Consider the following 227280-nt stretch of genomic DNA (forward strand, 5'->3'; position numbering starts at 1 on the left):
GAAGACGTCGGCGATGACATGCGCGCGCGGGTCGGGCAGGGCCTCGATCGGCTGGGGACCGGCGCCGTTGAGTTTCACGAACGGCGGCGGATTGGCCTCGGCCGGATTCGGGAACAGGCGTTCGGCCACGTCCAGCAGTTCCTTCACGCCCACGCCCGTGCGCGCGGAGGCGAAGCACACCGGCACCAAGTGGCCTTCACGCAGGCACTGCTCGAAGGCGTCATGCAGTTCTTCGCCCGACAGGCCGCCTTCGCCCAGGTCCAAGTAGTGCTCCATCACCGTTTCGTTGATCTCCACCACCTGGTCGATGATCTTCTGGTGCCAGTCGGCGACATCGCCCAGGTCGGACGTGCCGGTCGATTGCCAGAAACAATCGATGACCGCCTTGCCGCCGTCGGCAGGCAGGTTGAGCGGCAGCACTTCGGCGCCGAACTCCTCGCGCAGCGCAGCGAGCACGCCGGCGCAGTCCGCACCCTCGTGGTCGATCTTGTTGATGACGATGGCGCGGCAGAGGTTGCGCTGGGACGCACGATCCATCAGCCGTCGGGTGCCGTGGGCGACGCCGCTGTCGGCATCGACGACGATCAATGCGGTTTCCACCGCGGAGAACGCCGACAGGGCCGGGCCGCGGAATTCCGGATAGCCGGGCGTGTCGATCAGGTTGACGTGCATGCCGCCGTGGTCGGTGCTGGCGATGGCGGTATCGATGGAGTGGCCGCGCGTTCGCTCCATCGGGTCGTGGTCGGAGACCGTGGTGCCGCGTTCGATGGTGCCTGCCACCTGGAGGGCGCCGCCGGCATGCAGCAGGGCTTCGAAGAGCGTTGTTTTGCCGGCGCCGGGGTGGCCTGCCAGGGCCACGTTGCGGATCTGTTGTGTGCTGTACGACATGAGGCCGTTCCTCCCGTAGGTTGGGTCGAAGGGCCGTCATGGCTGTCCGGGCTGAGCGCGTCCCGTGAGCGTGCGCTCGGCGGGCGGTCATGGCGGGCGGCCAGCATCCGCGCGTGCGGGGGAGGGGTCAAGTCGCACTGCGGTACATGGCGTGAACATCCGTCGGTGTACCCTTCGCTTCCCCTGACCCGAGGAGCACGACCATGGCTTTGAAGCGTTACGCGGATGCGGTGTGGGCTGGCGATCTGCAGTCCGGCAAGGGCAGCCTGAGCACGCCGCAGAGCGGCCTGTTCGAAGGCCAGAACTATTCGTTCAAGACCCGCTTCGGCGACGAGAAAGGCACCAATCCGGAAGAACTGCTGGCGGTCGCCCATGCCGGCTGCTTCACCATGGCGTTGTCGGCGGTGCTCGGCAAGGCGGGCTTCACGCCCGACAAGCTGCAGACGCGCGCCGAGGCGACGATGGAACCGGGCATGGATCCGGGCCCGACGATCACCGCGATCAAGCTGACCGTCTCGGCGAGCGTGCCGGGGATCAGCGCGGCGCAGTTCGAGGAGATCGCCCAGCAGGCCAAGGCGGGTTGCGTGATCTCGCGCGCGCTGTCGGTGCCGGTATCGCTGGAGGCGACCCTGCTTTGACGGACACGCGGGCCGCCTTGTTCGTGCATGGCGCGGGCGGTGGCGGCTGGGAGTGGAATGTGTGGCGTGGCGTGTTCGAGGCGGCGGGCTTCCAGGTGGTGGCCCCCGACCTCATGCCCGTGCGCGGCGACGTGGCAGCCACGCGTCTGGAGGATTACCAGGCGCAGGTGCGCGCGGCGTTGGCGGCCTTGCCGCGGCCGCGCGTGCTGGTCGGTGCGAGCCTGGGCGGCTTGCTGGCACTGGGTGCCGCTGAGGGCGCGGATGCGGTGGTGCTGGTGAATCCGTTGCCGCCGGCGCCGTGGCACGTGGATATACCGGCACGCGACTGGCCCGATGGGGTGCCGTGGCGGCGCGACGCGCGATTGTCCGGCACGCGCAGGGCACTGCCCGAGGCGGACGACGCAACGACGCTGTACGCGTTCCGCCACTGGCGCGACGAGTCCGGCGCCGTGCTGCGCGAAGCCCATGGTGGTGTCGCGGCGGAACGTCCCGCATGCCCGGTGCTGTGCGTGGTGTCCGCGCATGACGATGAGGTGCCGCCTGCGATCACGCGGGCGATGGCCGAGGCGTGGGGCGCGGAGGTGCTGCAAACGGTTTCAGATTCACATGTCGGGCCGTTGCTGGGGCGCGAAGCGGCCGGCATCGCCGCGCAAGCTGTCGAATGGCTAAACCGGGCCGCGAAAACCGACTGAGTTCAGCCATGTTTCACCCGCATCGGCCGAGCATGCCAGCACGCCAATCCGGCGTGGGGGAGTACCCGACATGAAGCGTCTATCCGCCACCGTGCTGGCCATCGGCCTGCTCGCTTCCGGCGTGGCATCCGCGCAGTCCACGCGCTCCTACGGCACGACGGACCGTTACGGCGACGAACCCTATTACGACTACGCGCGCGTAGTGCGCGTGGACCCGGTCATCGACAACGGGTATGGCCGCAATGACGGCTACGCCAACACGACGACGGGCCAGCGTTGCTATTACCGCGAGGCCGACGATGTCTACGCACGCGATACCTATCGCGATGGCTACCGCAACGACGGTTACAACGATGATCGTTACAGCGACGACGGCTACTACGGCGATCGGCGCTATCCCGACCGCAGCAACGAATCGGGGCGCACCGTCGCCACCGTGATCGGCGGCATCGCCGGCGCGGTGCTGGGCAGCAAGGTCGGCGACGGCAGCGGCCGCTATGTCGGTACCGCGGTCGGCTCGATGGTGGGCGGCATGGCGGGGCGCTCGATCTACGACAACGCGCAGCGTGATCGTCGCGTGCAGCGTGGACAGGTGCGCGTCTGCGACCCGGTGCCTGCCGGCAACAGCCGTTACGGCGACGACTATTACGGCGACGGTCGCGTCAGCGGGTACGACGTGACCTACGAATACGGCAACCGTACCTACCACACCCGCACCGACCATCATCCCGGCGACCGCATCCGCATCCGCGTGGATGTCCGTCCCGAATAAGCCTTCGTACCGGTTCTTTTGCGGACGCAGCGTCGCAGGACAGGGGTATGCCGCAACCGAGGGGCCGCAAGGCCCCTCTTTTTATTGCCGTGCGCGGCGCCATTGCGCATAGTCGCGCCCTGGACCGATACGGGAGAGCGGCATGCGGCGTCTGGCGTGGTTGACGGGGTTCGGCGTGGGGTGCGTGGTCATCGCGGGCCTGGCCCAGGCGCAGGTCCACGTGCTGACGGCGGGGCGCGTGCACACCTCCGATCCCGCGCACCCGGTCGCGCAGGCGATCGCCTGGGATGCGCAGGGCCGCATCCTCGCGGTTGGCGGTGCGGATGAACTGCGCGTGCGCTACCCCGAGGCGCGTCGCGTGGACGCCGCCGGCAAGACCGTCATTCCCGGGCTGATCGACGCGCACGGCCACGTGATGGGCCTGGGCTACGCGCTGATGCGCGCGGACCTGGTGAATGCGCGCGACAAGGCCGACGTGATCGCGCGATTGCGCGAGTACGAGAAGCAACTGCCCGCCAACGCATGGCTGCTGGGCAGCGGCTGGGACCAGAACGACTGGCCCGAGAAGGCTTTCCCGACCGCCGCCGACCTGGATGCCGCGTTTCCCGACCGCCCGGTGTGGCTCGAGCGCGTCGATGGCCATGCCGGCTGGGCGAACAGCGCGGCGTTGCGCGTGGCAGCGGCACGCGCGTCGCGCCCGTTGACCGGCGACTGGCAACCCGACGGCGGGCGTATCGAACGCGTGGACGGGCGGCCGAGTGGCGTGTTCGTCGATGCGGCCATGTCGCTCGTCAATGCGGTGGTGCCGGCGCCCGATGCGGCTTATCGCCGACAGGCGCTGGAGAAGGCCACGCAGGCCGCCGTGCGCCATGGCCTGACGGGAGTGCACGACATGGGCGTGTCGCGCGAGGACCTGGCGCTGATGAAGCAGTTCGCCGATGAAGGCCGCCTGCCGCTGCGCATCGATACCTACGCAGACGGCAATGGCGACGCACTGGCGGATCTGTGCGCGCACGGCCCGTATCGCCACGCGGGCGGCCGCCTGCAGATGCGGGGCGTGAAGCTGTACGCCGACGGCGCCCTCGGCAGCCGCGGCGCCGCGCTGCTGGAGGACTACAGCGACGACCCGGGCAACCGCGGCCTGCTGGTGACCGAGCCGGCGGCGCTGGAAGCGGCGATGAGCAAGGCGCGCGGCTGCCATGTGCAGGTGGCCACGCATGCGATCGGCGACCGCGGCAACCGGCTGGTGCTGGATGCGTACACCCGCGTGCTGGGCGATGCCGCGAAGACCGACCATCGCTGGCGGATCGAACACGCGCAGGTGGTGGCGCCGGAGGAATTCCCGCGGTTCGCCGCGCTGGGCGTGATCGCGTCGATGCAGCCCACGCATGCGACCTCGGACATGCCTTGGGCGCAGGACCGCCTGGGCCCGACACGCATCAAGGGCGCCTATGCGTGGCAGCGCCTGCAGGCGAGCGGGGCGAAACTCGCGCTGGGATCGGATTTTCCGGTGGAATCGGTCGATCCGCGGCGCGGACTGCACGCCGCGGTGACGCGCCAGGACGGGCACGATGCTCCCGAAGGCGGGTGGATGCCCGACCAGCGCCTGAGTGCGGCCGAGGCATTGCGCGGCTTCACCGCCGACGCGGCATGGGCGGCGCATGACGAGGCGGAGGTGGGCAAGCTCGCTCCCGGCCTGCGTGCGGACTTCGTCGTCCTCGACGAGGATCCGCTGGCGGTGCCGGGCGAACAGCTCGATGCGTTGCACGTCCGCTCGACCTGGGTGGACGGCAAGCCGGTGTACGAGGCGAAGTAGATCCGCTCCGCTCTCCGCCTGACTGCGTTACCAGTCGATCTGGCCGGTCACGATGGTGCGCACATGGCCGCCGGACCAGACATCGCCGTTGGCGTCCACGCGCAATTGCAGGCGCGCGTCGTAGCCGACTTCGCGGCCCTGGCTGACGGCGTAGCGTCCGTCGCGGCCGGGCAACGCGTCGCGCGACGCGAGCCAGGCGGCCAGCGTCGCGTTGGCCGCACCTGACGCCGCGTCCTCGAAGGCGGCGGGCGCGCCGACGAAGGCGCGCACGGCCAGGTCGTAGTCGCGGCCCGGTGTCCGCGCATAGGCGCAGACACCCATGCTTTCGGTAGCGCGCGCCAACGCACTGATCGCGTCCCAGTCCGGCGAGGCGCTGCGGAGCGTGGCTTCGTCGCGAACCTCGGCGAGCCACCAACGGCGGCCGCCGTCGACGAGAGCGGGAGGCAGCGCGCCCGGCGTCAGGCCGTCGAGGGCGGCGCCCAGCAGGCGGTCGCCCGAGGGATCGCCTTCCTTCACCACCGTCGCGCGTGGCGTGCGCACGGCGATCGTGCGGTCCGCACCGTCGCCATCGACACGCAACGGCAACACGCCCACGACGCCTTCCTGCATCAGCAGGCCATCGACCGGCGCGGCCAGGCCCGCCTCCAGCACCACGTGCGCGGTGCCGACGCTGGGATGGCCGGCGAAGGGCACTTCGCGGCGTGGACTGAACATGCGCACGGCGTAACTCGCGCCCGGTTGGGTAGGCGCGAACACGAACGTCGTTTCGGGCAGGCGCGTCCAGCGGGCGATGGCCTGCATGGCGGCATCGTCGAGGCCGGCGGCATCGAGAACGACGGCCAGCGGATTGCCCGCGCCGGGGCGGTCGGCGAACACGTCCAACTGGACGTAGCGGCGGAGGGTCATGGGGGCGTTGTCGCGTGGGGGCCGCGCAGCTTACCAAGTCACCTGGCCGTCGATGACCGATTGCACCTGGCCGCCGATCCAGACCTCGCCTTCGTCATCCACCTGCAAGTGGACGCGGCCATCGCGACCGAGTTCGCGGCCCTGGCTGGCCAGATAGCGGCCCGCAGTGCCGGGCAACGCGCCCGCGGCACTCAGCGCGGCCGCGATGCAGGCGTTGACGCTGCCGGTGACCGGATCTTCCGGGATGTTGTCGGCGGGGCAGAACGCGCGTACCGCCAGATCATGGTCGTCGTGCGCGCCGGCGCGGCCGAAGACGGCCAGCCCGACCGCGCCCGCGGCCTGTGTCAGCGCGGCAATCGCCGGCAGGTCCGGCTGCAGGGCGCGCACGGCGGCCGCGTCGCGCAGTTCCACCAGCCACCAGGCCGGGCCGTTGTTCCAGAGCGCGGCGGGCAGGCCCGCCGCAGGCAAGTGAGCGAGCACGGCATCGCGCTCGGGCAGGGCGGCAGCGACCTCCACGGGGTGCGCCCGCGGCGCACGCAGGCGGATCGCCCGTTGCGCGCCGTCGCCCTCCACCCGCACGGGAAGCAGGCCCGCCGCGCATTCCTGCACCAGCCTCGCGGAGGCGGGCACCAGGCCGGCGTGCAGCGCGACCCATGCCGCGCCCACGCTGGGATGGCCGGCGAACGGCAGCTCCTGGCGCGGGGTGAAGATGCGGATGCGGTAGCTGGCGTCGGGTGTGGTCGGGGGCAGGAAGAAGATCGTCTCCGACAGGTTGGTCCAGGCGGCGAACGCCTGCATGCGCGCCGTGCCCCATCCACCGGCGTCCAGTACGACGCCCAGCGGATTGCCCGCGCCGGGGCGGTCGGCGAAGACGTCGACCTGCAAGTAGCGATGGGAGGTTCGTTGCATGCGGTACGGTCCGGTCGCGCGCGGGGGCTTCGGCTAGAATCGACGGTTCACGCCCGAAGGGTTCGGGCATCCCTCCCCATTCTATCCATGCCCTCTGCCACCCCCGCGTCTGATCGTTGGATCGTCCTCAAGTTCGGCGGCACCTCGGTGTCGCGTCGCCATCGCTGGAACACGATCGGCAAACTGGCGAAACAGCGGGCGGACGAACAGGGCGCGCGCGTGCTGGTCGTGGTGTCGGCGTTGTCCGGCGTCACCAACGAGCTGACCGCCATCGCCGACGGCGCGGCCGACAGCGCAGAACGCGTGGCGAAACTGGAACAGCGCCATCGCGAATTCCTCACGGAACTGGAGTTGGACGCCGATGCCGTGCTCGGCGACCGCCTGGCGGCGCTGCGCAACCTGCTGACCGATCCGCGCGCCGTGAGCCGCGCGCTCGACTGGCAGGCCGAGGTGCTGGGGCAGGGCGAACTGCTGTCGTCCACGCTCGGCGTGGCGTACCTGCGCGCGCAGGGGCTGGATTTCGGCTGGGTCGATGCGCGGCACTGGCTGCAGGCGAACTTCCTGCCGAACCAGAGCCCGTGGGCGCAGCGGCTGTCGGTGTCGTGCAACACCGCGCCGGACCAGGACTGGCGCCAGGCGTTCGCGGGCCAACCGACGACGATGCTGCTGACGCAGGGTTTCATCTCGCGGCATGCGGATGGCGGTACGGCCATCCTCGGCCGCGGCGGCTCGGATACGTCCGCCGCGTATTTCGGTGCGCTGCTCGGTGCGCAGCGCGTGGAAATCTGGACCGACGTGCCCGGCATGTTCAGCGCAAATCCGCGCGAAGTGCCCGATGCGCGCCTGCTGACGCGACTGGATTACTACGAAGCGCAGGAAATCGCGACCACCGGCGCGAAGGTGCTGCATCCGCGTTCGATCAAGCCGTGCCGCGATGCCGGCGTGGCAATGGCCATCCTCGATACCGAGCGGCCGGAGTTGCCGGGCACCACCATCGACGGCAACGCCCTGACCGTGCCGGGCGTGAAGGCGATCAGTCGCCGCAACGGCATCGTGCTGGTGTCGATGGAAGGCATCGGCATGTGGCAGCAGGTCGGCTTCCTGGCCGACGTGTTCGCGCGCTTCAAGAAGCATGGCCTTTCGGTGGACCTGATCGGTTCGTCGGAGACCAACGTGACCGTCTCGCTGGACCCCAGCGAGAACCTGGTGAACACCGACGTGCTGGCCGCGCTGTCGGCCGACCTGGCGGAGATCTGCCGGGTGAAGGTGATCGCACCGTGCACGGCCATCACCCTGGTCGGACGCGGCATGCGGTCGCTGCTGCACAAGCTGTCCGATGTGTGGGCGATGTTCGGTCGCGAGCGTGTGCACCTGATCTCGCAGTCGTCCAACGACCTCAACCTGACCTTCGTGATCGACGAGGCTGATGCCGACGGCATGCTGCCGCTGCTGCACGAGGCGCTGATCGACAGCGGCGCCATGCCCGTCGAGGAGGCCAGCGTGTTCGGCCCCAGCTGGCGCGAGATCAACGGCGCGGTCCGCCATCGTGGCGTGCGCTGGTGGAGTGCGCCCGCCGCGCGCGAACGGCTGCTGTCGCTGGCGCAGGCCGGCACGCCGCGCTACGTCTACAACCTGGACATCGTCCGCGCCCGTGCCCGTGCGCTGGCTGCGATCACGGCCGTCGATCATCGTTTCTTCGCGATCAAGGCCAATTCGCACCCGGCCATCCTGCGGGCGCTGGTGGAAGAAGGGTTCGGCCTGGAGTGCGTGTCGCGCGGCGAGCTGGAGCGCGTGTTCGATATCGTGCCGGCGCTGCCGATGGAGCGCGTGCTGTTCACGCCGAGCTTCGCGCCGCGCGAGGAGTACGCATTCGCGCTGGAACGCGGCATCAACGTCACCCTCGACAATGTCGAGACGCTGCATCAGTGGCCCGAGATCTTCCGCGGTCGCCGCCTGTGGCTGCGCGTGGACCTGGGGCGCGGCGACGGCCATCACGACAAGGTGAAGACCGGCGGCAAGACGTCCAAGTTCGGCTTGCCGCTGGCCAAGCTGGAGGCCTTCCTCGCAGCGGCCCGCGCGATCGACGTGCGCGTCGTCGGCCTGCATGCGCACCTGGGCAGCGGCGTGGAAAGCGCACAGCACTGGAACCAGATCGCCGATGAGCTCGGCGGGCTGGCCGACCAGATCGGCACCATCGAGACGATCGACATCGGCGGTGGCCTGCCGATTCCCTATGCCGAGGGCGACGAGCCGTTCGACCTCGCTGCCTGGGGCGAGGGCCTGGCCGCGATCAAGGCCGCTTATCCGGCGTACCAGCTGGTGATCGAACCCGGTCGCTTCTTGGTGGCCGAGTCGGGCGCGCTGCTGGCGAACGTGACCCAGGTGGTCGAGAAGCTGGGCATCCGCCGCGTGGGCAGCGACGCGGGCATGCATACGCTGATCCGCCCGGCGCTGTACGACGCGTGGCACGACGTGGCCAACCTGTCGCGACTGGACGATGCAGCGCAGGAGCCGTTCGATGTGGTCGGGCCGATCTGCGAGTCCAGCGACATCTTCGGCAAGCGCCGCAAGCTCGCGTCCGCGACCGCGGAAGGCGACGTGCTGCTGTTCTCCGATGCCGGCGCGTACGGGTTCGTGATGGCGAGCCACTACAACCTGCGGGGTTTGCCTGCGGAAGACGTCATCGAGGTCGGCGATGCCGATCCGGGTTAAGGCCGCCGCACGCGCTTTCTGTTCAACCGGCCATCGACGGCCGATCGCTCTTTCCTTGGATCACGCATGACGACGTTCGATAAATCCAGCATCCGCACCTTCCGTTTCGTCCGCTGTTCCTTCGATGCGGAGACCGGTGTCGCGCGGTTGGTGTACGCCTTCGATGACGGTCCGGAGCTGACCGAGACCGTGACCGTTCCGGGCGCGCCGTTCGCGCTGGACGCCACGCGTGCGCAGGCGGTCGAACAGGCCGTGCGCCTGCTGCACCTGATCACCGGCGTGAGCTATTACAAGGCGGCCGTTCCGAACGAGATCCGCATCGACGGCTACGCGATCGACGCGGCCACCGCCGTGCTGATGGAGCAGGTGTACGTGCACGGCCTGGGCGAGTTCGCCTACCGGAACGGCTTGAGCCTGCATGGTCGCGTGCGCTTCCCGGTCGGCGCCCAGGCGCCGTCGGCCGTGCCGTCGGCGGGGCTGCGCGAGCACGCGCTGGTCGCCATCGGCGGCGGCAAGGACTCGCTGGTCAGCATCGAGGCCCTGCGTGGCGCGGGTATCGAGCAGACCGTCACCTGGATCGGCGGTTCGCAGCTGATCGCGGCCTGCGCGGCGCGCACGGGCCTGTCGACGCTCAACATCGGCCGCGCGCTGGCGCCGGAACTGTTCGAATACAACCGCCAGGGCGCGTGGAACGGACACATCCCGGTCACCGCGATCAACTCGGCGATCATGGTGCTGGCGGCGCTGCTGCACGGCGTGGACCAGGTGGTGTTCTCGAACGAGCGCTCGGCCAGCTACGGCAGCATGATCCCGGGCACCGGCGAGGTGAACCACCAGTGGTCGAAGGGCTGGGCGTTCGAGAGCGCGTTCGGCGCGCACGTGCAGTCGCACGTGGCCGCCGACCTGCAGTACTACTCGCTGCTGCGTCCGTTGTCGGAGCTCGCGGTGGCGCGGCAGTTCGCCCGCACCGACCATTACGACGCGCATTTCTCAAGCTGCAACCGCAATTTCCATCTGCTCGGCGAGCGCCCCACCAACCGTTGGTGCGGGGTGTGTCCGAAGTGCCACTTCGTGTTCCTCGCGCTGGCGCCGTTCATGCCCAAGCCGCGCCTGGTCGGCATCTTCGGCCGCAACCTGCTGGATGACGCCAACCAGACCGGCGGCTTCGACGCGTTGCTGGAGTACCAGGACCACAAGCCGTTCGAGTGCGTCGGCGAAGGCCAGGAGTCGCGCGCCGCGATGGCGACGCTGGGCGACCGGCCGGAGTGGCGCGAGGACGTGATCGTCGCGCGCTTCAACCGCGAGATCCGCCCGCAACTCGATGCATCGGAACTGGTCGTGGCACCGTTGCTCGAGATCGGCGGCGATCACCGCATCCCCGCCGCGCTGTGGGAGCGCCTGCGTGCGAATTTCGCAGCTTGAGGGACGGCGTGTTGCGCTATGGGGTTGGGGGCGCGAAGGTCGCGCCGCCCATCACGTGGTGCGCGCGCGGCTTCCCTCGCTGCCGCTGACGCTGTTCTGCAACGCGCAGGAAGCCGCAGAGGCCGCGGCGCTGGGCGATCCGCTGCTCTCGATGGAAACCGAGGCGACCGCCGAACGCCTGTCGGCGTTCGAGATCGTCATCAAGTCGCCCGGGATCAGCCCGAACACGCCCGCCGCGGTGGCTGCGGCGGGCGCCGGTACGCGTTTCATCGGCGGCACCGGCCTGTGGTTCGGCGAACACGCGGGCACCGACGGCGTGGTCGCGCATACGTTCTGCGTCACCGGTACCAAGGGCAAGAGCACCACTACCTCGCTGCTGGCGCATCTGCTGCGTGCGGCAGGCAGACGCACGGTGCTGGCCGGGAATATCGGCCTGCCGATGCTCGAAGTGCTGGATCCGCAGCCGGTGCCGGACGAGTGGGCCATCGAGCTGTCCAGCTACCAGACCGGCGATGTCGCCGACAGCGGCGCACGCCCGGACGTGGCGATCGTACTGAACCTGTTTCCCGAGCACCTGGACTGGCACGGCAGCGAAGCGCGCTACATCGAAGACAAGCTGAAGCTCGTCACCGGCGCGCACCCGCGCATCGCCGTGCTCAATGCCGCCGATCCGCGCCTGGCTGCGCTGGAGCTGCCGCGCAGTGACGTGCGCTGGTTCAATCATGCCGAGGGCTGGCACCTGCGCGAGGACGACCTGTATCGCGGCGACGTGTTCGTCATGGACACCCGCCCGCTGCCGCTGCCGGGGCGCCACAACCGCAGCAACCTGTGCGCCGTGCTGACCGCGCTGGAAGCGCGGGGCATCGATGCGCTGCCGCTGGCGGCGCATGCGCAGTCGTTCCGTCCGTTGCCCAACCGCCTGCAGGCGATGGGTACGCGCGACGGCATCACCTGGGTCAACGATTCGATCAGCACCACGCCGCATGCCACGCTCGCTGCGCTGGAGTGCTTCGCCGGCCGGCGCATCGCGCTGTTGGTGGGCGGGCACGACCGTGGGGTGGACTGGTCCGATTTCGCTTCGCACATGCGCCAAGACGCGCCGGCCACCATCATCACGATGGGCGCCAACGGCCCGCGTATCCACGCCTTGCTGGCGCCCGTGGCAAGCGAGGCGGGGTTCAGGCTGATCGGCGTGGAGACGTTGCCGCAGGCGATCGCCGCCGCACGCGAGGCGCTGGGCGATGAGGGCGTGGTGTTGCTGTCGCCTGGTGCGCCCAGCTTCGGTCAGTACCGCGACTACGTGGCGCGCGGCAGGCACTTCGCGGAACTCGCCGGATTCGACCCGGATGCGATCACGTCGATTCCCGGCCTGGGTGCCGGCTAAGGCAGCACGCCTCGTCAGATCGCGTGAACACGGCGGGCGTAAACTCGCGGGCTATCCCCAAGGAGGTCGCGCGATGCGCCGCATGTTGCTCTTGCCCTGCCTGCTGTCCCTGCTGTGGTCGCCCGCACTGCTGGCGGCGCCCGTCGCCAAGCCGGTGGAATGGAAGATCGGCGGTGATACGTTCGCCGGTGTGCTCGTCTACGACGATGCCGTGAAGAAGCCGCGCCCCGGCCTGGTGATGGTGCCCAACTGGAAAGGCGTGAACGCGTCCGCGATCGAGAAAGCGCACCTGGTCGCCGGCGACGACTACGTGGTGCTGGTGGCCGATGTCTACGGCAAGGGTATCCGCCCGAAGACCGATGCAGAGGCCGGACCGGTGGCCACCGCGATGCGCGCGGACCGGCCGAAACTGCGCGCCCGCGTGCAGAAGGCGGTCGAGGTGCTGAAGCAGCAACCCGGAACGCTGGTCGACGCGACCCGCATCGGCGCATTCGGCTATTGCTTCGGTGGCAGCACGGTGCTGGAACTCGTCCGTGCGGGCGATGCGTTGTCCGGCGTGGTCAGCCTGCACGGTGGGCTCGCCACCGACCTGCCGGCGGCCGGCCCGGTGAAGTCACCGGTGCTGGTGCTCAACGGCGGCGACGACACCTATGTGTCCGCGGCGGAGATCACCGCATTCCAGGACGAGATGCGCAAGGCCGGCGCCGACTGGCAATTCGTCAGCTTCGGCGGTGCGGTGCACTGTTTCGCCGAATCCGATGCGCAGAATCCGCCGGGTTGCGTGTATCACGCGCCGTCGGCAAAGCGCGCCTACCGGATGATGGCGGACTTCTTCCAGGACGTATTCGCCCGCTGAGCGGGCGCGGGCGCGCTCAGTGCCCGCGTTCGACCGCGTAGCGCGCCAGGCCGCGGAGTGCGGCCAGCGCATCGGAGGCTGGCAGGTCGTCGAGGGCCTGTTCGGCCAGCGTCGCGTAGTGGTGCGCGCGCTCGCGGCTGTACTCCAGCCCGCCGGTCGCACGGATCGCCGCCAGCACCTCGGGCATCGCATCTGCTTCGCCGGCCTGCACGATGGCGCGCAGGCGGTCCGCGGTGGCGGCATCCGAGTGGCGGATGGCATGGATCAGCGGCAGGGTCGCCTTGCCCTCGGCCAGGTCATCGCCCAGGTTCTTGCCCAGCGCCTCGGCATCGGCGGTGTAGTCAAGCACGTCGTCGGCAATCTGGAAGGCATAGCCCAAGGCCATGCCGTAGTCGTAGAGGCGACGTTGCGTGGCGGCGTCGGCGCCAGACGCCAGTGCGCCAAGCTGCGTGCCCGCCGCGAACAGGACGGCCGTCTTGCGCTCGATCACGCGCAGGTAGGCCGCTTCGTCGGTGTCGGGGTTGTGGACGTGCAGGAGCTGCAGCACTTCGCCTTCGGCGATCCGGTTGGTCGTGTCGGCCAGCAGGCGCATCACGTCCATGCGGTCCAGTTCCACCATCAGCTGGAAACTGCGCGAGTACAGGAAATCGCCGACCAGCACGCTCGGCGCGTTGCCCCACAGGGCATTCGCCGTGCTGCGGCCACGACGCAGGTCCGATTCGTCCACCACGTCGTCGTGCAGCAGGGTGGAGGTGTGGATGAACTCGACGATGGCCGCCAACTGGTGGTGATCCGGCGTGCTCGGCCCGCAGGCCAACCCGGCCAGGACCACCAACATGGGCCGCAGGCGCTTGCCGCCCGCCGAAATGATGTGGTCGGCGATCTGGTTGATCAGGACGACATCGGACGCCAGGCGGGCCCGGATCAGGGCGTCGACCGCTCCCATGTCGGCGCGGGCGAGCGACTGGATGTCGGCCAGGCCGAGCGCGGGGCGGGGGGATTCGACGACGGCCATGGGGACAGGATTCGGGAAGTGGCTGAATTATAGGCGTTACATGGCGGGGATTTCCTACGCAGGACTGCGGCGGCGGCCGACGGTGGGGGCCCGCCGGGTATACTCCACTGGTCTTTGCCCGCGCTCGGCGGGCATCCCTGAACGGATATCGATATGGCCCGCGGCATCAATAAAGTCATCCTGGTCGGCAACCTCGGCAACGATCCCGAAACCCGCTACACCCAGGGCGGCATGGCGATCACCCGCATCAGCCTGGCGACCACCAGCGTGCGCAAGGACAAGGACGGCAACCAGCAGGAGCGCACCGAATGGCACCGCGTGGTGTTCTTCGGCAAGCTCGGCGAGATCGCCGGCGAATACCTGCGCAAGGGCAGCTCGGTGTACGTCGAGGGTTCGCTCCGCTACGACAAGTACACCGGCCAGGACGGTCAGGAGAAGTACTCCACCGACATCATCGCCGACGAGATGCAGATGCTGGGCGGCCGCGAGGGCGGTGGTGGCGGTGGTGCCGGCGGCGGTGATCGCCCGGCCCGCGCACCGCGCCAGGACTACGGCAACCAGGGCGGTGGCCAGTCGCAGCGTCGCCAGGCGCCGGCACCGCAGCAGGCGCCGCCGATGGACGATTTCGCAGACGACGATATTCCGTTCTGATGCGGGCCGTTGCACTGAGATCTGCAATCAAATTGGTTCGACAGGAGCAGTAGCGTGCCGACATGGCTGGTCACCGGTGGAGCCGGCTTCATCGGGGGTAATTTCGTCCTTCGCGCCATCGCGCGCGGCGTCAAAGTCGTCAATCTGGATGCACTGACCTACGCGGGCAACCGGGACACGTTGACATCGATCCACGGCAACCCACTGCATGTCTTTGTCGAAGGCGACATCGGCGATCGTGCGCTCGTAGCGGCGCTGCTGGCCGAACATGCTCCGGATGCGGTGGTGAACTTCGCGGCCGAAAGCCATGTCGACCGTTCGATCGATGGGCCGTCCGCGTTCATCCAGACCAATGTCGTAGGTACGCTCGGGTTGCTGGAATCCGTACGCGATTACTGGAAAGGCCTCGAAGGCGCTTCGCGCGACCAGTTCCGCTTCCTGCACGTGTCTACCGATGAGGTCTATGGCTCGCTAGGCGACACTGGCAAGTTCACAGAGACGACGCCCTACGCACCGAACTCGCCCTACTCCGCGTCAAAGGCAGCGTCCGATCATCTTGTGCGCGCCTTCCATCACACGTATGGCTTGCCCGTGCTGACGACCAATTGTTCCAACAATTACGGTCCGTACCATTTTCCCGAGAAGCTCATCCCGCTGATCATCGCGCGAGCGCTTGCAGGCGAGCCGCTGCCTGTGTACGGCGACGGCAAGAATGTGCGTGACTGGTTGTTCGTGGGCGACCACTGCCAGGCGATCCGCACCGTCCTGGAGAAAGGGCGGATTGGCGAGACGTACAACGTCGGTGGCAATGCCGAGAAGCAGAACCTGGAAGTCGTGCACACGATCTGCGCGCTGCTGGACACGCGGGTGCCGCGTGCAGATGGTCAGCCGCGCAGTAACCAGATCGCGTTCGTGGCGGATCGCCCCGGTCACGACCGTCGGTATGCCATCGATGCCTCCAAGCTGCGCGATGAATTGGGCTGGGAGCCGGAGTACACGTTCGAGCAGGGTATCGCGGAAACAGTGGACTGGTATCTCGCCAACCAGGACTGGGTGAAGCGCGTGCTGGACGGCAGTTACCGTCTTGAACGTATCGGCACGACTGCGTGAGGGGATCGCGATGACACAACGGAAGGGCATCATCCTCGCAGGCGGTTCGGGTACGCGGCTCTATCCGCTGACGCAGGCGATCAGCAAACAACTACTGCCGGTCTACGACAAGCCGATGATCTACTACCCGCTCAGTGTGCTGATGCTGGCGGGAATCCGTGAAGTGCTGGTGATCAACACGCCGCACGAACAAGCCTTGTTCAAGGCGTTGCTGGGTGATGGATCACAGTGGGGGATGGATATCCAGTACGCCGTACAGCCGAGTCCAGATGGCTTGGCGCAGGCCTACCTGATCGGCAAGGAGTTCGTCGGCGGGAAGCCGAGCTGCCTCGTGCTGGGCGACAACATTTTCTACGGACACGGCTTCACCGACATGCTTCGACGCGCGGATGCACGTGACGATGGTGCGACGGTGTTCGGTTATTGGGTCAATGATCCCGAACGCTATGGCGTGGCCGAATTCGACAACGACGGGCGCGTCGTAGGTATCGAGGAGAAGCCGGCCAAACCGCGTTCCAATTACGCGGTCACCGGCCTCTACTTCTACGACGGTCTGGCTAGCGAGTATGCGGCCGAGCTCAAGCCCTCGCCGCGAGGAGAACTTGAGATCACCGACTTGAATCGCCGCTATCTTGACGCAGGCACGCTGCATTTGGAGGCGCTCAGTCGGGGTCACGCATGGTTGGATACCGGGACACACCAATCGTTGCTTGAGGCCTCGAACTTCATCGGGACCATCGAGGCGCGTCAGGGCTTGCGAGTTTGTTGCCCCGAGGAGATCGCGTTCGGCAACGGATGGATCGATGGGGCCCAGGTGGAAAAGCTCGCGGCGCCTTTGGCGAAGAGCGGTTATGGCCAGTATCTGCTGTCGCTGACCGCGCGTCGGATACTGCGATGAAGATCATTCCGACAGCCTTGCCTGACTGTGTCGTTATTGAGCCGGCTGTCTTTGGGGATGAGCGGGGCTTCTTTCTTGAGACATGGAACGCCGATCGCTTCGTGGAGCGAGGTCTGAGCGCAGCCTTTGTTCAAAGCAATGTGTCGCGCTCTTCGCAGGGTGTTCTGCGTGGCTTGCACTACCAATGGCCGGGGCCCCAGGGAAAGCTGGTGAGTGTGCTGGATGGCGCAGTTTACGACGTAGCGGTCGATATCCGACGCGGCTCTCCTACTTTCGGGCAGTGGACCTCCGCACTGCTGAGCGCTGACAATAAGCGTCAGATGTGGATCCCCGAGGGCTTCGCACACGGATTCGCGGTAGTGTCAGAGACTGCGCTCCTGAGTTACTTGTGTACCGCCGTCTACGACAGGGCCGCCGATGCGGCCGTGCGTTGGGACGACCCTGCGATTGGCATCGATTGGCCGATCAGCGAGCCGCAACTTTCGGCGAAGGACGCAGCCGCGCCCTTGTTGGCCGATGTCGCGCCGGAGCGACTCCCCGTCTACGCGCCATGACGATCCTGCTGCTCGGCGCCAATGGCCAGGTAGGCCACGAATTGCGGCGGAGCCTGGCATCGTTGGGCGATCTCGTCGCTACCACACGGTCTGGCGAATTGGCCGATGGCACGCGGTGCGAGATCGCCGATTTTGATCGGCCTGGCAGCCTCGCTGATCTTGTCGAGCGCGTGGCGCCGAGCGCGATCGTCAATGCCGCCGCCTATACGGCGGTGGACAAGGCGGAGGACGACGCCGATGCGGCCTTTCGCGCCAATGCCGAAGCGCCGGATGTGCTCGCACGCGCATGTGCCGCGAGGGGCATCCCGTTCGTGCATTATTCGACCGACTACGTCTTCGATGGCCGGGGCACGCAGCCGTACCGCGAGGATGACCCCACCGCGCCCTTGGGCGTTTATGGCGCCAGCAAGCTTGCCGGCGAGGACGCGATCCGGTCGGCCGGCGGTCGCCATCTGATCCTGCGCACCGCGTGGGTGTATGGCAACCACGGCCATAACTTCATGAAGACGATGCTGCGGCTTGGCGCCGATCGGGACGAGGTGCGCGTTGTCGCCGACCAGGTGGGTACGCCCACGCCGGCGGCATTGATCGCGGACGTGACGGCCGAACTGCTGCGCAAGCAGGACGCGCCATCGGGGACATTCCACCTGACGCCTCGTGGCGAAACGAGTTGGCACGGTTTCGCGGAAGCCATCTTCGAAGAAGCCGCGGCACGCGGGCTAATCGCGCGCGCCCCCAAGGCGCTCCCCATCGCGACGTCGGACTACCCCACACGTGCCCGTCGCCCGGGCTACTCCCGCCTGGACATCGGCAAGCTGGAAGGCGTGCTTGGACATTCGCTTCCCGAGTGGCGTGCCGGCTTGCGGCAGGTGCTTGGCGCCTGATCGATCCGGGCGCCCAACGGCGGGCGTTGCTGCAGGCGAACATTGAACGCAGGCACGCGCTGTGGAACGATGGCGATACCGCAACGCTTGGGGAAGCGAGATGGGGAACTGGACTCGCCCGGTCGCAACGACCGTGCTGATGGGGATAGGCATCGCATTCGCATCAGCGGACTTGGCCGCTCAGCCAGCCGCGTCGGTAGATGTCGGCGCATTCATTCGCAAGGATGCGTTCACCGACATCAAGTTGTCGCCGGATGGCAAGTACCTTGCCGCGACAGTGCAGCAAGAGGACAGGACCGCGCTGGTGGTACTGGATCGGCAGGAGATCCGTATCACCGGCTCGATGTCCCTGGGGCGGCACAACCACGTTGCGGATTTCTGGTGGGTAAACCCCGAGCGCGTCTTGTTCTCCGTAGCGCAGAAATTCGGTGCATTGGACTTGCCGCAAGCGACGGGCGAGTTGTTTGCCTTGAGTGCGGACGGTTCCAACAAGCAGAACCTGTTGGGGTACCGAGTGGAGGGCGCTGGACCGGGTACGCGTATCCAGCAGAAGAAGGTAGAGGCTGCAGCCGGGTATCTGGTGGATACGTTGCCGGAAGACGATCGCAACGTCATCGTGATGGTGCGGCCATTCGGAGACCTGACCTACACCCGCGCCGAAAGGATGGATGTCTACACGGGGCGTCGCGTCTTGTTGGCCCGCTCGCCTGTACCGGAAGGCGAGTTCGTCAGCGATGGCACGGGCACGGTGCGATTCGCTTACGGCATCACGTCGGAGAACGTCAATCGCCTGTACTACCGCGGGGGCGAGGGACAGGAATGGGATCTGATCAACGATGAACGCATGTCGCAGCGCATCGAGGTACCCATCGGTTTCAGCGGCGACCAGAAGACCGCCTATCTAAGGGTCGAGCAGGCGCAAGGATCGGATGCCGTCGTGGCGCTCGATGTCGCCAGTGGCGAGCGGACCGAGAGGCTGCGCAATCCGAACGTGGATCCTGCCGCCATCCTGCTGTCGCGACGGCAAGGGCGTCCCGATGGGCGCGGTGTACTTTGACGGAAAACCGACATTCGCCCTGCTGGACAAGGAGCATGCCGACGGAAAGCTCCTCCGCAGTCTGCAAGAGGCATTTCCGGGCGATCTGGTCGAGATCACCTCGATGACGCGCGACGGCGGTCTGGCGTTGGTCGAAGTCTCATCGGACGTCAATCCGGGCGACTTCTACGTGTTCGACGTGCCGGCGAAGAAAATGAACTACCTGCTCAGCCGTCGCGAGTGGGTGGATCCGGAGCAACTTGCGCCCATGGCGCCGATCCAGCTCAAGGCACGGGATGGACTGGTACTGCATGGCTACCTGACCGTGCCCAAGGGCAGCTCAGGCAAGGGCCTCCCCTTGATCATCCATCCGCATGGCGGTCCTTACGGCGTCAGGGACGCGTGGGGTTTCAACAGCGAAGTCCAGTTGCTGGCATCCGCCGGGTATGCGGTGCTGCAGGTCAACTATCGAGGCTCCGGAGGGTACGGTCGCAATTTCCAGCAGGTGGGCGCGCGCCAATGGGGCGGCACCATGCAGGACGACCTGACGGACGCGACCCGATGGGCGATCAAGGAAGGCATCGCCGATCCGGGCAGGATCTGCATCTACGGTGCAAGTTACGGCGCGTATGCGGCACTGACGGGTGTCGCGAAGGAGGCCGGTCTCTACCGCTGCGCCGCCGGCAACGTCGGTGTCTATGACCTGCCGATGATGCAGCAACAGGATGCCAGCGACAGCCGCACGCTGGGACGGTGGTCGCATGACTGGGTGGGTGAGCGATCGTCGTTGGCGGCCGTGTCGCCGGTCAACATGGCGAACGCGATCAAGGTGCCCGTATTCCTGGCCGCAGGTGGCGAAGACGAAGTGGCGCCCGTCGAACACACCGAGATCATGGAGCGCAAGCTGAAGGCGGCAGGCGTGCCGGTGGAAGCGGTCTACTACCGCACCGAAGGTCACGGCTACTACAAGGAAGAAAACCAGCGCGACTACTACACGAAGCTGCTGGCGTTCTTCAGCCGCCATCTCGGTGGCGCAACGGCAAAGTAGGACATCCTGTACGGGCGGCCATCTGCCGCCCGTACGATCGCAAGGCCGCTCAGTCCGTCGTGCGCATCGCCCGCCGCAACCACGGCGAGGCCAGCAAAGCGATCACGGCGCATCCCAGTCCGATCCACATCATCAGCCAGAACAGGTCGGCGAAGCCGGTGGCCGCGTGCGCGATATCGAGTGCGCCATCGTTCGGAATATCCATCGCTGCAAGTTTGCCGAACTGCGCGGCAAGCGTTTCCGAGAATGCAGTGGCCAACAGCCACATGCCCATCATCGAGCTCACCACGCGCGGCACCGAAAGTTCGGTGACGGCGGCCAGGCTCACCGGGGCCAGGCACATCTCGCCGATCTCGAGCAACAGGTAGGCCAGCACCAGCCACCACACGCTCGCGACCACGCCAGTGTTGCCCACCTGTTGCGCCGCGAGCGCCAGCGGGATGAAGGACAGACCGCCGAACAACAGGCCCAGCGCGCCTTTCACCGGCTTGGACGGATCGAGGCCGCGTCGTCCCAGCGTGGCCCACAGCCACGCGAACACGGGCGCCAGCACCACCAGGAACATCGCGCCCAGGTAGGTCAGCGAGCCGGCGGTCTGCGGCAGCACCAATGAATCACGCAGCACCAGCACCACCATCAGCGCAGCCGTGCCGAGGAACAGTGCGCGCGGCGGCCCGGGGCGCGTGCTCCGCTCCGACCAGCGCGACGCGATCACGAACGACAGCGGCATCGCCACCAGCGCCCAGGTGGACCACGGCGCGCTGCCGAGGAAGAGCGCGATGTTCGCGGCGAGGCTGTCCGACCAGACCACCACCGATGCCGGCTGTACCAATGACGGGAACAGGTCTTTCGTCAGCATCCTGTCGGTGAACATCACCCACGAGCCGTACGTTTGCTCGTACAGGGTGAAGAACACCAGGCACATGAAGATCAGCGCCATCAGCGCCAGCATCTGGCGACGCTGCACCGGCGTGCATTGCGTGGTGATGAACCAGAGGAACCACGCCAGCACCGTGGCCAGCACCAGCAGCATCAACGCGAGTGCGAGCGAGAATTCGCCGCCCAGCGCGAACGCACCGTTGGCCGCCGCCCACATCAGCCAGGCCACGGGCAACACACCCAGTGCCGCGCCGGCGTAGATCAGCCATTCCCGGGGGATACCCAACATCGGTGCACGGAGCACCGTGGGCGAGGGTGGTTCGGCGTGGCCGTGCAGGTAGCGCTGGCCCCAGAGGAACATCGCCAGGCCCAGTAGCATGCCGATGCCGGCCGCGCCGAAACCGTACTTCCAGCCCAGCGTCTCGCCGAGATAACCGCACACCAGCGAGGCGAGCAGGGCACCGAGGTTGATGCCGGCGTAAAAAAGGCTGAAGCCGCCATCACGGCGCGGGTCGCCGGCCGGATACAGCCGGCCGACGATGCCGGTGATGTTGGGCTTCAGGAAGCCCACGCCCATGACGATCAGCGCGAGCGACAGGTACATCGTGCGCAGCGCGCCTTCATCGCGCGTGACCACGCCAGCGTCCATGGTCGCCGCCGCGCCTTCGAGCGCCATGCCGGCATGGCCGGCCACCAGCAGCAATCCGCCGAAGACCACCGCCTTGCGCATGCCCAGCCAGCGGTCGGCCAGTACGCCGCCGATCACCGGCACGCAGTAGACCAGTCCTCCGTAGGCCCCGATCAGGTCGTAGCCCGCGCCGTCGGCGAACAGGTGGTACTTGGTCAGGTACAGCAGCAGCAGCGCTTTCATCCCGTAGAAGGAGAAACGCTCCCACATCTCGGTGAAGAAGCAGACGTAGACCCCCTTGGGGTGGCCCAGGAAGTCGTCGCGGCCGGCGGCCGCGGGGGCGAGGGGGGGCAAGGGCCGCTCCGGCGGGGATTCCGCGGCGAGTATAGCGATGGCGCGCGTTCCGGCTGGACTTGCCGGGCAGCGGACGCTAGCGTGTCGGCTTTCCGCAATTCGGGAACATGCAATGAGCTCGGGGACCCCGCAACTTACCTTCCGCGCCGTCGTGCTGGCCATCGTGCTGGCCGTCGTGCTGTCGGCCGCCAACGCCTACCTGGGCCTGTTCGCCGGCCTGACCGTGGCCACCGCCATCCCGGCGGCCGTCGTTTCGATGGGCGTGCTGCGCCTGCTGGGCGGCGGCACGATCCTGGAGAACAACATCGTGCAGACCGGCGCCTCCGCCGGTTCGTCGATCGCGGCCGGCGTGATCTTCACGATCCCCGCGCTGATCATCCTCGGCTACTGGCAGGACTTCCAGTATTCCTGGGTGCTGGCGATCGCCGGCCTCGGTGGCCTGCTGGGCGTGCTGTTTTCGGTGCCGCTGCGTCGCTCGATGATCGTCGAGGAGCCGCTGCCGTTCCCCGAAGGCAAGGCCGCGGCCGAAGTGCTGAAGGCCGGTGAGAATCCGGGCCCGGGCCTGAAGATCCTGGCGTTCTCCGCCGCCATTGGTGCCGTGTTGAAGGTTGCCGCGCACAGCGGCATGCGCCTGATCCCGGACACCGCCGCGGGCGCGGGCTTCTTCGGCAAGTACCTCGGCTACATGGGCACCAACCTGTCGCCGGCGCTGCTGGGCGTGGGCTACATCGTGGGCCTGAACATCGGCATCGTGGTGCTGTCGGGCAGCGTCCTGTCCTGGCATATCGCCATCCCGCTGTACCACATGTTCTTCATGGGTACCGATCCTGCGCTGGCGCAGAGCGTTGCAGGCGCAGGTGCCGAAGACGTGGCCGGGGCCATCTGGTCAGCGAAGATCCGCTACCTGGGCGTGGGCGCGATGCTGATCGGCGGCGTGTGGACGCTGTTCTCGTTGCGCAAGTCGCTGCTGTCGGGCGTGAAGAGCGGCATCGCCGCCGCGCGTGCGGGTTCCGGTGGCGCCGACGTCGCCGAAACCGAGCGCGACCTGCCGATGAAGTGGATGCTGGTGGCGCTGGTGGTCTTCGTGCTGCCGCTGCTGCTGCTGTACCAAGCCATCGTCGGCGTGTGGCACGTCAGCATCCCGATGGCGATCATCATGATCGTGGCCGGCTTCCTGTTCGTATCCGTATCGGCCTACCTGGCCGGCCTGGTGGGTTCGTCGAACAACCCGGTGTCGGGCATCACCATCGCCACCATCCTGTTCGCCTCGGTCGTGCTGCTGTTGCTGCTCGGCGAGAGCGGCCGCATGGCGGTCGGTTCCGGTGGGGCGCCGTTGGGCGCCGTGGCCGCGATCATGATCGGTGCCGTGGTGTGCTGCGCGGCGGCCGTGGGTGGCGACAACCTGCAGGACCTCAAGGCGGGTTACCTGGTCGGTGCGACCCCGTGGAAGCAGCAGCTGATGCTGGGCATTGGCGCGTTCTCCTGCGCGCTGATCATGGCGCCGGTGCTGAACATCCTATCCGAGGCCTACGGCATCGGTGCACCGACGGCCGAACATCCGAATCCGCTGTCCGCCCCGCAGGCCACGCTGATGGCGTCGGTCGCCAAGGGCCTGTTCGGTGGCGAACTGCCGTGGGGCATCATCGGCATCGGCGCGATCATCGGCGCGATCATCATCGCCGTCGACGAGACGCTGAAAGCCAAGGGCAGCAGCTTCCGCGTGCCGGTCCTCGCTGCCGCGATCGGCATCTACCTGCCGCTGGAACTGATGGTGCCGATCTTCCTCGGCGGCCTGCTCGCCTACCTGGTCGAGAAGCGCCACGGCATGGTCGGTACGAAGGACGAAGAAGCGCGCGACCGCATCCATCGTCCTGGCACCTTGTTCGCCGCGGGCCTGATCACCGGTGAAGCGCTGATGGGCATTGCGGTCGGCATCGCCATCTACGTATCCAAGGATCGCGACGTGCTGGTGCTGCCGGAAGCCTTCCAGCAGGGCGAGATCGTCGGCCTGGTGATCCTGGCGATCGTGGGCTGGCTGCTCTACCGCACCGGCGCCAAGTCGAAGGCGCTGGGCGACGCCGAACCCGGCCCCCGTTAAGCCAATACACGGCGCAAGGGCGTGACTTCACGCCTTTGCGCCGCGGCGCGCTTAGCGCCTACCATCGGGGTTTCCCTGTTGCCGGAGCCCCGGATGAAGCTCAAATCCGCCCTGTTGCCCTTCTGCTTGCTGGCGGCACTGCCGTCGCTGGCCGCTGCGCGCGGCCTCGACGTGCGCGACCTGCAGAAGCTGGACCGCGTGTCCTCGCCCGTGTTGTCGCCGGACGGCAGCACCGTGCTGTTCGCCAAGCGCGTGGTCGATGCCGACGTGACCAAGGGCAGCAGCAGCCTGTGGGTCCGCAACCTGCTGACGCGCGACATGGGCCCGCCCAAGCGCCTGACGCCCGAGGGCTGGAACGTCAATTCGCCCGCGTTCTCGCCCGATGGCAAGACGGTCTACTTCCTCAGCGGCAAGTCGGGCATCCAGCAGCTCTACGCGTTGCCGCTGGCCGGCGGCACCCCGCGCCAGCTGACGGCGTTCGCGCTGGACGTCGCCAGCTACAAGCTGTCGCCGGACGGCACGCGCGTGCTGTTCAGCGCCGACACCTTCGCCGACTGCAAAGCGGACTTCGCCTGCACGCAGAAGAAGCTCGACGCCACGGCGGCGAAGAAAAGCACCGGCGTGGTCTACGACGGCCTGTTCGTCCGCCATTGGGATACCTGGGCCGATGGCCGCCGCAGCCGCCTGTTCGTGGCGGCGCTGCCGGGTGCCAAGGCCAAGGCCGTGAGCGCGGCCACGTCATTGACCGACCGATTGGATGGCGACGCGCCGTCCAAGCCGTTCGGTGGCGCCGATGAGTACACCTGGTCGCCGGACGGCGCCTCGGTGGTGGCGTCGGTGCGCGTCGCCGGCAAGGGCGAGGCGTGGTCGACCAACTTCGACCTGTACAAGATCGCCGCGGACGGCAGCAGCGCGCCGGTCAACCTGACCGCCGCCAACCCTGCGTGGGACACCGGTCCGGTGTTCAGCGCCGACGGCAAGACGTTGTTCTATCGCGCGATGAAGCGCCCGGGTTTCGAAGCCGACCGCTTTGGCCTGATGGCTATGGACCTGGACAATGGGAAGCTGCGTGAGATCGCACCGAACTGGGATCGCAGCGCCGACAGCATCGTCCTCTCAGATGACGGTGAAAGGATTTACACCACCGCGCAGGATGTGGGCGAGCATCCGCTCTTCTCGGTGGAGATCCAGAGCGGCCAGGCCCGCAAGATCGTCGGCGACGGCAGCGTTTCGGCGTTCGACATGGTCGGCAAGACGCTGGTGTTGTCGCGCAACACCTTGAAGTCCGGCGACGTGATCTACGCCACCAGCGATGATGTCGGCGCCACCCTGCGCGCCATCACGCCCAGCGCCGACGAGGTGCTGAAGGACGTCTCGTTCGGCGACTTCGAACAGTTCAACTTCAAGGGCTGGAACAACGAGACCGTGCACGGTTACGTGGTCAAGCCGCACGATTACGTGGAAGGGAAGAAGTACCCGGTGGCGTTCCTGATCCACGGCGGCCCGCAGGGCAGCTTCGGCAACGGTTGGAGCTATCGCTGGAACCCGCAGACCTACGCAGGCCAGGGCTACGCGGTGGTGATGATCGATTTCCACGGCTCGACCGGTTACGGCCAGGCCTTCACCGACGCGATCAGCCGGCACTGGGGCGACCGCCCGCTGGAAGACCTGCAGAAGGGGTGGGCGGCGGCGCAGAAGCAGTACGCCTTCCTCGACGGCAAGAACGCGTGCGCGCTGGGCGCCAGCTATGGCGGCTACATGATCAACTGGATCGCCGGCAACTGGAACGAGCCGTGGAAGTGCCTGGTCAATCACGACGGCGTGTTCGACATCCGCTCGATGGCCTACGTCACCGAGGAGCTGTGGTTCACCGAGTGGGAGAACGGCGGCACCCCGTACGACGTGCCGAAGAACATCGAGAAGTTCAATCCGGTCAACCATATCGCCAAGTGGCGCGTGCCGATGCTGGTGGTGCAGGGCGAGAAGGACTACCGCGTGCCGGTGGACCAGGGCCTGTCCACGTTCAGCGCGCTACAGCGCAAGGGCATCGAATCCAAGCTGCTGTACTTCCCGGACGAGAACCACTGGGTGCTCAAGCCGCAGAACAGCATCCTGTGGCACGACACCGTCAATGCGTGGCTGAAGCAGCACATCGGCCGCTGACGCTTTCCCGAAAGGGCCGGTTATGCCGGCCCTTTTTCTTTGACTGAAGGAGAACCCCGCCGATGGCGATCGAAGCCACCGAACCTTCCACTGCGCTCATCCAGAACGACATCGTCCTGTTCGGCCTGATCGCCGCCACGCTGGGCGTGGTGTTCTGGACGTCCTCGCGCGAGACGGGCTTCTTCAAGAAGTTCTACACCTACGTGCCGGCACTGCTGCTGTGCTACTTCATCCCTGGCATTTTCAACAGCGTCGGCCTGATCGACGGTGCCGCCAGCAAGCTCTACAACCCGGTGGCGAGCCGCGTGCTGCTGCCGGCAGCATTGGTGTTGCTGACGCTGACCATCGATCTGAAGGGCGTGCTGAAACTTGGGCCCAAGCTGTTGGTGATGTATTTCGCGGCATCGGCCAGCGTGATGATCGGTGCGTTCGTCGCGTTTGGCGTGATGGATGCTCTGCATCCGGAAACCGTGGCCGGCGATACCTGGGGCGGCATGGCCGCGCTGGCGGGCAGCTGGATCGGCGGCGGCGCGAACATGGTGGCGATGAAGGAGGTCTTCCAGGTCGACGAGACCACGTTTGGCCAGTTCGTCGTCATCGACGTCGCGGTCGGCTATGTCTGGATGGCCGTGCTGATCTTCCTGGCGAACCGTGCGAAGGCCATCGATGCGCATACGGGCGCGGATACGCGTGCGATCGAGGAACTCAAGGAACGCTTGGCGTCCTATCAGAAGCAGCACGAGCGGGTCACCACGTTGACGGACCTGATGGTGATCCTGGCGATCGCCTTCGGTACGGTCGGTCTCGCGCACGCGGTTGCCGGACCGGCGTCGGCCTGGTTTGGCGGCTTTGCCTGGGCGAAGCAGGTGAGCTTGCACGAGCCGTTCGTCTGGGTCGTCGTGCTATCGACGCTGATCGGCTTGGGCCTGAGCCTGACCCGTGCGCGCGAGTTGGACGGTGCGGGCGCGTCGAAGATCGGTGCGCTGTTCCTGTACATCCTCATCGCGTGCATCGGCATGCAGATGGATATCGGCTCGCTGGCCGACAAGCCGTGGCTGCTGGCATTGGGCGTGATCTGGATCCTGGTGCACATCGTGCTGCTGGCGCTGCTGGGCAAGCTGCTGCGCGTGCCGTTCTTCTACTTCGCGATGGGCTCGCAGAGCAATATCGGCGGGCCGGCATCGGCCCCGGTGGTGGCGTCGGTGTTCCATCCCTCGCTCGCGCCGGTCGGTGCGTTGCTGGGCGCGCTGGGCTATGCGACAGGTACGGTGGCGGCGTACGCGGTCGGCGTCGGCCTGCGCGCGATGGCGGGGCAGGGTTGAGAACATGATCCTTGTGGGAGCGACGTGAGTCGCGATCCTGATGCGTCAGTTCGCGACTCACCTCGCTCCCACAGAAGAGCAAACAAAAAGGGCGAAGCCACTGGCTTCGCCCTTTCCTATTTGCCTGACAGAATCGATCAGCAACAGCGGAATCCGCTCCTGCCGCCGAACCTTGCTTCCTGCCGTTCGCGGAAGAACGTCTTGTAGTCCATTGGCTCGCGGTCCGGGTGCTTCTCCAGCACATGCCGGACGTAGTTGTCGTAGTCCGGAATGCCGCAGCACAGGCGCGCGGTCTGCACCAGCCTCCGCCACACACGCTTGTGCGTGGCGAAGTGCGAGAGCGGAACGAGTTCCGTGCCCATGGCTTACAGCCAGGCCTTCTGCTGTTCGTCGGTCAGCGCGATGTACGGCGACTCGCGATCGGTACGTACGCTGCTGGCGCGTGCCTTCAGGATCGCCTTGACCGCATACAGCAGCACGCTGAACACCACGAACAGGAACAGGACGGTCAGGCCGGTGTTCACGTAGCTGTTGATCACCACCTGGTGCATCTGGCTCATGCTCTTGGCCGCGCCGAGCAGCTGGCCGTCGGCGATGGATGCCTGGTACTTCTTCGCCTGCGCGACGAAGCCGACCGCGGGGTTGCTGTCGAAGATCTTGATCAGGCCCGCGTAGGTCGTGCAGATCAGCAGCCAGATCGCCGGGACGACGGTGACCCAGGCGTAGCGGTCGCGCTTCATCTTGAACAGCACCACCGTGCACAGCATCAGCGCGATACCGGCGAGCATCTGGTTGGCGATGCCGAACAGCGGCCACAGCGTGTTGATGCCGCCCAGCGGATCGACCACGCCCTGGTACAGGAAGTAACCCCACAGCGCGACGCAGCCGGCGGTGCCGATGACGTTCGCGCCCCAGGAATCCGTCTTGCGCAGCGGCGGGATGAAGTTGCCCAGCAGGTCCTGCAGCATGAAGCGGCCGGCACGCGTGCCCGCATCCACCGCGGTCAGGATGAAGAGCGCTTCGAACAGGATGGCGAAGTGGTACCAGAACGCCATCATCGCGTCGCCACCCGGCAGTGCGTCGTGCAGGATCACGGCGATACCCACGGCCAGCGTCGGTGCACCGCCGGCGCGCGAAATGATCGTGCTTTCGCCGATGTTGTGCGCCGTCTGCGTGAGCATTTCCGGCGTCACCACGAAGCCCCAGCTGCTGACCTTCGCAGCCACCTCGACCGCGCTGGTGCCGATGGCGGCGGCGGGGCTGTTCATGGCGAAGTAGACGCCCGGCTCGATGATCGAGGCCGCGACCAGCGCCATGATGGCGACGAACGATTCCATCAGCATGCCGCCGTAGCCGATGTAGCGGGTATGGGTTTCATTGGCCAGCAGCTTGGGCGAGGTGCCCGAGCTGATCAGCGCATGGAAGCCCGAGACCGCACCGCAGGCGATGGTGATGAAGAGGAACGGGAACAGGCCGCCCTTCCACACCGGACCGTCGCCGGTGCTGGCGAACTGGGTCAGCGCCGGCATCTTCAGCGAGGTCACTTCCGGGCTGGCGATGACGATGCCGATGGCCAGCGCGACGATCACGCCGATCTTGAGGAAGGTCGATAGGTAATCGCGCGGCGCCAGCAGCAGCCACACGGGCAGCACGGCGGCGACGAAACCGTAGCCGATCAGCATCCAGGTGATCTGGGTGCCGGTGAAGGTGAACGCCGGGCCCCACGTGGGATGTGCGCCGACCTTGCCGCCGAACCAGATGGCCAGCAGCAACAGGATGATGCCGACCACCGAGATCTCGCCGATCTTGCCGGGGCGGATGTAGCGCATGTAGATGCCCATGAAGATCGCGATGGGCATCGTGGCGATCACCGTGAACATGCCCCACGGACTTTCGGCCAGCGCCTTCACCACGATCATCGCCAGCACCGCCAGGATGATGATCATGATCAGGAACGCGCCGAACAGCGCGATGGTGCCGGCCACCTGGCCCATTTCCTCGCGGACCAGATCACCCAGCGAGCGACCGTTGCGGCGGCTGGAGATGAACAGGACCATGAAGTCCTGCACCGCGCCCGCGAGCACCACGCCGGCGATCAGCCAGAGCATGCCGGGAAGGTAGCCCATCTGCGCCGCAAGCACCGGGCCCACCAGCGGGCCGGCGCCGGCGATGGCGGCGAAGTGGTGGCCGAACAACACGTGCTTGTTGGTGGGCACGTAGTCCAGGCCATCGTTGTTGATGTGCGCGGGGGTCGCGCGGGTGGGATCCAGCCCCATCACGTTCTTCGCGATGTACAGGCTGTAGTAGCGGTACGCCACCAGGTAGATGGACACCGCCGCCACGACGATCCACAGCGCGCTGATCTGCTCGCCCTGGCGCAAGGCCACGACACCCAGACACCCAGCGCCGAGGAGCGCGAGCGCCGCCCAGCCGATCTTGGAAAAACCATTCATTCGGGAACCCTCCGACAAGTCCGGACAAGGGTCCCCCCATGCGGGAGGCCGGTCAATCCGTAACGGCCGATTCAGCCTTCTACTTTGGTCGCAATCCGACGGCGTAGGGCGCTCAGAGCCAGCGCGAACGCTTGAACAGCCGGTACAGGCCGAAGCAGGCCAGCGCGACGCCGGCGATCAGGACGGGGTAGGCGAAGCGTCCGCCAAGCTCGGGCATGTGTTCGAAGTTCATGCCGTACCAACTGGTGATCAGCGTGGGCGCGGCAAGCAGCGCGGCCCAGGCACCCAGGCGTTTGACGATCTCGCCCTGGGCCAGCGTCACCAGCGAGAGGTTCACGCTGAGCGCCGTCGTCAGCATTTCGCGCAGCGTGTCGGTGTATTCGTTGACGCGCAGCACGTGGTCCTGCACGTCGCGGAAGTACAGCCGCACCTCTTCGGGGATCAGCGTGCTCTGTGAGCGGGTCAGCTGCGCCAGCACGTCCTGCAGCGGCGCCACCGCCAGACGCATCTGGGTCAGCTCGCGCTTCAGTTCGTACAGCTTCACCACCGTCACCCGGCGATAGGTGTCGGCGAAGATGTCCTTCTCCAGCGTGTCCAGCGTCTGCTTGAACTGGTCGATGATCGGCCGGTAGTTGTCGACGATGTAGTCGAGTACCGCGTACAGCCCATACGACGGACCGAGCGCGAGCAGTTCGGGTTCGCGCTGCACGCGCTCGCGCACCGGCGCATACGACAGCGACGCGCCGTGGCGCACGGTCACCAGGTAGCGCGGGCCGAGGAAGGCGTGGGTCTCGCCGAACTTGATGCGGTCGTCCACCACCTGCGCGGTATGCACGGCCACGAACAGCGAGTTGCCGTAGGCCTCCAGCTTCGGGCGCTGGTGCGCGTTCTGCGCGTCCTCGACGGCAAGGTCGTGCAGGCAGAACTCCTCCTGCAGTTTCTCCAGGATGGCGTCCGCCGGTTCGTACAGGCCCACCCAGATGAAGCTGCCGTCGTCGACGGCCAGCACGTCGCTGATCTCATCCAGGCTGATGTCGCGCCGCTTGCCACCGTGGTCGTAGACCACGCAATTGATGACGCACTGGGGCAGGACGGGTTTCGTGGCGGGGGTGGCGACATCATTCATGGCGTGAATCGTGCGCCACGGGACGGCATCCGACAAGCCCGCATGCATCCTGTAGGAGCGACGTGAGTCGCGACCGCGGCAATGACACGTCTCGGGACGGGTAGAAGGCATGGACCCTGCGGTACGAGGTGATGCCTCGTCCGCAGGATCCGTATTTCGTAAGGATATGGGGAGCTTCGTTTCTGCGGTCGCGACTTACGTCGCTCCTACAGTGGCTTCCGCGCTCACTGGGCGACGAAGCGGATCGCCTGGCCGCCACCCGGTGCCAGCTTCAGCGTCAGCGTGTCGCCGCGCGTCACGCTGCGCTCCTCGATCACGATGTCCTGCGGCGCGGTCTTCCAGTTCGCCTTGTCGCCATCGCGATAGATCTGCGCGGTGTAATGACGGCCTTCGTCGAGGAACGACAACGGCACGCTGAGCGTGCGGCCGTCTTCGTCGGTGAGCGCACCGAGGTACCAGTTGGGGCCGCCGCGCTCCTTGCGGGCGATGGTCACGTAGTCGCCCACTTCACCGTTGAGCACGCGCGTATCGTCCCAGTCCACCGGCACGTCCTTGATGAACTGGAACGGCGCCGGGTTCTTCTCGTAGTTCTCGAGGAGGTCCGCGGCCATCTGCAGCGGGCTGTAGATGACGACATACAGCGAGAGCTGCTTGGCCCAGGTGGTGGCGATGCCGTCGGTGGAGCGCGTCTTCATGCCGAAGATGCCAGGCGTGTAGTCCATCGGCCCGGCCAGCAGGCGGGTGAACACGAGGTTGGCCTCGTGCTCCGGCGGATTGCCGGGCTGGCCCCAGGCGCTGAACTCCATGCCGCGCGCGCCTTCGCGGGTGATCCAGTTCGGATACGTGCGGCGCAGGCCGCTGTCCTTGATCGGCTCGTGCGGATTGACGGCGATATGGCGCTTCGCGGCCTCGGTCACCACCTTCATGTGGTGGCGGGCCATGTCCTGGCCTTCGTGCCACGCGTAGTGGCGCTTGCCGTCGGTGCCGGTGACCTTGGCCTGGCTGGCATCGGCCACATAGCCGGTCTTCACCGCAGGCACGCCGACGCGCTGGTACAGGTCGAACGCGGCATCGAGTTGCGACTCGTAGTGCGCGGCGTTGCCCGAAGTCTCGTGGTGGCCGATCAGCACCACGTTCTTCGAACGGGCGTAGCGGCTGAGCGCTTCGAGATCGAAGTCGGGATACGACTTCGTGAAGCTGAAATCCTCGCCGTTGCCGAACCAGTCGCCGTCCCAACCCACGTTCCAGCCTTCGACGAGCACGCCGCCGAAACCGTTCTTCGCGGCGAAATCGATGTGCTTGCGGACATTCTCGTTGGTGGCGCCGTGCTTGGGGCCCGAGGCCCAGCTCTTCAGCTCCAGGTGCATCTCCCACCACACGCCGACGTACTTCATCGGCTTCACCCACGACACGTCGCCGAGCGCGTTGGGCTCGTTGAGGTTCAGGGTGAGGCCGGACATCGCCAGGCCGGCGGCATCGTCGCTCAGCAGCAAAGTGCGCCACGGCGTGTCGAAGGGCGCCGCACGCACGACCTTGCCCTCGCCGATGCCGGGAGTCAGGTCCGCCTTCAGTTTGCGGCCGTCGACGCGGGTCAGGTTCATGCCGCTGTAATCGACCAGCGCGGCTTCGTGGATCGACACGTGGGTGCCGTCCTCGAACTTGAAGGTGATCGGCGTCTGCGCGTCGCCGACCTGCTGCACGGGCGTGCGGTGGTACAGGTATTCCTCGCGGTTCCATTCCCCGGCGGGAATCCACCACGCGGTCGCGTCACGAGCCAGCGAGAACTCGGTCAGCTCCTCGCTGATCTTCACCTGCTCCAGGCCGGGCTGCTTCGGGAAGCGGTAGCGGAAGCCGACGCCGTCGTCGAACACGCGGAACACCACGTCGAAGCTGCGGAAGGGTTTGGCCTTCTCCTTCAGTGTGACCGTCAGTTCGTTGTAGTGGTTGCGGATGAAGCGGCGCTCGCCCCAGGGCTGCTCCCACGTTTCATCGAACGCGCGGGTGCGCGGCTGCACGATCTCGATGTTGCGTTCGAACTTCGGCGCGTCCAGCAGCAGGAAGCCGAGCCGCGACGAAGCGATGACCGGCTGGCCCTTGCGTGAGACGGCATACGCGGGCCTGCCGTCGTTGTCGGTGGACAGCTCCACCACGATGGAGCCATCGGGCGAGGCGACACGCGGTCCCGGTGCGGCATGCGCGGCAGCGCTGGACAGCAGGACGAAGAGCGGAACAAGGAAACGGGACATGCGACCCTCGCGATAAGCAGAGGGCCGCATCGTGCGTGGCGGGGCTCAGTGCGACAAGCGTCGGGGCATGAATACGTATGCAAGCGCCAGGTGCACCGGCAGCAGCAATGCGATCCACGACTGGTTGTATTGCAGCCGCAGCGGCAGCCAGTGCAGGAACCATGCGACCAAGGCGCCCACCGCGATGGCGACCGTGAGCCAGCCGAACCACGCGGGCGGGATGCGGCGGCGCAGCACGGCAATTGCGCCGGGTACCAGCAACACGCACAGCGGATTCAACAGCAGCAGGTTGCGGTTGGCCCACGCGGCCCAGTGCTCGGTGAAGCCCCACAGATACACCAGCAGCGCGCCCGCCACGAAGCACACCAGCCACAATGGCAGCGCGAGCGCCGCGATGACGCGGGCATGGCGGCGGCCTACGAAGGCGATCAACAGCGCGACCGCGACACCGGCCGCGAGCCACGGCCACCAACGGCGCGGCGTTTCGGTGGGTTCGGCCGCGATGCGGTGCTGCAGCAACTGCATTTCGGACTGAACGAGCGGGCGTCCCGCGGCATTCTTCGCCTCGCGCAGACTGTCGGCCAGGCGCATCGGCACATAGGCTTCTTCCCAGCGCGACATCGGCTTGTCCGCCGACGGCCCCAGGCCTACATCGAAGCCGAGCCACATCCACGTCGCCGGCGACGCCAGGCGCACCGCTTCGCTACGGAAGGTGTTGCCGCGCGAACGGCCGGCGAGCTGCGATTTCAGCCGGCCGCCGAGCGCGGCATCCAGCGCGTCGCGCACCTGCGTGGAGCAGTTGGAGGTGAAGTAGTCGTAGCGGTAGCGCGCGTTCTCCGGGCGTGCGCGCTCGGCCAGCGCGTTGGCCAGTGCCTGTGCCTGCTCGGGCGTAACGTCCAGCCACTGCAACGACACGCCGCGCCCGCTGTCGCGGTACTGCGCGAGGTCCTGCTCGAAGGGCAGCGCGACCAGGTAGTACATCATGTGGCCGCGGGCGAAGTTGCCGACGAAGTCGGCTTCCGACGGATCGAAGAAACCGAAGTTGTACGAGATCGCATCGCCATTGGCGGGGTCGACCACGACGATGGCGTTGTGGCCGAAGCGCTCGAAGAAGACCTCGCCCGGCTGCATGGTCGCCACGCCGATCCGTGGCGCCGCAAAGGCGCTCATCGCCAGCAGCCACATCGCGCCCAGCAGCGCCAGGCGCGTGGCCAGGCTACGCATCGGCCAGCACTCCGACGTGGAAGGCATGCACGCGTCGCGCATCCGCGCGTGCCACGCGGAACATGAAGCGGCCCAGCGTCAGCTCCTCGCCGGTTTCCGGCAGGTGGCCGATCGCGGCCGTCACCAGCCCGCCGACGGTGTCGTATTCGTCGTCGGGGAAGTCGGCGCCGAAGCGCTCGTTGAAATCGGAAATGGGCGTGAGCGCGTCCACCACGAACTGGCCATCGGCCTGCGCCGCTATCAACGCGGCCCCGTCCTCGGCTTCATCGTGTTCGTCGTCGATCTCGCCGACGATCTGCTCCAGTACGTCCTCGATGGTCACCAGGCCGGCGACGCCGCCGTACTCGTCCACCACGATCGCCATGTGGTTGCGCGACAGGCGGAATTCCTTCAGCAGCAGGTTGAGCTTCTTCGACTCCGGGATCAGCACCGCGGGCCGCAGCAGTTCGCGCACGCTGCCCGGGCCGTTGTCGGCCACCACGCCACGCAGCAGGTCCTTCGCCAGCAGGATGCCGAGGATCTCGTCCTTGTTCTCGCCATGCACCGGGAAGCGGGAGTGGCCGGATTCGACCACCTGCTTCATCAGGTCGAGGAAGCGCGCTTCGACCGGCAGCGAGACCATCTGGGAGCGCGACACCATGACGTCGCCCACGGTGAGGTCGGCCACGTCGATGGCGCCTTCCATCATCTTCAGGGTGTCGCCGCCGATCAGGCCGTCGGACTGCGCGTCGCGCAGGAGGGCCACCAGGTCTTCGCGTGTGCTGGGTTCGCCGGAGAACGCCGAACTGAGGCGGTCCAGCCAAGTGCGCCGTTTCTCCGAGGGTTTGTCGGAGCCTTCCGGCGCGTGGGTACTGTCGTCTTCTGACATCTCGTGGGGGTGTGCGCCCGGTCGGGCGTGGGGGCCAGTCTAACCCGGTTGGGGCACGCCTGCAGGCGGCCTCAGGTGCCGGCGGGTTCCGCCGGCGTGGCCGGCGCGGTGTCCTCGGGCGCTTCCTCTTCGGGCACGTCCAAGCTGTAGCTGCAACCCACCAGCGTCTTCCCCGGGTGCGAGGCGACGTTGCTGACGTTGAGGACGACGGACTCGATCAGCACCTTGCCGTTCTTCGCGTCGCGTGTTTCCTCGCTGCGCAGTTCCTTGCCGAACATGGCCTTGGCCGGGGTGTCGATAGCGGTTTCGAGCGCGAGTTCCTTCGCCAGCGGGCGCGGATCGGGCAGGTCCAGGATCGCCATCACGCTGCCGCCAGTGAAGGCGATGTGGTCGGTGTCGTTCCCGAACACGCGGATCGGCGAGGCCAGCCGGTATTCGGTCATGAACATGTTCGCCTGCGGCAGCGGCCGCCAGCCGAGGGCGACGGCCTTCAGCGGGTCTTCCAACGCCGGGGCGAGCGCGGTGAGGTCGGCGATGTCGCCACGGCATTCGATCAGCGAAGCGAGGTCGCTCGTGGTGGCCTGCGCGCGCACGGCGAACGGCAGGGCCAGCGCCACGCAGGACGCGAGCAGCAGGGTGCGCAGCATGGTCAGTCTTCCGCGTAAGGGTCGTCGATGCCGAGGTCGGCGAGGATCTCGCGCTCGAGTTGCTCCATGCACTCGGCTTCCTTGTCGTCCTCGTGGTCCCAGCCGAGCAGGTGCAGGGTGCCGTGAACGGTCATGTGGGCGTAATGCGCGGCCAGCGGCTTCTTCTGCTCGCGGGCTTCGCGCGCCACGACCGGGGCGCAGATCACCAGATCGCCGAGCAGCGGCATCTTCACGCCCTTGGGCAGCTTCACGCCTTCGGCCATCTCGGCCGGGAAGCTCAGCACGTTGGTGGCGTAGTCGCGGCCACGGTAATGGCGGTTGAGCGCGCGGCCTTCCTTGCTGTCGACGATGCGGATGGCCAGGTCGGCCTCGCGGATGCGGCCCGCCAGCGCGGCAGCCACCCACTTGCGGAAGCTCACCGCCGAGGGAATGCCGGCGCGGGGCAACGCGTAGTTCACGGAGACTTCGAGGCGGACGGGGCCTTGGGTCATGGCGATCGCTGTCGACGGAGGGGATCAGGCAGGGCCGGTTTCCGCGTCCTTGCCGTCGCGTGCATCGTAAGCCCGCACGATCTTCGCGACCAGCGGGTGGCGCACCACGTCGCGGCTGGTGAAGAAGGTGAACGAGATGCCGTCGACGTTGCGCAATACCTCCAGCGCGTCCTTCAGGCCGGACTTCTGGTGCTTCGGCAGGTCCACCTGGGTCAGGTCGCCGGTGACGACGGCGGTGCTGCCGTAACCGATGCGCGTGAGGAACATCTTCATCTGCTCGATGGTGGTGTTCTGCGCCTCGTCGAGGATGACGAACGCATCGTTGAGCGTGCGCCCGCGCATGTAGGCCAGCGGCGCGATCTCGATGACGTTCTTCTCGAGCAACTTGACCACCTTCTCCACGCCCAGCATCTCGTACAGCGCGTCGTACAGCGGGCGCAGGTACGGGTCGACCTTCTGCGACAGGTCGCCGGGCAGGAAGCCCAGCTTCTCGCCGGCCTCCACCGCCGGGCGCACCAGGATCAAGCGCTGCACGCGCGATTCGTTCAGTGCTTCCACCGCGCTGGCGACGGCCAGGAACGTCTTGCCGGTGCCGGCCGGGCCGATGCCGAAGTTGATGTCGTGGGTGGCGATGGCATGCAGGTACTTGGCCTGGTTGGCGCCACGGCCGCGCACGGTGCCGCGCTTGACCTTGATCGCCACGTCCTGCGGCTCATAGCCGTCCTCCGCCACGCGCTCCACGTTGGCGGCGTTCAACCGCAGGTGGATCGCCTCGCTGTCGAAGGTTTCGCCGGCGGCTTCCTCGTACAGGGAGTGCAGCAGTTTCTCCGTCGCGACGACGGCCTTCTCCGGGCCGGTGACCCGGAAGATCGCGCCGCGGTTGGCGATTTCCACGCCCAACCGCAGTTCGATCTGGCGCAGGTGCGCGTCGAAGGGGCCGGCGAGGTTGGCCAGGCGTTCGGTGTTCTCGGGTTCCAGGGTGAATTCGCGCTTGCTGGGGTCGGTCATGGGGCAGGGCAGTGTTCGGTTCGTTGGCTAGTGGCGCGTCTGGTCGTCGGCGTCGTCGACGGGCCACTGGTTGAAGACATAAACCTCGTCCTCGACGAGGGCCTGGTCGAAGTGCTCCGCGTTGGGCGCTTCGTCGCGGCCGACCTGGGCGGGTTCGTCTTCGACAGCGAGGACGACCCAGCCCTGTTCGCGGATGAACTCGGATGCGCGTCGCATCGGGTCGTCGGCGAATCCGGGCTTCTGGTAGCAGGTGACGTACGCGCCGCCGGCTTCGGCGAAGTCCGGGCTGTCGGCACGCGGCCGGGCTTCCAGCGTGAACACCCACAGGCGGGGGCTATCCGAGGAAATGGCGGCGATCCTGGCAAACGCAAGGCGGGCGCGCAGCGTAGCGCGGGCGCCCCGGACCGGCCAGCCGTGTGCCGTTCGTCGGAACCGGCTTGAAATTTAATTAATCATAAAATTAAATAATCGCCATGACGACGAAGAAGACCCCCAACCGATCCCGCGCCCAGGCGGACACGCCTGCGCCGCCCCCCCCCAAACGCACCCGCGGGCGCCGCCCGACCGCCGAGACCGCCGACCTGCGCGCCACCCTGCTGGACGCCGCGCTGGCCTGCTTCGTCCGTCGCGGGATCGCGGTCACCTCGCTGCGCGACATCGCCACGGAGGCGGACGTGACGCCGGCACTGGTGCACTACTACTTCGGCGACAAGGCCCAGTTGCAGGAGGCCGTGGTGGCCGAGCGACTGCTGCCGGTGGTGGCGCAGATGCGCGCACCGGTGATGAAGGCCGGTGACGACGATGTCGGCGGCCTGATCGCAGGGTTCGTGCACGGTATCGGTGGCGTGGTCGCGCAACATCCCTGGCTGCCGACGCTGTGGGTGCGCGAGATCCTCTGCGAAGGCGGCGCGCTGCGCGAAATGATGATCAGCCAGGTCGGCCCGCTGCTGCCCAAGATGATGGCTGGCCGTTTCGCCGCCGCCCAGCAGGCCGGCCAACTCAATCCGGACCTCGACCCCCGCCTGCTGATGGTGTCGCTGATCGGGCTGACCATGTTCCCGATGGCGAGCGCGCCGATCTGGCGGCAGTTGTTCGGCGCCGACGACATCGACTTCAACGACCTGCGCCGGCACACGCTGGTGCTGCTGGACCGTGGACTGGAGCTGGACCATGCGAAGTGAACTGCAACGCGGCGCGATGGCGGCCGCGATCCTGATGATGGCGGGTTGCACCGCCGACGCGCCCACGGCCCTGGGCACGCTGGAATGGGACCGGGTGACGCTGCCGTCGCCGGTCGCCGAGAAAATCGTGCGCATCGACGTGCGCGAAGGCCAACAGGTGGCCGCAGGCGCGCCGTTGCTGCAGCTCGAACTGGCGCGCACCCAGTCGCAACTGGCCGCCGCACAGGCGCAAGCCACGCAGAGTCGCGAAGTCCTGGCGGAACTGCGCGCCGGCCCGCGCGTCGAGGCCATCGCCCAGGCGCGCGCCAGCCTGGCCGCTGCGCAGGCACAAGTCCGGGATGCGGATGCCTATTACGCGCGCCTGCAACCGCTGGGACGCCAGCGCCTGGTGGCGGCCTCCGAGGTGGATCGTGCGCGCGCGGCATCGCAGAGCGCACAGGCGCAGGTGCGGGTGGCGCAGGCTGCGTTGCTGGAGCTGGAGCACGGCACGCGCGTCGAACAGGTCGCCCAAGGCGAGGCCGCCGTCGCTTCGGCGGATGCACAGGCGCGGGTGCAGGCGGTGACACTGGAAAAGCTCAACATCGTCGCGCCACGTGCGGGCCGCATCGACAGCCTGCCGTACAAGCTGGGCGACCAGGCCCCGGTCGGCGCGCCCCTCGCGGTCATGCTGGTCGGCGATGCGCCGTATGCGCGCGTCTACCTGCCGCAGGCGATGCGCAACCGCCTGAAAGTCGGCGACACGGTGCGCGTGCGCCTGGAGGGCGAGGGCGCGATCCACGAAGGCCGCGTGCGGATGATCCGCAGCGAGCCCAGCTTCACGCCGTACTTCGCGCTGACCGGTCAGGACGCCGCGCGCCTGAGTTACCTCGCTGAAATCAGCCTGGGCAAGGAGGCCGCCAGCCTTCCGGTAGGCGCGCCGCTGCAGGTGGTGTCCGATGGCGACGAATGACGAGGGACTGGCGATCCGCGTCCGTGGGCTGACCAAGCGCTTCGGTGCGTTGGTTGCGGTGAACGACGTCGATCTCGATGTGCCGCGTCGGAACGTCTATGGCTTTCTTGGGCCGAATGGTTCCGGCAAATCCACCACCATCCGGATGCTGTGCGGTTTGCTGACGCCCACGGCGGGCGATATCGAAGTGCTGGGCCTGCGCATCCCGGAACAAGCCGAGCAGCTGCGTACGCGCATCGGCTACATGACGCAGAAATTCTCGCTGTTCGAAGACCTCACTGTCCGCGAGAACCTCGAGTTCCTCGCCGCGGTGCAGGACATCCCGCGCGCGCAGGCGCGGCGTCGCATCGATGAACTGGTCGAGCAGTACCACTTCCAGGACCGCCAGAAGCAACTGGCCGGCACGATGAGCGGCGGGCAGAAACAGCGCCTCGCGCTCGCGGGTGCGGTGATCCATTCGCCGGAGCTCCTGTTCCTGGACGAACCGACCAGCGCGGTCGATCCCGAATCGCGCCGCGATTTCTGGGAAAAGCTCTTCGAGCTCGCCGACGCCGGCACCACGCTGCTGGTGTCCACGCACTACATGGACGAGGCCGAGCGCTGCCATCGCATCGCCATCCTCGATCGTGGGGTGCTGGTGGCGGACGGCACGCCCGATGCGCTGACGGGAGAGCTCGCCGGACGCACGCTGGTCGTGGAAGCGCCGGAGCCGCGCCAGGCGCAGAAAGTGCTGGTCGGCCTGCCCGGCGTGATCAGCGTGGCGCAGATCGGCAACGTGCTGCGCGTGCTGCTGACCGAGAATGGACAGGCCGCGGACCGCATCGCACAGGGCCTGCGCACGGCCGGCATCGGCGCGGAGGTGTCGGCGGCGCCGGCCAATCTGGAAGACGTGTTCGTCTCCGCCACGCGCGGCCAGCCGGCGCGCGAGGAGGCCGCATGAAATTCCGCCGCCTGATGGCCGTGATGGTGAAGGAACTGCGGCAGATGCGGCGCGACCGCATCACCCTGGCGATGATCGTGGGCATCCCGGTGATGCAGTTGCTGTTGTTCGGCTACGCGATCAATACCAACTTGCGCGACCTGTCCGCCGGCATCGCCGACCAGTCGCGCACCGCCGCGTCCCGCGCGCTGGTGATGGACATCGTCGCCACCGGCGTGGTCACCCCGACGAAGGAAGCCGCGACGCCCCAGGAACTCGTGCAGGCGATGCGCCGGGGCGAAATCAGCATCGGCGTGGTGATCCCGCCGGACTACGAGCGTCGCCGTGCGGAAGGTCGCGAAGCCGTGCAGATCTTCGTCGACGGCAGCGACAACGCCGTGCAGAGCGCGGCCGCGCAACTGGCGCAGATGCCGCTGGATGGCAGCAGCAGCCCGCTCGCGACGCGCACGATCAGCGTGGTCGGCTTCTACAACCCGCAGCGGCGCTCGGCGGTGAACATCGTGCCGGGACTGATCGGCGTGATCCTGACGATGACGATGGTGCTGTTCACCGGCGTGGCCATCGTGCGCGAACGCGAGCGCGGCAACATGGAACTGCTGATCGCCACGCCCGTCAGCAGCGCGGAACTGATGATCGGCAAGGTATTGCCCTACGTGGCCATCGGTTTCGTCCAGACCACGGTGGTGCTGGCGCTGGGCATGTGGCTGTTCCAGGTTCCGCTGGGCGGTAGCCTGCTGCACGTGTACATCGCCGCCTGCCTGCTGATCGTGGCCAACCTGACCCTCGGCCTGCTGATCTCCACAGGCGCGAAATCGCAGTTCCAGGCGATGCAGATGACGTTCTTCATCTTCCTGCCGTCGATCCTGCTATCCGGCTTCATGTTTCCGTTCGCCGGCATGCCCAAGGTCGTGCAGTGGATCGCCGAGGCATTGCCGCTGACCCACTTCTTGCGCCTGATCCGCGGGGTGATGCTGCGCGGCGCCAGCCTGTGGGAGCTGTGGGCGGATGTCCTCGCGCTGCTCGCCTTCACCGCGGTGATGATGACGGCGGCGATCCTGCGGTTCCGGAAGCGGTTGGACTGATAGGCTGGCGATCTTCCGGCAAGAGGGGCGAGCGATGGACGACGCAGCGATCGGCGCGGTGGTGGATGCCATGTACGTGATGATCTCGGGCCCGGCGGGCCCGCGCGATTGGTCGACGCAGGACGATGTCTTCCATCCCGACTGCCGCCAGATCCGCACGGGCGTCGACGCGCAGGGCGCGCCGTGGCGGCTGTCTTTCTCGTTGGCGGAATACCGTGCCAACGCCGACGCGCTGCTGGCGGAGATGGATTTCTTCGAGGTGGAGACCGGGCGGGAGATCCGCGTGTTCGGCAACATCGCCCACGTCTGGAGCGCCTACGAGGCCCGACATGCGCCCGGCGATGCGGTGGCGGAACGCCGCGGCATCAACAGCATCCAGCTCTACAAGGGCGAGGACGGCTGGAAGATCATCCACATGATCTGGGACAACGAGCGCGACGGCGTGCCCCTGCCCGCCGTCGGCTGAGGTGCGACGTCAGTCGGTGCCGGCGATGCGGCCGCGCAGCGAATTGGTCAGCGCTTCCGTGATCACCACGTCGACGAACTGGCCGACCAGGCGTGGGTGGCCGGGGAAGTTCACCGAGCGCATGTTCTCGGTCTTGCCGGTCAACTCGTTCGGGTTCTTCTTCGACGGGCCTTCCACCAGCACCGACTGCACCGTGCCCACCATGCGTTGCGAGATGCCCGCGGCGTAGACGTTGATGTGCTGCTGCAGGCGCTCCAGGCGCGCATGCTTCACGGCGTCCGGCGTGTCGTCTTCCAGGTCCGCGGCGGGTGTGCCCGGGCGCCGCGAGTAGATGAAGCTGAAGCTCTGGTCGAAGCCGACATCCTCGAGCAGCTTCATCGTCTTCTCGAAATCGGCATCGGTTTCGCCGGGGAAGCCGACGATGAAATCCGAGCTGATCGAGATATCAGGCCGCACCGCACGCAGCTTGCGGATCTTCTGCTTGAACTCGAGCGCGGTGTAGCCGCGCTTCATCGCCGACAGCACGCGGTCGCTGCCCGCCTGCACCGGCAGGTGCAGGAAGTTGGCCAGCTGAGGCACGTCGCGGTATGCGTCCACCAGCGAGTCGCTGAACTCGAGCGGGTGCGAGGTGGTGAAGCGGATGCGGCCGACACCGTCGATCTCGGCGATGGTGCGGATCAGCAGGCCCAGGTCGGCGACTTCACCGTCGCCGTAGGGGCCGCGATATGCGTTGACGTTCTGGCCGAGCAGGTTGATCTCGCGCACGCCCTGCGCGGCGAGCTGCGCCACTTCCACCAGCACGTCCTCGAACGGACGACTGACTTCCGTGCCGCGCGTGTAGGGCACCACGCAGAACGAGCAGTACTTCGAGCAGCCCTCCATGATCGACACGAACGCGGAGGGGCCTTCGGCGCGCGGCTCGGGCAGGCGGTCGAACTTCTCGATCTCGGGGAAGCTGATGTCCACCTGCGGCTTGTTCTGCTCGCGGCGGGCGCGGATCAACTCCGGCAGGCGGTGCAGGGTCTGCGGGCCGAATACCAGGTCCACGTAGGGCGCGCGCTTGACGATCGCCTCGCCTTCCTGGGAAGCCACGCAGCCGCCGACACCGATGATGACGTCGCGGCCGCCGGCCTTCAGCGCCTTCCAGCGGCCGAGTTGGCTGAAGACCTTCTCCTGCGCCTTTTCGCGGATGGAGCAGGTGTTGACCAGCACCACGTCCGCTTCCTCGGGGTTGTCGGTCAGCTCGAGGCCGTCGGAGGCGGCGAGCACGTCGGCCATCTTGGCCGAGTCGTACTCGTTCATCTGGCACCCGTGGGTCTTGATGTACAGCTTACCGCGCACCTGGTCGGGCACGCGGGCGCGGCCAACGGGCAGGGGGACGAGGGCGGGGTCGGTCACGGCAGGGCCGGCCGTGGTCGGCAGGTCGGGGGCTTGCGTCCCGGTCATGGCGCTTAATCCAGTCGGGTGGGGCGGGCAGGGCCGCGTAGTTTACGCGCTGGGGGCGGCCGGAACCCGTACCGGATGGCGTTGATAGCGGGTAACAGGCCATCCCTGGCCGCCGTGCCGCCGGCTGTTGGAACTCCGACCGGCCGCACAGATTGGAGGAAACCTTTGTTGGACAAGGACTTGGCAACTGCTGGCGAATTGGGGACACTGCGCGCCATGAGGGGGACTCTGACGCTTCTGGCCACGCTGGCCGCGTTGACCGCACTGCCGGCCAGCGCGGGCACGCTGTACAAGTGCACCGGCGCTGACGGTGTGCCGAACTACGTCAGCAAGCGCGTCAGTGGCGCCAGCTGCGAAGTGATCAGCCGCTATACCCCGGATCGCAGCCGCCCGGCACAGGTCACGACCGTGTCGCGTCCGGCGACGCCGCCGCCTGCCGCGCCGGCACTGGGCGCCGCGGTCACCCCGGCGCTTTCCGATTCCGCCAGCGCTGTCGTCCCGGCCGCCGCGCCGCCTGCGACCGCGCCGGCCACCGGCCCGCGCCGCGTGGTCAGTGGGCAGGTCTACTCCTACATCAAGGACGGCGTGCGCCACTACACCAGCGCGCGTCCGCGCGGCGGCACCCAGGTCGCCAGCCTGCGCACGATCAAGTACAGCTACATCGAAACCTGTTTCGCCTGCGGCAACCCGAGCGTGGACTTCGGCCGCCTGCGTCTGAATACCGGCGCCTACCAGGCCGAAATCGCCGCCGCGGCACGCGAGTTCGGCGTGGAAGAGGCCGTGATCCGCGCGATCATGCACGCCGAGTCGTCCTACAACCCGCTGGCCCTGTCCCATGCCGGCGCACAGGGTCTGATGCAGCTGATGCCCGCCACCGCGCGCCGGTTCGGCGTGAGCGACAGCTACAACGCCGGCCAGAACATCCGTGGCGGCACCCAGTACCTGGCGTGGCTGCTGAAGCGCTTCAACGGCAACCTGACCCTGGCCGCCGCGGGCTACAACGCCGGCGAGGGCGCCGTGGATCGCCATGGCGGCGTTCCGCCGTACAAGGAAACGCAGCGCTATGTGGAGCGCGTGGCCGTGCTGGCCGACCGCTATCGCCAGGCCGTTGCCGCACGCTGAGTCGTCCCGGGCGCGCCGATGCGCGCGCAACCCCTTGATTTCAAGGCAGCCGTTGTCGGCCGATTAAGCCTTCCGTTACACTTTGCCGTCTTTTGCGGCCCGCACCGATGTTTGGGGTGCGGCCTTGGCAGCCTTTTTAGCTACCTGATTGTTTTGCGGAGTGCCGGATGGCCATCGATGGGGTCAATGGGCCTGTGAATACGGGCCGACGCCGGTTCCTGACTGCGACCACCGCTGTGGTGGGTGCAGTGGGTGCCGGTATTGCAGCTGTACCTTTTATCAAGTCGTGGAATCCGAGCGCCCGGGCCAAGTTGGCCGGCGCCCCGGTGACCGCCGACATCAGCGGACTCCAGGAAGGCCAGCGCCTGATCCTGGAATGGCGTGGCCAGCCGATCTGGATCGTCAAGCGCTCCAAGGCGATCCTGGACGCGCTGCCGACGCTGGACGCCAACCTGCGCGACCCGCAGTCGTCCAACAAGGACCAGCAGCCGGCCTATATCATGGGCGAAACGCGTTCGCTGAAGCCCGAGATCTCCGTGCTGGTCGGCCTGTGCACCCACCTGGGCTGCTCGCCGGAAATGGCCGCCGAGATCAAGCCCGAGCCGTACGACCCGAACTGGAAGGGCGGCTACTTCTGCCCCTGCCACAAGTCGCGCTTCGACATGGCCGGCCGCGTGTTCCAGGGCGTCCCGGCGCCCACCAACCTCGTGGTGCCGCCGCACTACTACGAGAACGACACGACGATCATCGTCGGCGTCGACCCGAAGGGGGGCGCTTAAGCCATGGCGAACATCATCACCCGTACCGCTGATGGCCTGATGGACTGGTTCAACGCGCGCGCGCCGGGCTTCATGCCCGTGTACCGCAAGCACATGAGCGAGTACTACGCGCCCAAGAACTTCAACATCTGGTACATCTTCGGCGTGCTGTCGATCGTGGTGCTGGTCAACCAGATCCTGACCGGCATCTTCCTGACGATGCACTTCAAGCCGAGCGCGGCGGAAGCCTTCGCCTCGGTCGAATACATCATGCGCGACGTGGAGTGGGGCTGGCTGATCCGCTACATGCACAGCACCGGCGCCTCGCTGTTCTTCATCGTCGTCTACATCCACATGTTCCGCGGCCTGATGTACGGCTCGTACCAAAAGCCGCGCGAACTGGTGTGGATCCTCGGCATGCTGATCTACCTGGTGCTGATGGCCGAAGCCTTCCTGGGCTACGTGCTGCCGTGGGGCCAGATGTCGTTCTGGGGCGCCAAGGTGATCATCTCGCTGTTCGGTGCCATCCCCGTGATCGGCAACGGCCTGACCGAGTGGATCATGGGCGACTACCTGCCCGGCGACGCCACGCTGAACCGCTTCTTCGCGCTGCACGTGATCGCGCTGCCGCTGGTGCTGCTGTTGCTGGTCGTGCTGCACATCTTCGCGCTGCACGAAGTGGGCTCGAACAACCCGGATGGCGTCGAGATCAAGAAGGGGCCGAAGGGCAACCGCTGGTCGCCGACCGCGCCTGCCGACGGCGTTCCGTTCCACCCGTACTACACGGTCAAGGACGGCTTCTACGTGGGTGGCTTCCTGATCCTGGCGGCGTTCATCGTGTTCTTCGCCCCGGCGATGGGTGGCTGGTTCCTCGAGCACGACAACTTCACCGAGGCCAACAGGCTGGTGACGCCCGCGCACATCAAGCCGGTGTGGTACTACACGCCTTACTACGCCATGTTGCGCGTGGTGCCGCACAAGCTGAGCGGCGTGCTGGTGATGTTCGGTGCGATCGCGATCCTGTTCCTGGTGCCGTGGCTGGACCGCGCGAAGGTCAAGTCGTACCGCTACCGCGGCGTGCTGTCGAAGGTGCTGCTGGGCGTGTTCGCGATCTGCTTCGTGTGGCTGGGCAAGATCGGTGCGGGCCCGGGTACGGATCCGGTGGAAACCATCATCGGCCGCTTCCTGACCGGCTTCTACTTCCTGTTCTTCCTGACCATGCCGATCTGGACCAAGATCGACAAGACCAAGCCAGTGCCCGAGCGGGTGACGACGCATGACTAAGACTTTCGCCTCTCGCCTAGCTGTATTCGCCAGCGGGTTGCTGATCTCGTTCTCCGCGTTCGCCGCGGAAGGCGGCGCCACGCTGCAGGCCGGCAACGACCTGGGCGACCGCGCCTCGCTGCAGCGCGGTGCGCAGCTGTACATGAACTACTGCGCGGGCTGCCATTCGTTGAAGTACATGCGCTATTCGCGCATGGCCGAAGACCTGGGCCTGACCGAAGACGAGGTGATGAACAACCTCAACTTCACCGGCGCCAAGTTCGGCGAGCAGATCCAGGTATCGATGCCGCACGATCCGGCGACGAAGTGGTTCGGCAAGATGCCGCCGGACCTGAGCGTCATCTCCCGCGTGCGCGGCAGCGACTGGATCTACACCTACCTGAAGTCGTTCTACCTCGACGAATCGCGTCCGCTGGGCTGGAACAACAAGTTGTTCCCGAACGCCTCCATGCCGAACCCCCTGTGGGAACTGCAGGGCTTGCAGCACGCGGAGTTCGGCCCCGCCGATCCGGCGACGGGCGAGCGCCATGTCGAAGGCCTCAAGGTGGCGCAGGCCGGTCGCCAGAGCGCGCAGGAGTTCGACCAGACCGCGCGCGACATCACCAACTTCCTGGAGTATGTCGGCGAGCCGGCGGCCCTGAAGCGCCAGAGTATCGGCGTGTGGGTGATCCTGTTCCTGGCAGCGCTGACGTTCCTGGCCTACCTCCTCAAGGAGGAGTACTGGAAGGACGTCCACTAAGGGCGTCGCATCCGCCGCCACGGCGCGGGCGTACGCCCGCGCCGTAGACGGATTCGGCCGGGCGTGGGGTTGCTTGGCTTTTTCCGGCGGGGATTGCACACTCAGGGACCGGGGCGACCTTCGGCAAGGGGCCGGTGGCGTCGGTGCGATCGGCGGATTCCGGTCGTCGGAGAGCCGTGAATGGCTGCGAGTCCACGTATGCGCAATACACTGACGTTGTTTTCCTCCACCGATGATGTGCTCTGCCATCGCGTGCGGTTGGTGCTCGCCGCCAAGGGCGTGAGTTACGACCTGGTGCCGGTGGATCCGCAGAACCCGCCCGAAGACCTCATCGACCTCAATCCCTACCATTCCGTGCCCACTTTGGTGGAGCGCGACTTGGTGCTGTATGCCGCCTCGGTGGTCAGCGAATACCTGGACGAACGCTATCCGCATCCTCCGCTGATGCCGGTGGACCCGCTCTCCCGCGCGCGACTGCGCCTTGCCATGCTGCGAATCGAGCACGACTGGGTGCCGCAAGTGCAGGCGATCCAGTTGGGCAACAAGCAGCAGGCCGAAGCCGGTCGCAAGCGCTTGAAGGAATTGCTGACCGCGTCGGTGCCGCTGTTCAAGGCGAGCAAGTTCTTCCTCAATCCCGAAATGAGCCTCGCCGATTGCGCGATGGCCCCGATCATCTGGCGCCTGCCTTCGCTGGACGTGCCGCTGCCGAAGGACGGCAAGGCGATCGAGGATTACGGCAACCGCATCTTCCGCAACCCCGGCTTCATCCGCAGTCTGACGGACGCAGAGAAGAAGCTTCGCGAGATCCCGGCCTAGCCGGCATCCCGCCCAGCCGATTCGCGCGTACGCGTCGCTTGCGATCGGCTCCAGAGACTTCCATGACCGACGATTCCTCCCGCATGACCAGCCACCGCCCGTACCTGCTGCGGGCGCTCAACGAGTGGATCGCGGACAACGGCATGACGCCGCACCTGCTCGTGGATGCCACCCAGGCAGGTGTGCAGGTGCCGATGAGCGCGGTGAAGGAAGGCAAGGTCGTGCTCAACATCGCCGAGCGCGCGGTCGTGCGGCTGGTGATCGACAACGAGGCGGTGAGCTTCACCGCGCGTTTCGGGGGCGTCAGTCATCCGGTGTACGTTCCGATCAGCGCCGTGCTCGCGATCTATTCGCGTGAGACGGGGCAGGGCATGGCGTTGCCTGATGATGTGGCTCCCGGCCCGGAACCTGATGGCGACGATGAGCCGCCATCGCACGATACGCCGCCCGATGACGAGACCCCGCCGACACCAGGCAAGCGTCCACCGTTCTTGCGCGTGGTGAAGTAGCGCGCTGCGGGCGCAGCGCGGTCAGTGCAGGTCGAGCGGGGTGACCGACGGAACGACCGGCCCCACGAACGACACCAACTCGCCCTTGCGCAGCACCATGCGGCCGACATGACGGTCGATGCCATCGTGCGAGTACTCGAAGCGGAAGCTGCGCTCGAATCCCAGCCATCCATCCTCGCCCCGGCACACCCGCAATCCTGCGGCGTGCACGCTCTGGTCAAGCCAGATCACGCCCGCCGCCTTGCAGGCGTTGCGGCCGAGCACGCCCGCCCGCTCGGCGGCCGCACGCGCGGCATTCCAGTAGGCGAAGGCCGCGGCGGCCGCCACCATCCACAACAATGCGCTGAGCGGCGACATGCTCAAGGTGCGGGACCGAGCTTCATCGACAGGTCGATGGCGCGCACGTGCTTGGTAAGCCCGCCGATGGAGACGAAATCCACCCCGTCGGCGGCGATGCCGGCGAGCGTCGACATGTCCACGCCGCCGGAAACTTCCAGCGGAATGCGGCCGTCGTAAGGCGCTGCCTTCGCGCGCCGCACGGCTTCGCGGCGGGTATCGGCATCGAAGTCGTCGATCAGGATGCGTTCGCAGCCCTCCGACAGCGCTTCATCCAACTGGTCGAGCGTTTCCACCTCGACGATCAGCGGCAATGACGGCTGTGCGGACCGCGCGGCGCGGATCGCCGCGGTGAGCGAACCAGCGGCACGCACGTGGTTCTCCTTCAGCATCACGGTGTCGTACAGGCCGATGCGATGGTTGCGCCCACCGCCGCAGCGGACTGCGTACTTCTGCGCCAGGCGCAGGCCAGGCAGGGTCTTGCGCGTGTCGAGGATCGTGCAGCCGGTGCCGCGCACCGCATCGACATAAGCCGACGTGGTGGTCGCGGTACCGGACAGTGTCTGCAGGAAATTCAGCGCGGCGCGCTCGGCCGTGACCAGGGCGCGCGTGCGGCCGGATAGCGTCGCCAGTACGGTTCGGGCCGCTACGTGGTCGCCTTCCTGCACGCGCCACTCGATTTTCACGTCCGGATCGAGGGCACGATGGCAGGCATCAAACCACGGGCGCCCGGCGATGACGGCCGCTTCCTTGCAAAGCAGGTAGGCGATGTCTGAGGTGTCGGGCAAGAGCGCCGCGGTGACATCGCCGGGACCGACGTCCTCGGCCAACGCGCGCGCGACATCGTCGCGGATCACGTTCTCCGGCGGGGGCGTCGGGCGCTCGCTCATCGGGTGAGGAAATCGTCCGCCTGAGCGGTGGCGATCGCTTCTTCGGCGAGCAGGACGGGAATGCCGTCTTCGACCCGGTACGCGATCTTGCGATCGTGCGTGACCAGTGCCTCCCTCAGCGTCTCGGTGACCACGGTGTCGTCGGCCCGCTTGACCTGGCCGCTGCCGATCGCGCGGTTCAACGCGTCAAGGCCGCGCGAATCGAGCACGGCCAACGGTTGGCGGGTGGTGGGGCAGCACAGCAGGTCCAGCAGTTTGCGGTCCATGAGGGGTCGGGACTCGATCGGTGGTTCAGTCAGGAGGGTAGAATACGTCTTTGCGACCGAGGACGGCCATGACCGCCAGCGTTTCCAGCCCCGTGGTGGGCATCGTGATGGGCTCCCGCTCCGACTGGGACACCATGCAGCACGCCGCGCAGAAGCTGGATGCGCTGGGCGTGCCCTACGAAGTGAAGGTGGTTTCGGCGCACCGCACGCCCGACGTGCTTTTCTCGTATGCCGATGAAGCCGCCTCGCGTGGCCTGCGCGCCATCATCGCCGGTGCCGGCGGCGCAGCGCACCTGCCGGGCATGCTGGCCGCAAAGACGGCGGTGCCGGTGCTCGGTGTGCCGGTGCAGTCGAAGGCGCTCAACGGCATGGATTCGCTGCTGTCCATCGTGCAGATGCCGGCGGGCATCCCGGTGGCGACGTTCGCGATCGGCAATGCTGGCGCGGCCAATGCGGGCCTGTTCGCCGCGGCGCTGCTCGCACCGGAATACCCTGCCATCGGCGCGGCGCTGACCGCATTCCGTGCGCGCCAGACCGATGACGTGATGGCGCACGACGACCCGCGCCAACCGCTATGACGACGGTCGGCATCCTTGGCGGCGGACAACTGGCACGCATGCTCGCGCTGTCGGGCGCGCCGCTGGGCCTGCGCTTCCTCGTGATGGACACCGCGCCGGACGCCTGCGCGGGCCAATTCGCGCCGCTGCTCGTCGGCGACTACCGTGATGAAGCGGCGCTGGCCGAATTCGCGTCGAGAGTCGACGTGGCCACCTTCGATTTCGAGAACGTGCCGGCTGAAAGCGCGGAATGGCTCGCGCAGCGTGTTCCGGTCTTCCCCAATCCCCGCGCGCTCGCCGTCGCACAGGACCGGCTGGTCGAGAAGACCCTGTTCCGCGAGCTGGGCATCCCGGTGGGCGCGTTCGCCGATGTCGCGTCGTACGAACAACTGCGCGATGAAGTGGAGCGCCTCGGCGGCGCCTGCATCCTCAAGACGCGTCGGCTGGGCTACGACGGCAAGGGCCAGTTCCGCCTGCGCTCCGTCGGCGATGTCGATGCCGCTTGGGAAGCATTGGGTACGCAGGCGGAAACGGTGGGCCTGATCGTGGAGGCCTTCATTCCGTTCGAGCGCGAGCTGTCGGTGGTGGCGGTGCGTGGCCGCGATGGCGAATTCCGCACGTGGCCCTTGACCGAAAACTGGCATGTCGATGGCGTGCTGTCGGCCAGCTTGGCGCCTGCGCGGATCGATGAGGCACTGGCACACGCTGCCCGCGAACATGCGCGTAAGCTGGCCGAAGCGCTGGACTACGTGGGCGTGTTCGCACTGGAGCTCTTCCATCGCGATGGCCAATGGCTGGCCAACGAGATGGCGCCGCGCGTCCACAATTCGGGGCACTGGACGATCGAAGGTGCGGAAACCTCCCAGTTCCAGAACCACCTGCGTGCCGTGCTAGGCCTGCCGCTCGGCGACACGCGCGTGCTGGGGCACGCCTGCATGTTGAACTGGATCGGCGAGATGCCGGCCGCCGCGCCGGTGCTGCAGGAAGCGGGCGGCCACTGGCACGATTACGGCAAGGAATCGCGTGGCGGACGCAAGGTGGGACATGCCACCGTGCGCGCCGACGATGCGGAAGCGCTCGCCCATGCGTTGGCGCGCATCGGCGTGGGCCTGGCGCGCCAGGCGCAGGTCGCCCCCGTCATCGCGCGCCTTACCGCCTGACATCGGCCGCTATCGCCGGAAAGAAGAACGGCCGGGTCATCCGGCCGTTCTTCATTGCGCGCCGTCGTGCCTCAGCGGCAGCGGCCAAAGCGGTCCGGCGATGCACCCGGTCCACCCTTCGGGCCGGGCGGATTCTCCCAGTTCGTGCCGCGACCGCCACGCGGGCCCGGCGGATTGTTGTCCAGGTCGAACCAGCAACGCTTGGCCTGGTTCCACAGGCCATAGCGCGGGTGCCAGTAACCGTATTGGGGATTGAAGTAGTACCCGTTCTTCACGACGACGAACTCGTAGCGCTTGCCGCCGTGCCGATACCAGCGGCGGTCGGGCGATGTGCCGGGACCGCCCTTCCAGCCTGGCGGATTCTCCCAGTTGGTGCCGCGGCCGCCGACGGGGCCGGGTGGGTTGTTGTCGCGGTCCCGTGGCGCGGCGTCGGCGTTCGCCGACATCGCCAGCAGGACGGTAAGCAGGGATCCAGCCAATCCGTAACGCAATGCCATGGTGTTCTCCTCGGGGTGGGACCACACCCCGGGGAACGCCTGCAACCCTGCGCGTGTTGACGCCATTGCGACCGGGATTCATCCGGCAGCCAGCATCGAGGACAAGAAAAACGGCCGGGTTTCCCCGGCCGTTCGAACGTGCGGTGCCGATGCGCGATCAGCGCAGGTTGCCGGCCACGAAGTCCCAGTTGACCAGGGCCCAGAATGACTCGACGTACTTCGGACGCGCGTTGCGATAGTCGATGTAGTAAGCGTGTTCCCACACGTCGATCGTCAGCAGCGGCTTGTCTTCGCCGGTCAGCGGAGTAGCGGCGTTGGACGTGCTGGCCAACGCCAACGAACCGTCCGGACGCTGCACTAGCCAGCCCCAGCCGGAACCGAAGGTGCCGATGGCGGTCTTGGTGAATTCTTCCTTGAACTTGGCGAAGTCGCCGAAGGTCTTGTTGATCAGCTCGGCCAGCTTTCCGGTCGGCTCACCGCCGCCATTGGGCTTGAGACAGTTCCAGTAGAAGGTGTGGTTCCAGACCTGCGCGGCGTTGTTGAACATGCCGCCCTGCGACTTGCGCACGATCTCTTCCAGCGACGCGTCGGCCAGCTCGGTGCCTTCGATCAGCTTGTTGAGGTTGTCCACGTAGGTCTTGTGGTGCTTGCCGTAGTGGAAGTCGATGGTCTCGCCGGAGATGTGCGGCTCCAGGGCGGTGCGGTCGTAGGGCAGGGGGGGCAGTTCGATGGCCATGGCTCGGTTCCTTACGCTAGGCGGGTCAAAGGGCATGCCGGGCATCGTCGGGGCGATGCGAAGGCTTACAATGGGCAATCCGCCGGCGAGGCCTGCGGAGCGGACCGAAAGTGTACCCGACGGTGGTTGCCAAACCGTCAAGGAAGGAGAAATCAGCATGCCGGTGATGGAACGCATCCAGGCCGAAGTGGATGGCCACCCGATCGTCCTTTTCATGAAGGGCACGCCGCAGTTCCCGATGTGCGGCTTCTCCAGTCGCGCGATGCAGGCGTTGCGCGAAGCGGGCGCCGAACATCTCTACACGATCAACGTGCTGGAAGAGCCCGAGATCCGCGCCAACCTGCCGCGCTTCTCGAATTGGCCCACGTTCCCGCAACTTTTCATCAACGGCGAGCTGATCGGCGGCTGCGACATCACGCTCGAACTGCACGAGTCCGGCGAGCTCCAGCGCATCGTCGCGGAGGCGTTGTCGCCGTGAGCCTGATCGGATTGCCTACCCGCGCGCCGCGCGCGCTGGACCAGCGCGTCGTCCTGGTCAGTGGTGCACACGGCGGGCTGGGTAGCGCGGCGGCTGTCGCGTGTGCGCAGGCGGGCGCGACCGTGGTACTGCTGGGCCGCAAGGTGCCGAAATTGAATCGTGTCTACGATGCGGTCGCGCAGGCCGGCGCGGAGCCGTTGCTGTATCCACTGGACCTGGAAGGCGCCACGCCCGACGACTATGCGGAACTGGCCGATCGGTTGCGCGCCGAACTGGGTCGCCTGGATGGTGTGCTCCATTGCGCCGTCGAGTTCAAGGGGCTGACGCCGCTCGAGCACACCGACCCCGCAGCGTTCGCGCGCGTCATGCACGTCAACCTGACGGCGCCCTGGTGGCTGTCCCAGGCCTGCCTTCCGCTGTTGCGGCAATCGCAGGACGCAGCGTTGGTGTTCGCCTTGGACGATCTGGAACGTGTCGGCCAGCCCTACTGGGGCGCCTACGGCATCGCCGAGCATGGAGTCGCCGCGATGGTGGGCATGCTGCACGCGGAACTGGCTTCGTCGTCCATTCGCGTGTCCGCACTGCAGCCGGGCCCGATGCGTACCGGCCTGAGGTCGCGCGCCTACGCGGACGACACCGATCTGCAGGCGCGCGAGGCGGCCGACTACGCCGGCGCCTGTGTCACGCTGCTGTCATCTGATGGCGCCGCCCACCGCGGGCAGGTCTGGAAAGTGCGCGCATGACCATCCTGTCGGCGGCGATGCTGCTGTTCCTGATCCTGGACCCGCTGGGCAACATCCCGGTGTTCCTCAGCGTGTTGAAGCCGCTGCCCACGCGGCGGCAGCGCATCGTGGTGGTTCGGGAACTGCTGATCGCGCTGGCGGTGTTGATGCTGTTCCTGTGGTGCGGCAAGTACGCGCTGGAATTGATGCATCTACGCCAGGAATCCGTGGCTATCGCCGGCGGCATCGTGCTGTTCCTGATCGGCGTGCGGATGATCTTCCCGCGCCCCGAAGGCCTGATGGGCGAAACCCCGGGCGGCGAACCCTTCATCGTCCCGCTCGCCATCCCCCTGGTCGCTGGCCCGTCGGGCATGGCGGCCGTGATGCTGATGGGCAGTTCCGAGCCCGACCGGCTGGGCGACTGGAGCCTCGCCCTGCTGATCGCCTGGGCCGCGACCGCCGCGATCCTGATCTCCGCCACGGTGCTCTACAAGTGGCTGGGCCGCAGCGTACTGACCGCGATCGAGCGGCTAATGGGCATGCTTCTTGTCGCCATCTCCGTCCAGATGGTGCTGGATGGGGTGGGGACGTACCTCAAGCTGATGCCGCCCAACATCTGACCCCGAAGGCCGCACACCGCGTCGCAACGCGCCTCTTGGGCTGTCATGTTGCACCGCGGAAGATTGTCATGCCGCGGTCACAAAATGGTCCTATCGTGTTAACCTGTTATTAACCTCCGCGGACGCCGCGTGGGCCATGGGAACCCCTAGCACGCCCTCTTGAACCGACCTCACCGGCCGGTTCCGCACGTCTTGTCAGCCGCTTCGCCACATCACTCCCGTACCTGAGGTTTATCCGATGAACCAATCCCGTCGTCTTCGCATGTCCAAGCTCAGCCTTGGCCTCGTTGCCGCACTTGCCGCCGCGCCTGCCTTTGCGCAGAGCACCTCGGCGGGTGTGGGCGGCCTGGTCACCGACAATGGCGGCCAGCCCGTCGTCGGCGCCGAGGTGACCATCACCCACGTCGAATCCGGTACCGTCAGCCGCGCCACCACGGACGCGAGCGGCCGTTACACCGCGCGCGGCCTGCGCGTCGGTGGTCCCTACCAGGTGACCATCACCAAGTCGGGCTCGGGCACCAAGACCGAAGACAACGTGTTCCTGACGCTGAACCAGGTGAACACCGTCAACGCCGCCCTGACCGGCGACCTGACCACCCTGGAAACCGTGACTGCCGTGGGCTTTGCCGGTGGCTCGGAAGTGTTCAGCGCCACCAAGATGGGTTCGGGCACCAGCGTCGACCGCGTCACCATCGAGAATCTGCCGTCCGTGAACGGCAACATCCAGGACTACATGCGCCTGGATCCGCGCGTGACCTTCAGCGACCGCGCGTCGGGCAGCATCACCGCCGGCGGCCAGAACCCGCGCTTCAACAAGATCACCATCGACGGCGTGTCGGCCAGCGACACCTTCGGCCTGGAAGGCAACAACATGCCGACGCAGCGCCAGCCGGTCTCGATGGAGGCCATCGAGGCCATCGACATCAATCTGTCGAACTACGACGTGACCATGTCCGGCGCCGCCGGCGCCAATGTCAACGCCGTGACCAAGTCCGGTACGAACGAATTCCACGGTTCGGTGTACGGCACCTACCGTGATGGCGATTGGTTCGGCGACTATCCGGCACGTGTGGCCGGCGCCACCATCGACGTCACCGACCGTCCGTTCGACGAGTACGACGACGAGAAGACCTGGGGTATCACCCTGGGCGGCCCGATCATCAAGGACAAGCTGTTCTTCTTCGCCAACTACGAGAAGTTCAAGCAGGCCAACATCGGTCCGGCCGGCAAGACCCTGGGCACCAACCCGCTGTCCTCGGGCGGCGCGGACTTCGACGCCGCCGATGTGGCCGAAGTGCAGCGCATCGCGCGCGACGTGTGGGGTTTCGATGCGGGCGACCTGAGCGGCGGCGGCGACACCGAGCTTGAAGAGTACGCGCTGAAGCTGGACTGGAACATCAGCGATGCGCACCGCGCCAGCCTGCGCTACAGCAAGCTGGAGCAGAACCGCGTCCGTCCGGAAGCGTCCACCGCCAGCGTGCTGGCCCTGAGCTCGAACTGGTTCAACCACGTCAAGACCGTGGAAAGCTATGTCGGCCAGCTGTTCAGCGACTGGTCCGAGACGTTCTCGACCGAGTTCAAGGTGTCGTACCGCGACTACTCCGCCGTCCGCGTCAGCCCGACCAACGCGCCGACGATCCAGGTGTATTTCGATGACGGCATCACGACCAACGGCAACAACAACCCGATCGGCACCAACAGCAACAGCTTCGCCGGCCTCGACGCGATCCGCCTGGGTACCGAGCGCAGCTCGCCCGGCAATGCGCTGCTGACCGAGACCTGGAATTACTTCGGTGCGGCCACCTGGACCCTGGGCGACCACGACCTGAAGTTCGGCGCCGAGTACAGCGAAAACGAGATCTACAACTTCTTCCTGCAGGACTCGTGGGGCAACTACAGCTTCTACGTGCCGCTGGTGAATGGCGTCTCGGATTTCAGCAACCTGATCAATGGCCGCTACTTCGACTACGACCTGCAGACCAATCCGACCAACCCGGATGCGATCGCCGCGCGCTACAAGAACAAGTCGCTCGGCTTCTTCGTGCAGGACACCTGGTACGTCACGCCTAACCTGACGCTGACCCTGGGCGTGCGCGCCGACAAGCCGGAAGCCAGCCCGAACCCGCCGTTCAACGAGTGCTTCGCCGCCGCTCCCGGCACCGCGAACGCCGCGTGCACCGGCGGTACCTACACCGGCGGTTTCGGCATCGCCAACAACAACACCTATAACGGCGACTACATCATCCAGCCGCGCTTCGGCTTCAACTACACGTTCGACTGGGAGCGTCCGGCCCAGCTGCGCGGTGGCGTTGGCCTGTTCCAGGGCGACGCGCCGCAGGTGTGGGTGGGCAATGCCTACAGCAGCACGGGCATGAACTACATTTCCTACCAGAACTACACCAACCCGACGCTGGTGCCGTTCAGCCCCGATGGCCTGAACCAGAACGTGCCCGCGGGCGGTGCCGGCGTACGCAACGTGAACGCGATCAGCGACGACTTCGAGCTGCCGTCGGTGTGGAAGGCCAACCTGGCCATCGATGTCGAGACTCCGTGGAACGGCGTCGTCGCGTCGGCCGAGTTGCTGCTGACGGACGTCAAGAACGGCCTGTTCTACCGCACGCTCAACGTGGGTCCGGGCTACATCGGTCCCGATGGCCGCGTGCTGTACTGGAACCCGAACAGCGCTCGTCCGTTCGGCAACACCACCGCCGGCACCGGTACGCTGGCACCCAATGGCGCGCGCACCGGCCGTAACGCGTACTTCGGTGACGTGTTCCTGCTCGAGAACACCAACAAGGGCAAGGGCCAGCAGCTGACGGTCTCGCTGACCAAGCCTTTCTCCAGCGACAGCGACTGGTCCTGGAGCATTGGCTACACCCGCACCAACGCCGAGGAAGTGTCCGCGCTGACCAGCTCCACCGCCGGCTCGGGTTACGGTTCGCAGTACGGCTTCAGCATCAACGAGCCGACCAGCTCCACGGCGCGCTACGAGATCAAGGACCGCTTCAGCGGTTCGCTGAACTGGTCGCACAAGTTCTTCGGCGACTACGCGACCCAGGTCGGCCTGTTCTACGAAGGCCGCAGCGGCCGTCCGTACAGCTACATCTTCACGGGCGACGCCAACGGCGACAACCGTACCTTCAACGACCTGTTCTACGTGCCGGCGGGCCCGGGCGACGTGCTGTTCGGCAGCCTGAGCGCGACCGGTCAGTTCACGGCCGATCCGGTGATGGAAGCCCGCTTCTGGGAATGGCTGTCGACCCAGGAAGGCCTGAGTCGTTACAAGGGTACCTATGCGCCGGAGAACGGCTTCACCACCGGTTGGGTGAACACGTTCGACATCCGCATCAGCCAGGAGCTCCCCGGCTTCTTCAAGGGTCACAAGTCGAAGGTTTGGCTGGACATCCAGAACGTCGGCAACCTGATCAACAAGGACTGGGGCCACGTCATCGACTACGGCTTCAACGCCAACAACGCGGTGGCGAGCTTGCAGGGCATCTACAACGGCCAGTACGTCTACGGCTACCGTGGCAACCTCAACGGCGTACCGGAGTTCGGTCAGACGACGGCCCTGGGCCTGCCGACCAACGCGGACAGCCAGACCAACGGCATCTCGCAGTGGTCGCTCCAGGTGGGCCTGAAGTACGAGTTCTGATCCACGGACTCGCATCACGCGTGAAATCGGACGGCCGGGGAAACCCGGCCGTTCTTTTTTGGGCGGGCTCCTCTTGCCCGCGGGACTGCGTTAAAGTCCCGCCCCTGACGACAGAAAACAGGAAAAACCATGAGCGAAACGGCATCGAGGGCGTTGCCGGTACAGGACGCGCGGATCTACCCGCGCGGCGGACTGGACGTGCTTTCCCGCGCCGAAGTGGCGCGCCTGCGTGACGCCTCGAGCGGTGGCATGCATGAACTCCTGCGCCGCTGCGCGCTGGCCGTGCTGACCAGTGGCAGCGCTTCGGACGATCCGCGCGCCGCGCGCGATCTTTACCCCGATTTCGACATCCAGGTCCTGCAGCAGGATCGCGGCGTGCGCATCGACCTGATCAATGCACCCGCGATGGCCTTCGTCGATGGCGAGATCATCCGCGGCGTAGCCGAACTGCTGTTCGCCGTGGTGCGCGACCTGGCCTATACCGCGATCGAACTGGGGCCGGAATACGCGGCCGACCTCGAGTCATCGGCCGGAATCACCAATGCGGTGTTCGGCCTGCTGCGCAATGCGCGCATCCTCAAACCCACCGACCCGAACCTGGTCGTCTGCTGGGGCGGCCATTCGATCTCGCGCGACGAGTACCTCTACACCAAGCAGGTCGGCTACGAGCTCGGCTTGCGAGGCCTGGATATCTGCACCGGCTGCGGGCCGGGCGCGATGAAAGGGCCGATGAAGGGCGCGACCATCGCGCACGCCAAGCAGCGTCGCGCGAAGACCCGCTACATCGGCGTGACCGAGCCGGGCATCATCGCTGCAGAATCGCCGAATCCGATCGTCAACCACCTGGTCATCATGCCGGACATCGAGAAGCGCCTGGAGGCCTTCGTCCGCATCGGCCACGGCATCCTGGTGTTCCCGGGCGGCGTCGGCACCGCGGAAGAAATCCTGTACCTGCTCGGCATCCTGCTGCACCCTGAAAATACGCATCTGCCGTTCCCGCTGATCCTCACCGGCCCGACCATCGCCGCGCCTTACTTCGAGCAGATCGACCGTTTCATCCGGCTGACGCTGGGCGATGAGGCTGCGGAGCGCTACGAGATCATCATCGGTGACCCGGTGGCGGTCGCGAAGAAGATGGTGGCCGGCATCCGGCGCGTACGCGAGTACCGCATCGAGCACAAGGATTCGTTCTTCTTCAACTGGGCCGTCCAGATTCCCGAGGACTACCAGCAGCCCTTCGTTCCGTCGCATGAAGCGATGGCGGCATTGCAGCTGCGTCCCGGCCGAGCCGTCCACGACCTGGCGGCGGACCTGCGCCGTGCGTTCTCCGGCATCGTGGCGGGCAACGTGAAAGAAGACGGCATGCGGCGGATCGAAGAGTTCGGCCCCTTCGAGATCCATGGCGACCCGGCCATGATGCAGGCGCTCGATGCATTGCTGCGCGCCTTTGTCGAACAGCGGCGCATGAAGATCGCGGGCGAGTACAAGCCCTGTTACCGCGTGGTGACCTGAGTCAGTGCATCGGCAGGCGGAGGACAGCGGTGTAACGGCCGTCCTTCGCCTGGGTTTCCACGCTGCCGCGCCCCTGGGTCATGGCCTGGATTCGCGCCCTGACGGAACTGAGTCCCACCTGGTGTCCGGCCGTGGGGCGTACAGGCGAGGCGGGCAGCCCGTTGGCTACCGTGACCTGCACGAATCCCCCCGCTTCGGCGACCTCGACGCTGACATTGCCCCCATTGGCCGCCGGCTCCACGCCGTGCCGGATCGCGTTCTCGACCAGGGGTTGGATCGAAAGGGCGGGTACCACCAATGTCGGCAAGACGTCCGGGAGCTGCCATTCCACCCGCAGTCGAGCGCCAAATCGCAGGCCTTCGATCTCCAGATAGCGACGCACCAGCGACAGTTCGTCCGCCAGGCTGATTTCGCGCGGCCCAGCGAGCGCCGCGCGGAACAGGTCCGACAAATCCAGCAGCAACCGTTCGGCTTCTTCCGGACGCTGGTGCACCAGCGCCGCCCCAGTGTTGAGCGTGTTGAACAGGAAGTGGGGGCGGATGCGGGCTTGCAAGGCTTCAAGCTCGGAGTGCGCAACGCGAACGGCCAACTGGCGCGCGCGCCAGTGGTTCTGGAAGGCCGCCAACCCCAGCGCTCCCACGGTCAGCGCCAAGGCGGTGAGCCGCACCAGCCATCGGAGCCGCTCGGCCTGGTCCATGGGCCAGAGATCGGCCAAGAGCCAGGCGCTCAATCCAAAGACCAGCCAGGTGGACAGGACGAGCAGGATCAGTGCGGCATAGGCCACGGTCGCCGGGCGCCAGGAGGAAAGAGGGCGCCGCAAGGCGTAGAGCACGCCAAGTGTGGTCAGCAGGATCCATTGGATAGCCAGCGAACCCACTCCGAAGTGGATCCACCGATTCCCGTCGCCGGCTGGCGCCAAGGCCAGGATGGCCGCCAGACCCTCACCGGCAAGCAGGACCCACACCACCACCGAGCTTTGCCACAAGGCGTCCAGAGGGGGAGCGGGGCGGGAGGGGGACATGCAGATACCGGGCGGGGCGATGGCGCCCATGATGCATCGACGAGTCCCGGGATGCAGCCGCCTGCCGCTGGCGCCCCCGACCAGCCCGTCCATCGGTAAACCTCTGGCTGGTCGGGACGACGTGCCCTAGGGTAGCGGCACGTTAAAGGGGAAGCTGCGCATGCATCTGTGCACGTACACCGTCGGACCGGGCAGGGGGCGTACCAGCCTGCCGTCCAGGCGCATGGTTTCGGGGTTCACGCTGGTGGAGCTCATCATCACGCTCGCGGTGCTGGCAGTGCTCATTGCCATGGCGGTGCCCAGCTTCACCGCGCTGATCAACTCCAATCGGCTCGCCGCTCAATCCAATGAGCTGGTGGCGGGTTTGCAGGAGGCCCGAATCGAATCGCTGCGTAGCAACAGGCGCGTCACCTTCTGCCGCAGCGTCAACGGCACGTCTTGTAACGCCACCGCGGGCGCCACCTGGACGCGGTGGATCAGTTTCGTGGATACCAACGGTAACGCTGCGGTTGATGCGGGAGAGATCTTGCTGCGTTCGAGCAGCATCAAGGCACCGCTGGAGGTCCGCAGTACCGCCCAGGCGTTGACGTTCCGTGCGGACGGCATGGTGCGCGACAACGCCACCGGGGCACTGGTCGACAACACGTTCAACGTGTGCATCCCCACCCGGCAACCGGCGGACAACAAGCGGTTGGTCACGCTGGCGGCGGGTAGCCGGGTCGCCGTCACCAAGCCCGCGGGCAATGCAGCCTGTCCTTGAGGTCAAGAATGAAATCACACAACTTCAATAGCGCCTCTTCGTTGGGCCCACGTTCCCAAAGAGGCGCCGGTTTGATCGAGGTATTGATCGCCGTCCTCATCATGGGCATCGGCTTGCTGGGGGTGGCTGCGATGCAGGCGACCGCGCTGCGCAACAACCAAAGCGCGCTGGAGCGCACGCAGGCCACGATCCAGACCTACTCGATTCTGGATGCGATGCGCGCGAACCGCCAGCGTGCGATTGCCGGCGACTACAACATGGCGCGCACCTGCATCGTGCCGGCGACGGGGGGCACCTTGGCGCAGAAGGACATCCATAACTGGTTCGCGGACATGCAGAACACGCACTCCATGGGTAGCGGCGCCTGCGCGAGCATTGCCCAGAACGGCAACCAGTTCGTCGTCACGGTCGACTGGGACGATTCCCGTGCCAGCAGCAATTCGGAAGCAGCGCCCGCCGAACTCCAGGATGGTGTGGCTGCACGCAACAGGGTGGTTACGGCGGTGCGTATATGAAAAACCTGAATCACTTCAAAGGCGGTGCGCGCGCCGTTCGTGGTGTCAGCCTGATCGAGCTGATGATTGCGTTGTTGCTCGGTCTGCTCGTCGTTGGTGCCGCGATCGGCATCTTCGTCTCCAACAAGCAGGTGTTCCGTTCGGCTGACAACCTGAGCTTCGTGCAAGAGAACGGGCGGGTGGCTTTCGAGTTGCTGGCACGCGAACTGCGCCAGACGGCAAGCTCACCCTGTTCTGCCAAGGTGCCGATCGTCAACGTGCTAAGAAATACCGCCGCATGGGGTACCGACTGGGGCGATGGCATTCGCGGTTACGACGGGCAAGCGGCCCAAGCGCTTCCGACGGTGACCACCGGGGTGGCTGCCAGAAATCGTATCGCGGGTACGGACGCGATCGAGCTGCGCTCGGGATCCTCCGGCGACGTCACGGTGACGGACCACAAGCCAAATTCCGCTCAGTTCAAGGTCAATACCACCAGTCACGGCCTCGTGGACGGCGACATCGTGATGGTTTGCGACTTTATCCAGGCCGCGATCTTTCAGGTCACCAACGCTAGCTCCTCGAACGTTACGATCGTCCACAACGCCGGTGTGGGTGTTGCCTCGCCTGGCAACTGCACGAAGTCGCTGAAGTATCCCCTCCAGCTCCCGTGCGACGTCAATCCTGCCGCCTACTACACCTACGGGCCGAACTCGGTCATTGCCAAGTTGAAAGCGTCGGCGTGGTACGTCGGTGTCAGCACCAGCGATCCGACGCGTCGTTCGCTTTATCAGGTGCTGCTGACCCGAAGCGGTGCCACGCCCGCCTCGACTGTTCAAGAAGTCGCAGAGGGCGTGCAGGACATGCAGCTGCAGTACCTGTCCAACGGTGGGACGGATTACCAAGACGCCAACGCGGTCACGAACTGGAGCCAGGTCACCGCGGTGCGTGTGGTTCTGACCATGCAGAGCAACGAACAAATCGAGGGTGCGCCTGTCGTGCGCACGATCGCGCATACCGTCACGATCAGGAATCGCAACTCATGACGCGCCCAGGCTATGAAACACCATCGCGGCAGCAAGGTGCGTCGCTGGTCATCGTCCTGATTCTGTTGTTGGTCATGACGCTGCTCGGCCTGGCCGTACTGCGGACCACGCTGTTGGACGAGCGCATGAGCGCCAACCTGTACGACCGTAGCTTGTCGTTCCAGTCTGCCGAGACGGCGTTGCGCGACGCCGAGGCTGCCGTACAGGCCGCGGAACTGGCGGGCGCGATCACCGGGTTCAACTGCTCGACGGCCGGCGTCACCTGTCCCTCGATCCCCACCAATGCGCTTACCGGAACCACCGGGTGCTCCGCAGGCCGGAATTGCTGGACCAACGCCACCACCAACATCCAGACGCTGGCCTCGGGTGCCGGTGCGCCCCAGTACTACATCGAATACATGGGCCAGTACACCAACGAGGACGATCTCTCGCTGGGCAGTAGCGCCAACAGCGCCCAGTACGGGGGTACGGGTGGCGTTCCGTTGCAGCATTTCTATCGAATCACGGGTCGTAGCCATGACCCGTCCGCCAATGACCGGGCCGTCGTGGTCCTGCAGTCCAACATCGTGGTCAAGTGAGGTGTGCGATGACGCTTGAATCTTTCCAGTCGGAGTCGCCCCGTCGTCAGGAGCCGCGTATGCGCTCCGCACTGCGGAAGGCGAGGGAACGCACCATTGCGGTGTTGATCGGCGTGTTCGCCGTTGCGAGCGCCTTTCCGGCCGCTTCGTTGAACATCTCCCAGAAACCACTGTCGATCGGCCGTGATGTGCCAGGCAATCTGGCGCTGGTGCCATCGGTCGAGTTCCCCACGCTGATCAGCGTGGCCAACTTCGGCGATTACGTGGCGACAAGCACCTATGTCGGCTACTTCGATTCCGAGAAGTGTTACCGATACGTCTACAGCGCGACGGAGAGTGAGCGCCACTTCGCGCCGGACTCCGCGTCCGTCGCTCACACGTGCGTAGGCGCCCTGTGGAGCGGCAACTACATGAACTGGGCGGCTACCCAGACGATCGACCCGTTCCGCTCCGCCCTGACCGGTGGTTATCGTGTACGCGACACGACCACGGCGACATGGCTGGAGAAAGCCAAGGCGGACCGCAGTGGTAATGATAGCGCGACGGCCAATTTCCCGCGCCGCACCTATCCCGGCAGTGCCAATCCGATCGCAGTGAATGCTGCGACGGCGGCTAGTTGGAATACCATCCGCACACGCATCGACGGTCTCGGCAACAAGATGCGCTTCACCAGCGGCAACAACTCCACGGCCCTCGCCAACAACAACCCGGGTGCGGGCCAGCCCGTCGCCTACGACCCGGCCTCCCACTCGCTCAACGACACCAACATCACCGTCAATGGTGTCCAGGTCAGCCAGGCCAACGTGGTGTTCGAGGTCAGCGTGCGCGTTGCCGTGTGCGTCGCAGGCATGCCGGAGGCCAACTGCAATACCAGTTACAGCGGCGTCGCAAAGCCGGAGGGCTTGATCCAGCAATACGCCAACAGCATTCGTTACAGCATCTTCGGTTATCTCAACAACGGTGGTGCCACCGAGCCGGAAGGCGGTGTCATGCGCGCGCGGCAGAAGTTTGTCGGACCCGCGAGCAACTTCCCGGAATCGGGTGCACAGGGCAATCCCAATCGCGAGTGGGACCCGGTGACCGGCATCCTCTATCAAAATCCGGATGCCACTGACGCGACCAATACCAACGCCAACATCGTCGACAGCGGTGTCATCAACTATCTGAACAAGTTCGGACAGATGGAGACGGGACGCAACGCGAAGTCCTACGACAATGTCAGCGAGCTTTACTACACCGCACTGCGCTACTTCAAACGGCAGGGCAACGTCCCCTCTTATGCGGTGGTCAATGGCGACCGGCAACTAGCAGATGGCTTCCCGGTGATCACGGATTGGGATGATCCGGTGCGGTATTCCTGTCAGACGAACGTGATCCTCGGCGTGGGTGACACCAATACGTGGCGCGACAAAAACCTGCCTGGCGCCACCGATGCCACAGGCGAACCTGCGAAGCCTGCTGAAGTCACAGCCGACACGTCCGTGGATGTGGTGGCGATGATGAAGAACATATGGCGCATGGAGGGGTTCAACGACGCGGACGCGACCACGCGCTCCAGAGCAAGTTACTTCAACGGTTCATCCCGGTATAACTCGGCGTACATAGCTGCGCTCGCTTACGATGCGCATACGCGTGACATCCGGCCTGCCACCAGTCCGTACCCTGTCGCCGGTAAACAAACAATCTCCACCTATTGGGTCGACGTGGTGGAGAACCGCGACTATAAGACAGCGCAATCCAACCAATATTCCTTGGCGACCAAGTACGGTGGCTTCACCGTGCCTGCAGGCTACAATCCCGACACCAATGTTACGCCGCTGGCGGACTCCCAGTGGTGGGCGACCAATCAGTACGTCAATGGCAATACCGCTTTCAAGCGTCCGGCCAATTTCTACGTAGCGGCTGAAGCTGCGAGGATGGTGGAGAGTCTGAAACAGGTCTTTGCAAAGATCGTGCAGGACATGCGGGGTTCAGGCGGGTCGTTCGCTTCCAATACCACCAAGCTGGAAACGGGCGCCATGACGTACCAGGCGCAGTTCTACAGCGGCGCATGGCGCGGTGAGTTGGTGGGTTACAACGTGAACCAGAACACCGGCGCACTGACGCAGGCTTGGTCGGCGGGCTCGCAATTCCCCGCCAACTACGTCAACCGGCAGATCTACATCAACAATGCGGGCGCGTTGCAGAGATTTACGCTGCTTTCCCAGGCCACCGCGCTGGGTACGCAGTCGGTGGTCAATTACATCCGCGGCGACCGCGCTAACGAGATGCCTGCCGGCACGCTGCGCACGCGCCAGAGCGTGCTCGGCGATATCGTCAACTCCCAGCCGGTTTACGTGGGCGCGCCCAATTCCAGACTCTTCTATGGCGCAGAATTCACGGGCGCCGACGACTACATGGCCTTCGTGCTCGCCAATGCGACCCGCACGCCGACCGTCTACGTCGGCGCCAATGACGGCATGCTGCATGGCTTCAACGCGACGACCGGTGCGGAAACCTTCGCCTTCATCCCATCGCAAGTGATTCCGCGGCTGGCGGCGCTGGCGGATCCGAACTATGTGCACCAGTATTACGTGGATGGCGACATCACGGTGGCCGACGCTTACTGGGGCGGTCAGTGGCGTACCATCCTGGTCGGTACGATGGGGCGTGGTGGACGCGGTGTCTATGCGCTGGACGTGACCAACCCATCCAGCGTCCAGCTGCTTTGGGAAAAGACCGCGACCGACATTCCGGCAATGGGCAATTCACTGGGCAAGCCGATCATCGGGCAGGTAGCGGACGGGGATTGGCGCGTTTTCATCGGCAACGGCCCCAATGGCAGCGGCGGCACCGCGCAGCTGATTTCGATCCGACTCAACAATGGCGTGGTGACGACGGCAAGCACCGGCGTGGCTGGCGATAATGGTCTGTCCGGCCCGAACGTATGGAACACAGGCGCAACCGACTTCGTCGACCGGGTCTATGCCGGCGACCTGCGCGGTAACCTGTGGCGGTTCGGCAACCTGGCCGGCACACCGACCGTGACCTCGATGTTCCAGGCGACGGATGGCGCCATCGCCCAGCCGATCACCGCGGCGCCGACCGTGTCGCGCAATCCGAACAACAACGATACCTGGGTGTACTTTGGCACTGGCAAGTACGTCAACGAAGAAGACCTTTCCGATGTCCAGGTCCAGAGCTGGTATGGCCTGATTGATCGAGGTGCGGCTATCAGCGGTCGCAACGTGCTGCAGCGCGTAGCCATCACGGGTGAATCCACCTTGGCGAATGGACTTGGTGCCCGCGTGATCGACGCCGTAACTACTCCTAGTGTCAATGGGTGGTACATGGACCTGGTCTCGCCCGTGCGGGGTGCCGAAGGTGAGCGCATGGTGGTGCCGAACATTTTCCAGGGCTTGGCACTAATCGGCACGACGCGCATCCCGGACAACACCAGCGTGTGCGACCCGAGCGGTCGCGGCTGGATCATGGCGATCAATCCGTTCACTGGCGGACGGTTGAACTCCACGTTCTTCGATCTGAATAGCGACGGAAGCTTCAACAACAGCGACTTGTCCAATGGTGCGGTGGTTTCCGGCTTGGGTCTGCCCAGTGGTCCGAACAACCCGATCTTCGTGGGCAACGTCATGCTCACCAACATGGACAATGCGGAGAGCAACGTCATCAAGACCAATTCGTCCGTCCTGGCGCCTGCACGTGTATCGTGGCGGGAAGTGGTGGGCGACTGATGCAACAGGGGGATACAAGCATGAAGCGGCTTTTCACGGGCGGCGGCCATCCCGCGGCAGGATTCACGTTGATAGAACTGCTCGTCGTCATCGCGATCGTGGGCATCCTCGCGACGATCGCCGTATCGAGCTACCAGGACCAGGTGGTGAAATCCCGACGAGCGGCGGCGGCTTCCTGTCTCCAGCAAGGAGCGCAGTTCATGGAGCGCTACTACACGACCAACTTGTCCTACGTCAATGCGCCGCGCCCTGACTGTGATGCGGAGGTGCGGGCGCACTATGCGCAACCCAGCTTTGTCGGCACGCCTGCTGCGAAAACCTATTCGCTGCAGATTGTTCCCTCGGGCGCGCAGGCTTCCCGGGACACGCTCTGCGGCACGCTCTCGATCAATCAGCAAGGTGTCAGAGGTGAAGGAGGGACCGCCACCTCCGCGGATCAATGCTGGTGAACCCGCCCAACAAAAAACCCGCGCCTTTCAGCGCGGGTTTTTTGCATTTATCTGGCGCCCGAAGTTGGACTCGAACCAACGACCCCCTGATTAACAGTCAAGTGCTCTAACCGGCTGAGCTATTCGGGCGGGGCGCGTATTGTAGCGGCGGGTTCCGTGCCGGGGCAAGTCATTCGAGCGGGATAGGGCGGGTGCTTCACTGGATCAGCAGGGGGGCGCCCGCAAAACCTTGAATTCAAAGGCTGTCCGGAGCTTCGCCGCAAGGCTCGGATCCCTTGGGGCGTGCGGTGCGCACGCGGCCAGCGTTGTTGACGACCACCAGGCCGCTGACTTCACCGTCGTAGCAGACGCGCAAGGTCAGATTGCTCCCGGAGCTGTAGCCGGTCGGGAGGTACCTCAGTTCGCGCCTCCCCGCTGTGGAGTAGATGCGAAGCCTCGGGCTTCGGGGTGCCGGATCGTTCCGGTAGAGGTCAATCGTTTCATCGGGCTGGCGATTGCCGTCCGGATCCCGAAAAGTCAGCCAGTGGTCGCTCCAGTCGCTGTCCTGTCGGCAAGTGCCGTCTCCCCCGCTAGGACAGATGACGACGGGAACGTTGTGCGTGATCGCGGCGATGCGCGCGGAAGCGAAGTGGGAGGTCAATAGGTGCAGGGTGGTGTCCACCCGGTTGCGCTTAGAGAGAGCCCGGAAGGACGGGACGGCGAGCGCAGCCAGGATCGCGACGACCGACATGGCGACAATCATCTCGATGAGCGTTACGCCACGCGAGTGGCGATGGGGTAGGGGCGGAGCGGGCTGGTCCACCGACGCTGGCATCCTTGCCATGTCGTATCTCCTTGATTCATTCGGCAAGTCCAGCCTCGGTTCGCCACGAGCAATGCGCCATCAGGTCAGCCCTTGTCCGCGTGTAGGAAATCGCCCGCGAAGCGCTCACGATAGCGCCGCTATACTCATTGGTCGGCTCCCCGGCGACCTGAAATGACCGACCGTTTCCAGCTTGTTTCGCCCTATTCCCCGGCAGGTGACCAGCCTCAGGCCATCGATAAGCTGTCGGACAACTTCGAGGCCGGTGTGGCCAAGCAGACGCTGCTGGGCGTGACCGGCTCAGGCAAGACCTACACGATCGCCAATGTGGTACAGCGGATCCAGAAGCCGACCCTGGTCATGGCGCCCAACAAGACGCTGGCGGCGCAGTTGTACGGCGAGTTCAAGGCCTTCTTCCCGCACAACGCGGTCGAATATTTCGTCAGCTACTACGACTACTACCAGCCGGAAGCCTACGTGCCGGCCAGCGACACCTTCATCGAGAAGGACAGCTCGATCAACGAACACATCGAGCAGATGCGGCTGGCGGCGACGAAGACGCTGCTGTCGCGCCCCGACGCGCTGGTGGTGGCCACGGTATCCGCAATCTATGGCTTGGGTGCGCCGGAAGACTATCTGTCCCTGCGCTTGATACTGTCGCTGGGCGAGCGCATCGATCAGCGCGACCTGATCCGGCACCTGACCCAGTTGCAGTACACCCGCAACGAGTACGAGCTGCAACGCGGTACCTTCCGGGTGCGGGGCGAGATCATCGATGTCCATCCTGCCGAAAGCGATGCGGAGGCCGTGCGCATCGAACTGTTCGACGGCGAGGTCGAGGGGCTTAGCTTGTTCGATCCACTCACTGGCGAGTCGTTGCGCAAGCTGCAGCGTTATACCGTCTATCCCAAGACGCACTACGCCACGACGCGTGAGCGCGTGCTGGCCGCCATCGACACGATCAAGGTCGAGCTGAAGGATCGGCTTGAGCAGCTCTATGCACAGAACAAGCTGGTGGAGGCGCAGCGTCTGGCGCAGCGCACCCAGTTCGACGTGGAAATGATGGCGGAAGTGGGCTTCTGTTCCGGCATCGAGAACTACTCCCGCCACCTGACCGGCAAGGCCCCCGGAGAACCACCGCCGACGCTGTTTGACTACCTGCCCGCCGACGCGTTGCTGGTCATCGACGAATCGCACGTGACCATCCCGCAGATCGGCGCCATGTACAAGGGAGACCGGTCGCGCAAGGAGACGCTGGTGGAGTTCGGCTTCCGTTTGCCGTCGGCGCTGGACAACCGGCCGCTGCGCTTCGAAGAGTGGGAAGCCCGCTCGCCGCGCAGCATCTACGTGTCGGCGACGCCGGGGCCGTACGAACTGCGTGAATCCAGCGACGAGATCGTCGAACTGGTCGTGCGCCCGACGGGCCTGATCGACCCTGAGGTGGAGATCCGCCCGGTCGGTACGCAGGTCGACGACCTGTTGTCGCAGATCAACGAGCGTGTGGGATGGGGCGATCGCGTGCTGGTCACCACGCTGACCAAGCGGATGGCCGAAAACCTCACCGAGTACCTGGGAGACCACGGCATCAAGGTGCGCTATCTGCATTCGGACGTGGACACGGTCGAGCGCGTGGAGATCATCCGCGACTTGCGCCTGGGCAAGTTCGACGTGTTGGTCGGCATCAACCTGCTGCGCGAGGGCCTGGACATGCCCGAGGTCTCGCTGGTGGCGATCCTGGACGCGGACAAGGAGGGCTTCCTGCGGTCGACCGGCTCGCTGATCCAGACCATCGGCCGCGCCGCGCGCAACCTCCGCGGCAAGGCGATCCTCTACGCGGACCGGATCACCCGCTCGATGCAGGCAGCGATGGACGAGACCAGCCGTCGCCGCGAGAAGCAGGTGGAGTACAACGAAGCGCATGGCATCACGCCCCAGTCCGTGGCCAGGCCCATCGTGGACATCCTGGAAGGCGCGCGCAGCGAGGCCGCCAGTGAAGGCAAGGGTGGCCGGGGTAAGGCGCGGCGCGTGGCCGAGGAGCCTGCCGAGTACGGCGTGATGGATCCGGCGAAGGCAGTGGCCAGGATCAAGCTGCTGGAGCAGCAGATGTACCAGCACGCCCGCGACCTGGAGTTCGAGGACGCTGCGCGCCTGCGTGACCAGATCCAGCGGCTCAAGGAGGCCAGCCTCGGCGGTTGAAACGCCGGGCACGGCCCCTGGTTGTCGGCGACCCCGCTTCCGGGCTAGAATTCGCGCCCCTGCAAAGGGCAAGACCGGGCGGTTAGCTCAGCGGTAGAGCACTACCTTGACATGGTAGGGGTCACAGGTTCGAACCCTGTACCGCCCACCACGCTTCCAAAGCGTGGATTCCGGCAAGCCGGGCCTTCCCTTCGCGCCATCCGCATTCACGAGGTGGCCCGCGGAAACGCCGGCCGAGCGTGCGACATGAGCACTACCACCGCCTGAACCTGGTACTGCCCGAGGCACTGCATCCCGTAGGCGCCCTCGCGGCGCTTTTTTCATGTCCGCTTCCCTGCCTGGCTGCCCCGAGCGCTGGCGCCCCTCCCAATCGAGTCCGTACCCGATGATCACGATCACGCTCCCCGACGGCAGCCGCCGCGAGTTCGAGAATCCCGTCTCCGTCATGCAGGTGGCCCAGTCCATCGGCGCCGGCCTGGCCAAGGCCACCGTCGCCGGTGCCGTCGATGGCGTGCTGGTCGATGCCAGCGACGTCATCGACCATGATGCCGCGCTGCGGATCATCACGCCGAAGGACGAAGAGGGCGTGGAGATCATCCGCCACTCCTGCGCGCACCTGGTCGGCCACGCGGTCAAGCAGCTGTACCCGGACGTGAAGATGGTCATCGGCCCGGTCATCGCCGAAGGCTTCTACTACGACATCTACAGCGAGCGCCCGTTCACGCCGGAAGACCTGGCGGCGGTCGAGCAGCGCATGCAGGAGCTGATCGCGCAGGACTACGACGTCATCAAGAAGATGACGCCCCGCGCGGAGGTGGTGGACGTGTTCAAGGCGCGTGGCGAGGAGTACAAGCTGCGCCTGATCGAGGACATGGGGCCTGAAGTGACGGCCATGGGTCTGTACTACCACCAGGAATACGTGGACATGTGCCGCGGCCCGCACGTGCCCAACACGCGCTTCCTGAAGGCATTCAAGCTGACCCGCATCTCCGGCGCCTACTGGCGCGGCGACGCGAAAAACGAGCAGCTGCAGCGCATCTACGGCACGGCCTGGGCCGACAAGAAGCAGTTGGAGGCCTACATCCAGCGGGTCGAGGAAGCCGAGAAGCGCGACCATCGCAAGATCGGCAAGCAGCAGGAGCTGTTCCATTTGCAGGAAGAGGCGCCGGGCCTGGTGTTCTGGCACCCGAAGGGCTGGGCCATCTGGCAGGTGGTCGAGCAGTACATGCGCAAGGTCTACCGCGACAGCGGGTACCAGGAAGTGCGTTGCCCGCAGATCCTCGACGTCGCCTTGTGGAAGAAGTCCGGCCACTGGGACAACTACAAGGAAAACATGTTCTTCAGCGAGTCGGAGAACCGCACCTACGCGGTCAAGCCGATGAACTGTCCCGGCCATGTGCAGGTGTTCAACCAGGGTCTGCACAGTTACCGGGACCTGCCGATCCGCTACGGCGAGTTCGGCGCTTGCCATCGCAACGAGCCGTCGGGCGCGCTGCACGGCATCCTGCGCGTGCGTGGCTTCACCCAGGACGACGGCCACATCTTCTGTACGGAAGACCAGATCGAGGCCGAGGTCACGGCGTTCCACCAGCAGGCGCTGAAGGTGTACTCGGACTTCGGTTTCGAAGACATCCAGATCAAGATCGCCCTGCGCCCCGATTCCCGCCTGGGCGACGACGCCACCTGGGACAAGGCCGAGGCCGCCCTGCGCGCCGCCCTGCGCAGCTGCGGGGTCGAGTGGCAGGAGCTGCCGGGTGAGGGCGCCTTCTACGGTCCGAAGATCGAGTACCACCTGAAGGATGCGATCGGCCGGACTTGGCAGCTGGGCACGATGCAGGTCGACTTCATGATGCCGGGCCGCCTCGGCGCCGAGTACGTGGACGAGAACAGCCAGCGCCAGCAGCCGGTCATGCTGCACCGGGCCATCGTGGGCTCGATGGAGCGGTTCATCGGCATCCTGATCGAGCACCATGCTGGTGCATTCCCGTCCTGGCTGGCCCCCCAGCAGGCCGTGGTGATGAACATCACCGACGCCCAGGCCGACTACGTGGCCGAAGTCCGGAAAACCCTTGCAAATCAAGGCTTCCGGGTGGCAGCGGATTTGCGGAACGAGAAGATCGGCTATAAGATTCGCGAGCACACGCTGCAGCGGGTGCCATACCTGCTGGTGGTCGGAGACCGCGAGAAGGAAAATGGCGCCATCGCCGTGCGTACGCGTTCGGGAGAAGATCTCGGCAGCATGTCCGTTGCCGCCTTCGCCGAACGTTTGCGGAACGAGCACGCCGCGCAATAATTGGTTCCGGTCCTTCGAGGGCCGGCGCACTCATCCCTGGAGACTGCAACATCAGCATCCCTGACAACAAGCAAAACCGTAAAAACCACGAGATCCGCGTGCCGCGGGTGCGCGTGATCGGTTCCGATGGCGAGATGATCGGCGTGCTTACGCGCGACGAAGCCCTGGCCAAGGCGGAGGAAGAAGGCCTGGATCTGGTCGAGATCCAGCCCAATGCCGAACCGCCCGTCTGCAAGATCATGGACTTCGGCAAGTTCAAGTTCGAAATGCAGAAGAAGGCCAACGAGGCCAAGAAGAAGCAGAAGCAGGTCGAGATCAAGGAACTGAAGTTCCGTCCCGTCACCGACGAGGGCGATTACCAGATCAAGATGCGCAATATCCGCCGCTTCCTGGAAGAGGGCGACAAGGTCAAGGTCAACATCCGCTTCCGTGGCCGCGAAATGAGCCACCAGGAGCTGGGTCGCGAGATGGCCGCCCGCATCGAAGCGGAGCTGGGCGACGAGATCGTCATCGAGTCCCGTCCGCGCCTCGAAGGCCGCCAGATGGTCATGATGATCGCGCCGAAGAAGAAGTGATCCCGGCCGCCTCCGGGCGCAGGGTCACCGGGAGGGCGCCGCAAGGCGCCCTTTCTGTTGCCGGCCGCCACCAGTCCCCGGGCTAAGTGGCCGGATTTGCAAGAGAAAACCGCAGCGGGCATAATACGCGGCCCGGTACGCCGGGAGGCTGCTCGCAGCCGATGGACCCGTCGTTGATTCCGTCCTGGAATCAACGACTTACAAGCCGATATGGGCATGGATGGAAAGCGTGGTCGTCAGACTGCCGCCCGGATCAGTGACATAAACCCGTCAAGGACATAGCAATGCCCAAGATCAAGACCCACCGGGCGGCGGCGAAGCGTTTTCGCAAGACCGCATCCGGCAAGTTCAAGGCTGGCCACGCCAACCGTAGCCACATCCTCACCAAGAAAGCGACCAAGCGTAAGCGCGGCCTGCGTGCGACGAATATCATTCGCGCCGAGGACAGCGGCCGTTTGAACCGCATGCTTCCCTACCTCTGAGGATTTGAGACATGGCACGAGTTAAGCGTGGCGTGACGGCGCGTCGCCGTCACAAGAAAGTCCTCCACCTGGCCAAGGGCTACTACAACGCCCGTCGCAAGGTGTTCCGCGTCGCCAAGCAGGCGGTCATCAAGGCGGGTCAGTACGCCTACATCGGCCGCAAGCAGAAGAAGCGCAACTTCCGTTCGCTGTGGATCACCCGCATCAACGCGGCTGCCCGTCTGAACGGTCTCAGCTACAGCCGTTTCATGAACGGCCTGCTGAAGGCTGGCATCACCCTGGACCGCAAGGTGCTGGCGGACATCGCCGTGCACGACGCGACCGGTTTTGCGGCCCTGGCTGAAAAGGCGAAGGGCGCACTCGCGGCGTAAGCCGCGTCTCCACCGTAAAGCACTCCGGCAGTCCATCGTCGGGAACACGTGGGGAAGGGCGCGAGTCCTTCCCCATTGTTTTTTGCGGCGCCGGTACGGGCCGCGGCAACCAGGATCGTCCATGAGCGAAATCGAGGCCCTGTCCACGCAAGCCCTGTCCGACATCGCGGCGGCGCAGTCGCCGGATGCGGTGGAGCAGCTGCGTGTCGCCCTCCTCGGCAAGAGTGGCAGTGTCACCACGCAGCTGAAGCAGTTGGGCGCGTTGCCCGCCGACCAGCGCAAGGCGGCCGGCGAAGCGATCAATCGCGCGCGCGATGCCATCGGTGACGCGCTTTCGGCCCGCAAGGCGATCCTGGAAGACGCTGCACTCGACGCTCGCCTGGCGGGCGAAACCATCGACATCACCTTGCCAGGCCGTAACGGCACGCGCGGCGGCTTGCATCCCATCAGTCGCACGTTGGAGCGCATCGCCGACATCTTCGGCCGCCTGGGCTACGAATTGGCCGACGGTCCGGAGATCGAGGACGACTGGCACAACTTCGAGGCGCTGAATTTCCCGCCGCACCATCCGGCGCGTGCCATGCACGACACGTTCTACTTCGGCGATGGCCGCCTGCTGCGCACGCATACCTCCGGAGTGCAGGTGCGCTACATGGACGCGCACCAGCCGCCGCTGCGCATGATCGCGGCGGGCAAGGTGTACCGCAGCGACAGCGACCAGACCCATTCGCCGATGTTCCACCAGGTCGAAGGCCTGCTGGTCGACGAGCACTCCACGTTCGCCGACCTCAAGGGCACGCTGGCCGAGTTCGTGCGCGCGTTCTTCGAGCGCGATTTCGAGATGCGCTTCCGCCCCAGCTACTTCCCGTTCGTCGAACCGGGTGCGGAAGTCGACATCGCCTGGCAGCAGCCGGACGGCAGCACGCGCTGGCTGGAAGTGCTGGGCTGCGGCATGGTGCACCCGAATGTGCTGCGCAACTGCGGCATCGATCCGGAGCGCTACACCGGCTTTGCGTTCGGCCTGGGCGTCGAGCGCTTCGCGATGCTGCGCTACGGCGTCAACGACCTGCGCGCGTTCTTCGAGAACGACGTGCGGTTCCTGCGGCAGTTCGCTTAACGCTCCGCCGGCACGACGACACCTGACTCTTGAAGACGGCGGGCCCGGGCCCGCCCTACGGATCACGAACGATGAAGTTTTCTGAAAACTGGTTGCGCAGCCATGTTCCTGCCCAGGCCACCCGCGACGAACTTTCCGCGACGCTGACCGCGATCGGCCTGGAGGTCGAAGACGTCACCGCGTTGGGCGATGGCCTGTCGAACGTGGTGGTGGCGCGCATCGTCGAATGCGCGAAGCATCCCGAAGCCGATCGCCTGCAGGTCTGCCAGGTGGATGCGGGGCAGGGCGGCCTGTTGCAGATCGTCTGCGGCGCGCCGAACGCGCGTCCGGGTCTGATCGCGCCGCTGGCGATGGTCGGCGCCAACGTCGGCGGCATCGCCATCAAGGCGGCCAAGCTGCGGGGCGTGGAATCGAACGGCATGCTGTGCTCGGCCAAGGAGCTCGGCATCGACGCCGATGCCTCCGGTCTGCTGGAACTGCCCGCGGACGCGCCCGTCGGCATGCCGGTCGCCGACTACCTCGGCCTGCCCGATGCCAGCATCGAGATCAAGCTCACGCCGAATCGCGCCGACTGCTTCAGTGTGCGCGGTATCGCGTACGACGTGGCGGCCTCGCTGGGCAGCGAAGTGAAGCCGCTGGACGCCGCACCGGTGCCGGCGCAGAGCCCGGTAACGATGGAAGTTGCGCTGGAGGCCGGTGCGAAGGTGCCGCGCTTCGCTGGCCGCGTGATCGAAGGCGTCAACGCACGGGTGGCCACGCCGGTGTGGATGGCCGAGCGCCTGCGCCGCAGTGGCGTACGCCCGATCAGCTTCCTGGTGGACGTCACCCAGTACGTGATGCTCGAACTGGGCCAGCCGATGCATGCCTTCGACCGCGACGCGCTCGAGGGCCCGGTCGTCGTGCGTCCCGCGCGCGCCGGCGAGGAGGCCAAGCTGCTGGACGGCCGTACCGTGTCGCTGGATGACGACTTCCTGGTGGTGTCGGACAGCCGCGGAGGCCGTGCCGCGCGCGCCGTCGCCCTGGGCGGCATCATGGGTGGTCTCGATACGCGTGTGACCGACGCGACGACGAATGTCTTCCTCGAAGCCGCGCACTGGATCCCGTCGGCCATCATCGGCCGCAGCCGCAAGCTGGGCTTGCATACCGATGCTGGCCACCGTTTCGAACGCGGCGTCGACCCCGAGCTGCCGCGCGTGGCCGTGGAGTACGCGACCCGCCTGATCCTCGATATCGCCGGCGGTACGCCGGGCCCGACGACGGTGGTCGAGCATGCCGAGCATCTGCCCGCGCCGACGGCGATCCGCCTGCGTCGCGCGCGTATCAGCCGTGTGCTGGGCGTGGAAATCGCGGACGCCGAGGTCGAGCGCATCCTGCATGCGCTGGGCCTGCAGGCAGCGGCGGTCGCCGAGGGCTGGAGCGTCGTGGCGCCGACGCGCCGTTTCGACATCGCGATCGAAGAAGACCTCATCGAAGAACTCGCCCGCATCCATGGCTACGACCGCGTGCCCACCACGTTGCCCGGTGGCGCGACGCGCATCGCCTCGCCGAGCGAGACGCGCGTGGAGGCCGGTGTCGTGCGCCGCCAGTTGGCGGCGCGTGACTGCATGGAAACCGTCAACTTCGCGTTCGTTGACGCGCAGTGGCTCACGCAATGGCAGTTGTCGGAAGGTGCGGTACCGCTGGCCAATCCGTTGAGCGCGGAACTGGCCGTGATGCGGACGGCGCTGTTGCCGGGTGTCGTGGCCGCGCTGCAGCGCAATGCCGCCCGGCAGGCGGGTCGCGTGCGCCTGTTCGAGATCGGCAACGTTTTCGAGGCGGTGGCCGGTGCGGCGCCGCGCGAGACCACCCGCCTGGCTGCCGCGGTGATCGGTGATGCAGTGGGCGAACAATGGGGCGTGCCGACCTGCAAGGTCGATTTCCATGACCTGAAGGGCGATCTCGAGAGCGTCGCGGCGCTGTCCGGCGCCACCTTGGAATTCCGCCCGTCCCGCGCCTCGCATGGCCACCCCGGCCGCTCGGCCGACATCTACCGCGACGGCGAGAAGATCGGCTGGATCGGCCAGCTGCATCCACGCCTGCAGCGCGCCCTGGACCTGGATGCGGATGTGTTCGCGTTCGAAGTGGATCTGGCGCCGCTCAGCGCCCGCGCGTTGTCGCGTGCCGGGGAGCTGTCGCGGTACCCGTCCGTCCGCCGGGACCTCGCGTTCGTCGTCGCCGACGACGTGCCCTGGACGGCCATCGCAGCCACGGTGCGGACGGCCTCAGGCCCACTGTTGCGGGACATCCTGCTGTTCGACCGGTACGTCGGGCAGGGGGTCGAATCGGGACAAAAGAGTCTCGCTATGGGCTTGATTTTGCAGGACAACTCACGCACTCTGACCGACCGCGACGTGGAGCAGGTAGTGGCCACGGTGGTGGCCGCGATCGGCGAGGCGCACGGCGCCCGGATCCGCGGATGAACGGTGTGAAGGCAGTGGCAAGGCCGGCGACGGCCGCAACGGGGAAGCAGTAATCCATGGCGTTGACGAAGGCAGAGATGGCCGAACGTCTCTTTGACGAGGTCGGTCTGAACAAGCGCGAGGCGAAGGAATTCGTCGACGCCTACTTCGACGTCCTGCGCGAAGCCCTGGAACAGGGGCGCCAGGTGAAGCTGTCCGGTTTCGGCAACTTCGACCTGCGCCGCAAGAACCAGCGCCCCGGCCGCAACCCGAAGACCGGCGAGGAAATCCCGATCTCGGCCCGGACCGTCGTGACGTTCCGGCCGGGCCAGAAACTCAAGGAGCGGGTGGAAACGTATGCTGGATCCGGGCAGTAACCGCGAGCTTCCGCCGATCCCGGCCAAGCGCTACTTCACCATCGGTGAGGTCAGCGAACTCTGCGACGTGAAGCCGCACGTGCTGCGTTACTGGGAGACCGAGTTTCCCAGCCTGGAACCGGCCAAGCGCCGCGGCAACCGCCGTTACTACCAGCGCCACGACGTGCTGATGGTGCGCCAGATCCGCAGCCTGCTGTACGAACAGGGCTACACCATCGGCGGCGCCCGCCTGCGCCTGGAAGGCGAGGGCGCGAAGCAGGAAGCCGCGCTGAGCCACCAGATCGTGCGCCAGGTGCGCATGGAGCTGGAAGAAATCCTGCAGTTGTTGCGCCGCTGAGCGCGCCGCACGCGCCTAGGAATGGGCGCGGCAATGCCGGTATAATCAGCGCCCGCCTCACGGCGGACCCATCCGGGGTATAGCGCAGCCTGGTAGCGCACTTGTCTGGGGGACAAGTGGTCGTCGGTTCAAATCCGGCTACCCCGACCAATTCGCGGCATCTGTCGCACGAAAGCCCGCCTCGCGGGCTTTTTTGTTTCTTTCACGAGACAAACGCACGGGCGCTGGTTAGGATCGCCGCATGCCGACACGCGCCGACGAACTGATCCAGACGCTGCAGCTGATGCCGCACCCCGAGGGCGGCTACTTCCGGCGCATCTACGAGTCGGCCAAGCGCACCGAAGTGAATGGCATCGAGCGGCCGACGCTCACCGCCATCAAGTTCCTGTTGCCGGCCGGGGTGACCAGTCGCTGGCACCGCGTCGATGCGACCGAGGTCTGGGACTGGAGCGAAGGCGGGGCGATGGAGCTGTCGCTGTTCGACCCCGAGCAACGCACGCTCACCCGGGTCCAGTTGGACACCTCCGCGCGCGGCGGCCAAGCCAACCAGGTAGTGCCGGCCGGGATCTGGCAGAGCGCGCGTTCGCTGGGCGACTACACGCTGGTCGACTGCTCGGTGTCGCCAGGCTTTTCCTGGAAGGGTTTCGAGCTGATGCAGGCGGGCAGCGAAGTCGCCCGCCATCTGCTCGACGCGGGCGGCAAGGTCGCCTGAACGAATACCCCCGGCGCATCGCGCCGGCATGCTCGGCACACTCGCTGCACGGGCACACTCTCGGCATCTTCCGCATGGAGTCGCCTGGATGCGCGTGCCGCTTTACGGAATGCTGTGCCTGTCGTTGCTGATCGCCGATACGACCTGCGCGCAGGAGGTTGAGTCACCTCCGGATGCGACCGTCGTGATGGATAAGGACGGCGTCATCGAAATGGATACCGTGGTGGTCGCCGGCGTGCAGCCCGGTCCTGGCTTGTGGAAAGTGCGCCATGGCGATCACCTCATGTACGTGCTGGGCACGCAGTCGCCGTTGCCCAAGAACATCACCTGGCGCTCCGATGAGGTCGACCAGGTGCTGGAACTCGCGGACGAGGTGCTGGCTTCGCCGGGCGTCACTGTCGGTGCCGATATCGGCTTTTTCCGGGGATTGACCTTGCTGCCGTCCGCGATGAAGGCCTCCAAGAACCCTGACGGACAGAAGCTGCAGGACGTCCTGCCGCCGGAGTTGTACGCCCGATGGAGCGCGCTCAAGCAGCGGCACATGGGACGTGACGGGGGCATCGAGAAGAAGCGTCCGCTGATCGCGGCGTTCCAGCTTTACTCCGAAGCCCTGTCGGATGCCGGCCTGCGCGAGGGCGGCGTGATCGATCCCGTCATCACTGCGGTGCTGAAGCAGCGAAAGATGAAGCGCACGCCCACGCTGTTGGAGGTCAAGTTGGAGGATCCGCGTGGGGCGCTGGCGGACTTCCGCAAGGAAACACTCAAGCCCGAAGATCTCGCCTGCTTCAGCAAGACGCTCGATGTCATCGAGGGCGATCTGCCACAGGTCGCTGCGCGTGCCAATGCCTGGGCGGTGGGGGACTGGCCGGCGCTGCGTTCCGGGGCGCGGCAGGATTGGCAGCAGGCGTGCGCAACCGCCTGGTTCAACACCGAGACGGCGCGCAAGCGCGGCATTTCCGACATCGAAGCGCGCATGCAGGCGCGTTGGATGGAGATCGCGGAAGGCGCGTTGCAGAAAAACCGGATCACCTTTGCCACGGTGCCGGTCTGGCAGCTGGTCAAGCCGGGAGGTTATCTCGCCGCTCTGCAGGCCAAGGGTTACGAGGTCGAAGCGCCGGAGTGATCCGGCGCGTTGCCGCAGGCGTCAGCCCGCCGCCGTCATCGCGGGTTGGCCGGCGCCCAGCTGGGGCCAGCGCCTGAGCACGCTGGCGCGGATGCCGGCGGCATCGATGCCGGCCTCGGCGAGCAGATCCTCGCGACTGGCGTGGTGCTGGAACTCGTCAGGCAGGCCCAGGTGCAGGACGGGCAGCACGATGCCTTCGGCATTGAGCAGCTCGGCCACGCCGGAGCCCGCGCCGCCCATCACCACATTGTCCTCGATGGTAACGAAGCCCTGGTGGCTCTTCGCCAACTCGAGGATCAGGTCGCGGTCCAGCGGTTTCACGAAGCGCATGTTCACCACGGTGAGGCCCAACTCGCGGCCCGCCTGCTCGGCAGCCGCGACGGTCGAGCCGAACGCAAGCAGCGCCACGCGCGTGCCACGCGCACGCAGCTCGGCCTTGCCGATCGGCAACGTATCCAGGTTCGATTGCAGCGCCACGCCAGGGCCCGTACCGCGCGGGTAGCGCACGGCGGCGGGGCCGTTGAAGTGGTAACCGGTACTGAGCATCTGCCGGCACTCGTTCTCGTCCGCCGGCGCCATGACCACCATGTGCGGCACGCAGCGCAAGTAGCTGAGGTCCAGGTTGCCGGCATGCGTGGCGCCGTCGGGGCCGACCACGCCGCCGCGGTCGATGGCGAACAGCACGTCCAACTGCTGGATGGCGACGTCGTGCACCAGTTGGTCGTAGCCGCGCTGCAGGAAGGTCGAATAGATCGCGACTACCGGCTTGCTGCCCTCGCAGGCCATGCCTGCGGCCAGGGTCACGGCATGCTGTTCGGCGATGGCGACGTCGAAGTAGCGCTCCGGATACTCCTTGCTGAAGCGCACCAGGCCCGAGCCTTCGCGCATGGCGGGGGTGATGCCCAGCAGCTTGGGTTCCGCAGCGGCCATGTCGCACAGCCAGTCGCTGAAGATGTCCGTGTACGTGGGCTTCTTCGCGCCGCCTTTGCTGACCAGGCCCTTCTCGGGATCGAACGGGCCCACGGCGTGATAGCCGATCTGGTCGCCTTCGGCCAACTCGTAGCCCTTGCCCTTGGTGGTCAGGATGTGGAGCAGCTGCGGGCCCTTGAGGGTCTTGAGCGTCTTCAACGCGCCGACCAGCGCTTCGACATCGTGTCCGTCGATGGGTCCGGTGTAGTGGAAGCCCATCTGCTCGAACAGCGTCGAGGGCACGAACATGCCCTTCCAGTGTTCTTCCCAGCGGCGCATGAAACGGGCCGGCGGCTTCTTCTTGTCGCCGAGCAGCTTCTTGCCGCCCTCTCGCAACGCGTTGAGCGTGCGGCTGCTGCTCAGCCGGCCCAGCATCTTGGTCAGACCGCCGACGTTCTCGGAGATCGACATCTGGTTGTCGTTGAGGATCACCAGCAGGTTGGGTTCGGGCTCCATGCCGCCGGCATGGTTCAGCGCTTCGAAGGCCATGCCGGCCGTCATCGCGCCGTCGCCGATCACCGCGACCACCTTGCGGTCGTCGCCCTGCTGCGCCAGCGCGATGGCCATGCCCAGCGCGGCCGAGATCGACGTGGACGAATGGCCTACGCCGAACGTGTCGTACTCGCTTTCCTCGCGCTTCGGGAATGGCGCCACGCCGTCCTTCTGCTTGACGGTATGGATGGTCTCCCGGCGGCCGGTGAGGATCTTGTGCGGATAGCACTGGTGGCCGACGTCCCACACCAGGCGATCGTTCGGCGTCTCGAACAGATAGTGCAGCGCGACCGTCAGCTCGATCACCCCCAGTCCGGCGCCGAAGTGGCCGCCGCTGCGGCCGACCGATTCGATCAGGTAGCCGCGCAGTTCCTCGGCGATGGCAGGCAGTTCGGATTCGTCGAACTGGCGCAGGTCGGCGGGGATCTGGATCCGGGAAAGGCGGGGGTAGCGGGCGGCGTCGATCATCGGGCTGGTATTGGTCTGGCCCGCTATTTTCCCCCTCTTGTGTGAAGCGGGGCAAGCAAAGGGGTGAAGCCGGCCGGAAGCCGGGTGCGGGGTTCAGGAAACTGCGGGTGCGCGCTAGCTGCCGCGCCGGTCGAAGGACCGCAAAATCAGGCCGAAAGCTTCGACTTCTTCGGCAATTGGGCCTTCAGGAACGCCATCTGGTCGGCCAGGATGTTGCGGTTGGACAGGATCAGGTGCTCGATCCAGCTCGGCCGGTACGGCACGGCCAGCAGCGGCATGTGGGCCTGCTGCGGCGTGCGGTTGCTCTTGCGCGAGTTGCAGTGGAAGCACGCTGTCACGACGTTCTCCCACACGTCCTTGCCGCCCTTGGAAATAGGGAGCACATGGTCGCGCGTGAGGTGCGGGCGCGAGAATTCGTGGCCGCAATACAGGCACAGGTGCGCATCGCGGGCGAAGAGGGCGGTGTTGGTCAGCGTGGGCGTCGGCGACAGCGCATGCGCCCGCGCGTGGCCGCGGGAGGCCACGATGGGATGCAGTTCGATCAGGCTCTGTTCGCCGGTCAGTCGGCTCAAGCCGCCGTGCACGTGCAGGCAGGGTTCGCCGAGCGTCCAGGCGACCGCGCCGCGGGCATACAGGCAGGTGGCGTCCTGCCAGTTGATCCAGTCGAGCACGCGGCCGTGCGCGTCGAGCGACAGCAGGCGGAGGGCAGCGGGGTGGGGACGCGGAGACGACGGGGGCGGGGCCGGTGGTTGCGGGAAACCGGCCTGGACCAGGTGAAGCTGAGCTCTGTCTGCTTCCATGGAGAAGCAGGTTATACCCAAATGTTGACGAAATGTGTATCTCGCGCAGGTATTTCATCGGGGGAGCGCGCCTTGCGCTCCCCCGGCATCGCGCATCAGTCGCCGAAGCGCGCGTCGTCCATTGCCATCAGCGTGTCCGCACCCGACTCGATCGCGGCGGCGTGCGCCAGCGTGCGCGGCAGGATGCGGGCGAAGTAGAAGCGCGCGGTTTCGCGCTTGGCCTGTTTGAAGGCCTCGCCATGCGTGGAGGCATCCGCTGCGGCCACGCTGCGCGCCCACCAATACGCCAGCACGACGTAGCCGGAATAGAACAGGTAGTCGGTACTCGCGGCGCCGATCTCCTCCGGATTCGTGGCCGCGCGCTCCAGCACCTTCTTCGTCAGGCCGGCCCACTCGGCGGCCTTCTGCTGCAGCGGATCGATGAACTCGCGCAGCGTTGCGTCGTCTTTGTGCTGCTGGGCGAACGCATGCACCTCGGCGAGGAACAGCTTCAGGCCTGCCGCCTGGGTGGCCGCCGTCTTGCGGCTCATCAGGTCCAGTGCCTGGATGCCGGTCGTGCCTTCGTACAGGGTCGTGATGCGTGCGTCGCGCGCCAGTTGCTCCATGCCGTGCTCATGGATGTAGCCGTGGCCGCCGAAGCACTGCAGTGCGTGGTAGGTGTTCTCGATGCCCCATTCGGTCTGGCAGGCCTTCGAGATCGGCGTGAGGAAGCTGACCAGCGTGTCGGCCCGTTCGCGCTCGGCCGGGTCCTCGGCATGGTTGGCCACATCGATCAGGGTGCCGGCATGCAGCGCGAGCAAGCGGCTGCCCTCGATCAGCGACTTGATCGTCAGCAACATGCGGCGCACGTCGGGATGCACGATGATCGGGTCGGCTGGCTTGTCGGGAAACTTCGGGCCGCTCAGCGATCGCGTCTGCAGGCGGTCGCGCGCGTAGCGCAGCGCGTTCTGGTAGGCGCGTTCACTCAAGCCGATGCCCTGCAGGCCGACGCCCAGCCGCGCGGTATTCATCATGGTGAACATTGCCTGCAGTCCCTTGTGGGGCTGACCGACGAGATAGCCCTGCGCCCCGTCGAAGTTCATCACGCAGGTCACCGATGCCTTGATGCCCATCTTGTGTTCGATCGACCCGCAAGACAGCGCATTGCGCTCGCCCAAGGTGCCGTCTTTCGCCACCTTGAACTTCGGCGTGACGAACAGCGAGATGCCCTTCGGTCCGGGCGGTGCATCGGGCAGCTTCGCCAGCACCAGGTGCACGATGTTGTCGGTCAGGTCGTGCTCGCCCGCGGTGATGAAGATCTTGGTGCCGGTGATCGCATAGCTGCCGTCGGCGTTGGGTTTGGCCTTGGTCTTCAACAGGCCCAGGTCGGTGCCGCAATGCGGTTCGGTGAGGCACATCGTGCCGGTCCAGCGGCCTTCGACGAGTGGCTTCAGAAAGACCTCCTGCTGCCAGGCTTCGCCGTGGTGTTTCAGCGCTTCCACCGCACCGTGCGACAGCAACGGGAAGTTGCCCCAGGCCAGGTTGCTGGCGTTGACCAGTTCGTTGAGCGGCACGCCCATGGTGTGCGGCAGGCCCTGGCCGCCGAAGTCGGGCGAGGCCGTCAGGCCGGTCCAGCCACCCTCGATGAACTGCGCGTACGCCGCCTTGAAGCCCGGCGGCGTCGTCACGTCGCCGGTGGACGTGTCCAGCGTGCTGCCGATCTCGTCGCCCACGCTGTTCAGCGGTGCCAGCACGGTCTCGGAAAAGCGCGCCGCTTCGTCGAGCACTGCATCGAGGATGTCGCGCGTGGCGTCGGGGTAGCCGAGGCGCTGGAAGAGCGGCTCGACGCCCAGCACGTCGTACAGGGCGAAACGGATGTCGGTGAGGGGGGCTTTGTAGGACGCGCTCATGCAGGATCTCGAGATGCGGGAAGGGGCGGTGTGCGGCTCAGCGCAGCACGCCGTCCAGGCCGGGAACAGGATTGAGGGTATTGCGGGCATCGACGTCGAAGGTGCGGACCTTCTTGTCTTCAGGTGCTGCGCTGGCGGTGCCCTTCAACGTGTAGGACAGGGCACGACGCCCGGCGAGTGCGTCGGCGACGACGATGCGCGCCGCGCTCGGTGGGTTGAAGGGCACACTCACCACGTCGGCGGACTCGGGGCCGACCGACAGGGCGGGGGTGGCCTGCAACGTGCCGGCCGCCTGATCGCCCACCTGCACATCGACCTTCACGCTGTCGAAGCGCATCGGAATGCTGCTGTAATTCTGCAGGCGCAGCTCCACGATCCATTGGCCATCCGCCTTCACGGTGAGTTGCTGGACGCTGATGGCGGGGTCGGACACACGCCGCACCATGCCGCTGCCGCAGCCGGCCAACAGGATCGACACCAGCACCAGGCCCAGCAGGGGAATACGACGCATCATGCCGCGGCTCCATCGTGGAAAGCGGCAGGATACTACGGCGTATGGCGACTCGGACGACGGTGCGGTGCAGGTGATCCGCCTCGATCAGTCTTGTTGCACTGCGTCAGGCGTCCATACGAAGGTTGCCAGGCTGCGCGGAGGCAGGGTGTAGGAGAAGCGCGCGCCGCCCTGGTCGACAGAGAAACGACGCGCCTGCTTGGCGGCGTTGGTGACGAGCAATACCAACGAGCCGTCGTCCGCGTTGCGGAAGGCCACGTTGTCCAGCTCGCCGCCGGACTCGGTGGACGCGATGCGGTGCGCGCCCGGGCGCACGAACCGGCTGGCATGCGCTAGGGCGTAGTACTCATCGGTGCGTGTGATGGCGCCGGTGCGCGAGTCGATGGTCACTACGCCGCGGCAGGTATGGCAGCCCCCGGCGTAAGGGCCGTTGCTCTCGTCCAGGGCCAGGTTCCAGAACAGTGCGCCGCGCGCCCAGTTCCGCGCGCTGCGGATGATGATGTTCTTCGCCTGCAGCGGCAGCCCACCGCTACGCACCGGTTCCCAGTCGCCACCCGAACACTCGGTCATGTAGGCGTCCTTGTCGGGGAACGCCTCGTGGACCGGCGATTGCGCCGCCACGTCGCCGCCATAGCAGTGCCATGCCACCGCGTCGACGTACTTGCCGGCGGCGGGGTCGGACAACACGCCCAGCGGTTCCTCCGGCTTGTCCCAATTGTGGTCCCAGTCGAACAGCAACGGTCCATTGCCGCGCCGCGCGATCATCGGCCCAAGATGGTCGCCGATGAGTCGCGCACGCGCAGGCGCATTGAGGCGCATCCCCGGATAATCCTTCGGCTCGTAGTCGGGCTCGTTCTGCACGGTCAGTGCGAAGATCGGTACGCCTTCCGCGGCATAGGCATCCACGTACTTCAGCAAGTAGCGCGAGAACGCGTCGTAGTACTCGGGAAGCAGGCGGCCCTGGATCAGGCTATTGCTGTCCTTCATCCAGCCGGGCGCACTCCATGGCGAGGCCATGATCTTGAGCTGCGGGTTGATGGCCAGCATCGCGCGCGCGACCGGGATCACGTCGCCACGATTCTGATCGATGCTGAAGTGCTTGAGCTCGGGGTCCGGCTTGCCGTCCGGCGTGTCGTCGAGGCTGTAATGATGGCGCGAAAAATCGGAAGCGCCGATGGTCAGGCGCGAGAAACTCAGGCCTAGACCACTCCCGTCGCGACCGAACAGTTCCTTGAACAACGCATCGCGCTGGCCGGCATCGAGCTTGTGCTGGATCAGCCACGCGGACGAATCCGTGAGCGACGCGCCAAAGCCGACCATCTCCTGGAAACGTTGTGCATCGTCGACGGTGATCGACAGTTTCGCGGCCTTGTCATCCCCGAAGCGAGCGGCGGTTGAAGGTTTCAATGCCGTCGCATGGTCGGCCGTGGTGATCCATACGGATACGTCTTGCGCATGCACAGGCGAAACCAACGTGGCGGCAAACGAGGCGATGCAGGCTGCCAGCAGCGGTCGCTGCAGGAAAAAAAGTCGCGTCATGGTGGAGTCCTCCCGTAATGCGGATTCGGTGTGGCGAATCCCCTCCGGAATCCGCGCTGGCGGGTGCTGCATTGCAGCGAAACAGTTCATGTGAGTCGGAGTGCGTCGAGCAAATTCAATCCTGTGCGCGCGCTGCGTCGCGGGATGTTAGGAATTTGTTGACACTGCATTTGAGCTTGTATATGACAGCGCTGTCAACAACGGTCGGAGAGGGACCCTATGCAGTACTCGAACCACATCGCGGGCGTCGCCCTGCGCGCACCGCGCCGCGCCCTGCGCAAGCAGCATCTGGCCATGGCGTGCTGCCTGGCGCTCTCGCTTCCGATGACGGCGCTGGCGCAGCAGGCCGCGCAGGCATCGTCCTCCGACCAGACCGTCGAAACGCTGGATACGGTGAAGGTCACCGGCATTCGTGCCGCCATCGCGACTGCGGTAGAAACCAAGAGCGAATCCACGTCGATCGTCGAGGCCATCTCCGCCGAAGACATCGGCAAGTTGCCCGACATCAGCATCGCGGATTCGATCTCCCGCTTGCCGGGCCTGACCATGCAGCGCCTTGATGGCCGCGGACAGGTCATCCACATCCGCGGCATGTCCGAGCAGTTCGCAGGCACGCTGCTCAACGGTCGCGAGCAGGTCACCACCGGCGACAACCGCGGCGTCGAACTCGACCAATACCCCGCCGAGCTGATCAATGGCGTCACCGTATACAAGACGCCGGACGCCTCGCTGATCGGGCAGGGCATTTCGGGCACTGTCGACCTGCAGTCGATCCGTCCGCTGTCGTTCGGCGAACAGCGCATCGTGTTCACCGGCCAGGGCGAACTGAACTCGTTCGACGAACTGACCGAGGGCGGAAACAACAAGGGCTATCGCGTGTCGGCGTCGTACGTGGACCAGTTCGCCGACGATACCGTGGGCTTTGCCATCGGCGTGGCGCGGATGGACGCGCCGTTCCAGGAGAAGCACTACAAGTCGTGGTGGTGGGCCAACACCGACATGTGGGGCGCACCGCAGCCCGGCAAGCCGGCGGACGCGATCGCCCTTCAGGGTGCCGAGGCCTGGGTGAAGTCGCGCGACACCACGCGCGACGGCGTCATGGCGGTCCTGGAATTCAAGCCGAACGACCGCTGGCACAGCGTGCTGGACGTGTATGCGTCGCGCTTCGACCAGGAAGAGTGGATGCGCGGTGCGATGTGGAGCAACGACCCCTGGTTCAACGGCGGCGCGGTCAGTTACAGCAACGTCAGCACGACGGACTACCACGGCACCCCGGTGGTCACCGGCGGCACGCTGAACGGCATCCAGCCGGCGATCCGCAACGACAACAACACCCGCGAGTCGCGCCTGTTCTCGGCGGGCTGGAACAACGAGTTCAAGATCAACGACACGTGGACGCTGACCAGCGACCTCAGCTACTCGCGCGCCAAGGTCGAGGACTCGAAACTCGAAACCTATGCGGGCCGTCTGGGTGGCGTCTCGGCCGATTTCCGCGTGCGCCTGTCGCCCGGCTACGGCTACTACGCACTGCCCGACATGTCGGATCCCTCCGCGGTGTACCTGCGCGACCCGCAGAGCTGGGGCCACGACGGCCGCCTTGAGGACAGCCACCAGAAGGATGAAATGAAGGCGTTCCGCGTGGCCGTCAACCACGTGATCGAGTCCTCCGACTTCCTGCGCAGCTGGGATGCCGGCTTCCACGTCTGCAAGCGCACCAAGGAGAAGAGCGCGGAGGTTTACTTCGCCGACCTGCCGGGTCGCACGCCGACGCTGATCGACCCCTCGCTGCTTTCCTCGCCCACGGATCTTGGCTTCGCCGGCATGGGCCATGTCATCACTTACGATCCGCGCGCACTGCTGTCACGCTACTACGACGTGTACATCAGCGAGTCCAACGACGACCTGCAGAAGGACGCGATCACCGATGAGGATGTGAAGACGTTCTACTTCAAGGCCAACTTGGACATGGACCTCACCGATACGGTCCGCCTGCGCGGCAATGCCGGTGTGCAGTACATCCGTACCGAGCAGACCTCCGAAGGTGTCGTCATCCAGCAGAACGAGGACGGCCAGGCGCTGGTGGCCGGCACGGCGGGCGCGTCGTACGGCGACATCCTGCCCAGCCTGAACCTGGTGGCCGACTTCGGCAACGGATGGAACGTTCGCTTCGGCGCGGCCCGCGAGATGATGCGCGCGCGCATCAACGACATGGGTGCGCGCGCCAGTGTCTACGTGCAGACCTCGCAGGGCGGTCCGTCCGAGTGGCGCGGCAGCGGCGGCAATCCGGCGCTCGAGCCGTACCGCGCCAATGCCTATGATCTCTCGATCGAGAAGTACTTCGGCGAAGCGAGCTATGTCGCGCTGGCGGCGTTCTACAAGGACATGGACTCGTACATCTATACGCGCGAGATCCCCTGGGATTTCTCCGGCTACGACTACGAAGGCGATGAGCCGCCCGCGTCCAACATCGGCGTGTTCTCGACGCCGGCCAACGGCACCGGCGGCTACATGCGCGGCTATGAGTTCTCCACCGCGCTCGGTGGCGAGCTGATCCATGATGCGCTCGACGGTTTCGGCCTGCTGCTCAATGCGTCGTATACGGAGTCGTCGATCGACCCCGATGGCCCGGGCATCGGTTCGGGTACCGACACGTTCCCGGGTCTGTCCAAGATCGTCGCCAACGCCACGGTGTACTACGAGAAGCACGGCTTCTCCGCACGCGTCAGCCAGCGCTTCCGCGATCCCTACCGTGGTGAGTACGGCTCGATCTTCAACCAGCGCACGTACCGCTACACCTTGAACGAACGCACCATCGACCTCCAGCTGGGCTACGACTTCCCGGAGTCCAGTCGCCTGTCGGGTCTTTCGATCCTGTTCCAGGTGAACAACGTCAACAACGAACCCTTCCGCACCGAAGTCAGCTCCGGCACGCACCCGGACCTGTTCTTCCCCGAGGAATACACCGAGTACGGCCGGCAGTACCTGCTCGGCTTCCGCTACAAGCTGTGACCGCGCGCAACGATTGAACGCCGCAACACCTGACGGGATGCGGGGCATGCCCCCGCGTCCCGTCGGATTTTTTGACGTGGCGCGGATCCTGTCGGGGATCGCATGCGCGCCGACAAACAGAGGGAGATGCGAGTGAAGCCGATCCGAATGACCCTGCTGGGGGCCAGCCTGTTGGCCTGCCTGTCCTGCACCGGCAAGAAGGACGCCGAAAGCGAGCCGGTGGCTGCCGCCGCCGATGCGACGGCCGAATTGAAGGACTGGCCGGCGCTGGAAAGCCGTTTCAAGCAAGATCCGGCCATCGAAGCGCGCGTGGCGGAGATCCTCGCCAGCATGACGCTGGAGCAGAAGGTCGGGCAGATGGTGCAGCCGGAAATCAAGGCGATCAGCCCGGCCGACGTGCGCAAGTACTACATCGGCTCGGTACTCAACGGGGGCGGTTCCTGGCCGGCGATGAACAAGCACGCCACGGTCGAGGACTGGGTGAAGCTCGCGGACGCCTACTACGACGCGTCCATGTCGACCGATGCGAAGATCCCCGTGCCGGTGATCTGGGGCACCGACGCCGTCCACGGCCACAGCAACGTGTACGGTGCGACCATCTTCCCGCACAACATCGGCCTGGGTGCCGCGCACGACGTCGAATTGATCGAGCGCATCGCCGAAGCCACGGGCCAGTCGACGCGCGCCACGGGCGTGACCTGGACATTCGCCCCGACGGTCGCCGTCGCGCAGAACGCGCGCTGGGGCCGGACGTATGAAAGCTACTCCTCGCAGCCCGCGCTGATCCGGGAGTACGCCGCTGCCTACGTCAAGGGCATGCAGGGCATGCTGGACAAGGACGGCAACGTCGTCGCCACCGCCAAGCACTTCATCGGTGACGGCGCGACCGACGGCGGCAAGGACCAGGGCAACGCGACGGTCACCCAGTCGCAGATGATCAACATCCACGGCCAAGGCTATTACGGCGCCATCGAATCCGGCGTGCAGACCGTGATGGCGTCGTTCAACAGCTGGAACGACGTTTCCGCCGGCAAGGACTACGGCAAGATGCACGGCACGCGCGATCTGCTGACGGTCGCGCTGAAGGACAAGATGGGCTTCGATGGCTTCGTCGTGTCCGACTGGAACGGCATCGGTCAGGTGACCGGCTGCAGCGACGACAGCTGTCCGCAGGCCATCAATGCCGGCATCGACATGGTGATGGTTCCGGACAAGTGGAAGACCTTCATCGCCAACACCATCGCCCAGGTGAAGTCCGGCGAGATCCCGCTGGCGCGCATCGACGACGCCGTCACCCGCATCCTTCGCGTCAAACTGCGCGCCCGCCTGTGGGAGCACAAGCCGTCTGCCAGCCAGTTCGCCGGCAAACCGGAATCGCTGGTGCATCGCGATCTCGCACGTCGTGCCGCACGTGAATCGCTGGTGCTGCTGAAGAACGACGGCGCCACGCTGCCGCTGAAGAAGGGGCAGCGCGTGCTGCTGGTCGGCAAGAGCGCCGACAGCATCTCCAACCAGACCGGCGGCTGGTCGCTGACCTGGCAAGGTACCGACAACACGAATGCGGATTTCCCGAACGCCGACAGCATCGCAGCCGGCCTGCGCGAGCAACTGGGCGACGCCAACGTCGTCCTGCGCGACAGCGCCGAGGGCGTTGACCCGGCCAGCTACGACGTCATCGTCGCGGCGATCGGCGAAACGCCGTACGCCGAGACCAACGGCGACATCGTGCCGTCCGACTCGATGGCCCACAGCCGGCGCCACCCTGAAGACCTGGCGGTGCTGAAAGCCGCTGCGGCGACGGGCAAGCCGGTGGTCACGGTGTTCCTGTCCGGGCGCGCGTTGTACGCCAACGACCTGATCAACCTGTCGAACAGTTTCGTCGCAGCCTGGCTGCCGGGCACGGAAGGCAAGGGTGTTACCGACGTGCTGGTAGCGGGAGCGGATAGCAAGGCCGCACACGACTTCCGCGGCAAGCTGACGTTCCCGTGGCCCGCCGTTGCCTGTCCGAAGGCGGACAGCACGCCGCAGTTCGCGCTGGACAGCGGCCTGCGCTACGGCGACACGAAGACGGTCGGCAAGCTGCCGGAAGATGCGACGGCCAGCTGTGGCGATGCCACGGCGCTCGGCATCTTCAAGCAGTCCGACATCGCGCCCTTCAGCCTGCAGATGGCGGCAGGCAATGAAGAGAAGGCAGTGGGCTCGGACATGAACACCACCCAGCGCTGGCCACAAGCCAAGCCGGCCTTGCAGGTGGCGACCGTGCAGGTCAACACGCAGCAGGACGCGAAGGAAGTGACCTGGCTGGCGCCCGCGCGCTTCTTCGCCCGCAATCCGTCGAAGAACAACCTGGCGGCGATGGCGACTGCGCGTGGCGTGGTGCAGTTCGATGTCGTGGTGAAGCAGGCGCCGACCAAGCCGGTACAGTTCACCGTGGGCTGCGGCGCGAACTGCGGCGCCAGCCTCGATCTGACCGCGACGTTCTCGGGCGATGCTGTCGGCAAGAAGCAGACGGTCAAGGTTCCGCTGGCCTGCTTCGGCAAGCTCGGGGCCGACCTGACCGGCGTGGATACGCCCTTCAGCGTCACCGCCGATGCGCCGTTCGCAGCCGCCTTCACCAACATCCAGGTGGTGGCCGGTGCGGCCGACGGGGCGGACGTGGTGAAGTGCGCCCAGTAAACGAGTCGTGCCCCATGGTGATATCGCCACGGGGCACGACTGACGCAGTGCAAGTTGCAATCGCGCGGCGGCCCCGTAGGCTGGCCGTTCCGTCCGGATTCCCTACCAGCAGGCATACCAATCCATGACCACACAAACCACCCGATGGTCGCAGTTCGGCGTGCTGATCACCGTGTTCTTCTTCTGGGGTTTCGTTGCGGCCAGCAACGACATCCTGATCCCGGTGTTCAAGAAGGCGTTCAACCTGACGCAGGCGCAGAGCCAGTACGTGGCCTTCGCGTTCTACGTGGCTTACACCGTGGGTTCGCTGATCTATGTGGCGATCTCCAAGATCATAGGCTTGGACCTGCTCAACAAGATCGGCTACAAGAATGGCATCTGCCTGGGCCTGGTGGTCTCCGCGCTCGGCACGCTGCTGTTCTATCCGGCGGCGAATACGGGTTCGTTCAACCTGATGCTGTCGGGCCTCTTCATCGTCGGCCTGGGCTTTTCGCTGCAGCAGATCGCCGCCAATCCGCTGGCCATCGTCATGGGTGACCCCAAGACGGGCGCACAACGCCTGACCATGGCCGGTGGCATCAACAATTTCGGCACTACCATCGGCCCACTGCTGGTCAGCCTGGCGATCTTCGGCTCGGTGGCGACCGGCAACACCGAGGCCAGCATCGAAAGCGTCAAGACGCCTTACCTCGTACTGGGCGTGGCCTTCATCCTGGTGGCGATCTTCCTGAAGTTCTCCTCGGTGCCCAACCACATCGACCTGGAGAAGCTCTCCGAAACCGAAGCGCAGGACAGCAGCAAGCTGATCCACAAGAAGTCCGCGCTGGCTTATCCGCAGCTCGTGCTGGGCATGATCGCGATCTTCGTCTACGTCGGCGTCGAGGTCTCCACCATCAGCAACCTGCCGGCCTACCTTGAATCGCCGGATGGACTGGGCCTGAATACCTCGCAGATCGCGCCCTTCGTTTCGCTGTACTGGGCCAGCCTGATGATTGGCCGCTGGGGCGGTGCCGCGGGTGCGTTCAGTGTCGGCGCCGGCGCCAAGCGCTGGTTGACCCTGTTGCTGCCGTACCTCGCGTTCGGTGTGTTCCTCGCCGTCAACGCCATCATGAAGCACGACGTCTCGCAGTTCCTGGGTTATGCGGCGGTGATCGTCCTGATGATCGCTGCGACGCTGGCCAGCAAGGGCAACCCGGCCCGCATGCTGCTGTACTTCGCCGCGTGCGGTATCGCGGCGCTGTTGATCGGCATGTTCACCACCGGCTGGACCAGCGTGGTCGCCTTCATCAGCGTGGGCCTGTTCTGCAGCACCATGTGGCCCTGCATCTTCGCGCTGGCCATCACCGGCCTGGGCGACAAGACCAACCAGGGCAGCAGCCTGCTGATCATGATGATCATGGGCGGTGGCTTCGTCAGCCTCGCCCAGGGTGCGTTGGCGGACAAGGTCGGCATCCATTACAGCTTCATCGTTGGCGTGTTGTGCTTCGCCTACCTGGCTTACTACGCCATCGCAGCGACCCGCACACTGCGCAACCAGGGTATCGACCTGGACAAGCTCGCCGCCGGCAACGGCCACTGAGTGCGGTGCGCGCCGGAGAGAGGCTGGCGCGCATCCCCCAAGCCACCGGGCAACTCTCCAGCCCGGTGGCTTTTCTTTTTCTGAGGCCGGGATCTTGCACGCCCGGCGCAAAAGAGGAACATCCGCTCCGGGCGTCGATTCCTGGGGTCGGACATGGCGACGGAAGGTGGGGGCGGGCGGTGGCGCCGGTGGGCGATCCGACTGGCCGTGGCACTTGGCTTGCTTGGCTTGGGGACGTGGGTCGCGTTCCAGCTCAGTCCCTGGCCCTCGGTACTGGCGATCCGCTGGGTCTTCGATCGCGGTGCCGCCGAAGCCAGCGACGCCTTGCGAAAGCACCTGCCTACGGGCGTTACCGAGCAGCGTGGTCTGCGTTACGACGCAGCCGATCCCGACGCTTGGCTGGACGTGTACTTTCCACCGAAGGTGCAAGGCAGCGCACAGCGCCTGACGACCGTCGTGTGGGTGCACGGTGGCGGCTTCGTGTCAGGACGACGCGAGGACGTCGCCAATTACCTGCACATCCTCGCCGCGCGGGGTTTCGTCGTGGTGAACGTGGACTACAGCATCGCGCCTGGCGCGACCTGGCCAACTCCCACGCGCCAGCTCAATGCCGCACTGGGCTATCTGCAGCAACACGCAGGCGCGTTGAACATTGATGCTTCGCGCATCGTGCTGGCCGGCGACTCTGCGGGTGCGCAGATCGCTGCCGAAACCGCCAATGCCATCACCTCGCCCGCACATGCAGGGCGCGTCGGGGTGTCGCCCACGTTGCAGCCACGGCAGTTGGCAGGCGTGCTGTTGTTCTGCGGTCCCTACGACACCGAACTGGTGCAGTGGGACAGCCCCTTCGCCGGCTTCATGCGCACCGTCTTGTGGGCCTACACCGGGCGCAAGGATTTCCGCGAAGATCCTCGGCTGGACACCTTCTCCGTCGTACGGCACGTCACGCCCGCATTTCCGCCGGCCTTCATCAGCGCGGGCAATGCCGATCCTCTTGAACCTCACTCGCGCGCGCTGGCCGACGCGCTGCGCGCACAGGGCGTGCACGTGGATGCCTTGTTCTTCGCGAAGGACTACACCCCCGTCCTGGCCCACGAGTACCAGTTCAATCTCGATACCGACGCGGGGCGGAAAGCGATGGATCGAAGCGTGGCGTTCCTGGAGGGCCTGGAGCGCAGCGCGGTCGAGCACCCCTGAGATCGGCTCAGACTGCGACGGCCAGCTGTGCGGCATCCGGGGTGTCCGGAGCGCTGCACGACTGGGCGCGCTGACGATCCACCAGCCGGCAAAGCAGTCTTGCGCGTTGGCGCGTCCACTGCGTCGCCCAGCCGATAGCGCGCTCTTCGCAGCGCACCACCATTTCGAACGGTGCGATATCGCCGCCTTGTACGAGCATGCGCAGCACCAACCCCGTATTGAGCGCCCTTATCTCGGCGATCGGAACGTCATCAAGTCGTAGGTCGTAGCCGACCGGGCTGAGGTGCCAGGCGAAGCGCTCGGGGAGGGTCTGCTGCGCGTTCTTGATCACGATGTCCAAGGGACGGCTCCGGCGGAAGGCTGCAAGGACCTTGCGGCAGGAAGCGTGCAGGTAGCGTCAAGCGGGAGGGTGGGGCGAGCGACGGGTCTTGCCTCGTTCAGTCGGAGGTGAACGAGGTGGGCGGGGCGTGACGGATGGGACATGGCAGGTCCGCGGGAGCGACGCGAGACTCGCGCTTCCCTGACGGAGCCCCGCCCATGCCGCTGCGCCTGACCTGCCTGCTTCTGTCGCTCGCCACCCTGCCTGCATTCGCGCAGGAGGCTCCTACCCGCGAACACTTCGCCCGCGCTGGCCAAGAGGCCGCGTACCACGATTGGCACTACACGCCGGTGGTGAAGGTCGGCGACATGGTCATCGTGTCCGGCATCCCGGCCGCGGGTCCGGGCACCTACGAAGAGAAGGTGCGACGGATGTTCGTGGCGCTGGGCAAGGAACTCGAACAAGCCGGCGCGAGTTATGCCGACGTGGTCGAGCTGACGACCTTCCATACCGGCCCCACCGATCCGCAGAGCTTCCAGGCCGAGTTCGCCCGCTTCGCGCCGATCCACCACGCGTTCTTCCCCACGCATTACCCCGCATGGAGCGCAGTGGGCACCAGCGCATTGCTGTCGCCGGGCGCGGTGGTGGAGATGCGTGCCGTGGCGATGATCGGATCGGGACGCGCGCCGAAGGCGGATATTCCGAAGCCGCGTCCGCGTCCTGCGACGTCTTGAGCGTCCGGTGCGCTGCCACGCATGCACGAAGGTGAGCCACGCGGCATGAACGACCTTCATCTGGACCTTATGCGTGAACTGCTGGACGCGGCCGGTCAACGCGGCATGCCGCTGTGGATCGGCGGTGGCTGGGCGATCGACGCGCGACTTGGACGCATCACGCGCGAGCACGAGGATATCGACCTGACCTTTCCCGATGAGCGAAAGGACGAGTTCATAGAGCTGATCGAGTCGCTTGGCGGCTGCCTCAGCGAATCGACGGAGTACGGATTCCTCGCGGAGTTGCAGGGCGTGCTCCTCGACTGCGAGCCCGCGTGCTGGAATGGCCAAGCCTATGAGATCGAGGACGCGCCGCCGAACGCGTGCCCGATGCAGCCTGAAGGGAAGCTGGCAGGGCTGAGCATGCGGTGCAACAGTTGGGATGCCATTCTCTGGGACTACTTCTTCTATGCCGATGAAACGCCGCCGTCGCGGTGGCCGGTAAAGCACACGCAGTCCTACGCACTGGCTGTCGACGCTTTCGGTGAAGAAAACACCGCGCGATTGCGGGTGGTGTTCGATGCGCGGCATACACCACTGTCGGCCTGACAGAGTGTCCAGTCGCGGGTAGGAGGGCAGGGCGGAAGCGGACGACGACGGGCCAAGGATGGCGTTCCCGCCAGGAAGACCCTAGAAGCGCACGCCCGCCGGCAGATAGCGCCATTGACCTACAGGCACCTTCGCCAGTGCGACCCTGCCGATCCGCAGGCGGCGGATCGACACCACGTCCAGCCCACCTTCGCGGCACCGGTGGGCCAATTCGCCGGGTTGCACGTTCTTGATCGCAAAGCGCAGGCGAACTTCGTTCTGCCAGCTGACCTTGCACGGCGCCAGCCCGGTGCCCTGGTACGCGCTCACGTGTCCGATGCGGCTGAGCGTGTACGGACCGGCTTCGCCGCGGACTTCCACCACGAACTCCTGCTCGATCTGCGCATAGTCCTCGGTCAGGCGGCGCCACACGCGACCATCCTGGCTGAGCACCATCAATCCGCTGGCCTCGGTGTCCAGCGGCACCAGCGCGGTGAGACGGTGGAGGTGGCGTTTCAGCGGGCGGACGCCGCTATCGTCGGCCGTCATGTGCGTGGCCGGCACTGCGAGCGCAGCGGCATCCTGCCAGGCGATGCCTTCGGGCTTGTGCAGCAACAGCGTGGCGGGTTCGGCGGCACCGAGTTCGGCGGCCGGATCGATCTCCACGCGCTCGGTGGTGACCGGGTGTTGCGGCGCCTCTACCGTTTCGCCGTCCACCGTGACCCAGCCGCCTTCGATGTACTGCTCGGCCTCGGCGCGCGAGCAACCGGTCAGTTCTGCAACGCGCTTGGCAAGGCGGATAGGCTCGGACATGGCACCGGGTATCTCGGAAGGGGAGGACATCGCGCCGTGGCGGATGGGGCCGCAGGGAGGCACGCAAGGCGCGGCCGGCGACGGATACGAAAAAGGCCTGCATCGCTGCAGGCCTTCCGTGATCGATATGGTGGCCCGGGGCGGATTCGAACCACCGACACGCGGATTTTCAATCCGCTGCTCTACCAACTGAGCTACCAGGCCAAGATCTGTCGCAGGACGGCCGAGCCGGTGCGAAGGCCGCAAATGATACGGATCGGCGTGGGGGATGGCAAGCCGCACCCGGGGCTGAACGCGTCTCCGGCGGCTCCGCGCTGCTTGTCCACCGCCGGCGCATGATCGGCGTTATCGACAGTCCCCTCTGGAACGACAGGAGTCCGACCATGAAACACCTGATCCCCCTGACCCTGTTGGCCGCCACCCTGCTGGCGGGCTGCGCCACCGGCAATCTCAGCACGGCCGAGAGGTTGGCCCTCTACCGCGCCCATGCCGGCGAACCGGTCAAGGATTTCCGCTATCTCGGTCACCTCAACGGTTGGACCCCGGTGGGCGATTCCGCGCTGGCTGTTTGGACCAAGCCCAACGAAGCCTACCTGCTGGAGTTCGCCGGCCGCTGCCAGGACCTGGAATACGCGGCGGCGATCAGCATCACCCAGTTCGCCAACCGGGTGAATGCGCGCTTCGACGACGTCCTGCCGGTGGGCCCGGGCACGTCCAGCATCAAGATCCCCTGCCGCATCGACACCATCCGCCCGCTGGACGTGAAGGCCCTGCGGGCCAGCGAGAAGGAGCTGCGCGAGGCGTCCGCGGTGGAGCGCGAGGCGAAGAACTGACGGCGTGCCGGGACGGGCTACGGGGTCGGGACGTAGCCCGCCGGCTTGTCGGCGCCGCCGTTGAACAGGAACTTCTCGAGTTCCGCCTCGAGGAACGCGCGGTGCTTCGGATCGCGCGGCGACAGCCGGTTTTCGTTGATCAGCATGGTCTGGTGCGCCAGCCATGCGGCCCACGCGGGTTTGCCGACGTTGGCGAAGATGCGTTTGCCCAGTTCGCCCGGATAGGGCACGAAATCGAGGCCTTCCGTTTCTCGGTGTTCGTACTGGCAGAAGACGGTGCGGGCCATCGGTCAATTTCCTAGCAGTTTGCGGATCGGCGCCGGCAGGCCCAGCGTGGCGAGTTCGCCGCGCGCCACCCAACGCAGGTCGTCATTGTCGCGCACCGCGTCGCGCAGGGCGACCTTGCGCAAGCGCAGCGGCTGCAGGTGCAGCCGGTAGTGGCTGAACGTGTGCACGACCACCGGCAGGTCTTCTGCCGCGTCGAACTTGCCTTTGATCTCCAGCGCGAACCAGTCGCGCATGCCGGCCTCGGTGTCGGCCTGCGGCAGCGTCCACAGCGACGCCCAGATGCCGGTTTCCGGGCGTCGCTGCAGCAGGATGTCGCCGGCGGTGTTCTCCAGCCACAGCGCGACGGCCTCGCGCTCAGGCAAGGTCTTCGACGGCTTGGAGGTGGGCAACGCACCGGTGAGCCCATCGCGACGCGCCACGCAGTCCTCCTGCGCGGGGCACACCACGCAGGCCGGCTTGGCACGCGTGCACAGCGTGGCGCCGAAATCCATCTGGGCCTGCGTGTAGTCGGCCAGACGTCCATCGGGCACATGGCTCAGATGTCCCTCGGCCAGTGCCCACAGCTGCTTTTCCACCGCGGGCAGCCCGGGCCAGCCCGCGATGCCGTGGAACCGCGTCAGCACGCGCTTGACGTTGCCATCGAGGATGGGGAAGCGGTCGTTCCAGGCTTGCGACAGGATCGCGCCTGCCGTGCTGCGACCGATGCCGGGCAGCGCGTGCAGGGCGTCGAAATCGCGCGGCAGATCGCCGCCGTGCTCGGCGACGCAGGCTTTCGCCGCGGCGTGGAGGTTGCGGGCGCGGGCGTAGTAGCCCAGGCCGGCCCAGTGCGCCATCACGTCATCGGTGGAGGCCGCCGCCAGGTCGGATAGCGTGGGGAAGCGCTCGATGAAGCGCAGGAAGTACGGGATGACCGTGGCCACCTGCGTCTGCTGCAGCATGATTTCCGACAGCCAGACCCGGTACGGCGTACGCGGGTGCTGCCAGGGCAGGTCGTGCCGGCCGTGTTGGTCGAACCACGCCAGCAGGCGCAGCGCGAACGCGTCGCCCCCGGCTTCAGCCACCCAGCGCCTCGGGCAGCAGCGCATCCACGAAGGATTCCGCGTCGAACACGCGCAGGTCCTCCACGCGCTCGCCGATGCCGGCGTAGCGGATCGGAATGCCGAACTCGCGCGCCAGCGCGAACACCACGCCGCCCTTCGCCGTGCCATCGAGCTTGGTGACGACCAGGCCGGTGACACCGACCGCGGCGTGGAACTGGCGCAGCTGCGAAAGCGCGTTCTGCCCGGTGGTCCCGTCGATGACCATCAGCACTTCGTGCGGTGCGCTGTCGTCGATCTTGCCCAGCACGCGGCGGATCTTGCCCAGCTCATTCATCAGGCCGGTCTGCGTGTGCAGGCGGCCGGCGGTGTCGGCGATCAGCACGTCGAAGCCGCGCGACTTGGCCGACTGCAACGCGTCGAACGCCACCGACGCGGCATCCGCGTCCTGGCCTTGCGCGATGACGGGCACGCCGTTGCGTTCGCCCCAGGTCTGCAACTGCGCGACGGCCGCGGCGCGGAACGTATCGCCAGCGGCCAGCATCAGGCTATGGCCATCCTGCTTGAAACGGCGCGCGAGCTTGCCGATGGTCGTGGTCTTGCCGACGCCATTGACGCCGACGGTCAGCACGACGAACGGCTTGCGGCTGGCATCGATCACCAGCGGCTTGGCGACCGGCGCGATCAGCGCGATCAGGTCCGCACGCAGCGCCTTCAGCAGTGCTTGTGCGTCGGTGAACTCGCGCTCCTTCATCCGCTTGCGCAGGTCCTCGATGATCGCGGTCGTGGCGGGCACGCCCACGTCGGCGGTCAGCAGCGCGGTCTCGATTTCATCCAGCAGGTCGTCGTCCAGGCGCGGATTGCGCGTGAACAAGCCGGCCAGGCCGAGCGCGGCGCTGGTGCGGCGCAAGCGGTCGCGCCAGCCCGACTTGCCGGCCGCGGCGGCGGGCAGGGCATCGGGTTCGGCGATATCGAGGGCGGTTGTGGTCGGCTCCGGCAGTGCGACGGTCGGTTCGGCCGCTGCAGGGAGCTCCGCCGGCGATTCGCCCGGCGCGCGCGGGAGCGCGGCGGCGAGGTCCTCGGTGCTAGGGCGGGGCGGGGCGGCGTCCGGGCCGTCCTGGGGCTTCTTGCGGCGGAAAAAACCGATCATTTCAGGGGGTATCTCGAAGAGGGCGACATGCTACCACCCGTCCGTCGGCAGGCCGTGGACGCGAGGCTAAAGTGGGGCCAGGCGCGGCCGATATCGAGGCTGGATACCCTGCGGAGCCTTCGCATGACCCCCATCGCCGGCATCGCCACCTCGGGACTGCGCGCCGCCTCGCTCGGCATGCAGGCGGCGGCGCACAACATCGCCAATCTCGCCACGCCGGATGCCGCGCGGCAAGGCGTGGCCCTGTCGGCCGGTCCGGGCAACGGGGTGTCCGCGACGGTGGTCGGCGCCGAGGCCGATCCGTCGGCACCGGTCGAGGACATCGGCGCGATGCTGTCGTACCGGACCATGTTCGGCGCCAACCTGTTCGTGCTGAAAGTCGCCGACCAGACGCTGGGCAGCCTGCTCGACGTCAAAGCCTAGGCGCGAACACCCGCCAGCTGCTCAGGCCGACAGTTCCAGCAGCAGTGCATTGAGCCGCTTCACGTAGCCGGCCGGGTCCTTGAGGCTCTCGCCCGCGGCGAGTGCTGCCTGGTCGAACAGCACACGGGTCAGGCTGGCGAAACGGTTCGCGTCGGTCTCGGCATCCAGCCGGGCGATCAGCGGATGTTCCGGATTGAACTCGAACACCGGCTTGCTCTCGGGCGCTTGCTGGCCGCTGGCTTCCAGCAACTGGCGCATCTGCACGCCGAGGTCGCCCTGGCCCATGGCGAGGATCGCGGGAGAATCGGTCAGGCGATGCGAGACGCGCACGTCGGCCACGTCCAGGCCGAGCACGGTCTTCAGGCGGCCGGTCAACGCCTCCTTGGATTTAGCGGTCTCTTCCTGCGCCTTCTTCTCGTCCTCGCTGTCGAGCGCGCCCAGGTCCAGGTCGCCGCGGGCCACGTCGACGAACGACTTGCCATCGAATTCGGTCAGGTAGCCCATCATCCACTCATCCATGCGGTCGGTGAGCAGCAGCACTTCGATGCCCTTCTTGCGGAAGATCTCCAGGTGCGGACTGTCCTTGATCTGCGCGTACGACTCGCCGGTGAGGTAATACAGCTTGTCCTGGCCTTCCTGCAGGCGACCCACGTAATCGGCGAGCGATACCGAGGGGTCGGCCGAGGCCGCGTGGGTCGACGCAAACCGCAGCAGGCCCGCCACCTTCTCGCGATTGCCGTAGTCCTCGGCGGGGCCTTCCTTCAGCACCTGGCCGAAGTTCGTCCAGAACGCCTTGTAGTCTTCAGGCTTGTCCTTCGCCAGTTTCTCCAGCATGTCGAGCGCGCGCTTGGTCAACGCGGAGCGCATCGAATCGACCACCGGGCCCGACTGCAGGATCTCGCGCGACACATTGAGCGAGAGGTCCGAAGAATCCACCACGCCGCGCAGGAAGCGCAGGTACAGCGGCAGGAACTGCTCGGCCTGGTCCATGATGAAGACGCGCTGCACGTAGAGCTTCAGGCCCTTGGCGCCATCGCGATGATAGAGGTCGAATGGTGCGCGGGCCGGCACGTACAGCAGCGAGGTGTACTCCAGCTTGCCTTCGACCTTGTTGTGGCTCCACGCGACCGGATCGGTGAAGTCGTGGGCGATATGTTTGTAGAACTCGGTGTATTCCTCGTCCTTGATCTCGGACTTGGCCCGCGTCCACAGCGCGCTGGCCTTGTTGACGGCTTCCCACTCGACCTCGGCAGACGCCTCTTCGCCGGGTTGTTCCTTCGGCATCTCGATCGGCAGGCCGACGTGATCCGAATACTTCTTGACGATGCCGCGCAGTGTCCAGCCGTCTGCGAAACCTTCCTCGCCGTCCTTCAGGTGCAGCACGATGCGCGTGCCGCGCTCGGGCTTGTCGATGGTGGCGACTTCGAAATCGCCTTCGCCTGCACTGGCCCAGTGCACGCCTTCGCCGGCCGGCAGCCCGGCACGGCGGCTGAACACGTCCACGCGGTCGGCCACGATGAAAGCGCTGTAGAAGCCGACGCCGAACTGGCCGATCAGGTTGGCGTCCTTCTTCTGGTCGCCGGACATCGTGCGCAGGAACTCGCCGGTGCCGGACTTGGCGATGGTGCCGAGGTGGGCGATGGCCTCGTCGCGGCTCATGCCGATGCCATTGTCGTCGATGGTCACCGTGCGCGCGGCGGCATCGAAGCCGATGCGGATGCGCAGCGTCGGGTCTTCCTCGAGCAGACCGGGCTCCTTCAGCGCTTCGAACCGCAGCTTGTCGGCGGCATCGGCGGCGTTGGAGACCAACTCGCGGAGGAAGATTTCCTTGTTCGAGTAAAGCGAGTGGATCATCAGCTGGAGCAGCTGCTTTACTTCGGCCTGGAAACCCAGCGTTTCCTTGCGCGTTTCAACGGTCATTGCGGTCGTGCTCCAGGGAATCGGACGTGGGCCGCCGGTGCGGCCGATGGGACAGGTGTATGGGTTCGACCGGGGTTTTCAACCGTCGAGGCCCGATGGAAGCAGCCGCGCCGCTATCATGCGGGGCCCTCCGCACGTTGCCGCTGATGCCCCGGAAGCTCCCATCGCCACGCCAGACGCCTTCCGCTCCCGCCGCGCGCGGTGTTGGCCAGGTGCGGATCATCGGCGGACGCTGGCGCGGGACGAAGCTGTCGGTGCCGGATCGGCCTGGCCTGAGGCCCAGCAGCGACCGCGTGCGCGAGACGTTGTTCAATTGGCTGATGCCGGTGCTGCCGGGCGCGCGCGTGCTGGACCTGTTCGCAGGGACCGGCGCGCTGGGGTTCGAGGCCCTGTCGCGGGGGGCCGCGCATGCCACCCTGGTGGAGCGTGATCCAGGGTTGGCGGCCGCGCTGCGCGAGGCGTCCGATCGCCTGGGTGCCGAGGCCACAGTGATCGCACAGGATGCGCTGGCGTGGCTTGGCGGACAGGAGGCCCGCTTCGACGTGGTCTTCCTCGATCCGCCGTTCGCCGACGGGCTGTGGGAGCAGGCGCTGGCGGCGCTCTTGCCGCGACTGGCGTCGGACGCATGGGTTCATATGGAATCGCCGGCCGGGACGATCCCGGCGGTTCCGCCGGGTTGGGTCTTGCACCGCGAAGGCCAGACCCGCGACGTCCGTTACGCGCTCTACCGCACCCCCGGGGCGCAGGCCGCTGGTACACTGCGGCCCGACGATTCGCCGGCGACGACTGCATGACTGTGGCACGCACCCGGACGGCCGTTTATCCCGGCACGTTCGACCCGATCACCAATGGCCATATCGACCTGATCGATCGGGCTGCGCCGCTGTTCGAGCGCGTGATCATCGGCGTTGCCGAAAGTCCCGGCAAAGGCCCGGCGCTGCCGTTGGCGCAGCGCGTCGCGTTGGCGCGCGACGCCGTGGCGCGGCATCCGCACGTGGAAGTGCGGGGTTTCGATGGCCTGCTCGCGCATTTCGTGAAGGACGTGGGTGGCGGCGTGCTGCTGCGCGGCCTACGCGCCGTGTCCGACTTCGAGTACGAGTTCCAGCTGGCCAGCATGAATCGCCACCTGATTCCCGAGGTGGAAACGCTGTTCCTGACGCCGGCCGAGCAGTACGGCTTCATTTCCTCGTCGCTGGTGCGCGAGATCGCGCGCCTGGGCGGGGACGTGTCCGGCTTCGTGCCGCCGGCGGTGGTCGCCGCACTCAAGGCACAATGGCACACCGAGAAGGGCGCCTGAGCGCCCGCATTCCGACAACAGATCCAACAGGAGGGGGAAGACCCATGAAGAACATCGCAACCCGCATGCTGCTCACCGCCTGCCTCGTGCTGCCGTTCGCGGCGTGCAAGAAGCAGGACGAAGCCCCGGCTGAGCCGGCCGACGTCGCACTGGTCGCCCCGACCACGACCGAAGACGGTCCGTGGAAGGAATACCTGAGCAAGGTCGTCGACGCCAACATGGGCACGATCACCAACACGCCGTACGTGTACTACCTGCCGGCCGACACCGATCCGGAGTTCGAGGCCAAGTACGGCCGCCAGCTGGAGCAGGCCAAGGGCGCCGTGGCGCGTGGCGTGACCAGCGGCAACCTGGTTGCGTTCGGTTCGCCGTCCAGCCTCAAGATCGCCGATCTGGCCGTGGCCGCATTCGAAGGCGTGCAGGCCGATACGTTCAAGGGCGTGCGCATCCTATTCATCGGCAAGGCCGAAGACAGCGAGCGCGTGAAGGCCGCAGTGGCCCCGAGCGGTGCCGAGTACGTGTTCGTCGAAGCCAAGTAATTTCCCAAGTCCCTCCTCCGGCCTGGCCGGAGGAGGGCACAGGGTGTCATGTCCCTCAAGATCAACGAGCTCTGCGTCAACTGTGATGTCTGCGAGCCGGCCTGTCCCAACCAGGCCATCTCGATGGGCGACACGATCTACGTGATCGACCCGGCGCGTTGCACCGAATGCGTCGGCCATCATGACGAACCGCAATGTGTCGTCGTGTGCCCCGTCGAGTGCATCGATCCCGATCCGGCGTATCCTGAGACCCACGAAGCCTTGCTGGCGAAGATGCTGCGGCTGCAAGCCGGCTGAGCAACGCCCACGCGCCGTCGCTTCGTGCCGGTTTTCGCAACAGGAGCGATCGTGATCCACCGCCGTCTTTTCCCCCTGCTGTTCGTCGTCGCCTTCGTGCCCGCCGCATGGGCGGCCGATGCCTCCCGCACGTCTTCGCCGCATCCTCCCGGCACCGCCATCGCCAGCGCGCATGCGCTCGCCACGCAGGCTGGCCAGGAGGTCATCGCCCAGGGCGGCAATGCGTTCGATGCCGCCATCGCGGTGTCGTCGACGCTCTCCGTGGTGGAGCCGATCAGTTCCGGCCTGGGTGGCGGTGGTTTCTTCCTGCTTCACGATGGCAAGACCGGCAAGGACGTCTTCATCGATGCGCGCGAAACCGCGCCGGCCGCGTCCACACCCGACAAGTACCTGTTGCCGAATGGCGACTTCAACCGTGATCGCGCCGAGAACGGCCCGTGGGCGGCCGGCATCCCCGGCTTGCCAGCCGCCTTCGTGCATCTGGCGGAGCAATACGGACGACTGCCGCTGAAGGCGTCGCTGGCGCCGGCGATCCGCACCGCGCGCGAAGGTTTCCCCGTCTACGCACGCATGGCACGCGGTTACCAGGCGCGCCGCGAGGTCATGGAGCGTTACAAGGGCACGCGTGCCGTCTATCTGGTGGACGGGAAGCCGATCAAGGAGGGCGACGTCTTCAGGCAGCCCGACCTGGCGCGCACGCTGGAACGCCTGGCCGCGCAGGGCTTCGACGGGTTCTATCGTGGCGAAACCGCCAAGCTGCTGCTGGCCGGCGTGAAGGCCGAGGGCGGGCAATGGACCGCGAAGGAGCTGGCCGGGTACACCGTGCGCGAGCGCGCCCCGCTGACCTTCACGTACAACGACTGGCAGGTGACCACCGCGCCGCCGCCGTCATCCGGTGGCGTGGCGCTGACGCAGATGCTGCAGATCCTCGATGCCTACGACCTGTCCAAGCTGGACGAAGCGCAGCGCACGCACCTGGTGGTGGAATCGATGCGCCGCGCGTTCCGCGACCGCACTTTCTACCTGGGTGATCCCGACTTCGTCGAGATCCCGATGAAGACGCTCACCAGCCCGTACTACGCGGCCGGACTGCGCGCCACGATCAATCCGCAGAAGGCGACGCCCAGCGACCAGCTGTCCGGCCTGCAGACGCCGCTCGAGGACGAAGAGACCACGCACTTCTCCATCATCGATGCCGAAGGCAACCGCGTCGCCGGCACCCAGACCGTCAACCTGCTGTACGGCTCCGGCCTGGTGCCGCCGGGCACCGGCGTGCTGTTGAACAACGAGATGGACGATTTCGCGCTGAAGCCGGGTACGCCGAACGCCTTCGGCGTGATGGGCTACGCCGCGAACGCGCCGAAACCGGGCAAGCGCATGCTCAGCTCGATGACGCCGACGTTCCTCGAGTCGCCGGACAAGGTCGCGGTGCTCGGCACGCCGGGCGGCAGCCGCATCATCACCATGGTGCTGCTGGGCATCCTCGGCTACGACGCCGGGCTGGAGCCGCAGGCCGTCGCAGCGCTGCCACGCTTCCACCACCAGTGGATGCCGGACCTGATCGAGATGGAGACCGATGCGCTGAGCCCGGCCACGCAGCAGACGCTGGAAGCCATGGGCCATCGTTTCAAAGTGCCCGGCAACAGCGCCCAGGGCGGTCGCGGCTCCAGTCATGTGTGGGGCAACCTGCAGACGGTGGAATGGGACAAGACCACCAACACCCTGATGGGTGGCAGCGACCCGCGCAATCCGGTCGGCGCGGCCAAGGTCGTCGAGTCGGCCCCGTCGCGCTGAGAGGCGTAGAATCGGGGCCATGAAACTCTGGTCGCTGCTGGGCAATTCCCAGAAACTCGATGGCGGCGCGATGTTCGGCAACGCGCCGCGCGCCATGTGGGAAAAGTGGTCGCCGCCCGATGCGGAGAACCGCATCGAGCTGGCCTGCCGCGCGCTGCTGGTGCAGCCGCTCAACGGCAAGACCGTGTTGTTCGAGACCGGCATCGGCGCTTTCTTCGAGCCGAAGATGCGCGCGCGCTTCGGCGTGCAGGAAGAGCGCCACGTGCTGCTCGATTCGCTGCGCGACGCCGGCTTCTCGCACGAAGACATCGACGTCGTGGTGCTCAGCCACCTGCATTTCGACCACGCGGGCGGTCTGCTGGCGCCGTGGCAGGAAGGGCATGCGCCGGAACTGCTGTTCCCCAACGCGACCTTCATCGTCGGCGCCGATCACTGGCAGCGCGCGCTGAAGCCGCATCCACGCGATCGCGCGAGCTTCATCGCGGAGTTGCAGCCATTGCTGGAAGCCAGTGGGCGCTTGGAACTTGTGTCCGGCGAGCACTCCGTTGCGCTGGGCGACGCGGTCCGTTTCAGCTTCAGCGATGGCCATACGCCGGGGCTGATGCTGGCGGAGGTAGTTGGTGCAGTGGGCGTGGACGGCCAGCCGCAGGGTGGCGTGGTGTTCTGCGCCGACCTGATCCCGGGCCGGTCGTGGGTGCATGTGCCGATCACCATGGGCTACGACCGCAATGCCGAATTGCTGATCGATGAGAAGCGCGCCTTCCTGGAAGACAAGCTGGCGCGCAACGTCCATCTGTTCTTCACCCACGACCCGGGTTGCGCACTGGCGCAGGTGACCCGCGACGAGAAGGGCAAATTCGGCGTTGCCCACGAGGTCGCCGAACTGCACGCGCGCCCGCTGGCAGCATGAAGTGACTTCCGGCACCCGCTGCGGGTGACCACCGGCTCCTGTCGCGGCACGGCTCCGCCGGCACACTGGCCCGGTCTTCCATACGGGGTCCGGCATGAACAAGCGCTTCTCCTTCCGCCGCATCGTTGCCCTGGCGTTCGCGTCGCTGGCGATGGCGCAGGCCGCCATCGCCGCGCCTACCGCCACGGTGCCCCTGCAGGTGTCGCCGGAACGCGCCACGACGCTGGCCGTATGGGAACCGGCGCAGGTGCGCGGCGTGGTGCTGTTCTCCACGGGCCATGGCTCGTGGCCGGAGCGTTACGACGGCCTGCTGCAGGCGTGGCGCGAGGCGGGCTTCGCCGTGGTGGCGCCGTTGCACGTCGACTCGATGAAGTATCCGGGGCGCGAAAAGTTCTCGCCGCAGCAGGGCTTCATGGAACGCCTGTCCGACATGAAGGCGACGAGCGCCTACGCGGCGGCGCGTTGGCCAGGCGTGCCGGTCGCGGCGGCCGGGCACAGCTACGGCACGCTGATCTCACTGGCGCTCGGCGGCGCGATGGCCGACATGGCGCCGCTGCGCGATCCATCGGTGACGGCCGTGGTCGGCTATTCCTCGCCGGGCAGGATTCCCGGCCTGGTCACGCCCGCTACCTATACGACCGTCGCGGTGCCGGTGCTCCTCGTCACCGGCGACAAGGATCTCGTGCCCGGCTTCGTCAGCGATGCGAAGGACCATCTGTATCCGGTGGAAACCGCGCCGGCCGGCGACAAGTTCGCCCTGGTGCTGGCCGGGGGCGAGCACAACCTGGTCGGAGGCGAATCCGAAGCGGCCTATCTCCGTGCCCGCGATGTCGGTACCGCGTTTCTGCGCGCCGAAGTGCTGAAGGACGATGCCGCCGCGAAGGTACTGGCGGCAGAGGACTCGGAGAACGAACGTTGGCTCCGCCGTTGAGTGCGGATCCTCAGCCGATCCGTGTGCCGAAGATGCGGTCGCCCGCGTCGCCCAGGCCCGGCAGGATGTAGCCCTTGTCGTTGAGGCGTTCGTCGATGGCGGCGGTGTAGACCTCGACATCGGGGTGCGCCGCTTCCAGCGCCTTCAGGCCTTCGGGCGCGGCGACCAAGAAGATGCCCTTGATCCGCTTCGCCCCGGCGCGCTTGAGCATGTCGATCGTGGCGATCAGCGTCCCGCCGGTTGCCAGCATCGGGTCGAGGATCAGCGCATCGCGCTCCTCCAGCCGCCCGGTCAACTTCTCGAAGTAGGGCACCGGCTGCAGCGTTTCCTCGTCACGCTGCAAGCCGACCACGCTGACGCGCGCGGTGGGGATCAGCGCCAGTACGCCGGGCAGCATGCCCAGGCCGGCGCGCAGGATCGGCACCAGGGTGATCTTGGCGCCAGCGATCTTCTTCACCGCCACCGGCCCAGCCCAGCCCGGCATGGTCTCGGTCGTCAGTTCCAGGTCGGCGGTGGCCTCGTAAGCCAGCAGTGTGCCCAGCTCGGTCACCAGTTCGCGGAAATCCTTGGTGTTGAGGCCGGCGTTCCGCAACAGGCCGATCTTGTGCTGGACGAGCGGGTGGCGGACTTCGACGGTCTTCATGGCGAGGGCAGGGCAGCAGGCGATGCGGGAAGTCTGCATCAAACCCCGCTGTCCCACAAAGCAGAAAGCCGGCGCGAGCCGGCTTTCTGCCTGGAGCGTGGAGACGTCGGGGATCAGAACGCCCAGCGCATGACCAACTGGTAGCTCGGGCCGGCCTCTTCGGTTTCCAGCTCGTACTCGTCGTAGTCGCGGTCGACCTGGTCCTGCAGCGTATTGAACTTGTCGAAGAACTCGTCCTTGCTCGCATCCAGCAGGTTGTTGGCGCTCAGGCGCACCGACACGCTCTTGCCGAAGCGCTTCTCCACGAACACATCCAGCTCGCCGCCGTAGCGGATCAGCACTTCTTCGCCCAGCAGGCGGGTGTACGCGTCGCCCTGCTTGCGGTAGGTCGCGCCGAAGCTGGCGCCCAGCGTCGGCAGGTCCTGGATGAAGCCGATGTTGTAGACGGACTTGGCCTGGTCGTTGAAGCGGCGCTCGCCGAGGAAGTCGTCCACCTTGGACTTCACCCACGAGTAGTTGGCGAAGACGCCGGTGTTCTCCAAACCGATGGCGGACAGCGGTGTGGATACGTCGAACTCGAAGCCATAGACCTTGCCGTCGCCGACGTTGGAGGACGTGTACAGCCAGCTCGAAGCCGGTTCCTGGGCCATCGCATCGGCCAGGTCGACGGCGTCGCCATCCTCGATCATCTCTTCCCAGGTGTCCTGCATCTCTTCGCTGGGCTCGCCGGTGTTGACGATCTCGATGAGGTCCTTGACGTCGCGATAGAAGAAATTCAGGCCGACCACGCCCTTGCGACCGAGGCGGTGCTCGAAGCCAAGGTCCAGGCCGTTGGCGGTTTCCGGGTCCAGTTCCGGGTTGCCGATGTAGTCGTTGTCGCCGAACTCGCCGTCCAGCAGGACCGGCAGCAGTTCGTTGAAGTTCGGACGCTTGATGGTCTTGGCCAGCGACAGGCTGATGCGGTCCGCATCGCCCAGGTTCCAGCGCAGGTTCACCGACGGCAGCAGCTCGTTGTAATCCTTGCTGACGCGGCCTTCGCTTTCCTCGTCTTCGAGGTACTCGACCTTGGACTTCGTGGTCTCGTAGCGCAGGCCCGCTTCCCACGAGAACGCTTCGCCCTTGCCGCTGAGCATGATGTACGGGTCCAGGCGCTTTTCCTCGATCACCGAAGCGACGCTGCCGTCGAGATCGTAGTCCGCCAGGGAGGCGGGCGTCTGACCATCTTCATCCGCTTCCCACTCATAGCTGACGACCAGGCCTTCACGCTTCTTGGTGCGGTAGTCCACGCCGAACTCCAGCTCGGCGCCGCCCACCGGGCGCGCATGGGTGAGCCTGAAGCCGGTTTCGGCGTCCTTCGCGTTCACGGATTCGGCTTCGTAGACGGTTTCGTCCCACTCGGCGTCCGCCGGGATGCTCCAGGTGTCGTCCCAGTTCTCCGCACCGCTGACGTAGACCTGCTCGCCTTCGGTGGTGGCTTGCGAATTCTCGAAGCGCGCATGGTCGACGCTCACGGCCGTCGTGCCGCCGGCCATGTCGAACTTGTATTCGGCACCGATGCCGTAGTTCTTCTGGTCGTACGGATCCAGGCCCGGTACGCGGATGTTGATCGTCTCGTCGTCGTCCAGTTCCTCTTCGAACGACACCTCGGTGACGTCGCGATCGGTCTTGACGTAGAAACCGTCGATACTGAATCGCCCGGTTTCGCCGACATCCGCGGTGTAGGAAAGGTTGGCGGAGTAATCGCGACCATCCTTGACCTCGGTCTGGTCTTCCCAGCTGACCTTTTCTTCGCGGGTGTTGTCGGTGAATCGGTCGGAGCGCTTGGATTTGGCGCGGTAGCGGTCCTGCACGTTGATGCCGGCCAGCAGACGGCCGCCCAACGCTTCGAACGAGGTCACCGCGCCGAAGGTCGGGTTGATCTCGCCGTCGTCCCAGCGGTTCACGCCGACCCGGATGTAGCTTCCGGTGAACTCGTACGCGTCGCGCAGCACGATGTTGATCGCACCGGCCATCGCATCGCCGCTGCGATTGGCGCTGGCGCTGCGCTTGATCTCGATGTGGTCCACCATCTCCGCGGGGATGCGATCGACGTAGAACGAGCGGTCGTCACCGGCGCCCGGCACCTTCTTGCCGTTGATCAGTACCTGGGTGTAGCCGCCGCCCAGGCCGCGCAACTGCACGCCGTCGTATTCCATGATGTCGGAACCGACGAAGCCCACGCCCGGTACGCGCTTGAGCATGTCGCCCACGGTGTTCGGCTCGAAGCGCTGGAAGTACTCCAGGTCGTAGACCAGGGTGGGTGCGATGTCGTCGGTACGGTCGCGGTAAGCGATCTCGGCCTGGACCACGACAGTGTCAAGTTGCTTCGGGTCGCCGGCCGCGCCGGCGTCCGGCGACTGGTTCTGTGCGGTGGCGGCGAGGCTGGCCGGAAGCAGGGCAGCGCAGAACAGCGCCTGCGCGAGCGAGGCGGCCAAGGCATTGCGTTTCATGTGTGTCGTCCCCGTGACGAAAGTAAACGCCACTTTGTAAGCACGTCACATGGCGGAAACATGACACGCAGGTTCCCGTGCGGTGACAGGTATCCGCATGCAGTGCACTGACACGAAAATGTCACGCCGTCTGCGTAGAACATGGCAGTTTGTTGACGCCTTCATGTCATGGGGAACCCAGTGAAACCACGTCTTGCTTTGCTCGCTATTCCTTTCCTGCTTGTTGCCTGCGGCGGGAAGCCTGCTGCACCCGCCGTCGACGCGCCGCTGCAGACGCGCGAGAAAGAGCCGGACGAGCACGTAGAGAAGGATCCGTTGCTGAGCGAGGCGAAGGTCGCGCATGTCGTGGTGCCGGAAGCCTTCATCACCGCGGCGACGCCGGCCGAGAACGTGGATTCGCCGGCCAGTTGGCGTGCCGCCGATGGACGTCGCTGGTTGATCGCCACCGCCAAGGACACGCATCGCCTGGTCGTCTACGACGGCGGCACGGGCAAGCAGCTGCGCACCGTTTCCGGCCCCGGTAGCGCGCTGGGGCAGATGCAGCGGCCGAACGGCATCGCCGTGATCGATGATCTTGCGCTGGTGGTCGAGCGCGACAATCGGCGCGTGCAGGTGTTCCAGCTGCCGGACTTCACGCCCTTGCTCGTGTTCGGCGCGGAAGACCTGAAGCAGCCGTATGGCCTGTGGGTGCGACCGCAGAAGGACGCGTACGAGGTGATCGTCAGCGACAACTACATGTCGCCCCAGAACGAAGATGCGCCGCCGCCGCTGGCCGAACTGGGCCAGCGCTTCAAGCGTTACCACCTGCAGCGCGCCGAGGGCGGTTGGAAGGCCACGCTCGCCGGCACTTTCGGGGACACCGGCGAAGCCGGCGCGATCCGCATCGCGGAGTCCGTGTTCGGCGATGCGGCGAACGACCGCCTGTTGCTCGCGGAAGAGGATGTGGCCGTTGGCACGCGCCTGCGCGAGTACGGCCTGGACGGCACGTACCGCGGCCGCGACCTCGGCGCGGACCTGTTCAAGGCACAGGCCGAAGGCATGGCGCTGGCGCAGTGCGCGGGGGGCAGCGGCTACTGGATCGCCACCGACCAGTTCAAGGACCGCAGCGTATTCCACGTGTTCGAGCGCAAGACGCTGGCCTATAAGGGCGCGTTCGCCGGCAACAAGACGGCGAACACCGACGGCGTGTGGCTGGACCAGAGCGCCGATGCGCGCTTCCCGCAGGGTGCGTTCTATGCCGTCGACGACGACCAGGCAGTGGCGGCGTTCGACTGGCGCGATATTGCCAAGGCGTTGTCGCTGCCGGAGTGCCGCGCCGAATGAAACATGCAGGGGATGCGGGGATGAAGTGGATACTGGCCGCGCTGCTGCTGGGGACCTGCGCGACAACGCTCGCGCAGGATGCGACGGCGCGCCAGCCCGAACCGAATACACGCGTACCGCAGGGCGTGGTGCGCTACGCACCGAGCGGTTTCCCGGATCGCATCGTGGCCTCGCCCGCGCAGGACGCCGCTACGGGTTTCTCGGTGGCGTGGCGTACCGATGCGCGTGTCGGTACGCCCTCGCTGGAGATCGTCGTCGCGGGCGATTCGCCCGACATGGGTGAGCCGCGCAGCATCGCGGCGACCAGCACGCCGCTGAAGACCGAGAGTGGCGAAGCCCATCACCATCGCGCGGATGTGACCGGTCTGCAGCCGGATACGCTGTACGCCTGGCGCGTGCAGGGCGACCGCACCTGGAGCGCCTGGCACCACACGCGCACGGCGGCTGCCGCAAGCGCGCCGCTGACGCTGCTGTACTTCGGCGATACCCAGAACAAGAACGTCAGCCTCACCACCCGCGTCGTCCGCGAAGCGATGCGCGCGGCGCCGGATGCGCGTCTCGCGCTGTTCGCAGGCGACCTGGTCAGTGGCGGTGACGGCGAGGACGACAACGAATGGGGCGAGTGGTTCGAGGCCAACGAAGTGCTGCCGACCTCGCTGGTCGTCGCGCCGGCGCCGGGCAATCACGAGTATTTCGAGGAATTCGAGGACACCCCGCAGGAACGTCGCGTGCTGGGAGCGCACTGGCCGGTGACGTTCGCGCTGCCGGACAACGGCGTGGCGCAGGCGAAGCGGACCACGTACTGGTTCGATTACCAGGATGTGCGCGTGGTCGTGATCGATGGCACCTCCGCACTCGACCTCGGCACCGCGAGGGCGCAGGCGGCATGGCTGGATGGGGTCTTGGCGAGCAACCCCAAGCGCTGGAGTATCGTGCTGACCCATCAGCCGTTCTTCTCGCCGCGCGAGGGGCGCGACAACGTGCTGTTGCGCCAGCACCTGCTGCCGGTGATCCGCAAGCGCAAGGTGGACCTGGTGCTGCAGGGACACGACCACGTCTATGGTCGTTTGAAGAACGAAGCACCGACACCGGTATTCGTCGTCTCGGTCACCGGCGCCAAGCAGTACCGGCTATTGGATGAAGCGCGCAAGACCATGCGTCCTGTCGCCGAAGACACGCAGTTGTTCCAGGTGCTCCGCTTCGATGGCCCGCGCCTACGCTATGAGGCGCGCACGGCGACCGGTCGTCTCTACGACGCATTCGACCTTGTCGATGGTGGCGCCGCGGGCAAACAGCTTAACGAACATGCGGAAGGTCGCATCGAGGAACGAACCTGCATCCGCGCCGAGACCCTGAAGGGTCGCGCCGACCGGTGCTGGGAATGAATCCTCCCTCCGACCATCCAAGGACTTTCGCCATGTCGAAGCGCACGACGCCGCTGTTGCTCGCCATGGTGCTCGCCGTATCGGCGGGTGCTGCCTTCGCCCGCGAAGCGCACATCCGCCATCCGTTCCTCGCCCAGCAGCCGAAGGCCGCGCCGGAAGAAGTGCTGCTGGCCGTGGAGATTCCCGCGGGCAGTTTCACCAAGTACGAGATCAACGACGAAGGCCTGGTTTACGTGGATCGTTTCCAGTCGATGCCGGTGGCGTATCCGGCCAACTACGGTTCGATGCCGCGCACGCTGGCCGGCGACGGCGACCCGCTGGATGCGCTGGTGCTGACGCGCGAGCCCCTGCATCCGGGCGTGCTGGTGAAGTTCCGGCCGATCGGCGTGCTGCGCATGCTCGATGATGGCAAGCACGACGAAAAGATCATCGGCGTGCCGACCGACAAGATCGATCCGACCTATGCCGGCATCCGCGACCTGTCCGACCTGCCGGAGATCGAACGGCAGCGCATCGAGGCCTTCTTCCGTGTCTACAAGGACCTGCCCAAGGGCCGCAATCCGGTGCAGCTCAACGGCTACGGCGATGCGAAGGAAGCGAAGGCGCTGATCCAGGCCTCGCTGGATCGCTTCACCGCACAACCGTAGGGTGGGCCTTGGCCCACCATCCACCTGCGCGATCAACGGTGGGCCAAGGCCCACCCTACGAAAGAAAAAGGCGAGCCGAGGCTCGCCTTTTTCGTCGCATCCATCGTGCGGATCAGGCCGCCGCGGCCTGGCTGATGCGCGGGCCTTCGCGCAGCGCCTTGCCCACCATGCCGACCAGCAGGTCCAGCTCCTCGCTGTCGATGGCGAAGTGCGGGGTGAAACGCAGCGAGTTCGCGCCGCCGTGGATGACGTTCAGACCCTGCTGGCGCAACCATTCCTCGGTCGAACCGGTGCCGTAGCACTTGAACGCCGGCGACAGCTCGCACGAGAACAGCAGGCCGGTGCCCTGCACGTTGGTGATCAGGCCGCCGAGCTCCGCCTGCAACTGCTGCAGTTTCTGCACGGCTTCGACGCCACGCTTGCGAATGTTCTCGCGCACCTGCGGGGTCAGCTGGGACAGCGTGGCGCAAGCCACGTCGAGCGCACGCGGGTTGGTGGTCATCGTGTTGCCGTACACGCCCTTGCGGTACAGGCCGGCAGCGCGCTCGTTCACGGCGAGCACCGACAGCGGGTACTGCGCGGCGTTGAGCGCCTTGGAGTACGTCTCCATGTCCGGCGCATCCAGGCCCTCGAAGCCCGGGTAGTCGACGATGGACAGCACGCCATGCGCGCGCAGGCCGGCCTGGATCGAATCCACCAGGAACAGGCTGCCGTGGCTGCGGGTCAGTTCGCGGGCGGCGGCGTAGAACGCCGGCGGCACGGAACGGCCCGGGTCGCCTTCGCCCATCACCGGCTCCAGGAACACGGCTTCGACGAACCAGCCCTTGGCCTCGGCGTCGGCAAACGCCTGCTTCAGCGCATCCACGTCATACGGCGGGATGGCGATGACGGAGTCTTCGCCGCGGTAGCTGGCCAGGTGCTGCAGGTAGGACTTGCGCGAGGAGTCCGAGTACAGCGCCGGGCGCTCGGTGCGGCCGTGGAAGCTGCCCTTCACCACGATGCGCTTGATGGTGCGGCCGGCGTGGCGGCCGTCCGGGTCGGTCATCAGCTTGCTGTTGATGTCGGCGATGCGCGCGGCCAGGCCGACGGATTCGGAACCCGAGTTCAGGCACAGGAACTTCGCGAACGGGCAGCCGCCGCGGGTATGGCCGATCTCCTTGCGCAGGGCGCGGTCGAAGCGCAGCTGCGACAGGCTGGGGGTCATGATGTTGGCCATCACCTGCGGGCGGGCCATCGCGTCCAGCACGGCGGCCGGGGTGTGGCCGAAGCCGAGCATGCCGTAGCCGCCCGCGTCGTACAGCACCGCGCCGTTGAGGGTGACCACCCACGGACCACGCGCGGCCAGCGCGATGTAGGGGTTGATCGCGTCATCGGCATAGAAGTTGACGTAGCCGGCCTGCACGGCGCGCAGCTGCTCGGTTTCGTCCAGGTCGAACAGCTCGGCGAACTCGTCCGTCAGGCGCGCGTGTTCGGCGGCGGCGGCCTCGATCACGGCGGCCAGGTCCGGGTGGCCCTTGGCCAGGCGTTCGACGGCGGCATCGTCCAGGCCGAGGGTCAGGCGCTGGCCCGTGTGGGCGCGCAGGGGGGCGAGGGCGTCGGTCAGGGCCATGGGATAGCTCCGGAAGGAAGGGCAAACCCCTATTATCTGGATAAACTCGTCGCTTGACAGTTGTGATCTGCGCGAAATTCATGGATATTTCGTCGATTCGACGAAACGAACCCGCCTCATGAAGCTCACCGACGCCGACCAGCAACTGCTCTCAGTGCTCCGTGAGAACGCGCGCGCCTCAACCGCCCAGATCGCCCGCCGGTTGAACCTGTCGCGGACCACCGTGCAGAGCCGCATCGAGCGGCTGGAGCGCGAGGGCGTGATCAGCGGTTACACCGTCCGCGTCCACGACGAGTACGACCGCAGCCACCTGCGTGCGCACATCATGATCGCGGTGCATCCGAAGCAGATGACCTCGGTGGTCGCCGCCCTGCGCGCCATGCCGGAACTGCGGGTGCTGCACTCGATCAGCGGCAGCCACGACCTGATCGCGGTGGGCGCGGTGCCCAGCGTGGGCGACATGGACGTGCTGACCGACCGCATCGGCGCGCTGGATGGCGTGGAGCGCACCACCTCGTCCATCGTGTTGTCGACCAAGTTCGAGCGCTGAGCGGCCCGGGGCCGCGCGGGCCGGTCACGTACAATGCACGCCCCCGCAAGGCCCCGACCGTGAAGAAGTCCGATTTCCATTTCGAGTTGCCCGAGGCGCTGATCGCCCAGGCGCCGCTGCCGGAGCGTTCCGCCAGCCGGCTGCTGGTCGTGCCGCCGGGCGAAGCGCCGTTCGTGGACCGCCACGTGCGCGACCTGCCCGAGTGGGTGCGGCCCGGCGACCTGCTGGTGTTCAACGACACGCGCGTGATCCCGGCGCGCCTGTTCGGGCAGAAGGAAAGCGGCGGACGGGTCGAGATCCTGATCGAGCGCCTGCTGCCGGACAACGCCGCGCGCGCCCAGGTTGGCGCCAGCAAATCGCCCAAGCCCGGCAGCCGCATCCAGCTGGATGCCGGCGGCGAGGCGGAAGTGGTTGGCCGCGACGGCGAGTTCTACCAGTTGCGCTTCCATGTGCCCGGCGCACTTGAAAGCTGGCTGCAGAAGGCCGGCCGCCTGCCGTTGCCGCCCTATATCCAGCGTGCGCCCGGGCAGGACGACGACGAGCGCTACCAGACCGTGTTCGCGCGCGAACTGGGCGCGGTCGCCGCGCCGACCGCCGGCCTGCACTTCGACGATGCGCTGCTGGCCACGCTGCGCGAGCAAGGCGTGGAGTTCGGCCACGTGACCCTGCACGTCGGCGCGGGCACCTTCCAGCCGATGCGCGTGGACAACATCCACGAGCACCACATGCACAGCGAATGGCTCAACGTGGGCGCAGCGCTGGTCGAGCAGGTGCGTGCGACGCGTGCACGGGGCGGGCGTGTGATCGCCGTCGGCACCACGGTCGTGCGCGCGCTGGAATCCGCGACGCGCCGTACGGAGGCCGGCGAAAGCGAATTGCAACCGTTCGCCGGCGAGACCCAGATCTTCATCTTCCCCGGCTACCGCATCCGCAGCGTCGATGCGATGGTCACCAATTTCCACCTGCCGGAAAGCACGCTGCTGATGCTGGTCAGCGCGTTCGCCGGCAAGGACCGGATCATGGCCGCCTACGCCCATGCGGTGCGCGAGCAGTACCGGTTCTTCTCTTATGGAGACGCGATGCTGCTGTTCCCGGACGTGGCCGCGTGAGCCGGCTTTCCTTCGACCTGCTGACGACCGACGGCGCGGCCCGCCGTGGCCGGCTGACGTTCCCGCGCGGCACCGTGGAAACCCCGGCGTTCATGCCGGTGGGTACGTACGGTTCGGTGAAAGGGATCCTGCCCGAACACGTCGAGGACCTCGGCGCCGAGATCATCCTCGGCAACACGTTCCACCTGTACCTGCGGCCCGGGCTGGACGTGATCGGCGAGCACGGCGGCCTGCACGGGTTCGCGCGCTGGAACAAGCCGATCCTCACCGACTCCGGCGGCTTCCAGGTGTTCTCGCTGGCCCACCGCCGCAAGATCACCGAGCAGGGCGTGACCTTCGCCTCGCCGGTGGACGGGGCGAAGGTGTTCCTCGGGCCCGAAGAGAGCATGCGCATCCAGAAGGTGCTGGACAGCGACATCGTGATGATCTTCGACGAGTGCCCGCCGGTGAACGTCAACGGCAAGCCCGTGGACAAGCGCGTGATCGAACGGTCGATGGAACTGTCGCTGCGCTGGGCGGAACGCTCCAAGCGCGCCCACGAAGGCAACGACGCCGCGCTGTTCGGCATCGTGCAGGGCGGGGTGCACCACGACCTGCGCTCGCGCTCGGCGGACGGGCTGAAGGGCATCGGCTTCGACGGTTACGCGATCGGCGGCCTGGCGGTCGGCGAGACCGAGGAAGAACGCAACGCGATGCTGGAGCACACCTGCCCGCAGCTGCCGACGGACCAGCCGCGTTACCTGATGGGCGTGGGCCGGCCGGAGGATCTGGTGGAAGCGGTGGCGCGCGGCGTGGACATGTTCGATTGCGTCATGCCGACCCGCAACGCGCGCAACGGGCACTACTTCACCTCGTTCGGCACCGTGCGCATCCGCAATTCCAAATACGAGCACGACCTGCAGCCGATCGAGCCCGGCTGCGGCTGCTACGCCTGCCGCAACGGCTTCACCCGCAGCTACCTGCGCCACCTGGACCGCTGCAACGAGATGCTGGCCCCGATGCTCGGCACCCTGCACAACCTCTGGTACTACCAGCAGGTGATGGCGCAGATGCGGGCGGCCATCGCGGAAGGCCGGTTCCAGGCGTTCCGGGACGGGTTCTATGCCGCCCGCGGGGCCGCCGTGCCGCCCCTTTGAGGCCGGCTCCTCTCTCCGCCGGGGAACCATCCGGCGTCGGGGCGGTCTTTTCCAGTCCGGGCCAAGGGGATGCCCGGACGGCCCCCGTCGGCGCGTGGCATAATCCCCGGCTGCTTTTGATACCGACTGGACAAGTCCATGAATCTGCTTGATTTCTTCGTTGCACCCGCATTCGCCCAGGCCGCTCCGGCCCAGCAGGGCATGGGGGGCTTCGGCCTGCTGATGCCGATCGCGCTGATCGCCATCATGTACTTCCTGATGATCCGCCCGCAGATGAAGCGCGCCAAGGAGCACCGCTCCATGCTGGACAAGCTGTCCAAGGGCGACGAAGTCATCACCTCCGGCGGCATCGCCGGCACCGTCACCGACATCGGCGACAACTTCGTGACCATCGAAGTGGCCGACAACGTGCGCGTGCGCGTGCAGAAGGCCGCGGTGGGCAACGTGCTGCCGAAGGGCACGCTGAAGTCCGCCTGATCCATCCCGTCCCGTCGCCCGCGCGGCGGGACGGTTTCCCGTTTCATTCCGAACCACTGCTGAGCGCATGCCCGGGAAGGGCCTGTGCGGGTCGCCCCGATGCTTGAATTCCCACGCTGGAAATACGTCCTGATCCTGATCGTCGTGTTGGCGAGCGCGCTGTATGCGCTGCCCAACCTGTACCCGCAGGATCCCTCCGTGCAGATCACCGCCAACCGCGGCTTCGCCATCGACGCCGCCCTGCGCGGCCGCGTGGATACCGCGCTGAAGGCCGCCGGCGTGCAGCCCAAGGCCGTAGAGGCCGAGGCCGCCAGCATGCTGGTGCGCCTGCCGGGCCTGGATGCGCAGACCAAGGCCAACGATGCCCTGCGCACGGCGCTCGGCGAGGACTACCTGGTCGCGTTGAACCTGGCCTCGACCGTGCCGGACTGGCTGGGCAACGTGGGTGCGCGCCCGATGGTGCAGGGCCTGGATCTGCAGGGCGGCGTGCACTTCGTGCTGCAGGTCGACCAGAAGGCCGCGCTGGACAAGCGCATCGATGGCTACCTGGAAGACACCCGCGTCACCTTGCGCGACAAGAGCGTGCGCTACACCGCCGTCGAACGCCGCCCCGACAACAGCATCGTGGTGACACTGGCCGAGGGCCAGGACACTGCGGCGGCGCAGAAGGTGCTGGCGGCGACGCTGAGCGCGCGCGGTAGCGCCAACGCGCTGCCGGGCACCGGTCTGTCGTACCAGACCAGCGGCAACCAGATCATCATCGGCCTGCCGCAGGCGGAGCTCGACCAGATCGCCGGCGAGGCGATCGAGCAGAACCTCACCACGTTGCGCAATCGTGTCAACGAGATCGGCGTGTCCGAACCCATCATCCAGCGCCAGGGCAACGATCGCGTGGTCGTGCAGCTGCCGGGCGTGCAGGACACGGCCGAAGCCAAGCGCCTGATCGGCGCGACCGCGACGCTGGAATTCCGTGCCGTGGTGGAAGGCAACGCCGCCGACGCCGTCGCCAGCGGCCGCATTCCGCCGGAAGCCAAGGTGTTCCAGCTGCGCGACAACGCCGGTCCGGTGCTGTTGAACAAGCGCGTGCTCGCTTCGGGCGACGAGATGGTCAATGCCCGCGTCGGCGTGGACAACAACGGCCTGCCCGCGGTGGACGTGACCCTCAACAACATCGCCGGCCAGCGCATGTTCGACTACACCAGCGCCAACGTCGGCAAGCTGATGTCCGTCGTCTACATCGAGCGCGTACCGACGGTGACCATGGTCGACGGCAAGGAAGTGCGCAGCGTGCGCGTGCGCGAGGAAGCCCTGTCGCCGACCCGCATCGCCGGCGTGTTCGGCAAGAACTTCCAGACCACCGGCCTGGAGAAGACCGAAGCCGAGAACCTCGCCAAATTGCTGCGCGCTGGTTCGCTGGCCGCGCCGATGGACTTCATCGAAGAGCGCGTCGTCGGCCCGAGCCTGGGTGCGGAGAACGTCGCCCGCGGCACCAAGGCGGTGGTCTACTCGTTCGTCTTCGCACTGGCGTTCTTCCTGGTGTACTACCGGATGTTCGGCCTGATCACCTGCGTGGCGCTGCTGCTGAACCTGGTGATGGTGGTCGCGGTGATGTCGCTGTTCGGCGCCACCATGACGCTGCCCGGTTTCGCCGGCCTGGCGCTGACCATCGGCATGTCGGTGGACGCCAACGTGCTGATCAACGAGCGCATACGCGAAGAGCTCAGGGCGGGCGTGCCGCCGCTGACCTCGATCGCCACCGGCTACGAGAAGGCCTCCGGCACCATCTTCGACTCCAACATGACCGCGCTGCTGGCGGGTGTGGCGCTGTACGCGTTCGGCACCGGTCCGCTGAAGGGCTTCGCCATCACCATGGTGATCGGCATCCTGACCTCGGTGTTCACCGCGGTCACCGTGTCGCGCGGCCTGGCCACGCTGATCTACGGCCGCCGCCGCAAGCTGAAGTCGCTGGCCATCTGACGAGAGCACACGAACCATGAAACTCTTTCCCCTGCATCTCGTCCCGAACGACACCCGCATCGACTTCATGCGCCTGCGGTGGGTGTCCATCGCGGTCGCCGTGATCCTGGCGGTGGTCGCGATCGGCGCCATCGCCGTCAAGGGCTTCAACTTCGCGCTGGACTTCACTGGCGGCACGGTGGTCGAACTCCGCTTCCAGAACCCGCCCGACGTGGACCAGGTGCGCTCGCGCCTGGAGGCCGCCGGCTACGGCAGCGCCCAGGTCCAGACCTTCGGTACCGGCAGCGACCTGCTGGTCCGCCTGCAGCCACGCGAGGAAGGCGCCGCTGCGCCCGACGCCGCAGACGCCACCAACCGCACCGCGCAGGACGTGGTCCGGCTGGCCTCCAGCGATGGCAACACCGCCACCATCATGCGCAGCGAGTTCGTCGGTCCGCAGATCGGCAAGGAGCTGGCGCTCAACGGCCTGTACACCCTGCTGTTCGTGGTGGCCGGCTTCCTGATCTACATCGGCTTCCGTTTCGAATGGAAGTTCGCCGTGGCGGCCATCGTCACCACGCTGCACGACGTGCTGATCTGCGCAGGCTTCTTCGCGTTGACCGGCCGCGAGTTCGACCTGACCATCCTGGCCGGCCTGCTGTCGGTGATGGGCTTCTCGATCAACGACACCATCGTGGTGTTCGACCGCGTCCGCGAGAACTTCCGCAGCCTGCGCGTCGAACCGGTGGAAGTGCTGAACCGCTCGGTCAACCAGACCCTGTCGCGCACGATCATCACCTCGTTCGTAGCCTTCCTCACCGTGCTGGCGCTGTACTTGTACGGCGGCGGTTCGCTGGAAGGCATGGCGATCTCGCAGATGATCGGCATCGTGATCGGCACCATCTCCTCGATCTTCGTGGCCTGCCCGCTGCTGACCATCGGCTTCCTGAAGGTCACCAAGCAGGACCTGATGCCGAAGGCCAAGGACGAAGCGGCGCTGGCGCGCCGCCCGTAATCGCCTTCCATCAGGTACGAAAAAGGCCACGCAATGCGTGGCCTTTTTCTTTCCGTGCCCCTCGCCGCGGGAACGACGGGGGCTGCGCCCGGGGCGGTGATCAGCCGTTGAACGAGGCCGCGTAACCCGACGACACGATGGTCTTCTGGAGGGCTTCGGCGACCTTGAGGTTGCCGGCCACGATCTGGCGGGGCAGGGCGGTGCGGCCGTCGATCTTGCCCAGCGCGGCGCCGCGGAAGTCGCAGACCTTGCCGCCGGCCTCGCGCACCAGCAGCACGCCGGCGGCGATGTCCCAGTCCTTCACGCCCGCTTCGAAATAGGCATCCGACCGGCCGCAGGCCACGTAGGCCAGGTCCAGGGCGGCCGAGCCGGTGCGACGGATGTCTTCGGCGTGCACCAGCAGTTCGCGCACGCATTCCAGCTGCGCACCGGCGCGGGCGCGCTCGCGCGGCGGGAAGCCGGTGGTGATCATCGCGCCTGCCAGTTCCTTGCGGTCTGCCACGCGGATGCGGCGCTCGTTGAGCTGGGCGCCGGCGCCGCGGCTGGCGGTGAACAGGTCGTTGCGCAGCGGATCGAAGATCACCGCGTCGGTCGGCTCGCCGTTGTCCACCAGCGCGATGGACACGCAGTAGTGCGGGAAACCGCGCAGGTAGTTGCTGGTGCCGTCCAGCGGGTCGATCACGAAGGTATAGCGGCCATTGATCTGGGCACCGCTTTCCTCGCCGACGAAGCCGTAGTCCGGGTAGGCCCGGCGCAGCTCCTTGATGATGACCTTTTCGGCGTCCGCGTCCACTTCGCTCGCGTAGTCCATCCGCTCCTTCTGCACCACGTTCAGCGCGTCCAGCTTGTTGATGCTGCGCAACAGCACGTTGCCTGCCAGGCGGGCGGCCTTGGTCATGACGGTGACGACGGGCTTTTGCATGCGAACGAACCTCGGACAGGCGTGGGGTGGGGCAAAACGAGTGGAAAAGAGCAGCACGGCGCAGAGGCCGGCCCGCGCAGTTTACCATTTGCCCCCATGAACACGCCCCCCTCCGTCATCGATACCGCCATCACCGATCCCGTTCCCGCGGCGCTCGCCGCCCGCCTCCGCGTGGTGCTCGTCGGCACGCAACACCCCGGCAACATCGGCGCGGCGGCCCGCGCGCTCAAGACCATGGGTCTGGGGCGGCTGGTGCTGGTGGCGCCCGAGGACTACCCGGCAGACGAGGCGTTCCGGCGTGCGGCCGGCGCGGACGACGTGCTTGCCGCCGCGCCCGTCGTCGCCACGCTGGCCGAAGCGGTGGCGGACTGCCACCTGGTGATGGGCTGCACAGCGCGCAGCCGGCGCGTCCAGTTGGAGGAACATGCGCCCCGGCAGGCGGCGGCTGTCGCGGTCGGCCAGGCCGAGGCGGGGGGCGAGGTGGCCCTGGTGTTCGGCCGCGAGCGCACCGGCCTGACCAACGAGGAGCTGCAGTTGTGCCAGGCCGCGGTGCACATCCCCGCCAACCCGGACTACAGCTCGTTGAACCTGGCGGCGGCCGTCCAGGTGTTGACCTACGAACTGCGGATGGCCCTGCTCGAGCGCGTGCAGGCCGTCCCCGCCGCCGATGCGGCGCCGGACGAGGCCCCCGCCAGCCACGCGCACCTGGAGGGCTTCTACGCCCAGTTGGGCGACACGCTGGACGCGATCGACTTCCACAAGGGCCGAACCCCCGATTCGGCCATGCGCAAGCTACGGCGCCTGTTCCACAAGGCAGCCCTGAACGAACAGGAGGTCAGGCTGCTGCGCGGCATCCTGGCCGACGCCCAGCGCATGGCCCGTCTGGCGGGCGGTGCAGGCGGCTGATGGCTGTCTAACTCACACGATTTCCGATAGGCTGCCGCCATCGTTTCGGCGGGCACCTATCGTTGCGTACAACCTGGTTCAGCCTGGCGCTGGCCGCGATCGGCGCAGCGCTGATTCCCGCCACCATCGCGCCCGCCAGTGCGGCCGGCGACGACCGCGTCCTCGTCCTGGGACGCATCAGCGACGACCCGAAGGCCCATTACGAGCAGCTCAAGCCGCTGCTGGACTACGTGGTCCCGCGGATGCGCGACGTGGGCATCACCGAGGGCCGCATCCTGATGGCCCGCGACACCCAGCAGATGACCAGCTATCTGCGCCGTGGACGCGTGGACTGGGTCACCGAGACCGCCGGCACGGGCATGCGCCTGCAGGAACGGGCGGGTGCCCGTCCCCTGCTGCTCACCGAGCGTGGCGGCGTGAGCCGCTACCACGGCGTGTTCTTCGTCCGGCGCGACAGCGGCTTGGAACGCCTTGAAGACCTGGGGGGGCGCACCGTCGCTTTCCAGAACACGGCGTCCACCAGCGCGTACTTCGCCCCGGCGACGGCGCTGCTCGATGCCGGCCAGCGCCTCGAGATCCTGCTCTCGCCGATGGATCGCCCGTCGGCCGATTCGGTCGGCTACGTGTTCGCGCGCTCCGAGCTGAACATCGCTGCCTGGGTGCACAAGCGCCTGGTCGATGCCGGCGTGGTGAGCAACCTCGACTGGGACGACGTGCGCCGCATGCCGCCGGCGTTCCGTCGCGACTTCCGGGTGATCCATGAAACGCAGGATTTCCCGCGCGCGCTCGAAATGGTGCGCGGCGACCTCGACCCGAAGGTGGAGGCGCGCCTGCGCGAAGTACTGCTGGAAGCCGCCAACGATCCCGCCGCGCGCGATGCGCTGAACGTGTTCTTCCGCACGACCCGCTTCATGCCGGTGGACCCTGCCTCCCAGCAGGCGCTGGACAACCTGCGTCGCGGCGTCGCCCGCGTCAGGGAGCAGGTGGAATGAAGGCCCTGCGCTTCGGCCTGCAGGCGCGCTTCCTCGCCGCCATGGCGATCATGTTGTTGGTGGTCATCGCGCTGGTCGCCACCCTGCTGCACCGGCAGAAGGTGATGCAGAAGGAAGTCGCCGAGCTTGGCCGCGATGCCATGCACGGCATGGTCGAGGACAGCCTGCGCCGGCACGGTGAGGCCACCGTGGACCAGTTGGCCGATGCGCTGGCCAATCCGCTTTATTACTTCGATCTCGATGCCGTCGGCAGCCTGGTGCGCTCCGCGCAGAAGGAGCCCGACGTCAGCTACGTGCTGGTGTACGACAACCAGGGCCGGATCATCCACGACGGCACGGCCGACATCGCCGTCTACGGCCAGACCATGACCGATCCGCTGGCCTATGAGGCGATCAACGCCCGGGCCATGCACACGCAGTGGTCCACCCAGATCGTCGACGTATCCGAGCCGATCATGATCGGCAGCGAGCGCATCGGTGGCGTGCGGGTGGGATATTCGGTGGCTTCCGTGCGCGCTTACGAGGACAAGGCGATCAACGCTGCGCGTGCGCGCCTGAACGAACTCGGCGCGCGACACCTGGGCTGGATCGCGCTCCTGCTTGCGGCACTGGCGGGGGTCAGCGTGGCGACCATGGTGTACGTGCAGCGCACGCTGGTGCGGCCCATCCGGCAGCTGGCGCGCGCCGCGCACGACATCGAGGTGGGCAACTACAACGGCGAGCGCATGGCCAGCGCACGCCAGGACGAAGTCGGCGAGCTCGTGCGTGCGTTCGGCACCATGAGCGACAGCATCGCTCGGCACGACCGCGATGTGCGTCGCATGGCGTACACCGATTCGCTGACCGGCCTGACCAACCGGCTGGCCTTCCGCGAAAGCCTGGATCATCGCCTGATGATGTTGCGCGGCGCGGGCCGCCAGTTGGCGCTGCTGTTCGCCGACATCGACGACTTCAAGCGCGTCAACGACACGTTGGGCCACGAAGCCGGCGACGAGGTGCTGCAGCAGTTCGCTCACCGCATCCGCGATGCGGTCGAACAGCTCGGCGGCGACGACGCGCTGCTCGCGCGTTTCGGCGGCGACGAGTTCGTCATCCTGATCCAGGACGGTGATGTGCGCGGTAGCGCCACGCGACTTGCGGAAAAGCTGGTGGCCGAACTCGGCCGCCCGATCGTCGTGCAGGAGCGCCAGGTCTTCCTGGGTACCTCCATCGGCATCACCCTGTTCCCCGAGGATGCATCGGGTGCCACGGCGCTGATGAAGAACGGCGACATCGCCATGTACCAGGCGAAGGTGGCAGGCAAGAACTGCTACCGCTTCTACAGCCGTGCGATGGATCAGGCGGTGGAGCGCCGCGTGCGGATGGAGCAGGAGCTGCGCGGCGCGTGGGAGCGTGGCGAACTGAGCCTGATGTACCAGCCCGTCTTCCGCCTGTCCGACAGTCGCATCATCGGCGCCGAAGCGTTGCTGCGTTGGCAGCATCCGGAGCTGGGCATGGTGGCACCGTCGGTGTTCATCGACGTGGCCGAACAGAGCGGGCTGATCGAGAGCATCGGTCCACGCGTGCTGCGCGCGGCTTGCGCCGCTGCCGCGCGCTGGGGCACCGACCGCGATGCGATGGAGCCTCTGTTCGTTTCGGTGAACGTGTCGCCACGCCAACTGCGCAGCGGCGACCTGCCCGACGTGGTCGCCGATTGCCTGCGCGACACCGGGCTGCCTGCCTCTCGCCTGCACCTCGAGCTCACCGAGACCGCAGTGATCGCCGACGAGGCGCACGCGAGTGCATTGCTCGCCACCCTGCACCGCACCGGCGTGAAAGTGTGGCTGGACGACTTCGGTACCGGCTTCTCCGGCCTGAGCCACCTGCGCCGCGTGCCGGTGGATGGCGTGAAGATCGACCGCAGCTTCATCGCCGACATGCTGCGCGACCCCGACGACCTCGCATTGACCACGGCCATCATCGCGATGGCGCATTCGCTCGGCATCACCGTGGTGGCCGAAGGCGTGGAGAAGGAAGGCCAGTTCAACCTGCTGCGCGAACGCGGCTGCGACCTGGCCCAAGGCTATTGGCTGGGCTACCCGGTCACGGCGGCGGAATTCACGCAGCTGATCGCCTGAAGCACGTCCGCCGAGGCCGCCCTGGGAGCGACGTAAGTCGCGATGACGTGCCGCTGAGAAGAAGCTCGCGACTTACGTCGCTCCCACAACAGCGCGACTTGCTCAAAACCAGCCGTCGACCAGACGGGCCAGCGATTCGACCAGGTTGCCGGACAGGAAGCCGAACACCACGACGGCGATCGCGCCGGCGATCCATGCCGCCAACAGCAGGGCGCCGTCGCGTTCCAGCAACGCCAGCGCGAACAGCAGCAACAGGAAGCCGAACACGTAGTTGGTGAACGGGATGGGCAATGCCAGCAGGATGCCCAGCAGCACCAGCAGCAGCCCGGTGAAGCTGAGCGCGATGCGGTTGTCGAGGAATCCCGCCATGCGGGGACGCACCAGTTTCTCCAGGCGGCGCAGCCACGGCGCCATGCGCTGGCGGAAACGCATCATCGCGCTCCGATGCGGCCCGCGGCGGGCGAGGAAGTCCGGCAGCCAGACCTTGCGCATGCCCAACAGCAATTGCACGCCGACGAGGATCACCATCGGCCCGCCAATCGCGCCGCCGACGCCGGGCACCGGAATGAAGGCTGGCAGCACGCCGATGAAGAGCAGCATGCCGAAGGCCGCCGGGCCGAAACCCTTCAGCAGGTCGCCGAGGCGCAACACTTCGTCGGGATCGCCGGCGGCGAAGCCGTCGATCAGGGTGGCGGTGCTGGTGTGTCGCGGCGCGTCGTCGGCGGCCATATCAGACCGCCAGGTCTTCGCCGTCGGTTTCCGGCAGCTTCTGCAGCAGCAGCTTGTCGATGCGCGCGCCGTCCAGGTCGACGACTTCGAAACGCCAGCCGGCCCATTCCAGTTGCTCGCCCACGTGCGGGATGCGGCCGAAGCGCTCGATCATCATGCCGGCGAGGGTGTTGTACTCGTCATCATCGGGCAGGGCCACGCCGCCCAGCAGTTCGCGCAGGTCGTCGTTGGGCAGCGAGCCGTCCACCAGCAGCGAGCCGTCGTCGCGGACCACGACCAGCGGGGCTTCGTCGATGTTGTGTTCGGCGGCCTGCAGGCGGCCGACCACGGCGCCCATCAGGTCGCTCTGGGTCACCAGGCCCTGGATCTCGCCGTACTCGTCGACCACCAACGCCAACGACTGCTGTTCTTCGCGGAAGATCTCCAGCAGCTTCATCGCGTGAGTGGACTCGGACACGAACAGCGGTTCACGCAGCTTGATGAAGAGGTCCGGGTTCGCCGCCCCCAATGCCGGCAGCAGCGACTTCACTTCGAGCACGCCGACCACGTCCTGGTCGCTGCCGCGGTACACCGGGAAGCGCGAGAACGCGGACTCGTGCATCGTCTCCAGGTTGTCCTCGTAGGAGGCGGCGGCGTCCAGCCAGACGATCTTCTTGCGCGGGGTCATCAGGCTGTCGGCCGTGCGGTCGCCCAGTCGCAGGACGCGATTGACCATGTTGCGTTCGTCGGCGTCGATCACGCCCTGCTCATGACTCTCGGTCACCAGCATGCGGATCTCTTCTTCCGTCACGGCTGCCCGGTTGTCGTCGCGGATGCCCAGCATGCGCAGCACGCCGCGGTTGATCGCACCCAGCACGAATACGACCGGGCGCGCGATGCGCGACAGCCAGTCCAGCGGGATCGCCACAACGGAAGCGATGGACTCGGCGTTTGTCAGCGCGAGGCGCTTCGGGATCAATTCGCCGAAGATGACCGAGCTGGCCGTGATCAGGGTCACTGCCGTGCCGACACCGATCGGCGTGGTGTAGCGCTGTGCGCCGGGCCAGATATCCGCAAGCCATGACGAGATCATCTGGCCGATGGCATCGCCGCCGAACATGCCGGTGAGAATGCCCAGGCCGGTGATGCCCACTTGCACGGTGGACAGCAAATTGTCCGGATGCTCCGCCAGATGCAGGGCCACGCGAGCGCCGCGACTCTCCTGCGCCATCTGCTTGAGCTTGAGTTTGCGCGACGTCATCAGCGCCATCTCCGACAGGGCGAAGAAAGCATTGATGACGATCAGGAAGGCGACGATCAGCAGCTCGAGCACGGCGCCTCCCGGTCAGAAAGGTGGAGGGCCGGCGAGGCGGGCGGGGTCTGTCGCGGGGGACAGTGGGGGGGAGTAGGGTCGTCGTCCATAGGGTGCACCCCAGGGGGCGCCGGGCGAGTTTAGCAAACGCTCCCATGGACGAGACGCGAAGCTGAACAAGACGTTTGGCTAATGCGGCCCCCGGAAACCTCCCGGCGAACCGCGTCGGACTGTCCGTCCGAGTCATGAAACGGTCATAATTCCGCCCCTGAAGCCGTCCATCCCGTGACGGTGGGACCGCCCGATGTTCTCCCTCCAGACGATCTTCGGCTCCGGCCAGCAGTTCTACACGCTGTTGGACGAGGCCGCCCAAGCTGCCCACGACAGCACCAATGCCCTGCACACCATGATGAAGGCCACCGACCGCCAGCCGGCGCTCGATGCCTTCAAGCTGGCGCGCCTGCGCGAGCGTGCGGCCTCGGACAAGATCGGCAAGGCGTTGGTGGACAGCTTCATCACCCCGATCGAGCGCGAGGACATCGAGGCCCTGGGCTCGGCGCTGTACAAGATCCCGAAGCAGGTCGAGAAGTTCGCCGACCGCTACTCGCTGGCCATCCAGCACCTGGAAGGCATCGACTTCGCGCCGCGCGCGGCGATGCTGGAGCAGGCCGCCGCCGTGGTCGTGGACATGGTCCACGAGATCAAGAAGATGAACATCGATCGGATGACGTCGCTCAACGAGAAGCTGCGCGCGATCGAGAACGAGGCCGACCGGCTCATGCTGGAGCTGTACCGCGACATCTACTCCGGTCGCCTGGACCACCTGCAGATGTTCCTGCTGAAGGAGTTCTTCGAGATCCTGGAAAAGGCCATCGACCGCTGCCGTGAGGCCGGCGTGGTGGCGTACCAGATCGTCCTCAAGAACAGCTGACGGGTCGCGCCCATGCTTACCCTCGTGCTGGTGGTGATCTTCGCCGCGCTCGTCTTCGAGTTCATCAACGGCTTCCACGACACCGCCAACTCCATCGCCACGGTCGTCGCCACCAAGGTGCTGTCACCGGGCCAGGCGGTGATGCTGGCGGCCGGCATGAACCTGATCGGTGCGCTGACCGGTACCGCGGTCGCCAAGACGATCGCCTCCGGCCTGATCGATACCAACGTGGTGCAGGTCACCTCGCAGGTGATCCTGTGCGCCCTGCTGGGCGGCATCATCTGGAACCTCATCACCTGGTGGAAAGGCCTGCCGTCCTCGTCCTCGCACGCGCTGATCGGTGGCCTGTGCGGCGCCGCGCTTGCGGCCGCGCACAACGACTGGGCCGCGCTGATCTGGTCGCAGGCGGCCGGCGACTGGACGCAGAACAAGGGCATCCTGTGGAAGGTCGTGCTGCCGATGATCACCTCGCCGGTGGCGGGCTTCCTGCTCGGCATCGTGGTGATGGTGGCGCTGTGGGGGCTGATCGTCCTGTTCGCGCGCATCGGTGGTTGGCTGGGCCGGCTCGCGCGCCCGCACTTCGTCAACAAGTTCTTCGGCAAGGCACAGATCCTGTCCGCCGCCTACATGGGCTATGCGCACGGCCACAACGATGCGCAGAAGACCATGGGCATCATCGCGCTGACGCTGTTCGGCGCCGAAGCGACCGGCGCGCTGGATGACCTTCCGGGCTGGCTGGCGTTCCTGCATCCCGGCAGCGCCGGTGAGCAGGACATCGCGATGTGGATCGTCATCACCTGCGCCATCGTGATGGCGCTGGGCACCGCCTCGGGCGGCTGGAAGATCATCAAGACCCTCGGCCACAAGATGGTGAAGCTGCACCCGATCAACGGCTTCGCCGCGGAGACCAGCTCGGCCACCATCCTGACCGTCGCTGCGCACTTCGGCATGCCGGTCTCGACCACGCACAGCATCTCCACTGCGATCATGGGCGTGGGCTTCGCGAAGAACCCGCGCGCGCTGAAGTTCAGCGTGATCGAGCGCATCCTGTGGGCGTGGGTGTTGACGATCCCCGCGGCCGGCGGCATCGCCTACGGTCTGCTGCGCCTGCTGGAATCGATCGGTTGGGCATGATGCCCGCCGCATCCACGCCATGAAAAACGCCGGGCTTGCCCGGCGTTTTTTGTGGTGCCGAGTGCGCGATGGGGGCCTGGGCCCGCCCTACAGCAGGTCGCCCTCTGCCGACAGCGCGCGCTCCATGCTGTCGCCGAGGCCGCCGATCTCCAGCACCAGGCGGTCCACCTCGGCCGGGCTGAGGCTTTCGTAGGGGCGGTTCTCGCACAGCTGCAGGTAAGGCACGCCATCGAGTTCGCCGATCGCCAGGTAGCCCACGCTGCTCTGCCAATTGAACTTAAGCGCACGCTTGGCATCGATGCCGGTCATCGGGGCGATCACCGTGCTCACGCGCAGGTAGCCGCGTTCGTCGTCGTTGCCCAGTTCGGACAGGAAGATGGCCTGGTGCCGCTTGCCGTTCCCCAGCGACAGTTCCACGCAGGCCACGAAGGGGTCGTGCATGGTGACCTTGTAGCCCGAAGAGTTCAGGTGGCCGCGAACCTGTTCGAAGTTTTCCATGGTGTGCTCCGGTGTTGCCGATGCCGCTATGCTAATCCGGCATGAGCGCCAAGTCTCCCGAAGACCGCATCCTGGCCGCGATCCGCGCGATCCCGCGCGGGCAGGTGGCCGGTTATGGCGAAGTCGCGCACCGTGCGGGACTGCCAGGGCGGGCGCGGCTGGCGGCGCGCATCCTCAGCCAGAACGACGACCCTGGACTGCCCTGGCACCGCGTGCTGCGCTCGGACGGACGCATCGCGTTCCCTGAGGGCTCGCGGGCCTATCGCGAGCAGAGCCAGCGCCTGCGCGCGGAGGGCGTGAAGGTGGAAAACGGGCGGGCGAAGCGTCCGCGCAGGACCGACACGCTCGATGAGGCGTTGTGGGGCCCGGGCCAGCCTTAACGTGAGACACGTATCATGGCGGCAGATGCCATGAGGATCGCCATGTTTCCCCGATTGCTGCCCGTCACCCGTAACCTGCTGATTGCCAATGTCGCCGTCTATGTCCTGCAATTGTTGCTGGGCGGGGCGTTCGACATGTTGTTTGCACTGAGGCCGGTCGGTTATGGCTTCATGCCGTGGCAGTTGCTGACGTATGGCTTCATGCACGATACGTCGGGACTCGCACACCTGGCGTTCAACATGCTCGCGTTGTGGATGTTCGGCAGTCCGTTGGAGCAGACCTGGGGTCCGAAGCGTTTCCTCACCTATTACCTGGTCTGCATCGTCGGTGCAGGTCTGCTGCAGCTCGGCGTGGGTTGGTGGATGGTGAGCAACGGCGGCATGCCGTATCCCACGGTGGGCGCGTCGGGCGGCGTGTTCGGCCTGTTGCTCGGCTACGGCATGCTCTTCCCGAACAATCGCATGATCATCTTCCCGCTGCCGATGGAGATCCGCGCGAGGACGCTGGTGATCATCTACGCCGTGCTGGCCCTGCTGATGGGCTTCACCGGCCTGCAGCCCGGCGTGGCGCATTTCGCCCACCTCGGCGGCATGGTGTTCGGCTGGCTGATGATCCGTTACTGGCGTGGCCAGCCGCCGTTCGGGCGCGGCCGGAAGGGCCCGCCGCGCATGCGCATCGTCAAGTGATGCCGTGATAGAAAAACGGCGCGGAATTCCGCGCCGTTTTCGTACCGCCTTTCGCGAAGGCCTCAGCGCCAGACGCGGATCTGCTCCGCCTCGCTGGCCTGCATCGGCTGGCCGGCCTTGCAGGTGAACGCCTGTGCGAAGGACGGCTGCTGCGTCAGCGGGCCGTTGGCGCGCCACTGGCCCGGGGCATGCACATCCACTGCTGCGCGCTGCGCGGCTTCGGTCTCGGACAGGTTTTGCGCCCACAGCGTGGCCCAGGCCTTGTAGAACGACTGCTTCGCCGCGGCGCTGGCCTGCGGTTCGGCGGTCGCGAACGCGTCCCACGCCAGTTCGACGCCCGCGAGGTCGGCGAGATTCTCGTCCTGGGTCAGCGCGCCATTGACCTTGACGTTCTTGAGGTCGGGATACGCGTACGCGCTGTACTGCGTGGCGACCTTGCTGCCCAACGCATTCCATGCGGCCACGTCGGCCGGGCTCCACCAGTCGCGCAGCTGGCCCTTGGCATCGACCATGCGGCCCTTGCTGTCGAAGCCGCGGCTCAGCTCGTGGCCGACCAGTGCGCCGAATGCGCCGTACTGCACGGCCACCGGCTGTTTCGCATCGAAGATTTCTTCCTGCAGCACGGCGGCGGTGACGATGAGGCGGTTCTGCGCCAGGTCGTAGGCCAGTGCCGGCTGCTGCGGCAGCACGTCCCAACGACGATCGGCGTTGCCCTTGCCGATGCGCTTCATCTCTTCGCGATGGCGCCACGTGGATGCGATCAGGATGTTGCCGCCGAAGCTGCCACGACCCATCGGTTGCACGCTGTAGTCGAGGTCGCGCCTGGGCGTACTGACTTCGATCTTCAGCTTGTCCAGCTTCGCCTTGCCCTCGGCCTTGGCGGCGTCGCTCAGCCAGCTGCTGCGCTCGATGCCGCGGCCCAGCGCATCACGCACCTGGCCGGCGATCTGCTCGGCACGACGCTTGTGGTCGGAGGGGACGTAACGCTCGGCGTACTCCTTGCCCAGCATCGGGCCGGCGGCGAGGTTGATGGCGTCGAGCACCTGGCGCCAGCGTGGTGCCGGTGCGGCATCGCCGCGCAGCACGCGGCCGCGGAAGTCGAATTCCGCATCGCGGAACGGCTTGGCGAGGTATGGGGCCATCGCATCACCCACGCGCCAGCGCAGGTAGGCCTTCCACTGGTCGGGCTTGAGGCTGGCGACCAGGCCGTCGAGGCGCTTGAACAAGGCCGGGTCGGCGAGCGAGACGGTGTCGTCACTGACGCCCTGCGCCTTGAGGAAGGCATCGAGCTGCAGGTTGCGGTACTGCTTGCCCAGGTCCTTGGTCGGCACCGGCGCGTAGTTGGCGAACGGGCTGCGCAGGTCGACGATCGGCTTCGATACCTGCGCCAGGCGCGATTCCAGGTCGATCACGAGGGCGGATTCGGCGTCCAGCTTCGCGGCCGGCGTGCCGGTCAGGGCCAGCACCTGCTTCACGTAGGCACGGTAACGGCCCAGCAGTTCGCGCGTATCGGCGTCGCTGCGGGTGTAGTAGGCCGGGTCGGGCAGGCCCAGGCCGCCCTGCATGAAGTAGCCGATGTGGCGGTCAAGCGCCTGGAGGTCCACGTCCGGGCTGAAGTTGAAGGCCACCGGGATGCCGACCTGGTGCAGCGCGGCGATGGCCGGCGCGACGTCCTTGGGCTTCTTGATGGCGTTGATGCGGTCCAGCAAGGGGGCGATCGGCTTGGCGCCATCGGCTTCCACCGCGGCTTCGTCCAGGCCGCTGGCCCAGAAGTCGCCCAGCAGCTTCTGCACGTTGCCTTGCGGAGACTTCATCGCTGCGTCGAGCAGGGCGCGCTGCTGCTCCAGCGTGCGCTCGCGGAAGGCACCCAGGACGCTCACGCCGCCTTCGCCGGCGGGGACGGGGTGGCTCTTCAGCCAGGCGGCGTTGGTGGCGCTGTAGAAATCGGTGCACTCCGCGCTGACGGCGGGGGCACGCGCGGCGCGCTTCTTGCGCTGTGCATCGGCATCCGGGGCGCCCAGGGCCAGGACCAGGGCGAGAGCGATCAGGGTGGGACGGCCGAGTGCGGTGCGCGGGAGGGACATCAGGGGGCTTCCGTGATTCAGGGGTCGGGCGATTCTAGCAAGGGCGCCGCGGGCCTCCTGTCATGCCATCGCGCAAATCCCGTCGCATTTGGCGGCGCCAACCGGCCCTGTGTCACAGACTCCGCCGACAGGACGGGTTTTGCGCCGCCGGAAAAGGAAAAGGCCCGGACAAGCCGGGCCTTTTCGGGTGACGCCAAGTCTTCGCTTACCAGATCACGACCTGCTGGTCGCCGCCGCGCACCATCGCGTCGCCGGCCTTGCAGGAGAACGCCGCAGCGAACGTCGGCAGGTTCGACGGCGCACCGATGGCGCGGAACTGTGCGGGGGCGTGCTCGTCGGTGGCGATCCGGTTCTTCAGCTCTTGCGGAGTGAAGTTGCGGCGCCACACCGTGGCCCAGTTGAGGAAGAAGCGCTGGTCGCGGGTCAGACCGTCGGTCTTCGGGTCCGGCGTGCCTTCGGTGGCCTTTTTCATCGCGTCGTAGGCCGTGGCCAAGCCGCCCAGGTCGGCGATGTTCTCGCCCAGGGTGTGGTTGCCGTTGATCTTCTGGCCGTCGGCGGTGCGGTAGCCGTCGAACTGCGCCACCAGCTTGCCGGTCAGCGCCTTGAAGCCCTTGGAATCGGCTTCGCTCCACCAGTTCTCGAACTTGCCGGTCGGGCCGAAGCGGCTGCCCTGGTCGTCGTAACCGTGGGTCATCTCATGGCCGATCACCGCGCCGATGCCGCCGTAGTTCATTTCATCCGTGGCGTTCGGATCGAAGAACGGCGGCTGCAGGATGGCGGCCGGGAACACGATCTCGTTCTGGAACGGGTTGTAGTACGCATTGACCATCTGCGGCGGCATGCCCCATTCGGTCTTGTCCACGGGCTTGCCGATCTTGCCCAGGTCGAACTTGTAGTTGAACTCCTGCGCGGCCAGCACGTTGCCGATGTAGCTGTCGCGGCCGGTGGACAGGCCCGCCCAATCGCGCCACTTGTCCGGGTAGCCGATCTTGGTGGTGAACGCGGCCTGCTTCTCCGTCGCCTTGGCCTTGGTCTCGTCGCTCATCCACGCGAGGTTCTGGATGCGGGCCTTGAGTGCGGCGCCCAGGTTCGCAACGAGGGTTTCCATCTTGGCCTTGGCTTCGGGCGAGAACGCGACCTTCACGTACATCTGGCCCAGCGCTTCACCGCTCTGGTTCTCGATGGTGGACAGCACGCGCTTCCAGCGCGGCTCGATTTCCTTCTGGCCGCGCAGCGTCATGTTGTAGAAGTTGAACTGTTCGTTCGCGAACGCGTCGCTCAGGTACGGCGCGGCGCCATCGACGGTGTGGAAACGCAGGTACGCGCGCCACGTCGCCGCATCGGTATCGCCGAGCATCTTGCTGACTTCCTGGTGGAAGGACGGGATGGCCAGCGAGAACTGCTGCAGGCCGGTCACGCCTTGCGACTCGAGGAACTTGGTCCACGAGAAGTTCGGCGTCAGCTTGTCGGCGTCCGCGACGGACACCATGTTGTTGTACAGGCTGACATCGCGCGACAGGTCTTCGCGCGATTTGGACGCCTTCGCCAGGCGCGTTTCGAAGGCCATGATGCCGGTCGCCTGCTTCTGGGCGTCGGCAGTGGCCACGCCGGACAGTTCCAGCACCTTCGCGATGTGCGCCACGTAGGCGTCGCGGATGTCCTTCTTGTCGGCGTCGAAGTAATAGTTCTTGTCCGGCAGGCCCAGGCCGCCCTGCATGGCGACCGCGGTGTTCATGTCGGGATTGCTGAATTCCGGCAGCGCGCCGAAGCCGAACAGGAAATTCTGTCCCTTGGCCGCCGTCTGCTGGAGGTACGCCACGATGGCGTCCTTGTCCTGCAGGCCGTCGATCGACTTCAGCATCGGTGCGATCGGCTCGATGCCCTGCGCGTTGGCCTTGGCTTCATCCATGCCGGTCGCCCAGAGGTCGCCGATGATCTTCTCCACGCCGGTCGCACCGGCGTGTGCAGCGGCCTGCTCGGCCAACTGCTTCTGCACGGCGGTGGAACGCTCGTCCAGCATCTCGAAGGCGCCCCAACTGGTGCGGTCGCTCGGGATCGCATTGGCGGCCAGCCACTTGCCGTTGGCGTAGCCGGCGAAGTCGGCACAGGCGTTCTTGGTGGTGTCGAGGTCGGCGATCTGGAAGCGGTTGACGCCCGGCAGGGTGCTTTCGTCCAGCTTGAGTTCCAGCGCGTTGGGCGCCTTCGCGGCCGTGTCGGCGGCCGGGGCGGCCTCTTCCTTCTTGGCGCACGCGGCCAGTGCGGCGGCCACGGCGAGCGAAAGCATCAGGATCTGGGGTTTGCGGGCAATCACGGTCTACTCCGGCCCCGGGGAGGGGCAATGGAAAAAAGGAACCCCCGGGCGGGGGCGTGCGGGGACTCTACGCCTGCCCGGATGAGGGCAGGTGTGTCGAAGGTCATGGGTGGCACCACGGAAACCGGTGGTAGGCGCATCGCCTTCAGCCCCGCGGCATCGGCGGTGCAAAAACGGCCGATTTCGCCCCCTGGCAGGCCGCATACTCGTCGCCAGGTGGAGGAGGGAATACCCATGCAGGTCCATTTCCATGGCGCGGCCGGCGAGGTCACCGGCTCGATGCACCTGGTCGAGGCGGCAGGCAAGCGGGTGCTGCTGGATTGCGGCTTGATCCAGGGCAGTCGGGAGGCGGAGGCGCGCAACGCAGAGCCGTTCCCCTTCGATCCGTCGACGCTCGATGCGCTGGTGCTCAGTCACGCCCACATCGATCACATCGGGCGCGTGCCGCTGCTGGTGAAGCGCGGGTTCCGCGGCCCGATCTACACCCAGCAGGCCAGCGCCGAGCTGATGCGGATCATGCTGATGGATGCGGCCTCGCTCTCCGAATCGGAGGCCGAGCGCGCCAATCGACGTCTTCGAAAGGGACAAATCCCGGCCGAACCCCTGTTCGCCGACGATGACGTGCAACAGGCGATGCAGCAGGTGCAGCCACTGCCTTACGACACACGCACGACGATCGTGCCAGGCGTGGATATCGCCTTGCGCGATGCGGGCCATATCCTGGGCTCGGCGATCATCGAACTCTGGGCCGACGGCCGCAAGCTGGTGTTCTCCGGGGATCTCGGCCCGAAAGGCACGCCGATCCTGCGCGATCCTGCCGTGGTGCGGCAGGCCGACCTGCTGCTGATGGAATCCACCTACGGCGACCGCAACCACCGCGACCGCCCGGAGACGGTGCGCGAACTGGGCGACATCTTCGAGCACGCCTGGCGCGACCGCGGCAATGTGCTCATCCCCGCGTTCGCGGTAGGACGCACACAGGAACTGCTGTATTGGTTCGCGCGCAACTGGGATGCGTGGAAGCTCGAGCGCTGGCGGATATTCCTCGACAGTCCGATGGCCGCCAAGGTGGTGAACGTCTACGCGCGCCACCATGGCCTGTTCGACGAAGATGCGCGCCGGGTGTGGTCGCAGTCGCCGAACCCGTTCCGACTGCCGAACCTGCATGTCGCCGAAACCACGCAGCAATCGATGGCGATCAACCAGGTCGAGAACGGCGCGATCATCATCGCCGGCTCCGGCATGGCCAACGGGGGACGTATCCAGCATCACCTGCGTTACAACCTAGGACGCCGCAATGCGCACGTGGTGTTCGTCGGTTACCAGGCCGAAGGCACGCTGGGCCGACGGCTGGTGGATGGCGCGGCGTGGGTTCGCATCCATGGTCGCGACTATCGCGTCAATGCGCAGCGCCACACGGTGGGTGGGCTGTCCGCGCACACCGATCAGCATGGATTGATGGAGTGGTATGGCCAGTTCCAACCTTCGCCACCGCTCGTGCTGGTGCACGGCGAGGACAAAGCCCGCGAAGCGCTCGCCGGTGAGATAGGCGAGCGGCATGGTGCGCCGGTGGAATTGGCGCGTCCGGGAATGACGGTCGACGTTTGAGGTGGCCGGGGGCCGCGGCCCCTACACGCGCGTGGCGGAAATGCCGACGGGTTCGTGTTCGCCGGTATGGCTGAAGCTGCGGTTACGGCCGGTTTGCTTGGCGCGATAGAGCGCGGCGTCGGCGCGGTCGAATACATCCTCCGGGCCGAGGTCGTCCCCGGACTGGAAGGTGTGGATGCCGATGCTGGCGGTGAACGGCGGCGATGCGCTCGCATTCGCGCCATGCGGCTTGCGGCCAAGGTTGGCGAGGTCCACATGGATCGTGGTGGCGATGGTCGCTGCCGCCTGCGCCGAGGTTTCCGGCAGCAGCACGGCGAATTCGTCCCCGCCCAGACGTGCCACGAGATCACGCGGGCGCCGTGCGCGGCTGCGCAACACGCGGCCCAGCGCCTTCAATGCCGCGTCGCCCACGGTATGCCCTTGGGTGTCGTTGAGCTGCTTGAAGTGATCGATGTCCATCACCAACAGCGACAACGGCTGGCCGCTGCGGCGCGCGACGCGCAACTCCTGGTCCAGTGCCTGATCGAAGCGCGAGCGGTTGGCCAAGCCGGTCAGCGCATCGGACTGGGCCTGCTTGTGAGTGCGACGCAGCAGCCGATAGATCCACAGCGACGCGCCCAGCGCGAGCACGAGCAGCGCCGGAACCGGTGAGAACCACGCGTGTCCGTAGCGCAGCAGTACCACCGACAGCACCACCGCACCGGCCATCGTCATCACGGTAGGCAACCACACGCGACGCAGGCCAGGCAGTGCGGACAGCAGCAGCGGCAGCGCCGCGAGCAGTGCGGACAGCAGCGCCTGCCACCCTTCACCCAGCGGCGTGATGGCGGCATCTTTCAACAGCATGTTGAGCAGATTGGCCTGGTAATCCGCTCCACTCATGCCGGCATTGAGCGGCTGTCCGGGCGCGCGCGCGTACTGGCCCATGCCGGTGGCATTCACGCCCACGACGATCCAGTTGCCCCGCAATGTCGAGGGAGGGATGCGCTGGTTGAGCACATCCGTGTAGGAGACGTGCCGGAACGCATTGGGCGGTAAAGCGAACGGAATGCGCACTTCATGGTCGCGCACCCAGTCGTCCTGGGCGGGGGCGGGTGCGTCCGTCGTCACCAGGCGACGGCCTGGCAGCTCCGGCGCGCCGCCGTTGGGCTGATCGAGCTGCAGCAGCGCCAGGGCCAGGGCGGGCCAATGCGGCGACCCCAGGCCGGCACGCAGGTACACGCTGCGCGCCACGCCGTCGTCGTCGAGCACCATCTCCGCGTGGCCCAACGAGGCGGCCGAGGCCGCGAACTCCGGAATCGGCATCAGCTCCACGCTGGCGCCGTTGCGCTGGACGGGCTCGGCGAGCACCGGCAGCACCACGCGGCCGCTGCGGCTGATCGCGCGCGCCAGCAGCGCATCGCCTTCGGGATCGAAGAGCGCCGGTTCAGACAGCAGGATGTTGAAGGCGATGCCCTTGGTCTCCGCCAGACGCAAGCGATCGACCAGTTGCGCATGCACGCGGCGCGACCAGGGCCAGCGGCCGAGTTCGGCCAGGCTCTTCTGGTCGATGTCGACCACGACGATGCGCGGATCCGCTTCGGGCGCCGCGCCGCGGACCAGCCTGTCATAGACCCAGGCATCGGGCGCCGCCGTCAGGCCCGACAGCGTGACCAGTACGGCGAGCGCAGCCGCCCCCACCGCCGTCAGCAGGCGGGGTTTCCACTTGGGCGCGGGCGCAGGGGTGCTCACAGGGTGAGCAGTATGAGCAAGGCCCCCGCCCCAGCGCCAATCTTGCAGAGGCGACAGGGCACTTCGACCACCTGCGGACGGGGGAAGGGGCCTTCGAAGCCGTCGGCGTCGATGGTCTGGGCACGCAGGTACCACGTACCGCTACGCAGGCGGGGCAGGGTGATTTCGGCCTCGCTGACCGTCTCATCCACGGTCACTTCGCGGAAATCCGGCGTCCGCGACATCTGGAAGCGGTAGCGCTGCCCCGGCTGGCCCGCGGGCCAGCGGAACGTCACGTGCCGCCTGTCCCCGGCTTCGGCGGCACTGCCGTCGATGGAGGTGACCTCGGCCAGCGGGCGCAGGGTGAAGGCGACCGCGTCCCCGAACGGCCCCGTCCTGCCGGCGCGGTCCACGCTGCGGATACGCCAGGTGTAGTCGCCCGGCGGCAACTGCGGCAGCGCGGCCGACGTGGCGTCTTCCACGCGGGCGTGCGCGATCGGCTGCGCGAAGCCTGTGGCGCCCGCCACCTCGTAGTCGTAGGCCGCCGCGCCGGGTGCCTGGGTCCAGCTCAACGCAACGTCGGGAGTGCGCACGACGCTGGCCGCCACCGGCGCGATCGAATACGGCGCTTGCAGTAACCCGTCGACCTGCAGCTGCGCCACCGCGTCGCGGCCTTCCAGCCCGCGGACGTCGATGGCACGAACGCGCACGTGGTAACGGCCTTCCTCAAGCGGCGGCAGTGCGTAGCCGGGCGTGTCGACCAAGGTGTCCACCTGGAGGCTGTCGAAACGCACGTGTTCGCTGATCTGGACGCGGTACTGCCGCGCGCCCGCCACGGCCGGCCAGGTCAGCGGTGCACGGGTCACCTGCGGAGCGGGCACGAGCCCTGACAGGTCCGGTGCGGCCAACAAGGCGACCGGTGTCACCCCGGGCTGATCGGGCGCCACCACGGCGCCATAGCCGCGTCGCACCAGAGCACTCTTTGCACCGGCGCTGACCGCCACCCGTCCCTCCAGTACCTCGGTCTGTGTGCCTGTCGCATCGGCCTCCACGCGGAAGCGGGTACCACGCACGGCGGACGATGCGCTCGGCGTATCGACGATGAAGTTCGCGGCAGGACCGCGCAGGTGGCGTACATCGTTGCCGATGCGTCCGCGGCGCAGGCGCAGGCGCGTGTCGGCGATACCGGAACGACCAAGACGTGTCAGCCGCTCCAGGAGCAACTCGCTGTCGCCGAGCAGCAGCAGGCGCGAACCATCGGCGAACTGCAGGCTCAGGGTCGCTTCAGGCGACGTTTTCACGACGGCGCCACTGCCAAGCGACATGCCGGCCGTCACGGGCGCGGCGCGGCCGGCGGTCGCCCGCGCCTCGGCGTCGCCCCGCACCGCCACGACCTTGGCGCGCGCAGGCTGGCGATGCAGCCACCGGACGGGGATGCGCAACGTGCTGCCGGGTGCGAGTTGGTAGGGGTCGGCGACGCGGTTGTGTTCCTGCAAGCGCTGCCACGGCACGGACGGCGTCAGGTATTCACCCGCGACATCCCACAACGTGTCGCCAGGACGGACGCGGTATGTCCATTCCTGGGCTTTTGCCGGGCACACCAGGGCAAGCAGGAACACCAGTCCCCACGCTTGCCACCCGTTCCGTTGGGTCGCTTCCCTCTGCATTGATGTCCCCCGCTGTCACAAAAGTGTTGCGTCGGTCACAATTGTAGAAGAAACGTTGCAGGCGACTGGCCGACAGACGGCCTTTCTCACGTCACATTAGTCCTGATCGTGCGGGTCGTCCCATGTCAGGGCGTCGCGCCCCACAGCGCCGCGATCCGGCGTGCCAGCGAATAGGGTTCCGGTTCGTTCCGATTGGTCAGCACGATCACCGTCAAACGGCGGTCGGGAAAGCGCAGCAGCACGTTGCGGAAACCGATGCTCTCGCCCGAATGCCAATGCATCCTGCCCTGTAGTCGCCATCCGAAACCGTAATGCGCCACGTCCGCCTCCGGGGTCGACGTGCTGGGGTGCACTGCCAAGGCCCGCGAGGAAGAGGAGAGCAGGCGATCGTCGTACCAGGCAGCGTCCCACCGTGCCAGGTCGATCAGCGAGGAATAGATGCCGCCATCGCCGAGCACCGCACTGGTCGTGCTCTGATCGGTGCGCTGCCAGCGTCCCTGCAGGAAGCTGTATCCGTACGCACGCGATGCGACGGTGGGGCCCTCGTCTTCTCGCGCAAGCGTCTGCGTCATGCCGAGCGGCAGGAACACGCGTGTCTGCAGGAACTCGGCATAGCGCTTGCCGGATGCCCGCTCCACCACCAGCGCCAGCAATGCGTAGCCACTGTTGCTGTAGCGGTAGTCGCTGCCGGGAGAGAAGTAGAGGCGCTCCGTGCGTTCGAGCAGGCGCAGGACATCGGCGTCGTGCACTTGCGCCGTCTGTTCTTCCGGAACGAGGTCTTCGTAATCGATCAGGCCCGAGGTGTGGCTCAACAGGTGGCGCAGGGTCACGGCGTCCGCGGACGACGGCAAGGTAGGCAACCAGCGTCGCACCGGGTCATCGAGGCTGAGGGCGCCGTCCTCCACGAGCAGCAGCACGCACGCAGCGGTGAACTGCTTGCTGATGGACGCGAGCCGGTACTGCGTGGAAGGCGTGGCAGCGCGGCCGGTTTCGCGCTCGGCCATACCGTAGCTGCGTTCGAACGCGGGCTTCCCGTCCTCCAGCACCAGCACGGATGCCCCCGGCGCGTCGCCGTCGTAGTCGCGCATCCATGTGTCGATCGTGACAGCGCGCGATGCGGTGCCTGTGTCACCCGTGACCATCAGCATCACCCCCAGCGCAAAAGCGATTTTCATTGCCATCCCCGTGATGGAGCGAAGGAAGCCTGGTGCAGGTCGAGAGGATCAGTCTGCCGCAGCTTCGTCGCGCAGCGCCTGTTCGCGCTCGCGTCCCAGGTAGAGGCGGATGCCGTGGCGCATCAGGTACAGCAGCGGGATCAGGGCGATGGCCGCGAGCATCTTGTAGGCGTAGTTCACCGTGCTGACCGCCAGGAACAGCGATGTGGGCCACTTCTGCGGCCCCAGCACGAAGGCGATGTAGATCACCACGAAGCTGTCCACCAGCTGCGAGATCGCGGTGGAGCCGGTGGCGCGCAGCCACACCCAGCGTTCGCCGGTAGCCTCGCGGATGCGATGGAATACCGAGACGTCGATCAGTTGGCCGACCAGGAAGGCCACCACCGAGCCGGCGATCGTCCACATGCCCTGCCCGAAGATCGCGGCGAACGCCTTCTGGTAATCCGGCACGCCTTGCGCCTGCGCCGCTTCCACCCACCACCCTGCCGGCGCCAGTGCGATGGCAGCGAAGGCGAACAAAAAGCCGTAGACGATCAACGCTACCGCCAGCCATGAGATGAAGCGCACGCCGCGCTTGCCGAAGAACTCGTTGATGGTGTCCGTCAGGACGAACACGAACGGCCACAGCAGCGTACCGGCGGTGAAGCTGAGCGAGCCCGTCTGGCCGAACAGGTTCCACTCCAGCGGTGCGATGCCGAGCGTGTCTTCGAGTGCGAAGATCTTGACGCCGATGAACTCGGCCAGCACCGCGTTGGCGCAGAACACCGCCGCCAGCACGATGAAGAGGCGGACCGCGCGATCATCCAGCGTGCGCGGTGCGTTCATCGGTCAGCGCTCCCCGGCGCGGGTAAAGGGCATGGTTTCCGGCGCCACGGCGCCGCCGGAGATGATGAAGCTCATCGCCTGGTCCACGGTCCAGTCGGTGGGCGTGAGCAGTTCGACGGGCACGATCTCCAGGTACCCGGAGGTCGGATTCGGCGTGGTGGGAACATAGACCGCCGCCAGTTCGCGGCCACTGCCTTCCTCGCGAATCACGCGCGTCACCAGGCCGACCGATTTCATGTCCCGGTGCGGGAAGTCGATCAGCACCACGCGCTGCGTGCTGCCCGGCTTGGTCTCGAGCATGTCCAGCAGCTTGCGCGCGCTGGTGTAGATGACGTTCGCCAGGGGAACCCGCGCGATCAGCGCCTCGAACCAGCTCAGCAACCGTTGGCCGACGACGCGACGCGTGAGCGCGCCGACCGCGAGGATCACGAACAGCGTGGCGACCATCGCGATGGTGTTTTGCACCCATAGGCCGTTGAACCAGCCCAGCGACTGCGGGAACGTGGCCGCGATCCGATGCGACAGCGGTTCCACCCACGGCTTGCTGATGTCCGAAAGCAGGACGAAAACGAACTTGACGACGACCCAGGTCAGCCAGATGGGCAACAGGGTGAGCAAGCCGGTGATGAAGAGCTTCTGCACCGAGGCGCGGTGCTGCGGATGGTCGGGGGGCATGGGCCTATTGTAGGCCGCCGCACGGTTGGGGCTGTAGCGCCATCCGTGGAACGCCGTGACGCCGTCCGGGGCTCAACCGGTCGTCGTGCGTGCCTCGGGCTTCAGGCGCACGTAGATCTGCTTGCGCACCCGGGCGACGACTTCGTTCTGGGCATTGAAGACGTCCGCGGGCATCCAGCGCAGGTGCTTCTGACCGTTGGCCGCTTCGGCGCGGATCTCCTGCAGCACGCGCTCGTCCAGGCGGAATTCGGCGTGCAGCGTGCCCTTGCCGGGTTTCACGAACTCGATCTCGGCGGCCTTGTCCCAGACGTAGTAGTCCGGCCCCAGGCGCTCCTTGGCCAGGATCATCCAGAACGGATCGGTCATGGCGAACAGGCTGCCGCCGAAATGGGTGCCCACGTAGTTGCGGTTCCAAGGCCGCATGCGCAGCTCCACGCGCGCGAAGCTCCAGTCGTGGGCCATTTCGGTGACATGGATGCCGCTGAGAAGGAACGGCGGCCAAACATTGAAGATGTGCCGCAGGGTAGAGGGCTTCATGGGTACTGCACGTGCAAGGGTCGGTACGAAGGGTTTCGGTGATCAGAACAGCAGGGAGGACATCTTCCGGCGGTACTGGCTGACGAGCGCGTCGTCTTCGATCACCCGGAACGCATCGATCAGGCTCTTGCGGGCAAGTCCGTCCTCGTAGGCGCGATCCCGCTTCAGCATCTCGAGGAAGTGTTCGAGGGCCGGTTCGGAATCGCCGGCGACCAGCGCATGCACGCCCAGCAGGTGGCGTGCGCGCAGGTCGTCCGGGTTGGCCTGGACGGCAGTGCGCAGGGCTTCGAGCGGCGGCGCGTCCTTCAGCGCCGCGGCGAAGCCCAGTCGCGCGCGCGCCTTCACGGCGCGATCGTCGGTGGCCAGATTGGCCGGCAACGCGTCCAGCAGGCGCTCGGCCTCGGGCGCTTCACCGGTCTTCAGCAGTGCGAGGACCAGGTCCAGCTTGAGCTCGTCCTTGTCCGGCTCGGCACTGACGGCCTCCCGCAGCGCGGCGACCTGGGCATGAGGATCCAGGGGTGCCGGTTCTTCTTCGGCGGGCGCGCCTTCGGCCGGCACGACGCCATGCGACGCGAGGAATTCGCGCAACTGGCCTTCCGGCAGGGCGCCGGGAAAGCCATCCACGATCTGACCGCCCTTGACGAGGAACACGGTCGGGACGGACCGGATCTGGAACGCCGCCGCGATCTGCTGCTCCTTGTCGACATCGACCTTAGCCAGCACGAAGGCGCCGTTGTACTCGCCGGCCAGCTTCTCGAGGATCGGCCCCAGGGTCTTGCACGGACCGCACCAGGTGGCCCAGAAATCCACCAGCACCGGTACGTCCAGCGACTTGCGCAGGACCTCGTCCTCGAAGGTCTCGGTGGTGGCGTCGAAAACGTGGGGCAGCTCGCTCATCGGGCAGGTTCGTGGCTACGGGGGGTCGCGTTCACATGGTGGCGCGGGCCGCAGGATACAAGGAGATGTAAAAAGCATTTGACATTCTTTGGCTGAAATGTAATGTTTGATTTACATATTGTCTGGTGGAGAACACGTCATGGCATGGCAGCGGGGCAGGTGGTTCGGATTGCTCGTGCTTGGGCTGCTCGCGTTCTGGGCATTGCTGGCGGGTCCATCGACCCTGATGGGGTTCGACCTGGGCAAGGCCGGCACCGCAACGCTGGTGCTGGTGGCGTGGGCGGCGTTGTACGGTATTTCCCGGATGCCCCAAGGCGAGGCGGAGCGCGGGCTCTCGCCAGGCGAATGGCGGGCATGGATCGGCGTGGCGTTCATGCTGGCGGCGACGGGCTATTTCCTCGTCCACGCGGATGTCTTCGCTGCCGCGCCTTGGCGGGAGAACCCGGATGCTGCGGCGGTGGGGCGCAATCTCGTGCTGTTGCTGGTGGCCTGGAGTGTGTTGTCCGGCATGCTCGGCGCGCGTTGGAAGGGACGCGTGCAGGAGGACGAGCGCGACCGCGACATAGAAAAGCAGGCCGCGGGCTGGGGGCGTGGCGCGCTGGTCGCCTGCATCGTCGGGCTGGCCCTGATGCTGGCGTTCTCGCCGCCCGACCGTCTGGCGTGGGCCACGCATTTCATGATCGCGAACCTGCTGGTGTTCGCGCTGATGTGGGGCTGGCTGTGCGAATACTTCGCCACGGCGGTGCTGTACTGGCGTGACCGGCGCGTCACCGCATGAGCGGCACCCCCATCGCCAACGACATCCGTCGCCTGCGTTTCGAACATGGCGAAATGACCCAGCAGGCGCTGGCCGATGCCTGTGGAGTGACGCGCCAGACCATCATCGCGCTGGAGGCAGGTCGGTACGCGCCGTCGCTCGAGCTGGCCTTCCGCATCGCCCGCGCTTTCGGCGTGGGCGTGGAGGAGGTTTTCCGGTGGCAACCTATGGCATAGGGCGCCAACCAGGGGCTCTGCTAAGGTCGCGCGGCGGCATCGGCCGCATCATCGATCAGACCGGAGGCTGTGATGGGCGTGCGTCGTTTTGTGCTGGGCATGATGCTGGCGGGGGCCGTGATCGGCCAAGCGCTGGCGAAGGACGAAATCCAGGCATCGGCGGAGGTGAATCCGCCCCCGGCGGAAGCACTGGCCGCGTTCGATCGCTACGAGCTCAAGCCTGCCACGCTCTCCGACGCGTACGCCGGGCACAAGGCCAACCAGGAGGCGCTGGCCTCGTTCCAGCGCAACCTCGATGAACGCGTCGGTGCCTGGGTGGCCCAACGCAACGCAGCGGCGGCCACGCATACGCCGGTCCGCACGCTGGTGGTCGAACCCCGCATCGAGAAGATCCGCTTCATCAGCGGCGGCGCGCGTTTCTGGGCCGGCGCGCTCGCCGGCAGCTCGCGGATCCTGGTGACCATGAAGCTTACCGACGCGGCGACCGGCCAGGTCGTCGCCACGCCCGAGTTCTACCAGCACGCGAAGGGCATGGCGGGCGCTTGGACCTTCGGCGCGGCGGACAACAGCATGCTGGTGCGCAGCGCCTCGCTCGCGCTGGACTATCTGAAGGACAACCAGGCGACCGCACAGGGCGGCCGGACCGGCTGGGAAAAGGAATGAAGCCGCGGCGTTAACATGGACATCCGAGCGGGCAGGCCACGACGGCCTGCCCGCGTTGTTTCCGCCTTGGTAGCCCTTCGCATGTCGCCTTTTCTCTCCCGCCTGCTGCCCTGGAACGGCGCGATTGCCGCCTGCGTCTTTACCTTCGCCGTGCTCGGTTTTGGCTTGGCGTTGTCCGGGTATTCGCAGGTCTGGCACCCGGTCGCGGTACTGGGTGCGAAAGGCGTGCCGCACGCACCCGGCTTCAATCTGCTCGGGTTCGTGCTCACCGGTGTGCTCGCTGCCATCGTGGCCCTGGACCTGCGCCATCGCTTGCCTGCCGACGCGGGCTGGCCGGCCCGCGTGGGTGCGCAGTTCCTGCTGTTGTCCGCCTTGGGTTTCATCAGCCTGGGCGTGCTTCCTCTGGACCCGGACGACCTGCACAACAACGCCAGCAGCCTGCATGCGACGGCGTGGCTGCTTTGGTGGGTGGCGTTCGTGCCAGGCGCCATGCTGTTCGCCTTCGGCATGCGGCGGCGGGGTGGTTGGCGTCCCACCGTGACGGCGAGTGCGGTCGCCGCGATGGTCGTGCTGTTCAGTGCGCTGATCGCGGTTGCGCTGATGCCGGCGGGCATCGCGCAGCGGTTGGGTTACGCCGCGTGGCTCGGCTGGCTGTGCGTTGCGTCGCGCTTCGGGAGGTGAATGCCTCCGGAGCGCGAGCATGACCTGATTCCGGCCTTTCCACTCTAGGGCGCGCTGCGGCGCGTTCGCCATCGCGTCATCGGGCGGGAGCGTCGAGGCGCGGCTGGCGATAGACCTTGCCGTCCTTCATCACGAAGTCGACCTTCAGCACGGCGTTGATGTCGTCCACCGGGTTCCCCGGCACGGCGACGATGTCCGCACGCTTGCCGGCTTCGATCACGCCCTGGTCGTCCACGCCCAATACCTCCGCCGCACGGATCGTCGCCGCCTGCAGGGCGTAAGCGGCCGGCATGCCGGCCTCGACCATGTAGACGAACTCGCGCGCGTTGTCGCCGTGCGGCCCCACGCCCATGTCCGTGCCGAACGCGATCTTCACGCCGTTGCGGTAGGCGTTGCCCGCGGTTTCCTGGATCAGTGCACCGATGCGCTGGGCCTTCGGCCGCACCACGGCGGGGAAGTAGCCATCGATCTTCGCCTTCTCGGCGACAAAGCGGCCGGCCGAGATCGTCGGCACGTACCAGGTGCCGTGCTGCTTCATCAGCCGCATCACCTCGTCGTCCATGTAGGTGCCGTGCTCGATGCTGGTCACGCCACCCAGGATGGCGCGCTTCATGCCTTCCTTGCCGTGCGCGTGCGCCGCGACGCGGAAGCCGTAGTCGCGCGCGGTGTCGACGATCGCCTTGACTTCCTCGACGGTGAACTGCGGTGCGTCGCCGGACTTGGCGTAGCTCAGGACGCCGCCGGTGGCGGTGATCTTGATGACGTCGCTGCCGTCCTTGTAGCGCTGGCGCACGGCCTGGCGGGCGTCGTCGATGGAGTTGATGACGCCTTCGGTCGGTCCCGGCGGGCCCATCAGGTGCGCCAGATGGGTGTTGAAGCCGTTGGTGGGGTCTGCGTGGCCGCCGGTGGTGGCGATGGAGGTGCCGGCGGCGAAGATGCGCGGGCCCTTCACGGTGCCCTGGTTCACGGCGTCACGCAGGTGCAGCGTCACCTCGCCCCCCAGGTCGCGCACGCTGGTGAAGCCGGCCATCAGCGTCTTCTCGGCGTAGCCCACCGACCGGTAGGCGAAATCCACCGGATCCAGGCGGAATCCCTCCGAATAGCTCTGCGGGCTGGATTCGCCGTCCAGATGGACGTGCAGGTCGGTCCAGCCCGGTGTGCAGGTGTGATCCGCCAGGACGATCGATTCGGCATCGGACAGCTTGGCGCGGCCGGGGATGACCTCGGCGATCCGGCCGTCGCGGACCAGGATGGTGTGCTCACCCAGGACCTTGCCGCTGCGGGCATCGAACACCCGTTCGCAATGCAGGGCCAGCGTCGCCGGCGCAGCCGGTTCGGCAGCCCTCGCGGTCATGCAGGCGGGCAGGCCGCAAGCGGCCATGGCGAGGGCAAGGACGGTTTTGTTCATCTGGGATCCCCTGTTTCGACCCCGTCATGCTAACCGGTGGCATGGCGGGTCATGGTGCGCTGCGGTACCCTTGGCGGCTTTGCCGTAGCCGTCTCCGCACGCCGCCATGTCCACTGCCGCCGAACCCGTTTCCTACGATCCGAAATCCGTCGAGTCCCAGGCCCAGTCCTTCTGGGAGGCCCGGCGCGCCTTCGAGGTCGACGAGCGTTCGGACAAACCGAAGTACTACTGCCTCTCGATGCTGCCGTATCCGTCGGGTGCGCTGCACATGGGCCATGTGCGCAACTACACGATCGGCGACGTGATCAGCCGCTACAAGCGCATGACCGGCCACAACGTGCTGCAGCCGATGGGCTGGGACGCGTTTGGCCTGCCGGCCGAGAACGCCGCGATCAAGAACAAGACCGCGCCGGCCAAGTGGACCTACGCCAACATCGACCACATGCGCAGCCAGCTGAAATCGCTGGGCTACGCGATCGACTGGTCGCGCGAGTTCGCCACCTGCCGGCCGGACTACTACGTGCACGAGCAGCGCATGTTCACGCGCCTGCTGCGCAAGGGCCTGGCTTACCGCAAGAACTCGGTGGTGAACTGGGATCCGGTCGACCAGACCGTGCTGGCCAACGAGCAGGTGATAGATGGCCGCGGCTGGCGCAGCGGCGCCGTGGTCGAGAAGCGCGAGATCCCGCAGTGGTTCCTGCGCATCACCGACTACGCGCAGGAACTGCTGGACGGCCTGGATGACCTGCCGGGCTGGCCCGATGCCGTGAAGACCATGCAGCGCAACTGGATCGGCCGGTCGGAAGGCCTGGAGATCCAGTTCGCCGTCGACGGCCACGAGCCGCTGACCGTCTTCACCACGCGTCCTGACACGTTGATGGGCGTGACGTTCGTGTCGATTGCGGGCGAGCACGCGCTGGCGCAGAAGGCCGCCGCGTCGAATCCGACGCTGGCCGCGTTCCTGGCCGAACTCAAGCAGGGTGGTGTGTCCGAAGCCGAACTGGAGACCCAGGAAAAGCGCGGCATGGATACCGGCCTGGTGGCCGTGCATCCGGTCACCGGCGACCGGATCCCGGTGTGGGTCGCCAACTTCGTGCTGATGGGCTATGGCACCGGCGCGGTGATGGCCGTGCCGGGACACGACGAGCGCGATTTCGAATTCGCCACCAAGTACGCCTTGCCGATCCGCCAGGTGATCGCGCTGAAGGCGCCGAAAAACGACGAAGAGAAGACCTACGACGCCACCACGTGGCGCGACTGGTACGGCGACAAGACCCGCGATGATCTGGAACTGGTCAATTCCGGCGAATTCGATGGCCTGGACTACCGCGGTGCCTTCGAAGCGCTGGCCGAGCGCTTCGAGCGCAAGGGCCAGGGCCAGCGCCGGGTGAACTACCGCCTGCGCGACTGGGGCGTCAGCCGCCAGCGTTACTGGGGCTGCCCGATCCCGGTGATCTACTGCGACGCCTGCGGCGCGGTGCCGGTGCCGGACTCGGACCTGCCCGTCGTGCTGCCGGAAAACGTCACCCTGGACGGCGTCAAGTCGCCGATCAAGGCCGACCCGGAATGGCGCAAGACGAAGTGTCCGCAGTGCGGTGCCGCCGCCGAGCGCGAGACCGACACTTTCGACACCTTCATGGAGTCGAGCTGGTACTACGCGCGCTACACCTCGCCCGGCGCGAAGGACATGGTCGACAAGCGCGGCAACTACTGGCTGCCGGTCGACCAGTACATCGGCGGTATCGAGCACGCGATCCTGCACCTGATGTACTTCCGCTTCTACCACAAGCTCCTGCGCGACGCGCGGCTGGTGGACAGCGACGAGCCGGCCACGAACCTGCTGACGCAGGGCATGGTGATCGCCGAGACGTTCTACCGCGACAACGCCGATGGTTCGAAGGATTGGATCAACCCGATCGACGTGGAAGTGCAGCGCGACGAGAAAGCGCGCGTGGTCGGTGCCACGCTGAAGGCCGACGGCCAGCCCGTGAAGATCGGCGCGGTCGAGAAGATGTCGAAGTCGAAGAACAACGGCGTCGATCCGCAATCGATGGTCGACAAGTTCGGTGCGGATACCGTCCGCCTGTTCTCGATGTTCGCCGCACCGCCCGAGCAGTCGCTGGAGTGGAACGAGGCGGGCGTGGAAGGCATGGCGCGCTTCCTGCGCCGCCTGTGGACGCAGGTGCAGCGACACGCGGATGAAAGCCGCGCCGCCGATGGCGCTGCGCCCGCCGTGGACGCCGCCGCGCTGACCGCCGAGCAGAAGGCGGTGCGCCGCAAGACCCACGAGACCATCGACAAGGTCGGCAACGACTACGGCAAGCGCCACAGCTTCAACACCGCCATCGCGGCGGTGATGGAGTTGTCGAACGCGCTGGGCAAGTTCGAAGATGCGACGCCACAGGGCCGCGCCGTACGCCAGGAAGCGCTGGAGTCGGCGGTGCTGCTGCTCAACCCGATCACCCCGCACGCCAGCCATGCGTTGTGGCAGGCGCTGGGCCATGCCGAGACGTTGATCGAGGATGAACCGTTCCCGCAGGTCGACAGCGATGCGCTGGTGCGCGATACGGTGACGCTGGCGGTGCAGGTCAACGGCAAGCTGCGCGGCACCATCGACGTGGCCGCGGATACGCCGCGCGACCTGATCGAGTCGCTGGCCAAGGCCGAGCCGAACACGGCCAAGTTCCTGGACGGCCTGGCGATCCGCAAGGTCATCGTGGTGCCGGGCAAGATCGTCAATATCGTCGCGGGCTGAGGATGGGCGCCGGCGGCGCCTTGCCTCCATGTTCACCTGCGGGCGGGCTACGCTATTGCCGCCCATGACGGCCTCGTCCAGACTTCGCCCATGACCCGATTCCGCCTGCCGTTGCTCCTCGCCGCCCTGTTACTGCTGGCCGGCTGTGGCTTCCACCTGCGCAACCAGATCGCGCTGCCGGCCGATCTGGGGCCGGTCAGGGTGGTGGGCGCATCGACCTCCTACAGCGCGCTGGCCACCAGCCTCTCGCGCGGCCTGCAGGCCGCCGGCGCGACGCTCGCGGCGCCAGTCGGCGAAGACGAAGATCCTGCTGCCGGCGAACAGGTCGCCACGCTGCGGATCACGTCCGAGCGGTGGGGCGACCTCCCGATCGCGGTCGACCAGTTCGGCCGCGCACAGGAATTCAGCCTGCGCTATGCGGTCGTATTCGCCTTCACCAGGGCGGACGGAACCGATCTGGTGCCGCAGCAGGTGGTGGAACTGTCGCGCGACTACGTCTCGCCGCCGCAGGACGCGACCGGAACGACCACCGAGCGTGAAGTGTTGGCCGAAGAGCTGCGCCGCGAGATGGCGGCGTCCATCCTGCGGCGCGTCGATGGCGTGGTGCGTTCCGGCCCGGTAAACACGGCGCCCTGATGGAGCTCAAGCCGGAACAGCTGGCCGCGCGTGGCGCGTCCGAGCCGTTGCATCCGGTCTACCTGATCGCGGGCCCCGAGATCCTGCGTGTGCTCGAAGCCGCCGACGCGGTGCGCGCGCAGGCGCGCGCGCAGGGCATCGGCGAGCGTGAGGTGTTCGATGCCGACGGCCGCGATTTCGACTGGGGCCAATTGGACGCCAGTTTCAACGCGCCCAGCCTGTTCAGTGCGCGGCGACTGGTGGAAGTGCGCCTGCCGGGTGGAAAACCGGGCAAGGAGGGCGGCGAGGTCATCTCCGCGTTCTGCGCCAATCCGCCGCCGGATGTGGTGCTGCTGATCACTGCCGGCGAATGGGGCAAGGCCTACCAGGGCAAGTGGAGCGATGCCATCGCGCGGGTCGGCGTGATCGCCGTTGCATGGGCGATCAAACCGCATGAATTGCCGGGCTGGATCGAGAGCCGCTTGCGTAGCAAGGGTCTTCGCGCCGAACGCGATGCCGTGCAGTTGCTGGCCGAACGCGTCGAAGGCAACCTGCTCGCCGCCGCGCAGGAGATCGACAAGCTCGCGTTGCTCAGCGACGGACAGACACTCGATGCCGACCGCATGGAGGCGCTGGTCGCCAACGCCGCGCGCTACGACGTATTCCGCCTGACCGATGCCGTCCTCGCAGGCCAGGGCGCACAGGTCTCGCGCATCCTCGACGGCCTGCGTGCCGAAGGCGATGTGGTCGCCGGCCTGATGCCGATGATCGTCAAGGAGCTGCTCCGTACCGCTGCGCTGGCGCGCGTGCAGGCCGCTGGAGGCAATCTCGCCGCCGAGATGAAGGCGCAGGGCATCTGGGAAGCGAAACAGGCGCCGTTCAAGCGCGCGCTGCAGCGGCATGCCTCGCCCGCGCGCTGGGACCGTTTCGTCGCCGAGGCCTCGAAGATCGATCGCACCGCGAAAGGGCGCGGCGAGGGCGATGCCTGGGTGGCGCTGGAGCGCTTGCTGCTGGCCATTGCCGAGGCCAAGGCCGTGCGGTTGTTGGTGGCCTGACGGGCGCGCCGGATGCTGCAGCTCTTCTACGGTGGCACGTTCGACCCCATCCATAACGGACACCTGGCCATCGCGCGCGCCGCGCGCGACGAATTGCAGGTACCGGTACGCCTGATGCCTGCCGCGGACCCGCCGCATCGCGCGCCGCCGGGTGCAAGCGCGCAGCAGCGAGCGCGCCTGCTCGACCTTGCGGTGGAAGACGAACCCGGCCTCTGCGTGGACCGGCGTGAGCTTTTCAGAGCCGAACGCATGCCGGAGGCCCGCTCCTACACCGTCGATACGCTGCACGAACTGCGTGCCGAACAGGGCGACGCGGTGCCGCTGGCCCTGTTGATCGGGGCGGACAGCCTGCTGGGCTTGCCGGCCTGGCGGGAATGGCGGTCATTGTTCGAACTGGCGCACTTCGTCGTGGCCGACCGGCCGGGAAGCCCATTGGACGACGGTCTGCCCCCCGAACTCAGCGCTGCGCTTTCATCGCGTTGGACGTCCTCGCCAGAAGCGTTGGGCAGCAGGCCATCCGGCCTGCTGTATCGGTTGAGCCATCCGCTGCAGCCGGAGTCGGCTACCGAGATCCGCCGCCGGATCGCGGCGGGGGACGCCTGGCGGCACCTGGTCCCCGAGCGCGTGGCGGAGGCCATCGCCGACGAAAGGCTTTACCTGGAAGGGGCCGCCACGCCGGGTCCGCTATAATCCCGTCCGTACCTCCGGAGCCACCAAGCCTTTGTCCAGCCAAGCCCACGTCATCAAGACCCGCCTGCCCAGCCCGCCCCCGGCCCTGCCGGACCTGCTCGCCACGGTGCATGCCGCGGTCCAGGAGCTGAAAGCCAAGGATGTCGTCGAAATCGACGTGCGCGGCAAGTCCAGCGTCGCCGACTACCTCGTCATCGCCTCCGGCACGTCGACGCGCCACGTGAAGTCGATCGCCGACGAAGTGGTGAAGTTCGCCAAGAAGCTGGATGTCATGCCGCTGGGCGTGGAGGGCGAGCGCGAGGCCGAATGGGTGCTCGTGGACCTGGGCGACGTCATCGTCCACGTCATGCTGCCCCGCGTGCGCGAGTTCTACGCGCTGGAACGCCTGTGGACGGTCGGCGACCAGCCACCGGAAGACATCGAGACCGCCGGCGAATCGCGTCTTTGAGCGATGCGTCCGAACGTCGTCGCGAAGGCGCCCGAGGGCGCCTTCGTCGTTTCCGGCGCCCGCTATGATGACACCATGAAATGCCGTCTCATCGCCACCGGCGAGCGCGCGCCCAGCTGGGTCGCCCAGGGCTTCGCCGAATACCAGAAGCGGTTGTCGCACTGGCTGCCGTTCGAGCTCGTCGAAATCGAGCCGGGACTGCGCGGCAAAGGCCGAGATCCGCAACGCGCGATCGAGGACGAAGGCAAGCGCGTGCTCGCGGCGCTGCCGAAGAACGCCCACATCGTCGCGCTGGAAGTCACCGGTAAACCTTATTCGTCGGAACAGCTCGCGCAGCGGCTGGAACACTGGCGCACGCTGGGGCGCGACATCGCGTTGCTGATCGGTGGACCGGAGGGCCATGCGCCCGATGTGGTCGCCGCGGCACACGAAAAGTGGTCGCTCAGTCCGCTGACGCTGCCGCACATGCTGGTACGGCTGGTGGTGGCCGAACAGGTATATCGCGCGGCCGCCATGCTCGCCAACCATCCTTACCACCGCGCCTGAATCCATCGGCGCAAACAGAAAGCCCGCCTTCCGGCGGGCTTTCTTCTTTCACAGGCGACGCATCACTGAAGGCTGAAGGCGATCGGCACCAGGCCGTAAGCTTGCACCGCCTGCCCGTTCTGCATGGCGGGCTTGAAACGCCAGGACTTCAGCACGTGCTGGAGCGCCGCCTTGTCCAGGTTGCGGTTGCCGCTGCTGGTCTCGACCGTCACGCTGACCGGCGAGCCATCGACATCGACCAGCACGCGCAGCATCACCGTGCCCTGCACGCCGTTGCGCAGTTCGTTGATCGGGTAGCGCGGTGAGGTGGCACGGACGTATTCCAGCGTCGCCGAGGGCAGTGGGCCGGTGACAACGGGGCCGCTGATGTCGCCGGAATCGACCACGGCATGCTCGACGGCGGGCAGGTTGCCGCCCTCGACGATCACGGGTGTATCGACGACCGGTGCGATCGTGGTGGGCGTCGGCGTGACCATCGGCTTCGGCTCGACGCGTTTGACGATCTGCTGCTCCTTGATCTCGACGACCTCGGGCGGGGGCGGATCTTTCTCGATCCACCGGACCACGGGTTTGGGATCTGCCACGGCCTGCAACTGCGGCGCGGCCATGGGGGCGAGCAACATCAGGAGGGCGACCGCGTGGACCGCGATGGCGGCGGCGAAGGCGGCAATACGACCGAAATCGATGCGGTTGTCGGAACCGTGGGGTAGTGCGCGAACCATGATCCACCTCCTGAGGGCTGTGAACGGAACAACGCTCGGCCGCGAAGAGTGGGGTTGCAACGTCCCCGCGCCGCAAGCCCAGACTGTACTCCGCCGCACGTTGGCTGCAAGAGGGGAGGGCTTCGACCTTGGGCGTAGGCCGGGGGACCCGCCCCAACGAAAACGGCGCCCCGGAGGGCGCCGTCTGGGTTGTTGCGTGACCGGGCTTACCTGCCCAGTTCGAACACCACGTCCAGATTGACCGAGACGGTGGTTTCGCCCGGCGAGACCGGCGGCGCGCCGCTGGCGTCGCGGGCTTCCATCTTGGCCATCGCCATCATCGGGACCGGGCGGAAACCGCCGTTGCCCTCGGAGATGCTGACGATCCGGCGCACTTTCAGGCCCAGCGATTTCGCATAGGTCTCGGCACGGCCCTGGGCCTTCTTCAGCGCGGCCAGGCGGGCTTCGTCGTAGACCGGTTCCGGGTTGTCGATCTCGAAGCTCGGGCCGTTGATCTGGTTGGCGCCCACGCCGGCCAGCGCATCCAGCACCTTGCCCAGCTTGGCGATGTCGCGGACCTTCACGCTGACCGTGTTGTTGGCCTGGTAGCCGGTGATCTTCGGGGCCTCGTTCTCGGCGTAGCGGTACTGCGGATTGAGGCTGATCCCGCTGGTCTGCACGTCCTTGTCGGCGATGCCGGCGGCCTTGATGGCCGCGACCACCTTCGCCATCTGCTCGCTGTTCTGGCGCATGGCGGTATTGCCGTCCACGGCCTGGGTGACGACGCCCGCGGAGATCGTCGCGATGTCCGGCACGCGCGAGGCCTCGGCCTGAGCGGACACGTTGAGCAGGGTGCCGTCGGATGGGATCGCGTAGGCGGGGGCGGTCTGGGCGTGGCTGGTCATGGCGGCAGTGGTTCCCAGGGACAGGGTGAGGGCGAGCAGCAGCGGGCGGATCAGGGGCAGACGCATGGGATCTCCTTTTCGTGATTCGGGTGATGGAGCACCCGGTCGTCGTCGACGCGCAAGGGTGTTCACGATGACATGAACGGGTCGTGATCTACGGCAGGGTTAGGCATGTCGGCCCCGCATCAGGACCCATTCAGTCAGGTGCCGCGGGTTATTCTTCTTCGATGCTCTACCTGGCCTCCCAATCCCCCCGCCGCGCCGAACTGCTGACCCGCCTGGGCTTCGTGTTCGGGCGGATCGATCTCGACATCCCCGAACACCGCCAGCCCGGCGAACCGGCCACCGACTACGTACGCCGCGTCGCCCGTGAGAAGTCCGGTGCCGGCCTGCTGAAGGTCGTGGCCACGCCCGGCGCGGTCGTGCTGGGGGCGGACACCGAGGTCATCCTGGGCGACGAGGTGTTCGGCAAGCCTGCCGACGAAGCCGAGGCTGCCGCCATGCTGCGCCGGCTCTCCGGCCGCACCCACCAGGCTGTCTCGGCGGTATCGGTGGTCAGCGCCGGCCGCGAAGCGCAGGCCCTGGTGGTCACCGAGGTCAGCTTCGCCGAGCTCGACGATGCCGAGATCGCGGCGTACGTCGCCAGCGGCGAAGCGATGGGCAAGGCCGGCGCCTATGGTATCCAGGGGCGCGCCGAGCAGTTCGTCACCCGCCTGGCCGGCAGCTACTCGGCGGTGATGGGCCTGCCCCTGCATGAGACCGCGAAGCTGTTGCGCGAATTCGGCATCCACCCGTCGCCGGCCACTGCCGCCCACGCCACAGCCTGAGGGAAGGACCCCGATGTCGGAAGAAATCCTGGTCAACGTCACCCCGCGCGAGACCCGCGTCGCGGTGATCGAAAACGGCATGCTGCAGGAACTGCACATCGAGCGCGGCTGGCGTCGCGGGGTGGTGGGCAATATCTACAAGGGCAAGGTGCAGCGGGTGATGCCGGGCATGCAGGCCGCATTCGTCGAAGTGGGCCTGGAACGCGCGGCGTTCCTGCACGCGAACGACATCGTGCGGTCTTCGCCGGGCGCCGTCGTCGAAGGCGAAGAGGCACCGATGCCCGCGCCGCCGCCGGCGCCGATCATGGATCTGCTGCGCGACGGTCAGGACATCGTCGTGCAGGTGGTGAAGGACCCGATCGGCAGCAAGGGCGCGCGCCTGACCACGCAGATCAGCATCCCGTCGCGTTACCTGGTGCTGCTGCCGCAGTCGAAGGTGATCGGGGTATCCGCGCGCATCGAGGACGAAGCCGAGCGCCATCGCCTCAAGCAGGTCGTCACCGAACTCGCCGGCCTGCACGGCGGCCACGGCTACATCATCCGCACCAATGCCGAAGGCCAGCCGGCCGAGGCGCTGGCCGAGGACATCGCCTATCTGTCGCGCGTCTGGAACGTGGTCGAACGCCGCGGCCGCGAATCGCCCTCGTGCAGTGTCCTGTACGAAGACCTCAGCCTGCCGCTGCGCGCCGTGCGCGACCTGATCCGCAAGGACGTGGAGAAGGTGAAGGTCGATTCGAAGGAAACCCACGAGCGGCTGCAGGCCTTCGTCGCCAAGTACATGCCGGTGCTGGCGGAGCGCATCGAACTCTATGCAGGTGAGCGCCCCATCTTCGATCTGTACGGGGTCGAGGACGAGATCGGCCGCGCGCTGGACAAGCAGGTGCCGCTGAAGTCCGGCGGCTACCTGGTGATCGACCAGACCGAGGCGATGACGACGGTCGACGTGAACACCGGTTCGTTCCTCGGCCAACGCAACCTCGAAGAAACCGTCTACCGCACCAACCTGGAGGCCGCCCAGGCGGTCGCTCGCCAGCTGCGACTGCGCAACCTGGGCGGCATCATCATCATCGACTTCATCGACATGACTGATCCGGAGCATCGCCGCCAGGTGCTGCGCACGCTGGAGAAGTCGCTGGCGAAGGACCATGCCAAAACCACGGTGTACGAGTTCTCGCCGCTGGGCCTGGTGGAGATGACGCGCAAGCGCACGGTGGAAAGCCTGGCACGCCAGCTGTCCGAACCGTGCCCGGAGTGCAGCGGTCGCGGCAGCATCAAGACTGCCGAGACGGTCACCTACGAAATCTTCCGCGAGATCACCCGCGCGGTGCGCCAGTTCGAGGCGGCGCGCTTGCTGGTGATCGCGTCACCGAAAGTGGTGGCGCGGATCACCGACGAGGAATCCGCTGCGGTCGCCGAGCTGGAGGAATTCCTTGGCAAGTCGATCCGCTTCCAGGCGGACGAGCAGTATCTGCAGGAGCAGTTCGATGTCGTGCTGCTCTGACACACGGAGCGGGGCGCGCCGCTGATGCCCACGCCGCTGCGCCGCCGCCTGCGTCTGGCCCGCCGGGGTGCCGTTTACGGCATCGCGGTCGTGCTCGTGTGCATGGCCGTGGTGCTCGGCATCGCCAGCCAGGTGTTGCCGCTGGCCGAGCGCCACCCGGATCGCATCGCAGCGTGGCTCAGCGAGCGCGCTGGCCGCCCGGTGGCCTTCGATGCGGTCAAGACGCAGTGGACGCGGCGCGGCCCATTGCTGCAGCTCGATGGCCTGCGCCTGGGCGAAGGCGATGCCGGCGTGCGCATCGGCCAGGCCGAAGTGCTGGTATCGATGTACGGCGGACTGCTGCCGGGGCGTTCGTTCACCGAGTTGCGGCTGCGTGGCCTGGCGTTGACGCTGCAGCGCGGCGATGACGGCAAATGGTCGGTGCGCGGCCTGCCGGGCCAGCAGCAGGCCAGCGACGATCCGTTGCAGAGCCTGGAAGGGCTGGGCGAATTGCAGGTGATCGACGGTCGGCTCGCCATCGTGGCGCCATCGCTGGGCTGGGACATCCAGGTGCCCGACGTCGATCTCCGGCTGCGCGTGCAGGGTGATCGCGTGCGTGCCGGGACCCGCGCCTGGATCCGCAAAGATGCGGCGCCGATCAACGTCGCGGTGGATTTCGACCGCAAGGCCGGCGATGGCCGCGCGTATCTCGACGTCGTGGCCGACGACATTGGCGCCTGGGCTCCCTTGCTGCGCTACGCCGGCGTGGTGGCCGAACGCGGCAACGGCCGCGTGCGCGCGTGGACGGAATTGCGGCGCCATCGCGTGGTGCTGGTGACCGCCGACGCGCAATTGCGCCAGGTGGGTCTGCGCGGCGAACCGCTGCCGGCATCCGCTGCGCCGACACGCGTCGCGTTCGATCAGCTGGAAGGCCGCATGCGTTGGCGGCTTGTCCAGGGCGGTTGGCGCCTCGATGCACCGCACTTGCGCGCGGGCAGTGCACCGGCAGTACAGACGCTGGATGGCCTGGTGCTGGCCGGCGGTGCGCAATACGCGTTGCTGGCCGATGAAGTGGATGCCGCGCCGTTGTTCGCGGTGCTGGGCCTGAGCGACAAGGTCGATCCGGGCCTGCGCCGCTGGTTGGTCCGGGCGAAGCCGGGCGCACGGCTCGCACGGCTCGCGTTGTCGGGTCGCCGCGATGGCACGATGCATGGTGAAGGCACCCTGCGCGACATTTCCTTCGCGGCCGTCGGCGATGCGCCGGGGCTCAGCGGACTGGCGGGTGACTTCGACGGCGACGCGGCCGGTTTCCGGCTGAAGCTGGACCCGGCCTCGCGCATGCGCTTCGATTGGCCGAGCGGCTTCGCCGTCGTGCACGACGTCAGGCTGCAGGGCGAGGTGGTGGGGTGGCGCGAAGGCCAGGGCTGGCGCGTGGGGACGCCTGCCTTGCAGGTGCAGGGCAAGGACTACGCCGCCGACGTGCGTGGCGGGATGTGGTTCCAGGGCGATGGCACGCGACCGTGGATCGACCTGGCCGCCGATCTCGCCGACGCGCCGGTGCCGGTGGCGAAAGGGTTCTGGATCCATCACAAGATGCCCAAGGCGGCCGTGGACTGGTTGAACGGCGCGTTGGTCGGCGGCACGGTCCGCGATGGACGCGCGATCGTGACCGGCGACCTGGACGACTGGCCGTTCACCCATCAGAACGGCCGGTTCGAAGCGGTGGCGCATATCGAGGGCGGGCAGTTCAAGTTCCAGCACGACTGGCCGCAGCTGGAGCAGGTGCATGGCGACATCGCCTTCATCGGCAACGGCTTCCAGTTGAAGGGCCGTGGTGCACTGGCGGACGTCGTGGTTCCCGCGTTCGAGGCCGGCATCGCCGATTTCGGTGCGGGCGACCTGAAGATCGCCGCGCGCACCGATACCGACGCAGGCAAGCTGCTCGCGATGCTGCGGCAGAGTCCGCTGCACAAGACCTACGGCGATACGCTCGATCATCTGCAGGCGAAGGGCCCGGTGGCGGCGACCTTCGACCTGCTGCAGCCGCTGCATGCCGACGAACAGGCGCGCAAGAAGCTCGCCGGCACCGTGGAGCTGAAGGGCGCGCAACTGGCGGAGAAACGCTGGGACCTGGTATTCGACAATGTCCGCGGCAAGGCGAAGTACGACGATGGCGGATTCGCGTCCGGCCCGCTGCAGGTGATGCACGACGGGCAGGCAGGCGTGCTCGGCCTGCGCGCGGGCAGCGGCACGCGTGATCGCAACCAGGCGTTCGAAGCCGACCTGACCGCCGTCGTGGATGCCGACCGACTGCTTGACCGCGCACCCGAAGTGGCCTGGCTCAAGCCGTACATGGACGGGCGTTCTTCGTGGACGGTGGGCGTGAACATTCCGCGCACGCCGACCGGGAAGCCTGAAGCGCCCACGCAGCTCAACCTCACCTCCGACCTTGTCGGCACGGCGATGAGCCTGCCGGCGCCGTTGCGCAAGGCGGCGACCGCGCCGCTGCAGACGACGGTGCGCGCGCCCTTGCCGATGGGCAGCGGGCAGATCGATGTGGCGTTCGGCGAGCTGCTCGCACTGCGCGCCCGCGCCAGCAACGGACAGACCGGCGTGCGCGTCGTGCTGGGCAGCGATGAAGTGAAGGACGCCGCGCCCGCGTCGGGGCTGATCGCCACCGGCCGCGCCGGTACGCTGGATGCGATGGAATGGGTGGCGCTGGCCAAGGGCGGTGGCGAAGGCGATTCGCTGCCGCTGCGGCATATCGACATCACCGCCGAACGCCTGCTGATGATCGGTTCCGTGTTCCCCGATACGCGATTGCAACTGGCGCCCGCGCAGCAGGCGCTGGCCGTGTCGCTGGATGGCGACGCGCTGTCCGGGGCGCTGCTCGTGCCCGATGCGAAGGGCGCGGCGATCGCCGGCAAGCTGGCCCGCGTGCACTGGCGCAAAGCACCTGCCGCCGATACGGGCGCCACCGCCGCGAACGCACGTGGCGTGACCGACGACATCAATCCGGCCGAGATTCCGCCGTTGTCGCTGGATATCGAAGATCTTCGTTTCGGCGATGCGAGCCTCGGCGCAGCGAAGCTGCGTACGCGCCAGCAGGCCGACGGCATGCACATCGACCAATTGCAGCTGCGCTCACCTGGTCAGCACATCGACGTGAGCGGGCAGTGGACCGGCATGGGCGAGGCGGCGCGCACCCGTTTCACCGCCGAGGTGAAGAGCGAGAACTTCGGCGTGCTGCTCGATGACCTGGGCCTGGGCGACCGCGTCGGCGGCGGCCACGGCCAGATCACCGCCCAGGCCGGCTGGCCGGGCAGTCCGGCAGCATTCCGGCTGGCTTCGCTGGAGGGCAGCGTGAAGCTCGCCGCGCGCGATGGCCACCTGCTGGAAGTGGAGCCCGGTGCGGGTCGCGTGCTGGGCCTGCTGAGCGTGGCGGAAGTGCGCCGCCGCCTGATGCTCGATTTCAGCGACTTCTTCTCCAAGGGCTTCGCGTTCAACCGCATCGATGGCGACATCCGCATCGCCGGCGGGCTGGCGCGCAGCGAGAACCTGGTGATCGACGGCCCCGCGGCCGAGATCCAGATCCGCGGCGACACCGATCTGCGCAGCGAACGTTTCGACCAGATCGTCGACGTGAAGCCCAAGTCCGCCAACGTGCTGACCGCCGTGGGCGCCGTCGCCGGTGGCCCGATCGGCGCGGCGGTGGGCGCGGTGGCCAATGCGGTGCTGAAGAAGCCGCTGGCCGAGATGGGCGCCAAGACCTACCGCGTCACCGGCCCCTGGAAATCGCCGAAGGTCGAAGTCGTCGGCCGTGAGCAGTCGCGCGTCGCGAACGACAAGCGCAACGACGCCGCCGGCGCCCCCTGAGCCGGTCGGACGCACGGCTGTCCTTGCCGTCGCCGTCCTCCACCCCCATTGTGATGTCCATGACCCTGCCGATCGCCCTCGCCGAATCCCGTCTCCTCCTGCCTGCCGGCCTGGCTTCGTCCAGCCTGGATCGTGCGTTCGGTGTCCTGCTGGGGCCCGGCGTCGATTTCGGCGACCTCTATTTCCAGCACGCGCGCCGCGAGAGCTGGACGGTCGAGGACGGCATCGTCAAGGACGGTGCGCACTCCATCGAACAGGGCGTCGGCGTGCGCGCGATCTCCGGTGAGAAGACCGGCTTCGCCTATTCCGACGACATCAACGCACAAGCTTTGCTGGGCGCGGCGAAATCGGCACGTGCCATCGCACGCGACGGTGCCGCGCATGCTCCGCGCACGCTGGTGCGCAGCGAAGGTCGCGCGCTGTACACCAGCGAAGATCCCATCGACGGAATGGGCAACGAGGCCAAGGTCGAAGCACTTCGCGCGGTGGACCGTTTCGTGCGCGCGGCGGATCCTCGCGTGCAGCAGGTGACGGTGAGCCTGGCGGGCGGCATCGACACGGTGCTGGTGGCGCGCAGCGATGGTGTGCTCGGCGCCGACGTGCGGCCGCTGGTGCGCCTCAACGTGCAGGTGATCGTGGAGCAGAACGGGCGCCGTGAATCCGGTTATGCCGGCATGGGCGGGCGCTACGGCTATGCGGAACTGTTCGCCGACGGCAAGCCCGAAGACCTCGCGCGCGAAGCGCTGCGCCAGGCGTTGGTGAACCTGGAAGCGATCGATGCGCCTGCCGGCATCATGCCGGTGGTGCTCGGCAGCGGCTGGCCCGGCGTGCTGCTGCACGAAGCCGTCGGCCACGGCCTGGAAGGCGACTTCAACCGCAAGGGCACCAGCGTGTATGCCGGGCGCATCGGCGAGCAGGTCGCGTCGACGGGCGTCACCATCGTCGACGACGGCACGCTGCCGGGTCGCCGCGGTTCGCTCAACATCGACGACGAGGGAACGCCGACGAACTGCACCACGCTGATCGAGGACGGCGTGCTGGTGGGCTACATGCAGGACTCGCTCAACGCGCGCCTGATGGGCGTGGCGCCGACCGGCAACGGCCGCCGTGAATCGTTCGCGCACCTGCCGATGCCGCGCATGACCAATACCTACATGCTGGCCGGGCAACACGATCCGGAAGACATGATCCGTTCGGTGAAGAAGGGCCTGTACGCGGTCAACTTCGGTGGCGGCCAAGTCGACATCACCAGCGGCAAGTACGTCTTCTCGGCGACCGAGGCCTACCTGATCGAAGATGGCCGCATCACCGCGCCGGTGAAGGGCGCCACGTTGATTGGCAACGGGCCGGAGACCATGCAGAAGGTGAAAATGGTCGGCCACGACCTGGCGCTCGACGCCGGTGTCGGCGTGTGCGGCAAGGACGGGCAGAGCGTGCCGGTGGGCGTAGGCCAACCGTCGCTGCTGATCGAAGGCCTGACAGTGGGTGGTACGAAGGCGTGAAGCCGCGTCGCGACGCGATGCCTTCAGTCTTCCTCGCCCGCTTCGTCGTCGTGACCGGGGACCGAGAGGGCGTCCTTGATCTCGCGGAACAGTTCGCGGAACGCACGCGGCGGTTTGTTCTTGGCGCGCTCGTCGGTGGCGTTGCGCACCAACTGGCGAAGCTTCTGACGATCGGCCGTGGGGAACTCGCCCAGCAGTTCCGCCAGCGCGTCGTCGCCACCGGACAGCAGGCGGTCGCGCCACTGTTCGGCGCGATGCAGCAGGGCCGTCTCGCGACGCGCCGCTTCGCCGCCTTCGTCCATCGCGTCGCGGATCGCTTCCAGCACGTCGTCCTCTTCGCGCCGCATCTGTTTGGCGAGGAATTGAAGCTGGCGTTTGTGGGCGATGTGCGAGGTGATGCGCTGCGTTTCCACGATGTGCGGCATCAGCTCTTCCGGAATCGGCAGGCGCGCCAATTGCGCGGCCGGCAGCGCCACCAGCTTCTCGGCCAGGCTGCGGATCTCCAGGGCTTCGCCCCGCTGCTGGGTGCGGCTCGGGCCAAGGAATTCGCCGGTTTCGGGGTCGCGTCCGCGCATGGTGAAGCCTCTCTTTCGCTCCCGCATCGCGCGGGAGCCTGACCAGGGTACCGATCCGGCGCCTCGGCGCGGATCACAGGACACAAGGATAAAGCATTGAACGCCACCCTCCCGACCACCGCCGACGACAGCCTCGCAAGGCTCGAACGCCTGGAATCCCTGTCACAGCGCCTGCTGGCGCGCGCGAAGGCGTCCGGCGCCACCCAGGCGGAAGTGAGCTGCAGCGAGGAGACCGGGCTCAACGTCAACGTGCGGCTGGGCGACGTGGAGACGGTGGAATCCACGCGCGACCGCGGCATCGGCGTGACCGTCTACTTCGGCCAGCGCAAGGGCAGCGCCAGTACCGCCGACCTGCGTGAAGAGAGCCTGGAGGCGACGGTGGCGCAGGCCTGCGCGATTGCGCGCTTCACCGAGGACGACGAAGCCGCCGGCCTGGCCGACGCAGCGCTGATGGCGCGGGAATTCCCCGACCTGGACGTGTGGCACCCCTGGGCGCTCGACATGGACCAGGCCGTGGACCTGGCCCTGGCTTGCGAGGCCGCGGGCCGCGACGTGGATGCGCGCATCGCCAACTCGGACGGCGCCTCGGTCGGCAGTGGCGAAAGTCTGTCCGTGTACGCGAACTCGCATGGCTTCATCGGCCGCGAACGCGAGACCCAGCACACCATCGGTTGCGCGCTGATCGCCGGTCAGGGCGATGCCATGCAGCGCGACGGGTGGTACAGCACCGCGCTGTCGCACCTGGCGCTCGAGGCGCCGGACGCGATCGGGCGCAAGGCCGCCGAGCGCACGCTGTCCCGCCTGCAGCCGCGCTCGCTGGCCACCGGCCAGCATCCGGTGCTGTTCTCGGCCGAAGTCGCTCGCTCGCTCGTGGGTCACCTGCTGGGCGCGGTGTCGGGTGGCGCGCTGTACCGACGTGCCAGTTTCCTGCTGGACCATGTGGGCCAGCGGATCTTCCCGGCGTGGTTCGCCATCGAGGAGCTCCCGTTGCTGCGGCACGGATTGCGCTCGGCCGCCTTTGACGCCGAAGGCGTGGCGACCAAGCGTTCGCACATCATTCGCGACGGCGTGCTGGAGCGCTACCTGCTGGGTAGCTATTCGGCGCGCAAGCTGGGCCTTCAGACCACCGGCAACGCCGGCGGTGTGCACAACCTGCAGGTGAAGGCGAACGCGGGCGGCTTCGACGACCTGCTCGCGGACATGCGGACCGGCCTGCTGGTCACCGAGCTGATGGGGCAGGGCGTGAACGGCGTGACCGGCGACTACTCGCGCGGTGCGGCGGGCTTTTGGATCGAAGACGGCGCCATCGCCTATCCGGTCGACGGCGTCACCGTCGCCGGCAACCTCAAGGACATCTTCGCCGGCATCGAGGCCGTGGGTACTGACGTCGATCGCCGCTCGCACGTGGCCATCGGTTCGGTCCTGGTCGGTCGCATGACGGTGGCCGGCGAGTGATCGCAGGTTGGGGGAAACCCTGACCGAAACCGTCCCTGATTCCCGTTATCCTTGCCGAGGGGTACCCGTAGCGCAGCCACGGGGCCCGACCACCGCATCCATTCCGGGGAAACTTGCATGAGCGAATTCGAGAACGTCACCGCACCGCCGCCGCCGCCTTCGGGCGCCGCGCCGCAGGAAGACCGCACCATTGCCCTGCTGACGCACCTGTCGGGCATCCTCTTTGGCTTCATCGTGCCGTTGATCATCTGGCTGGTGAACAAGGACAAGACGGACAAGGGCTGGTTGAACGACCAGGCCATCGAAGCGTTGAACTTCCAGATCACCGTCTTCATCGCCTTCGTGATCTCGTGGATCCTGGCGTTCGTCCTGATCGGCCTGCTGCTGATGCCGCTGATCGGCATCGCGAACCTGGTGCTGTGCATCATCGCGGGCATGAAGGCGAACAACGGCGAGGCCTACCGCTATCCGTTCGCGCTGCGCCTGATCAAGTAAGCGCCACGCGTATCGCCCATGAAAAAGCCCGGCATCGCCGGGCTTTTTCTATGCGCGCGCCGCGTCGCTCAATGCGCGCGCCGCACCGTCAGTTCACCCAACGCGCGCAACGCATCGGCGCGCGCGTCGTAAGGCGCCAGCGCGGCCTGCATCGTGGCGGCCAGTTCTTCCAGTTTCGCCTTCGCCCCATCCATGCCCAGCAACGCGGGATAGGTGGACTTGGCCTGTGCCTGGTCCTTGCCGGCGGTCTTGCCGAGCTGTTCCGAGCTGGCCTCGATGTCGAGGATGTCGTCGCGGACCTGGAAGGCCAGGCCCAGCGCCGTGGCGAACGCGTCCAGGTGCGCCAGTGTGTCGGGCCCGACCGTGCCGGCCAACGCGCCCATCCGCACGGACGCGCGGATCAATGCCCCCGTCTTCAGCGCGTGCATGCGTTCCAGTGCATCGAGTGCCTGCACCGCGCCGGTAGCGTCGATGTCCAGCGCCTGCCCGCCGCACATGCCGGCCGCGCCCGAGGCCTGCGCGAGCGTCGCCAGCCAGTCCACGCGGCGCGCGGCCGGGGCGGGAGCGGAGGCCAGTACTTCGAACGCCCGTGTTTGCAGGGCGTCGCCGGCCAGGATCGCGGTGGCTTCGTCGAAGGCGATATGGACGGTGGGCTTGCCACGACGCAGGTCGTCGTCGTCCATCGCCGGCAGGTCGTCGTGGACCAGCGAATACGCGTGGATCAGCTCCACCGCCACCGCGGGCGCGTGCAGGTCGGCTTCGTCGGCGCCGATCAGTGTGCCGCTCGCGTAGACGAGCAGGGCGCGCATGCGCTTCCCGCCTTCGAGAACAGCATGGCGCATCGCCTGGTGCAGGCGCTGCGGCGCGGCATCGGCCGGGGGCAGCACGCGGTCGAGGTGATCTTCCAGGCCCGCCGCCCAGGCGACGAAGCGGGGGTCAGCGGCCATCGGGCGCCGGGGCGAAGGGCTCGCCGCTCTCGGGCTGCTCCGGATCGCTGAGGAGCCTGACCCGCAGTTCGGCCTGCTCCAGCGCGGTCTGGCACTGCCGGTAAAGGCCCACGCCGCGCTCGTAGGCGGCGAGCGATTCTTCCAGGCTCATGTCGCCGTGTTCCATCTTGTCGACCAGCTTCTCCAACTCGTCCAGCGATTGCTCGAAGTGGGCGACGGGGGAGGCGTCCGGGGTGTTCTTCTTGGCCATGCGACAAGTGTGGGGATCGACTCCGGCCAGGTCAACGCGGGGCGTCAGCCACGCTGCCAGGCGAGGCGGGCGCCCCGCGCACGGAGCCACGCATCGCCATCCGCTGAAAGCACGAGGTCGCCCGCGGCCCACAGCGCGCCTTGCCGCCACAGCAGTGGAAGCTGGCGGCGTTCCCACGGCGGCACGCCCAGCGACTGCAGTACATCCTTCAAGGCATGCGTGTGCGTGCGCCCGGGCAGCGTGATGCGTTCGCCGCCCTGGCGCGCCGTGAGCGTCAGCGGTACGTCGAAGCCAGGGCTGCCGCCCTCCAGGCTCAGTTGGCCGCCATCGGGCAACGTGCACGGTGCGCTGCCATCCCAGGCGGCCTGCCAGTCTTCCGGCAACATGGGTCGCAGGCGTTCCGCATGCAGCAGGTCGCGCCAGCGCCGCACGACGGCGTCCTGCCAGGCGAACGATGCCTGCGTATCCGCGCGGGCATCGAGCAGGTGCGCTTCGATCTGCGCGACCCCCTCGGCAGGCAACGGCGGCAGCGACAAGGTGTCGATCCAGCGCCGCAAGATGCGCGCACGCTGTGCCGGATCCGATGCGCGTAGGGGATCGATGCGCAGTGCGGCGGGGTCTGCCGTGGCCGCATGCGCGAGCAGTCGGGCATCGTGGCGGGCCAGCAGGTCGGCGCTCTCCGCATTGAGGGTTGCGCTGCGCGCAAAGGCCGCCGCCGCATGCGGCCAGCGTCGCGCCAGCAGCGGCAGCACCTCATGGCGGAGGAAGTTGCGGTCGAGGTCGGTTTGCGCGTTGCTGGGGTCCTCGATCCACGCCAGTCCGTTCGCGTGCGCGTACGCCTGCAGATCGCCGCGCGGTGTTTCCAGGAGCGGCCGCCACAGCCAGCCGGGGCCGAACGTGCGCCATGGGCGCATGGCGGCCAGGCCGTCCGGGCCGGAGGCACGCAGGGCGCGGAGCAGGAACGTTTCGGCCTGGTCGTCGCGATGGTGCGCGGTGGCGAGGATGTCGCCGTCCGCCATCGCCTCGACGAATGCGGCGTGGCGTGCCGTACGCGCGGCGGCCTCGGGACCTTCGCCTTGCCGGTCTACCCGGACGCGCGCAATGCGCAGCGGCACATCGAGCGTACGGCAGACCTGCGCGCAGTGGTCGGCCCAGGCGTCGGCTTCGTCCATCAGGCCGTGATGGACGTGCAGCGCACCCAAGCCGCGGGCGCGGATCGCGATATCGGCGGCGAGCCGGTGCAACAGCACGGTGGAATCCCGTCCGCCACTGAAGGCCACCCAGACGCGGCCCGCCGTCGGGGCAGGCAACAGGTCCAGTGACGTGGGTGCAGCGTCCATGCGCGCATGCTAGCGGTGATGCGTGCCGCACGGGAAACTCTGTGATGGGCGTTGGAGTTTTCTGATGCGTTGACGGGATCTGAACCGTTACGCCGCGAACATCGCACCGACCGTCCCACAGGAGCCTCCGTGAATCCGACCGCCGACAGCGAACGCGCCCGCCGGCACACGCTCGACCGCTACCACGCCCTCGACACGCTGCCCAGCACGGTCTACGACGACCTCGTTGCGCTGGCCGCCGCCGTCTGCGGCACGCCGATCGCGGTGGTGTCGCTGATCGATCGCGAACGTCAGTGGTTCAAGGCGCGCATCGGATTGGACGGGCACGAAACCACGCGCGATACCGCCGTCTGCGACCATGCGATCCGGCAGCCGGAGGAACTGCTGGAGATCCAGGACCTCGTCGAGGACACGCGCTTTTCCAGCTTCCCCATCGTCACCGGTGACGTGAAGGCCAGGTTCTACGCCGGCATGCCGTTGGTCGCCGGCACCGGCGAGGCACTCGGGACCGTGTGCGTGGTCGACACCCAACCGCGCCGCTTGAACAACCAGCAGAAGACCTCGCTGCGTGCGCTCGCGCGCATCACGGCCACGCTGCTGGACGCGCATCGCGCGCAGCACGAAGGCCTGGCATTGATCGCGCTGCAGGGCCAAGATGCGGCGCTTGCGCCCACCGATACCTATTGCGTCGTGCTCATCGAAGTGCAGGGCATGGCCGAAGCGGGGCGTCGCCTGGGCGAGCGCGCGCTCGAGAAGACGCTGCAGGGGCTGGAACCCCTGTTCGACGCCTGCCTCCGTCACGAGGCGGGCGACCATGTCAGCCGGGTCACCGATAGCGCAGAGTTCGTCGTGCTGCTGAAGGGCGCCGATGTCGAAGCGCGCATCGATGCGTTGCGGGCCGCTGCGCGTCAGGCGGCACATCGCAACGCGCTGGTGCTGCTGGTCGGCGCTGCCGCGTCGGCGACGCACGGCGAAGCCGTGTTGCAGGTCTATTTGCGCGCTGAAGAAGATCTCAGCACGCAGAAGGATGCCTTGGCCAGCGGTCGCGAGGCGGCCTGACCGCGCTCAACGCACCTGCTGCAGGATGAGGATCAGCGCCGCGATCCAGCAGGTGCTGACGAACAGCCCGAGCACGAGGTGTTGGCTCACGCCGGTGCGGTGGAAGCGCCAGCGGTTGACACCCAGCGCGACCAGGACCGGCAACGTGAACAGTACGGCGGGCAACAGCCACCAGGGCAACGAGAGCAGGTCCATGACGGTCCTCCCTTCGGGCGGACGGTGCGCCGTCCGTTGACCGCATGATCCCGCGCGGCGGTGCCGCCCGCATTGATTCCGATCAACCACCCGTCGGAGGATCAGCGTTCCAGCGCGGCGAGTTCGCGCTTGGCCACGTCGATCCAGTCCTGTTGCTCGCGTCGGTAGTAGCGCGGCGCGACGTCGGAACGATCGAGGATTTCCTGGAACACGGCGCGCGCGCGGCTGCCCTCACCGGCACGCTTGAGCAGCAAGCCGAAGCGCGCCCGCGCCTCTTCGCCGGGGTAGCCCTGCACGACCGCTTCGTACTCGTGGATGGCCGCCGCCGCATCACCGGTGTCTTCCACCGTGCGCGCATACAACAGATGTCCGTCGGCAGAACGGAAGGCGGGATTTGCGGCGATCAATGCATCCAGCGTGGCCCGCGCCTTCTGCGAATCGCCCAAGCCGAACTGCGCCTTCGCCAGCCCGAGCATCAGGTCCGGATCGGTGGCATAGAGGCCCTTCAACGCCTGCTCGTACAACTCGACGGCATGGGCGTAGTCGCCGCTGCGCAGGCTTTCCTCGGCCAGGCGGCGACGGTTGTCCGGTGTGTCCGATGCCTTCAGCAGCTTGGCGGCATCGCGCCGGTCGCGATCCGGATCGATCCGGTTGCGCACGTTGCGGACGGTGCGGCGCGCTGACGGGTTGTGGCGCAGGTCGGGCAGGATCTCGGCGATGAAGTACACGATCACCGCGATGAAGGAGAACACCAGCAGGATGAAGACCCAGTAGAGCGGTCGCCCGGTGCGGACCACGTGCACGCAACAGGCGATCTGCAGGGCGAGGGACAGCAGGATGAGGGGGCTCATGCGCGGTGGGCGGCCGATCGGGACGTGCCGCGCAGCATCCGCGATCTTTGGCCGATCCGCCAGTCAGGCCGCGTCGGCGGCCGTGCAACAGGGCCGATCAGGCGGCTTCGTACGCCCCGTAGCCACGCAGGCGCGCGTAGCGCTTGGCCAGCAGCTCCTCGACGGGCAGTTGCTCCAGCGCATCCAGTTCGTTGAGCAGCACGGCCTTCAGGCGCACGGCCATCTGGCGCGGGTTGCGATGGGCGCCGCCGATGGGCTCGCGCACGACCTTGTCGACCAGGCCCAGCGCGCTCAGGCGCTTGGCGGTCAGGCCCAGCTGCTCCGCGGCGTCCTTGGCCTTGGCGGCATCCTTCCACAGGATGGAGGCACAGCCTTCCGGAGAAATCACCGAGTAGGTGCCGTACTCGAGCATCAGCGTGCGGTCGCCGACGCCGATCGCGAGTGCGCCGCCGCTGCCGCCTTCGCCGATCACCGTGCAGATGATCGGGATCTTCAGCTCGGCCATCTCCATCAGGTTGCGCGCGATGGCTTCGGACTGGCCGCGCTCTTCCGCGCCGACGCCCGGATAGGCGCCCGGCGTGTCGATGAAGGTCAGCAGCGGCAGCTTGAAGCGCTCGGCCATCTTCATCAGGCGCAGCGCCTTGCGATACCCCTCCGGGCGCGGCATGCCGAAGTTGCGCGCGATCTTGCTCTTGGTGTCGCGGCCTTTCTGGTGACCGATGATGACCACGCTGCGGCCGTCGATGCGGCCCAGGCCGCCGACGATGGCGGCGTCGTCGGAAAACGCGCGGTCGCCGGCCAGTTCCTGGAACTCGTCGCAGAAGACCTTGATGTAGTCCAGCGTGTAGGGACGCGCCGGGTGGCGTGCCAGCTGCGACACCTGCCACGGTGACAGGTCGCGGAAGATCTGCGCGGTGCGGATGCGGAGCTTGTCCTGCAGCGCGTGCACCTCGGCATCGACATTCACCGCCGGCCCAGTGCTGGCGGCGCGCAGATCCTGGATCTTGGCTTCCAGATCGGCGATGGGCTGTTCGAAATCGAGGTAGTTCGGATTCATCTGCGGGCCATGGGCCGGAAAGGGGGGAAGTGTAGCCGAAGCCGTCCGGCGGTCACGTACGGGGGGGTAGGGCCGTGACGCCCCTCACGACCCGCGTCAGTTGGCCCAGGGGCGGTAGAACGCGGGCTTGGCGGTGCGCACGCCGGGCATGGCACGCAGGGCGTCCAGCAGCTCCGCGTCCACGCGTACGGCCTTCTGGCCGTTGAGGTCGAGCATGCCGGCGATGGTGTTGCCGCCGGCGCCCATCAGCAGGTCCAGGCGCAGCGGCGTGCCGCCGGGGCGATGGCGCGACAGCAGCGCATCCACGCGTTCCCACAGGCCCGGCACGCGCAGGTCCAGGCGCAGCTGCAGGCGTTGCGCGTGCTGTTGGCACAGCGCGGTGTAATCCCACACCTGGCGAATGCGCAGGCTGTAGCCGCCGCTGAATTCGTCTTCGCGCAGGCCGCCCTTGATCACCAGTACGCGGTCGCGTGTCATCAGCGCGCCGAATTCGTTCAAGGCATCGGAGAACGCACTGCATTCGATGCGGCCGCGCCCATCTTCCAGCTGCACGAACACCTGGCTGTCGCCCTTGCGTCGCACGCCGACCACCTGGCCGGCGACGATCGCATTGACCTCGGGACGCCAGCCTTTCTTCTCGCCGCTGGAACCGCTCGACCAGATGCGGTCCAGCTCGCTCAGGTCGCTGCCCACCAGCGTGCGCAAGTCATCGCGATACGGGTCCATCGGATGGCCGCTGAGATAGTGCCCCAGCGTCTCGCGCTCGCCATGCAATTTCTGGGTGAGCGGCCATTCGTCCGTCACCGGGAGTTCGACGTGGATGTCGTCGCTGCCGGCGCTGGCGCCGAACATGTCGACGATGCCCGCATTCCGGTTCTTGTTGATCTGGTCGATGGCCTTCAGCACTTCCGGCAGCTGCAGGGCCAGCGACGCCCGGTTCCGCCCGAGGGCATCCAGTGCGCCGGCGTTGATCAGCGCCTCCATCGCCCGCTTGTTGAGCTTGGACGAATCGACGCGCTTGCAGAAGTCCAGCAGGTCACGGAAGGCGTCGCCGCCGCGGCGCGCCTCGACGATGCTCTCGCACACGCCCTGGCCTACGCCCTTCACCGCGCCCAGGCCGTAACGCACGGTGTTGGCATCGGTGGCGACGAACATGAAGTCCGAGTGGTTCACGTCCGGTGGCAATACATTGAGGCCCAGGCCGCGTGCTTCGTCGAGGAAGCCGACCACCTTCTCGGTCTTGTCCATGTCCGACGACAGCGTGGCGGCCATGAATTCGGCGGGATAGTGCTTCTTGAGCCACGCGGTCTGGTAGGCGACCAGCGAGTACGCGGCGGCATGCGACTTGTTGAAGCCGTAGCCGGCGAACTTCTCCATCAGGTCGAAGATTTCGTCGGCCTTGCGCTCGTCTACGCCGCCCTGCGCGGCGCCTTCGCGGAAGATCTCGCGCTGCTTGGCCATTTCGGCCGGCACTTTCTTGCCCATCGCGCGGCGCAGCAGGTCGGCGCCGCCCAGCGAGTAGCCGCCGACGATCTGCGCCATCTGCATGACCTGCTCCTGGTAGACCATGATGCCGTAGGTCTCTTCCAGCATGGTCTTGGTGCGCGGGTCCGGATAATCGAACTCTTCGCGGCCGTGCTTGCGCTCGACGAACGACGGAATCATGTCCATCGGGCCGGGGCGGTACAGCGCGTTCAGCGCGATCAGGTCCTCGAAGCGGTCGGGCTTGGCTTCCTTCAGCGCACGCCGCATGCCGGTGGATTCGAACTGGAACACCGAGCCCGTGTTGCCGTTGGCGAACACGTCGCGATACACGCTTGCGTCGTCGAGCGGGATCGTGGCGATGTCGACCGGCGTCACCCCGAGGTGCGCGCGGCGCGCGTTCACCGCCTTCACGGCCCAGTCGATGATCGTCAGCGTGCGCAGGCCGAGGAAGTCGAACTTCACCAGGCCGACGGCTTCGACGTCGTCCTTGTCGAACTGGGTGACCGGGTTCCGGCCGCGGCCGCCTTCGTCGTGTTCGGCGAACAACGGGCAGAAGTCCGAGAGCGGCGTGGGCGCGATCACCACGCCGCCGGCGTGCTTGCCGGCGTTGCGGGTGAGATCTTCCAGCTGGCGTGCCAGGTCGATCAGGTCGCGGACGTCGTCCTCGTCGCGGTAGCGTTCGATCAGCTCCTGCGAGGCCATCTCGCTGCTGCCTTCGCCCATCGCATCCTTCAGCGTCACGCCGAGGATGTTCGGGATCAGCTTGGCGACGCCGTCGACCAGGCCGTACGGGAAGCCCAGCACGCGGCCCGCATCGCGTACCACGGCCTTGGCGGCCATGGTGCCGTACGTGATGATCTGGCTGACCCGGTCGCGTCCGTACTTGCGCGCGACATAGTCGATCACCTCGTCGCGGCGATCCATGCAGAAGTCGATGTCGAAGTCGGGCATCGACACGCGTTCCGGGTTGAGGAAGCGTTCGAACAGCAGGCCGTAGGGCAGCGGATCGAGATCGGTGATCTGCAGCGCCCACGCCACCAGCGAACCGGCACCCGAGCCGCGGCCCGGCCCGATCGGGATGCCGTGGTTCTTTCCCCACTGGATGAAGTCGGCCACGATCAGGAAGTAGCCGGGGAAGCCCATCTTGCAGATGGTGTCGAGCTCGAAGTCCAGCCGCTTCTCGTAGTCCTCGCGCGTGTGGCCGGGCGCGAGCGGGTTCTTCTCCAGGCGCGTCTTCAGGCCGTCATGCGACAGGCTGCGGATCCAGCTGTCCAGCGTCTCGTCGTCGGGTACCGGATAGGCAGGCAGGAAGTACGTGCCCAGCCGCATCTCGATGTTGCAACGCTGCGCCAGCGCGATGGTGTTGTCGATCGCATCCGGCACGTCGGCGAACAGCTCGGCCATCTGCACCGCCGACTTCATGTACTGCTCGGGGCTGTAGTCGCGCGGGCGCTTCGGATCGTCCAGCACGCGACCGGATGCGATGCAGACACGTGCTTCGTGCGCGTCGAAATCGTCCGGCGACAGGAAGCGCACGTCGTTGCTGGCGATCACCGGCAGGCCGCGCACGCCCGACGCGTGCAGGGCGAACGCGTTGAACGCTTCTTCGCCATCGCGCTGGGTACGCGTCAGCTCCAGGTGCAGGTCCTCGCCGAAGCTGCGCTGCCAGTCGGCCAGGTGCTGCTCGGCCAGGTCGTGGCGGCCACCCAGCGCCATCCGGCCGGCCAGGCTCTGCCTACCCATCAGCGCGAACAGGCCCGCGTGGTCCTGGCGCAACCAGTCCGGGTCGATGGCCACGCCGTCGGTGCGGTGGCCTTCCATCCAGGCGCGCGTCAGCAGGCGCGAGAGCGACAGATAGCCTTCGCGATCGCGGCACAACAGCGTGACCGTCCAAGGGGTTTCGTTGCCTTCCGCGACCAGCAGATCGGCGCCCGCGATGGGCTTCAGGCCCACGCCTTCGGCCGCCTTGTAGAACTTCACCAGCGCGAACAGGTTGTTGCGGTCGGTCACCGCGAGCGCGGGCATTCCCAACTCCACCGCGCGGCTCAGCAGGTTCGCCTGCTTGGCTTTCTTCGGGTCGGCCTGATCCGGCTTCTCGGGCACGCGGATGATCGAATCCGCCAACGAAAATTCGGTGTGCAGGTGGAGGTGGACGAAACGGGAAGACATGCCGGCTCGGGGTACTGTCGGGCCAGCGTAACGGCGGGGGTGGGGTGGGGCAAGGCTTGACATTCCGACACCGCCGGCCGGCCCCGCCAGACAAAAAAAAAAGGCCGCCCAGGGGAGCGGCAGGGGGAAGCGGAAGGCCTGCCGTTCTCAGCGGCGTGGCCGGGGTCAGTCAGTGCAGCAGGCGCTCCAGGCTCCGCTGGCGGCGGAAATCCAGGTAGCGCGCGGTCTCGTCCGCCAACACCGTCCACAGACCTTCGTCCAGGGGTGCGAGGCCGGGGGTGCGCAGCGCAGCCAGTACCTGCTGGAGGCGCGCGCGCTGGAGGGCGTCGGGCGTCCACGTACGGTCGGCCAGCAGGCAGCGCAACAGCGCGAGGCGCTCGTCGTCGGGATGGTGGTAGCTAGGGTGCGACGTCGCGGGCGCGACGTCGGAATGCATCAGGGTCATGCAGGCCTCGTGGGGGAGAGGAACCCGCGGTCCAGGGGGAGGGAGCGGGCATGACCGTCATGCTGCCGTGCGCGGCGGCGCGGCGCGCCTGCAAAAAGCCATCGTGACGATGGGCACGGTGCCGATGGTCACGCGATTCAGCGCGTGAGCAGTGCCTCGCGTACGGGAGCGAAGCTGCGCCGGTGATGCGCGCAGGGCCCATGTTGCGCGAGCGCCGACAGATGCGCCGGCGTGGGATAGCCCTTGTGCACGTTGAAGCCGTACTGCGGGAATGTGGCGTGCAGCTGCACCATCAGGCGATCGCGCGACACCTTCGCAAGGATCGAGGCCGCCATGATCGCCGGCTCGATGGCATCGCCCCCGACCAGCGTTTCGGCCATGCAGTTGAGGCCCTTGGGCGCACGGTTGCCATCGATGCGCACCAGGTCCGGGAACGGCTGCAGCGCCATCACCGCACGGCGCATGCCTTCCAGCGTGGCCTGCAGGATGTTGAGACGATCGATTTCGTTGGGTTCGACGAATTCCACACGCCAGGCGAGCGCACGTTCCTGGATCAACGGGAACAAGGCTTCGCGTTTGCTCTCGCTGAGTTGTTTGGAATCGTTGAGGCCCGGGATTGCGCGGGCATCGTCCAGGATCACGGCGGCGACGGCGACCGGGCCCGCGAGCGGGCCGCGGCCTGCCTCATCCACGCCCGCGACCAGGCGGGCGATGGGCATCGCGAAGAGGCCTTCCATGCTCATGCGCGCGATGTCCCGCCGAGCACGCCAGCGACCGCAGCGGCGGCGCTGGCCGATGCGTCCTGCTTCAACTGCGCATGCAGGCGCTGGTAAGTGGGTTGCAGAGCGGCGACCGCATCGGGCGAGCGGAACCAGCGCAGTACGTCGGTGGCGAGGTGTTCGGGCGTGCAGTCATCCTGCATGCGCTCGGGCGCGATGTCCTCGCCGGCGAGCACGTTGGGCAGTGCATACCGCTCCACCTTCAGCAGGCCCAGGCCCTTCACGATCCGGTAGGTCAGCGGTGCGATCCGGTAGCCCACCACCATCGGCCGCTTGCATAACATCGCCTCCAGCGTGGCGGTGCCGGAGGCCAACAGGACGACATCGCTGGCGATCATCGCCGCGCGCGCCTGGCCATCGAGCAGGTGCCGCGCGGCGTCCGCGCCGTGCGCCGCGAACTGCGCCTGTAGCGCCTGCCGGCAGGCCGCGTTTGCAGCAGGCACGACGATCTGCAGCCCCGGGATTTCCGCGGCGACACGTCGCGCGGCATCGAAGAACGCCGGCGCGAGGCGATGGATTTCTCCCAGCCGGCTGCCGGGCAGCACGGCCAGCACCGGGGCATCGGCCGCCAATCCCAGCGCGGTCCGTGCGGCATCGCGGTCCGGATGCAGCGGAATGTCGTCGGCCATCGGGTGTCCGACGAAACGCGCATCCACGCCGTGCCGGGCGTAGATCGGCGGTTCCATCGGGAACAGGCACAGCACCCGGTCGGCGCTGTGGCCGATCTTCTCCGCACGCTTCTCGCGCCACGCCCAGACGGAGGGGCTGACGTAATGCACGGTGCGCACGCCGCGTTGCTTGAGCCAGGCTTCGACGCCGAGGTTGAAGTCGGGTGCGTCGATGCCCACGAAGACGTCGGGCTTCCAGTCCAGCATGCGCTGGCGGAACGCCTTGCGCAGCCGCAGCAGCCGCGGCAGGTGGCGTAGCACCTCGGCCAGGCCCATCACGGCGAGCTCGCCCGCGTCGTACCAGGTATCGCAGCCGGCGGCGCGCATGGCGTCGCCACCGATGCCGGCGAATTCGGCGTTCGGGAACCGCTGTTTCAATGCCGCGATCAGGCCCGCGCCCAGCCCGTCGCCGGACGCCTCGCCCGCGCACAGCGCGATGCGGAGCGGCCGGGCCGCGGGTGCCGCGTCCATCAGCGCTGCAACGGCCGTTCGCCGCTGTCGATGAAGTGCAGCAGGGCCTTCACGTCGTCGCTGGCCTGTGCCTGTTCGGCAAGCTGTTGCTTGGCTTCTGCCAGCGGCAGGCCGGCGACGTAGAGCGTGCGGTAGGCGCGCTTGATGGCAGCGATGCGGTCGGCGTCGAAGCCGCGGCGCTTCAGGCCTTCGCTGTTGATGCCGCGCGGCCGGCCGGAGGCTTCGCCGGCGACCATGGTGAACGGCGGCACGTCGCCGCTGAGCAGTACGCCCATGCCGATGAAGGCGTGCGCACCGATGCGGCAGAACTGGTGCACGCCGGCGAAGCCGCTCAGGATCACCCAGTCCTCCACGGTCACGTGGCCCGCGAGCGTCGCGTTGTTCGAGAACACGCAGTGGTTGCCGATGACGCAGTCGTGGGCGACATGCGTATAGGCCAGCAGCATGTTGTCGCTGCCGATCCGGGTGATGCCCGTGCCAGTGACGGTGCCGCGGTTCAGCGTGACGAACTCGCGCACCTGGTTGCGGTCGCCGATGACCAGTTCGACGCGCTCGCCCTTGAACTTCTTGTCCTGCGGATCGCCACCGATCGCCGCATGCCCGACGAAATGATTGTCGCGACCGATACGGGTCGGGCCGCTGACCGTGCAGTGGGGACCGATGATGGTGCCGTCACCGATCTCGACCTCGGGGCCGACATAGGCGAACGGCCCGATGCTGACGCCTTCACCCAGAGAGGCGCCGGGATCGACGACCGCGCTGGGATGGATGGCGGTGGGGGCGCCCATCTCAGCGGGTGTCCTCGGCGCACAGCACGTCGGCGCAGGCGACCTGTTCGCCGTTGACCGACGCAACGCCGGTGTAGAAGGCCATGTTGCGGATCAGCCGCTTCAGGGTGACGTCCAGGTCCAGTCGGTCGCCCGGCACCACCATCTTGGTGAAGCGCGCGTTCTCCACCTTCACCATGTAGAACATGCGGCCCGCGGTATCGCCCTGGTGCGACAGCTGGGTCAGCAGCCCGCCGGCCTGCGCCAGCGCCTCGATGATCAATACGCCGGGCATGATCGGGCGGTCAGGGAAGTGGCCGGTGAAGAAGGGCTCGTTCTGGGTGATGTTCTTGTAGGCCAGTACGCGCTTGTCCTTCTCGAACTCCACCACGCGATCGACCAGCAGGAACGGGTAGCGATGCGGCAGCAGCTTGCGGATGGTGGTGGAGTCGATCGGTAGTTGCAGGTCTAGGGTCATCAGCTTTCCTTGTCGGCCGCCAGCACGCGTCGTGCCAAGGCGTCCAGTTGCTTGAAGCGGGCGGCGTTCTTGCGCCAGGTTCGGTTGTCGGTGAGTGGCGTGCCGCTCGAGTATTCGCCGGGCTCGGTGATCGAACTCGTCACCAGCGACATCGCGGTGACGACGACGCGGTCGCAGATCTCCAGGTGGCCTAGCACGCCGGCGGCGCCGCCGATCAGGCAGTAGCGGCCGATGCGCGCGCTGCCGGCCGCAGCGCTGCAGCCGGCCATCGCCGTGTGCGCGCCGATGCGGACGTTGTGGCCGATCTGGATCTGGTTGTCGAGGCGAACGTCCTCTTCCAGCACCGTGTCGTCGAGCGCGCCGCGGTCGATGGTGGTGTTCGCGCCGATCTCGCAATCATCACCGATGACCACCCCGCCCAGCTGCGGGACCTTGATCCAATGCCCGCTGTCCATTGCCAGGCCGAAGCCATCGGCGCCGATGACGGCGCCGGGATGGACCAGTACGCGCTTGCCGAGGCGGACGCGCGTCACCAGGGTGATGCGGGCGATCAGCTCGCTGCCGTCGCCTACGGTGCAGTCATCGCCGATCACGCAACCGGGACCGACGACACAGCCATCCCCGATCACGCTGTGCGCTCCGACGGTGACGAAGGGGCCGACGTGTGCGCTCGCGGCGATGCGGGCGCTGGGGTCGATCGCGGCGCTCGGGTGGATGCCCGGCGTGCGCACGGGCTTGCTGTCGAACAGCGCAGCCATCTTGGCGAAGGCCGTGTACGGATCCTTTGCGATCAGGACGGCGCCGGGGGCGGCGTCGGCATCCTCGGCGCGCAGCACGATCAGGCTGGCCTGGCTCTCCGCCAGTTGGCCCCGGTAGCGGCTGTTGGCCAGGAAAGCCAAGTGGCCGGGCTCGGCCCGCGCCAGGGTGGCGACGCCTTCGATGTGCAGGTCGGGATCGCCACGGAGCTCGAGGCCGAAGCGGTCGGCCAGCGCGTGGGCGGTATGGGTGGGCAGCGTCATAAGGCGCGTAGTTTAGCGCCAGCGACCGCCAAACCGCTTTCACGGGGGCGTATGGTGGACGACAGGCGGGGGGTTGTTGCCCCGCCTGTCAACGCGTCGCCAGGATCAGAACGCGCCGCCGAAGGTGAACTGCAGGCGTTCCAGCTCGTCGCCCTCTTCCTTCTTCAACGGGAAGGCATAGCTGATCGAGATCGGGCCGACCGGCGCACGCCACAACAGCGCGACACCCGTGGAGGCGCGCAGCTCGCCGGCATCGAAATTGTCCGCGCCGTCGAAGACATTGCCGAAATCGAAGAACGCCGACACGCGGGCGGCATTCGAGTCGAACAGTTTCGGGAAGATCAGTTCTACCGAACCGGTCGTCTTCAGCGAACCACCCAGAGGCTGGCCACGGTAACCACTGATGACCTCCGAGCGAGGACCCAGCGTGTTGTCGCGGAAGCCGCGCACCGAGCGCGTACCGCCCGCATAGAAGTTCTCGAAGAACGGCAGGCCGCCGGCGACCAGGGTCTTGTCCAGCGTGCCACCATCGGCGCACGTGCCGTCGGCTGCGGGTGCAGTCGTCGTCGCCTGGCCGGGGATCTGCGGATCGGAGCCGGTGGCGCGGCAGATATAGCGGTAGATGTCGGAGCCGTAGCTGTCGCCGTAGCCGACTTCCGCGCGGGTGTTGAGCACGAAGGAAGGGCTCAGCGACCAGTACTTCGAGAACTCGTAATTGAGTTTGTAGTACTCGACGGTGGAGCCGGGCAGCGCGATCTCAGCCGACACGCGCTGGTAGGTGCCGCCGGTGGGCATGAAGTAATCGTTGCGGGTGTCGCGTGCCCAACCCACTTCGGTACGCCACGCATGGAACGTGCGCTGGCCCACGGCGTCGATGTATTCGATGATCGACTGCGGCGTGGAGCCCTGGAAGGTCAGGATTTCGTTGCTGTCCACGCCGAACAGCAGCGAGACGGTGTCGTTCTCGGTGATCGGCAGGCCCAGGACGCCCTGTGCGGCGGCGCTGGTGGTGGAGTACTGCGCGGTGTTGAAGTCCGAGTAGTCGAACTCGCGCCACCACAGGTTGTAGCCCAGCGACATGCCTTCGTCGGTGAAGAACGGGTTCGTATACGAGAACGAGTAGCGCTGCAGGTAGTCGCTGCGCTGCGCCTCGACGGCGACGCGGTTGCCGCCGCCGAGGAAGTTGTTCTGCGACAGCTGGATCGACGTGGTCAGGCCGGAGAGCTGCGAATAGCCCAGGCCGAACACGAAGCTGCCCGAGGTGGTTTCCTTCACGGTGTACACCACGTCCACCTGGTCGGTGGTGCCCGGGACGGGCGTGGTTTCGACGTCGACCGTCTCGAAATAGCCCAGGCGGCGCAGGCGCACGCGCGAGCGGTCCACCGCGACCTGCGAGAACCAGCTGCCTTCGAACTGGCGCATTTCACGGCGCATGACTTCATCGGACGTGCGGGTGTTGCCCTTGAAGACGATCCGGCGCACGTTCACGCGCGGGCCCGGGATCACCTGCAGGTTGATCGCGACGGTGCGGTTATCGCGGTCGATCGTCGGGATCGGATTCACCTGCGCGAACGCGTGGCCGATGTTGCCCAGCGTCGCGGTGATCGAATCGGAGGTCATCTCGAGCAGGATGCGCGAGAACGTCTGCTCCGGCTTGACGATCACCAGCTTCTCGATCTCCTCCTTGGGCAGCACCGTGTCGCCGGTGACCTTCACCTCGGAGATCTTGTACTGCTCGCCCTCGGTAATACCGGCGGTGATGAACATGTCGCGCTTGTCGGGACTGATCGACACCTGGGTGGAGTCGATGTTGAAGTCCACGTAGCCGCGGTCCAGGTAGTAGGAGTTCAGGCGTTCCATGTCGCCCGACAGCTTTTCCTTGGAGTACTGGTCGTCGCGGCGGTACCAGGACAGCCAGCTGGATTCCTTGGATTCCCAGTTCTCCAGCAGATTCTCGGTCTCGAACTTCTCGGCACCGACGACGTTGACGTGCTTGATCTTCGCCGCCTTGCCTTCCTTCACGGTGATCGTGACGTCCACGCGGTTGCGGTCCAGCGGACTGACGGTAGGCGTGATCTCGACGTTGTACTTGCCGCGGTTGTTGTACTGGCGCACCAGTTCCTGCGTCACGCGGTCCAGGCTCAGGCGGTCGAAGGTCTCGCCCTCGGCCAGGCCGATGTCCTTCAGGCCCGACATCAGGTCATCGGTCTTGATGTCCTTGTTGCCGGTGAGCGTCAATTTGTTGATGGCCGGGCGCTCGGTGACCGTCACCACCAGGATGTCGCCCTGGCGGTCGAGCTTCACGTCTTCGAAGAAGCCCGTCTTGTAGAGCGCGCGGATGGATTCGGAGACGCCGGACGGCGTGACGTGTTCGCCGCGTTCGATCGGCAGGTAGGTCAGCACGGTGCCGGCCGAAATGCGCTGCAGGCCGTCGATGCGGATATCGGTGGCGGTGAACGTCTCGCTGCTCAGCGGTGCGGCCGCCGCGGGCGCGGGGGCGGTGTCCGTCGTCTGGGCCAGTGCCGGCATGGCGATGGCCGAGGCCAGGGCGAGGGCAAGCAGGCGGCGGGAGGGCAGTCGCGTCATCATCACTTCCGATTGGGGTAGTTCCTGCAATGCAGGAATGGGGCGCAGGGCTGCGTTCCCGGGGCTTGCCGGTCGGGGGCGACCCTTGGAGCGGGCCGGCCCGAGAAAGTTCAGGGGCATCAGGTCACCAGACGCAGGATGTCGTTGTAGAACGCCAATCCCATCAGGCCCGCCAGCGCGGCCAAGCCTACGTATTGTCCAGCCACCATGTGGCGCTCGCTCAAGGGACTGCCCTTGACCAACTCGATAAGGTAATACAGGAGGTGCCCGCCGTCCAAGACGGGAATCGGCAACAGGTTGATAATGGCCAGGCTGAGGGACATGGCGGCCAAGAACCAGAGGAACCAGTCAGGCCCGCGCTTGGCCGAGACATTCGCCACCTGGGCGATGGTGATGGGCCCTGACACGTTCTTCAGCGACGCGTCGCCGGTCAGCATGCGACGGATCATGCCCAGAGAGTCCGCCGTCAGTTTGCCGGTCTCGCGGAATGCGGCCGGGATGGCGGCCAGGGGTCCGAAATGCAGGGTCGCGTCGTAGCCGGGCATCTGTGCGGCGTCAGGCGGCGCCAGTCCCAGGCCCCAGTAGTCCTGACCGTTGTCCGGGCGTTTCATGCGGCGTGGCTCGAGTTCGAAGGCCAAGCGCTCGCCCGCCCGGTCGACCTCCACCATCGCGGGGCCGCCGCGCTTGCCCAGCAAGTCGACCTGCGTGGCGATGTCCCCGAAGCCATGCACCGGCTGACCGTCGACGGCGGTGACGACATCGCCTGGTTGCAGCACGCCATCAGCCGGCGCACCCGGGCTGACCTTGCCGACGGTCGCCGGCACGACCCAGTGGCGCCATGTCAGGCCTGTCAGGCCAATCACGTTCTCCTGGTCGAAATCCACCGGCAGGCGCGAGAGAGCGAGTTGACGCGTGGCGGTCGTACCGGAGGCGGTCTCCACTTCCACCGGCACGTCCTTGCCGTCGATGGCGGCCTTGGTCAGCACGATGGAGGCATCCGTCCACGTATCGATGGCGCGGTCGCCGATCCGCACGATGCGGTCGCCGCGTTGCAGACCCGCCGCCTCTGCGATGCCCGTGACACCGCCGAGCGTGGCCGAGTAATCCTGCTTACCCAGCACGAACATCGCCCACAGCAGGGCGACGCACAGCACGATGTTGGCCGCGGGTCCGGCGGCGACCACCGCGATCCGCTGCCAGACCGACTTCCGGTTGAAGGCTTGGTCCAGCTGTGCAGCGGGGACCTCGCCTTCGGCTTCGTCCAGCATCTTGACGTAGCCGCCGAGCGGGATCGCGGCGATCGCGAACTCCGTGCCGTGGCGGTCGCGGCGGGACCACAGCGGCTTGCCGAAGCCCACGGAGAAGCGCAGTACCTTCACGCCGCACCGGCGAGCCACCCAGTAGTGGCCGAACTCGTGGAAGGTCACCAGGATGCCCAGCGCCACGATCATCCACCAGACGGAGCCCAACAGGTCACTCATCGGTTCTCGGCGCTCATGGGGGAGAGATGGCCTGCGAGGTTGCGTTCGGTGAGTCGTCGGGCCTGCGCATCCGCTTCCAGCAACGCCTCCAGCGAATCGGCCGGCGTTGCAGGCAGCGCGGCGAGGGCGTCCTCGACCAGCGCGGGAATGGATAGGAAACCCACGCGGCCCTGAAGAAAGGCTGAAACTGCGACTTCGTTCGCAGCGTTCAGGACCGCGGGCGCGGTGCCGCCCGCCGCCATGGCCTCCCAGGCCAGGCGCAGGCAAGGGAATGCGTCGGTGTCCGGCGCCTCGAAGTCCAGTCGCGGGTGCTGCAACAGATCGAGCCCCTGCACGCCGGAAGCGATCCGTTCGGGCCAGCCAAGTCCCACCGCCAGCGAGGTTCGCATGTCGGGCAGGCCGAGCTGCGCGAGCGTCGAGCCGTCGACGAATTCCACCAGCGAGTGCACCAGGCTTTGAGGATGCACCAGCACATCGAGGCGCGCGCGGTCCACGCTGAAGAGGTGGTGCGCTTCGATCAACTCCAGGCCCTTGTTCATCAAGGTGGCCGAATCAACCGAGATCTTGGGGCCCATAGACCACTTCGGATGGGCGACCGCCTGCGCGCGCGTGACCTGCGCGAGGTCCGCCCGGCTGCGTCCGCGGAACGGTCCGCCGGACGCGGTCAGCACGATGCGCTTGACCTCGGCCTGAGCCTGCCGTGAACGCAGGCACTGGAAGATGGCGTTGTGCTCGCTGTCGATCGGGATGATTTCGGCGCCAGCGGCATCCGCCGCGGCGGTCACCAGCTCGCCGGCAAGCACCAGCGACTCCTTGTTGGCCAGCAGCAGCCGCTTGCCCGCGCGCGCGGCGGCGAGCGTCGAAGACAGGCCCGCGGCCCCGACGATGGCGGCCACCACGGTGTCGCAGGCGGCATCGGCAACGAGCGCGTCGAGCGGCGCATTGCCCGCATGCGGTTGCGTCGACAGGCCGGCATCGGCGAGGCCTTCGCTCAGGCGCGCGTAGCACGCGGTGTCGGCGATGACCGCATGGTCGGGACGATGGACGAGGCAGAGCGCGACCAGGGCATCCACGTTCTGGCCGGCGGCCAGCACGCTGGCCCGGTAGCGGTGGGGATGGCGGGCGATGACGTCTAGCGCCGAGGCGCCGATCGAGCCCGTCGCGCCGAGGACCGCCACATTGCGGGGTGCGTGCGCAGCCATGCTCAGAATCCGAAGACTTCCTTGCCGAGCACGAAGATGGGCAGCGCGGCCAGCACACCGTCGATACGGTCAAGCACGCCGCCGTGGCCCGGGATCACGTCGCCGGAATCCTTCGCGCCCACGTGACGCTTCAGCAGGCTCTCGAACAGGTCGCCGACGACCGAGAACAGCACGGTGAAGATGGCGACCAGCAGCACGCCCGGCAGGTGGGCGACGCCCGCTCCTGCGATGAAGGCGCCGACAGCGGCAACCAGCAGGCCCGCCGCCAGGCCGCCGAGCAGACCTTCGAGTGTCTTGTTGGGGCTGATGCGGGGTGCCAGCTTGCGGCCTGCGAACCAGCGCCCGCCGAAATGGCGACCCGCGAAGTAGGCGCCACTGTCGGCGGCCCAGACGATCGCCAACGCGATGAACAGCCAGATATGCCCGTTCGGCTCCGACGAATGGATCAGTCCCAGGGCGCACCAGGCCGGCACGACGGCGAGCGTGCCGGCGGCCAGCTTGAACACGCGCGCCCACGTCTCGTGGTCGGAGGCGAAATGGAAGAAGCGCAGCCACAACAGCGCGAGCAGCCACCAGACGGCGCCGGCCAGCGCCATCAGGCGCAGCGGCACCAGGTCCGTGGACCCGCGCGAGGCCCAGACCAACAGCACCATCAGCAGCAGGTTGGCGGTCAGCAGTACCGTTCGCTGCAAGGTGTCGTCGATCTCGGCGAGCTTGAACCACTCCCACAGGCCGACCAGAAAAACCAGGGCCGCCAGCATGACCAGCCAGGACGTCGGCAGCAGCAGGATCGCGCCGATGGCGAACGGGGCCATGACGAGCGCGGCGATGACGCGGGTGCGGGTGGCGCTCATGCGGGGCTCGCTCTCATGCGGGACTGTCCTCCGTGGCGCCATCTGCCACTTGGGCGCTGGTCAGGCCGAAGCGGCGCTCGCGACCGGAGAAGTCGTCCAGGGCGCGCTGCAGCAAGGCGGCATCCAGGTCCGGCCAGAGCACGTCGGTGAACCAGAGTTCGGTGTAGGCCAGCTGCCACAACAGGAAATTGCTGATCCTGTGGTCGCCACCGGTGCGGATGAACAGATCGGGCGCCGGCAGGTCCGCCAGCGCCACATGCCGGCCAAGCGCGGCTTCGTCCACGTCTTGCGGTCGCAGGCGGCCTGCAGCGACCTCTTCGGCCAAGGCGCGTGCCGCGTGGGCGATGTCCTGACGGCCGCCGTAGCTTGCGGCGATGACCAGGTGCAAACGGGTGTTGCCCTGGGTCAGCGTTTCGGCCGCTTCCATGCGCGCACGGATGTCGGCGGAGAAACGCGCGCGGTCACCGATGAAGCGCACGCGGACCTGGCGACGGTGGAGTTCCTCCACTTCGCGGTCCAGCGCATTGAGGAACAGCTTCATCAGCGCGCCGACTTCTTCTTCCGGGCGGCCCCAGTTCTCGCTCGAGAACGCGAACAGCGTCAGCGCGCCGATGCCGCGCTCCAGGCAGAAATCGATGCAGACATTCACCGCGCGCGCACCGGCGCGATGGCCGATCACCCGCGGGCGGCGGCGGCGTTCGGCCCAGCGCCCGTTGCCGTCCATGATGACGGCCAAATGGCGGGGCACGGACGGGGAAACGGCAGGGGACATGGCAGTCCTCAGACCGCCATCAATTCCTGTTCCTTGGCCTTGACGACGTCATCGACGTCCTTGATGGACTTGTCGGTGAGCTTCTGGATCTCGTCTTCGGTCCGGCGCTCTTCGTCCTCGGTGATCTGCTTGTCCTTCAGCAGGTCCTTGACCTGCTGGTTGGCATCGCGGCGGATGTTGCGGATCGCGACCTTGGCGTCTTCGCCTTCGCCGTGGACCACCTTCGAGAGCTCCTTGCGGCGCTCTTCGGTGAGGGCCGGCAGGTTCAGGCGGATGGTGGTGCCGGCAGTGTTCGGGGTCAGGCCCAGGTCGGAGGCCAGGATGGCCTTCTCGACCGCGCCGACCATCTGCTTCTCCCACGGGGTGATCGTCAGCGAGCGGGAATCGGAGATGGTCACCGTGGCGACCTGGCTCAGCGGCATGTCCGAACCGTAGTAATTGACCTTCAGGTGCTCGACCAGGGCCGTGGAGGCGCGACCGGTGCGGACCTTGACCAGCGTGTGGCGGAGCGCCTCGATGCTCTTGGTCATGCGCGCCTGCGCGTCTTTCTTGATGTCGTTGAGCATCGCCCTTTCCGTTGCAAAGCCTGTAAACGACCGATTATAGGGCGATTCGATGCCGTTGCCGACCGCCCGGAGGCCCCTCAGTGGGAATGATGCGGCGCGGCATCGTGCAGGTCGTGGCCACAGGCCGCGCCCCGTTCGATCTGGAGGGTCGCGTGGTTGATCCCGAAGCGGTGGTCCAGTGCGTGCACGGTGGCATCGATGAAGGTGTCGTGATCGTCCTCGCGGGCGCGCACGAGATGTGCGGTCAGGGCGATCTCATTGGCGCCAAGCGACCAGATGTGCAGGTGGTGGACGGCGGAGACACCCGGCTGCTCGCGCAAGAACGCGCCGACCTCTTCAGGATCGACACTGCCGGGGACGGCGTCCATGGCCGCGTCGAAGCTGTCGCGCAGCAGCCCCCAGGAGCCAACGGCGACGACCACGGCGATCAGCAGCGCCGTGGCCGGGTCCAGCCATGCCCAGCCGAGCGTCGCCATGCCGACGCCGGCCAGCACCGCCGCCAGCGAGACGGCCGCATCAGCCATCAGGTGCAGGAAGGCGCCACGCTTGTTCAGGTCGTGCGCATGCCCGTCGCGCACCAGCCAAGCGGCGCCGAGGTTGACCACGATGCCAAGCGCCGCGACCACGATCACGGGCGTGGCGGGAATCTCGGGCGGCGCGCTGAAGCGACGCACGGCTTCCCAGCCCAGTGCGCCGGAGAAGACCACCAGTAGCAAGGCATTGGCCAACGGAGAGAGGAGGGTGGCGCGCCGCCAGCCATACGTATGGCGTCCACGGGGCGGGCGGCGTGCCAGCGCGGCCGCGCTCCAGGCCAACGCCAGGCCCAGCACGTCGCCCAGGTTGTGCACGGCGTCGGACAGCAAGGCCAGCGAATTGGTGTAGAAGCCGTACCCCGCTTCGATGGCGGTGTAGGCGAGATTGATCAGTGTGACCAGCGCGAAAGCGCGCGTGGCCGAGCCGTGGGCGTGCGCATGCGCCCCATGTCCGTGTCCGTGTCCCATCCGCCTAGGGTGCCGGCGGACCGGCACGGACACTATTACAGCGGGCTTGCGTCAGTTGCGGCCCTTCACCAGGGTGCCCACGTGCTCGCCGCGCAGGATGCGCATCAGGTTGCCCGGCACCGACAAGTCGTAGATGCGCAGCGGCACGTCGCTGTCGCGGCAGAGCGCGAACGCGGCGGTATCCATCACCTGCAGGTCGCGGACGATCACGTCGTCATAGGTCAGCTGATCGAAGCGCTTGGCGTCGGCGTGCTTGCTGGGGTCCTTGTCGTAGACGCCGTCCACCTTGGTGGCCTTCAGCAGCAGGTCCGCACCGATCTCGATCGCACGCAGCGCGGCGCCGGAGTCGGTGGTGAAGAACGGGTTGCCCGTGCCGGCGGCGAAGATCGCAATGCGGCCCTTCTCCAGATGACGGATGGCGCGGCGGCGGATGTAGTCCTCGCACACGTCATTGATCTTGATGGCGCTCATCACGCGGCACTTGGCGCCCAGTTTTTCCAGGGCGTCCTGCATGGCCAGCGCGTTGATGACGGTGGCCAGCATGCCCATCTGGTCGCCGGTGACCCGGTCCATGCCGCCGGCGGCCAGGCCTGCGCCGCGGAAGATGTTGCCGCCGCCGATCACCAGGCCGATTTCGGCACCAGCGTCGCGCGCCTCGATGATCTCTTTGGCGATCCGGGTGATCACGGCCGGGTCGATGCCGTAGTCCTCGGCCCCCATCAGCGCTTCGCCGGAAAGTTTGAGCAGGATGCGGCGATAGGCAAGGCGTGCGGTCATGGGGATCTCGGCGTGGGGGCAAACAGCGTAATTCTATCCGAGCGTCACGTAGTGCGTCAGTCGCCGGGCTCGTAGATCGCGTACAACTTGCGTGCCGGCTCAAGCACTTCCCAGGTACCGCTGAAGCCGGCGGGCACCACAAAGCTCTGGCCGGCCTCCCATACGGTCTCTGCGCCATCCTCGCCACGCAGTCTCAGTCGGCCCGCAAGCAAATGGCAGAACTCGTGTTCGGTGTAGTGGACGCGCCACGCCCCGGCATCGGCCTCCCAGACGCCACAGTGGAAGCGCGCATCCGGGGACGAGAATGCATTGGCGACCGCTTGCGTCGGCTGTCCGGACAGCAGCCGGTCGGCCGCGACGGCTTCGCGCGGTACATCGTCCAGCGCATGGGGGACGGGCAGGATGTGGGGCATGGCAGGGCCTCTGGAAGAGCGGCTTATGATGGAACTCCCATCAGGCGACCATCAAGGCTTCGACATGAGCGTGCGCACGCTGCAGGAATTCATCGCGTCTTCCAGGGAAAAGGATGCCAGTGCGGACGCCTTCGAGTTGGAGAGCCCGCACCTGCTCGAGGTACGCCTGGACGGATTGGTCTGGGCCAAGGCCGGGGCGATGGTGGCGCGCAAGGGGGCGGTCAAGTTCACCCGGCAGGGCGTGCTGGAGCAGGGCCTGGGCAATCTGCTGAAAAAAGCCGTCAGCGGTGAGGGCATGCAGCTGATGAAGATCGAGGGGCAGGGGCGTGTCTACCTGGCCGATGCGGGCAAGAAGATCACGCTGCTGCGCCTCGCGGGCGAATCGATCTTCGTCAACGGGAACGACGTCCTGGCCGTGGAGTCGGGCATCCAGAGCCGTATCACCATGATGCGCAAGGTCGCCGGCATGCTGTCCGGCGGTCTCTTCAACGTTCGCCTCAGCGGGCACGGCATCGTTGCGATCACTTCGCACTACGAACCGCTGACACTGCCGGTAAATGCGCAGACCGGACCGGTGTTTACCGACCCGAACGCGACAGTTGCGTGGTCGGGCGGCCTGACGCCCGAAATCGTTACCGACATCTCGCTGGGCACGCTGCTGGGACGGGGGTCCGGGGAAAGCGTGCAGCTCAGGTTCGCGGGCGACGGCTGGGTGGTGGTGCAGCCCTACGAAGAAGTCGTGTACCAGCCGAGGCAATAAGCGCCCGGCGTTTCTCTCTGTTCCGGGGTCGCCCGCCGGTGCATGGAGGGGCGGCTTCGATTGCAGTGGTGGAAATCACCTGCACAGCCGGCGCCCAGCCCGCTGCCGCGCTGCCGAGGCTTCCCAGGCGCGGGCGCGCGGCCACGTGCGTCAAAAGCGGCGCCTGGCAAGGCGGACCTCCGACATCCCTCGCGACCCGCAACGGCGTGTCGAAGCCGCGCGGAGGCGCGTTCTGTTACCGCTATTACGTTCGGAGGCGTCCGAAAAATGCCCCTCAGGGGGGGCAAAACTACACAGCATTTTGTGATGGATTTGGCAATATTACTTGAGTGTTGCGTAACCTAATTCCAACATTTGATTAACCTGCTATTAAGGCCCGTGACTTGCATCGCACGATCAAGGTCACGCTGGTCGGAGGGCGGGCCCGTCCGGACGCTCATGTGAATCAACCTGCAGCAGGGAGTCGCACAGTGTCCAAGCGTACGTTCAATCGAACACTCAAACGCAGCGCCCTTACCGTGGCGCTCGGCGTCTGCTTCAACTCTTCGATTTATGCCCAGTCCAATACCTCCGGTGCGGTCTTCGGCCAGGCCACGGCGGGCGAGAAAGTCCTGGTCCAGAACCCGGCCACCGGCTTCAGCCGTGAAATAGCGATCGGCGCCGACGGTACCTACCGTGTATCCGCGCTGTCGCCCGGCACGTACCGCGTGACGCTCCAGCGCGCAGACGGCACCACGTCGACGCGCGAAGTGGCGGTCAACGTCGGTACCGGTACGGCCGTCAATTTCGCTGCGGAAAGTTCCGGGAGCGGTGCCACCACACTGGGTACGGTCACGGTCACCGGCTCCCAACTGGTCAACCCGATCGACGTGTCGTCGGTCGAGTCCACCACCATCCTGACCGCCGAGCAGCTCGCCCGGATCCCCGTACCCCGCGATACGACCTCGGTGGCGTTGCTCGCCCCGGGCACCGTGCGCGGTGATACCGCCTTCGGCAATCTCGCTTCGTTCGGTGGTTCGTCCGTGGCGGAGAACCAGTACTACATCAACGGCTTCAACGTCACCAACTCGTTCCGCAGCCTCAACTTCTCCAAGGTGCCGTTCGAAGGCATCGCCGAGCAGCAGATCAAGACCGGTGGCTACGGTGCCGAGTTCGGCCGTTCGCTGGGCGGCGTGGTCAACCAGATCACCAAGCGCGGCACCAACGAGTTCAAGGCCGGTGCCAACGTGTTCTGGGCGCCCAAGTCGCTGCGCTCGGACGTTGACGACTTCAAGTATTCCAATCCGCTGGTGCCAGGCGATTACGGCGACGTCGCCGAGGACAACAGCAAGGACGAGACCGACCAGCTGGTGACCAGCGTATGGGCGGGCGGCGCCCTGGTGAAGGACACCCTGTTCGCCTACGCGCTGCTGTCGTACGGCAACACGGAATCCACCACCTACGGAAGCGTCGACAAGTTCACTAACCGCGACGCGGACCTGAAGAACCCGACCTGGCTCGCCAAGTTCGACTGGAACATCAACGACAGCAACAAGCTGGAGTTCACCGCGTTCTCGGACAAGCAGGAGACCGAGACCCGGGTGTACGCCAACACGCCGGGCGAGGTCGACCGCACGGCCTACGCGGGCAGCCTGTTCGACGAACAGGGCGGCACCAACTACGTGTTGAAGTACACCGGCTACCTCACGGACACCTTCACCCTGACGGCATTGGCCGGCCATGGCGAGTTCAAGCGCAGCCAGTACCTGGTGAATCCCGATGGTTCGCGGGTCTCCTACAACGGCGACATCACCACGGCCTACACCACCGACATCAACGGCACCACGTCGCTGGGCGGCTGCCCGGTGATCCTGGACGTGCGCCCCGGCTACCGCAAGGGAATCACAGGCACTTACGGCAGTTTCTGCAACCTGACCGAAGACGGGTTGCTGCAGGCGTCCAACAACAAGGACACCCGCGACCAGTACCGCATCGACGCCGAGTGGATCCTGGGCCCGCACCAACTGCGCTTCGGCGTGGACGTGGACAACTTCGAATCCATCGCCGGTGAAGCGAATCCGGGCGGCTGGCTGTGGCGCTACTCGACCAACAACGGCCCCGACGGTCTGGCCAACACCGGCGACGAGTTCGACGTGGTGCGTCGGCAGACCACGGCCCGCGGTACGACCATCGAGGTCAAGCAGCGCGCTTACTACATCGAAGACACCTGGAAGATCACCGACAACTTCCTGGCCTACCTCGGCGCCCGCTGGGATACGTTCGAGAACCTGGGTGCCGATGGGCGCGCGTTCGTCAAGATCGACAACCAGTTCGGTCCGCGCCTGGGCTTTTCGTGGGACGCGAAGGGCGACTCGTCGCTGAAGATCTACGGCAACGCCGGCCGCTACGCGCTGCCGCTCACGCCGAGCGTCGCGGTGCGCGGTTCCAGCGCCTCGATCTACCAGCGCTCCAACAACAACCGTTTCTCGGGCGTAGACCCGGTGACCGGCGCGCCGATCCTGATCAATCCGCTGAATCCGCTGAACCTGATCAACGGCGAGGACGGCAGCGCGCATGACCCGGCCACCATCGCCAGCAAGAACCTCGACCCGATGTACCAGGACGAGTTCATCCTCGGCTTCCAGAGCGCGTGGACCGACCACCTGAACTTCGGCGCACGTGCGATCTACCGCAAGCTCAAGGCGGCCATCGACGACAACTGCGACTACACCGCCATCACCGAACTGGCGGACGCCGACGGGCTCGATTACACGGTGCCGAACCCCGGCTTCCCGTATTGCCGCCTGTTCAACCCGGGCGAGGACGCAGTGCTGGTCACCGACCTCAATGGCGACGGTATCTACACGACCTACACGGTAGACGGCGCGCGTCTGAGTCCGCCGGCCAGGCGCTCGTACAAGGCGCTGGAGCTGTTCCTGGATGGCAGCTGGGACAAGTTCTTCTTCCAGGCTTCGTACACCCTCGGCTACAACAAGGGCAATACCGAAGGCGGCGTGAAGTCGGACATCGGCCAGGGCGACACCAACACCACGCAGGACTTCGACTACATCGAGCTGACGGTCGACACCTACGGCTACCTGCCCAACGACCGTCGTCATGCGCTGAAGATGTTCGGCAACTACGACTTCAGCGAGCAGTGGTCGCTCGGCGCCAACGTCCTGGTGCAGACCGGGCGGCCGATCAACTGCCTCGGCGTGCTGGACCGCAACCCGCTGGAACCCGTCGGTACGGTCACCAACTACAACCCGCACCCCTACGGCTCCGGCTTCATGCGTTGCAGCAATTCGGAGAACGGCGCGTCGGACGACTCCACGGTGAGCGCGGTGCCGCGCGGTACCGCGGGTCGCCTGCCGACCACGACCACGCTCGACTTGAACCTCGCGTATCGCCCGAACTGGGCGTCGGGACTGCAGTTCAAGATGGACGTGTTCAATGTGTTCAACTCGCAGAAGGTCACGTCCGTGAGCGAAGTGGCGGAGGATTCGGCGACGGGCAACCCCCTGAGCACCTATCTGCTGCCGCGTTCCTATCAGGCACCGCGCTCGGTCCGCTTCATGGTCCAGTACGATTTCTGACAAGACGTTCGCTCCGCAAAAAGATGGTTAGCGATTGCTCTCTTCTTGGCCGCCTTCGGGCGGCCATTTTCTTTTGTGCGGATGGGTGCGGTGACGTCCGGGCGGATATGCTTGGCCAAACCCCACCCTGATGGCGACCATGAACGAAGCGCTGCAGCGCCACTGGAACGAGGCGAGCCGCCATGAAGCGGCGGCGGATCAGGCGGCGGCCCGCGCGTGTTATGAGGCGATGCTCGCGATAGAGCCCAAGCTGGTGGCGCCACACCTACGACTTTCACGGCTTGCGCAGATCTCGGATCGTTACGTCGACGCCCGCCGCCATGCGTTGCAGGCCGCCGTGATTTGCGATGAAACGCAGGATGCAAGAAGCGTGGGCTTCGTGAGCCTGCGATTGCTGGCGTTTGCCGAGGATGGGGAGATCGTTCGCCTGATCCGATCCATGGACTGGTCCAATCGTGACGTCCTGCAGCAGGCGGCGGTGCTCGCACAGCATCTTTGGCTGGTGAATCAGCACGACACGGCGCTAGAGTTCCTGACGCATGTCGGGGCGCGCGTCAAACCCAATGCCCTCTTGTGCTACACGCGCGCCAACATACTCAGGTCGTTGGGCAAGCTGGGCGAAGCTACCGAGCATTACGAGTACGCTTTACGGCTCAGTCCGAACGATGCTTACGTCCATCGAACACTGGCGTACCACCAGGCCTCCAACCCTCCGGGCATTCGCGTGCCGAGGGTCGCAGCGGCGCGCCGCCAGCATGCGGACGGCTCCCCCGAGAGCGCCCAGCTGCTGTACGCCTTGTTCAAGGAGCTCGATGCGGCGGATCAGACGGCCGCCGCGTGGGACGCGTTACAGGAAGGCGCTGCCGTGGTCCATCGCGCACTGCGGCATGATCGGGAAGAGGAGGCGCGGGGCTTCGAACGGCTGCTGCGTCCCGACCCATGGGCGATGTCGTCGCCGTTGGTCGCTGAACCAGCGGGCGCCGTCCCGATCTTCATCGTTGGCTTGCCGCGGACGGGCACGACGTTGCTGGATCGGGTGCTCGACAATCATCCCGAGGTGGTGTCGCTGGGCGAACGTAACGACCTGGATGCTGCCGTGAGCGAGATCTCCGACCATTTCTACAAGGGTGGCCTGAAAGAGTCGCGCTGGGAGAAAGTGCAAGCGGCCGATCCCGCCCGGATCGGCGCGCGCTATCTGGAACGCTTGGCGCCCATGGTCGCGGGGCGCCGTTGTTTCATCGACAAGAATCCACAGAATTTCTTCAATGTCGGGCTGATACTGCGGGCGCTTCCACAGGCGCGTATCCTCTGTGTACGGCGGGACCCCATGGATGCCTGCTTCTCGAACCTGAAGGAATTGTTCGAGGGCGGTGCTTACCCCTACAGCTACGGCCTCGAGGATCTGGCCGCCCATCACCGGGGGTTCGAGAAACTGATGGCGCACTGGAAGGAACGCGCGCCGGGAGCCGTGCATATCCTGGATTACGAAGCATTGGTGCAGGCCGGAGACGAAACACTGATCGATGTGCTCGCGTTCTGCGGGCTGTCGCCTGTCGGTGGGATGCTCGACATCACCGCGAATGCGTCGCCGGTGTCGACGGCGAGCAGTTCGCAGGTTAGGTCGCCGATACACGGCCGTGGCATCGGCGCCTGGAAGCGATATGCGCCGCAGTTGGAGCCTCTGCGGCTGATGTTGGACGCGCAAAGGATCGAGAATGCAGGTTGAGTCGATCTCCAGTCGCGTGGCCGGATTGACGGCGCGGGCGCAGGCTCATGCCGCGGCCAAGGACTTCAGGCAAGCGACCGAGTGCTACCTGCGAGCGCTGGAGCTTTCGCCCGACGATCCGGACATCCTGTTGCAGTTGTCCTACATCGAGTCGCTCGCGGGGAACTATCGGGCTGCGCATGGCTACGTGCTGCAGGCCAGCAAGCTTCAGGCGACGCGTGCCGACGTCTTGAAGGAGTTGCTGGCGCGATTGCGCACCTTCAACGAAATCCCGGCGATGCTGGCATGCATCGAGCGCATGTTGCCCATCTCCCGTATCCCGATCCCCTCGTTGATTACCATCGCTGCGCAACTGACCTACGCCGGGTTGCCGCAGCGGGCGATCGTCTTCCTCGACGAAGCGCTGCGCGGGGATCCCGACTATCCCCCGACACTATTGTCGCGGGCCCATGTGTTGATGTTCCTGGGGCGCTTCGCCGAAGCCGCGGACGACATCGCGCGGACGATCGCGCGCGCGCCGCGGATCGCCCAGGCGTACTGGCTGCGATCGCAGGTACGGAAACAAGCCGGCGGTGAGGATCATCTTGCGCAGATCAAGGTGCAACTCCAGGCGCCCCAACGGACCGCACAGGACCGTGCATTGCTGGCCTTCGCGCTGCACAAGGAACTGGACGATCTGGGTCGGCACGACGAGGCTTGGGATGCGCTGCGGGAAGGGTGTGCCAGCAAGCGCTCGTCGCTGCGCTACGACGCGGCGCGATCGCGGGACGTGTTCGAGCGGTTGCTGCGTTTCGAGCCCGGTGCTTTCCCCGTTGCGGAGTCGTCGGAGGTCCATGCCACGCCGGTGTTCATCGTGGGCATGCATCGTTCCGGCACCACGTTGATCGAGCAGCTGCTCGACGGCCATTCCGAGGTGCGCGGTCTGGGTGAGCTCTACGATTTCACAAGCGCGATGCGCCATGCCGCCGATCATCATTGCGCCGGCGTGATCGATCCGGAGATTGTCGAGCGCGCAGCGGCCGTCGACTTGTCTTCCGTGGGTAGGCGCTATCTGGACGGCATGGCGTGGCGGTTGTCGGGTGAACGCTGCTTCACCGACAAGCTGCCCTCGAACTTCCTCAACGCGGGTTTCATCTGCGAAGCCTTGCCGCAGGCGAAGATCCTGCACATGGTCCGCGATCCCATGGAAACCTGCTTCTCGAACCTGCGGGAGTTGTTCTCCGACGCAAATCCCTACAGCTACGACCAACTCGAACTTGCCGACTTCTACCGGCACTACCGAGCGCTGATGGCCCACTGGCATGCGCGATATCCAGGAAGGATTCTGGACGTGGACTATGCGCAGCTCACGCGCGACCCCGAGCAGGTCATGCGACGGGTCTGCGACTTCATCGGCATTGCGTTCGAACCCGGGATGCTGGGGATGCAGTCGCGGACGCGTGGCATCGTCACGGCAAGCGCCGTGCAGGTGCGCGATCGCATCCAGGTGCAGGAGACCCCCAAATGGCGCGCTTACGAACGGCACCTCGTGCCGTTGCGGGAACGGCTCGGCGGGGCGTGAAGGGTCATGGGAGCAGCTGAAGCGCAATCGGCTGACCCGATGCGGCCACCTCAGGGGCCGACCGCACCCACCGAGACGCGATTGCGCCCTTCGCGCTTGGCGCCGTAGAGCGCTTCGTCCGCCGCGCGCAGCAGGTCGTCGACGTGGCGGAACTGTTCCAGCGTGCCCTGCGTGGCCAATCCGGCCGAGAAGGTCACGTGTAGCGGCTGGCCGCTGACTTCGGCCATGGCCGAGCCGGAGACCTCCGACAGGATGCGGCGCACGACCAGGGCCGCAGCCTCCTCGCCGATGCCCGGCAGCACCACCAGGAATTCCTCGCCGCCGTAACGGGCGACGATGTCGCTGCTGCGCACCCGCCGCATCAGCACCTTGGCGAAGTTGCGCAGGACTTCGTCGCCGACCAGGTGGCCCCAGCGATCGTTCACCTGCTTGAAATCATCGAGATCGATGAAGGCGATCGACAGCGGCCAGCCATGGCGGGTGGCGGCCTCGAACTCCTTCTCCAGCACCTCTTCCAACTGGCTGCGGTTGTACGCACCGGTCAGCGGATCGCGGCGCACTTCCTCGGCGAGGCGACGCGCGCGGTCTTCGTGTTCATCGGCTTCCTTGCGCGCGCGCGCGGCTTCCTGGATCTCGCGGAGATTGCGCACCACCAGGAGTTCGCGCGCCTGGTCCAGCAGCGCCTGGATGCGGGCAGGGGGGGCAGGCGGCACATCGAACATCACGCAGACGTCGGGCAGGGCGGCCACCATCTCCTCGGTCAGGGCGAGGAACGCGGCGTAATCCAACCCGAGGCGGGTGGCCGCATGCAGCGCTGCATCGCGATGCGCGGCTTCGGTGCGAGCCGCGTCGTCGGCCGCCAGCCAGATATCAGCGATGTGTCCCGATACCGCGACGCAGGCATTGAAGCCGGTATCGGAGGCGGGGTGCTCGCTTTCGATGATCGCCTCGCGCAACAGCGCCGGCAGATTCCATTGGCGCGCCAACCAGCCGCCGACGGTGGCGTGGTCGCAGCCCAGCAAGTCGCGCTCGGCGGCGATCAGCGCCGCGTTGTCCTCGGCGCTCTCCACCAGACGTGCGTAATCCTCGCCCAGCACTTCGAGCAGGGCCAACATGCCGATGTCCTGCAGCAGGCCGGCCAGCATCAGTTCTTCGGCTTTGCGGATGCCCGCATGCTGGCCGAGCAGGCGGCTGGCCAGTGCGGCGATCACGCTGCGGCGCCAGACGCGCGCTTGCGCCACCGGATGGCTGCCGCTGCCGCAGCGCGCCAGCGAGAAACCGAGCGCGAGCGTCAGCGTCGCATTGAGGCCGAGCACCGTCAGTGCCTGCGACAGGTTCTCCACGCGACGACGGCTTGCGTATAGCGGCGAGTTCGCGATGCGCAGCATGCGCGCGCTCAACGCAGCATCCAGTCCGATCGCATCGGCCGCGGTCGCCATCACGACCTCGGGGTCCTGCGCGAGCTCGATGATGCGCAATGCCACGCCCGGGGGGCTTGGCAGGTTGCGGCAATTCAGGAGCTGGGCTTCGAGTTCGGGACGCATCCGGGTGCGCACTGCGTTGAAAGGAGTTGCCGGCAGCATGCCAGCAAAGCGTGACGAAGTGTCACCTTTGTAACCAGTTTCGGCGCAGGAAGGACAAACTTTAGTGGCGCGCGACGAACGGTCGCGGTCATCAGGGGATGCGCTCCCGGAAAACAAGAAAGCCGCGGTTCCCCGCGGCTTTCTTGCATACGACAGGTTTGGCGATGGCTTACGCCAGGCCGGCCTGCTTCATCACTTCGGCGGCGTAATCTTCCACCACCTTCTCGATGCCTTCGCCGACCACCAGGCGCTGGAAGCCGATCACGTCGGCGCCGGCGGCCTTGACCACCTGCTCGACCGACTTGTCGCTGTCCAGCACGTACGGCTGGCCGTACAGGGTGACTTCGTTGACGATCTTGTTGATCTTGCCGGAGATGATCTTCTCCAGGATGTCGGCCGGCTTGGCCTTGTCCTTGTCGGACATCTTGGCCAGCTCGATTTCCTTTTCCTTCGCCACGAACTCGGCCGGCACATCGGAGGCCTTGTTGTGCGGGGGGTTCATCGCGGCGATGTGCATCGCCAGGCCGCGGGCCAGGTCGGCGTCGCCACCCTTGACCTCGACCAGCACGCCGATCTTGCCGCCGTGCACGTAGGCCGCGACGCTGTTGGTGCTGTCGATGGCGACCAGGCGACGGATCTGCATGTTCTCGCCCAGCTTGGCGATGGCCGCGGCGCGGGCTTCTTCCACCGTCTCGCCGGAGGCCAGCTTGGCGCTCTTCAGCGCATCGGCATCGGCGGCGCCGGACGTCAGCGCGGCCTGCGCGATCGCGTCCGTGAAGGCGATGAAGTTGCTGTCCTTGGCGACGAAGTCGGTCTCGGAGTTGATCTCGACCAGCACGGCCTTGCCGCCGTCCTGGGCCACGGCGATGCGGCCTTCGGCGGTGACGCGGTCGGCTTTCTTGTCGGCCTTGGCCAGGCCGGACTTGCGCAGCCACTCGGCGGCGGCGTCGATGTCGGCCTTGTTCTCGGTGAGCGCCTTCTTGCACTCCATCATGCCGGCGCCGGTGCGCTCGCGCAGTTCCTTGACCAGGGAAGCGGTGATTTCCACGGGATTACCTCGGTTAGCGAATTCGGTGGACGGTACGGATGCCGTCCTGTCGTATCCCGGTCGGCGCGGATCGCGCCGGACGGGAGGAAAGCCGCCGCGCAGCATGGCGCGGCGGCGTTGCAGCCGGATTACTCGGCAGCGGCTTCGTCGGACTTCTTGCCGGCGGCCTTCTTGGCCGGGGCGCGACGGGCGCCCTTGTCGTCGCCGCCTTCAGCGAACTCTTCCTCGCGGACGGTCGCGGCGTTCGGCGATGCGGCCTTGCCTTCCAGCACGGCGTCGGCGGCGGCACGGGCGTACAGCTGCACGGCGCGGATGGCGTCGTCGTTGCCGGGGATGGCGTAGTCGACCAGGGCCGGGTCGTAGTTGGAGTCGACCACCGCGATCACCGGGATGCCGAGCTTCTTGGCTTCCTTGATGGCGATGTCTTCATGGCCGATGTCGATGACGAACAGCGCGTCCGGCAGACGGTTCATGTCCTTGATGCCGCCCAGCGAGGCTTCCAGCTTGTCGCGTTCGCGGCGCAGGCCCAGCACTTCGTGCTTGACCAGCTTCTCGAAGGTGCCGTCGGTTTCGGCGGACTCCAGTTCCTTCAGGCGGGCGACCGACTTCTTCACGGTGGCGAAGTTGGTCAGCGTGCCGCCCAGCCAGCGCTGGGTCATGTACGGCATGCCGCAACGCACGGCTTCTTCCTTCACGGCTTCGCGCGCGCTGCGCTTGGTGCCCAGGAACAGCACGGTGCCGCGCTTCTGGGCAACGCCCGATAGGAAGTTCATCGCGTCGTTGAACAGCGGAACGGTCTTCTCGAGGTTGATGATGTGGATCTTGCCGCGGGCACCGAAGATGTACGGCGCCATCTTGGGGTTCCAGTAGCGGGTCTGGTGGCCGAAATGGACGCCGGCTTCCAGCATCTGGCGCATGGTGACTTGGGGCATTGCTCTACTCCTGATAAGGAACCCGCCGCCAGGCAAAAGGAAGGCGGTGCCCGCGAGGGCAGGGTTCCGGGGTTGGGCCTCCCTGTCGCTTCCGTGACCGAACCCTTCTGGTGAAGGGCACCCCGGCACGGGCGGTGGCGACAGGTGTGGATTCGTCGGTGACGCCCGACGTGGGCGGTCCGGCCGGGCGTGCCCGGGCGCGAAGCCGCGGGATTATACCCGTCATCGGCGGCTGGCCGCAAACCGAGGGTGGGCCGCGACGGGGGCGGAGGTCCCGGGGCGTTCAGCTGGCGGGCCAAATGGGGGATAATCGGCCAATGGCCATCCAGCTGAAAACCCCCGAAGACCTCGCCCAGATGCGCATCGCCGGCCGGTTGGCCGCCGAGGTGCTCCAGGTGGTCGCCCCGCACGTGAAGCCGGGCGTGACCACCGCCGAACTCGACCGCATCTGCCACGATCACATCGTCAACGTGCAGAAGGCGATCCCGGCGAACGTGGGCTACAAGGGCTTCCCGGCCACCGTCTGCACGTCGGTCAACAACGTCATCTGCCACGGCATCCCCAGCGAAGGGAAGGTCCTCAAGGACGGCGACATCCTCAACATCGATGTCACCGTCATCAAGGACGGTTGGCACGGCGACACCAGCCGCATGTATGTCGTCGGCACCCCGTCCGTGATGGCCAAGCGCCTGGTGGACGTCACCCGCGAGGCCATGTTCCGCGGCATCCGTGCGGTGAAGCCGGGCGCCACCCTGGGCGACGTGGGGCACGCGATCCAGCAATACGCCGAGGGCGAACGCTTCACCGTGGTGCGCGAGTACTGCGGCCACGGCATCGGCAAGGTCTACCACGACGAACCGCAGGTGCTGCATTACGGCCGCTCGGGCGAGGGCGTGGTCCTGAAGCCGGGCATGACCTTCACCATCGAACCGATGATCAACGAGGGCGCCCGCCATACCAAGGTGCTGCCCGATGGTTGGACCGTGGTGACCAAGGACCGCAAGCTCTCGGCACAGTGGGAGCACACGGTGGCGGTCACCGAGGATGGCGTCGAAATCCTGACCCGCGTGCCGGGCGACGACAACGACCTGTGAGCGTCCCGGCAGCCGCGAACGGACATGCGACGCGGCTTCCGGACATCGGCCCGGATGTCGCCGATGACGCGGCCTGGTCTGCCGCGGCCCGTATCTCGCTGGGCCACACCGATGCCCGCCTGGACAAGCGTTTCGACCAGGATGACGGCATGGACCGCATCCTGGCCTTGCGCGCACGCGCGGTCGACCATCTCCTGAAAGACGCGTGGTTGCGCTGCATCCCCGAGCACGCGCCGATGGCCCTGTTCGCCGTGGGCGGTTACGGGCGCGGCGAACTGTTCCCGCAATCGGACGTCGACGTGCTCGTGCTGGCCGGCAGCGACGTGCAGCTGGCCCATCACGATGCGGTGGCGCGTTTCTTCGCCACGCTCTGGGATGCAGGCCTGCCGATCAGCCACAGCGTGCGCTCGGCCGCCGAATGCACTGCGGCGGCGGCCGCGGACCAGACCGTATTGACCGCGCTGATCGAAGAGCGCCTGATCGTCGGCGAGCCCGTCGACGAAGGTCTGCTGATCGATGCGATCGGCCCGGCCCGTGTGTGGCCGCCGCGCGATTTCTTCGTGGCCAAGCGCGAGGAACTGCGCATCCGCCACGCGCGTTTCGGCGACACCTCGGACAATCTCGAACCCAACATCAAGGACGGTCCCGGCGGCCTGCGCGACCTGCACACACTGGGCTGGATGGCGCTGCGCACGTTCGGGGTGCGCGACCTGGAGCCGTTGGTGGGCATGGGCCACCTGGGCCAGGACGAAGCCGTGGCCCTGGCTCGCGAACGCCGTGCGCTGGGCCGCCTGCGCTACGGGCTTCATCGCGTGGCCGGGCGTGCGGAAGAACGCCTGCGCTTCGACTACCAGAAGACCCTGGCCCAGCGGCTGGGTTTCGCCGACGACGCGGAAAATCTCGGCGTCGAAAAGATGATGCAGGGGTTCTACCGCAGCGCCGCCATCGTGCGCCGGATCAGCGACCGCCTGCTGCAGCGCTTCGAAGAGCAGTTCGACGGCGAAGCGCTGGCCGAACCGCTGGACGCGGACTTCGCGCTGCGCCGTGGCTACCTCGCCGCGCGCGACGCCGCTTGGCCGTCCGGCGATGCCTCGCAGGTTTTCGCGCTGTTCGCGGCGTGGGCCGCGAACCCGCAGGTGCGCGGGCTGCATTCGCGCACCGCGCGCGCACTGGCCGAATCGTTGCCGAAGCTGTCGTCGTATCCGCAGGCGGGCCGCAGTCAGCGCGATGCCTTCATGGCCTTGCTGCGCGGACCGCGTGCGGTGGAAACGCTCACTCGCATGGCGCGGCTGGGCGTGCTGGGGCAGTGGATTCCTGCCTTCGCCCGCGTCTCCGGACGCATGCAGTTCGACCTGTTCCATGTCTATACCGTCGACCAGCACACGCTGATGGTGCTGCGGAACATCGCCGCCTTCGCCGCCGGTCGCGCCGATGAGCGCTTCTCGATCGCGCACGAAGTGTGGCCGCGGCTGCGCAAGCCCGAACTGCTGCTGCTGGCCGGGCTCTTCCACGATATTGCCAAGGGTCGCGGCGGCGACCATTCCGAACTTGGTGCGGTCGACGCACGGGAGTTCTGCGCCGCGCATGCACTCAGCGAATCCGATACCGAACTGGTGGCTTGGCTGGTGGAGCAGCACCTGCGCATGTCGGTGACGGCGCAGAAGCAGGACATCGCCGACCCCGACGTGATCCATGCGTTCGCCGCCCTGGTAAAGGACCGCGAGCGGCTGGACTATCTCTACCTGCTCACGTGCGCCGATATCGCGGGCACCAGCCCGAAGCTCTGGAATGCGTGGAAGGACCGGCTGCTCGCCGACCTCTACTTCGCTGCGCGCCGCGTGCTGCGCGAGGGGCTCGAGAATCCGGTGGCCGTGGAAGAACGTCTCTCGGAGGCGCGCGGCAGCGTGCGCGCGCTGCTGGAGGTGCAGGGCATGACGGCGGCACAGGCCGACACCTTGTTCGCCACGATGCCGGAAGAGAGTTTCCTGCGCTTCCGCCCCGAGCAACTGGCGTGGCAGGCCCATGCCATCCGCGGTGCAGCGGTCGGCGAGACCCGCGTGCGTGCCCGTCGCATCGCCGACGACGCCGATGCGATGGAGGTGTTCGTCCATTCGCCGGACCGTGACGGCCTGTTCGCCGCCATTCTTGCCACGCTGGATCGCATGGGCTTCGCGATCCACCAGGCGCGCGTGCTGGTGGGGCCGCAGGGCGCCATCTTCGATACCTTCGAAGTGTTGCCGGCCGATACCTACGCGCCGCGCGACCCGGCCGACATCGAGCACGGGCTCGGCGAAGCGCTGGCACGACCGCTGGACAGCGTGCGCACGTCGCGCCGCGCGGTGCCGCGCCAGCTGAAGCATTTCCGGTTCGCGCCGCGCATCGAATTCGGCGCCACGCCGGATGGTCGCCGCACGATCCTCGGCTTGGTCGCGCCCGACCGCCCCGGCCTGCTGTCCGACGTCGCCCAGGTGCTGCGCCGCCAGCGCCTGCGCGTGCACGACGCACGCATCGCGACTTTCGGCGAACGCGCCGAGGACGTATTCCAGATCACCGACGAGCACGACCAGCCCCTTACAGATACTGTCGAACAGGACGCGCTGCGCGACGCGCTGCGCGCCGGCCTAGATACCCCCACCTGAGCAGAACCCAGCAGGACGTTTGATGACCCGCAAAGCCACCAAGACCGAAGAACTGAAGTCCACCATCGAGAGCGCGTTCGAGCGCCGCGCCGAGCTGACACCGGCCGAGATCGAGGGCTCCACCCGCACCGCCGTCGAACTGGCCATCGAAGGCCTGGAAGCCGGCAAGTTGCGCGTGGCCGAGCCGGACGGCAAAGGCGGCTGGAAGGTCAACGAGTGGCTGAAGAAAGCCGTACTGCTGTATTTCCGTGTCAACGAGATGGAACTGGTCGAGGCATATCCCGCGCCGTTCTGGGACAAGGTCGAAGCGCGTTTCGGCGCCTTCGACGAGAACGACTTCCGCAAGCTGGGCGTACGCGTGGTGCCAGGCGCCATTGCCCGCCGCGGCACGTACTTCGGCAAGGACGTGGTGCTGATGCCGAGCTTCGTCAACATCGGCGCATACGTCGGCGAAGGCACCATGGTCGACACCTGGGCGACGGTGGGTTCATGCGCCCAGATCGGCAAGCACTGCCACCTGTCCGGCGGCGCCGGCATCGGCGGCGTGCTGGAGCCGCTGCAGGCCAGCCCCACCATCATCGAAGACCATTGCTTCATCGGCGCACGCTCGGAAGTCGTCGAAGGCGTGGTGGTCGGGCATCACAGCGTGATCGGCATGGGCGTCTTCATCGGCCAGTCCACCCGCATCTACAACCGCGCGACGAAGGAAATCACCTACGGGTACGTGCCGCCGGGCAGCGTGGTGGTGTCCGGCTCGCTGCCGGCCGCGGACGGTTCGCACTCGCTGTACTGCGCTGTGATCGTCAAGCAGGTCGACGAGAAGACGCGTAGCAAGACCAGCGTCAACGAACTGCTGCGTGGCTTGGCGGACTGATCGATGGCGACGACGCTTTATGGCCTGAAGAACTGCGATACCTGCAAGAAGGCGACGAAGTGGCTCGACCGCTTCGGCGTCGCGTATGAATTCATCGACTACCGCGACAACCGGCAGGCGCCGGAGACGCTGAAGGAGTGGGCGGAGAAAGCGGGTGGCTGGGACGCGTTGATCAACAAGTCGTCGACGACGTGGCGGCAGTTGCCCGAGAACCGCAAGTCGCCCGGTTCCGATGCGGAATGGAAGCTGTTGCTGAAGGAGTATCCGCAGCTGATCCGCCGTCCGGTGGTGATCGGTGGCGTGGCGGGCTTTTCACAGGGCTTCAGCGACAATGGCTTCAAGAAACTGTTTGGAGCCGGCTCGTGAGCGACGTCGTTGAGCTTTCCAGCGAACTGATCCGTCGCCATTCGGTCACGCCCGACGATGCCGGATGCCAGCAGGTGCTGGCGACGCGGTTGAACCAGTGGGGTTTCCACTGCGAGCACCTGCGTTTCGGCGATACCGACAACCTGTGGGCGACGCACGGCAGCGGCGAGCCCGTGCTGGTGCTGCTCGGCCATACCGACGTGGTGCCGCCGGGGCCGCTCTCCGCCTGGACCAGCGATCCGTTCGTTCCGACCGTGCGCGATGGCGTGTTGTACGGGCGCGGCACGGCGGACATGAAATGCAGCGTGGCCGCGTGCACGATCGCGCTGGAGCGCTTCGTCGATGCGCATCCAGACCATCCGGGCACCGTCGCGCTGCTCGTCACGTCGGATGAAGAAGGCGATGCGCACGACGGCGTGAAGAAGGTCGCGGCGCTGTTCCGCGAGCGCGGCCAGCGGATCGACTGGTGCATCACCGGCGAGCCCTCCTCCAAGGAACTGCTCGGTGACCTGCTGCGCGTTGGCCGGCGCGGCACGCTGACCGGCACGCTCAGCGTGCATGGCGTGCAGGGCCACGTCGCCTATCCGCACAAGGCGCTCAATCCGATCCACAAGGCGCTGCCGGCGCTGGACGAGCTCGCGGCGCGGCAATGGGACGAGGGCTACGAAACCTTTCCGCCGACCAGTTTGCAGATATCCAACATCCACGCCGGCACCGGCGCCAGCAACGTCATCCCCGGTGAATTGCAGGTGGTGTTCAACCTGCGCTTCAATCCGTCATGGACGGCGGAGAAACTGGAGCAGGAGATCGAGGCGATCTTCCGTAAGCACGGGCTGGAGTACAGCATCACCTGGCTGCGTGGCGGCGAACCTTTCTACACGCCGGAGGGCCACCTGCGGGCCACGGCGCGCGCGGTGCTTGGCGAGTTCGCCGGTGCGCCGCCGGAAGAGAGCACCGCGGGCGGCACCTCGGATGCCCGCTTCATCGCGCCCCTGGGGGCGGAATGCATCGAGGTCGGTCCGGTCAATGCCAGCATCCACAAAGTCGACGAGCATGTCCGGGTGTCCGATCTGGAAGCGCTGCCGGGCCTGTACCAAGCGCTGGTGGAACGCCTGATGCTGACCCGGCCCGCCAGCTGATGGCGGCAGGCGAGCGGGTTCCCTTACGGATGAAACAGTTGCGCGGCCCCGCCGGGACCGGTTACGTTCGCCCCATGCCTTGCCGCGCCACCATCGCCAATAACCGCAACAACCTGCGCCCGAACAACCGGGCGCGGGCGATGCGGCTCTGCGACTAGGCAAAGAAAGACCTGCCGGATTCCAGAAACCCGCATCGCAAGATGCGGGTTTCTTCGTTTCAGGCCTCCGATCCCGAACCCCACCCAGGAGCTTCCACCCATGTGTTCCATCTTCGGCATCTTCGGGCTGCAGCCCGGCGACGACATCGCGGCGCTGCGACGGCAGTCCCTCGAGCTTTCCCAGAAGCAGCGCCACCGTGGGCCGGACTGGAGTGGCGTCTACCACGACGACGGCGCGATCCTGGTGCACGAGCGCCTGGCCATCGTCGATCCGGCCGGCGGATCGCAACCGCTGCGCTCGGCCGATGGCGCGCTGGTGCTGGCGGTCAACGGCGAGATCTACAACCACCGCGAGCTGAAGGCGGAACTGGCGCAGGACTACGCGTTCCAGACCGGCTCGGACTGCGAGGTCATCAACGCGCTGTACCGCGAAGATGCACCTGCCTCCTTCCTCAACCGCCTCAACGGCATCTTCGCGTTCGCGCTGTGGGACAAGGCGAAGGGGCGCGCGCTGATCGCACGCGATCCCATCGGCGTCTGCCCGCTTTACTGGGGCCACGACCGCGAGGGCCGCCTGTGCGTGGCGTCGGAGATGAAGGCGCTGGCGCCGATCTGCGCGGACGTCGCGCAGTTCCCGCCTGGCCACTACTACGATTCCGCCACGCGCGAACTGGTGAAGTACTACGCCACGGCCTGGCGCGAGTATTCCGCGGTGGAAGGCGTGCAACTGGCGAAGGACGAGCTGCGCGAAGCCTTCGAACGCGCCGTGCATCGCCAGCTGATGACCGATGTGCCCTATGGCGTGCTGCTGTCGGGCGGGCTGGATTCCTCGCTGGTCGCCGCCGTCGCTGCACGCTATGCGCGTCATCGCATTGAGGACAACGACACGACGGAAGCCTGGTGGCCGCGCCTGCATTCCTTCGCCATCGGCCTGGACGGGTCGCCCGACCTGGCCGCGGCTGAAGTCGCGGCGAAGGCGCTGGGCACCGTGCACCACGGCTTCACTTACACGTTCCAGGAGGGCCTGGATGCGATTCCCGAAGTCATCCGCCACATCGAGACCTACGACGTCACCACCATCCGCGCGTCCACGCCGATGTACCTGCTGGCGCGGCGGATCAAGGCGATGGGCGTGAAGATGGTGCTGTCGGGCGAGGGCAGCGACGAGATCTTCGGCGGCTACCTGTACTTCCACAAGGCGCCAAACGCGCGGGAATTCCACGAAGAGCTGGTGCGCAAGCTGGATGCGCTGCACAACTACGACTGCCTTCGCGCCAACAAATCGATGATGGCGTGGGGCGTGGAGCCGCGTGTGCCGTTCCTGGACGTCGAGTTCCTTGACGTGGCGATGAAGATGGACGCTGCGCACAAGATGATCGACAAGACGAGCCAGGGCGCGAAGCGCATGGAGAAAGGCGTGCTGCGCGAGGCGTTCGATGGCTACTTGCCGGAATCGATCCTGTGGCGGCAGAAGGAGCAGTTCAGCGATGGCGTCGGCTATGGCTGGATCGACGGGTTGAAGGCGCACGCCGAAGCGCAGGTCAGCGATCGCGAACTGGCGGCAGCCGACAAGCGCTTCCCGGTGAACCCGCCGCAGACCAAGGAGGCCTACTTCTACCGCACGCTGTTCGAGCAGCACTATCCGGGCCAGGCCTGCGCCGAGACGGTGCCGGGCGGCAAATCGATCGCGTGTTCGTCGCCGGCCGCCATCGCCTGGGACGCCAGCTTCGCGAAGATGGCCGATCCGTCCGGTCGTGCCGTCGCCGGCGTGCATGCGTCCGCGCTGCAGGCGACGACGACATGACGCCGTCCGACGTCGTGCGCGAATGGGTCCGCCGCTTCAATGCGGCGGACGTCGACGGCTTGGCGGCGTTGTACGCCGAGGATGCCATCAACCACCAGGTGGTGACCGATCCGCTGCACGGCCGCGAGGCGATCGCGAACCTGTTCCGCACCGAATTCGCGCGCGCGACGATGGTGTGCGAGGTGGAACAGATCCTCGAGGACGGCGAGTGGGCCGTCATGGAATGGCGCGATCCGCTCGGACTGCGCGGCTGCGGCTTCTTCCACGTGCGCGAAGGCCGCATCGTGTTCCAGCGCGGCTACTTCGACCAGCTCAGCTTCTTCCGCCAGCAGGGGCTGGCGGTGCCGGATCACTATTTGGGTTGAGCGTTGGCGGGCCGCAGCGTGAGCGTGTGGGTCGCTTCGCCCGGCAGGAAGGGCGTCGGCCTGCCGTGCACCCAATCGTCATGGCCCGCCCCCCAGAACGGCGACATGGGATGACCGCTCTGGCCGCCGGGCATGTGGATGATGCCATCGGCCTCATGCCCCGGCGAGACCACCATGCGTTCGGACGCACCGAACGCCGGGCCCTGCACGCGCGGCATGGCGCCGTCGCCGGCCAGCGGTTCGCCGGGCATGCATAGCCGCGGCTTGAGGAAGGCGGGCAGCGCGTTGGCCAGCGGATGGCAGATCTTCGCCGTGTTGCGCTCGCCCCAGCGGCGCTCGGCCAGCGGTCCCTGCTGGGCGAGGTCGTCGCGCACTTCCTTCGCGGCGTCTTCGAGCAGCGCGTCCCAAGTCTGGTAGCGACGCGACAGCAGATGGGCGGGGCGCTGCTCGAGCAACGGCCACACCACGCCTTCCAGCTGCGGCAGGTCGGGCATGATGAAGTCCTCGCCGAGTGCCGCCTGTGCGGGCGCGGTGAGGCCGTCGGCGATGCGCGCATGCACGGCCAGGCGCCACGCGCGGACCAGGCGGTAACTCACCGAATCGACGCTCGCGGTGCCGTCCCAGGTCTTGCCGGCGTCGGCGAGGGCTTTCACGGCGGAATCCGCCGGCAGCTTCTTCGCTTCGTCCTGCAGCAGCGTCCACCAGCGCTCCAGGAACAGCGCGCGATCGTCCAATTGGATCGCCAGCAGGTCTTTCTCGGTGAAGCGATCTTTCGCCATCAGGCCATCGCGGATCTGCTTGGCGCGTGCGCCCAGCGCATACCCGCCATCACCCACGCGGGCGAGGGCGGTGCCGTCCAGCACGCGGGCGTTGGCGGTCCAGAGACGATGGTTTTCCGGCGACGTCAGTACCGGCGAGAGTTGGAAGGAGAGATCCCACGGCTTGCAGGGCGGGGCCGCAGCGTCGGCGGGTGTCGTCATCGCAATGCCATCGAGGGCATGCGTACATGCCCCCGCGCGCGAAGGCAGTGGCCCGAGGATGCGCCAGGCGATGCGGCCGTTGCGGTCGGCGACGACCAGGTTCTGCGCGGGCGTGGCAGTGCGCTGGGCCACGGCGAGGGCGGCGGACAGATCGTCTGCACGCGCGAGCTCCGACAGGCCGAAGTTCAACGCGCCCGGTTGCTGTGCCACCCAGCGCAGCGCAAGCGCGGGCCGATTGCCCTTTGCGGGATGGACGATCGGGCCGTGGCGCGTATCGAGCACCTCGAACGCCACGTCGTCACCGCCGGCGACCTTGATGGTCTCGGCGTGGCGCTCCACGGCTTCGCAGCCTTCGGCCGTCTTGCCCGCGCACGGCACCACCGGATACCAGTCGGCCGTGTCCGCGTAGCTGTTGGTGAAGCCCCAGGCGACGCGTCCGTTGCTGCCGACGATGATCGCGGGCAAGCCCGGCAGGCTGAAACCCGACACATCGACCTTGCCGCCCGGCGCGTGCGGGTCGGGATAGCGCAGGCGCACGCGGAACCAGATGCCGGGCGCGCGCAGGCCCAGGTGCATGTCGTCGGCGACGATGGCGCGGCCATCGGCGGTCAGCGCACCGGCAACGGCCCAGTTGTTGCTGCCAGGGGTGCCCTTGTCGGCCAAGCGCTGATGGGAATCCGTCTTCGGCATCGGCAGCGTGCGCAGGTCCACCTCGCTGGCATCGGGCAGCGTGGCGTTGCCGCGCGGCTCTCCGAAGAGGGGCGCGTCCCATTCGGTGCCGTCGTGCGCGAGCAGGTCGTAGAGGCCCTGCGGCAGGTGCTGGCGGATCTGCCACAGGCCGAGCTCGCGCACGTTCTGACCATCCTGCAGGTCGAAATACATCGCGTAGCCCGTCAGTGCGGAATCCAGCACTTCCCAGCCACGCGGCTCCTGTCGCAACAGCAGGTAGGGCCACGGGCGCGCGCGCAAGTTGCCGAGACCGGCATTCACGCCGTCGGCATACGCCTGCAGTTGCGGCATGCGGTTGCCCGCGAACGCGTCCAGGTGGTCCGACACGCGTGCGCGGATGCGGTGTACGCGACGTTCTTTGTCCAGGTCGATGGCGATGGGGCCGAACAGCTCCGCCAGCTCACCCGCCGAGCTGCGGCGCATCAGGTCCATTTCGAAGTAGCGCTCTTGCGCGTGCACGTAGCCGAGCGCGCGGACCGCATCGGTCTCGCTGGCCGCGTCGATGGTCACCACGCCCAGCGCGTCGCGCTGCACGCTGGTCGGCGCGGACAGGCCGGCCAAGCCGGACTCGCCGTCCAGCTGCGCCAGGCTTCCCCGCAGCATCCACCATGCGACCAGCACCACTACCCCGATCAGGGCCAACAGCAGCAGCGCGATGCGCCGGGTCCACTTCAGCATTGCGGGTCCTGAGGGTAGGGGCGGGCGGGCCGATTATTCCACGGAAGCGATGACCATCCATGCCGCGATGCGACGACGAACGCGACTGATTCCGATTCGGTCGCCGGCGCACGGGATCGGGCATCCTGTGCGCCTCGCCACAGGAGCCGCCCCCATGAAAGGCCACCCGGACGTCGTCGAATACCTCAAGTTCCTGCTGCGCGGCGAGTTGGCCGCGCGCGACCAGTACTTCATCCATTCGCGACGCTACGAGGACCAGGGCCTGAAGGCGCTGTTCCACCGCATCGACCACGAGATGCAGGAAGAAACCCAGCACGCCGACGCACTGCTGCGCCGCATCCTGTTCCTGGAAGGCGACCCGGACATGCGCCCGGAAGCCTTCACCGCCGGCACGACCGTCGAAGAAATGCTCCAGCGCGACCTGGAAGTCGAATACGCGGTGCGCGCGCACCTGGCCAAGGGCGTGGCGCTGTGCGAGCAGCATGGCGACTACGTCAGCCGCGAAATCCTGCTGACCCAGCTGCAGGACACCGAAGAAGACCATGCGCACTGGCTGGAACAGCAGTTGGGCCTGATCAAGCGCCTGGGCATCCAGCTGTACCTGACCTCCAAGCTCGACGGCGAACCCGCCGCCGAGTGATCAGCCGCGACGGAGACGGTAGACCGCCGTCTCCAGCGCGCTCAGGCCTTCTTCGCGGAAGCGCGGCTCCTGGTCCAGGATGTCGCGCCGCTCCAGCAGCGTGTGCCGCCACGGCGTGGCGAACAATGCCTCGACCTCCGGTTGCTCCACCGAGAACGGTGGTCCGGCTTTTTCGGCTTGCGGGTATTCCAGCGTGATCAGCAGGCCTTGCGCTCCCGCGGGGAGCGACGCGTAGACCGTGTCGCGATAGCGCAACCGCAGGTCCGCGGGCAGCGCGATCAATGCCGCACGGTCGTAGACGCCGGCCACGTCCGCGAACAGCGCCGGATCCACGCCGAAGGCGTCGCCCAGGATGATCTCCACCGGCCCCGCGCTGAAATGCTCGCCGTAGCGACTGGTGGTCCGCACCGGTTCGAGTCCGGCCTCCTCGAAGAATTGAGTGACCGCCAGCGGCGACAGCTCCACGCCGAGCACGCGATGTCCCTTCGCTGCCAGCCAGTGCATGTCCAGCGATTTCCCGCACAGCGGTACCAGCACGCGCGCGCCTTCCGGCAGTTGCAGCGACGGCCAATGCTTCTCGAGCAACGGCATCACGTCGCTGCGGTGGAAGCCGATCTGGCCTTCCTGCCAACGCTGCAACCAGAAATCGGCGTCCATTGGTGAATCCTCCCGGGGTCTTGGAAGCGTCGTGAGTGCGTTACTGGATATCCAGCCCGTCGACCTTCTGCCACCCACGCGGCAACAACCCACCCCGCGTCGCTCGCGCGCCGACATATTCGTCCAGGTCCTTGAACGACAGGCTCATCGTGCGCTGCCCGCTCTTCACCAGCAGCGTGCTGCCCGGCGTGACGGCCGCGATGGCGACCACGCGCTCGGTGCCAAGCTTGGCCTTCGGGATCTCGATGATCTTGTTGCCTTTGCCCTTGTCCAGTTCCGGCAGCTCGCTGACCGGGAAGGCCAGCAGGTGGCCCGCACTGGTCACGGCGACGATGCGATCGGTCTCGGTGTTGGGCACCTGCGCCGGCTGCAGCACGTTCGCGCCCGCGGTCAGGTTGAGCATCGCCTTGCCCGCCTTCTGGCGGCCGGTGAGGTTCTCGAAGCGGGTGACGAAGCCATAGCCATGCGACGAGGCCAGCACGAAGCGGCTGTCGTTGTCGCCGCTGGCCAGCGCCTGGAACGACGCGCCGGCGGCAGGCGAGAAGCGGCCGGTCAGTGGTTCGCCATTGCCGCGCGCCGACGGCAGCGTGTGCACGGCGGTCGAGTAGCTGCGGCCTTCCGAGTCGAGGAAGGCGACCTGTTGCGTGCTGCGCGAGCGCACCGCCGCCAGCAGGCCATCGCCCTCGCGGTAGGACAGCGTGGCGGCATCCACGTCGTGGCCCTTTGCGGCGCGTATCCAGCCCTTCTCCGACACCACCACGGTCATCGGTTCGCTGGCGACCAGTTCGGTTTCGTCCAGCGCCTGCGCGGCATCGCGCTGCACCAGCGGCGACATGCGGGCGTCGCCGAACTTCTTCGCGTCGGCCGTCAGTTCGTCCTTGATCAGCTTCTTCAGCTTCGCCTTGGAATCCAGGATGCCGGCGATCTTCTCGCGTTCGGCCTGCAATTCGTCCTGCTCGCCGCGGATCTTCATTTCCTCGAGGCGGGCGAGCTGTCGCAGCTTGGTCTCGAGGATGTAGTCCGCCTGCTCCTCGCTCAACGCGAAGCGGGCGATCAACGCGGCCTTCGGCTCGTCTTCGGTGCGGATGATGCGGATCACTTCATCCAGGTTGAGGAACGCGACCAGCAAGCCCTCCAACAGGTGCAGGCGACGCTCGACCTTCTCCAGCCGGTGCTTCAGGCGGCGCGTCACCGTGTCGCTGCGGAAGGCCAGCCATTCGGTCAGCAGCATCTTCAGGTTCTTGACCTGCGGACGGCCGTCCAGCCCGATGATGTTGAGGTTGACCCGGTAGCTCTTCTCCAGGTCGGTGGTCGCGAACAGGTGGCCCATCAGTTGTTCGGCGTCCACGCGGTTGGAGCGCGGGATCAGCACGACGCGCACCGGATTCGCGTGGTCAGATTCATCGCGGATGTCTTCCAGCCAGGGCAGCTTCTTCGCCCGCATCTGCGCGGCGATCTGCTCGATGACCTTCGAGGGCGATACCTGGTAGGGCAGCGCATCGATCACGAGGTTGGCGTTGTCCTTGCGCCACACGGCGCGTGCGCGGACGCTGCCGGTCCCGTTCTCGTAGAGCGTGCGCAGATCCGACGCCGCGGTGATGATCTCCGCCTTCGTGGGGTAGTCCGGGCCGCGCACGTGTTCGCACAGGTCGGCGACCGTCGCGTCCGGATCATCGATCAGGCGGATGCATGCGCTGACGATCTCGTTGAGGTTGTGCGGCGGCACGTCGGTGGCCATGCCCACGGCGATGCCGGTGGTGCCGTTGAGCAGCAGGTGCGGCAGGCGCGCCGGCAGCCATGTGGGTTCCTCCAGCGTGCCGTCGAAGTTCGAGGCCCAGTCCACCGTGCCCTGGCCGAGTTCGCCCAGCAGCACTTCGGCGATGGGGGTGAGCTTGGATTCGGTGTAGCGCATGGCCGCGAACGACTTCGGGTCGTCCGGCGAACCGAAGTTGCCCTGGCCTTCGATCAGCGGATAGCGGTACGAGAACGGCTGCGCCATCAGCACGAGTGCTTCGTAGCAGGCGCTGTCGCCATGCGGGTGGTACTTGCCGATCACGTCACCGACGGTGCGTGCGGACTTCTTCGGCTTGGCGCCCGCACTGAGGCCGAGTTCGCTCATCGAATAGATGATGCGGCGCTGCACGGGCTTGAGCCCATCGCCGATGAAGGGCAGGGCGCGGTCGAGGACCACGTACATCGAGTAGTCGAGGTAGGCGCGCTCGGCGTACTCGCGCAGCGGGATCTGTTCGAAGCCGTGGAAGGTGGGGCGGATGGTGTCGCTCATCGGGTGCATTCGTCTGCAGCAGTGTCCTGCCGCAATTCTACCCGTCGCGGTCTCAGCGCTTGAGCGCGCATTTCAGAAGACCGGAAACGAAAAACCCCCGCTTGCGCGAGGGTTTCGTTTTGCGTGGTGCCCAGGAGAGGACTCGAACCTCCACGGTTTTACCCGCTAGTACCTGAAACTAGTGCGTCTACCAATTCCGCCACCTGGGCAGGTAAGCGAGGCGCGCATTTTGAGGACAGGGCGGGGGAATGTCAACGGGTGTCTTCGCGCGGTGTTGTTCAGGCGGGGTGTACGATGCGCCGATGACCAAGAAGACCCCTACTGGCGGCGGCAAGAAGCCCGCCGCGTCCGCCAAGGCCGGCGCGAAGCCGGCCTCCCGCAACACCTTCGGCAAGGCGGGCAAGCCTGCCGGCAAGCCGGGCAAACCGGCCAAGAAGAGCCTCCCGCCCTGGATGCCCGATCTTCCCGCATCGGGCGGCCGTACCAAACACGATGCGCCGGCCCCCCGTCGCGCCGGTCCGCCGCCGCGCGCTGCGGGGCGCTTCATCGATCCGCACGCACAGCGCGAGGCGCAGCGTTATGACCAGCCCATCGCCAGTCGCGAAGCCATCCTCGGCTTTCTGGAAGCGGCCGAGGGTCCGCAGACCGCTGAGGAAATCGCGGGTCCGTTGGGCCTGGACGCGCCCGACCGTTTCGATGCGCTGTCCAAGCGACTCGGCGCGATGGTCCGTGACGGCCAACTGGTGCAGAACCGCCGCGGCGGCTTCGCGCCGGTACAGCACACCGACCTGATCGCCGGCACGGTAATCGCCAATCCCGACGGCTTCGGTTTCCTGCGGCCGGACACCGGCGGTGGCGACGACTTGTTCCTGCCGCCCTACGAGATGCGAAAGGTCATGCATGGCGACCGTGCGTTGGCCAACGTCACCGGCATCGATCGTCGTGGCCGCCGCGAAGGCAGCATCGCGCGCGTGCTGGAACGCGGCGTCACCCGCCTGATCGGGCGATTCGGTTTCGAGGTGGGCATTGCCTACGTGGCGCCGGACGACAAGCGCATCCAGCGCAACGTGCAGATCCCGCAGGACGCGACCGGTGGTGCGCGCGATGGCCAACTGGTCGTGGTCGAACTGACCCAGGCGCCGGATGCGCGTCGTCCGCCCATCGGCAAGGTGATCGCCGTGCTCGGCGACAGCCTGACGCCGTCGCTCGTCGTCGAGGCCGCCATCCACGGGCACAACCTGCCGCACGAGTTTCCGCAGGAAGTGCTGGACGAAGCCACCGCGGTGCCGCTGGTGGTCGAGCCGGCGATGATCGGCGACCGCGTCGACCTGCGGTCCACGCCGCTGGTGACGATCGACGGCGAAGACGCGAAGGATTTCGATGATGCCGTGTACTGCGAGCCCACGCGCGACGGCTTCCGTCTGATCGTCGCCATCGCCGACGTGTCGCACTACGTGCGTCCCGGCACGCCGCTGGATGATGAGGCGCAAAAGCGCGCGACCTCGGTGTACTTCCCCGGATTCGTGGTGCCGATGCTGCCGGAGACGCTGTCCAACGGCATCTGTTCGCTGAACCCGAAGGTCGATCGCATGACCTTCGTCTGCGACATGCACGTCAATCGCGACGGTGAAGTGACGCAGTCGAAATTCTACGAAGCGGTGATGAACTCGCACGCGCGCCTGACCTACACGCAGGTGTGGAAGGCTGTCGGCGAGAACGATGAAGACACCCGCGCGCAGATCGCCGCGGTGCTGCCGCATGTCGAGCGGTTGTACCAGCTGTACCACGTGCTGGCGAAAGCGCGCGCTACGCGTGGCGCGATCGAGTTCGAAAGCTCGGAAGTCCGCTTCGTGCTGGACAATCGCGGCGAGGTCACTCAGGCCGGCATGCTGGTGCGCAACGACGCGCACAAGCTGATCGAGGAGTGCATGATCGCCGCCAACGTGGAAGCCGCGAAATACCTGCTCGCCGCGCATATCCCCGCGCCGTACCGCATCCACGACAAGCCGCCGGAAACCAAGTACGCGGATCTGCTGGAATTCCTGAAGGAATTCAAGCTGTCGATGCCGTCCTGGGGCAAGGTGCAGCCGAAGGATTTCACCCAGTTGCTGAAGAAGGTACGCGAGCGTCCGGACGCCGCCTTGCTGGAATCGGTACTGCTGCGCAGCCAGAGCCTGGCGGTGTACGCGCCCGAGAACGTCGGCCACTTCGGCCTGGCGCTGGCGGCTTACGCGCACTTCACTTCGCCGATCCGCCGTTATCCCGACCTGCTGGTGCATCGTGCGATCAAGCACGGGTTGACGAAGCAGAAGCCCGATGCCTTCCAGTATTCGTCGCGCGACATGGCGGCGCTGGCGTTGCAGTGTTCCGAGCGCGAGCGCCGTGCCGACGAGGCGGAGCGCGAAGTCGACGAGCGTTATCGCGCGGCCTGGATGGAGAAGCATGTCGGTGGCCAGTTCGATGGTGTCATCAGTGGCGTCACCAGTTTCGGTCTGTTCGTGGAGCTGGACGAGTCCAAGGTCAACGGCCTGGTCCACGTGACCCAGCTCCCGCAGGACTACTACCACTTCGACCCGACGCGGAAGACGCTGTCGGGCGAGCGCCGGGGCCTGTCGTACCGCCTCGGCGACCGCGTGCGCATCATCGTGCTCAAGGCCAGCCTGGAGGACCGCAAGATCGACTTCCGCCTGGTCGAGGACAAGACCAAGGACAGCGGCCTGCCGCCGCCCCCGCCGCGCGGCCAACCCGCCAAGCGCACCAAGAAGAAGTACTGAGCCATGGGCGAGGCGGTCCGTACCGGTGGCTGCCAGTGCGGCGCGATCCGTTTCCGCGTCACCGGCGAACTGACGGACGCGTCCATCTGTCATTGCCGGATGTGCCAGAAGGCCTTCGGGGCCTACTACGCACCGTTGGTGTCGACGCGAGGCGCGCGGCTCGAATGGACGCGCGGAGCGCCGAAGCGCTTCCGCTCTTCGAACGTGGTCCAGCGCGGCTTCTGTGGCGATTGCGGTACACCGCTCACCTACGAAGCGCCGGACGGCGTGGCCGTGGCAGCGGGCGCCTTCGACGATCCGGCCGGGCTGGCCCCCTGGGTGCAGTACGGCATCGAAGGCAAGCTTCCCTACGTGGATGGCTTGCCGGCGCTGCCGCAGCGGCGTACCGAGGAGGACGAGGCGGCGGCCGCGTTCCTCGCCGACGTGGTGTCGTTCCAGCACCCAGACCATGACACGCCGGTCTGGCCGCCGCGCTGAGCGGCGGGTCGGTGCGATAATGCCGGCCTTTCCAGGGCGGCCGTACAGCGCATGAGCAAGCAGAACCAGTGGATCGTCGGCGTCAACGCGGTGGCTTCGGCCATCGAGAACGATGCCGACAACGTGCGCGAGGTGCTGGTCGAGGGCGGCAGCAAGAACGCGCGCCTGACCGAGATCGAAGAGAACGCGCGCCGCAAGGGCATCGACGTGCGCCGCGTCACCGGGCAGGCGCTCGACGGCGTGGCGGGTTCGCTGCGCCACCAGGGCGTCGCCGCGCGCTATGCCGCCGCGAAGACCTGGGACGAGGGCGAGCTGCAGGGCCTGGTCGAGGCCGCCGAGGGCAAGGCACTGCTGCTGGTGCTGGATGGCGTGCAGGATCCGCACAACCTGGGCGCCTGCCTGCGCAGCGCCGCGGCGGCCGGCGTCACCGCGGTCGTGATTCCCAAGGACAAGTCGGTGGGCGTGAATGCCACCGTGCGCAAGACCTCGGCCGGCGCCGCGGACACCATCCCGGTAGTGCAGGTCACCAACCTGTCGCGCTGCCTGCGCGACCTGCAGCAACTGGGCGTGTGGATCTACGGCCTCGCCGGCGAAGCGGAGGCATCGCTGTACTCGCTCGACCTGCGCGGCAACGTGGCGCTGGTGCTGGGCGGCGAAGCCGACGGCCTGCGCCGGTTGACGCGAGAGAACTGCGATGGCCTGGTGAAGATTCCCATGCCCGGCGAGATCGAAAGCCTCAACGTGTCGGTCGCCGCCGGCGTCACCCTGTTCGAAGCCGTCCGCCAACGCCAGTAAAGGAATCCGCATGCCCGCTGCGCCGCACCGTTCCTCGATCCGGCTGGCGGCGCTGCTGCTTGCCGCCGTTTCCACCAGCGTTTTCGCGCAGGACGCACCGCGTGCACGCGCTCGCGATCTGGGCGTGGCGCCGGGCATCTTCGCCCCCGGCACGCACAACGCGATCACCGACGTGGCGGGCGTGCGGGTCGGCCAGGTGACGCTGGTGGAGGGCGACACCGTGCGCACGGGCGTCACTGCGATCCTGCCGCATCCTGGCAACACCTACCGTTCGCGCGTGCCTGCTGCCGTGCATGTCGGCAACGGCTTCGGCAAGTTCATCGGCAGCACCCAGGTCAACGAACTGGGCGAACTCGAAACCCCCATCGTGCTGACCTGCACGTTGTGCGTGTGGAAGGCCGCCGATGCGATGGCGGCCTGGATGCTGGAGCGTCCCGACATGCAGCAGGTGCGGTCGCTCAACGTCGTGGTCGGCGAGACCAACGATGGTGGCCTCAATGACATCCGCGCGCGCCCGGTCACCGCCGAGGCCGTGCGACGCGCACTGGACACCGCCCGCGATGGCGTGGTGCAGGAAGGCAGTGTCGGCGCGGGCACGGGGACCGTGGCGTTCGGTTGGAAAGGCGGCATCGGCACGTCGTCGCGCAAACTTCCTGCATCGCTGGGCGGGTGGACGGTGGGTGTGCTGGTGCAGGCCAATTTCGGTGGCGTGCTGCAGGTGTCCGGCGCGCCGGTGGGGCGCGAGCTTGACCGTTACGCCTTCCAGAACGCCGTGGCGGCGAACGCGAACGGTGCGCGCGGCCGTGCGGACGACCGAGGCGACGGTTCCATCATCATCGTCATCGCCACCGATGCACCCCTCGGTGACCGCAACCTCCGCAGGCTCGCCTCGCGCGGCATGATGGGGCTGGGGCGCACGGGCAGCGCTGCCTCCAACGGCAGCGGCGACTACATCATCGCGTTCTCCACCGCGGACTCCGTGCGCCGTGCATTCGACGCGCCGCGACTGGACACCCGCGAACTGGCGAACGAACAGACCACCGCGGTGTTCCAGGCCAGCGTCGATGCGGTCGAGGAAGCGATCTACAGCGCGCTGTTCATGGCCACCACCGTCAGCGGCAATGGCGAGACGGTGGAAGCGATCCCGCTGGATCGCGTGCGCGATGTCCTGCGCCGGCACGGCATCGCCCCGGCGAAGTGATGCTCTCGTGGCTCAGTGCACGACGTTGCGGATGAAGCGCAACGGCGCCTGCCCGTCGTTGCGGTAGGCGTACTTGCAGTCGCTGGGGAAGACGAAGAAGTCGCCCGCGTCGATCACCTGCTCGCCATTGGGCAGTTCCACCGTCAGCTGGCCGTCGATGACGTAGAACATCTCGTGCCACCCAGCAGGATCGGCGCCCGAGGTGTAGCGATCGCCGGGCATCAGCGTCCAGGCCCAGAGTTCGACATCGTGCGCCGCGGGCGCGGTAGCCAACAGCACGGCCTGCGAGCCGGGCGTCGTGCCGCTCCAGGCGAGGGCTTCGATCCGGCGCAGGTCACGGGCCGGTGCCTTCACCAGGTCGGCGAAGCTGACCTGCAGGGCTTCAGCGATGCGGTCCAGGGTGTTCAGGCTGACATTGGCGTCGCCGGATTCGATGCCGACCAGCATCCGCCGGCTGACGTCGGCCGTCTCGGCCAGGGCTTGCTGGCTGAGGCCGGCGGCGGTCCGCAGGCGGCGGACGTTCTCGGCCACGTGTTCAAGTACGCTCATGGAGAGGGGTTGCGCAATATATTGCGCATCAGCTAAGCTTCGATTGCGCAATATAGTGCGCAATCGTATCCCCCCACAAGCACAGGGCGCTCCGCGTGCCCTGTGCAGGCCGTCCTCCCCATGAACTTCGTCTCGTCTTCTCCCGCCGCATCGCGCTGGCAGCCGATCGCCCTGCTGCTGGTCGCCATGGTCTCCATCCAGTCGGGCGCATCGCTGGCCAAACATCTGTTTCCCGCCGTCGGTGCGACGGGGGCAACCGCGCTCCGCCTGGCCCTGGCGACGCTGCTGCTGGTCGCGGTGTTCCGCCCCTGGCGCATGCGCGTCGAGCGGCACCAGTGGCCCGCGTTGCTGGCGTACGGCATCTCGCTGGGCCTGATGAACCTGATGTTCTACAAGTCGCTGGAAACGGTGCCGCTGGGCATCGCCATCGCGCTCGAATTCACCGGGCCGCTGGCGGTGGCGCTGTTTGGCTCGCGGCACCTGCGCGACGTCGTCTGGGTGGCGCTCGCGGTGCTGGGGCTGGTACTGCTCGTGCCCAAGCAGGGCACGCAAGCGCTGGACCCGATGGGCGTGGCGTATGCGCTGGGGGCGGGCACGTGCTGGGCGCTGTACATCGTGTTCGGGCAGAAAGCGGGTGGTGAACACGGCCCGCAGACCGTCGCGCTGGGTACCTGCATTGCCGCGGTGGTCGCGGTGCCGTTCGGCGTCGCGCATGCCGGCACCGCGCTGCTGTCGCCCGCGTTGCTGCCGATCGCGCTCGCGGTCGCGCTGTTGTCGACGGCCTTGCCCTACAGCCTGGAAATGGTCGCGTTGACGAAATTGCCGACCCGTACGTTCGGCATGCTGATGAGTCTGGAACCCGCCATCGGCGCACTGTGCGGCCTGCTGTTCCTGCACGAACAACTCACCATGCTGCAGTGGCTGGCGATCGTCGCGATCATCGTCGCATCCGCGGGCGCCGCGATGACGACGCGTGCGCCGGTGGAGTCGGCGGGCAGCGGCGAAGGTTAGGCCAGCAGCGCGCGATAGAGCGCCAGATCGTCCTGGGAAAAGCAGCAGAAGATCACGCTCGACGGCAGCGTCGCATTGGCCAGGGTGGTGCGCACGGTATCGACCGCCACGCGCGCCGCGAGATCGGCGGGATACCCGTAGATGCCGGTACTGATGCAGGGAAATGCGAGGCTGAGCACGCCATGCCGCGCCGCCAGCGCGAGGCTGCCGCGGTAGCAGGCTTCCAGCAGCGCGGGTTCGCCCACATCGCCGCCGCGCCAGACCGGGCCGACGGTGTGGATCACGTAGCGCGCGGGCAATCGATAGCCGCGGGTGATCTTCGCTTCGCCCGTGCGGCAGCCGCCCAGCAGGCGGCATTCGGCGACGAGCTCCGGCCCGGCGGCGCGATGGATGGCGCCGTCGACGCCGCCACCGCCGAGCAGCGATGAGTTCGCCGCATTGACGATGGCGTCGACGTGCAGCGTCGTGAGGTCGGCCAGGAGCGCAGTCAGCTGCATCGCAGGCTCACGCGGAATCTCAGGCCGATGGCCGCGGCCACGCGTTCGCGATCGTGCAGAACAGGCGGGCGGTCTGTTCGGCGTCGTAGACGGCGGAATGCGCGTCCTCGGCGTTCCAATCGAAACCGGCGGCGGCGACGGCACGCGCAAGCACGGTTTGGCCGTAGGCCACGCCGGCGAGCGTCACCGTGTCGAACACGCTGAAGGGATGGAACGGGTTGCGCTTGTGGCCGACGCGTGCGACCGCGGCGTTGAGGAAGTTCAGGTCGAAGTGCGCGTTGTGGCCGACCAGGATCGCGCGCTGGCAGCCGTGCTTCTTGACTGCCGCGCGTACCGGCGCGAACACGTGGTCCAGCGCGTCCTTC

At 66.8% G+C, this 227280-nt stretch carries 201 protein-coding genes, 5 tRNA genes and 2 pseudogenes (2 of these 208 cut by a window edge); 120 read left to right on the forward strand and 88 right to left on the reverse strand.

Features of this window, described 5'->3' with window-relative positions; all coding sequences use genetic code 11:
• Window positions 1-888, reverse strand: partial view of an elongation factor G gene (gene fusA / locus ACSION_RS06180; protein ID WP_435305298.1) — the 5' end (the start) only. The gene continues 1158 nt to the left of window position 1, outside the view; the window shows 888 of its 2046 coding nt (coding positions 1-888); its start codon is at window positions 886-888; its stop codon lies off the left edge, out of view.
• Between the two features lie 203 nt (window positions 889-1091).
• Between fusA and ACSION_RS06185 the strand changes: the two genes are divergently transcribed.
• The 4 genes from ACSION_RS06185 (at window position 1092) to ACSION_RS06200 (ending at window position 4806) form a co-directional block, all read left to right on the forward strand.
• On the forward strand, window positions 1092-1526 hold the full coding sequence (locus ACSION_RS06185; protein ID WP_056878156.1) for an OsmC family protein: 435 nt from the start codon (window positions 1092-1094) through the stop codon (window positions 1524-1526).
• Window positions 1523-2218 carry an alpha/beta fold hydrolase gene (locus ACSION_RS06190; RefSeq protein ID WP_435305299.1) on the forward strand — a complete coding sequence of 232 codons (696 nt, stop codon included), beginning with the start codon at window positions 1523-1525 and terminating at the stop codon, window positions 2216-2218. The genes ACSION_RS06185 and ACSION_RS06190 overlap by 4 nt, the downstream gene beginning before the upstream one ends.
• Window positions 2219-2288: 70 nt before the next feature.
• Window positions 2289-2990: a glycine zipper 2TM domain-containing protein gene (locus ACSION_RS06195; protein ID WP_435305300.1), complete on the forward strand. Its 702-nt coding sequence runs from the start codon at window positions 2289-2291 to the stop codon at window positions 2988-2990.
• Between the two features lie 142 nt (window positions 2991-3132).
• Window positions 3133-4806 carry an amidohydrolase gene (locus ACSION_RS06200; RefSeq protein WP_435305301.1) on the forward strand — a complete coding sequence of 558 codons (1674 nt, stop codon included), beginning with the start codon at window positions 3133-3135 and terminating at the stop codon, window positions 4804-4806.
• Between the two features lie 27 nt (window positions 4807-4833).
• Here ACSION_RS06200 and ACSION_RS06205 read toward each other — a convergent pair whose 3' ends face one another.
• Entirely contained in the window at window positions 4834-5712 is an 879-nt protein-coding gene (locus tag ACSION_RS06205; protein WP_435305302.1) for a PhzF family phenazine biosynthesis protein, read from the reverse strand.
• 30 nt (window positions 5713-5742) lie between these two features.
• On the reverse strand, window positions 5743-6621 hold the full coding sequence (locus tag ACSION_RS06210) for a PhzF family phenazine biosynthesis protein (RefSeq protein ID WP_435305303.1): 879 nt from the start codon (window positions 6619-6621) through the stop codon (window positions 5743-5745).
• Between the two features lie 87 nt (window positions 6622-6708).
• Between ACSION_RS06210 and ACSION_RS06215 the strand changes: the two genes are divergently transcribed.
• From ACSION_RS06215 to ACSION_RS06230, 4 genes are all read left to right on the forward strand, one after another.
• Window positions 6709-9333, forward strand: a complete 2625-nt coding sequence (locus tag ACSION_RS06215; protein ID WP_435305304.1) for a bifunctional aspartate kinase/diaminopimelate decarboxylase — start codon at window positions 6709-6711, stop codon at window positions 9331-9333.
• 66 nt (window positions 9334-9399) lie between these two features.
• Entirely contained in the window at window positions 9400-10755 is a 1356-nt protein-coding gene (gene murL, locus ACSION_RS06220) for a UDP-N-acetyl-alpha-D-muramoyl-L-alanyl-L-glutamate epimerase (protein ID WP_435305305.1), read from the forward strand.
• Window positions 10736-12139 (forward strand): UDP-N-acetylmuramoyl-L-alanine--D-glutamate ligase, encoded by a 1404-nt coding sequence (murD, locus tag ACSION_RS06225; RefSeq protein ID WP_435305306.1) that lies wholly within the window; start codon window positions 10736-10738, stop codon window positions 12137-12139. Before murL ends, murD begins: the two co-directional genes overlap by 20 nt.
• Window positions 12140-12212: 73 nt before the next feature.
• Window positions 12213-12995, forward strand: coding sequence for a dienelactone hydrolase family protein (locus ACSION_RS06230; RefSeq protein ID WP_435305307.1), 783 nt, complete (start codon window positions 12213-12215; stop codon window positions 12993-12995).
• Window positions 12996-13011: 16 nt separating this feature from the next.
• Here the strand turns inward: ACSION_RS06230 and ACSION_RS06235 are convergent, their stop codons facing one another.
• On the reverse strand, window positions 13012-14010 hold the full coding sequence (locus ACSION_RS06235) for a polyprenyl synthetase family protein (protein ID WP_435305308.1): 999 nt from the start codon (window positions 14008-14010) through the stop codon (window positions 13012-13014).
• Between the two features lie 153 nt (window positions 14011-14163).
• Here ACSION_RS06235 and ssb point away from each other — a divergent pair, with 153 nt between their 5' ends.
• From ssb to ACSION_RS06265, 6 genes and pseudogenes are all read left to right on the forward strand, one after another.
• Window positions 14164-14661 carry a single-stranded DNA-binding protein gene (ssb, locus tag ACSION_RS06240; RefSeq protein ID WP_435305309.1) on the forward strand — a complete coding sequence of 166 codons (498 nt, stop codon included), beginning with the start codon at window positions 14164-14166 and terminating at the stop codon, window positions 14659-14661.
• 54 nt (window positions 14662-14715) lie between these two features.
• A complete protein-coding gene (gene rfbB, locus ACSION_RS06245; RefSeq protein WP_435305310.1) occupies window positions 14716-15771 on the forward strand; it encodes a dTDP-glucose 4,6-dehydratase in 1056 nt (351 codons plus the stop codon).
• A gap of 10 nt (window positions 15772-15781) precedes the next feature.
• A complete protein-coding gene (gene rfbA / locus ACSION_RS06250) occupies window positions 15782-16669 on the forward strand; it encodes a glucose-1-phosphate thymidylyltransferase RfbA (RefSeq protein WP_435305311.1) in 888 nt (295 codons plus the stop codon).
• Window positions 16666-17223 (forward strand): dTDP-4-dehydrorhamnose 3,5-epimerase, encoded by a 558-nt coding sequence (gene rfbC / locus ACSION_RS06255; RefSeq protein WP_435305312.1) that lies wholly within the window; start codon window positions 16666-16668, stop codon window positions 17221-17223. The genes rfbA and rfbC overlap by 4 nt, the downstream gene beginning before the upstream one ends.
• Window positions 17220-18107, forward strand: a complete 888-nt coding sequence (rfbD, locus tag ACSION_RS06260; RefSeq protein WP_435305313.1) for a dTDP-4-dehydrorhamnose reductase — start codon at window positions 17220-17222, stop codon at window positions 18105-18107. The genes rfbC and rfbD overlap by 4 nt, the downstream gene beginning before the upstream one ends.
• Before the next feature lie 100 nt (window positions 18108-18207).
• Window positions 18208-20191 (forward strand): annotated as a pseudogene (locus tag ACSION_RS06265) (alpha/beta hydrolase family protein).
• A gap of 49 nt (window positions 20192-20240) precedes the next feature.
• Here the strand turns inward: ACSION_RS06265 and ACSION_RS06270 are convergent.
• Window positions 20241-22052 (reverse strand): peptide MFS transporter, encoded by a 1812-nt coding sequence (locus ACSION_RS06270; RefSeq protein WP_435305314.1) that lies wholly within the window; start codon window positions 22050-22052, stop codon window positions 20241-20243.
• A gap of 112 nt (window positions 22053-22164) precedes the next feature.
• On the opposite strand from ACSION_RS06270, the gene ACSION_RS06275 reads away from it, so the two are divergent.
• The 3 genes from ACSION_RS06275 to ACSION_RS06285 all read left to right on the forward strand — a co-directional run bounded on the left by ACSION_RS06275 (window position 22165) and on the right by ACSION_RS06285 (window position 27635).
• Complete coding sequence (locus tag ACSION_RS06275; protein ID WP_435305315.1) at window positions 22165-24150, forward strand: OPT family oligopeptide transporter; 1986 nt, start codon at window positions 22165-22167, stop codon at window positions 24148-24150.
• A 93-nt stretch (window positions 24151-24243) separates the two neighbouring features.
• Window positions 24244-26313 carry a prolyl oligopeptidase family serine peptidase gene (locus tag ACSION_RS06280; RefSeq protein WP_435305316.1) on the forward strand — a complete coding sequence of 690 codons (2070 nt, stop codon included), beginning with the start codon at window positions 24244-24246 and terminating at the stop codon, window positions 26311-26313.
• A 62-nt stretch (window positions 26314-26375) separates the two neighbouring features.
• Window positions 26376-27635 carry a DUF819 domain-containing protein gene (locus tag ACSION_RS06285; protein WP_435305317.1) on the forward strand — a complete coding sequence of 420 codons (1260 nt, stop codon included), beginning with the start codon at window positions 26376-26378 and terminating at the stop codon, window positions 27633-27635.
• Between the two features lie 137 nt (window positions 27636-27772).
• Here ACSION_RS06285 and ACSION_RS06290 read toward each other — a convergent pair whose 3' ends face one another.
• From ACSION_RS06290 to ACSION_RS06335, 10 genes are all read right to left on the reverse strand, one after another.
• Complete coding sequence (locus tag ACSION_RS06290; protein ID WP_093490326.1) at window positions 27773-27997, reverse strand: YbdD/YjiX family protein; 225 nt, start codon at window positions 27995-27997, stop codon at window positions 27773-27775.
• 3 nt (window positions 27998-28000) lie between these two features.
• On the reverse strand, window positions 28001-30088 hold the full coding sequence (locus tag ACSION_RS06295; RefSeq protein WP_435305318.1) for a carbon starvation CstA family protein: 2088 nt from the start codon (window positions 30086-30088) through the stop codon (window positions 28001-28003).
• Between the two features lie 112 nt (window positions 30089-30200).
• On the reverse strand, window positions 30201-31214 hold the full coding sequence (corA, locus tag ACSION_RS06300) for a magnesium/cobalt transporter CorA (RefSeq protein ID WP_435305319.1): 1014 nt from the start codon (window positions 31212-31214) through the stop codon (window positions 30201-30203).
• A gap of 224 nt (window positions 31215-31438) precedes the next feature.
• Window positions 31439-33460, reverse strand: a complete 2022-nt coding sequence (locus ACSION_RS06305) for a glycoside hydrolase family 97 protein (RefSeq protein WP_435305320.1) — start codon at window positions 33458-33460, stop codon at window positions 31439-31441.
• Between the two features lie 45 nt (window positions 33461-33505).
• On the reverse strand, window positions 33506-34684 hold the full coding sequence (locus ACSION_RS06310) for a DUF4105 domain-containing protein (RefSeq protein ID WP_435305321.1): 1179 nt from the start codon (window positions 34682-34684) through the stop codon (window positions 33506-33508).
• Window positions 34677-35552 carry an HlyC/CorC family transporter gene (locus ACSION_RS06315; RefSeq protein WP_435305322.1) on the reverse strand — a complete coding sequence of 292 codons (876 nt, stop codon included), beginning with the start codon at window positions 35550-35552 and terminating at the stop codon, window positions 34677-34679. The genes ACSION_RS06310 and ACSION_RS06315 overlap by 8 nt, the downstream gene beginning before the upstream one ends.
• A gap of 71 nt (window positions 35553-35623) precedes the next feature.
• The gene (locus ACSION_RS06320; RefSeq protein ID WP_435305323.1) at window positions 35624-36199 is read right to left on the reverse strand and encodes a hypothetical protein; all 576 of its coding nucleotides are present in this window, start codon (window positions 36197-36199) and stop codon (window positions 35624-35626) included.
• Window positions 36200-36201: 2 nt separating this feature from the next.
• On the reverse strand, window positions 36202-36690 hold the full coding sequence (ybeY, locus tag ACSION_RS06325) for an rRNA maturation RNase YbeY (RefSeq protein ID WP_093490333.1): 489 nt from the start codon (window positions 36688-36690) through the stop codon (window positions 36202-36204).
• Window positions 36691-36714: 24 nt separating this feature from the next.
• Window positions 36715-37698, reverse strand: coding sequence for a PhoH family protein (locus ACSION_RS06330; protein WP_435305324.1), 984 nt, complete (start codon window positions 37696-37698; stop codon window positions 36715-36717).
• A 27-nt stretch (window positions 37699-37725) separates the two neighbouring features.
• Window positions 37726-38019, reverse strand: coding sequence for a hypothetical protein (locus ACSION_RS06335; RefSeq protein ID WP_093490335.1), 294 nt, complete (start codon window positions 38017-38019; stop codon window positions 37726-37728).
• A gap of 152 nt (window positions 38020-38171) precedes the next feature.
• On the opposite strand from ACSION_RS06335, the gene ACSION_RS06340 reads away from it, so the two are divergent.
• Genes ACSION_RS06340 through ACSION_RS06360 form a run of 5 tightly spaced genes read left to right on the forward strand, consistent with a single transcriptional unit; the run spans window position 38172 to window position 42316 of the window.
• Entirely contained in the window at window positions 38172-38879 is a 708-nt protein-coding gene (locus tag ACSION_RS06340) for a TetR/AcrR family transcriptional regulator (protein ID WP_435305325.1), read from the forward strand.
• Window positions 38869-39828: an HlyD family secretion protein gene (locus ACSION_RS06345; protein WP_435305326.1), complete on the forward strand. Its 960-nt coding sequence runs from the start codon at window positions 38869-38871 to the stop codon at window positions 39826-39828. The genes ACSION_RS06340 and ACSION_RS06345 overlap by 11 nt, the downstream gene beginning before the upstream one ends.
• Window positions 39829-39841: 13 nt before the next feature.
• The gene (locus ACSION_RS06350; RefSeq protein ID WP_435306668.1) at window positions 39842-40768 is read left to right on the forward strand and encodes an ABC transporter ATP-binding protein; all 927 of its coding nucleotides are present in this window, start codon (window positions 39842-39844) and stop codon (window positions 40766-40768) included.
• The gene (locus tag ACSION_RS06355; RefSeq protein ID WP_435305327.1) at window positions 40765-41850 is read left to right on the forward strand and encodes an ABC transporter permease; all 1086 of its coding nucleotides are present in this window, start codon (window positions 40765-40767) and stop codon (window positions 41848-41850) included. Before ACSION_RS06350 ends, ACSION_RS06355 begins: the two co-directional genes overlap by 4 nt.
• A 34-nt stretch (window positions 41851-41884) precedes the next feature.
• Window positions 41885-42316 carry a hypothetical protein gene (locus ACSION_RS06360; protein ID WP_435305328.1) on the forward strand — a complete coding sequence of 144 codons (432 nt, stop codon included), beginning with the start codon at window positions 41885-41887 and terminating at the stop codon, window positions 42314-42316.
• Between the two features lie 9 nt (window positions 42317-42325).
• Here the strand turns inward: ACSION_RS06360 and miaB are convergent, their stop codons facing one another.
• On the reverse strand, window positions 42326-43762 hold the full coding sequence (gene miaB, locus ACSION_RS06365) for a tRNA (N6-isopentenyl adenosine(37)-C2)-methylthiotransferase MiaB (protein ID WP_435305329.1): 1437 nt from the start codon (window positions 43760-43762) through the stop codon (window positions 42326-42328).
• 216 nt (window positions 43763-43978) lie between these two features.
• Here miaB and ACSION_RS06370 point away from each other — a divergent pair, with 216 nt between their 5' ends.
• From ACSION_RS06370 to ACSION_RS06395, 6 genes are all read left to right on the forward strand, one after another.
• The gene (locus tag ACSION_RS06370; RefSeq protein ID WP_435305330.1) at window positions 43979-44884 is read left to right on the forward strand and encodes a lytic transglycosylase domain-containing protein; all 906 of its coding nucleotides are present in this window, start codon (window positions 43979-43981) and stop codon (window positions 44882-44884) included.
• A gap of 167 nt (window positions 44885-45051) precedes the next feature.
• A complete protein-coding gene (petA, locus tag ACSION_RS06375) occupies window positions 45052-45663 on the forward strand; it encodes a ubiquinol-cytochrome c reductase iron-sulfur subunit (RefSeq protein ID WP_435305331.1) in 612 nt (203 codons plus the stop codon).
• 3 nt (window positions 45664-45666) lie between these two features.
• Window positions 45667-46926, forward strand: a complete 1260-nt coding sequence (locus ACSION_RS06380; protein ID WP_056878191.1) for a cytochrome b — start codon at window positions 45667-45669, stop codon at window positions 46924-46926.
• Window positions 46919-47665: a cytochrome c1 gene (locus ACSION_RS06385; protein WP_435305332.1), complete on the forward strand. Its 747-nt coding sequence runs from the start codon at window positions 46919-46921 to the stop codon at window positions 47663-47665. The genes ACSION_RS06380 and ACSION_RS06385 overlap by 8 nt, the downstream gene beginning before the upstream one ends.
• A 180-nt stretch (window positions 47666-47845) precedes the next feature.
• Window positions 47846-48481: a glutathione S-transferase N-terminal domain-containing protein gene (locus ACSION_RS06390; RefSeq protein WP_093490343.1), complete on the forward strand. Its 636-nt coding sequence runs from the start codon at window positions 47846-47848 to the stop codon at window positions 48479-48481.
• 62 nt (window positions 48482-48543) lie between these two features.
• Complete coding sequence (locus ACSION_RS06395; RefSeq protein ID WP_435305333.1) at window positions 48544-48990, forward strand: ClpXP protease specificity-enhancing factor; 447 nt, start codon at window positions 48544-48546, stop codon at window positions 48988-48990.
• A 21-nt stretch (window positions 48991-49011) separates the two neighbouring features.
• Here ACSION_RS06395 and ACSION_RS06400 read toward each other — a convergent pair whose 3' ends face one another.
• Genes ACSION_RS06400 through ACSION_RS06410 form a run of 3 tightly spaced genes read right to left on the reverse strand, consistent with a single transcriptional unit; the run spans window position 49012 to window position 50482 of the window.
• On the reverse strand, window positions 49012-49347 hold the full coding sequence (locus ACSION_RS06400) for a DUF3301 domain-containing protein (RefSeq protein WP_093490345.1): 336 nt from the start codon (window positions 49345-49347) through the stop codon (window positions 49012-49014).
• 2 nt (window positions 49348-49349) lie between these two features.
• Window positions 49350-50216: a carboxylating nicotinate-nucleotide diphosphorylase gene (gene nadC, locus ACSION_RS06405; RefSeq protein WP_435305334.1), complete on the reverse strand. Its 867-nt coding sequence runs from the start codon at window positions 50214-50216 to the stop codon at window positions 49350-49352.
• Complete coding sequence (locus ACSION_RS06410) at window positions 50213-50482, reverse strand: Trm112 family protein (RefSeq protein WP_435305335.1); 270 nt, start codon at window positions 50480-50482, stop codon at window positions 50213-50215. Before ACSION_RS06410 ends, nadC begins: the two co-directional genes overlap by 4 nt.
• Window positions 50483-50550: 68 nt before the next feature.
• On the opposite strand from ACSION_RS06410, the gene purE reads away from it, so the two are divergent.
• The gene (gene purE, locus ACSION_RS06415) at window positions 50551-51060 is read left to right on the forward strand and encodes a 5-(carboxyamino)imidazole ribonucleotide mutase (RefSeq protein ID WP_056878198.1); all 510 of its coding nucleotides are present in this window, start codon (window positions 50551-50553) and stop codon (window positions 51058-51060) included.
• Entirely contained in the window at window positions 51057-52199 is a 1143-nt protein-coding gene (locus ACSION_RS06420) for a 5-(carboxyamino)imidazole ribonucleotide synthase (RefSeq protein WP_435305336.1), read from the forward strand. The genes purE and ACSION_RS06420 overlap by 4 nt, the downstream gene beginning before the upstream one ends.
• Before the next feature lie 71 nt (window positions 52200-52270).
• On the opposite strand, the gene ACSION_RS06425 is transcribed toward ACSION_RS06420, so the two are convergent.
• The gene (locus tag ACSION_RS06425; protein WP_435305337.1) at window positions 52271-52696 is read right to left on the reverse strand and encodes a hypothetical protein; all 426 of its coding nucleotides are present in this window, start codon (window positions 52694-52696) and stop codon (window positions 52271-52273) included.
• A gap of 157 nt (window positions 52697-52853) precedes the next feature.
• On the reverse strand, window positions 52854-53432 hold the full coding sequence (locus tag ACSION_RS06430) for a superoxide dismutase (protein ID WP_056878200.1): 579 nt from the start codon (window positions 53430-53432) through the stop codon (window positions 52854-52856).
• A 157-nt stretch (window positions 53433-53589) separates the two neighbouring features.
• Between ACSION_RS06430 and grxD the strand changes: the two genes are divergently transcribed.
• From grxD to ppnN, 5 genes are all read left to right on the forward strand, one after another.
• A complete protein-coding gene (gene grxD / locus ACSION_RS06435) occupies window positions 53590-53910 on the forward strand; it encodes a Grx4 family monothiol glutaredoxin (RefSeq protein ID WP_056878201.1) in 321 nt (106 codons plus the stop codon).
• Window positions 53907-54653: an SDR family NAD(P)-dependent oxidoreductase gene (locus ACSION_RS06440; protein ID WP_435305338.1), complete on the forward strand. Its 747-nt coding sequence runs from the start codon at window positions 53907-53909 to the stop codon at window positions 54651-54653. The genes grxD and ACSION_RS06440 overlap by 4 nt, the downstream gene beginning before the upstream one ends.
• Window positions 54650-55252, forward strand: coding sequence for a YhgN family NAAT transporter (locus ACSION_RS06445; RefSeq protein WP_435305339.1), 603 nt, complete (start codon window positions 54650-54652; stop codon window positions 55250-55252). The genes ACSION_RS06440 and ACSION_RS06445 overlap by 4 nt, the downstream gene beginning before the upstream one ends.
• Window positions 55253-55490: 238 nt before the next feature.
• On the forward strand, window positions 55491-58907 hold the full coding sequence (locus ACSION_RS06450) for a TonB-dependent receptor (protein ID WP_435305340.1): 3417 nt from the start codon (window positions 55491-55493) through the stop codon (window positions 58905-58907).
• Window positions 58908-59036: 129 nt separating this feature from the next.
• Complete coding sequence (gene ppnN / locus ACSION_RS06455; RefSeq protein ID WP_435305341.1) at window positions 59037-60419, forward strand: nucleotide 5'-monophosphate nucleosidase PpnN; 1383 nt, start codon at window positions 59037-59039, stop codon at window positions 60417-60419.
• Between the two features lies 1 nt (window position 60420).
• Here the strand turns inward: ppnN and ACSION_RS06460 are convergent, their stop codons facing one another.
• A complete protein-coding gene (locus ACSION_RS06460) occupies window positions 60421-61470 on the reverse strand; it encodes a sensor histidine kinase (protein WP_435305342.1) in 1050 nt (349 codons plus the stop codon).
• 193 nt (window positions 61471-61663) lie between these two features.
• On the opposite strand from ACSION_RS06460, the gene ACSION_RS06465 reads away from it, so the two are divergent.
• The 6 genes from ACSION_RS06465 to ACSION_RS06490 are packed head-to-tail and all read left to right on the forward strand — an operon-like array spanning window position 61664 to window position 68498.
• Complete coding sequence (locus tag ACSION_RS06465) at window positions 61664-62200, forward strand: GspH/FimT family pseudopilin (RefSeq protein ID WP_435306669.1); 537 nt, start codon at window positions 61664-61666, stop codon at window positions 62198-62200.
• An 8-nt stretch (window positions 62201-62208) separates the two neighbouring features.
• The gene (gene pilV, locus ACSION_RS06470) at window positions 62209-62715 is read left to right on the forward strand and encodes a type IV pilus modification protein PilV (protein ID WP_435305343.1); all 507 of its coding nucleotides are present in this window, start codon (window positions 62209-62211) and stop codon (window positions 62713-62715) included.
• Window positions 62712-63740: a PilW family protein gene (locus ACSION_RS06475; RefSeq protein WP_435305344.1), complete on the forward strand. Its 1029-nt coding sequence runs from the start codon at window positions 62712-62714 to the stop codon at window positions 63738-63740. Before pilV ends, ACSION_RS06475 begins: the two co-directional genes overlap by 4 nt.
• Window positions 63737-64318 carry a pilus assembly PilX family protein gene (locus ACSION_RS06480; RefSeq protein ID WP_435305345.1) on the forward strand — a complete coding sequence of 194 codons (582 nt, stop codon included), beginning with the start codon at window positions 63737-63739 and terminating at the stop codon, window positions 64316-64318. Before ACSION_RS06475 ends, ACSION_RS06480 begins: the two co-directional genes overlap by 4 nt.
• 59 nt (window positions 64319-64377) lie before the next feature.
• Window positions 64378-68049, forward strand: a complete 3672-nt coding sequence (locus tag ACSION_RS06485; RefSeq protein WP_435305346.1) for a pilus assembly protein — start codon at window positions 64378-64380, stop codon at window positions 68047-68049.
• A 20-nt stretch (window positions 68050-68069) separates the two neighbouring features.
• Complete coding sequence (locus ACSION_RS06490; protein WP_435305347.1) at window positions 68070-68498, forward strand: type IV pilin protein; 429 nt, start codon at window positions 68070-68072, stop codon at window positions 68496-68498.
• Between the two features lie 52 nt (window positions 68499-68550).
• Here ACSION_RS06490 and ACSION_RS06495 read toward each other — a convergent pair.
• Window positions 68551-68627: transfer RNA gene (locus ACSION_RS06495), tRNA-Asn, on the reverse strand.
• Window positions 68628-68733: 106 nt separating this feature from the next.
• The gene (locus ACSION_RS06500; RefSeq protein ID WP_435305348.1) at window positions 68734-69321 is read right to left on the reverse strand and encodes a GspH/FimT family pseudopilin; all 588 of its coding nucleotides are present in this window, start codon (window positions 69319-69321) and stop codon (window positions 68734-68736) included.
• A 153-nt stretch (window positions 69322-69474) separates the two neighbouring features.
• Between ACSION_RS06500 and uvrB the strand changes: the two genes are divergently transcribed.
• From uvrB to ACSION_RS06565, 13 genes are all read left to right on the forward strand, one after another.
• Window positions 69475-71496, forward strand: a complete 2022-nt coding sequence (gene uvrB / locus ACSION_RS06505; RefSeq protein WP_435305349.1) for an excinuclease ABC subunit UvrB — start codon at window positions 69475-69477, stop codon at window positions 71494-71496.
• A gap of 76 nt (window positions 71497-71572) precedes the next feature.
• A tRNA-Val gene (locus ACSION_RS06510) sits at window positions 71573-71647 on the forward strand.
• 234 nt (window positions 71648-71881) lie between these two features.
• Window positions 71882-73789: a threonine--tRNA ligase gene (gene thrS / locus ACSION_RS06515; RefSeq protein WP_093490361.1), complete on the forward strand. Its 1908-nt coding sequence runs from the start codon at window positions 71882-71884 to the stop codon at window positions 73787-73789.
• A gap of 50 nt (window positions 73790-73839) precedes the next feature.
• The gene (infC, locus tag ACSION_RS06520) at window positions 73840-74364 is read left to right on the forward strand and encodes a translation initiation factor IF-3 (RefSeq protein WP_435306670.1); all 525 of its coding nucleotides are present in this window, start codon (window positions 73840-73842) and stop codon (window positions 74362-74364) included.
• Between the two features lie 284 nt (window positions 74365-74648).
• Window positions 74649-74846 carry a 50S ribosomal protein L35 gene (gene rpmI / locus ACSION_RS06525; RefSeq protein WP_014160066.1) on the forward strand — a complete coding sequence of 66 codons (198 nt, stop codon included), beginning with the start codon at window positions 74649-74651 and terminating at the stop codon, window positions 74844-74846.
• Between the two features lie 11 nt (window positions 74847-74857).
• Window positions 74858-75217, forward strand: coding sequence for a 50S ribosomal protein L20 (gene rplT, locus ACSION_RS06530; RefSeq protein WP_056878215.1), 360 nt, complete (start codon window positions 74858-74860; stop codon window positions 75215-75217).
• 121 nt (window positions 75218-75338) lie between these two features.
• Window positions 75339-76334 carry a phenylalanine--tRNA ligase subunit alpha gene (gene pheS, locus ACSION_RS06535; protein ID WP_435305350.1) on the forward strand — a complete coding sequence of 332 codons (996 nt, stop codon included), beginning with the start codon at window positions 75339-75341 and terminating at the stop codon, window positions 76332-76334.
• Window positions 76335-76405: 71 nt separating this feature from the next.
• Window positions 76406-78793: a phenylalanine--tRNA ligase subunit beta gene (gene pheT, locus ACSION_RS06540; RefSeq protein ID WP_435305351.1), complete on the forward strand. Its 2388-nt coding sequence runs from the start codon at window positions 76406-76408 to the stop codon at window positions 78791-78793.
• Between the two features lie 56 nt (window positions 78794-78849).
• A complete protein-coding gene (locus ACSION_RS06545; protein ID WP_055936063.1) occupies window positions 78850-79149 on the forward strand; it encodes an integration host factor subunit alpha in 300 nt (99 codons plus the stop codon).
• A complete protein-coding gene (locus ACSION_RS06550) occupies window positions 79130-79486 on the forward strand; it encodes a MerR family transcriptional regulator (protein ID WP_056878218.1) in 357 nt (118 codons plus the stop codon). The genes ACSION_RS06545 and ACSION_RS06550 overlap by 20 nt, the downstream gene beginning before the upstream one ends.
• A 73-nt stretch (window positions 79487-79559) precedes the next feature.
• Window positions 79560-79636, forward strand: a tRNA-Pro gene (locus ACSION_RS06555).
• Between the two features lie 91 nt (window positions 79637-79727).
• A complete protein-coding gene (locus ACSION_RS06560; protein WP_056878221.1) occupies window positions 79728-80198 on the forward strand; it encodes a cupin domain-containing protein in 471 nt (156 codons plus the stop codon).
• An 88-nt stretch (window positions 80199-80286) separates the two neighbouring features.
• On the forward strand, window positions 80287-81321 hold the full coding sequence (locus ACSION_RS06565) for a TraB/GumN family protein (protein ID WP_435305352.1): 1035 nt from the start codon (window positions 80287-80289) through the stop codon (window positions 81319-81321).
• A gap of 21 nt (window positions 81322-81342) precedes the next feature.
• Here ACSION_RS06565 and dxs read toward each other — a convergent pair whose 3' ends face one another.
• The 5 genes from dxs to ACSION_RS06590 all read right to left on the reverse strand — a co-directional run bounded on the left by dxs (window position 81343) and on the right by ACSION_RS06590 (window position 87989).
• Window positions 81343-83250, reverse strand: coding sequence for a 1-deoxy-D-xylulose-5-phosphate synthase (dxs, locus tag ACSION_RS06570; protein ID WP_435305353.1), 1908 nt, complete (start codon window positions 83248-83250; stop codon window positions 81343-81345).
• A gap of 146 nt (window positions 83251-83396) precedes the next feature.
• Window positions 83397-84050, reverse strand: a complete 654-nt coding sequence (locus tag ACSION_RS06575) for an HNH endonuclease (RefSeq protein WP_435305354.1) — start codon at window positions 84048-84050, stop codon at window positions 83397-83399.
• A gap of 95 nt (window positions 84051-84145) precedes the next feature.
• Window positions 84146-85939 carry an acyl-CoA dehydrogenase C-terminal domain-containing protein gene (locus ACSION_RS06580; RefSeq protein ID WP_435305355.1) on the reverse strand — a complete coding sequence of 598 codons (1794 nt, stop codon included), beginning with the start codon at window positions 85937-85939 and terminating at the stop codon, window positions 84146-84148.
• Window positions 85940-85976: 37 nt separating this feature from the next.
• Window positions 85977-86453, reverse strand: a complete 477-nt coding sequence (locus tag ACSION_RS06585) for an LEA type 2 family protein (protein WP_435305356.1) — start codon at window positions 86451-86453, stop codon at window positions 85977-85979.
• Window positions 86454-86537: 84 nt separating this feature from the next.
• Window positions 86538-87989 carry a glycoside hydrolase family 30 protein gene (locus ACSION_RS06590; RefSeq protein ID WP_435305357.1) on the reverse strand — a complete coding sequence of 484 codons (1452 nt, stop codon included), beginning with the start codon at window positions 87987-87989 and terminating at the stop codon, window positions 86538-86540.
• A 219-nt stretch (window positions 87990-88208) separates the two neighbouring features.
• Here ACSION_RS06590 and ACSION_RS06595 point away from each other — a divergent pair, with 219 nt between their 5' ends.
• The 4 genes from ACSION_RS06595 to ACSION_RS06610 all read left to right on the forward strand — a co-directional run bounded on the left by ACSION_RS06595 (window position 88209) and on the right by ACSION_RS06610 (window position 96450).
• Complete coding sequence (locus tag ACSION_RS06595; protein WP_435305358.1) at window positions 88209-90998, forward strand: TonB-dependent receptor; 2790 nt, start codon at window positions 88209-88211, stop codon at window positions 90996-90998.
• Between the two features lie 132 nt (window positions 90999-91130).
• Window positions 91131-93674 carry a glycoside hydrolase family 3 N-terminal domain-containing protein gene (locus tag ACSION_RS06600; protein ID WP_435305359.1) on the forward strand — a complete coding sequence of 848 codons (2544 nt, stop codon included), beginning with the start codon at window positions 91131-91133 and terminating at the stop codon, window positions 93672-93674.
• Between the two features lie 124 nt (window positions 93675-93798).
• Window positions 93799-95253, forward strand: a complete 1455-nt coding sequence (locus tag ACSION_RS06605) for an MFS transporter (protein ID WP_435305360.1) — start codon at window positions 93799-93801, stop codon at window positions 95251-95253.
• Between the two features lie 228 nt (window positions 95254-95481).
• Window positions 95482-96450, forward strand: a complete 969-nt coding sequence (locus tag ACSION_RS06610) for an alpha/beta hydrolase (RefSeq protein ID WP_435305361.1) — start codon at window positions 95482-95484, stop codon at window positions 96448-96450.
• Between the two features lie 7 nt (window positions 96451-96457).
• On the opposite strand, the gene ACSION_RS06615 is transcribed toward ACSION_RS06610, so the two are convergent.
• Window positions 96458-96790: a hypothetical protein gene (locus ACSION_RS06615; RefSeq protein WP_435305362.1), complete on the reverse strand. Its 333-nt coding sequence runs from the start codon at window positions 96788-96790 to the stop codon at window positions 96458-96460.
• Between the two features lie 197 nt (window positions 96791-96987).
• Here ACSION_RS06615 and ACSION_RS06620 point away from each other — a divergent pair, with 197 nt between their 5' ends.
• Window positions 96988-97503 (forward strand): Rid family hydrolase, encoded by a 516-nt coding sequence (locus ACSION_RS06620; RefSeq protein WP_435305363.1) that lies wholly within the window; start codon window positions 96988-96990, stop codon window positions 97501-97503.
• Window positions 97504-97548: 45 nt separating this feature from the next.
• Window positions 97549-98091: a nucleotidyltransferase domain-containing protein gene (locus ACSION_RS06625; protein WP_435305364.1), complete on the forward strand. Its 543-nt coding sequence runs from the start codon at window positions 97549-97551 to the stop codon at window positions 98089-98091.
• A gap of 81 nt (window positions 98092-98172) precedes the next feature.
• On the opposite strand, the gene ACSION_RS06630 is transcribed toward ACSION_RS06625, so the two are convergent.
• A complete protein-coding gene (locus ACSION_RS06630; RefSeq protein ID WP_435305365.1) occupies window positions 98173-98883 on the reverse strand; it encodes an rRNA pseudouridine synthase in 711 nt (236 codons plus the stop codon).
• Between the two features lie 128 nt (window positions 98884-99011).
• Window positions 99012-99087 (reverse strand) — tRNA-Phe (locus ACSION_RS06635).
• Window positions 99088-99266: 179 nt separating this feature from the next.
• Here ACSION_RS06635 and ACSION_RS06640 point away from each other — a divergent pair.
• Window positions 99267-99716, forward strand: coding sequence for a DUF6491 family protein (locus tag ACSION_RS06640; protein ID WP_435305366.1), 450 nt, complete (start codon window positions 99267-99269; stop codon window positions 99714-99716).
• A gap of 17 nt (window positions 99717-99733) precedes the next feature.
• Here the strand turns inward: ACSION_RS06640 and ACSION_RS06645 are convergent, their stop codons facing one another.
• The 3 genes and pseudogenes from ACSION_RS06645 to ftsY form a co-directional block, all read right to left on the reverse strand.
• The gene (locus ACSION_RS06645) at window positions 99734-100003 is read right to left on the reverse strand and encodes an oxidative damage protection protein (protein WP_435305367.1); all 270 of its coding nucleotides are present in this window, start codon (window positions 100001-100003) and stop codon (window positions 99734-99736) included.
• A 3-nt stretch (window positions 100004-100006) separates the two neighbouring features.
• Window positions 100007-101065: an A/G-specific adenine glycosylase gene (gene mutY / locus ACSION_RS06650; RefSeq protein WP_435305368.1), complete on the reverse strand. Its 1059-nt coding sequence runs from the start codon at window positions 101063-101065 to the stop codon at window positions 100007-100009.
• Window positions 101058-102384 (reverse strand): annotated as a pseudogene (ftsY, locus tag ACSION_RS06655) (signal recognition particle-docking protein FtsY); the annotation flags it as partial. The gene mutY and the pseudogene ftsY, both read right to left, overlap by 8 nt.
• Between ftsY and ACSION_RS06660 the strand changes: the two are divergent.
• Window positions 102315-102614, forward strand: coding sequence for a hypothetical protein (locus ACSION_RS06660; RefSeq protein ID WP_093490382.1), 300 nt, complete (start codon window positions 102315-102317; stop codon window positions 102612-102614). The pseudogene ftsY and the gene ACSION_RS06660 overlap by 70 nt on opposite strands.
• Window positions 102615-102635: 21 nt before the next feature.
• On the opposite strand, the gene htpG is transcribed toward ACSION_RS06660, so the two are convergent.
• Entirely contained in the window at window positions 102636-104534 is a 1899-nt protein-coding gene (gene htpG / locus ACSION_RS06665; protein ID WP_435305369.1) for a molecular chaperone HtpG, read from the reverse strand.
• A 146-nt stretch (window positions 104535-104680) separates the two neighbouring features.
• On the opposite strand from htpG, the gene rsmD reads away from it, so the two are divergent.
• The 7 genes from rsmD (at window position 104681) to ACSION_RS06700 (ending at window position 110302) form a co-directional block, all read left to right on the forward strand.
• The gene (rsmD, locus tag ACSION_RS06670) at window positions 104681-105328 is read left to right on the forward strand and encodes a 16S rRNA (guanine(966)-N(2))-methyltransferase RsmD (protein WP_435305370.1); all 648 of its coding nucleotides are present in this window, start codon (window positions 104681-104683) and stop codon (window positions 105326-105328) included.
• Entirely contained in the window at window positions 105325-105831 is a 507-nt protein-coding gene (gene coaD, locus ACSION_RS06675) for a pantetheine-phosphate adenylyltransferase (protein ID WP_435305371.1), read from the forward strand. The genes rsmD and coaD overlap by 4 nt, the downstream gene beginning before the upstream one ends.
• Before the next feature lie 44 nt (window positions 105832-105875).
• On the forward strand, window positions 105876-106370 hold the full coding sequence (locus ACSION_RS06680) for a hypothetical protein (RefSeq protein WP_435305372.1): 495 nt from the start codon (window positions 105876-105878) through the stop codon (window positions 106368-106370).
• Window positions 106371-106418: 48 nt separating this feature from the next.
• The gene (locus ACSION_RS06685; RefSeq protein ID WP_056878246.1) at window positions 106419-106667 is read left to right on the forward strand and encodes a YfhL family 4Fe-4S dicluster ferredoxin; all 249 of its coding nucleotides are present in this window, start codon (window positions 106419-106421) and stop codon (window positions 106665-106667) included.
• Window positions 106668-106742: 75 nt separating this feature from the next.
• Window positions 106743-108461 (forward strand): gamma-glutamyltransferase, encoded by a 1719-nt coding sequence (ggt, locus tag ACSION_RS06690; protein ID WP_435306671.1) that lies wholly within the window; start codon window positions 106743-106745, stop codon window positions 108459-108461.
• Window positions 108462-108480: 19 nt separating this feature from the next.
• Window positions 108481-109371, forward strand: a complete 891-nt coding sequence (locus ACSION_RS06695; RefSeq protein WP_435305373.1) for an MBL fold metallo-hydrolase — start codon at window positions 108481-108483, stop codon at window positions 109369-109371.
• 94 nt (window positions 109372-109465) lie between these two features.
• A complete protein-coding gene (locus ACSION_RS06700; RefSeq protein ID WP_435305374.1) occupies window positions 109466-110302 on the forward strand; it encodes an alpha/beta hydrolase family protein in 837 nt (278 codons plus the stop codon).
• 10 nt (window positions 110303-110312) lie between these two features.
• On the opposite strand, the gene upp is transcribed toward ACSION_RS06700, so the two are convergent.
• Both upp and ACSION_RS06710 read right to left on the reverse strand, forming a co-directional pair.
• Entirely contained in the window at window positions 110313-110945 is a 633-nt protein-coding gene (upp, locus tag ACSION_RS06705; RefSeq protein ID WP_435306672.1) for a uracil phosphoribosyltransferase, read from the reverse strand.
• 113 nt (window positions 110946-111058) lie between these two features.
• Complete coding sequence (locus ACSION_RS06710) at window positions 111059-113434, reverse strand: TonB-dependent receptor plug domain-containing protein (protein WP_435305375.1); 2376 nt, start codon at window positions 113432-113434, stop codon at window positions 111059-111061.
• A gap of 168 nt (window positions 113435-113602) precedes the next feature.
• On the opposite strand from ACSION_RS06710, the gene ACSION_RS06715 reads away from it, so the two are divergent.
• The 3 genes from ACSION_RS06715 (at window position 113603) to ACSION_RS06725 (ending at window position 116789) form a co-directional block, all read left to right on the forward strand.
• A complete protein-coding gene (locus ACSION_RS06715) occupies window positions 113603-114757 on the forward strand; it encodes a phytase (RefSeq protein ID WP_435305376.1) in 1155 nt (384 codons plus the stop codon).
• Between the two features lie 20 nt (window positions 114758-114777).
• Window positions 114778-116142, forward strand: a complete 1365-nt coding sequence (locus ACSION_RS06720) for a metallophosphoesterase (protein WP_435305377.1) — start codon at window positions 114778-114780, stop codon at window positions 116140-116142.
• Between the two features lie 65 nt (window positions 116143-116207).
• Complete coding sequence (locus ACSION_RS06725) at window positions 116208-116789, forward strand: inorganic diphosphatase (RefSeq protein WP_435306673.1); 582 nt, start codon at window positions 116208-116210, stop codon at window positions 116787-116789.
• A 112-nt stretch (window positions 116790-116901) separates the two neighbouring features.
• On the opposite strand, the gene ACSION_RS06730 is transcribed toward ACSION_RS06725, so the two are convergent.
• Complete coding sequence (locus ACSION_RS06730; protein WP_435305378.1) at window positions 116902-118398, reverse strand: aminotransferase class III-fold pyridoxal phosphate-dependent enzyme; 1497 nt, start codon at window positions 118396-118398, stop codon at window positions 116902-116904.
• Between the two features lie 118 nt (window positions 118399-118516).
• Between ACSION_RS06730 and ACSION_RS06735 the strand changes: the two genes are divergently transcribed.
• From ACSION_RS06735 to secF, 6 genes are all read left to right on the forward strand, one after another.
• Window positions 118517-118948: an Lrp/AsnC family transcriptional regulator gene (locus tag ACSION_RS06735; RefSeq protein ID WP_093300369.1), complete on the forward strand. Its 432-nt coding sequence runs from the start codon at window positions 118517-118519 to the stop codon at window positions 118946-118948.
• Window positions 118949-119007: 59 nt separating this feature from the next.
• A complete protein-coding gene (gene queA, locus ACSION_RS06740) occupies window positions 119008-120057 on the forward strand; it encodes a tRNA preQ1(34) S-adenosylmethionine ribosyltransferase-isomerase QueA (protein WP_435305379.1) in 1050 nt (349 codons plus the stop codon).
• The gene (tgt, locus tag ACSION_RS06745; RefSeq protein ID WP_435305380.1) at window positions 120054-121193 is read left to right on the forward strand and encodes a tRNA guanosine(34) transglycosylase Tgt; all 1140 of its coding nucleotides are present in this window, start codon (window positions 120054-120056) and stop codon (window positions 121191-121193) included. The genes queA and tgt overlap by 4 nt, the downstream gene beginning before the upstream one ends.
• A 138-nt stretch (window positions 121194-121331) precedes the next feature.
• On the forward strand, window positions 121332-121670 hold the full coding sequence (yajC, locus tag ACSION_RS06750; protein WP_056878258.1) for a preprotein translocase subunit YajC: 339 nt from the start codon (window positions 121332-121334) through the stop codon (window positions 121668-121670).
• A 99-nt stretch (window positions 121671-121769) separates the two neighbouring features.
• A complete protein-coding gene (gene secD / locus ACSION_RS06755; protein WP_435305381.1) occupies window positions 121770-123647 on the forward strand; it encodes a protein translocase subunit SecD in 1878 nt (625 codons plus the stop codon).
• Window positions 123648-123663: 16 nt separating this feature from the next.
• Entirely contained in the window at window positions 123664-124641 is a 978-nt protein-coding gene (secF, locus tag ACSION_RS06760) for a protein translocase subunit SecF (protein WP_435305382.1), read from the forward strand.
• 100 nt (window positions 124642-124741) lie between these two features.
• Here the strand turns inward: secF and ACSION_RS06765 are convergent, their stop codons facing one another.
• Complete coding sequence (locus ACSION_RS06765; protein ID WP_435305383.1) at window positions 124742-125563, reverse strand: inositol monophosphatase family protein; 822 nt, start codon at window positions 125561-125563, stop codon at window positions 124742-124744.
• 96 nt (window positions 125564-125659) lie between these two features.
• Here ACSION_RS06765 and ACSION_RS06770 point away from each other — a divergent pair, with 96 nt between their 5' ends.
• The 3 genes from ACSION_RS06770 (at window position 125660) to ACSION_RS06780 (ending at window position 129578) form a co-directional block, all read left to right on the forward strand.
• A complete protein-coding gene (locus ACSION_RS06770) occupies window positions 125660-126469 on the forward strand; it encodes an RNA methyltransferase (RefSeq protein ID WP_435305384.1) in 810 nt (269 codons plus the stop codon).
• Between the two features lie 62 nt (window positions 126470-126531).
• On the forward strand, window positions 126532-127461 hold the full coding sequence (locus ACSION_RS06775) for a phosphate/phosphite/phosphonate ABC transporter substrate-binding protein (RefSeq protein ID WP_435305385.1): 930 nt from the start codon (window positions 126532-126534) through the stop codon (window positions 127459-127461).
• Window positions 127458-129578: a putative bifunctional diguanylate cyclase/phosphodiesterase gene (locus tag ACSION_RS06780; RefSeq protein ID WP_435305386.1), complete on the forward strand. Its 2121-nt coding sequence runs from the start codon at window positions 127458-127460 to the stop codon at window positions 129576-129578. Before ACSION_RS06775 ends, ACSION_RS06780 begins: the two co-directional genes overlap by 4 nt.
• Window positions 129579-129680: 102 nt before the next feature.
• On the opposite strand, the gene ACSION_RS06785 is transcribed toward ACSION_RS06780, so the two are convergent.
• Window positions 129681-130307, reverse strand: coding sequence for an exopolysaccharide biosynthesis protein (locus ACSION_RS06785; protein ID WP_435305387.1), 627 nt, complete (start codon window positions 130305-130307; stop codon window positions 129681-129683).
• Window position 130308: 1 nt separating this feature from the next.
• Window positions 130309-131619 carry a hemolysin family protein gene (locus ACSION_RS06790; protein ID WP_435305388.1) on the reverse strand — a complete coding sequence of 437 codons (1311 nt, stop codon included), beginning with the start codon at window positions 131617-131619 and terminating at the stop codon, window positions 130309-130311.
• Window positions 131620-131902: 283 nt separating this feature from the next.
• Here ACSION_RS06790 and ACSION_RS06795 point away from each other — a divergent pair, with 283 nt between their 5' ends.
• Both ACSION_RS06795 and ACSION_RS06800 read left to right on the forward strand, forming a co-directional pair.
• Window positions 131903-132529 carry a DUF47 domain-containing protein gene (locus ACSION_RS06795; RefSeq protein WP_435305389.1) on the forward strand — a complete coding sequence of 209 codons (627 nt, stop codon included), beginning with the start codon at window positions 131903-131905 and terminating at the stop codon, window positions 132527-132529.
• A gap of 12 nt (window positions 132530-132541) precedes the next feature.
• Complete coding sequence (locus ACSION_RS06800; protein ID WP_093490404.1) at window positions 132542-133663, forward strand: inorganic phosphate transporter; 1122 nt, start codon at window positions 132542-132544, stop codon at window positions 133661-133663.
• 87 nt (window positions 133664-133750) lie between these two features.
• Here ACSION_RS06800 and ACSION_RS06805 read toward each other — a convergent pair whose 3' ends face one another.
• Entirely contained in the window at window positions 133751-134161 is a 411-nt protein-coding gene (locus ACSION_RS06805; protein WP_093490405.1) for a hypothetical protein, read from the reverse strand.
• Window positions 134162-134202: 41 nt separating this feature from the next.
• Between ACSION_RS06805 and ACSION_RS06810 the strand changes: the two genes are divergently transcribed.
• On the forward strand, window positions 134203-134541 hold the full coding sequence (locus tag ACSION_RS06810; protein WP_435305390.1) for an MGMT family protein: 339 nt from the start codon (window positions 134203-134205) through the stop codon (window positions 134539-134541).
• Window positions 134542-134583: 42 nt separating this feature from the next.
• Window positions 134584-135228, forward strand: a complete 645-nt coding sequence (locus ACSION_RS06815) for a rhomboid family intramembrane serine protease (RefSeq protein ID WP_093490407.1) — start codon at window positions 134584-134586, stop codon at window positions 135226-135228.
• Window positions 135229-135290: 62 nt separating this feature from the next.
• On the opposite strand, the gene ACSION_RS06820 is transcribed toward ACSION_RS06815, so the two are convergent.
• Both ACSION_RS06820 and ACSION_RS06825 read right to left on the reverse strand, forming a co-directional pair.
• Window positions 135291-137312 carry a M13 family metallopeptidase gene (locus tag ACSION_RS06820; protein ID WP_435305391.1) on the reverse strand — a complete coding sequence of 674 codons (2022 nt, stop codon included), beginning with the start codon at window positions 137310-137312 and terminating at the stop codon, window positions 135291-135293.
• Between the two features lie 205 nt (window positions 137313-137517).
• Window positions 137518-139596 carry a M13 family metallopeptidase gene (locus ACSION_RS06825; RefSeq protein WP_435306674.1) on the reverse strand — a complete coding sequence of 693 codons (2079 nt, stop codon included), beginning with the start codon at window positions 139594-139596 and terminating at the stop codon, window positions 137518-137520.
• Window positions 139597-139857: 261 nt separating this feature from the next.
• Here ACSION_RS06825 and ACSION_RS06830 point away from each other — a divergent pair, with 261 nt between their 5' ends.
• Window positions 139858-141231 (forward strand): MBL fold metallo-hydrolase RNA specificity domain-containing protein, encoded by a 1374-nt coding sequence (locus tag ACSION_RS06830; protein WP_435305392.1) that lies wholly within the window; start codon window positions 139858-139860, stop codon window positions 141229-141231.
• 21 nt (window positions 141232-141252) lie between these two features.
• Here the strand turns inward: ACSION_RS06830 and ACSION_RS06835 are convergent, their stop codons facing one another.
• From ACSION_RS06835 to trxA, 7 genes are all read right to left on the reverse strand, one after another.
• Window positions 141253-142962, reverse strand: coding sequence for a CHASE2 domain-containing protein (locus tag ACSION_RS06835; RefSeq protein WP_435305393.1), 1710 nt, complete (start codon window positions 142960-142962; stop codon window positions 141253-141255).
• A complete protein-coding gene (locus tag ACSION_RS06840) occupies window positions 142959-144560 on the reverse strand; it encodes a FecR domain-containing protein (RefSeq protein ID WP_435305394.1) in 1602 nt (533 codons plus the stop codon). The genes ACSION_RS06835 and ACSION_RS06840 overlap by 4 nt, the downstream gene beginning before the upstream one ends.
• A 173-nt stretch (window positions 144561-144733) precedes the next feature.
• Window positions 144734-145756 carry a serine hydrolase domain-containing protein gene (locus tag ACSION_RS06845; RefSeq protein ID WP_435306675.1) on the reverse strand — a complete coding sequence of 341 codons (1023 nt, stop codon included), beginning with the start codon at window positions 145754-145756 and terminating at the stop codon, window positions 144734-144736.
• Window positions 145757-145831: 75 nt separating this feature from the next.
• Window positions 145832-146608, reverse strand: coding sequence for a queuosine precursor transporter (locus ACSION_RS06850; RefSeq protein ID WP_435305395.1), 777 nt, complete (start codon window positions 146606-146608; stop codon window positions 145832-145834).
• Window positions 146609-146611: 3 nt separating this feature from the next.
• On the reverse strand, window positions 146612-147283 hold the full coding sequence (locus ACSION_RS06855) for a DUF502 domain-containing protein (RefSeq protein WP_093490413.1): 672 nt from the start codon (window positions 147281-147283) through the stop codon (window positions 146612-146614).
• Between the two features lie 72 nt (window positions 147284-147355).
• Entirely contained in the window at window positions 147356-147820 is a 465-nt protein-coding gene (locus tag ACSION_RS06860; RefSeq protein WP_093490414.1) for a DUF4442 domain-containing protein, read from the reverse strand.
• 42 nt (window positions 147821-147862) lie between these two features.
• Window positions 147863-148717: a thioredoxin gene (gene trxA, locus ACSION_RS06865; RefSeq protein WP_435305396.1), complete on the reverse strand. Its 855-nt coding sequence runs from the start codon at window positions 148715-148717 to the stop codon at window positions 147863-147865.
• A 139-nt stretch (window positions 148718-148856) separates the two neighbouring features.
• Between trxA and ACSION_RS06870 the strand changes: the two genes are divergently transcribed.
• The 4 genes from ACSION_RS06870 (at window position 148857) to ACSION_RS06885 (ending at window position 151054) form a co-directional block, all read left to right on the forward strand.
• Window positions 148857-149495, forward strand: a complete 639-nt coding sequence (locus ACSION_RS06870) for a hypothetical protein (RefSeq protein ID WP_435305397.1) — start codon at window positions 148857-148859, stop codon at window positions 149493-149495.
• On the forward strand, window positions 149492-149710 hold the full coding sequence (locus ACSION_RS06875) for a helix-turn-helix transcriptional regulator (RefSeq protein WP_093490417.1): 219 nt from the start codon (window positions 149492-149494) through the stop codon (window positions 149708-149710). Before ACSION_RS06870 ends, ACSION_RS06875 begins: the two co-directional genes overlap by 4 nt.
• Before the next feature lie 72 nt (window positions 149711-149782).
• Entirely contained in the window at window positions 149783-150373 is a 591-nt protein-coding gene (locus tag ACSION_RS06880) for a hypothetical protein (protein ID WP_435305398.1), read from the forward strand.
• An 81-nt stretch (window positions 150374-150454) separates the two neighbouring features.
• Window positions 150455-151054, forward strand: coding sequence for a DUF998 domain-containing protein (locus ACSION_RS06885; RefSeq protein ID WP_435305399.1), 600 nt, complete (start codon window positions 150455-150457; stop codon window positions 151052-151054).
• A gap of 76 nt (window positions 151055-151130) precedes the next feature.
• Here ACSION_RS06885 and ACSION_RS06890 read toward each other — a convergent pair whose 3' ends face one another.
• Window positions 151131-152462: an amidohydrolase family protein gene (locus ACSION_RS06890; protein WP_435305400.1), complete on the reverse strand. Its 1332-nt coding sequence runs from the start codon at window positions 152460-152462 to the stop codon at window positions 151131-151133.
• Window positions 152463-152568: 106 nt separating this feature from the next.
• Between ACSION_RS06890 and leuS the strand changes: the two genes are divergently transcribed.
• The 6 genes from leuS (at window position 152569) to rlmH (ending at window position 158571) form a co-directional block, all read left to right on the forward strand.
• Entirely contained in the window at window positions 152569-155217 is a 2649-nt protein-coding gene (gene leuS, locus ACSION_RS06895) for a leucine--tRNA ligase (protein WP_435305401.1), read from the forward strand.
• A gap of 90 nt (window positions 155218-155307) precedes the next feature.
• Complete coding sequence (lptE, locus tag ACSION_RS06900) at window positions 155308-155853, forward strand: LPS assembly lipoprotein LptE (RefSeq protein ID WP_435305402.1); 546 nt, start codon at window positions 155308-155310, stop codon at window positions 155851-155853.
• Entirely contained in the window at window positions 155853-156887 is a 1035-nt protein-coding gene (gene holA, locus ACSION_RS06905; protein ID WP_435305403.1) for a DNA polymerase III subunit delta, read from the forward strand. The genes lptE and holA overlap by 1 nt, the downstream gene beginning before the upstream one ends.
• A gap of 12 nt (window positions 156888-156899) precedes the next feature.
• Window positions 156900-157577 carry a nicotinate-nucleotide adenylyltransferase gene (gene nadD / locus ACSION_RS06910; RefSeq protein WP_435305404.1) on the forward strand — a complete coding sequence of 226 codons (678 nt, stop codon included), beginning with the start codon at window positions 156900-156902 and terminating at the stop codon, window positions 157575-157577.
• Window positions 157578-157608: 31 nt separating this feature from the next.
• The gene (gene rsfS / locus ACSION_RS06915; RefSeq protein WP_435305405.1) at window positions 157609-158025 is read left to right on the forward strand and encodes a ribosome silencing factor; all 417 of its coding nucleotides are present in this window, start codon (window positions 157609-157611) and stop codon (window positions 158023-158025) included.
• A gap of 75 nt (window positions 158026-158100) precedes the next feature.
• Window positions 158101-158571: a 23S rRNA (pseudouridine(1915)-N(3))-methyltransferase RlmH gene (gene rlmH / locus ACSION_RS06920; protein WP_056878290.1), complete on the forward strand. Its 471-nt coding sequence runs from the start codon at window positions 158101-158103 to the stop codon at window positions 158569-158571.
• A gap of 62 nt (window positions 158572-158633) precedes the next feature.
• Here rlmH and ACSION_RS06925 read toward each other — a convergent pair whose 3' ends face one another.
• Together ACSION_RS06925 and ACSION_RS06930 are read right to left on the reverse strand one after the other, a co-directional pair.
• Entirely contained in the window at window positions 158634-159293 is a 660-nt protein-coding gene (locus tag ACSION_RS06925) for an energy transducer TonB (protein ID WP_435305406.1), read from the reverse strand.
• A gap of 206 nt (window positions 159294-159499) precedes the next feature.
• Window positions 159500-160243 (reverse strand): SIMPL domain-containing protein, encoded by a 744-nt coding sequence (locus ACSION_RS06930; RefSeq protein ID WP_435305407.1) that lies wholly within the window; start codon window positions 160241-160243, stop codon window positions 159500-159502.
• Between the two features lie 161 nt (window positions 160244-160404).
• Here ACSION_RS06930 and ACSION_RS06935 point away from each other — a divergent pair, with 161 nt between their 5' ends.
• Genes ACSION_RS06935 through tldD form a run of 4 tightly spaced genes read left to right on the forward strand, consistent with a single transcriptional unit; the run spans window position 160405 to window position 167862 of the window.
• Complete coding sequence (locus ACSION_RS06935) at window positions 160405-161004, forward strand: Maf family protein (protein WP_435305408.1); 600 nt, start codon at window positions 160405-160407, stop codon at window positions 161002-161004.
• A gap of 13 nt (window positions 161005-161017) precedes the next feature.
• Entirely contained in the window at window positions 161018-162505 is a 1488-nt protein-coding gene (gene rng, locus ACSION_RS06940; protein ID WP_093490429.1) for a ribonuclease G, read from the forward strand.
• Between the two features lie 24 nt (window positions 162506-162529).
• Window positions 162530-166360 carry a YhdP family protein gene (locus ACSION_RS06945; RefSeq protein WP_435305409.1) on the forward strand — a complete coding sequence of 1277 codons (3831 nt, stop codon included), beginning with the start codon at window positions 162530-162532 and terminating at the stop codon, window positions 166358-166360.
• 59 nt (window positions 166361-166419) lie between these two features.
• Window positions 166420-167862 carry a metalloprotease TldD gene (gene tldD / locus ACSION_RS06950; RefSeq protein WP_435305410.1) on the forward strand — a complete coding sequence of 481 codons (1443 nt, stop codon included), beginning with the start codon at window positions 166420-166422 and terminating at the stop codon, window positions 167860-167862.
• 23 nt (window positions 167863-167885) lie between these two features.
• Here tldD and yjgA read toward each other — a convergent pair whose 3' ends face one another.
• A complete protein-coding gene (gene yjgA / locus ACSION_RS06955; RefSeq protein ID WP_093490431.1) occupies window positions 167886-168437 on the reverse strand; it encodes a ribosome biogenesis factor YjgA in 552 nt (183 codons plus the stop codon).
• A gap of 96 nt (window positions 168438-168533) precedes the next feature.
• Here yjgA and pmbA point away from each other — a divergent pair, with 96 nt between their 5' ends.
• Together pmbA and ACSION_RS06965 are read left to right on the forward strand one after the other, a co-directional pair.
• Window positions 168534-169892 (forward strand): metalloprotease PmbA, encoded by a 1359-nt coding sequence (gene pmbA / locus ACSION_RS06960; RefSeq protein WP_435305411.1) that lies wholly within the window; start codon window positions 168534-168536, stop codon window positions 169890-169892.
• A gap of 117 nt (window positions 169893-170009) precedes the next feature.
• A complete protein-coding gene (locus ACSION_RS06965; RefSeq protein ID WP_435305412.1) occupies window positions 170010-170387 on the forward strand; it encodes a DUF4870 domain-containing protein in 378 nt (125 codons plus the stop codon).
• 68 nt (window positions 170388-170455) lie between these two features.
• Here the strand turns inward: ACSION_RS06965 and ACSION_RS06970 are convergent, their stop codons facing one another.
• From ACSION_RS06970 to tilS, 3 genes are read right to left on the reverse strand one after another with little or no spacing between them, the layout of a single operon-like run.
• Entirely contained in the window at window positions 170456-171334 is an 879-nt protein-coding gene (locus ACSION_RS06970) for a polyprenyl synthetase family protein (RefSeq protein ID WP_435305413.1), read from the reverse strand.
• On the reverse strand, window positions 171324-171584 hold the full coding sequence (locus ACSION_RS06975) for an exodeoxyribonuclease VII small subunit (RefSeq protein ID WP_435305414.1): 261 nt from the start codon (window positions 171582-171584) through the stop codon (window positions 171324-171326). Before ACSION_RS06975 ends, ACSION_RS06970 begins: the two co-directional genes overlap by 11 nt.
• Before the next feature lie 44 nt (window positions 171585-171628).
• Window positions 171629-172924, reverse strand: coding sequence for a tRNA lysidine(34) synthetase TilS (gene tilS, locus ACSION_RS06980; RefSeq protein WP_435305415.1), 1296 nt, complete (start codon window positions 172922-172924; stop codon window positions 171629-171631).
• Window positions 172925-173053: 129 nt separating this feature from the next.
• Here tilS and ACSION_RS06985 point away from each other — a divergent pair, with 129 nt between their 5' ends.
• Entirely contained in the window at window positions 173054-173983 is a 930-nt protein-coding gene (locus ACSION_RS06985; RefSeq protein ID WP_435305416.1) for a GAF domain-containing protein, read from the forward strand.
• A gap of 6 nt (window positions 173984-173989) precedes the next feature.
• Here the strand turns inward: ACSION_RS06985 and ACSION_RS06990 are convergent, their stop codons facing one another.
• The 19 genes from ACSION_RS06990 to ACSION_RS07080 form a co-directional block, all read right to left on the reverse strand.
• On the reverse strand, window positions 173990-174178 hold the full coding sequence (locus tag ACSION_RS06990) for a hypothetical protein (RefSeq protein ID WP_435305417.1): 189 nt from the start codon (window positions 174176-174178) through the stop codon (window positions 173990-173992).
• 101 nt (window positions 174179-174279) lie between these two features.
• Complete coding sequence (locus tag ACSION_RS06995; RefSeq protein ID WP_435305418.1) at window positions 174280-175029, reverse strand: tetratricopeptide repeat protein; 750 nt, start codon at window positions 175027-175029, stop codon at window positions 174280-174282.
• A 97-nt stretch (window positions 175030-175126) separates the two neighbouring features.
• On the reverse strand, window positions 175127-176086 hold the full coding sequence (locus ACSION_RS07000; RefSeq protein ID WP_435305419.1) for an acetyl-CoA carboxylase carboxyltransferase subunit alpha: 960 nt from the start codon (window positions 176084-176086) through the stop codon (window positions 175127-175129).
• Between the two features lie 96 nt (window positions 176087-176182).
• The gene (gene dnaE / locus ACSION_RS07005; RefSeq protein WP_435305420.1) at window positions 176183-179740 is read right to left on the reverse strand and encodes a DNA polymerase III subunit alpha; all 3558 of its coding nucleotides are present in this window, start codon (window positions 179738-179740) and stop codon (window positions 176183-176185) included.
• Between the two features lie 169 nt (window positions 179741-179909).
• Window positions 179910-180185, reverse strand: a complete 276-nt coding sequence (locus ACSION_RS07010) for a hypothetical protein (protein WP_435305421.1) — start codon at window positions 180183-180185, stop codon at window positions 179910-179912.
• 137 nt (window positions 180186-180322) lie between these two features.
• A complete protein-coding gene (rnhB, locus tag ACSION_RS07015) occupies window positions 180323-180928 on the reverse strand; it encodes a ribonuclease HII (protein WP_435305422.1) in 606 nt (201 codons plus the stop codon).
• Entirely contained in the window at window positions 180925-182103 is a 1179-nt protein-coding gene (lpxB, locus tag ACSION_RS07020; RefSeq protein ID WP_435305423.1) for a lipid-A-disaccharide synthase, read from the reverse strand. Before lpxB ends, rnhB begins: the two co-directional genes overlap by 4 nt.
• The gene (lpxA, locus tag ACSION_RS07025) at window positions 182103-182891 is read right to left on the reverse strand and encodes an acyl-ACP--UDP-N-acetylglucosamine O-acyltransferase (protein WP_435305424.1); all 789 of its coding nucleotides are present in this window, start codon (window positions 182889-182891) and stop codon (window positions 182103-182105) included. Before lpxA ends, lpxB begins: the two co-directional genes overlap by 1 nt.
• Before the next feature lies 1 nt (window position 182892).
• Window positions 182893-183348, reverse strand: a complete 456-nt coding sequence (gene fabZ / locus ACSION_RS07030; RefSeq protein WP_093490445.1) for a 3-hydroxyacyl-ACP dehydratase FabZ — start codon at window positions 183346-183348, stop codon at window positions 182893-182895.
• On the reverse strand, window positions 183348-184367 hold the full coding sequence (gene lpxD, locus ACSION_RS07035) for a UDP-3-O-(3-hydroxymyristoyl)glucosamine N-acyltransferase (protein WP_435305425.1): 1020 nt from the start codon (window positions 184365-184367) through the stop codon (window positions 183348-183350). The genes fabZ and lpxD overlap by 1 nt, the downstream gene beginning before the upstream one ends.
• A gap of 105 nt (window positions 184368-184472) precedes the next feature.
• The gene (gene bamA / locus ACSION_RS07040) at window positions 184473-186953 is read right to left on the reverse strand and encodes an outer membrane protein assembly factor BamA (RefSeq protein ID WP_435305426.1); all 2481 of its coding nucleotides are present in this window, start codon (window positions 186951-186953) and stop codon (window positions 184473-184475) included.
• A gap of 119 nt (window positions 186954-187072) precedes the next feature.
• Window positions 187073-188434, reverse strand: coding sequence for an RIP metalloprotease RseP (gene rseP, locus ACSION_RS07045; protein ID WP_435305427.1), 1362 nt, complete (start codon window positions 188432-188434; stop codon window positions 187073-187075).
• Entirely contained in the window at window positions 188431-189636 is a 1206-nt protein-coding gene (gene dxr / locus ACSION_RS07050; protein ID WP_435305428.1) for a 1-deoxy-D-xylulose-5-phosphate reductoisomerase, read from the reverse strand. Before dxr ends, rseP begins: the two co-directional genes overlap by 4 nt.
• A gap of 2 nt (window positions 189637-189638) precedes the next feature.
• Window positions 189639-190490 carry a phosphatidate cytidylyltransferase gene (locus ACSION_RS07055; protein ID WP_435305429.1) on the reverse strand — a complete coding sequence of 284 codons (852 nt, stop codon included), beginning with the start codon at window positions 190488-190490 and terminating at the stop codon, window positions 189639-189641.
• A gap of 13 nt (window positions 190491-190503) precedes the next feature.
• Entirely contained in the window at window positions 190504-191262 is a 759-nt protein-coding gene (gene uppS / locus ACSION_RS07060; protein WP_435305430.1) for a polyprenyl diphosphate synthase, read from the reverse strand.
• An 8-nt stretch (window positions 191263-191270) separates the two neighbouring features.
• On the reverse strand, window positions 191271-191828 hold the full coding sequence (gene frr, locus ACSION_RS07065; RefSeq protein WP_093490451.1) for a ribosome recycling factor: 558 nt from the start codon (window positions 191826-191828) through the stop codon (window positions 191271-191273).
• A 77-nt stretch (window positions 191829-191905) separates the two neighbouring features.
• Complete coding sequence (locus ACSION_RS07070) at window positions 191906-192829, reverse strand: cation diffusion facilitator family transporter (RefSeq protein ID WP_435305431.1); 924 nt, start codon at window positions 192827-192829, stop codon at window positions 191906-191908.
• A gap of 51 nt (window positions 192830-192880) precedes the next feature.
• Complete coding sequence (gene pyrH / locus ACSION_RS07075) at window positions 192881-193606, reverse strand: UMP kinase (RefSeq protein ID WP_435305432.1); 726 nt, start codon at window positions 193604-193606, stop codon at window positions 192881-192883.
• 56 nt (window positions 193607-193662) lie between these two features.
• Window positions 193663-194019 carry a cupin domain-containing protein gene (locus ACSION_RS07080; protein ID WP_435305433.1) on the reverse strand — a complete coding sequence of 119 codons (357 nt, stop codon included), beginning with the start codon at window positions 194017-194019 and terminating at the stop codon, window positions 193663-193665.
• 64 nt (window positions 194020-194083) lie between these two features.
• On the opposite strand from ACSION_RS07080, the gene ACSION_RS07085 reads away from it, so the two are divergent.
• From ACSION_RS07085 to ACSION_RS07100, 4 genes are all read left to right on the forward strand, one after another.
• Window positions 194084-194779 (forward strand): AIM24 family protein, encoded by a 696-nt coding sequence (locus ACSION_RS07085; RefSeq protein ID WP_435305434.1) that lies wholly within the window; start codon window positions 194084-194086, stop codon window positions 194777-194779.
• A gap of 470 nt (window positions 194780-195249) precedes the next feature.
• On the forward strand, window positions 195250-198354 hold the full coding sequence (locus ACSION_RS07090) for a TonB-dependent receptor (RefSeq protein WP_435305435.1): 3105 nt from the start codon (window positions 195250-195252) through the stop codon (window positions 198352-198354).
• Window positions 198355-198493: 139 nt separating this feature from the next.
• On the forward strand, window positions 198494-200080 hold the full coding sequence (locus ACSION_RS07095; RefSeq protein ID WP_435305436.1) for a sulfotransferase: 1587 nt from the start codon (window positions 198494-198496) through the stop codon (window positions 200078-200080).
• Complete coding sequence (locus tag ACSION_RS07100) at window positions 200070-201641, forward strand: tetratricopeptide repeat-containing sulfotransferase family protein (protein WP_435305437.1); 1572 nt, start codon at window positions 200070-200072, stop codon at window positions 201639-201641. The genes ACSION_RS07095 and ACSION_RS07100 overlap by 11 nt, the downstream gene beginning before the upstream one ends.
• A 50-nt stretch (window positions 201642-201691) precedes the next feature.
• On the opposite strand, the gene ACSION_RS07105 is transcribed toward ACSION_RS07100, so the two are convergent.
• The 3 genes from ACSION_RS07105 to rpsB form a co-directional block, all read right to left on the reverse strand.
• A complete protein-coding gene (locus ACSION_RS07105; protein WP_435305438.1) occupies window positions 201692-203185 on the reverse strand; it encodes an HDOD domain-containing protein in 1494 nt (497 codons plus the stop codon).
• 208 nt (window positions 203186-203393) lie between these two features.
• Window positions 203394-204272, reverse strand: coding sequence for a translation elongation factor Ts (tsf, locus tag ACSION_RS07110; protein WP_093490459.1), 879 nt, complete (start codon window positions 204270-204272; stop codon window positions 203394-203396).
• A 128-nt stretch (window positions 204273-204400) separates the two neighbouring features.
• Window positions 204401-205204: a 30S ribosomal protein S2 gene (gene rpsB / locus ACSION_RS07115; RefSeq protein ID WP_056878324.1), complete on the reverse strand. Its 804-nt coding sequence runs from the start codon at window positions 205202-205204 to the stop codon at window positions 204401-204403.
• A gap of 317 nt (window positions 205205-205521) precedes the next feature.
• On the opposite strand from rpsB, the gene map reads away from it, so the two are divergent.
• From map to ACSION_RS07150, 7 genes are all read left to right on the forward strand, one after another.
• The gene (gene map / locus ACSION_RS07120) at window positions 205522-206298 is read left to right on the forward strand and encodes a type I methionyl aminopeptidase (RefSeq protein WP_435305439.1); all 777 of its coding nucleotides are present in this window, start codon (window positions 205522-205524) and stop codon (window positions 206296-206298) included.
• A gap of 44 nt (window positions 206299-206342) precedes the next feature.
• Complete coding sequence (gene glnD, locus ACSION_RS07125) at window positions 206343-208937, forward strand: [protein-PII] uridylyltransferase (protein WP_435306676.1); 2595 nt, start codon at window positions 206343-206345, stop codon at window positions 208935-208937.
• A gap of 22 nt (window positions 208938-208959) precedes the next feature.
• Complete coding sequence (gene dapD / locus ACSION_RS07130) at window positions 208960-209811, forward strand: 2,3,4,5-tetrahydropyridine-2,6-dicarboxylate N-succinyltransferase (RefSeq protein WP_142123821.1); 852 nt, start codon at window positions 208960-208962, stop codon at window positions 209809-209811.
• 3 nt (window positions 209812-209814) lie between these two features.
• Window positions 209815-210177 carry a Spx/MgsR family RNA polymerase-binding regulatory protein gene (locus ACSION_RS07135; RefSeq protein ID WP_435305440.1) on the forward strand — a complete coding sequence of 121 codons (363 nt, stop codon included), beginning with the start codon at window positions 209815-209817 and terminating at the stop codon, window positions 210175-210177.
• A complete protein-coding gene (gene dapE / locus ACSION_RS07140; protein WP_435305441.1) occupies window positions 210174-211316 on the forward strand; it encodes a succinyl-diaminopimelate desuccinylase in 1143 nt (380 codons plus the stop codon). The genes ACSION_RS07135 and dapE overlap by 4 nt, the downstream gene beginning before the upstream one ends.
• 258 nt (window positions 211317-211574) lie before the next feature.
• The gene (gene asnB / locus ACSION_RS07145; RefSeq protein WP_435305442.1) at window positions 211575-213278 is read left to right on the forward strand and encodes an asparagine synthase B; all 1704 of its coding nucleotides are present in this window, start codon (window positions 211575-211577) and stop codon (window positions 213276-213278) included.
• Window positions 213275-213643: a nuclear transport factor 2 family protein gene (locus ACSION_RS07150; RefSeq protein ID WP_435305443.1), complete on the forward strand. Its 369-nt coding sequence runs from the start codon at window positions 213275-213277 to the stop codon at window positions 213641-213643. The genes asnB and ACSION_RS07150 overlap by 4 nt, the downstream gene beginning before the upstream one ends.
• Here the strand turns inward: ACSION_RS07150 and ACSION_RS07155 are convergent.
• Entirely contained in the window at window positions 213631-216030 is a 2400-nt protein-coding gene (locus ACSION_RS07155; RefSeq protein WP_435305444.1) for a penicillin acylase family protein, read from the reverse strand. The two genes, ACSION_RS07150 and ACSION_RS07155, sit on opposite strands and share 13 nt — an antisense overlap.
• A gap of 154 nt (window positions 216031-216184) precedes the next feature.
• Between ACSION_RS07155 and bfr the strand changes: the two genes are divergently transcribed.
• Entirely contained in the window at window positions 216185-216670 is a 486-nt protein-coding gene (gene bfr / locus ACSION_RS07160) for a bacterioferritin (protein WP_435305445.1), read from the forward strand.
• On the opposite strand, the gene ACSION_RS07165 is transcribed toward bfr, so the two are convergent.
• From ACSION_RS07165 to ACSION_RS07175, 3 genes are all read right to left on the reverse strand, one after another.
• The gene (locus ACSION_RS07165; RefSeq protein WP_435305446.1) at window positions 216671-217327 is read right to left on the reverse strand and encodes a thiopurine S-methyltransferase; all 657 of its coding nucleotides are present in this window, start codon (window positions 217325-217327) and stop codon (window positions 216671-216673) included. It lies immediately after the preceding gene.
• Window positions 217328-217367: 40 nt separating this feature from the next.
• Window positions 217368-219611, reverse strand: a complete 2244-nt coding sequence (parC, locus tag ACSION_RS07170) for a DNA topoisomerase IV subunit A (protein WP_435305447.1) — start codon at window positions 219609-219611, stop codon at window positions 217368-217370.
• 124 nt (window positions 219612-219735) lie between these two features.
• Window positions 219736-219820 (reverse strand) — tRNA-Leu (locus ACSION_RS07175).
• Window positions 219821-219913: 93 nt separating this feature from the next.
• On the opposite strand from ACSION_RS07175, the gene rnr reads away from it, so the two are divergent.
• From rnr to ACSION_RS07195, 4 genes are read left to right on the forward strand one after another with little or no spacing between them, the layout of a single operon-like run.
• Complete coding sequence (gene rnr / locus ACSION_RS07180) at window positions 219914-222385, forward strand: ribonuclease R (RefSeq protein ID WP_435305448.1); 2472 nt, start codon at window positions 219914-219916, stop codon at window positions 222383-222385.
• Window positions 222386-222388: 3 nt separating this feature from the next.
• Window positions 222389-222862, forward strand: coding sequence for a GFA family protein (locus ACSION_RS07185; RefSeq protein ID WP_435305449.1), 474 nt, complete (start codon window positions 222389-222391; stop codon window positions 222860-222862).
• A gap of 51 nt (window positions 222863-222913) precedes the next feature.
• A complete protein-coding gene (rlmB, locus tag ACSION_RS07190; RefSeq protein WP_093490471.1) occupies window positions 222914-223657 on the forward strand; it encodes a 23S rRNA (guanosine(2251)-2'-O)-methyltransferase RlmB in 744 nt (247 codons plus the stop codon).
• Between the two features lie 10 nt (window positions 223658-223667).
• Complete coding sequence (locus tag ACSION_RS07195; RefSeq protein ID WP_435305450.1) at window positions 223668-224858, forward strand: P1 family peptidase; 1191 nt, start codon at window positions 223668-223670, stop codon at window positions 224856-224858.
• 12 nt (window positions 224859-224870) lie between these two features.
• Here ACSION_RS07195 and ACSION_RS07200 read toward each other — a convergent pair whose 3' ends face one another.
• Window positions 224871-225407: a helix-turn-helix domain-containing protein gene (locus tag ACSION_RS07200; protein ID WP_435305451.1), complete on the reverse strand. Its 537-nt coding sequence runs from the start codon at window positions 225405-225407 to the stop codon at window positions 224871-224873.
• A 120-nt stretch (window positions 225408-225527) separates the two neighbouring features.
• Between ACSION_RS07200 and rhtA the strand changes: the two genes are divergently transcribed.
• Complete coding sequence (gene rhtA, locus ACSION_RS07205; protein ID WP_435305452.1) at window positions 225528-226418, forward strand: threonine/homoserine exporter RhtA; 891 nt, start codon at window positions 225528-225530, stop codon at window positions 226416-226418.
• Here rhtA and ACSION_RS07210 read toward each other — a convergent pair.
• Together ACSION_RS07210 and rnt are read right to left on the reverse strand one after the other, a co-directional pair.
• Window positions 226415-226915 (reverse strand): O-acetyl-ADP-ribose deacetylase, encoded by a 501-nt coding sequence (locus ACSION_RS07210; RefSeq protein ID WP_435305453.1) that lies wholly within the window; start codon window positions 226913-226915, stop codon window positions 226415-226417. The genes rhtA and ACSION_RS07210 overlap by 4 nt on opposite strands.
• A gap of 19 nt (window positions 226916-226934) precedes the next feature.
• Window positions 226935-227280, reverse strand: partial view of a ribonuclease T gene (gene rnt / locus ACSION_RS07215; RefSeq protein WP_435305454.1) — the 3' portion only. Its footprint extends 284 nt past the window's final position; only the last 346 of its 630 coding nucleotides appear in the window; the start codon falls outside the window, past its right edge; its stop codon occupies window positions 226935-226937.

The organism is Pseudoxanthomonas sp. LjRoot125 (assembly GCF_964252705.1).
GTDB lineage: Bacteria > Pseudomonadota > Gammaproteobacteria > Xanthomonadales > Xanthomonadaceae > Pseudoxanthomonas_A.

Excerpts from the sequence above, each read along its gene's own strand:
- ACSION_RS06185 (WP_056878156.1), top strand. The coding sequence starts at position 1,092 with ATGGCTTTGAAGCGTTACGCGGATGCGGTGTGGGCTGGCGATCTGCAG.
- ACSION_RS06195 (WP_435305300.1), top strand. The coding sequence starts at position 2,289 with ATGAAGCGTCTATCCGCCACCGTGCTGGCCATCGGCCTGCTCGCTTCC.
- ACSION_RS06200 (WP_435305301.1), top strand. The coding sequence starts at position 3,133 with ATGCGGCGTCTGGCGTGGTTGACGGGGTTCGGCGTGGGGTGCGTGGTC.
- ACSION_RS06205 (WP_435305302.1), bottom strand. The coding sequence starts at position 5,712 with ATGACCCTCCGCCGCTACGTCCAGTTGGACGTGTTCGCCGACCGCCCC.
- ACSION_RS06210 (WP_435305303.1), bottom strand. The coding sequence starts at position 6,621 with ATGCAACGAACCTCCCATCGCTACTTGCAGGTCGACGTCTTCGCCGAC.
- ACSION_RS06215 (WP_435305304.1), top strand. The coding sequence starts at position 6,709 with ATGCCCTCTGCCACCCCCGCGTCTGATCGTTGGATCGTCCTCAAGTTC.
- murL (WP_435305305.1), top strand. The coding sequence starts at position 9,400 with ATGACGACGTTCGATAAATCCAGCATCCGCACCTTCCGTTTCGTCCGC.
- ACSION_RS06230 (WP_435305307.1), top strand. The coding sequence starts at position 12,213 with ATGCGCCGCATGTTGCTCTTGCCCTGCCTGCTGTCCCTGCTGTGGTCG.
- ACSION_RS06235 (WP_435305308.1), bottom strand. The coding sequence starts at position 14,010 with ATGGCCGTCGTCGAATCCCCCCGCCCCGCGCTCGGCCTGGCCGACATC.
- ssb (WP_435305309.1), top strand. The coding sequence starts at position 14,164 with ATGGCCCGCGGCATCAATAAAGTCATCCTGGTCGGCAACCTCGGCAAC.
- rfbA (WP_435305311.1), top strand. The coding sequence starts at position 15,782 with ATGACACAACGGAAGGGCATCATCCTCGCAGGCGGTTCGGGTACGCGG.
- rfbC (WP_435305312.1), top strand. The coding sequence starts at position 16,666 with ATGAAGATCATTCCGACAGCCTTGCCTGACTGTGTCGTTATTGAGCCG.
- rfbD (WP_435305313.1), top strand. The coding sequence starts at position 17,220 with ATGACGATCCTGCTGCTCGGCGCCAATGGCCAGGTAGGCCACGAATTG.
- ACSION_RS06275 (WP_435305315.1), top strand. The coding sequence starts at position 22,165 with ATGAGCTCGGGGACCCCGCAACTTACCTTCCGCGCCGTCGTGCTGGCC.
- ACSION_RS06280 (WP_435305316.1), top strand. The coding sequence starts at position 24,244 with ATGAAGCTCAAATCCGCCCTGTTGCCCTTCTGCTTGCTGGCGGCACTG.
- ACSION_RS06285 (WP_435305317.1), top strand. The coding sequence starts at position 26,376 with ATGGCGATCGAAGCCACCGAACCTTCCACTGCGCTCATCCAGAACGAC.
- ACSION_RS06290 (WP_093490326.1), bottom strand. The coding sequence starts at position 27,997 with ATGGGCACGGAACTCGTTCCGCTCTCGCACTTCGCCACGCACAAGCGT.
- ACSION_RS06295 (WP_435305318.1), bottom strand. The coding sequence starts at position 30,088 with ATGAATGGTTTTTCCAAGATCGGCTGGGCGGCGCTCGCGCTCCTCGGC.
- corA (WP_435305319.1), bottom strand. The coding sequence starts at position 31,214 with ATGAATGATGTCGCCACCCCCGCCACGAAACCCGTCCTGCCCCAGTGC.
- ACSION_RS06305 (WP_435305320.1), bottom strand. The coding sequence starts at position 33,460 with ATGTCCCGTTTCCTTGTTCCGCTCTTCGTCCTGCTGTCCAGCGCTGCC.
- ACSION_RS06310 (WP_435305321.1), bottom strand. The coding sequence starts at position 34,684 with ATGCGTAGCCTGGCCACGCGCCTGGCGCTGCTGGGCGCGATGTGGCTG.
- ACSION_RS06315 (WP_435305322.1), bottom strand. The coding sequence starts at position 35,552 with ATGTCAGAAGACGACAGTACCCACGCGCCGGAAGGCTCCGACAAACCC.
- ACSION_RS06320 (WP_435305323.1), bottom strand. The coding sequence starts at position 36,199 with ATGCTGCGCACCCTGCTGCTCGCGTCCTGCGTGGCGCTGGCCCTGCCG.
- ybeY (WP_093490333.1), bottom strand. The coding sequence starts at position 36,690 with ATGACCCAAGGCCCCGTCCGCCTCGAAGTCTCCGTGAACTACGCGTTG.
- ACSION_RS06330 (WP_435305324.1), bottom strand. The coding sequence starts at position 37,698 with ATGACCGACCCCAGCAAGCGCGAATTCACCCTGGAACCCGAGAACACC.
- ACSION_RS06340 (WP_435305325.1), top strand. The coding sequence starts at position 38,172 with ATGACGACGAAGAAGACCCCCAACCGATCCCGCGCCCAGGCGGACACG.
- ACSION_RS06345 (WP_435305326.1), top strand. The coding sequence starts at position 38,869 with ATGCGAAGTGAACTGCAACGCGGCGCGATGGCGGCCGCGATCCTGATG.
- ACSION_RS06355 (WP_435305327.1), top strand. The coding sequence starts at position 40,765 with ATGAAATTCCGCCGCCTGATGGCCGTGATGGTGAAGGAACTGCGGCAG.
- ACSION_RS06360 (WP_435305328.1), top strand. The coding sequence starts at position 41,885 with ATGGACGACGCAGCGATCGGCGCGGTGGTGGATGCCATGTACGTGATG.
- miaB (WP_435305329.1), bottom strand. The coding sequence starts at position 43,762 with ATGACCGGGACGCAAGCCCCCGACCTGCCGACCACGGCCGGCCCTGCC.
- ACSION_RS06370 (WP_435305330.1), top strand. The coding sequence starts at position 43,979 with ATGAGGGGGACTCTGACGCTTCTGGCCACGCTGGCCGCGTTGACCGCA.
- petA (WP_435305331.1), top strand. The coding sequence starts at position 45,052 with ATGGCCATCGATGGGGTCAATGGGCCTGTGAATACGGGCCGACGCCGG.
- ACSION_RS06380 (WP_056878191.1), top strand. The coding sequence starts at position 45,667 with ATGGCGAACATCATCACCCGTACCGCTGATGGCCTGATGGACTGGTTC.
- ACSION_RS06385 (WP_435305332.1), top strand. The coding sequence starts at position 46,919 with ATGACTAAGACTTTCGCCTCTCGCCTAGCTGTATTCGCCAGCGGGTTG.
- ACSION_RS06390 (WP_093490343.1), top strand. The coding sequence starts at position 47,846 with ATGGCTGCGAGTCCACGTATGCGCAATACACTGACGTTGTTTTCCTCC.
- ACSION_RS06395 (WP_435305333.1), top strand. The coding sequence starts at position 48,544 with ATGACCGACGATTCCTCCCGCATGACCAGCCACCGCCCGTACCTGCTG.
- ACSION_RS06400 (WP_093490345.1), bottom strand. The coding sequence starts at position 49,347 with ATGTCGCCGCTCAGCGCATTGTTGTGGATGGTGGCGGCCGCCGCGGCC.
- nadC (WP_435305334.1), bottom strand. The coding sequence starts at position 50,216 with ATGAGCGAGCGCCCGACGCCCCCGCCGGAGAACGTGATCCGCGACGAT.
- ACSION_RS06410 (WP_435305335.1), bottom strand. The coding sequence starts at position 50,482 with ATGGACCGCAAACTGCTGGACCTGCTGTGCTGCCCCACCACCCGCCAA.
- purE (WP_056878198.1), top strand. The coding sequence starts at position 50,551 with ATGACCGCCAGCGTTTCCAGCCCCGTGGTGGGCATCGTGATGGGCTCC.
- ACSION_RS06420 (WP_435305336.1), top strand. The coding sequence starts at position 51,057 with ATGACGACGGTCGGCATCCTTGGCGGCGGACAACTGGCACGCATGCTC.
- ACSION_RS06425 (WP_435305337.1), bottom strand. The coding sequence starts at position 52,696 with ATGGCATTGCGTTACGGATTGGCTGGATCCCTGCTTACCGTCCTGCTG.
- ACSION_RS06430 (WP_056878200.1), bottom strand. The coding sequence starts at position 53,432 with ATGGCCATCGAACTGCCCCCCCTGCCCTACGACCGCACCGCCCTGGAG.
- grxD (WP_056878201.1), top strand. The coding sequence starts at position 53,590 with ATGCCGGTGATGGAACGCATCCAGGCCGAAGTGGATGGCCACCCGATC.
- ACSION_RS06445 (WP_435305339.1), top strand. The coding sequence starts at position 54,650 with ATGACCATCCTGTCGGCGGCGATGCTGCTGTTCCTGATCCTGGACCCG.
- ACSION_RS06450 (WP_435305340.1), top strand. The coding sequence starts at position 55,491 with ATGAACCAATCCCGTCGTCTTCGCATGTCCAAGCTCAGCCTTGGCCTC.
- ppnN (WP_435305341.1), top strand. The coding sequence starts at position 59,037 with ATGAGCGAAACGGCATCGAGGGCGTTGCCGGTACAGGACGCGCGGATC.
- ACSION_RS06460 (WP_435305342.1), bottom strand. The coding sequence starts at position 61,470 with ATGGGCGCCATCGCCCCGCCCGGTATCTGCATGTCCCCCTCCCGCCCC.
- ACSION_RS06465 (WP_435306669.1), top strand. The coding sequence starts at position 61,664 with ATGGTTTCGGGGTTCACGCTGGTGGAGCTCATCATCACGCTCGCGGTG.
- pilV (WP_435305343.1), top strand. The coding sequence starts at position 62,209 with ATGAAATCACACAACTTCAATAGCGCCTCTTCGTTGGGCCCACGTTCC.
- ACSION_RS06475 (WP_435305344.1), top strand. The coding sequence starts at position 62,712 with ATGAAAAACCTGAATCACTTCAAAGGCGGTGCGCGCGCCGTTCGTGGT.
- ACSION_RS06480 (WP_435305345.1), top strand. The coding sequence starts at position 63,737 with ATGACGCGCCCAGGCTATGAAACACCATCGCGGCAGCAAGGTGCGTCG.
- ACSION_RS06485 (WP_435305346.1), top strand. The coding sequence starts at position 64,378 with ATGCGCTCCGCACTGCGGAAGGCGAGGGAACGCACCATTGCGGTGTTG.
- ACSION_RS06490 (WP_435305347.1), top strand. The coding sequence starts at position 68,070 with ATGAAGCGGCTTTTCACGGGCGGCGGCCATCCCGCGGCAGGATTCACG.
- ACSION_RS06500 (WP_435305348.1), bottom strand. The coding sequence starts at position 69,321 with ATGGCAAGGATGCCAGCGTCGGTGGACCAGCCCGCTCCGCCCCTACCC.
- uvrB (WP_435305349.1), top strand. The coding sequence starts at position 69,475 with ATGACCGACCGTTTCCAGCTTGTTTCGCCCTATTCCCCGGCAGGTGAC.
- thrS (WP_093490361.1), top strand. The coding sequence starts at position 71,882 with ATGATCACGATCACGCTCCCCGACGGCAGCCGCCGCGAGTTCGAGAAT.
- rpmI (WP_014160066.1), top strand. The coding sequence starts at position 74,649 with ATGCCCAAGATCAAGACCCACCGGGCGGCGGCGAAGCGTTTTCGCAAG.
- rplT (WP_056878215.1), top strand. The coding sequence starts at position 74,858 with ATGGCACGAGTTAAGCGTGGCGTGACGGCGCGTCGCCGTCACAAGAAA.
- pheS (WP_435305350.1), top strand. The coding sequence starts at position 75,339 with ATGAGCGAAATCGAGGCCCTGTCCACGCAAGCCCTGTCCGACATCGCG.
- pheT (WP_435305351.1), top strand. The coding sequence starts at position 76,406 with ATGAAGTTTTCTGAAAACTGGTTGCGCAGCCATGTTCCTGCCCAGGCC.
- ACSION_RS06545 (WP_055936063.1), top strand. The coding sequence starts at position 78,850 with ATGGCGTTGACGAAGGCAGAGATGGCCGAACGTCTCTTTGACGAGGTC.
- ACSION_RS06550 (WP_056878218.1), top strand. The coding sequence starts at position 79,130 with ATGCTGGATCCGGGCAGTAACCGCGAGCTTCCGCCGATCCCGGCCAAG.
- ACSION_RS06560 (WP_056878221.1), top strand. The coding sequence starts at position 79,728 with ATGCCGACACGCGCCGACGAACTGATCCAGACGCTGCAGCTGATGCCG.
- ACSION_RS06565 (WP_435305352.1), top strand. The coding sequence starts at position 80,287 with ATGCGCGTGCCGCTTTACGGAATGCTGTGCCTGTCGTTGCTGATCGCC.
- dxs (WP_435305353.1), bottom strand. The coding sequence starts at position 83,250 with ATGATCGACGCCGCCCGCTACCCCCGCCTTTCCCGGATCCAGATCCCC.
- ACSION_RS06575 (WP_435305354.1), bottom strand. The coding sequence starts at position 84,050 with ATGGAAGCAGACAGAGCTCAGCTTCACCTGGTCCAGGCCGGTTTCCCG.
- ACSION_RS06580 (WP_435305355.1), bottom strand. The coding sequence starts at position 85,939 with ATGAGCGCGTCCTACAAAGCCCCCCTCACCGACATCCGTTTCGCCCTG.
- ACSION_RS06585 (WP_435305356.1), bottom strand. The coding sequence starts at position 86,453 with ATGATGCGTCGTATTCCCCTGCTGGGCCTGGTGCTGGTGTCGATCCTG.
- ACSION_RS06590 (WP_435305357.1), bottom strand. The coding sequence starts at position 87,989 with ATGACGCGACTTTTTTTCCTGCAGCGACCGCTGCTGGCAGCCTGCATC.
- ACSION_RS06595 (WP_435305358.1), top strand. The coding sequence starts at position 88,209 with ATGCAGTACTCGAACCACATCGCGGGCGTCGCCCTGCGCGCACCGCGC.
- ACSION_RS06605 (WP_435305360.1), top strand. The coding sequence starts at position 93,799 with ATGACCACACAAACCACCCGATGGTCGCAGTTCGGCGTGCTGATCACC.
- ACSION_RS06620 (WP_435305363.1), top strand. The coding sequence starts at position 96,988 with ATGCCGCTGCGCCTGACCTGCCTGCTTCTGTCGCTCGCCACCCTGCCT.
- ACSION_RS06625 (WP_435305364.1), top strand. The coding sequence starts at position 97,549 with ATGAACGACCTTCATCTGGACCTTATGCGTGAACTGCTGGACGCGGCC.
- ACSION_RS06630 (WP_435305365.1), bottom strand. The coding sequence starts at position 98,883 with ATGTCCGAGCCTATCCGCCTTGCCAAGCGCGTTGCAGAACTGACCGGT.
- ACSION_RS06640 (WP_435305366.1), top strand. The coding sequence starts at position 99,267 with ATGAAACACCTGATCCCCCTGACCCTGTTGGCCGCCACCCTGCTGGCG.
- ACSION_RS06645 (WP_435305367.1), bottom strand. The coding sequence starts at position 100,003 with ATGGCCCGCACCGTCTTCTGCCAGTACGAACACCGAGAAACGGAAGGC.
- ACSION_RS06660 (WP_093490382.1), top strand. The coding sequence starts at position 102,315 with ATGACCCCCATCGCCGGCATCGCCACCTCGGGACTGCGCGCCGCCTCG.
- htpG (WP_435305369.1), bottom strand. The coding sequence starts at position 104,534 with ATGACCGTTGAAACGCGCAAGGAAACGCTGGGTTTCCAGGCCGAAGTA.
- rsmD (WP_435305370.1), top strand. The coding sequence starts at position 104,681 with ATGCCCCGGAAGCTCCCATCGCCACGCCAGACGCCTTCCGCTCCCGCC.
- coaD (WP_435305371.1), top strand. The coding sequence starts at position 105,325 with ATGACTGTGGCACGCACCCGGACGGCCGTTTATCCCGGCACGTTCGAC.
- ACSION_RS06680 (WP_435305372.1), top strand. The coding sequence starts at position 105,876 with ATGAAGAACATCGCAACCCGCATGCTGCTCACCGCCTGCCTCGTGCTG.
- ACSION_RS06685 (WP_056878246.1), top strand. The coding sequence starts at position 106,419 with ATGTCCCTCAAGATCAACGAGCTCTGCGTCAACTGTGATGTCTGCGAG.
- ACSION_RS06695 (WP_435305373.1), top strand. The coding sequence starts at position 108,481 with ATGAAACTCTGGTCGCTGCTGGGCAATTCCCAGAAACTCGATGGCGGC.
- ACSION_RS06700 (WP_435305374.1), top strand. The coding sequence starts at position 109,466 with ATGAACAAGCGCTTCTCCTTCCGCCGCATCGTTGCCCTGGCGTTCGCG.
- upp (WP_435306672.1), bottom strand. The coding sequence starts at position 110,945 with ATGAAGACCGTCGAAGTCCGCCACCCGCTCGTCCAGCACAAGATCGGC.
- ACSION_RS06710 (WP_435305375.1), bottom strand. The coding sequence starts at position 113,434 with ATGAAACGCAATGCCTTGGCCGCCTCGCTCGCGCAGGCGCTGTTCTGC.
- ACSION_RS06715 (WP_435305376.1), top strand. The coding sequence starts at position 113,603 with ATGGGGAACCCAGTGAAACCACGTCTTGCTTTGCTCGCTATTCCTTTC.
- ACSION_RS06720 (WP_435305377.1), top strand. The coding sequence starts at position 114,778 with ATGAAGTGGATACTGGCCGCGCTGCTGCTGGGGACCTGCGCGACAACG.
- ACSION_RS06725 (WP_435306673.1), top strand. The coding sequence starts at position 116,208 with ATGGTGCTCGCCGTATCGGCGGGTGCTGCCTTCGCCCGCGAAGCGCAC.
- ACSION_RS06730 (WP_435305378.1), bottom strand. The coding sequence starts at position 118,398 with ATGGCCCTGACCGACGCCCTCGCCCCCCTGCGCGCCCACACGGGCCAG.
- ACSION_RS06735 (WP_093300369.1), top strand. The coding sequence starts at position 118,517 with ATGAAGCTCACCGACGCCGACCAGCAACTGCTCTCAGTGCTCCGTGAG.
- yajC (WP_056878258.1), top strand. The coding sequence starts at position 121,332 with ATGAATCTGCTTGATTTCTTCGTTGCACCCGCATTCGCCCAGGCCGCT.
- secD (WP_435305381.1), top strand. The coding sequence starts at position 121,770 with ATGCTTGAATTCCCACGCTGGAAATACGTCCTGATCCTGATCGTCGTG.
- secF (WP_435305382.1), top strand. The coding sequence starts at position 123,664 with ATGAAACTCTTTCCCCTGCATCTCGTCCCGAACGACACCCGCATCGAC.
- ACSION_RS06765 (WP_435305383.1), bottom strand. The coding sequence starts at position 125,563 with ATGCAAAAGCCCGTCGTCACCGTCATGACCAAGGCCGCCCGCCTGGCA.
- ACSION_RS06770 (WP_435305384.1), top strand. The coding sequence starts at position 125,660 with ATGAACACGCCCCCCTCCGTCATCGATACCGCCATCACCGATCCCGTT.
- ACSION_RS06780 (WP_435305386.1), top strand. The coding sequence starts at position 127,458 with ATGAAGGCCCTGCGCTTCGGCCTGCAGGCGCGCTTCCTCGCCGCCATG.
- ACSION_RS06785 (WP_435305387.1), bottom strand. The coding sequence starts at position 130,307 with ATGGCCGCCGACGACGCGCCGCGACACACCAGCACCGCCACCCTGATC.
- ACSION_RS06795 (WP_435305389.1), top strand. The coding sequence starts at position 131,903 with ATGTTCTCCCTCCAGACGATCTTCGGCTCCGGCCAGCAGTTCTACACG.
- ACSION_RS06800 (WP_093490404.1), top strand. The coding sequence starts at position 132,542 with ATGCTTACCCTCGTGCTGGTGGTGATCTTCGCCGCGCTCGTCTTCGAG.
- ACSION_RS06805 (WP_093490405.1), bottom strand. The coding sequence starts at position 134,161 with ATGGAAAACTTCGAACAGGTTCGCGGCCACCTGAACTCTTCGGGCTAC.
- ACSION_RS06810 (WP_435305390.1), top strand. The coding sequence starts at position 134,203 with ATGAGCGCCAAGTCTCCCGAAGACCGCATCCTGGCCGCGATCCGCGCG.
- ACSION_RS06815 (WP_093490407.1), top strand. The coding sequence starts at position 134,584 with ATGTTTCCCCGATTGCTGCCCGTCACCCGTAACCTGCTGATTGCCAAT.
- ACSION_RS06820 (WP_435305391.1), bottom strand. The coding sequence starts at position 137,312 with ATGTCCCTCCCGCGCACCGCACTCGGCCGTCCCACCCTGATCGCTCTC.
- ACSION_RS06825 (WP_435306674.1), bottom strand. The coding sequence starts at position 139,596 with ATGCTTTCGCTCGCCGTGGCCGCCGCACTGGCCGCGTGCGCCAAGAAG.
- ACSION_RS06830 (WP_435305392.1), top strand. The coding sequence starts at position 139,858 with ATGCAGGTCCATTTCCATGGCGCGGCCGGCGAGGTCACCGGCTCGATG.
- ACSION_RS06845 (WP_435306675.1), bottom strand. The coding sequence starts at position 145,756 with ATGCTGATGGTCACGGGTGACACAGGCACCGCATCGCGCGCTGTCACG.
- ACSION_RS06850 (WP_435305395.1), bottom strand. The coding sequence starts at position 146,608 with ATGAACGCACCGCGCACGCTGGATGATCGCGCGGTCCGCCTCTTCATC.
- ACSION_RS06855 (WP_093490413.1), bottom strand. The coding sequence starts at position 147,283 with ATGCCCCCCGACCATCCGCAGCACCGCGCCTCGGTGCAGAAGCTCTTC.
- ACSION_RS06860 (WP_093490414.1), bottom strand. The coding sequence starts at position 147,820 with ATGAAGCCCTCTACCCTGCGGCACATCTTCAATGTTTGGCCGCCGTTC.
- trxA (WP_435305396.1), bottom strand. The coding sequence starts at position 148,717 with ATGAGCGAGCTGCCCCACGTTTTCGACGCCACCACCGAGACCTTCGAG.
- ACSION_RS06870 (WP_435305397.1), top strand. The coding sequence starts at position 148,857 with ATGGCATGGCAGCGGGGCAGGTGGTTCGGATTGCTCGTGCTTGGGCTG.
- ACSION_RS06875 (WP_093490417.1), top strand. The coding sequence starts at position 149,492 with ATGAGCGGCACCCCCATCGCCAACGACATCCGTCGCCTGCGTTTCGAA.
- ACSION_RS06880 (WP_435305398.1), top strand. The coding sequence starts at position 149,783 with ATGGGCGTGCGTCGTTTTGTGCTGGGCATGATGCTGGCGGGGGCCGTG.
- ACSION_RS06885 (WP_435305399.1), top strand. The coding sequence starts at position 150,455 with ATGTCGCCTTTTCTCTCCCGCCTGCTGCCCTGGAACGGCGCGATTGCC.
- ACSION_RS06890 (WP_435305400.1), bottom strand. The coding sequence starts at position 152,462 with ATGAACAAAACCGTCCTTGCCCTCGCCATGGCCGCTTGCGGCCTGCCC.
- leuS (WP_435305401.1), top strand. The coding sequence starts at position 152,569 with ATGTCCACTGCCGCCGAACCCGTTTCCTACGATCCGAAATCCGTCGAG.
- lptE (WP_435305402.1), top strand. The coding sequence starts at position 155,308 with ATGACCCGATTCCGCCTGCCGTTGCTCCTCGCCGCCCTGTTACTGCTG.
- holA (WP_435305403.1), top strand. The coding sequence starts at position 155,853 with ATGGAGCTCAAGCCGGAACAGCTGGCCGCGCGTGGCGCGTCCGAGCCG.
- nadD (WP_435305404.1), top strand. The coding sequence starts at position 156,900 with ATGCTGCAGCTCTTCTACGGTGGCACGTTCGACCCCATCCATAACGGA.
- rlmH (WP_056878290.1), top strand. The coding sequence starts at position 158,101 with ATGAAATGCCGTCTCATCGCCACCGGCGAGCGCGCGCCCAGCTGGGTC.
- ACSION_RS06925 (WP_435305406.1), bottom strand. The coding sequence starts at position 159,293 with ATGGTTCGCGCACTACCCCACGGTTCCGACAACCGCATCGATTTCGGT.
- ACSION_RS06930 (WP_435305407.1), bottom strand. The coding sequence starts at position 160,243 with ATGCGTCTGCCCCTGATCCGCCCGCTGCTGCTCGCCCTCACCCTGTCC.
- ACSION_RS06935 (WP_435305408.1), top strand. The coding sequence starts at position 160,405 with ATGCTCTACCTGGCCTCCCAATCCCCCCGCCGCGCCGAACTGCTGACC.
- rng (WP_093490429.1), top strand. The coding sequence starts at position 161,018 with ATGTCGGAAGAAATCCTGGTCAACGTCACCCCGCGCGAGACCCGCGTC.
- ACSION_RS06945 (WP_435305409.1), top strand. The coding sequence starts at position 162,530 with ATGCCCACGCCGCTGCGCCGCCGCCTGCGTCTGGCCCGCCGGGGTGCC.
- tldD (WP_435305410.1), top strand. The coding sequence starts at position 166,420 with ATGACCCTGCCGATCGCCCTCGCCGAATCCCGTCTCCTCCTGCCTGCC.
- yjgA (WP_093490431.1), bottom strand. The coding sequence starts at position 168,437 with ATGCGCGGACGCGACCCCGAAACCGGCGAATTCCTTGGCCCGAGCCGC.
- ACSION_RS06965 (WP_435305412.1), top strand. The coding sequence starts at position 170,010 with ATGAGCGAATTCGAGAACGTCACCGCACCGCCGCCGCCGCCTTCGGGC.
- ACSION_RS06970 (WP_435305413.1), bottom strand. The coding sequence starts at position 171,334 with ATGGCCGCTGACCCCCGCTTCGTCGCCTGGGCGGCGGGCCTGGAAGAT.
- ACSION_RS06975 (WP_435305414.1), bottom strand. The coding sequence starts at position 171,584 with ATGGCCAAGAAGAACACCCCGGACGCCTCCCCCGTCGCCCACTTCGAG.
- tilS (WP_435305415.1), bottom strand. The coding sequence starts at position 172,924 with ATGGACGCTGCACCCACGTCACTGGACCTGTTGCCTGCCCCGACGGCG.
- ACSION_RS06990 (WP_435305417.1), bottom strand. The coding sequence starts at position 174,178 with ATGGACCTGCTCTCGTTGCCCTGGTGGCTGTTGCCCGCCGTACTGTTC.
- ACSION_RS06995 (WP_435305418.1), bottom strand. The coding sequence starts at position 175,029 with ATGAGCCCCCTCATCCTGCTGTCCCTCGCCCTGCAGATCGCCTGTTGC.
- ACSION_RS07000 (WP_435305419.1), bottom strand. The coding sequence starts at position 176,086 with ATGAATCCGAACTACCTCGATTTCGAACAGCCCATCGCCGATCTGGAA.
- dnaE (WP_435305420.1), bottom strand. The coding sequence starts at position 179,740 with ATGTCTTCCCGTTTCGTCCACCTCCACCTGCACACCGAATTTTCGTTG.
- ACSION_RS07010 (WP_435305421.1), bottom strand. The coding sequence starts at position 180,185 with ATGACCCTGATGCATTCCGACGTCGCGCCCGCGACGTCGCACCCTAGC.
- rnhB (WP_435305422.1), bottom strand. The coding sequence starts at position 180,928 with ATGAGCATGGAAGGCCTCTTCGCGATGCCCATCGCCCGCCTGGTCGCG.
- lpxB (WP_435305423.1), bottom strand. The coding sequence starts at position 182,103 with ATGGACGCGGCACCCGCGGCCCGGCCGCTCCGCATCGCGCTGTGCGCG.
- lpxA (WP_435305424.1), bottom strand. The coding sequence starts at position 182,891 with ATGGGCGCCCCCACCGCCATCCATCCCAGCGCGGTCGTCGATCCCGGC.
- fabZ (WP_093490445.1), bottom strand. The coding sequence starts at position 183,348 with ATGACCCTAGACCTGCAACTACCGATCGACTCCACCACCATCCGCAAG.
- lpxD (WP_435305425.1), bottom strand. The coding sequence starts at position 184,367 with ATGACGCTGCCCACCCATACCGCCCACGCGCTGGCCGACCGCTTCGGC.
- bamA (WP_435305426.1), bottom strand. The coding sequence starts at position 186,953 with ATGACGCGACTGCCCTCCCGCCGCCTGCTTGCCCTCGCCCTGGCCTCG.
- rseP (WP_435305427.1), bottom strand. The coding sequence starts at position 188,434 with ATGAGTGACCTGTTGGGCTCCGTCTGGTGGATGATCGTGGCGCTGGGC.
- dxr (WP_435305428.1), bottom strand. The coding sequence starts at position 189,636 with ATGGCTGCGCACGCACCCCGCAATGTGGCGGTCCTCGGCGCGACGGGC.
- ACSION_RS07055 (WP_435305429.1), bottom strand. The coding sequence starts at position 190,490 with ATGAGCGCCACCCGCACCCGCGTCATCGCCGCGCTCGTCATGGCCCCG.
- uppS (WP_435305430.1), bottom strand. The coding sequence starts at position 191,262 with ATGTCCCCTGCCGTTTCCCCGTCCGTGCCCCGCCATTTGGCCGTCATC.
- frr (WP_093490451.1), bottom strand. The coding sequence starts at position 191,828 with ATGCTCAACGACATCAAGAAAGACGCGCAGGCGCGCATGACCAAGAGC.
- ACSION_RS07070 (WP_435305431.1), bottom strand. The coding sequence starts at position 192,829 with ATGGGACACGGACACGGACATGGGGCGCATGCGCACGCCCACGGCTCG.
- pyrH (WP_435305432.1), bottom strand. The coding sequence starts at position 193,606 with ATGACCGCACGCCTTGCCTATCGCCGCATCCTGCTCAAACTTTCCGGC.
- ACSION_RS07080 (WP_435305433.1), bottom strand. The coding sequence starts at position 194,019 with ATGCCCCACATCCTGCCCGTCCCCCATGCGCTGGACGATGTACCGCGC.
- ACSION_RS07085 (WP_435305434.1), top strand. The coding sequence starts at position 194,084 with ATGAGCGTGCGCACGCTGCAGGAATTCATCGCGTCTTCCAGGGAAAAG.
- ACSION_RS07095 (WP_435305436.1), top strand. The coding sequence starts at position 198,494 with ATGAACGAAGCGCTGCAGCGCCACTGGAACGAGGCGAGCCGCCATGAA.
- ACSION_RS07100 (WP_435305437.1), top strand. The coding sequence starts at position 200,070 with ATGCAGGTTGAGTCGATCTCCAGTCGCGTGGCCGGATTGACGGCGCGG.
- ACSION_RS07105 (WP_435305438.1), bottom strand. The coding sequence starts at position 203,185 with ATGCGTCCCGAACTCGAAGCCCAGCTCCTGAATTGCCGCAACCTGCCA.
- rpsB (WP_056878324.1), bottom strand. The coding sequence starts at position 205,204 with ATGCCCCAAGTCACCATGCGCCAGATGCTGGAAGCCGGCGTCCATTTC.
- map (WP_435305439.1), top strand. The coding sequence starts at position 205,522 with ATGGCCATCCAGCTGAAAACCCCCGAAGACCTCGCCCAGATGCGCATC.
- dapD (WP_142123821.1), top strand. The coding sequence starts at position 208,960 with ATGACCCGCAAAGCCACCAAGACCGAAGAACTGAAGTCCACCATCGAG.
- ACSION_RS07135 (WP_435305440.1), top strand. The coding sequence starts at position 209,815 with ATGGCGACGACGCTTTATGGCCTGAAGAACTGCGATACCTGCAAGAAG.
- asnB (WP_435305442.1), top strand. The coding sequence starts at position 211,575 with ATGTGTTCCATCTTCGGCATCTTCGGGCTGCAGCCCGGCGACGACATC.
- ACSION_RS07150 (WP_435305443.1), top strand. The coding sequence starts at position 213,275 with ATGACGCCGTCCGACGTCGTGCGCGAATGGGTCCGCCGCTTCAATGCG.
- ACSION_RS07155 (WP_435305444.1), bottom strand. The coding sequence starts at position 216,030 with ATGCTGAAGTGGACCCGGCGCATCGCGCTGCTGCTGTTGGCCCTGATC.
- bfr (WP_435305445.1), top strand. The coding sequence starts at position 216,185 with ATGAAAGGCCACCCGGACGTCGTCGAATACCTCAAGTTCCTGCTGCGC.
- ACSION_RS07165 (WP_435305446.1), bottom strand. The coding sequence starts at position 217,327 with ATGGACGCCGATTTCTGGTTGCAGCGTTGGCAGGAAGGCCAGATCGGC.
- parC (WP_435305447.1), bottom strand. The coding sequence starts at position 219,611 with ATGAGCGACACCATCCGCCCCACCTTCCACGGCTTCGAACAGATCCCG.
- rnr (WP_435305448.1), top strand. The coding sequence starts at position 219,914 with ATGACCAAGAAGACCCCTACTGGCGGCGGCAAGAAGCCCGCCGCGTCC.
- ACSION_RS07185 (WP_435305449.1), top strand. The coding sequence starts at position 222,389 with ATGGGCGAGGCGGTCCGTACCGGTGGCTGCCAGTGCGGCGCGATCCGT.
- rlmB (WP_093490471.1), top strand. The coding sequence starts at position 222,914 with ATGAGCAAGCAGAACCAGTGGATCGTCGGCGTCAACGCGGTGGCTTCG.
- ACSION_RS07195 (WP_435305450.1), top strand. The coding sequence starts at position 223,668 with ATGCCCGCTGCGCCGCACCGTTCCTCGATCCGGCTGGCGGCGCTGCTG.
- ACSION_RS07200 (WP_435305451.1), bottom strand. The coding sequence starts at position 225,407 with ATGAGCGTACTTGAACACGTGGCCGAGAACGTCCGCCGCCTGCGGACC.
- rhtA (WP_435305452.1), top strand. The coding sequence starts at position 225,528 with ATGAACTTCGTCTCGTCTTCTCCCGCCGCATCGCGCTGGCAGCCGATC.
- ACSION_RS07210 (WP_435305453.1), bottom strand. The coding sequence starts at position 226,915 with ATGCAGCTGACTGCGCTCCTGGCCGACCTCACGACGCTGCACGTCGAC.